Origin of the sequence: Methylotetracoccus oryzae (assembly GCF_006175985.1) — a bacterium.
In the GTDB taxonomy this organism is placed as follows: Bacteria; Pseudomonadota; Gammaproteobacteria; order Methylococcales; family Methylococcaceae; genus Methylotetracoccus; species Methylotetracoccus oryzae.
The window spans coordinates 1-183872 of sequence record NZ_SRSH01000010.1 but is presented as its reverse complement, the minus strand read 5'-3'; the positions used below and the strand labels follow the sequence as shown (position 1 = coordinate 183872).

Genomic DNA, 183872 nt, shown 5'->3' with positions numbered 1-183872 from the left:
TCGTTCACTTGAACCCGGACCAGACCAACACGCCTGACCACCCTGACAAGGAGCTGACCCAACCGTCCCAAAAAGCCGCATGAAGCTTAAGCACCGAGGCGACAACTACCTTGAAAACTTCCGCCGCCGTCCAGTTCATAATCCCTCGCCAATCGGCTCACGGTGCCCCGCAGTCATTGAGTGATGCTTGATCACATCGATCAACCTCGATGGTTCACCCTTGACTACGTCCCAGCACCAGGTACCAAATCCACCGCGGTCGTTGACGGCGCGCACCCAGGCATCGAGCGCCAGGCGCTTGCTACGGTTCTGGTCCGAATCCTCGCCCTTGATCTCCAGCACCATGAATTTGCCGTTGGCCAGGCGAATCAAGAAGTCGGGCAGGAAGCGGCGCTTGCTGCCGCGCCATAGGTAGTAGATCTGGAACCCCAGATGGTCGTTCTTGGCGTAGGCCGCTACCTCGGGCCGCTGTTCGAGCAGTGACGCCGTGTAGTGCTCCCAGGTGCTGTCGGCCACCGCGTGGCTGATCTGCGACTTGCCCGTTTCGAGACAGGGCTTGGTCGAATACCAGGTGCGCATCAACCGCGTCGAGCCAATGGGAAACTCGGGATCGAACACCGGTTCCAGGCGTTCGGTGTTCTGCTGTTGAATCTGCGCGACAACGTGCTGAACCACCACGTCGATGGACAAGGCGATCAGGATGCGCTTGCGGAGCGGGTCCTGATGGAACAGCGACGGAATCTCCAACTGGTCCGAATTGAAAAACTGCTCGACCAGCCGCACCAGTTGCTGGATCAACAGTTCACGTCCGCCGGCGAAACCGTGTTCGAGGCTGGCGAGTGCCTTGCGGGCGGCCAGGAACAGCAACCGTTGCAGGCGAAACTCCTCTGGCAGCGCCTCCAGGTCGATCGACACCGCCTTTGACAAATCGGCCGCGCCGCCCAGCGCAGGTGCTAGATCGGCGCTCACATGGACCAGCGCCGGATCGATCTTCAGCGGCGGCATCTGGGACCAATCGATCGTCAGCGCTGGCCGCACCACCACGTCCACCCGCAGCACATTCGGCCAGGCAATTTCCAACTCGGCGCGGTCGGGGATCGATTCGATCTGCGTGCTGGGCTTCGGGGGCGGCGGCGGTTTCCCATCGTCGCCGACATCCTGAAAGATCGAGAGCGGCACCCCGAACACATTGACGAATTCGGCTCGGAACAAGTCGCGGGTTTGGCCGTCCGGGCACACGACGGGCTCGGTGTCGTAGGACACACGCCGTAGCCCGCGACCGATCACCTGCTCGCACAGCAACTGACTGGTGAAAGCCCGGAGCCCCATGATGTGGGTGACATTCTTGGCATCCCAGCCTTCGGACAGCATCGCCACCGAAATCACATTCTGTAGATCCTGGCCGGCCGTGCCGCGTTTGCCGACGTTGTCGACGATGGCGCGCAGCAATTCTTCCTTTTTCAAGGACCGGAGGTCGTCCTTGCGGGTTTCCGGGATGTCGGCAGCGTCGAGGATGGCGTGCAGCACCGCTTCGTACGCCTTGTCGGTGCCGGACGTCTCGCCGATTTCCGCCTTCTCCAGCACCCGCGAATCGACGCGCAAAGTGCGTTCCGGCGCCTTGAGCTCCGGCCAGTAGGCATCGCCTTGACGAAAGAAGTGCTCGATACGCGCTGCCGTTTCGGTGCGATTGCACACGGTCAGCATCACCGGCGGCGACAGGTGGCCAGCATCGCGCCAGGCAATCAGCGTCTCGCGCCAATCGGCCCCGAGCAGGGTATAGGCTTCCTGTACCAGTGAGGGTAAGGCTTCGCTGGGCGCGGCGCCGCGCCGGTTCAGGTCTTCGACGACTTCCGGTTCGCGGTACAGGTGGTACAACTTGCTGCGATAGGTCTGGGCGTTGGGCAAGGCGTTGTCGCGAATCACCACCCGTGGGGTCTTGACCAACCCGGCCTCGATCGCATCGTTGAGGCCGAAATCCGAGACGACCCACTCGAACAAGGCCGCTTCGGTGCTGGTCTTGCCGGTCGGGGCGAAAGGTGTCGCGGACAGGTCGAAACACCGCGAGATCCGGCGCATCTTGTGAATGCGGTCCAGTCCCTCAATCCATCGGGTGGCTTCATCCAGATCGATACCGAGCGCTTCCGCATCCTTCTTGCTGACCTTGAGCTCGGCAGGCTTGCGGTAGGCGTGGTGGGCCTCGTCATTGATGATGGCCAGATCCTTGTAGATCGCCAGCTTGCCCAGCACGCGCCGCACATAGGCCTCGTCGCTCTCGGCGCCCTTCTTGACCACCGAGCGGTCGGGCTCCTTCTTTGGCATCAGGTTGTGCCAATTGTCGATCAGCAACTCGACCTGGTTGAGCTTCTGGCGCAAGGCCTCGTTCGGGCACAGCGAGAACCCGTCGTAGTAATTCTCCGGGTGGCCCGGCAGCAGGACCTGCAAGCGCTCCTTGACCGTCAGGCCCGGCGCCACGATGAAGATCGCGCGGGAGAAATCCCTGTTGCGCTTCGGATAGGTCAGCGCGTTGAGCACCTGCCAGGTAATGATCATGGCCATCACCGTGGTCTTGCCGCTGCCCGTCGCCATCTTGTTGCACAGCCGTTCGAAGGCCCCGCCGTCCCCCGGAATGCCAATGCCTTGCTTGAATTCTGCGGCGCCCTCGACGTGCCAGATCAGGGTCTCGATCGCTTCGAGCTGGCAGAAGTAGAAGGCGTAAAGCCGGGTCGCGTCCGGATCGCGCCAATGCGCCAACAACTGCCGCGTGACCGCCGTGACGCCAGGATAATCCGCCTGCCGCCAGTCATCGACCCGCTGCCGGATGCGGTTGACGAGGTCCAGTTCCACGCCGCGCACGGTGTTATTGCGGGTATCGAAGATCTCATAGCCCGCGGGGCGCCGGCCCTCGACCAGATCCAGCCGGCTGTCGCTGGCGCGCCGCCAATGGTTGGTCGGCCGCTCGAACGGCGAACTGATGATCAGGGACTTGGGAGATGCCATCGCGCCCAAGACTTCAATTCAGCGGGATCACTTTGAGCGATTCGATACCCCGGTCATCGACGATCTTGACCGCGATCTTGCGGTTGTCGCCAACCTCGAACGGCAGGCTGACGGTGCCGTGAAAAGCCGCCAGGCGCGTCTCGTCCAGTTCCGCGCGGATATCCTTCTTGAGCTTCTCCCAACCTTCGCCCTTACCGGCCATCGGAAAAAACACCTGGCGCGGAAACAGGCTGCGCTCATCGTAGTCGGTGTCCAGCAGCCACAGCGCGATCTTGCTCTTACCGCCGGAGACCAGTTCGCCTTTGACGGTATCGAAGTAGTCGAAGCCATGGACTTCGACCTCATACAGACCATCCGCGCGGGTTCGCACCTCGACCTCGGGCTGGCCCATCAGCCAGAAGCTTTGATTGCTGGCGCGAGCCTTCTTCAGATCCTCGGTCAGCAGATCGGTGTTCATCTGCGCCTTCAGCGCGGTGATGCCCTTGATCGCGTCGATGTCCTTGGCCGCTTCCGGATCGAAGGTGAAGGCGCAGAACACGATCATCTTCGGGAGCGGGAACAGGTTGCCGGCCTCGTTCAGCGCATTGGCGACCTGGCGTTGTTCCAGCGCCGCGTGCTCGGGCCCAAAACTGACGACGACGCGCTCGCCACTATCGAGATGTCCGCTGGCGTGCAGATGGCGGAAGTCGGCATCGGCCGGCAGCGCCTCGAGGTCGGCGAACGTGAGCCGCTGCCCGCCCTTGCCGCGGATTCCGGTCTTCAGCAGTTCATCGCGCCATTGATGTTGTCGCCCGCTTTCCCCGGTGCGGGCGATGCTGGTGTCGGCTTCATCCGGACCGCTGGCCTCGTCGAGCGATTTGACGCTCGGGAACGGCACGGCCTCCACCGTGAATGGGCCGCTGATGCGCAGCTTGGTCTTGGAGACGGCCGGCTGGTCATACAAGGTCTCCTGATAGGCATGGGCCGCGATACTGCGGTCCATCTCGCGCTGCATCGCTTGCCGTGCAACGTGAAAGGCGTCGAAGGCGGGCCGCACCGCCTGATCCCAGCCTTCGGGAAAGTCGAAGGGCACTTCCCATTCCGAAAAAGCCTGCTCCGCCGAGCCAAGCGCGAGTTGCTGGCCCTTCCGTGCGCCTTCAGTAACGGTGTAGCGCTGCGCGGGTGGATGGGTCTTGAGGATGTCATTCAGCTCGGACAGCGCCGACGCGATCGCCGGATGTAGCCGTTCGTAGATCGTATCGATGTCGGGATTGTTGGCGATGGACTTCAGTGTGACGTGCGGGACGGTCTTGTAGATGAAGCCGCCCTTGAGTCCCTCATGCGGGTATTTCAGCTCGAAGTAGTCATAGCTGGCCGTCATCAACCGCTGTTTGGCCAGCGTGATCGCGACGCGCGACGTGTCGCAGGTGATCCAGCGACGGCCCCATTTCTCGGCGACGAAGGCTGTGGTACCGGAGCCGCAGGTGGGGTCGAGGACCAAATCCCCGGGGTCGGTGGTCATGAGCAGGCAGCGTTCGATAACGCGCTGGTTCGTTTGCACTACATAGGACTTGTCGTCTGCGAAACCAGCTGTAGTTGTGTCATCCCAGAAGTTATTCAAGGAAAATGCCGGGAAGTCATCGATAAACCGAACGTATGAAAGCGTGTTTCCTAGAGCGATCAACCTATCCGCCCTTACAAGATGTTGCATGCCTGATGTATTCGTCTTCCATCCGCCCTTTGACGGCCGGAAGACCTGACCATATAACAATACGTCGAAGACCGTGGTTTGTCCTACGCGGGTAGTCTGCGAGGTCAAATTGTCGGCACGAAAAATTCTTGTTCCCGGTGGCGGTTGGATTCTTTCTTGTTCATTTGCCCGTAGTCGCGCACCTGACGACGCCAGTTTCCAGGAATAAGCTCCTCCACCCGCTCCACCGGCTTCCTTATCTCTGAAAAGTTGGTGATATTTCACACGCTCTAGATTGCGTGCGAACCAAAGCAAGTAATCTGAGGTAGCGGGCAATACATTAGTTCCTCCCGCAAAGCTGCCGGCGCCAGAAGTTTTTTTGAATGTAATAACAGAAACAAGATTCCTGGCTCCAAATATCTCGTCCAACAACTCTCGCACGTGATGAAGATTCTCATCCGAAATCTGCACGAACAGGCTGCCCGACTCATGCAAGAGCTCGCGCGCCAGCAATAACCGGTCACGCAGGTAAGTCAGGTAGGAATGGATGCCCAGTTCCCAGGTATCCCGAAATGCCTTGATCATTTCGGGTTCCTGGGTCAGGTCCGCGTCGTTGCGGTCCTTGACGTCACGCTTGCCGACGAAAGGCTGAAATTGCTGCCGTACTTGATGCCATAAGGCGGGTCGATGTAGATCATCTGCACCCGGGCGGCCATGCTCTCCTTTTGCAGCAGACTGTTCATGACCAGCAGGCTGTCGCCGGCGATCAACCGGTTCGCCCAACCGCGTTCGTGCCGGTAGAAATCGATCGCGTCGCGCAGCGGCAGGTTTTCAAACGGGGCATTGAACAAGTCGTACTGGAAGGCTGCCACCGCACCCTTGCTTTTGCCCTCCACCTTCATGGCCTTGCGCACGGCCGACAGGATGCTGGCCGGGTCCACCCGTTCGTGGACATGCAGACTGACCGTGTCGATCTCGAAACTCGTACGCTCCGCCTTGCCGGCCCAGTTGAGGTAAGGGGTTTGCCGGCGCTTGAGTTCCTCCAGCGCTTCGCGCATCCGCTCGGCATCGCCGGAGGCCAGCGCCTCGTCGATCAGCGTCTCGATCGCGGCCCGCTGCGAGTCGAATTGAAGGGCCGGATCCAGATGCGGATCATAGGCCCAGCGGGTTTTGTCGCCATCCGGATCGGTGGCCGGCGTGACCATGCCGACTTCCGGATTGTTCTTACGCTTGTCGGTATGGCGGTAGGCGATGATCTGCGCCGCCTGGTCGGCAACAGCCATCCGCGGGCCTGCACGACTTGGGGCACGCGCTTTGACCGCATCAGCCGGTTCTTCTGCAGACGGCGAAATCGTTTGCAAGGTGAAGCTTTCATCCGGCGACTCGACCTGCACCGGTCGGCGTACCGAGCCGCCGCGGCCCTGGCCTTTGAGCAGCAGGCCTTGGGCGATCAGCGTGGTGTGGGCCTCCCAGTAGTCCTGTTCGGCCAGTATGCGACCTTCGGCGGCAAGTCTGGCCTCCATGGCCCGCCGCAAGGCGACATTACCGATTGGGGTGCCATCCGTGGGGACCAGGGACAGCAGGAGTTCACCGAGATCTGGACGCGTAGCGCTTGAATCAGAATCAACGGTCAAAGCGTTCCCCCGAGTTCCTGTTTATGTTTCGACCGAGACGCGTGTTTCAACCAAGTTGGACACAACCGAGTAGATGTCCACTGTTTCATCGGGCACGTCAATGCTCACGATGAGGCTGTAGGAGACATTTTTTTGCCAACGATCGTCAGCCCTACGATACTTCCACCATCCACCGACGGGGTACACAGCGATGGTGTGCATATCCGCAAGTGCAGCAGCCGAGCCAGTCCAGACGTCTGAATGGAGGGAACCACGGGTGCGCAACTGTGGCCCCAGATGCCAGCCATCGGCATCGCCCTCGGGCCCGTCATAGTCATCTGCATCCGCTAATCCATTGATGAACGCGCGGAAGTTCTCCAGGGTCTGGCCGGGACGTATCACCTCAAAACGAAGTCCATGCGACTGGTAGCTAAACCGCCGACGATATCCACGTCTGCCGGGATTCGGCTCGATGAAGTACGACAACGTAACGCGAAGCCTTACCTCCAATTCCGGAGGGAGTTGCAGCAACGACTCAACAGGCCACGGCAACTGATACAGCTGCATTTCGTTCAGCGTTGGGTCGCCGGAATTTCCTGCCTCCGCCTTTCTAGTGAACGGTTGCAGTCGGTCTTGAGCGATAAGCGTCAAAGCGTGATTGGCGCTGTACCGGGCACGCTCCAATTTCGGAACACCATAGCCAACGGTTCGCAGCATCGTCTCTTTTGCGACTTTGTTGCTATGCTGTCTCAGCAGTAATCCAAATCTCTCCCACATACGGTCGGTCCATTCGGCTGAGTGCACCAGCAGGCCGCGTATTGTTTCCGGCCCGTATTCAGGATAGTCACTCATGAGTATGGCTGCCTGGCGAGATACCAAGGCACAGGCTGCACTCGTATCTGCGGTGACTTCGAAGAGCTGTCCGGTGGTTCTACCCGATGTTGTCAACAAGGACACGACATCAGCATCAGTAATCTCGGTATGGTCAGGCGATATCAGCCTATTACCTCCCTCCGCGACGAGATCGGGCTTGTAGGGAGCATGCTTCCGCCACTGCCAGTTCACCGAGGATCGCGATGCAGGCGCGACATCACCGTAGCGCGCGAACGGTGACCATCCCTCAAAACTCGGATCATCGTTGGTTGTCTTCTCAGTGTACGCACCGACCGTAAGCGCATTCCATGCCTGGGCGGGATCCTCGATCTCAGCGAGGTGGACTTGGTCCCAGTAATCGGTGTGCGGCAACACATTTCGATTGTTACCGGCAGAAATCACGAAAAGGCGGGGTCTTCCGTCCGACACACCGGACGTGAACTGATCGATCTCGGCCGACCAAGATGATGGTTGTCCACCCATCCCTTCGGGGTCGGCGGTCACAGCAAGTGAATAAGCTCGGTTCAGCTGTGGCCGCTCAATCTCCAGCTTCGCTGCTGTGCCAACGGTTACAGCGCCATACAAATCCGGATCATTCACACCGATCGGCGGCAGTATGCGTCCGGACTCTATGCGGTGTCTCAGAACAACGGGTTGGTCACTTACCAATTCCGCTTGCAGATCACCAAATGTGGCAAGTCCTGCTTGTCTAGACCCGTGATCATTGAAAGGCGCCAACGGAGTTGCAGGATCAACAGCGTCGAAATACGGCCACTTAGGATTCCAGCGCTCGGCATACGCTGAACTGCAGACAGTGGCTATTATCGAATGCTGATAGTTGACGCCGGCATCAAGAATGGTAACTGCGGTGGATACGCCATCGTCGTACACTATTCGCTGTAACAAATCCTCAGCCCACTGCTGCTGATCTTTCGGCGAAGATTCAACGAATACGGTCGGCGTCTCCCTGGCTCGACGCAGCTCTTCAAGTGATGCGATTAACTCCAGCGCGTCTTCTAACTGGTGTGCAGAAGCCCGGATCAAGACTACGACGCTATCGAAGAAATCGATCGAAGTGTTGCCCATCCGGCCGTTTATCCGGTCCGCAAGACGTCGAGCGATACCGAGAGTATTCTCGTCTAAGCTCCGCTTGTTCAGCCACAGTTCCCACCATATCGCCTGATCCGGGTCATTGGGAAAGTATTGCGGGTCGTCAGTCCAAAATGACTGCAGGTCAGCCAGCTTGATCTGGGCGATACTATCGACTAGGTTGTGGTTTCGTGGCCCAACCTTTCCGTCCTTTTCGGGGTCGAGGTACTGCGCCAGCTTTTTCTGAAAAGCTCGCCGCCTGGGTTCTGGTATAAAAACCAGAGCGACTTCGTGATCTTCCTCTTTGCGGCACGATCGAAGCTTGAAATCGCGCGTATCCAAGCTGTCCAATGGAAGTTCACAGCCTGGGGCACTCACAATCTCTACATAGATCCCGATGTCTTCTGTTATCGGGCTTTCAGCTAGAGCCCGCCGCGCTTCAAATTGGTCAACCAGTGCGCTGTAATGTGACGAAAGATATTGCCCATGCGCGACTCGGTCTTGGGGAGGAATTTGAGGATTCCGCGGTTGCTTTCTGGATCGAAAGTCTTCGTTGTGGGCGAATCCATTAACCAGGATGTGTCGCTTCCATTCGGGCATTGAGTCCCCTTAATCCTTGCCAGTGTGGCGCCGTTCAATAGCCTTGATGACGAGTGACGTTGAGATCTTGCCTGCATGGTGCAGGACAGCCTCCTTCGCGGCGTCCTCAGACGCTCGAGTCACTTCTGCTGCGCTCAATCCTTCTGCGGCAGCCGTGATCTCATCCCACACCAGCGAACCGGTTTCAAACAGCGCCAAGCGGTTCTCAACTAGAGCTTGGATTTGCTCTCTACCTGGTTTTTCAAATCGAATGATGTCGTCAAAGCGACGGTAGAGAGCCTTGTCGAGAAGTTCAGGGTGATTGGTGGCCGCGATGATCACGCTTTCGGAATCATCCTGCTCAACGAACAATAGGAACGAGTTGAGCACTCGTCGAATCTCGCCAACGTCATTTTGAGAGCCGCGCTGGGTTCCGATGGCATCGAACTCGTCGAACAAATAGACGGCGCGGGTCTGCTTGATATGATCGAAAACCAAACGAAGCTTCGCAGCGGTCTCACCCATGAAGCGCGTGATAAGGCTGTCGAGGACGATCGTGTAGAGGGGCAACCGAAGCTCAGTTGCCAGAACCGCAGCGGACATTGTCTTCCCGGTGCCCGGTGATCCTGTGAATAGCAATTTCCTTCGGGCAAAAAGACCGAACTGAGCGAGTCTATCCTTTTGGCGCTGTTCCAAAAGCACCTGGTCGAGGCGCTCGCGAACGGCACGGACCAAGACCAGTTCGCTACCGCGGATCTGAGCGTGAGTCAGCTCCAAGAGGCCTTTAAGGTCCCCCTTGGGCTGTTGAATCAAAGGAGTCGGCTTTGAAGTTGCTGGCCTCAGGTTCGCAGCCGCCTGGGACTTCTCGACCATGGCCTTGATGTCACTAGCCAGTTTGTGATGTCCCTGTCGTGCTTCCTGGGCGGCTACCTGTAAGGCGATAGAATAGAACCGTGGATCATCACGATCCGCGTGACTTCTCAATAAAGCTTTTATTTGTTCAGCGGTCGCCATTCTTGCTTTGCCCTCGACTCGCATGATAAGCGAGTTTGCGACCGAAATTCACGCCGTTTAGTCAGCTACGGGTAGTGCTCTGCCCTAGCACTGCTCAATTCGAGCATCTGCTCGCGCTTCCGGTTGGACGCGACATCCTAGACTGATCCCTCAGCGATCATTGAGCTCCAACACCTCCTGGCTTCGATGACGCCTGTCTCGATCAACAGCGGCAGGCGCAGCGTCGCTTCGATCTGCCGGCCGGTTTTGGCCAGGATCGCGAGGCCGCGTTGTCGGGGCTAAAGGACAGGGTTCCGGGCGCTGATGCCTCGCTCAGCGTCCTTCCATGCATGCCAGCACGCGTGCATCGACCAACTTGTCCGAGCGCATACAGGCCGACAGCGGCCGCTTGAACAAGGGCATGCCCAACATTGGGGTTGACCCAGGCGAAGCCTCAGCAGCGTGCTGCGCGTAGTCGGCCGGCTGCCTCAGGATCAACTGGCCATGGCTCTGCATTAGTTCGAAGCCTCGCAGAGCGCTCATGCCGAGCAACACCGTGTCGTCGGAGTCATGCGGATTGAGGGCGCCCGGGACCTCACGCAGTGCCAGTGGCCCGATCGACAGCTGTTCGATACGGGTCGCATAGTTGCCGACAACTCCATTTGCGGTCCGCACTTTGAAATAGGTACCTCTCGATAGGCCCAAGGCCCCTTTGAGTCGTTCGGGAACCGTGACGAAACTGGCCCCGGTATCGATCAGGAAGCGAACCGCCCGGCCGTTGATCGTCCCCCGCGTAAGATAGTTGCCGTTCGCCTGCGGTGACAGCGCCAGTTCCGCATACCGCACGACAGGCTTGGGACTCGACGGGCCCTGGGGCAACGAGGGATCAATCAGTAGACGTCCGGGTAATGTGGGTGGGGAAGGATTGATGCGCTCTTCAGGGCTCGTCGTTTGGCGTTGCCCAATAGGGGGGCTGGACCGAGCGGGCGAGTGCCTCACAGCGACCGAATGTGCCCTGTTTTCGTAAGCCCATTGCAGGACCAACGACGCTACGAGCAACAGCAGGACCCAGAAGGCGATCCAGCGAAACAGGCCAAGGTCAGAACGCGATCGACTCCTTCTCGCCTGCGCCTGTTTCGCCCATTGCTCGAAGGCGGATGCGGCACGACGTTCTTTGGCCGAACGGTCACCACCCGCGCCTTCGCGTCTGCGCTGACGGGCTTCTTCCCGGTACCAGTCACGATCACAAAGGCTCATCACTGCCGCCCGAACCAAATAGCTCATAACGCCCGATTCACTAAAGACTAGGCGACGGTTCAGGCTGATGTTCCGGGGAAAGTGAGCGCCGCGTGAATTTTTCCGCGAAGCAGCCTTTTGGTGACTGGTCTGTTATCACCCAGCCCTTCTAACCCGAAACCCGCGGCAGACTGTTGGGAAAAGTACCCATGACAGAGGTGCTGGCATCCTTTGCCGACTACGAACTGCCGGAGCCCTGGCGTCAACGGCGGACGAGTGGAAAGTTAGAGCGTAAGCCTTCCAAAGGCTGCGCGCGAGCCCAAGTGCAGATTAGGTCTCAGCGAAATTTGGATTAGAGTAGGCAATCCGTTCACCCTGAATCTCATACGCTTCCTGTATGCATTCGGCTCGACTCTTGAAAAGATCGCCTTCGGGGATCTTCAGCAGCCTCAGCAATCGGCCTTCCATTTCCCCGTGCGGCTCCAGCGCTCCGTCACCGAGTATGTGTGACACAGGCACACCACGATCGTGCAGCGCTCTTGCAACCAGTACCGCCCGGTGGCATTCCAGAGGATCTCGTTCGGCACACATCAGGACAATTTGATGGTTCGCCATGCCCCGAACGAGGCGCTCCAAGCCCGTCTCAAACGTGGGCTCCATCGCCAACGATGCGTAGTGAACCTTCCCGCCTCGGTAGCAGGCAGGATTTTGCGAGCGAGCACCTAACTCCTTCCCGAGAAATACGTACTCCACACCGCCGTCCCGTAGGGTCTCTCTGAGCGGCTCGCGCGAGAAATGGGGAAAGCGGCGGCTGTAGGGCTGGGAGCGAACGTCCGCCAAGGCAGTTACGCCATGACGGCGTAACAGTGCGATAAATTGATCCAGAGCATGATTGGAATGCCCGATCGTAAGCAGTTGCTCACTCACCTTGTGGTCATGCTCGGTTCGATGATCGACGCCACCAGCTTATAGGCATACCCTTCCCACAGGGTTCCAAGGCTGATGCACGCCAGGACGGGCCCGAGACTGAATCGACCCTGACCCCGGCGACAACATTCAGACTCCCAGATTGGATCTGTCACGTCGAGAGTGTAACAACTCCCGGCGTAATCAAAGCTCGCTCTCACAACGAACTTTTGGTTACCGAACTGCGGCGCCTTCGGACCAGCATCAAGGGTCAGACCGTTCAGCGCGATAAACCGGAGGGAACCCTTGCCCGGATCGAGCAAATGTTCCGGGACTCGGTCGTTCCGACCATGCAGAGTCGAGTAGCCTGTTGTCCACAGAGGCTCTGGTTCATCGACGCACCGGGTCACCAGCCCAGAGGTGGCGGTACCGCGATACGTCCAGCAGCATCGGTCATCAATCAAAATATTCTCTGACTGGTGACGATCCGGCTGAGCGTAAAGACAGGGCACATCGAGGATCTCAAGCAGCTTCACCGCATGGCCATTCGCATACCGTCGTTCTTGATCCGATATTTCGTGTGACGGACGACCACTCACGGGGCGCACCCAGACAGCACCGAAAGACTCAGAGCCCAGCGTCTTGCCGGCGATGCAGCGACCTGAGCATTTTCGCGAGGTCGCCAAGCAGATGATCCGAGTAACCCGCGTTGAGGCATGCTTTACCTCACACTGTCGCGCCGATCCTTCCGGAGATGGTGGTATGGCACTGACTCGACTGACCAAGCCGTGACAGCGGGGACAGCGTATCGGGCGGTTGTCGACGCTGAGGTAGGTGTCGAAGATGGACCTGCAGCCCTCGCAAAGGAACCACCGTTTCGCACCGTCCGCGGTCACACCATCGCCGATAGGCGAGATGATGGCCCCGTACTGCATCCCGGAGGTGTTCATGGAACGGTGTGCGTATCTTTTGCTTCAGGCTTCTCCGTTGAAGTTTAGTTAGCGCTGAGGGTAGAAGACTTGCCATCGCCCCAAAGCCGTCCTTGCTCCGGAATGAATTCAACGAGCGGTTGCGACCACGCGATTGCGCCGGCACGGCGGCACCCACCGCGACATCGCCAGCGAGGCGCGCTGACGGATTGATCAGCTTTCCTACCCAGCCAACCTTGCCGCCCGCCGCTTGGCCAACGAGAACAGCCAGCCGACCGTCTGCCACCCGATCCCGCCGGCCATGCCGGCGCCGAACATCACCAGGTACGCTTCCATCGCAAAGTGCAGCGCCAGGAGTCCGATCAGCACGCCGCAGAATCCCGAGATCATGGCCGAGACCCACAGCTCGAAGAAATGGAACTGCCGCTTCTCCTGTAGCACCTCGTTGAGTTAGCGCGCGACGCCGTCCCACAGACCGAACAGCAGGGCGAGGATCAGCGAGAAATAGTCGACCGAGCCTTGCGGCGTGGTGACGGGATCGTGCATGGCGGTGCTCCAGATAAAGAAAGACCCGCTCGCGTCGGGTTCGGGGATGAAGGACTTTGCGGGACATCAGATCTCGATCAGCACCACCGGCAGACTCGGCGCCACGGACTCGACGACGCCATCGCGTACGAACACGGTCTGGCCGACTTCGACACTGCCGCAAACCTTGATCTGACCACCGCCGGGCAAAGCGACTGTGACCGTTGCCGCTTCCACCGCGACGACGGTCCCCTCCTGCAATGGCGACTCAAGGAGCCACGCGCGTAAGCGATGGTAAAGATTCCCAATAGGGTTCGATCCCCAACGCTTGCCACGCCTCCGGTAACGAGGCCTGGACTGTGGTGGAACGAACGAGCCCGAGCCGCGCTATGCTTCCGCTCCGGTATTCCAGGACCGCCCTTGTGTCGATGATCCGGGTCGCTGTGAGCACTGGCAGGCACAAGCTAGATTGGACCTGCCCGCTCGCGTCAGACAGGATCGCGAACCCGCGCCGCAGCCGCCTCGGTGTTCGGCGGCTCGACTACCATTGGCGCGAAGGCCTCACTCGCGGTCCCGGAGTGCGTGACCTGACTGAGCACACCGATCGTGGAGCGGTACTTCCTGAAAATGGAGCGGCGGACGCTGCCGCGACCGCCGCGACCTCTTGCCGGATCACGCCCCTCGGTACCTGTCGGGCATGAACCGGCTTCTTCGGAGATTTCTCAACTAAGGGGACCCAGCCCCCTCGCGCCGGCCAGAACAATAACGGCTTTCCCGGCTGAACGCCGCAAACCTTCCGTGATTGTTCTGGCCCTTGCTACCCCCCGGTCTCGCCGACGGGCAGGCCCGCAGCCGCTGCTGCAGACCACACCCGACAAAGGAGCAAGACCATGCGCAAGACGACTTCCCCGAAGCTGGACCTTTACACCCGCGTCACCGACAAGATCCTGGCCGACTTGGCCCAGGGCGTTCGCCCCTGGCTTAAACCCTGGAATGCCGAGAACACCGTCGGGCGGATCTCCCGGCCCTTACGGGCCAATGGCTCCCCGTACCGCGGCATCAATGTGCTGTTGTTGTGGGGCGCCACCCTGGAGAATGGCTACCGCAACCCGACGTGGTTGACCTTCAAACAGGCCGACGCATTGAGCGCCCATGTCCGGAAGGGCGAGAAGGGCTCGCTGGTCGTCTACGCGGACACCTTTCGCAAGACCGAGACGAATGAGGCCACCGGCGAGGAGACCGAGAAGGAGGTTCCGTTCCTGAAGTCCTACACCGTGTTCAACGTCGAGCAGATCGAAGGCTTGCCGCCGGCATACTATGCAACCGGAGAACAATCCATCGAACCCGAAGCGGGGCGCGATGCGCGTTTGGAGGCGTTCTTCAAGGGTACGGGTGCCGTGATTCGCCATGGCGGGAACCGGGCCTATTACACCCCGGTCACTGATCACGTACAGATGCCGCCTTTTGCGGCCTTTCAGGATGGGGAAGCGTATTACTCGACCCTGGCGCATGAGATGACCCACTGGAGCGGAGCGGGCTCACGTCTGGACCGTGATTTCGGCCGGAAGCGCTGGGGCGATGAAGGCTACGCCCTGGAAGAACTGGTCGCCGAGCTGGGCGCCGCCTTCCTGTGCGCGGATCTCGGCATCACGCCGGAGGTGCGGGAAGATCACGCGGCCTACATTCACAGTTGGTTGCAGGCCCTGCAGAATGACAAGCGCTGCATATTCACCGCCGCTGCGCATGCGCAGCGCGCGGTCGACTTCCTACTGGCAACACAGACGAACGAAGAACCCGACACCGAGGCCACCGCACCCGTCGACGTGGCGGCCTGACCAGACGTCAGGACACCGGGCGGGTCCCTTCCCCGCCCAGCGCTCCGCCGGCGCGGCCGCGTTGCCGTTCCCGGAACGCGGCCGCTTTTGAGATGAGCGATCGCGCCCGCTCAGCGCCATCGCGCCTATATTGAGCCTGGCGCGCGGGATTCCGCTTCTCGCCGAAACCCGCGCGCCTCACCTCACGGCGTCACCCGCCGTGAGGGAACAGCCAAAATGCGAAACCCACAAGCATAAACAGTGTCAGCAGACTGACGCCCAGTTGCAGGAGTAACAGTCCGCGCAGCTGGCGCACGGCGGTTTGCACGGCGCCCAATTCCTTGCGCACCGCAGCGGTCACCGCGGTGCGATGCTGCTGGACACTCGCCGCCGCTGCAGCGCGATTCAACTCGCCCGCTTGCTGCAGCAGACTTTGGGCGCGTTGCTGGCTCTCCTGGCTCCAGCGCTGGGAGGCGCCGGCCATTTCAATTCGGAACTCTTCCAGCAACTGGCGTTGCGCTTCCCGACTCTCCTCGATCAACCGCTCGTTCAGCGTCGCCAGGATCATCACTGGATCATCGCGGCTGACGGCAACGCCATGCCGCGTGGCGATCTCGCCGATCAGCGCCTCCAGATCCATCACAGGACGCCCGATGCGCTGATCTCCTCGAACAGCGCCTGACGGTAAAGCTTCAGGCGCTGGCGGACTGCCAGGGAGCGGTCCGGGGAGGCCAGTGCTTCGTCGAACGTCAACCGGGCTTTCAACAAGTCTTCGACATCGCGCCCGAACGTCGCCGCTTGCATCGCCGGGATGGTGATCACTGCGGCGATGCGGGCGCGATGCTCCAGATAACCCTTGAACTGCCAGAATGGCTTGCCGTCACTCTCGATCGGGCCCCAGTAGGGATTGAGCCAGACCACGAACGTGGCCGGATCCGGAAACTGGCTGATCAGGTGCGAGCACCCGCTGACCGTGTCGACCAGCGCCTGACCGCCGGTCACGACGGTATGGATGACCAGTTCGTGGCCCTGCTCGGCGAGCAGGGCCGGGGTTTGGGTGATCATCAGGTAGTTCACCAACGGCACGAACGTCGCGGCACCGTTGTCGACGATGGCATCGACCTCGGAGCTGGCCAGCCAGTCCAGCAAGGTATCGAAGTTCCGGACGTCGATCTCGTCGCCGTTGAGCAGACTCAGCTTCCGGACGTTCAACGCGGCATAGCCGGTGAACGTCGCGTTCATCGGATCGGTGTCGATGCACAACGGTGTTTTTCCTTGGGCTTGGTGGTACTGCGCCAGCATCGCGCTGATGAAGCTCTTGCCGACGCCGCCTTTGGCTTGCAGCACCAGATGGATCTTTGCCATCAGACCAGGTCCTCTTTCTTGGGTTGGGGGTTTAGGGTGAAGCCGGTCGTGGGCTTCGGACGGGGATGACCGTCCGGCCGCGAGACGGCACCCGTGTTCGGGGCCAGTGATGGAGCGGGAGGCACGACGGGCTCCCGGATCCAGCGATTGACGTACTCGCAGAAGGCCTGATAGCCGACACGGATGCGGCCTTCCTCGGACAAGGTGCGCCAGATGTCCTTGACCGACCAGCCGGCGGCCAAGGCCTGCGCGATCTCCTCCTTCTGGGCCAGAAACGCGGCGCGCTGAACGCCCCGCTTCACGGAGTCGCTGCGCCGAATCCGGTCGGCAATGCGTTGATCGAGGGTCTTCCCCATGGTGCTGGATACTTGGGCGGCTCTGGACGATTTAACCGTTACGCGACGGCGACTTTCCGGACTGAAGACGATTCATGACGACCGCAAGACGACTCGGCCGCGAATCGCCCCGAATCGCCCGCTGTCGCTGAAGAACGCCCGGAATCCACAGCCGATCGTCCCTGATCGTTCCAAAAAAACGGGCAGGACATGTGAAGTTGGCTACCCGGAGGCCGGGCCCCCACACTTCACCCGACCTTATTCGCACCACGGTGCTCAACGGGCGGCCTCGCGGCCGAAGACCCAGACCGGCACGACAACACCGCGGAGATGCGTCGCAGCGACCAGGCCGAAGTAGCGGCCGTCGAACGAGGCGGCGTGCTGATCCGACAGCAGGAGTACCTGACCTTGGGACAGGATGGTGTCGAGGCGCAGGAGGGGCAGCGGCCGACCGGCCGAATCCACCGCACGCTGACGGCTGTGCGGGACCGCCACGCCGTTGACCGTCGTCCCTCTCTGCGCGATGACGACGTGATCGTCATCGACGGCGACCACGCGCTTGATCAGCGCGCTGGTGCCAACCGGGCAGAACCCTAGACTCAGGTAACCGCGTGCCAGGGCGGTAGTGAACACCCGCTCGCGCGGCGGGCAGAACAGCACGAGGTCGCCCTTCCCGGCCGAACGATGGAGTTGCCAATAGAGCCCGACCGGGAATGAGGCGGTCGTGTTGACCCGCGCGCCGGCGAGGCCTAACAGGCCGAACAGCGCGAAGCCACTCATCAGGCTCACTACCACCCGCCTCATCGCTGTTCTAAACCGGCCACCGAGACATGGGCAGCACCCAACCCGTCGTCGCGCCTTGAGTCATCGACGAACGCATCGGTCACCCCCGGCGGCGGAATCTCCGCTCTGGCCTGAAACACCGGATCCTGGAAGTACAGCGGTTGACGGCCATAGATTGCGGGGCGCCCGGCGGCGAACACCACCATGTCGCCCGGCGTGCTGATATGCCCTTGGGCATCCTTCTGCGGCCCAGGCATCCGCAGCGCTTCGTCGACGGTCAGCAGCGGCCTTTGCACTTCCTGCAGCGACTTCGACGCCTGGCCGAGCCAGCCGGTCCGCTGACCGCTCATGGTCACGGCCGTTTTGACGATCGTCGTCTGGCCGGTCATCTTGGAGAGGTACTCGGCCGTCTCCACCCGGTTCGGCGGATAGGCGTTCTGGATGTGGCAGTTGGAGGTGATCGACTCTTCCGGCCCGTAGCCGGTCTCCCGTGCCTTGAGTTGGGTCAGGTCCTGGCAGATCAGGTAACACTTGATGCCGTAACCGGCCAAAAAGGCTAAGGACTCCTGCAGGATCTCCAGCCGCCCGAGGCTGGCGAACTCATCCAGCATCATCAGCAGCCGATGCTGGTAATGGGGTTTCGGCCGGCCGTGCTCGAAGGCCATCTTGCCGGCGAGGTTGCGGATGATCAGGTTGATCATGACCCGAAGTAAGGGTCTGAGGCGGGCTTTGTCGGTCGGCTGGGTGATCAGATACAAGGTCACCGGCTCGTCGGCGTGCATCAGATCGGCGATCCGGAACTCCGAACGAGACGTGTTCTGGGCGATGACCGGATCGCGGTAGAGCGACAGATAACTCTTGGCGGTGGAGACTTTCGAGCCGGCCTCGCGCGCCGGGGTATCGATCATGTCGCGGCCGTACTGGCCGATGATCGGATGGCGCTGGCCGTTGGCGTGTAGGTATTCGACCATCTCGACCCACAGCTCCGCCACCGGTTGCTCGGGATTGGCGAGCAACGCATCGACCGCGGCGAGGGTTGCGGGCGTGCCCTCGTTCAGACGTTTGTACAAGACGTGCAGGATGCAGCCGACCAGCAGGGCTTGCGCGCTCTTCTGCCAGTGATCGTTCAGGCCCCGGCCATCGGGATCGACCAACAGCGTCGCCAAGTTTTGCACATCGCCGACTTCGTATTCGGTCCCGAGCCGGATCTCGTCGAGCGGATTGAACGCCACACAGTCGGTGGCCGAGGCCGGTTCGAACCGCAGCACCCGATTTGCCGCATGGCGCTGGCGCCAACCGGCGGTCAGCGCCCACAGTTCGCCCTTCATGTCGGTGACGACGGCCGAGTGCGGCCAACTGAGCAAGGTCGGGACGACCAGCCCGACACCCTTCCCGGAGCGGGTCGGCGCGTAACAGAGGACGTGTTCCGGGCCGTTGTGGCGGAGGTAGTGGAACCGCTCTGGTCGCCACCAGCGCCGGGGTTCGATCCAGGCGCCGACATAAACCCCGTCGTTGGCCAGCAGCCCTGCGGCTTCGATGTCGGCCCGGTTGGCCCAGCGCGCCGAGCCGTGCAGGTCGACTTCCGGCCAGGCGGTGTTCTCGGCGATGCGGCGGCGGATCTGCAACATCAGCAGCCCGGCGGCGGTCACGCTGAGCCCGACCGAACCGGCCCGCAGCAAAGCCTCGCCACACTGCGTATGCCACTGCAGGCCCCAGGTTACGATGCGCCAGGGCGGATAGAGACCGGCGACCGCGGTACCCAACGCCGGCTGTCCGCCGTACTCATGGGCAAAATACTGCGTGGCGGACGCCAGCCCGAGACCGAGTAGGCCCAGGGCAGCGAACACCGGCTTCTTCGCGTGACGCGCCACCCGCCCGGTTTCGGACGGCGGACCGGCGCTGTGGGACCGACTCACCGGCCGCGTTCCTCGTCATCACGGGCCGAGTCGCGGCTCCGTGCCCGGTGGCCGGGTGACGTTGAGGCAGCCCCCAGTGACGGAGTCCTCATCCGATCCACACTCCGCTCCAAACCCGGTCGCTGCGAAGTAGTCACAACAGCCCGCCGCCGCGCTTGCAGCTTCAGCCACTGCTTCCAGGAATGCAGCGGATGCTCGGCCTGGAGCTGCTTCCGGGCTTCCGAGTAGGCGGTCTTCGCCTGCTGGATCTCGCGGTGCAACTGGCTGCGGATGGTCTGGTAGGCCACGGTGGCTGCAAGACCTCGCCCCAACAGCTTCACCGCGGCGCGGCGCAACCTGGCCTGCCGCCGGGCCTCGGCGATACGCCGCTCACAGAGCACCTTGGCCGCCCGCCGCAGTTCCGTCTTGCGGCGTCGGGCGGCGTTTCGCTCAGCCAGGAAGGCCGCATACAGCGCGGTTAGTTGCGTCTGCTCCGGCGGGGTCCGGCGGCGATAGGAACGAGCCGTGGGTACAACCGTCGTTCCTGGTGTTACCTCCGGCCGCGGCCCGAGCCGCGCTTCCAGCCCCGGCAATGACAACGTGCGGCTGACCGAAGAGGCCTTGCACTGGGTGCCATCACCGGCGACGAACACCGCGCCATTGCCGCGCAGCCGGAAGCTGAGATCATTCTGCTGCAGCACTTCCTGGAACGCGGTCCAGGTCGGGGCTTGCTCCAGTTCAGCCTGACACTGGGTCTTGATCCAGTCCAGCAGGCTGGCGACACCGGTGTGCGCGGTCAGATCGTTCCCGTGCGCCGCGGCGGTGGATTGCTGCGCCGTGTGCGGATCGCGCTGCAGGCCGAACTCGACTTCGAGCTCAGCACAGACCTTGGCGCGGGTCCGGTGGTCGTAATAGGGTTCGTGCAGCGTATGGGTCCGCGGATGGATCTTGTTGATCGCGACATGCAAATGCAGGTTGTCGGTGTCGTGATGCACGACGCTGATACGCTGGTGCTCGCCGAAGCCGAGGGCCTCACACAGCCGGTCCTCGATCGCCTGGAGTACGGCGGAATCGGGTTGCTCCCCTTCCCGGAAACTGATGATCATGTGGTAGGTCTTGTCCGACCGCGCGCGTTGGTTCAGCGCCTGCACCGCCTTCATCTCGGCCGCGGCCCAGGTGGCATCGACCGCCTGGCAGTTCGTAATGCGCACCGCCCCGACCCGCTCGGCAAGGCCCTGACCGTTCGTCATGTAGCCGACCAGGTCTTCCGGGTCGCCGACGGTCTGCTCATCGGTCAGGTAATCGATCAGCCCGGCCATACTGCTTTTGCGCTGCGCCCGCATACGGACCTTTTTGGCGATCATGGCGCGAGTAGGGAAATACAATGACCCGGCACACTCACACCCGCTGCACAGTGGCGAGCAGCGTGGCCTGCACTGTCTTGAGCTCCGCCAGCACGGCGCCTATGTTCCGCGTCAGCGTGGCGCGCTCCAGGACGCTGAGCCGGTCGTCGTTCTGGAGCCACTGTTCGAGCAGCTCGCCGATCCGGGCGAGCTCACGGTTCGCACGACTCAACGCCAATACCGCCTCGGCATCGAACACGCCGGTCACCGGATGCCCCAAACCAAGATTACGGAGATAGGCGGCGGTCGAGAGCCCACAGCGCTGAGCCTGACTCTTGATCGCGACGGCTTCGTCCGTCCGCACCGGGACGCGCAGGCAATAACCAGAATTCCGGTTATCGGCCATGAGCAGTCCTGAGCGTTGTGACGGAGGTCGGTCCGTGCACCGGCATCACGCGCACGGCAACGTGCTTCGCAAGCCAGAGGGCCCAACGCGCAGCGGCCTGCACCAGCTTGCCCCGGTAGATCGCGTTGTAGCGCGGCGTGCGGCTGTGATAATTGGCCGCGCGGGTCCATAGATCGCCGCGATCGCGGGCGAGGTGACCGGCCAAGCGCCAGGCGGCGAGCTAGAATGGGTAACAGTCGGCACCGGCCACGTCCGCCGGCTGGATCCCGAACCGGGCCAGGCCCGAGAGGTACTGGGTGTTGAACTGCAACGGACCGACATCGTGGGTGCCGTTGGTATTACGGACGCGCTGGCCCGGTCGGCCGTTCTCGATCTCGGCCACCGCCAGCAGTACATTGGCCGGGATGGCATAGCGCTGGGCGGCTTCGACGGAGCAGACGATCCGCTGTTCCAGGTGCGGGGGTGGCAAGGCGTTCATGCGGACCGCTCCGCATCAGGGACTGCGGCGAATGCTTCTCCGGACCCTGCCAACCCTCCAGACAACGCCGACTCGCCGGCGCTCGCGTCGGCCAACGCCGCCCCACTCACCCCGTCATCCAAAGCGGCCTCGGCCTGCCCGGCCCGAATGCGCTCGAACAAGGCCTTGGCGCCAGTGACTTCGGCGGCACTGTGGAGCGCACCGCCCATCCGATGCGCAGCGATCGAACCGGCGGCGGAGGCCAGACCCCCGACTGCCAGGGCCGTCCCGGCGCCGAAGGTGCCGATCCCGGCATGACTGAACCCGTGACTGACGATACCGGCCATCAGGCCCGGCAGCCGGTCGAGCAGGAGGAACAGGATCAGCACCACGACCAGGATGACGGTCAGCTCCTTCAACTGGATGCCGCCGCTCATGGCGGTGAAGTACTGCGTCAGGATCGAACTGCCGACGCCGAGCAACAGGATCATCGTCATCAGGCTGAGGCCGATGCCAAGCACCGTCTTGTAGTAGCTGAGCGCAATCTCCGAAGTCCAGCGACTGCCGCCGAACCCCAGCAGGATGCAGCCGGCATACAGCACGATCCAGGCAGCGCAAAACTGCACCGTCAGGTTGGCGGCGATCAGGGCCAGAATGACCAGAATGGCCAGGGCCACCACAATCCCGACCAGCGAGACGATCGGGCTGGTCAGGCTCATCGCATCGTAAGTCTTGAAGGCGAGTTCGAACCCGAGATCGAGCACGCCCGACGGCGCGGTGATCCCGGCGCCCATGGCATTCCCACCAATACGAACCAGGGTGTCGACGAGCGCCTTGCCGATCGCCGGACCGTGCAAGAGCAACCAGTAGAAGAGCCCCAGCGTCAGCGTGAAGCGGACGAACCCGGCGAAGAACTCCTGCGGGTCGGCCTGGCGCAGCACCAGCGTGGCACCGGTCCAGACCAGGCTGATCACCGCGAGACTCCAGAACAGCGTCCCGGCATAGCCCAGGATCACTCCGCCCCAGGTCGCGGCGACGGTGTGGAAGCGGTCGGTGACATTGGTCAGGATGCCGGCGTTATCGATGGCGGCTGAGGCGTCTACGGAGATCAGCATCAACGATACGATCACCCCACCCGACCATGTGATGGGATTCCGTGACTGAGGCCTTCCCACGCAGTCCCGAGACGAACCCATCATCCTCACGTGGCTGCCCAACCCAGACGTGGCCACATTGGGATCAGGTCGACCCGGAGACGGGAGTTGCAGCCTCCGCGCCTCAATACTTCGCATAGTTCAACACCGGGCTTTTCACGAACTGCCCAGCCAGCGCGGCATGATCGGCCGCCTGTTGCACGGCTTCGCGGTTCATCAGCGTGGCATTCCGGGCATTCTCGGCCGCCTGCTGCTGCAGCATCAGCGTCCGGATCGACAACAGGTTATTGGCATTGGCCGCGGCGAGTTGATTCGAGGCACCCAGCAATTCGTTGCGACCTTGCGCCGCTTGGGCAAGGCGCTGCATCGCCCCGAGGTCGGTGGCATCTTGCTGCGCCTGCCTCTGACCCAGCTCGACGCCGCGCAACTGCGCATCGTTGGCCTTTTTTTGTGCCTCACTGGCTGCGCGGTCGCGGGCGTGGATCGCCTGGATCTCGGCCCAGGTGCAGCCGCGCGCGGTGAAGCAGGGCGACCCGGCGTAGTAGCCGGCACTCTGGAAGCGGGACAGATACGCTTCGACCCCGCCGCCTTCGGTGTAGTAGCGCAGCAGATCGGCATAAGAGCGGACCCGTTGGTAGGTCAGGGTCGCTTCGTTCCAGACCCAGGCCACCGGCGCGACGGTATTCTTGACCATGTCCTCGTACTGCTGCAGTTGCAGCGCATAGTCGCGGACCTGGTTCTCGACCTGTTTCACGGTGTTGGCGGCGGTCGTCGTCGCCTCGGCCAGGACGGCGGTGTCGAGCACGAAGTCGATGCTGTAGGCCGGCGCACTCAGGGCGGCGATCACACAAGCGGCAAGGGAACGGGTTCGGAGCTTCATTGGGAGTCCTCAGTGGGCAAAGGGCCGATACGGCCGGTCGAAGGTCAGGTCTTTGGTCGCCACCACGGTCAGTCGGTAGCCGGCATGCACCGCGATGGTCGGGGCGATGTTCAGGTTCTTCATCAGTACCGCCGCCCCGGCCGCACCGAGTTGCTGGCCGAGCGCCGCCGACAAGGTGCTGCCGGCGGTCTGCAGACCGAGTCCGCCCGCGCCACCCTGCGGCTGCTGCGAGTAGGTCGCGCCGGCGGTGATCAGGCTCATCAACAGGGCATTACCGAACACACGCCCCAGGTGGGTATCGACCTCGCCCGAGAGTCCGGTCAACCCGGCGCCGCTGGTGCCGGGCTGCTCACCGATGTCCATGGCCTGTCCATCCGGAAACACCAGCCGCTGCCACGCGACAAACACGCGTTCCTGCCCAGCCGAGACCTCGTTCGAGTACACGCCGATCAGGCGGGTGCCTTGCGGGATCAGCAACTGTTCACCGGTGGCACTGTCGTACACCGGCTGCGAGACCTGAGCGATGACCGGGCCCGGCAACTGACTGTTGATGGCGCTGACCATGACCGCCGGTATGACGAAGCCGGTGCGGAGCACGTAGGCGGTCGCCTGCGACTCCGGGCGGCTGTCCAGGCGCCAGCGGTCGGGTGGGGGGACTGCAACTGACACGCGGTCATCGGTTGATTCATCCGTCTCTGAAGGACTGCGGTCAATCGACGCCCCTCCATGCTGCGGTGAACCCTTGTGGCTCCGAGAAGCCCGCGGTGCTCGCCAGCCCTCCAACGGCCCACTGGTCGCCCCTTTGACGGCGTCCTCGAAGGCGGTTTGCTTCAGCTGCCGCAGGCGCTGCACCTCCGGATCCGGCGGGGCATTCGACTGCAACCGCGGCGGCAGCGGCGGATGATCGAGATCCACCGCCGCCACTGGCACCGGCGCGGCCGCTACCGACTCGATCGGCGGCGTAGGTGGCGGTGGCGGAACTAGCGGCCGCTTGGCGGGGATGAGGCCGTTCGGATAAGCCCGGGTGAGGCTCTGGGCAAAGCGCGTGGCGTTCCCGCCCTGCGGCTTTTCTTCCGTACCGGACGCCTGCGGCTGCGCCCGTTTGACGGCGACCAGCGCCATGATCACCAGGAACCCGAGCAGCACTAACCCGGTGAACACCAGCGGCAGGTTGTTGACACGGCGCACCCCGGTGCGGGCACCGCCCGGCGAGGCCGCCGGCGACATGCGACTGGTCATGGCTCAGTCCTGCCGCGTCCAGGCGCTGGCGGGTTGCAGTGCGCCGCCCTGCGTCCCGTACAGCCGCTGCAGCGAACGCTCGCCCACCTGGATCCGCACCCGGTAGTGGTTGGCATCCGGACGATCGACGACATAGCGCAGGGCGCCGGGTGCACCCGGCGTTGCCGATTCGACGGCATAACCCGTCTTCCGCAGTTCGGTTACCAGGGCACTCAGGAACGGCTCGTCTTCCCGACCACCGACCCCTATCGGCGTCGTAGCGGGGGCCCACACCACCCGCATCGCCGCGGCGGCATCCTGGGCCAGGCGCTCCGCCTGCGGCGTTGGCACCTGGGCCAGATTGCCGGTATGGGCACACCCGACAATCAAAGCGGCGGTCAGGCCCAACACTAGTCGTGGGAGAAAGCGGTTCATCGCCCGCCCTCCTTCTCTTCTCGGGTGATCGTCACCTTGGTCTGATGCTCGCCGGCCCCGGCGATCAGCAACATCCGCTCCGGGATGCTGTCGACGACGTAGCGGTTGCCCTGCACGCGGTAATTGACCATGACCTCTTCCGCCTTTTCGCCCCATGGCCAAAGGCTGTCCTCACCGCGTAGGACCAACAGGCTCGGGGCTTCCATCTGAGTCAAGGTGTCCGGTAGCTGCAGAATGGTCTTGCGGCCGTCGTTGAACACGCGGACCGGCTTCCAGCTCGCCTCGCCCTCGATCCGATAATTGAAGTCGAGGCGGTCGAGGTAAGCTGCGTTGGTGGCCGGGCCACCCTGATCTAGCCCTATCCCTGGGCCTGCTGCACCGCTGGTGGAATGGCTCTGCCGCTCTCGATCCGTGGCCTTGAACGCCGCCCATTGCTGGTGGACATCGTCCGGGTACGCGAAGGACACCCGCGGCATGTACTCGGTCCGGTGCGAGACCAGTTGCAGGTAATAGGTGCGGCGATCGGTGGTGATGATCAGACTGGTGCGGAGGCCCACATCCAACGGCTTCAACATCACGTGCTCGATCTCGCCTTGCGGGGAACCGGAGCGGGCGGGTTCGATGCGCCAGCGCACCTGATCCCCGGCGTTGAAGTTGGAGATGATCTCGCCCGGCTGCAACTCGATGTCGCAGACCTGGAGGACGGCACAGACCACGCTCGGTTGGGTCGCGCCGAACAGGAACTGCACCGAACCATCGCCGCCGGCCACGGGCTTGATCCCGGTGGCACTGGCAGTGCGCCAGCGTTGTCCGATGGCAAGGCCGGCTTTCTCTTGCGGGGACAGGGAGGGGTTCTCCGGGTTGAAAAAGGGCTCCGGCACGCCCTCAGCGGGCAGTGCCAGAGCCAACACGGGGAGGAACGCCAGGAGGTAAAGGATCTTCATGCTTGCCGACTCCACGACAGGTCTTTGATGAACAGGCCCAGGGGGTTCTTGCGGATCTCGGCCTCGGTGGTGGCCGAGGTGGTGGGAACCAGATACACGGTGATCAGCGCCGTCATGCGCTGCGGCGGGGCTTTCGGCGCTCCGTCGCGGGTGTAAGTGGTCTCGCTCCAGTCGACCCGCCAGGTGGTCTCGCTCTGGGGCAGGACCGAATGGATCTCGACCGCGACCGTCTCGGTCTCGGCGCGGCGGAAGGGACTCTCGCCGAACCAGGCGTTCAGCTTGGCCGTCGCCGGATCCTGGGGATTGAGCAGCGCATAGACCTTGAAGATGGCCTCCCGCTGCAGCGTCACGTCGGGGGTGACCATCCGGGCAGAGGTGATCCAAGTCGCGAGACTCGCGTGGATGATCCGCTCATCCGCAGTGCTAGCCCGATCGGCGATCTGGACCGCCTGCAATTGGCCAAGTTGATCGACTTCCACCACGTAGGGGATGAACGTCGACTGCACGCCGAGGTACAGCGCACCGCCGATAGCGACAGCGGCGATGCCGAGCGCACTGACCGCGACCAGTTGCCAGATCCGCGCGGCGTGCAGTGTCGCGCCGACATGCGCGTTCCACTGGATCCGCGCGGCGAGGTAGGGATTGGTGACAGGCTCCGTCATGCAAAATCCTCCAGGGAAAGGTTCCGGCGTTGCAGCCACGGGTGGATCCAGCCGGCCCCATGCTGGGCCTCGAGTTGGCGAAGGGTGGCGATGGACTCCTTGTCGCTGACGCCGATGACACTCAGCGCCAGGGGTCCCAGCGCGAGTTCGAAGAGCCGGCGGCCTTGTTCCGAGACGGCGTAGTAGTGCTGTTTGGGTTGGGCCGTCGCGACGATCTCGATCTGGCGGGCGTTGAGGCCCATGCGGCCATAGAGCGCGGCAGTGTCGGGATCGCGTGCATGCAGGTTGGGCAGGAAGATCTTGGTCGCGGTCGACTCGACCAGCACGTCGAGGATCCCGGAGCGGGCGGCGTCGCTCAGAGACTGCGTGGCCATGACCACCGCACAGTTAGCTTTGCGGAGCACCTTCAGCCACTCGCGCAGCTTGTCGCGAAACACCGGATGGCCCAGCATCAGCCAGGCCTCGTCCAGCAGGATCGCGGCGGGCTGGCCCTTGAGCGCCCGTTCGATGCGACGGAACAGATAAAGCAGCACCGGCAGCGCGTACTTCTCGCCCAGCGCCATCAGGTCCTCGATCTCGAACACGGTTAGCCGGTTCAGGGCGAGTCCGTCCTGCTCCGCATCGAGCAAATGCCCCATCGCACCGTCGACGGTATAGGGCTTCAACGCTTCGCGGATCGCGTGATCCTGGACGCTGAAATAGAAGGCGCTGAGCGTGCGTTCGCCGGAGCGGTGCATGCCTTTCAGGGCCTCGGCGATGGCGTTGCGTTGGGCCGGGGTCGTCGTGACGTTGTTCAGTGCGAGCACCGTATCCAGCCACTCGGCCGCCCAGGCGCGGTCATTGGCCGTGTCCAGATACTGCAACGGGCAAAAGGCCAAGCGTTCTTCATCCCCGGCGACGCAGTAGTGCTGGCCGCCGGCGGCCTTGGTCAGCGCGAATAGCGACAGGCCCTTGTCGAACCCGAACAGGCTCATGCCTGGGTAGCGCAGGAACGAGGCCGCGAGCAGCCCCAGCAGCGTCGACTTGCCGGCGCCGATTGGGCCGAAGATCAGCGTGTGGCCAACATCACGCACATGCAGGTTCAACCGGAACGGCGCGGCGCCGCGGGTGATCGCCTGCAACAGCGGCGGGGAGGCCGGCGGATACAGCGGACAGGGCGCCTGAGCCGCACCGGTCCACACCGTCGAGGTCGGCAAGAGGTCCGCCAGGTTCAGCGTATTCAGCAGCGGCCGACGGACGTTCTCGTAGCCGTGGCCGGGCAGGCTGCCGAGGAAGGCCTCCAGCGTATTGACGGTCTCGATGCGGGCGACGAAGCCCAGACCATTGATGACCTTCTCGACCCGCCGCGCGGCCTGTTCGACGCCGGAGCGGTCCTCGTCCATCAACACCACGACGCTGGTGTGGTAGCCGAGACCGACCAGACCGGAGTTGACTTCGGCCATCGCCGCTTCGGCATCGGCGACCATGGCCATCGCATCCTGATCGACGGGTCCACGGCCGGTGTTGAACACCTGATCGAAGAAGCCGCGGACCTTCTGCTGCCATTTCTTGCGGAACGTATCCAGGGCCGCCAGGGCTTCGTGACCGTCCAGCGGGATGAAGCGGCTGGACCAGCGGTAGGCGATCGGCAGTTCCGCAAGGGCGTTCAACAGGCCCGGGGTGGACTCCAGCGGAAAGCCTTCGATGGCGACGCACTGGATGAACTGCCGGCCGAGCTTCGGAATGACGCCGGTCCACAGTTCCTGGCCGCCGATCAGGGCATCCAGGTAGATCGGACAGGCCGGCAGGATCACTGGCTGTTGTCGACCGGTGATACACGTCTGCAGATGGCTGAGGCTGTCATCGAAGGTCAGCGTCGTGCCGTCTTCCTGGAGAACGGTGCGAGCACGAAGCCGCTGCAGCGTCAGCACCGTCGAGAGGCGACTCTCCAGTGCCTCGCAGGATCGCTGAAAACGCTCTATCAGACCACGCGTTTGGGTATGGCCGTCGGGTCGTTCGCTGTCATCGTCGAACAGCAGCGCGACGAACCTGGCTTCGGCCAGCAGCGGCGGCAGCCAGGTGACGGTCAGCACGAACTGGCCTTCATACAAGGTACCCAGCCGCTCGAACAGTCGGCGGCGTTCTTCGTCGAGCGCGGCGGTCAGGGGATCCGGGAAGTGCGAGGCGTTGCGGTCGGGATAGCCCGGCGCCGGACGTCGGATAGCATCGACGTGGAGCATCCAGCCGGCACCCAGTCGCGCGAGGGCCTCGTTGATCCGCAGCGACACCCGTTCGCGTTCGGCCTCGGGGCTGCTGGCCTGATCGCCGCCGGTATAGGTCCAGGCGGCCATCAACGCACCGTTCTTGCCAACGATGACGCCATCGGCGACGACCGCGGCATAGTTCAGCAGATCGGCCACCCCGGCCGCAGTCGACCGATGCGGGCGCAGGCGCTTGGGTTTAGTGAACATCAGCGTCGCACCGCGCCGTTGAGCCGGAAGGGCGTCGAGCGGGCGGGGTAATACACCCCGTACCGCCGATGGCGCAGATACACGGTCCGCAGCAGCGGATCGGCCTGGGCCATGCGGCGGAACAGGGTTAGCGCGGTCAGCCACAACGCACAGCCGAACCCGGTGGCGAGCCAGTCCTGCGCGGCGAACACCAGCGCGAACGCGAGCACGCCGGTGAACATCACGCCCTCCCGGTCACCGCCGAGGAACAGGTGCGGCCGGTTGCCGGCGCGGTGGATGGGCGTGGCCCGGAGGGTCATGCCGTGACCTCCTTGGTCTCGTCGCCTATCAACGCACCCTGACCGAAGAAGGTGCCCATGAGGTTCTGGGCACCAACCGTCAGCGCCATCACCAGCACCAGGAAGATCATGCTGCGGAAGAAGTTATTCAGCTCCCCGCCGAAGATCAGCACGCCGCCGGCGACGACGATGCCGATGATCGACACCGCGAAGGCGACCGGACCGGTGACGGAGGTGCGGAGCGCCGTGAGCCAGGCCTCATACGGCAAGGCGCCCCCGGCGCCGACGGCGGCGTTGGCTTCAAAAGGGACGGCCAGCAGGAGCAGCAGGGCTAGCGTGAACCAGGCCAGCCGTGGCGGAACGGCAGCTAGAGTCGCACAGCAAGGGGTAAGGGAAACAGCGCAAGGAACAGTAGGGAATGACATCACGGACCTCGGGTCAGGTGGGAAGAAACAGGTATTGGCCATCGCGGAAGCCCGTCAGGCGCAGGATCTCGGTGACGCGTCGGCCGCTAGGGGTCAACGCGATATGCACGACGACATGCACCGCCTCGCCAATCAGGGGTTCGACGACGGCAGGGGCATGCGGATGCTGGGTGACGTAGAGCGCGAGCTTGGTCAGGCCGCCACGGGCGTGATCGGCATGCAGCGTCGCGACGCCGCCGCTGTGGCCGGAGTTCCAGGCCAGCAAGAGATCCAGCGCTTCCGGTCCGCGGACCTCGCCGACGATGATGCGGTCCGGGTTCATGCGCATCGCGGTGCGCACGGCGCGGGTTAGGCTGAAATCGGTGGTCGCGACATAGGCGACGTTGTTCGGCGCCCGGCACTGGATCTCGCCGGTGTCTTCGATGATGAACAGCCGCTCGTCCGACGCGTGCTCGACGATGGCCTGCAGGATGGCGTTGGTCAGCGTGGTCTTGCCGCTGCCGGTGCCACCGACCACCAGGATGTTGCGGTGGGCGGCAACGGCGTCGAGCAGGAGGGTTTGTTGCTCCGCGGACAGGACGCCGGCGGCGACGTAGTCATCGAGGGTCAGCACCGCCACGGCGCGCTTGCGGATCGCGAAGGCCGGCGCGGTCACCACCGGCGGGATCTGCCCGGCGATGCGGCTGCCATCGAGCGGCAACACCCCTTCGAGCCAGGGCTTCTCGGCGGTGATGGTGGTATGGAGCGCGGCGGCGAGGGTGCGCAGCGCCATCTCGGCTTGGGCCGCACTCATCCGGCCGATGGCCTGCATCGGTTCCCCGAGCCGGGCCTGCCACAGGATCCCGTCGGGGTTCAACAGCAGATCGGTGGTCTTGGGATCGGTGAGCGCAGACAGGACGGCCGGGCCGAGATGGCGCCGCAGGCTCTCGTCCAGGCGGGCGGCGGACCGGGTGATCTCCGGGACGGCAGCGGTCACGTCGAAACTCCCGCAGCGGAGTACGTCGCAGGCGGGAACGACAACATGACCTCCCCGGTGCGCGCGAACGCGCACCGCGTCACCAAGAACCAGGCTGTTTGACGATCAGGAAGCATGGGGCTGTCTCCACGAAAAGCGTGGAGACAGTGTCGCGAAAGCGCGGCGCGCTGTGCGGCCGAAAGCTCACCAGAATCGGCCGCTTTCTCGGGGTTTTTGGCGTGAAGCCGAAAACGGACCGGTTGAGTGGAGAGAGGGAATCACCGCGGGGCGCTAGCCGCAATCCGGGCGGAACACCTACGCGGGTGGGTGCTGAAAAGGAAATCCGGAGAAAGAGCGCGAAAGTGGTGAGCTTTCGCGCCCCCGAATGCGACGAGTGCGCTTAGCCTGTTCGGGCGTTGAATCAATCACGGGCCCACCGGGCACCGCCATGCCATTTAGTGAGATAAGCCTTTCGACCGACGCTTCGGCCGACGCTCAGACCACTCCAGGCGCCTCCGGCGCGTTGGATAGCGCCGAACGCGCTCCGCGAAGGACTGCGGTCACGGCTGGTACCTTGACCGAACGCATCGCGAGCATCGCCGCCGCAAAAGCACAGTCCGGGAGTCTGCCGAGGTCGATGCCTTCTTGGCCAGATGTGTCCCGGGGCGCACCCAACGTCCTATTGCGTTCGGCGCTGTTCGCCGGCGTTCAGGGCAGACAGCGGCAAGTGTTCAAGAAGCGCACGCTACTGGCTTCGACACAGGACATCGAACTGAAACTGCAAGGCGTCCAACTGGACCAGTCGGATCTGGATGTCTGGCTGCAGATCCTGCACCTCGCCCGCCACCAACTGCCGGGGTATCCGGTGACGTTCAAGGCCCACAGCTTGCTCAAGGCGATGGGCCGCGGGATCAGCAAACCGCACTATGCCTGGCTGGCTGACTCGCTGGCCCGGCTCAGCGGCGCGCTGGTCGAAGTGACGTTCAAGGGACGGCACACCTTCGGCGATCATCTGCTGCGGTACTACCGGGATGAGGACACGCAGAGCTACGTGGTCGAACTGACCCTGGAAATGTGCCGCCTGTTCGCCAGCGGGTATACGTACCTGGAATGGGAACAGCGGCAACGGTTGCGGCGGAAACCTTTAGCACTCTGGCTGCACGGGTATCTCTGCAGCCATGCCACGCCTTACCCGGTCAAGGTGACGACGTTGCACCGACTCTCCGGCAGCTCGGCGCAAAATCTCCGCGACTTCAAGCTGCGCGTGCGCACAGCGCTGCAGGACCTGGTCGCCATTGGCGCGCTGGCACAGGCGACGCTCACAGATGACGGCCGGGTAATGGTCAAACACACCACCGATCAATAACGCTCCTCTCCGCCCTCACCGAGACGAATTGCGGCTCCGATCGGGGTAGAACGATCCGTCCGCACTTCCAACACGTCATCCGAGCAACCTCCTCAGGGCTGGTCCAGCTCAGCTCCCGCAGCGCGCACCGGGCTCGGCAACCTCATTGCTAGGATAATAGCCTCGGGCTCCTCGGCCGCCCTTAACATTGAGCGGTCGTCCACATCGTGATGTTGTCAGGCGACTTATCGGCCAAAACAGCTACCGATGAACGAACGAAACAATAAAATCAACCCACCGTGAACAGATGTTGCGCATGTGCTTCAACGCCGACAACTGTATCTTAAGGTCGATATACGCGTGGCTTATCATTTCGTGCGTTTAACATACCGTGTGGGCTCGCCGAGCCCATCCATAAAGGATCCACTATGGCCTTTAAGAAACCAACGTCTCACGCCGCGGTGCCGGAAAGTCCGGATCGACTGTTTCGCGACCTTCCTCGCCGCAAGCATGCCAGCTTATTTGACCATCAGGGTCAGGTGCTGCGGAACTACGTGGCACAGGCGCTCAAGGCGTCCGACGTGGCATTGCAACTGCCTACTGGCAGCGGAAAGACGCTGGTCGGGCTTCTTCTGGCCGAATGGCGCCGGCGAAAGTTCCGCGAGCGTGTCGTCTACCTGTGCCCGACGCGGCAACTTGTAAACCAGGTAGCGGAAGAGGCGTTCGCGAAATGCGGGCTGACGGTGCAGGCCTTCACGGGCAAGGTCAGGAATTACACGCCGGAGGCCAAGACAGCCTATATGGACGGCGAGCGTGTGGCCATCACAAATTACAGCAGCCTGTTCAATGTCAATCCGTTTTTCGAGAATCCGGACATTATCATTGTCGACGACGCGCACGCTGCGGAGAACTACATCGCCAGTCAATGGACGATGCGGATCAGCCGCTTCGACGAAGGCGACGAGACGCTGTTCAAGGCGATCGCCGGTGTGCTCAAAGGCGTTCTCTCCGATAGCAACTACACGCGCTTAATCGGGAATTGGCAGACCGTTGACGACGCAAGCTGGGTCGATAAGATTCCGACCCACAAGCTGATCGAGATTGCTGACGAGTTTCGCGCTGCCATCACGGAGAACATCCGAGAGGCTGACCAACGGTTCGCCTGGCACATGCTGGCGGATCATGTGCGCGCATGTCAGCTCTACGTGTCTTCCTCGGAGGTGCTGCTGCGCCCCCTCATACCTCCGACCTGGTCTCACAGGCCGTTCGCTGATGCGACGCAGCGCATCTTTATGTCGGCCACTCTGGGCGCTGGAGGCGATCTTGAGCGATTGACCGGGCGATCGGACATCAAGCGGCTGCCGATCCCAGAAGGTTGGGATCGGCAGGGTATCGGCCGCCGCTTCTTCATTTTTCCCGAGAAGTCACTCAACGAGGACGACACCCTAAAACTGCGCCGGCAACTGATGCGCAGGGCGGCGCGCAGCCTGGTTCTAACGCCAAATCAGGCCGATGCCGACCAAATCACGGAGGATGTGACCGAGGAACTTAAGTGTCCGGTCTTCTCCGCAGCGGATCTTGAGTACAGCAAGGCGATGTTCACGGAGTCCGCTAGTGCCGTCGCTGTGATTGCCAACCGGTACGATGGCATCGATTTTCCTGGGGACGACTGTCGGCTGCTATTTGTGGAAGGTCTGCCCCGCGCGACCAACCTTCAGGAGCGCTTCCTGATGAATCGCATGGGCGCCAGCCTACTGTTCAACGAGCGCGTGCAAACGCGGGTGCTTCAGGCTATCGGCCGGTGCACGCGGGGTCTCAACGATTACTCAGCTATCGTTGTGACAGGCGAGGACCTGCCGGCCTACCTGACCGATCGCAAGCGACTCTCGTACTTTCATCCTGAGTTGCAGGCGGAACTCGAATTCGGTATCGACCAGTCTACGCAGGTCAACTCAAAGGACATTCTCGATAACTTCGAGATTTTTCTGGAGCATGACCAGGCCTGGGAGGACGCCAACCAGGGGATTCTAGAAGCGCGCGAGGCCGCTACTCAGGCAGAGTTCCCAGCCATGGATCAATTGGAGGGTGTCGTCGCCCACGAGATCGCATGGCAGGCATCCATGTGGAACGAGGACTATGCCAAGGCGTATGAGGCGGCCCGAGAAGTCTTGGGCGGGCTAACCGACAGTGGGTTGCGCGGCTATCGGGCATTGTGGCACTACCTGGCCGGCGCGGCCGCGGAACTGGCAGCTGCGGACGGGGAGGTTGGTTTTGGTGTCCACGCGCGGACCCAATATCGAAAGGCCAAGGATGCAGCCACCGGCATCCCGTGGCTCATAGCACTGGCGCGGGGTGGTGCGGCCACTCCAAGCGCTAAAGAACGGGATCAGACCATCGTCATGCTGCAGGTGGAGCAACTCGAAGCACAACTCGTCAATCTGGGCATGTTGCACAACCGGGGGTTCTCGGCGCGGGAGAGGGAGATTCGTGAGGGGCTCCAGGACGGCCACAAGTTCGAACAGGCACAGGTGATGCTGGGGCAGCACTTGGGCTTCTCGGCAGGAAAGCGCGAAGGCGATGCGTCGCCGGATCCGTGGTGGATCGTGGGCGGCATCACGCTTGTGTTTGAAGATCACGCAAACGCCAAGGGCGATACGGCAATCATCGACGCCACTAAGGCCAGACAGGCTGCCTCACACCCAGATTGGATGCGAGAACATGTCCCGGCGTCAAAAGATGCGTCGATTCAGCCTGTCCTCGTCACTCCTGCGAAGAAGGCAAAGGAGGGCGCCATACCCCATCTCAGCCGGGTAGCTCACTGGGACCTTGAAGAGTTTCGTGCGTGGGCGGAAACAGCGTTGGTGACAGTGCGAGAGCTCAGGCGTGAATTCCGGGAGCCGGGCGATCTTGTTTGGAGGGCCCAGGCTGCCACAGCCCTGAGCGAGGTTCGCGCCGACGCTCCCGGCCTCTACAACTGGCTGACCGAACGTCCAGCGCGCGATCACCTGGAGAGAGTTCCCTGAACCGCAGGTGGACATCAAAGCTTTGTTGGGCATGGCGGCTAGGCGGAAATTATGTCGATGGCACGCGACCATATGCCAAATTGTTCGTCGTAAGCGCCTCTCAGTCGGTGTTGAAGCGCAGGCTCCAAGTCCGCTTACGGGGGGTTGATGAATTCTTTCGGAGTGCCATCAATGACTGCTTCGGCCGAGAAGTTCTCATCCATCACGTGAGCGCATCTGACCGCTATCCGAGTCCTGCGGTCGTTTGAATGACGGGCCTTGTCCTCGGCCGAACGGCCGGACCTGGCCATCAGCACGCACCGCCGCTGATGCCTGAAAGCGGCCACAGGGGAGCAATCATGTGGCCGCGGGGTGTCCACCTAAATTTCGGTCTGCTCGGCGATTACCAGGGCGTCATCGACTTCCATGTCGAGGTAGGTCACTGTGCCTTCGAGTTTACTGTGGCCGAACAACAACTGAAAGGCTCTGAGGTTCTTCGTTAGCTCGTAAATCAGCGTCGCCTTGGTGCGCCGCATCGAGTGCGTGCCGTACTCCGATGTATCCGGGCCGGCAGCCTCGACCCACTGATGCACGGTGCGCGCATATTGGCGTGTCGAGACATGCGGCGAGTTCACAACCCGGCTCGGAAACAGGTACTGGTCTCACCGGTAGATGGGCCTTCTCGAGCCAGGCCGCTACCGCCGATCGAGTTGGCTCCGTGCGTTCAAATTGAACCGGCCGTTGCGTCTTCTTCTGGATCAACAGAGCCGTGGAAGAATCTGGCTTCCATGGGAGATGCGTTGGGCCCGGAGCTTCTCGGCGAAAACTGCCACCCTCGGCCCGTGCTCACGATCCCACTCATCACGAATACCGGCGGCTATCGTGCATAATCAACCACGGTCGGATTTGCGCCCGTCTAGCGCGCGAGCCGCAGGCCATTCCGGCGTACCCGCGACCAGTGACGAGCCCTGTGGATGCCATCCGAGCCGAGCCTGAACTCGGCCCAGAGCACGGCAATGAGGCTCCGTTTAATCGTCATGCCGGTGGGGCACCAGAGTGAAGTGTCTCAACTTTTGACACTACGCAGGTACTCAGACCGTGAACTCCATGAATCCATCACTTAGTCTGTGTCAGTCTTCGGCGTGTCAAAAGATTCCAACTGGTCGACTACGCAATTCCAGTTCCCGGCGTCAATCAAAAACCGGGCGACGAGGGTTCCTGTATCTTCAAGAATTCGAACTTCAACTCCGTCGGCAGACGCCGCCCATACTTCAGCCTTTATGGTCGAAACGCTAAAGCCATCCTTAGGAAAGCTTTTCTCCCAGTTAAACGATTTCCCATACTGCGGACGATATCTGCACGCGCTCAGTTCATTCCTGAGCGCAAACGTCGGGTTGCTGCCTCGCCGTTCTTGATTGCCCACCTTCACGATAAGACGACTCGCCGTCGTGCTCCGCATGGGAGGATAATCCTCCCACCTGACGACAGTTTGCCGATGTCTGCGTTCAAGTTCTTCTAAAAAAGGGGACCTGTTTTTCCCATCCGTGATGATAACCAACTTTTCAACCGCCCTTGTCAATGCAACATACAAGAGCCGTCGTTCTTCCTGGGTAATTGTTTCAGGGCTGTCGCCAAGAATTCTCGAAAAGGCCCAATCAGGGTGGATCAGCGGATAACTACGGGCGACGGCGTCCAACACGATCACCATTTCCTTTTCCAGGCCTTTGTGCTTGTGTGCGGTCGAGATGGTTACACGCTCTTTCAAGCCTTTTGGGAAAAAGGAACGTATCAGATCTAAGTAGCGATCGAGTCCTTGACCGTCTCGACCAAGTTGCGCTTGGGCTTGGTAATTGACGTACCAGGGCAACCCATTTCTCCGGCACAGCATGACTACGTCCAGGTCATCTGCAAAAGCTCTATTCACGAGTCGCAACACTGCGGGCGTGATGATGTCGCCTGAATGGCGCTCCTTCTCGACCAAAGAGGGTTCGAATTCATTGATATCCGACACAAGCATCGTGCCGACCGATCCTTTATGTCCGATTGCGGGTTTGCCCAACCCCTTCATCAAAGCATTACCTACGGCAACAATCGAAGCCGAGGACCGATAATTGGTCGAAATATACAGCCGGCGTGACTCTCCGATGAAGTTTTGGAAGTTGTTGAAGAACCGCAAATCCGATCCCGCGAATCCATTGATCGCCTGCCAGTCGTCACCAACGCAGAATAGCTCCACCGTTGGGTCTTGTTTTCTGATCGCACAGAGCAATCGGTAGAAAAGGTCCGAGAAGTCCTGGAACTCGTCTATGCAGACGTAGCGCAGTGAAGCAAGATCGCCGGCTCCTGTGTTCCTTCGCAGAAACAAGGTCTGGCCTGCACTGATGGCGTCGGCTGCGCGTTGCATCAGACCATCAAAATCTTCCTCCCCTGTGGCCGATAACCGATTCAGGTAGGCACCGTACAGGCAGTGTGCAAGGTCAAGAAACATTTTCTCGACAGACGAGAGCGGGGAATAGCTATCGATCAACTTGCGAAGTTCGGGCGGAAATAATGACCGCTTTCTGCATCTACCGATAAAGCCGACCATGGCGGTTGTGAAGCGATCGATGGCACGGTCTCTGATGCGGTGCCAGATTTCTTCTTCGGACAATCGGATGCATCGGATTCCCTCAGATGCGAGACATTCCTTGAGAAGTGCGCGGAACGCATCGACCCCTTTGGCCTTGATGTTGTAAGGAGAAAATTCAATTAAGGTCCAGTCTTTTTGGGCCTCCCAATACTCCCGCTTTTTCTCGGACATGTCGTCATAATCGGCATCACCTTTGAGACCGAAGTACTCAATGATCACGCCACTCTTTGGTGCCTTAAAGACGGTGAAGTCCGGTCGGTAGTTAATGCCACTCCACCAATGGTTACGTTCGTATTTGTAAGGAATGTCGTGCTCAAAGAGGAAGTCAGCGATGACCTTTTCGCCATAGGATTTGACGTACTCGCCAGCCAAGCTCTCCTTCGGCAGGGAGCGTCGAAAGCGAAGAAGTTCTTCCTTGCTCTGGTTGTAACAGCCTTCAGCGATGCGATCCCAGTCTTCTCGAAAATGAGCAAGCATCAACTGGCGTATTTGCTCTTTGATGGCAGGTATCTGAAGATGGTCGTCGATCACTTGCTGAACTACACGGCTCAATCCTTTAGCTTGTCCATCCGCCTCGTTATATAAGAGGCTTTCCTCGGGATGGATGACCGCATAGGCAAGAGCATGGAACGTCATTACATGTGGCAGCGTGATGCCGAATTGTGCGGCAATGGCATCCACCGCGCTGGCCTCTATTTCCTCTTTGTCGATTTTTTTATGCCAGCCGGCCTCACGAATACGACGCGCAACTTCATTTGCTACCGCTGCGTCGGTCAAATCATGCAACAGAGCTAATAGCCTTCTACGGATTTCTAAGGCGGCCTTGCGGTTGAAGGCGAGTAACAGCATCTGATCGGGTGCGACACGGCAGTGTTTCATCAAGAAAAGTGCACGATTGACCAGTGTTGTCGTTTTTCCACTACCCGCGCGTGCAACTACCTGGATGTGCCCATGCACAGCAGCGATGGCTGTGGCCTGCTCATCATCTGGAAAGTATTTCTTGCCGCTTTTGGATTTTGGCGTGTTTTCAGAGACCCACCACTTAACAAAAGCAATTTTTTCCTTTTCAAGCTCCGCTTTCGAAATCAGCCCAAAACATGAAGAAGAGAAAAATGAATCGACGCTCAGAAATTCGTTTTGGAGGCGTTTGCGAATGTCACTTAATAATTCATTTCGCTTTACTTCGGTCTGTTTTCGGTATGATTCTTGGCGGCGTTGCTGCTGTTCTTCCTCTTCTTTTTGCCTCCTGTAATCTACAACGACGTCCTGAAGGCGGACATAACGCACAGCTAAATCGAACTGAACTTTTGCATACCCTGCCAGGTCCAGATTCTGAACTACGCCCTTTCCGTAATCACAATGGCTGACCCATTGGCCGACTCGAACTCCGATATCCATACTGCACTCTCGATGCAGGGGCGTACGACGCCACGGCAAACGTCGCGTAGCCCGGGAAATTTTCACGTTGGTCGTGGTTCACAAAGCATTTCCCACAAACCTAAATGTATGCTGGGAGAGAAAAAGTCTTCTGGTGCCGGGAGAATCCTTTCACCAAAGAATAGCCCATAGACAAGTCAGGCGCGTCGGTTTAACCACTCCGGCAAGAGCCGTACGAACGCCTTTTCTTGGTTCGCATGCTCATTGATACGCCGAGTCTCCGTGGCACCGAATTCGAACGCCAGCGTGGTGCTCCGATTGATGCATAGGTGCTGCCGTGCGGCGCGATGAAGCGTTCGTAGTTAGGTGCCTCCTTGACTTCCTTGGCGGGGCGTCGAGGGTGTCGGCATCTGACGGCGAAGATCCCACCGATCTCTACCTCGTCAACGGTCCGTTTAGTGTGGGGGTTGAAGTTACGCGGCTCTCGGAGTTTACCTTGTTGCCGGACGGGACCTTGGCAACCGGGTGACTCAGGATTCCTTCAGACTGAGCCTACTTGAGGATCTCAATTTCCAGAGTGGTTCATCACATCCTGATGCCGTCAGTCTGCTCGTTGGCTTGTGGGTGCCCGTTTCAAACGCGCCTGGATTCCGAAAACGGCTAGTGGAATGCGTTGCTGAAGTCGCCTTAATACCGGAGACGGGAATGCTACTGGACCGAGAGATTGAGGGCGCAAGGACGTGTGTGTCAGTGATCCCCAATCAGTCTTCTGGAAAAAAGATCGTCGAATTCGTGGTGAACGCGAATTCTTCGGCGGACATCGGTACGTAACGTACGTGAGCTTCTCGAGGACCGTACCCGCGTGAAGAGTCAGATCTGCGCGCTTTTACCAAAGCCAATCTGGTTAGCCATGCAGAACGACTACTGGCTTGCCGACGCCGACTCCTACGCTGTGACCTTTAGGCAGCTAAAGCTGACGCACTGCTTTGAACGGATCTTTCTCGTGTCAGCCAATGCCTCGGTCAGCGAACTCACACTCGGGGCATAATCAACCCATGCCGCGGATAGCATAAAAGCATTTTAACGCCTGTTTTCCAACGACCGCTGACTGGCTGCATAGAAGCCGTTGAGCCGTTGAATGTCCCAGAAGGCACTAATGTCCCTTCGCATCACGCTGCCCGCATTCAATTTTTGGGAAAGCGGCCGTTCGAGAACGGCGGCTATCGATCGGTCCGACTGACCGTTGTCGGCGAGGAGTGGACATATGACGGTAGCTCCCGCACGTCCGCTGGCCGATCAAAGCGGCCACCTGAACGACCACCTCGGGAGTCAAGAGCGCAGGCGCGGCTGACGTGATCCCGCAAGAGACTCGAACGACAGGACTGGCCATTGATCCAATGACCTGTCGACCATCCCCGGATCCCTTCAGATCCTTACCCGTGTCGCTGCCCCCCTATTGCACGAACCTGCCTCACTGCGAAGCCGGCATTTTAGCCGGACTCACGAGAACCCTGCGCGAACCTCGTCTCGGCCACTCACAGCGGCTTTCGAGTGCTCTACCGGCCTTTGGGCATGTCCGTGGCAGTCGGTGATCTGTGGATAACATCCATCGCTGTGGATAAGTTTTTTGACACTTAAAGATTAAAAATAAGATTAAAGAAAGATTAGCAACGCCGAAACGGCCTTGGCCAAATGCCCTGCAGCCCGGGGCTGGCGCGGCTTCCCGCGAAGTTGGCCAACCTCCTGGGCGTCGGCCGTATAACGAGCTTTGCGTCGGTCGTATAACGAGTCTTCCGTCGGTCGTATAACGAATTCGTCGGCCGAATAACGAGTCCGCGTCGGTCGTATAACGAGTCGGCCGGGATTGAATAGCCCCGCTCGGTGCGCCGACCGGGACCGCGGGCTATGCCTCGCCCAGCCACCGTCAGGTCCACCGCGGCGTGGCATGTTCTATCCTCTGAGTAACCGGTCTCGGTACTGCCCTTACCCGCTGTTTCAAGGAGGATTTCACCTATGCCGTCCCGCATCCTGATCATCGAAGAGGAGCCCGCCTTAGCGGAGGCCGTGGCGTTCCGGTTGGGGTCCGATGGCTTCCTTCCGGAGATCCGCGCCACCGGCGCCGATGCGCTGCTGGCCCTCCGGAACGTGACCTTCGACTTGATCCTGCTGGACATCGGCTTGCCCGACGCCAACGGTTTCGATCTGTTCCACGCGATCCGTACCCTGTGCGCCGCACCGATTCTGTTCGTCACAGGCCGTTCGCAGGCCATCGATCGGGTGGCGGGTCTGGAACTCGGCGCCGATGATTACATTGTCAAACCGTTCTGCTTGCGGGAACTTGTCGCGCGGGTGCGCGCCGCCTTGCGCCGCGCCCACGCCGTGGCACCCGTCGCCCACGATCGGGCGCGAGTTTTTCGCGTCGACGAGGAACGACGGCAGATCCGTTATCACGGCCAGGCTCTGGCGCTGACCCGCTTTGAGTACGGGATTATGCGACTCCTGATTCGTCGCCCAGGACGCATCTTCAGCCGGGAGGAGTTACTCGACCAGGTCTGGGAACATCCCGAGGAACGGTGTGACCGGGCGATCGACGCACACGTCAAGGCGCTGCGGGCGAAACTGGACGCGGTAAAGCCGGGCCTGTCCCCGATTCGCACGCATCGTGGCGAGGGCTACGCCCTGGAAGAGGCCTGAGTGGGATGCGCCGCCGACTGACACTCGGACTGCTGCTGGGGCTGGAAGTCCTGCTCGCCGGCTTGATCTGGCAGGAGGCCCGGGACCTGGAGCGGCAGTGTCGCGCCGCGACTGAAGCCCTGCTGACCGACACCGCGCAAGTGATCGCCCGCTTGCTCGCGGCCGACCTGCACCAGGGTCACTTGCACCCGGACCGGGTGGGACGCGTGCTGGCACCCTTGGTGCCAGCACGCGTCCCACGCGACGGCGCCGAGTCCTGCGGGTGAGACTCCCTCGGCACTGCACATCCATGTGACGGATCAGACCGGTCGCGCCTTGTTCGACTCACACCGTCCCGAGGTGCTGGCTGCGACACCCGCATCGCAGTCCGACGACGTCGCGCTGGATCGCTACACTGCGCGCTTGGATCGCAATCCGGCCACGGACGCCCTGAGCTCGATGGTGGTCGTGGCCGCGCCGATCCTGTGGCAGGCGCGAGCCATCGGCGAAGTTCGGGTCGGTAAGCCGATCGTCGGCTTTGAACTGTCGCTCCGGGCCGCGCGCTGGCATTTTCTGTTGGGCGGTTTGTACCTGGGCCTCGCTCTGCTCGTGCTGGCTGGCGGCTTCACGCTGTGGTGGCTGCGGCCGTTGGATCTGTTGGCGGAGTACGCTGCTCTGTTGCGGCGTGGGCACTTTCGGGCCTTGCCCAACGTCGGTCGGAGCACTCTCGGTTGGTTGGGCACGGTGCTGGATGTCCTGCGCGATGCCATCGCCGGACGACGCTACGTGGAGGAGTACATCCAGGCGCTGACGCATGAGATCAAGACGCCGTTGGCGACCATCCAGGCCAACGCGGAAGTGTTGGAAGATTCCATGTCGCGCGGGCAGCGGCAACACTTCCTCACGCACATCCAGGAGGCGGTGCATCACCTCCAGGCGGTCGTCGAGCGGCTGCTCGAACTCTCAGCCGTGGAGACACGGCGGACCCTGACGGAAAAGCGAACGATCCGACTGGCGGACGTCGCAACCGAAGCGATCACTGCCCTGTCGCCGGAGGCCAAAACCAAGCACGTGACCGTGACCACCGCGATACCGGCCGGCGCGGCCGTGCGCGGGCAACGGGCGCTCTTGGTCTGTGCCGTGGTCAACCTGCTGCAGAACGCGATCGAGTTCTCGCCGGAGGCCGGTCGGGTGGAACTCGCGGTCTCGGTGGTGGGTGATGACTGCACGCTCACCGTCCATGATGAGGGGTCGGGCATTCCAGCCTACGCCCGGAACCGGCTGTTCGAGCATTTCTACTCCCTACCCCGTCCCGGCAGCGGCAAGCGCAGTACCGGGCTCGGGCTGACCCTCGTGCGCGAGATCGCCGAACTGCACCACGGCCGGATCGACGTGACCAATCACCCCGACGGCGGCGCCATCGCGCGCTTGCAGTTGCCGCAGGCATAGACGCCTCGCCTGCGGCGCAACCGCGCCGTTTCTTCACATTGTCTTCACACTTCCGCGCGGAATCCGCGCGAATTTCGCATACGGCGTTCACACAACGGGTGGATGCTGTCGGCCTCATTCATCGAAGCGAGGCCATCCCGATGTATCACGCTGCTTTCGCCGACAGGCTTTGCGGTCACGCGCCGGACCCCTGGTCTAGGCTCGGTACCCGCGTCATTTCGCCTCCGAAACCAAGAATCCCGGGAAAGCGGCCGATTCTGGTGAGCTTTCGCCCGCACAAGGGCACGCAGTCCCGGTACAGTCGGAATCCGATAGCCAACCGATATGACCGCTGAGGCCTGCTTGATGGATGCCGACATTTACGATCTCAACTTGCTGTTTCTGCAGAAGGCGCGGGAATGGCTGGTCTCCGGTCAGGAGCACAAGGCGCGGTTGCTCCTGGGCGTGACCCCGGACGCGGCCGCGGCGCTGCGCCGCCTCCCGCTGTCGGCGCTGCGGGATCTCGCGGCCTCGAATGTGCTGTGCTACACGCTGCGCTTGCCGCCGCAGCTGTGGCGGGAACTGGCGCGGCAGGAATCGGCGCAGCGCTGTGCCGACCATCTGCGCTGGCATGTCTTGGCGGCGGCCACCCGGAGCAACGATGACCCCGTCGCTCCATAGACACCGCCAGCGCACGCTGGCCCTGCAGTTGCTGCAGCGCCGACTGCGGTCGACGCCGGTGCAGCACCTCACTGGGCTGCCGATCAAGGAAGTCCGGGCGTTGCACCGGGCGGTACATGGGGTCTCAGCGGCCTCCGGCCCCCTGTATCACACCGCCAGCCTGATGCTCAACCGGCGGGTTCAGGCGCAATTGTCAGTCTACGCACTGCTGTACCGGCGCCTGGCTGACGCGACCGCGCTGCAGGACATTGATGTCGATGCGTTGATCCGCAGCTACGACCTGTTCGTGGAACTGGGAGGTCAGCGAGGCGAAACAGGCACCGGGCGTGACTTCGATTTCACGGCGGCCTTTGTGCTGGTCCGCGATCTCTGCGACGGAGCGGTCCACCTCCTGCCTTGTGGTTCCTGTGGGATTGGCTATCTCGTCGCCGCAGAGGCTCCGGTGCCGCCGACCTGCCCGTTCTGTCCGCAGCGGCGGGCACGGCCGAGAACGGAAAAACGGCGCTCCTCGCCGTTATGACCTGCCCGGAGTTCATGCCATGAGTCCACTTGTTCCGGTGCACGCGAACCCTTTGGCTGCAAACTCGCTATCCGTCGCCGATATCCCCGTCCGAAAAGATTCCGACGGTTGGTACTGCCGCAATGATCTGCATCAGGCGGCCGGCCATGCCCAGCGGCATCGGCCGCGGTATTGGCTGGCGAACCGACAAACTCAGGCCTTGGTCGCTGAAATCGCAATAGGCGGAAATCCGCCTATTTCCAGGAGGCTGGTCCGGGCTTACTTCGCCTGCTGCACTCCGCGCCGTCTCCCGGAAGTGGGCATGCTATCAAACGGCAGCTGTGCGGTTAGTGAAGCGAGGCAGGTCGAAGTTGACTCGCTGTTGGAGCTCTCTGCCACCCTGACGGTGAAGATGGACAATGAGGCAGTCGGTTTAACAGGGACGACGTCTGGGCACATCGCGCCGCGCCAGCCTGACTCAACGCACCGGCGGTTATGAGCGTTCGGTCCGGCTCGGGTAGCGGAGCCGCGCCGCAGCGAGGCGAGGAGGCGAGAGCCCACGGGACAGAGTGTCTGCCCAGCTCCGAGTTCTTGACCGCCGACGACTTGTATCAGCTAACCGGCTACCGCAACCCATCCCGCCAGTGCCGTGTCCTTGCGGAGTCCGGTTTACGTTACATTAAGCGTAAGGACGGCCGCCCAGGGATCACATGGGCTGCACTGCACGACCACCAACTCGGAATTCGCCCACGGCCGTTACCCCACGAAACACCAAACCTGGAGGCCCTAGCCCGTGGGAAGAAGACGCAAACACGATAAAGGCTTGCCGCAGCGTGTCTACCGATCACACGGTGCGTACTACTTCGTCGACGAAGACCAGAAGTGGATCCGTCTTGGCAAAACGGAAGCCGAGATGTACGCGGAGTTGGCGAAACTCCGGTTGGAGCGACCGGCTGTCACGATGGCAGACATCTTTGCCCGCTACGCCGGCGAGGTGTTGCCGCAGAAGGCGGTTCGCACGCGAAAAGACAATGAACGAGAACTCGCGATCCTCGGCAAGGCCTTCGGTCACATGACACCGAGCAAGATTACCCCGCAGCAGATCTACCAATACATGGACGCCCGAGCGGCCCCAGTGCGAGCAAATCGGGAAAAGGCGCTACTGTCGCATGTCTTCCGCTACGCGGTCCGGTGGGGGCTGGTCGCAGACAACCCTTGTCGGTTGGTTTCCCGTAACGCGGAGAAACCTCGCACACGGTATGTTGAAGACCATGAGTATGAGTCGGTGCATGCACTGGCACCTGAACCGATTAGGGCCGCGATGCAGATTGCGGTGCTTACCGGCATGCGACAAGCCGACATACTTGCACTGACGCTACAGCAATGTCGCGATGACGGCATTCACGTCCAGCAGAGCAAGACCGGCAAGCGCCAGATCTTCGAATGGACCGAGGGCCTGAAGGCCGCCTACAACCTAGCGCGCGCGACTCCCCGGCGCATCGAGTCGATGTACCTCATCGTCACTCGGGAAGGACTGAAGTTTTCGTCCAGCGGTTTTCAGACTGCGTGGCAACGACTCATGGCTAAGTGCCTCACTAGCGGCGCGCTCGCCGAGCGATTCAACTTCCATGATCTCCGCGCCAAAGCCGGATCAGAACACACGGATGCGATGCGACTTCTCGGGCATCAGTCGCCGACCACCACGCGACGGGTCTACGAGCGAAAGCCCGACAAAGTGAAGCCGATTCGTTGAGTTTTATTAGGCAGAGCGCGCTTTATTAGGCAGACAGCCCAAAAAAAAAGAACTAAGTGATTGATTTAATGGTGGGCCATGTAGGGATCGAACCTACGACAAACGGATTAAGAGTCCGCTGCTCTACCAGCTGAGCTAATGGCCCAAAGATATCGATCGATGGGGAGGGCTGTAGACGAGAGTCGAGCCCGTGACGGCCGCGCGGTGATTTAACGGCTGTCACTCGAACCAGCAGGTCGCATCAATGAGGCCGCACTGCTGTTCGAAGCCGCGCATTATATGTCAGAAGCCTGTCGCATTGCAAAGGCCATCTTGGGTGGCATTGTCGCTCCCTGGCTTTCGGTCGCTGACTTCACTGCCGCCGCGGCGTGCTCGACACGCTCTATTCGTCGATCCCGACTGCAGCGAGCATGGCGCCGTAGCCGCGCTGGCGTCACTTTCCCGCTGATGTGTCCTGCGAAAAGACACCGGGCTGGCAACCTACCGGTTGGAACATCGGGCGCCGTCGTAAGCTCACTGGCTATCCGCCCCGTCTCAGCCTGCGTCTTCTGATGTAACGGCCAGTTGAAGGTCGACGTCCCGGCTAAGCCATCCCACGGTGATCGCCCGGAGCGCGGCGTCCTCGGCATCGTCCCAGACCACGCACAGCAGCGCCTCTTCGCGCGTCAGCAACTCATCGTTGTCGATTTTCTTGACCGCCGCCGCTGCCGCCGCAACGTCGGCATTGTTGCGCGCGAACACCTCCTTAGCGGCCTTGATGCCGCGCGCGAGTTCGTCCGGTGACGCCAGGTGTGCGTGTTTGCCTTCGATACCGAGGACTGTCGGCATTCGTGTCTCCGTTAGGGGTTGCGCGGTTGAGTTCATGCTTAGATCACAGGGGGATGCCGAAGAAAGTGTCGTCGCTGCCGCCCCACGCCTGATGCAGTCGGAATGCAGACTGCCAGCGCGCGGCTTCGTCATGTTCGGCGTCACGATGGGTGACGATCGCGTCGTCGGGGAGACCCTCGGTCAAATACCCGTGGCCGTTACGCAGAAAACGGGCCAGTGCCTTGCGATCGACGGGCCACACTACAGCCCTCGGGACATCGTTGACGAGGATTGTCGTGACACGCACGGTCAGCCCTCCCCTGACTCTATGCTGCCTCGGCGACAGTACGTGATTGGTTGATGCTGGCCCATTCGATCGGCTGATCCACTATCCATTGGCAGTTGGTCCGCCTATGGTCACCCGCAGTGGTTCCAGGCCCGCGACCGTCGCTTCGACCACGTCGCCACTGGTCACTGGGCCCGCATCGCCGGGCGTACCGGTGTAGATCAGGTCGCCCGGAAACAGCTCGACGCGAGTCGACAGGTAGTGAACGATCTCGGGTATCTTCCAGAGCATGTCTGCGACATTCCCGCTTTGGCGCACCTCGCCATTGACCGTCAATTCGATCTTCCCGGCGGCGATGTTGCCGCAGAAGTACTCTGGCGTAATCGCCGTGCAGACCGCGGAATGGTCGAACGACTTGGCCCGTTCCCACGGCAGGCCCTCGGACCTGGCCTGCTCCAACGCATCGCGCAGCGTCATGTCGAGACCCACCGCGTAGCCGAACACGTAGTCGTAGTCGACACGCGCGGCCGGGATGTCGCGGCCTCCCTTGTGCAGCGCCACGACCATCTCGACTTCGGGCCGCAGATCAGCCGTCCCCGGCGGATAGAGCAGCGTCGAGTGGTTCTGCGCCATCGCGCCGGCCGGCTTCATGAAGTAAATCGGTTCTTCGCCTTTAGCCCCTGCCCCGCCGGCACCCGGATAATTGCGCCCGATGCAGAAAATCCGGCGCACCGGAAACGGATTGCTGGACATTGCCTCGAGGGTCACGACGGGCGCGGGCGGGAACGCAAGATTCATGGGCAGCGGCTCTCCTGAGTAAGGCGGCGTGGGGAGGGAGACATCTTCAAGCGCGGCAGCAAGGTCCACCGCGCCCGGTCTGCGGCCCGAACATTACCGCGATACGCAGGCACCTCATGCCCGCGAACGCTGGTATCCGAGTCCCTGGCGGCTGACGGCCGATCGCCGCAAGGCTTGGCCCTGCCACTCAATGGGCACTCGGCCTCCCGATGTCGAGACCGCGAAACACGGCGCAGCGTTTGAACACCTCGGCCGAGGGCGGCACGGCCTTGTGGGCACAGAACTTCGCAACGAGCTTGGCCAGCCCCTTGATGTCGCGCCCGGTCGCCGCCGGAAACAACTCGGTCAGTTCGTCGATCAGGGCGGGGTCGACCGGCAACTGAAACTGTGCGGTCATCACGGTCCAGATCTTCCGCCGCGCATCGGCATCCGGCGGATAGAACTTGATCATTGCGATGCAGCGGGACACGATCGCCTCGTCGATGTCGTCCACCCGGTTGGTGGTCATGAACAGCAGCCCGTTGAAGTATTCCAGCACTCGAAGAAAGACCCCGACCACCGCGTTGGTCGCGATGTTGTCGTCCCGGCGCCGAATGTACACGTCGGCCTCGTCGATCAGCATCACGGCGCCCCACCGCTGGGCCCGGGTCAGGACATCCTTCAGCGCCGTTTCCATCGCGCCGACGTTGAGCCCGAGTTGTCCGGAATGCACACGGTACAGCGGTCGCTGGATGATTTCCGAATAGACCTCGGCCGTCAGCGTCTTGCCGACGCCCGCCGGACCGGCGCATAGCACCGTCGTGCCGCCGGACTTGCCGGCAATGATGTCCTCGGCCAGCACATCCATCTCCGCCGTCAGTATGTCGATGAGCTCGGTCTGTTCTTCGGGCAGCACCAGCTTGTGCTTCAGTTCCGGCTGATAACGGTACGGCACGAGGTCGTCGACATGCACCCAGACGTAATGGTGCAGTTCCAGATGAAACATCAGAATGTAGGCATGCACCGGCAGATGCGTGAACAGGTCCGCCGGCATACTCTCCTGCAGTGCCTGGACTTCGTCCTCGGCTTCGTAGCGATTGCTCTTCGCGGCCTTGCGCAGATAAGGGCCGAGAATGTCGCCCGGCGCGTCCAGCGTCAACACGCGAGAGGTCAGAATGCCTTCGTCGTTGACCAGCCGCGCCATGCCGTCACCGGAACACAGTACGACGCAATCCTTGCGCGTCCAGTCTGTACCGCGGTGCGTGGCCGAGGGGTCTTCGGCATAGAAACCGATCCCCTGCCCGGAAAACTGCACGCCATAGCGCGCGCGCCAGTCGAAATAGCGCTCGGCCGTCTGGTCGTAGGCGGCGATCAGGTCCGGGGTCTCCTTCAGAAAGCCTTTGGCCGCGAAAATTTCGCTGATCGTCTTTCCGGCGATGTCACTGGCGGTGATCCGAATGGTACCGGTCGCCAATCCGCCTTTTGCGTTGGCCTTCAGTTCCATGAAGACCTTGCCGGCCTCATCGGTCGAGGTCGGCGTGTAGTCCAGCCGGGTGATCACATACGGGAGCGGACGCCCGGTGACCTGAGCGCTGAACAGCCAGCCGCGAATGGCACCCACGGCCAGGTAGCGCGCCATCGCCGGCACGACCATCTCGAGGTCGTTTCCTTCGAAGCGAACCCCGTCATCGTTCAGTGCCTGCTGCAGCGTCGCCAGCTGGACCGCATGCGACTGCCAGTCCGGACCGGCCGACGCGTACAGATTCTGCAGAAACGCGACCTCCGCGCTCGCGAGGCGGGCGAAGGGAACCTCGACGGTGTTGCCGAAGCGCAGCTGATCCTTCAGCGGTGCCAGGCCGGGGAACGCACCCACCATGGCCTCCAGATGACAGCGGTCGATTCGCAGTTTCATGGGCGTCGAAGTCTCGGAGCGTGAAAGCTGACCAACCCGTAGCTGGTCCGGGCCGCTAGCGGGTGCGCGGCCGTTCGCTGCGTTTGTAATTGCTGAAATGCCCTTCCCGCGCGGCCTGGCTCCGTGCCTTGGCCAGGATTCCGGCCGTCTGACCCGGCGCGGCCGGGCGCGACACCTGTTTCTCCAGGTGTGTCCCCTGGCACTCGGGACAGGTCGGCGTATCGGACAAGCGCACCAGCAGTTCGAAGGTCCGATCGCAGTCGGTGCAATGAAAATCGTACAGTGGCATCGGATTTCCTCATGGATCGCGGATCTTTCGAATCACACAGCGTGCTACCGGGCCTTATTGCTGGCTAGCCGGCAACGGCTTGCGCTGCGCGCCACTCGTCCGGCGTGTACACCTTCATGCTGACGGCGTGGAGCGCTCCGGTCGACAACGGTTCGCTGACGGCGGCCAGCACCCGTTGCTGCCGCTTGACAGTATTCAGTCCGGCGAAGGACTCACTGACCACGACCAGCGTGAAGCTGCAGCCCTCGCCGGAGACGATGACTTCGCTATCGGGCAGCGCCGCCTTAATCAGGTCCTGGACTTCGGCGATCTCCATCCGGCTAGCCGGCCGCGGGCTGGCTGGCGACGGCCTGCTCCAGCATCGGCTTCAGCTCACCCTTCTGGGCCAGCTCGTCGACGATGTCGCTGCCGCCGACCAGTTCTCCGGCGACGAACAGTTGCGGGAAAGTCGGCCACATCGAAATGCTGGGCAGCTTCTCGCGGATCATCGGCGCCGCCAGGATGTTGACGTACGCGAACGGCACACCGGCCGCCTGCAGGCAACCGACGGCTTTCGCCGAGAAACCGCACTGGGGCATGTCCGGCACGCCCTTCATGTACAGCAGCACCGGGTGCTGGGCGATCTGCTCTCTTATGGTCTCTTCAATAGTCATCGGTCCGTCCGCTAAGGGGTTGAAGAAAAGCGCCGCGGCACTCGTGCTCGAATTCAGAATCCCGACGCGAAGCCGAGCAGTTCGATCGTGATGTCTTCGTCGCCGATGATCCGCGCCTGGCAGGCCAGTCGGGACTTCGAACCGATGCCGACCATGGTGTCGAGTTTCTGGTTCTCGATCGGCTGGATCCGCGACACACTCTTGCGACCCGCTTGCACGAACAGGTGACAGCTCCCGCATTCGGAATTGCCGTCGCATTCGTGTTTCAGTTTTTCGCCAGCGGCAATAACGGTTTCCAGCAAGGTCTTGCCGACCTCGGCTTCGATCGTCTTGCCCGACGGCAGTATCGTGACGGTTGCCATAGTGATGTGACTCCTATTTGTTGTTTTGTCAGAAATTCATCGTCCGGGGCCGCTGTCGCGCTACAGGCCCGACCGCACCTCGGCTCCAAATCGGGTGCTCAGATCGCGGCGGCGATGGAGCCGATAACCGAAGCGCCAACGCTGTCGCCGTGATCAAGCTCGGCCAGCTTCTCCAGAATCCGGTCGCAGCCCGGCTTGTCGCCCCGCCGCAGGCGTATGAACGCCAGCGCCTTCAGCGAAAACAGGTAGAAGTGCTGCGGTCCGTCGTGCCGAGACCAATCGACGGTATCCGCCGACAGCTCGCGAAAATCACCGGAGAACCCCCCTTGGCGCGCCGCGGTGGCCAGAGCCAGCCGCGCCGAGGCTTCGGCGTCGGCCAACCGCCCCTTGTAGAAGTAGAACTTGTACAAAGAGAAATACACCGGCAACGCCTCCGGCGCCTCGCGCTGCGCCTGTTTCAGCAAGGCCTCGGCACGCGTCGTGTCCGCGTAGGCGGTCATCGCTTCGTCGAGCAGGCCGCTGATCTTCGGCGAGACGGTTCCGGCGTATAGCGCGCGCATCGGGATCTCCGGTGCCTGGCCGTGCAGCGTTCAGCCCCAGACGGCCGCGGGCGCCAGCAGACTCTCGACCGGCTCGCCGCCCTTGAGGTGCTGTTCGACAATCGTGCCCACGTCTTCCGGCTTGACCGCCGCGTACATGACGCCATCGGGATACACCAGTACCGTCGGCCCCGAATCGCAGGCGCCCAGACAGCCGGCGGCGGTCAGCGCGAACTCGCCATACATGCGGCCCTGCTCGAACTGCTGCATGAACGCCTGAAACACGGCGGTGCAGCCCAACTGGCCGCACGACCCCCGCGGGTGGCCCGGCGGCCGGCTCTGAGTGCAGACGAAGACATGCTTGTTCGGTTTGGGCATCGATGACTCCGAGGTCGCTCTGTTGGGAATTTGGGGTTGCCAGCTAGCTGGTCGCGGCCTGTCTCAGGCCTTCTGCGAACGCGTCGCCAGGCTGACGCGCATGCTGTCCAGCGACACGCTCTTGCCGTCCTGCTCCTGGAAGACCTTGAAGACCTTCTCCTGCGCGGCGGTTGACGACACGAAATCGTCGTGGGCCCGGGTCAGCAGCACCTTGCAGGCCTCGCGGGCTGCCGCCTCGTCCATGTCGTCCGGAATCGGGGACCGGTTCAGGTATTGGTTGAAGCGCTTCAGAATATGCAGGCGGTTCACATGCACCACGTCCGGCTGGTAGTCGACCCCGAAGAAATCGAGAAACTCCTCGGCCGCCGAGAACGTCTGGATGCGCTGCAATAAAGGATTCATGCGTTGTGCTCCTGGCCGTTGAATTGCCGCTGGTCGCGTCGGCGACCGTACGCGGTGGGTGATTGAGCGCCGGCCGCGTCGCGGTAAAAGCGCCGGAGTTCGTTGTCGCCGGGCGTCTGCTTGGTTTCGTTGGCATAGACCCGGATACGTTGCAGCAGCTGCGTGGCATCGCCGTCGCTGAGCTCGATGCCCAGCGCCTGGTAGCGCCGGACGACCGCGTGCGACCCGGAATGCTTGCCCAGTACAAGACGATGCTCGCGACCCAGAGCGTGGGGATCGACGCCCTGATAATTCAGCACGTTCTTCAGCAAGCCATCGACATGGATACCGGCTTCGTGCGTGAACACGGCCTCGCCGACGATGCTCTTGTCGGCGGCCACCGGGCGGCCGGAGGCGCGGGCCACCAGATCCGAAATCGCCGGGAACTGCTTCACGTCGATTCCGGTCTTGCGCCCGTACAGCACGTGCAGCGCCATGACCGTCTCTTCGATGGCCGCGTTGCCCGCGCGTTCGCCCAGACCGTTGACCGTGGTGTTGACGCGCGTCGCGCCCGCGCGCACGGCCATCAGCGTGTTCGCGGTGGCCAGGCCGAAGTCGTCATGCGCATGCATCTCGATCTCCAGGTCGACCGCGCGCACCAGTCGCTGAATCCGCTCGAAGGTCGACAGCGGCTCCAGCAGTCCGAGCGTATCGGCGAACCGCATGCGTCGCGCACCCGCCTCCTGGGCAACACCCGCGACCTGCAGCAAAAAGTCCATGTCGGCGCGGGACGCGTCCTCGCACCCGACGGAGACCTCCAGTCCGGCATCGCGCGCCTTGCGCACGAAGCGGGCAATCGTCGATAGCACCCAGGCGCGCGAGCGCCCGATCTTGTGTTGCAGATGGATATCGGAGACCGGGATCGACAGATTGACCAGATCCACGCCGCACTGGCCGGCGGCCGCGAGGTCCGCGTCGCACATGCGTCCCCAGACCATCAGCCGCGAGGGCAGACCGAGGTCCGCGATGGCGGCGATGACCTCGCGTTCCTCCGGGCCCATCACCGGTATGCCCACTTCCATTTCCGGCACGCCCGCTCGCGCCAGGGCGCGGGCGATGGCCAGCTTTTCCTCGGCGTTGAACGCGACTCCGGCGGTCTGTTCGCCGTCGCGCAGAGTCGTGTCGTTGATGATGATGCAGGCGTTATCGCTCATGACTTCCCCTACTTGTGCGGCGCTTCCTTGGCCAGGTTCAGGCTGTAACGCGGAATCTCGATGACCAGATCCGTGGTGCCGACGATCGCCTGGCACGAAAGTCGCGAATTGCTTTCAAGGCCCCAAGCGCGATCCAGCATGTCGTCCTCCAGTTCTTCCGAGGGTTCCAGCGAGGCGAAGCCTTCACGGACGACGACATGGCAGGTCGAGCAGGCGCAGGAAAACTCGCAGGCATGTTCGATCTCAATCCCTGCCTCCAGCAGCGCGTCGCAGATCGAAAGGCCAGTCTCGGCTTCGATCGTGTCCCCGTCGGGGCACAGCTCGGCATGGGGCAGAAGGGTGATGGTTGGCATACGAATCAGCGGTGTGAAATGGCCGGAGAAGTCACTGCGGGCAGCTTTGCTGATCAGATGCTCAAGGCATCGACGCGCTGACCGGTCAGCGCCGTGCGGATACTCAAGTCCATCCGCCGCGCGGCGAATTCGGTGCTCAGCTCGTTGAGGGCATCGGCCGCCCCCTTGATGGCCAGCCAGTCGGTCCCTTCCGTGGCCGCGCGCAAGGTCCGCAGGCCTTCGAAAATGCTAGCCTGTTCGTCCGCATCGAGCAGATTGGCATCCTCGGCCAGGGCCGCTTCGGTCGCTTCCAGCAGGCGCACGGCTTCGGCACGCTGTTCGTGCAGCCGCCGCGCTTCCAGGTCGTCCTTCGCATGGGCGTAGGAATCCTCGATCATGCGGGCGACTTCGCCGTCGCTGAGTCCGTAAGACGGCTTCACCTCGACCCGCGCCTCGACGCCACTGATCTGCTCGGCCGCCGAAACGCTCAACAAACCGTCGGCATCGACCTGATAGGTGACTCGGACCCGCGCCATGCCCGCCACCATCGGCGGGATTCCGTGCAGTTCGAAGCGCGCCAGCGAGCGACACTCGCTGACCAGTTCGCGCTCGCCCTGCACGACATGAATCGTCATGGCCGTCTGGCCGTCTTTCCAGGTCGTGAATTCCTGCGCCCGGGCCACCGGGATGGTCGCATTGCGCGGAACGATCTTTTCGGACAACCCGCCCAGGGTCTCGATGCCCAACGACAGTGGAATCACATCGAGCAGCAGCCAGTCGTCGCCTGTCTTGTTGCCGGCCAGCAGATTGGCCTGCATCGCCGCGCCCAGCGCCACGACCTTGTCCGGGTCGAGGTCGGTCAGCGGCGTCTGCCCGAACAACTCGGCCACGGCCGCCTGGATGATCGGCATGCGCGTCGCGCCGCCGACCAGCACCACGCCCTTGACGTCCTCGACCGTCAGATCGGCATCGCGCAGCGCCTTGCGCACGGGGCTCAGGGTGCGCTTGACCAAACCTTCGGTCAGGCGGGTAAATGTCGTCCGATCGATGGCAATATTGGCGATGGAACCGTCCGACATCTCGGTGTGAAAATCGACTTCCTCAAGCTTCGACAGCAGTTCCTTGGCCTCGCGGGCCGCGCTCAGCAGCCGCCGGGTGTCGATCGCCGACAGCGCCGTATAGCCGTTGCGCTCGCACAGCCAGTCGTAGACGGCATGATCGAAGTCGTCGCCGCCCAGCGCCGGATCGCCGTTGGTCGCGAGCACCTCGAACACGCCGCGCGTGAGCTTCAGGATGGAGATGTCGAAGGTGCCGCCGCCCAGATCGTAGACCGCGTAAGTGCCCTCGGCCGCTTGATCCAGACCGTAGGCGACCGCCGCGGCAGTCGGTTCGTTCAACAGCCGGAACACCTCCAGACCCGCCAGCGCGGCCGCGTCCTTCGTGGCCTGCCGCTGGGCATCATCGAAATAGGCCGGAACCGTGATCACCGCGCCGACGATCTCGCCGCCCAGCGCCTGCTCGGCCCGCTCGCGCAGGGCCTTCAGGATTTCCGCGGACACCTGCACCGGGCTGATCAGCCCCGCAACGGTCTCGAACTGCACCATGCCGGGCATGTCGACCAGGCGGTACGGAACCTCCCCGCGCGCGGCCACATCGCTCAAACCGCGGCCCATGTAACGCTTGACCGAAACGAAGGTATTGGCCGGGTCCTCGCTCTGATAGAGCTTCGCCCCGTGCCCCACTTCGATCTCGCCGTCCTTGTGATAGCGGACAACCGAAGGCAGCAGGCTGCGGCCTTTGGCATCAGCCAGAACGGTTGTGCCCGAGTCTTCTACGGTCGCCACCAGGGAATTCGTCGTGCCGAGGTCGATGCCGATCGCCAGCCGCCGAACCGTCTGCTGACTTGGCGAGGGTGCCCCGGGCTCTGAGATTTGCAGCAGCATCAGTCCTCCAGTGCGGCCAGAGCGTCGTTGAGATCGCGGCCGAGTTTGTCCAGGAAAGCCAGTTGGCGGACCAGAGCGGCCGCCGCCGGCAGCTTGTGATCGTCATCGAGCAGCGTCGCCAGGGTCTCGAACAAGGTGTTGCGCTCGACCTTCAGGCGCGTAACGAGGCGGCCCAGCGCACAGGCGTCCCGATCGCCGGCGGCCGTCTGCAACTCCTCCCGCCAGTCGATCTGCTCCAGCAGGAATTCGGTCGGCATCGCCGTGTTGTCCTCTTCCTGCGTGTCGACACCGCGGATCTTCAGCAGATACCGGGCCCTGGCGAGCGGCTGCTTCAAGGTCTGGTAGGCTTCGTTGGTCAGCGTCGCCCATTGCAGGTGCAGGCGTCGCTCCGCATCGCTCAGATTCGCCGAGCGGTCGGGGTGCACCCGCGTCTGCATTTCGAGGTAATGACGATCCAGTTCGGCTAGGTCCAGTCGAAAGCACACCGGCATCTGCAACAGTTCGAAATGATTGCCGACGCCGGCCGGACTCATGACCTGATTCATCTAGACGTTGAAGCTCTCACCGCAACCGCACTGTCCTGTCACGTTGGGGTTGTTGAACTTGAAGCCCTCGTTCATTCCCTCGCGGACGAAATCGAGCTCGGTCCCGTCCAGGTAGGCCATGCTCTTGGGATCGACCAGCACCGTGACCCCGTGGCTCTCGAAGCACTGGTCCTCGGGGGCTGACTCGTCGACGAACTCCAGCGCGTAGGCCAGGCCCGAGCAGCCAGACGTCTTCACCGCAAGCCGCAGTCCCAGGCCGTGACCGCGTGCGGTCAGGTGCTTCTGGATTTGTTTCGCCGCTTTTTCCGTCAAGTGAATCGACATCGCACACCCCTCGCGATCACTGGGTCGAGGCGCAGGATGCGCCGCCGTCGACCGAAAACGAGCTGCCGCAACTGCAGGAGGCCGAGGCGTTCGGGTTCTTGATCACGAAGCGCGAACCCTCGAGGCCTTCCTGGTAATCGATCTCGGCACCGGCCAGATACTGCAGGCTGGCGGAATCGACAAGCAGGGTCACGCCATCCGTCTCGACCGTGGTGTCGTCGTCGGCGATGCCCTCTTCGAAGGAAAACCCGTATTGCATGCCGGAGCAGCCGCCGCCGGAGACGTAGACGCGCAGCTTCAGGTCGGGATTGCCCTCATCGGCAATCAGCTCGCTGACCTTGCCGGCGGCGTTACTCGTAAAGATCAACGGCGGCGACGCCGGGGTCAGATCCTGCATTGCATTCGTAGCGACCATGTTCATCGTTCTCCGTGCTTCACGCTGCCGACTGGCAGACTTTGTAACCGTCTTCGGCCGTTCCGCTCTTGGCCTTGTAGTCGGATACCGCGGCCTTGATCGCGTCCTCGGCCAGCACCGAGCAATGGATCTTCACGGGCGGCAGCGCCAGCGCCTCGGCGATCTCGGTGTTCTTGATCGCGAGCGCCTGCTCCACCGTCTTGCCCTTGACCCACTCCGTCACCAGCGAACTGGACGCAATGGCCGAACCGCAGCCGTAGGTCTTGAACTTGGCATCCTCGATGACGCCTTCGTCGTTGATCTTGATCTGCAGCTTCATGACGTCGCCGCAGGCGGGCGCGCCGACGACGCCGGTGCCCACACCGTCGTCTTCCTTGTCGAAGGAACCGACGTTGCGTGGGTTTTCGTAGTGATCGATGACCTTGTCGTTGTACGCCATGACGGGGACTCCTGAGGTTTTTGCAGATGAAGAAGACCGATTAGTGAGCGGCAGCGGCCCATTGCACCGAACTGATATCGATGCCGTCCTTGTACATTTCCCACAGCGGGGAAATGTCGCGGAGGCGCTCGACAGCCTTGTGAATCAGTGAAATCGCGAAGTCGACATCGGCTTCCGTGGTGTAGCGCCCGATGCTGAAGCGGATGGAACTGTGCGCCAGCTCGTCGCTGCGCCCCAGGGCGCGGAGGACATACGACGGCTCCAGACTGGACGAGGTGCAGGCCGAGCCGCTGGAAACGGCCAGATCCTTGATCGCCATCATCAGCGACTCGCCCTCGACATAATTGAAGCTCGCGTTGAGGTTGTGCGGCACGCGCTGCTCCAGGTCGCCGTTGATGTAGACCTCTTCGATGTCCGCGATGCCGGCCAGCAGCCGGTCGCGCAAAGCCCGGATACGGGAGGACTCCGCGGCCATCTCTTCGCGGGCGATCCGGAACGCTTCGCCCATGCCGACGATCTGGTGCGTGGCGAGCGTGCCGGAGCGCAAGCCCCGCTCGTGGCCACCACCGTGCATCATCGCCTTCAGGCGGATGCGCGGCTTGCGGCGGACATACAGCGCGCCTATGCCTTTCGGGCCGTAAGTCTTGTGGGCCGAGAAGGACATCAGGTCGACCGGGAGTTTCGCCAGGTCGATGGCGACCTTGCCGGTCGACTGGGCCGCATCCACGTGGAAAATGACGCCGCGCTCGCGGCACAGGGCGCCGATCGCGGCGATGTCCTGAATAACGCCGATCTCGTTGTTGACGTGCATGATCGACACCAGCGAGGTATCGGCACGGAAGGCTTCGCGGAAGGCTTGAAAGTCGAGCAGGCCGTCCGGCTTCGGGTCCAGATACGTCACCTCGAAGCCCTGGGCTTCGAGTTCGCGCATCGTGTCGAGGACCGCCTTGTGTTCGGTCTTCAGCGTGATCAGGTGGCGACCCTTGGTCTCATAGAAGTGCGCCGCGCCCTTGATGGCCAGGTTGTTCGACTCCGTCGCACCGGAGGTCCAGATGATCTCCCGAGGATCGGCGTTGACCAGCCGTGCGACTTCTTCGCGGGCTTCCTCGACGGCCTTTTCCGCCGTCCAGCCGAAACTGTGGGACCGGCTTGCCGGGTTCCCGAAGTTCTCAGTCAGGAAGGGAATCATCTTCTCGGCAACGCGAGGATCGACGGGAGTCGTTGCGGAGTAATCGAGATAAACCGGTAACTTCATCAAATGCTCTCCGAGGTTCGCTCGCCACTGGGATCGATCGTTCATCGCCAGCTGCTGTGGATTGCGCGTTCTTGCTACAGGACAAAGCAATACCTGCGCCATCATTGGAAATCGCATAAGCAACTGACTTTAAGTTATTTCTACCAGCCGATTCGGCGGCGAGCTTTGTCTGTTTTCCGACAAAACGGCCACGGAGGCCTCACGAGAGACGCGGAATCGCTGCGTCGGGACGCATTCATGCGGACGGCGTAAAGCACGTGAGAGAGTGACCCGTGACGGAAGAAAGCACGCCGGGACTGCACCACGATGCCGGCTGCAAAGCTTGTACCGGCAGAGGCCGCTGACCGGCTGGCCGCGAGCCATGCACCGCCGCCCGTCAGTGCGACGGCTGCGGACCAGGGAATCCCCGCCGCGCGAGACCTCGTCGGCTGGGCAGCAGCGGCCGTGGACCGCAGACCGTCCGCAGTACCTTCTGGTTGTCGGACCCCGATCCACCGATGGCGTACCGGTCAGGTACCAGCCGGGGCGGCTTGTCGCATTTGCTACAAAACGGCCCGGCACGTCGATGCGACGTGACAAACGCGACAGCAATCATGACGGTGCCGAAAGCGCCTGAGAGCCATTCCCATTTGGTATCCGACCAGTCCGCGCTTCAGCGGCACGCCTCGTGCTTGGTCGTAATTGAGTCACCGTCACTCCCGGAGAGATCGATGTACGTATGCATCTGCAAGGCCGTCACCGAAACCCAGATCCGCGAAGCCGTCCGCGAAGGTCTGTGCACCCATCGGGACGTCTCGCGCTGCCTGCGGGTGGGAACGGTATGCGGCAAATGCGCCCCGGACGTGCGCGCCCTGTTGCCGCCCCGGCATCAGCCGACGAACATCAGCCCCACCTCGTGAGGGTTCTCCGCGTCGCGCCTGTCAGGGCGACGCGGCGCGTAATCATTCGCCGCCATTCCCGCACCTCGGGCTAACCCGGAACGCCTCCGCCACGACCGTTGGCGCGGATCCGCTGCCCTGTCAGTCCCGGTCGCCAGCGGACACGCCAACGACCTCCGCGACATCGTATCGCACCCCGCCGCACTCGCCTCGATCCTCGTGCCCCGGCCGAAAGAGCACGACGCATCCCTATCAGCTACCCCCACTCCCGCGCCTTGACTTTTAGTTTCTTAGGAAACTACACTGCCGCAAAGTTTCCAGGGAAACCAATGAAACAAGCCATCAAACAGGTCAGTCCGCTCGAAGCGCACCTGGGCTTCTGGATGCGCTTCGTCTCCAACCGGGTCTCGGAAGAGTTTCAGGCGGCGGTCGAGGAATGCGGCGTGTCGGTCACCGAGTGGGTCGCGCTCCGCACGCTCTACGATGCCGCCGACACCAACCATCGCAGCCTGACCGAGGCGCTGGGCATGACGAAGGGCGCTGTTTCCAAGGTGATTGCCCGGCTCGAACAGAAGGGGCTGGTCATGCGACGCGGCAGCGAGTCGGACGCCCGCGTTCTCAACGTGAAGCTGACCCGGGCCGGACGCAAGCTCGTGCCCCGGCTGGCCGAGTTGGCAGACCGCAACGACGCAAGATTCTTCGGCCATCTCCCGGAGGCCAAACAAGCGGAGCTGCGGGAACTGCTGGAAGAGATGGTGCGCTTGCACCGACTGAGGAAAGTGCCGGTGCGCTGACCTCCCCCACCCACAGGAGATCACCATGAACGAACAGACACGAGCCATCATCGAAGACTGCGCCCACGCCTCCAAAGCCGGCACGGCGCACTTCGGCGACGTCGTAAAGGCGTTGACCGACGCCGGCGTCGAGAGCTACTACGCCGACTATCGGGGCAACGCCACCACCTACTATCTGCCGAACGGCGACGCTCACTCCATTGCACTAGCGCCGCCCGCCACGCCGATTGCTGAGGCCTTCGACACCGCCGCCATCCAGGCGGCGATCAAGGCTGCACAACAGGGTGAGGTGATGTTTCCCGAATTCCTGGCGCGGTCGCGCGCCGCCGGCTGCGTCGGCTACATGGTCTGGCTGGCCGGACGTCACGTGACCTACTTCGGCCGACTGGGACAGACTCACGTCGAGCCCTTCCCCAACTGAACCGCGCCCGCCGCACCGTTGCGCCTGAATGCGGGCAGGGCCGCGCGGTAGACCCAGCGGCAAATCCGTAAACCTGCGTAGGTCCGATTAGCGAAGCGTAATCGGACGCATGCCTTGGACGAAGGATGCAATGTCTCCGCAAAGAAGCCACCGATGCCCAACTACCGACGCGCGTTCATCCCAGGTGGAACCTGATTCTTTACGCTGAATCTCTTGCAGCCCATCTGCGTCGGATTCGCGGGCGTTACACCTTTCAAATCGACGCAGGGTGGTTTTGCTCGATCATTTGCACCGCGTATGGGCGCTACTGCCAAGAAGTGCCAATTGAAAAACTCGCTGGAGCTTGATCGAAATTCGCGCTTCCAAGAGTGTCACACGAGCGGGTAAAGCGTTTTGATCTTCGGCTTCCTGAGAAGAAGCGAGGAATAAAGGAATGGAATTTTTTGAACGCCTTTTCTCGCGACCTCTCGGACCTCGAACGAGATGAGAATTACGTTCAAGTGAATCCGCTCAGGCCCAGCCGACACGGTATTCCTACCAATGCCAGGATCCGAGGCAACGATCCATTCGTCCGATTACGCTGCGCTAATCGGACCTACTCGCTGTTCACGCAATCGCTTGCGGCCTATGATCTTGTTGCGATACGCGTGCATCCGAACAAGGACTGCGCGCTTGGATCCTGAAAGTTTCAGGAGGAAATCCAGGTGATGGCAGGCCGACGCGCCTGAATTGTTCCACAAGGGGGCCAAAAAAACGGGACGATGGCGCGGAAACGTAAGCTAACCGATTCTTCCTGAACCACCTTCCCTGTGGTGGGCATGGTTGTCGACAATGACGTGGACAGCCAGGGTCTTATCGGTCCATCGGTCAAGTTTCTTCAAGAATTTGCGACACTCGTCGTTCTGCTGCTGCGCGCGGCACTCGCCGATGACGGTCCCGCTGTGGACGTCCAGTGCGGCGAGCAGAGCCAGCGATCATCGGCGTTCTAATGAACGCCAAGTCTTTCCAGAACAAGACTTTGCCGGGGAGATTACACTAGCAGCCCTGCCCGGGAAACACCGCGGCATTCGCGTCGTTGCAGTCCACCTGGCTGCCCTTGGCGCAGAACGAATCGCCATTGGACCCGAACCCATCGCCGTCAGCGTCGACGCAGGTGTCGCGCACGAACAATCCGACGCCGCCGTGGCTGTTCTTGAACGCGGTATGCCCGCTCACGCCGTTCTCCGCCCAGAACATACCGCTATCGTTTTGCGCGTGCGTGCCCTCGCAACCGAATTGCGGGTCCTCGGTATTGACACCCTTGCGATACAGGTTGTTGGTCGTCTCTGGGATGTTGTGCGGATAGCCGCCCAGGATCTTCACGTTCCGCGCGTTGAGGTCGGTGTTCACCCTCGTCAGGGCGCTTGCCTTGGCGGAGCACCATTGGGTCATATCGCCCGTGCGGAACAGCAGCAGGCGGTCCGGACCGCCCGCGATGCCGGCGTGCGGCATGTAGTAGGACTTCTCGTGTGCCCACGCGGCGGAATAGACCCCGGTGGAAGCCCCTGGCGCCAGGTCCGTGTCGGCGGCGATCCAGTTGCCGACGCCCGCCTGGTTCGCCACGAGCGTCCATCCGTTGCCGATCCCGTAGCCGGAGCCGACGTAGTCCGCCATGTCGCAGTAGACGTCGGTAAGCGGGGCACCCGGCGCCTTGCCGGTCGGTGCGACGGAGTAGGGTCCCGAGTTGCCGAGTGCCTGCGGATACCGGAGCAGCACATCCTTGCAGCTCTTGGGACGCACGGCCTGGATCGCTGCGGCCGGGCTGCAAGAGCATTGTCGGGAGACGCCCGGCTTGTGGGCGTTCGCCAACCATCCGCTCCGCGCGTTTCGGGGCGTGCCTGCCCCATCCAGACTGCACCCGAGGGTGTCCCTGGAACGCTGGATCGGCGCGGTTATGCCGCGGTCCTGCATCACCCTGCGGCATTGAGCGTCGGTCAGGTCCTGGGCGGGTCCCGATCGAGCCACGTTCACATCGTCGACGTTGGCGGCACCTCCGCAGACCTGGTCGCAGGACTGGTTCGGCTCTCCCAGGTACCAGCAGCTGAAATTGTCGTTGCCGAGCGCCATCGCCGTCCCGCCATCACCGCACGCCATGGTCACGACGCGGTTGCCGGCGCCTCCGAAGAACTGGAACGAGCGGAACGATTTTGCGTCCGTGCTGCAGCCCGTGCCGCGTAGGCGGGTAAAGCTTTCCGGTGACCAGGACTGCGCGCCCTGCGTCGCCACGGGAGGGCTGACGCTGGCGATCGCGCCGGTGCCCGGAGGATTGCACCCTCGCGCAATCGTGTCCTCGTTCACGTTGAAGCCCCAGCTCAGGAACAAGGGCCCTGCAGTCGCCAGTTTCAGCGGAATGCTTCCGGCGAACTTCCAGGGGATCTCGGCGCCGGTGTACTGAGTGCGCGTCGCGGCCGGCGTGCTGCGATTGCGCAGGTAGAAGCCGAGCTCGAACTGCCCGGGGCCGGCGAGCGGCGTCAGCGTCGCCTTGTATTCCCACTCCTCACCGGGCTTCCAGGCGTTGGTCTTGCTCTTAAAAAATGCGATGTAGCATGGCGGCTTGTAGCCGTCGCAGTTGACGGTGTCGATGCCGCTCGCGAAACCGGCCCCGGCCTTGCCCTTCACGCCCTGTGTGTCGAAGGCGGCGGGGTCCTGCGCGAAGAAGGTGAAGTAGTGCACATACTTCTGGCTGGGGTCCTCAGGCAGGTACTGTGGACCAGCGTAGATGCTGTCTCCCAGGCTGGTATAAATGTTGTGGTGCCACGAGAAGAACCCGGCGATGCCCCCGGGCTCGTCGAGAACGCTGATCTTCTGCGTAATCGTGTCGGGCGTAGCTCCTGCCGGCATCGCATCCCAGTTGATGTTCATTTGCGCCGGTGCGGCGCCCGCGATCGCGGCCATCAGGAAAGCGCAGGCCCATCGGGTGATGTTCAGCATGTCCCATTCTCCGAGTATGTGAGGCACGCCATCCCTGCAGAATCGGCCGAGGCCCCTTGTTCCACGCCCGCAATCCGCGCGCCCGGCGACCGCCGCGAAGACGGCGGTCTAAGCGGAATAGCAAGGCATGGGGATAGAGTCCACCAGTGTGGCGACTGGTGTGAGGTTGAACGTAGCATTGAGTGAGTAATTTTTGCAAGTTCAATGAAGAACCTACGGTCGCCGACGGGAGGAGAGACGGGGAGCGCGCCGGACTGAAGCGCCGTGTAGCAATGTGCCTGGCGGGGTTTGGGGGAGGACAGGATCGAGAGTGTGGGGTCAGAGAGTCTGGGGTCAAGCCTTGCAATCACGCATTTCGAAGCTACCGTGGGCATTATGGCAAGACCCCTTCGCATCGAGGTCGCTGGTGACCTTATATCATCGGACTTAGGGGGGGACCGGCAAGAAGCGGTTTTTTTCGCGACGATCCGGACCGGCGAGACTGGCTGGCGCTGCTCGGCGAGGTTTGCGAGCGTTTCAACTGCCGCTACCACGCCGAAAAATGGAGTCGGGTTCCTTTTCGCGTTACCACGAATGCGTAAGTTCCCCGCTTTCGCGGGAATGAAGAGAACCGAATGAAGCGTTAGACCTGCGGGGGTGAAGGGGCTGGAGCCCGCGGAAATGGCAGGGCATTGGGCCAGTCAGGATCGCACATTCGCGATGACAAGGAATTTCGGGAATGACGGGAGGGAAACCCGCGGGAACGACGGGGGTCGAAGCATTCCAGCGATCTCGGTGGAATCCCGCCGGAACGAGAACGGCGGCACTCCGCGTCGATTGGAACCCCCGGTGAGGCGGCGGACGCCGTATCAAACTCCCAGGGCGGACGCGGCGCGCTGCCAGTTGGCCTGCTGGGAGTTTTTCCGGCATCATCCCGACAGGAAGCGTGCAACGCGGTTCGGATGGCCGTGCACCGAACTGAGCGCATGGGCAGCACGCAGTTTCTCCGCTCGATTCAGCGTGTGAAGGGCCAGCAGCGGCTTCACAGTCCACGCGGACGGCCGAGACAGCCATGTGAGGAGCAGGTCGAGATGCCCGCGGGCCGAACCCGGGCACTTGTTGGTTTAATCGACCCAGGCCCCTTGCACTTCGGGCGTGGCGTCATTGCGCTACAGGATATACAGATGATCTACGTGGTCGAGTTTCCGCATCAGGGGAATCCCCGCGCCTGGTTTGCCTTCGACAAGGAAGACCTGGCACGCAAGGTCCACGCCCGACATACCGGAGAGAAGCTTATCTTCGGGACGGCGACGCCGCGGCAACTGCTCGCGGCAGCAGGACACGCACCGGAGTCAGCCGCTGCGCGCAGCGAACAGGCCGCGTTCTTCACGCTGGGCGAGACCCATGGCTGGGACACGACACTGTATCGGGCGGATTACCTGCTCGGAGACGGCGTCTACGACGCCGAACCGTTCTCGGAGTTCGAAGCCTGCGTCGCCGCGATTGCGGCCGATCTGCAACTGTGCCGGGTGTACATGTCCGACGATGCGGCCACCGCAGCGCTTTACGGCGACCCACTCTACAGCCCCGACGAAGGCTTCCATGCCCACATGGCGCTGCGGGAGCAGCTGATCGCGATGGAAGTGATTGCGGACGACTTGTAATGAGGGCCAGGGCTACAGTGTGAAGCGCCTGTTCCTGGTGCTGGCTGCCTCCGGTGCGGGATTGATGCCGCCCGCGGTTCGGGCCGAGGCCTGCCCTGCCCTGCTGGAAGGCGCACGGCGCCTCGCGCTGGTCACCTTCACGACGATGTCCTCGCCCGCGGCAACCTTGCGGCTATTCGAACGGCAAAGCGTTGACGACGTCTGGCGCGCACTCCAACCACCAGAGCCGGTCATGCTGGGAGCCAAGGGCGCGGCCTGGGCCCAGGCGTTCAGGCACTTCAAGCGCCGCCGCGATCCGGTGAAGCGCGAAGGCGACCAGCGAACGCCGGCAGGTATCTTCGCGTTCGGACCGCCATTCGGGTTCGCTCCGTCTCCGCTGCCGGACTACCTGCATCTCCAACCCGACACGGTCTGCGTCGACGACCCTCGCTCGGCTGCCTACAACACGATCACCGCGCACCAGAGCATCGAGCCCGGCGTGAGCGTCGAGATGATGCGCAGCGGCCCGCTCTATCGCCGTGGCCTCGTCGTGCAATACCCCACGAGCGCCGCGACACGCGCCGGCTCGTGCATCTTCATTCACGTCTGGAAAAATCCAACGACCGGCACTGCCGGCTGCATTGCCCTGCCCGAGCCGCGGGTTGCCGCGCTGCAGGACTTCGCTGCTGAGCCAGCCGCCGTGCTTGCCGTCCTGCCCGAGGAACCCCCCGCCCCACTCACACGATGTCTGCCGCAATTGAAGGCGGCGCCGCGCTGACCGACACCTTAGAAACTCTGTCCTGAGAAACACTGTCCTTTCGCCTGGAGCGTCACCCCAGGCTCTTCGTCATCTCCAACACGTGGCCGTCCGGGGTTCGGTAAGAGGCAACCGAATCCATCAGGTTCCGGATCAGGAACAGGCCGCGCCCGCGTTCGAGCATATCGTCGAGATCTGGCGGCGGCAGTGTGTCGAGATCGAACCCATGACCCTGGTCGCACACGGTCATCCTGAGATCCTCGTCGGCCAGGCGAATGTGGACGTGAACCTTGTGCTCGGGTCCGTTCGGGTCGGCGTGCTCGATGGCGTTGACCACCGCTTCGGTCAAAGCAAGATTCAAGCTGTAAGCCAGCAGGTCACGGTCGCCCGAGTAGCGGTCGATCGCGCTCGCGATCTGTTCCCCGATATTCCCCACCATCGCGAGATAGCGGGTCTGGCCGGGGATGACGACGTCGACTTCGATCTCTGGTATCCCCATGACCGCCCCCGCTGTTAAATGGTCAGGCCACTGGCCCGAGCCAAACCTGAATCTACCGGACCTGCAACAGCATGCACTCCCCCGAGCCCGGCGTCCACTGTACTCAAGCTTCTGGGGTCGATCGCCCGCGTAGACCCTGGTCTCGGCTCGCCAACGGAATCGACGATCAGAGATCCGGGCACAGATCGGCCTTGATCAGATACGCGATGCTGGAAAAAACCTGGGACAGTACACCGCAAATGGCGAGCGCGAACCAGCCGAACACCACGAAGCCGTAGTGCAGTGGCGCTACGAAGACTTCCTCCATGAACCAGAAGGTGTGGCCCCATTCATTCAGCCCCACGTTGGGCAGGATCGTGAATGGCCCGATGACCGCCAGCAGGTAGGGCACGGATAGGCCCTTGGCAAAATAGGGCAGGCGCGTCCGCGCATACAGGAAAGCGCCAAATCCGGTGATGATGTAGATCGGATAGCTCAAATAGAACACCACGATATGGCTGGGTGTGAAGTCCGTGTCGCGCACGACTGTCTGGTGCCAGGTGCCGTCCTGTTCGGTGAAAAAGCTGTTCCCCCAGTAGATGGCCCAGGCGTAGGCCATCAGCCACAGCAGATGTGTCAGGTTGCGGCGCAGTTCCTCGCGCGGCGCCAAGGTCACTAGGGCCGCATCACGACTTTTCCACAGCAATGCCCTGAGGCCGCTGCCTCCGCGCCGCGCCAGCTGCGTCTCGGTCGCGATGAACCGCGCCCAGTACAACTCCAGGTTGCGATCCCGGGTCCGCCACAGCCATCCGCACAGCAAGGCGCCCACTGTGACTTCGAGCACTAGGTTGATGTACATGAAGTTCATCCAGTAGGTCTCGAACTCGGGAGCGAAGGCGTCCAGCCCGGCCGACCAGCCATAGCGGCCTTCATAGGCGCGCACCACCAGATAGACCGCGCTGTAACCCGCCAGCACCCACACGACATGCAGGCGCCGAAACAGGGGCGCTGGCTCGATTTCCCCATGCTGGCCATGCTCCGCACCGGCTTCGACGACCGGAACAGGCATCGGCTCCCGGAGCAATTCGTCTGATGTGCTCACGTTGCACCTGCTGTGTGATTCACCCGTTGGACCCGGTGGGGAGCCGATAGATTCCCCACGATACCCGCGGTTTTCGCGGCCGGCCCCCGGCCACTCAGGTCAGCTTCAGCACCACCATCGACACGTCGTCCGAGAAAGCCCTGCTCTCACAGAAGGACTGGAGACGGGCGATGACCGCATCGATGATGTCCTGGGGCGCGGCTTCCGTCTGTTCCGCAAAAACGGCGCGCAGGCGGTCGGTGCCGAAGAATTCTCCCCCCTTGCTCTGCGCCTCGGTGATGCCATCCGTGTAGAACAGCAGGGTATCGCCCGACTGCAGGCGGAGCCGGCGCTCCTCGAAATTCGGGTTTTCCTGGACTCCCAGTATCAGTCCCTCGGCATCGAGTTCGGTGCAGACACGGCTCCCCTGCCGCAACAGCAACGGACAGTTATGCCCGGCATTGGCGTAGGTCAACTCGCGCGTGGCCGAGTCGTACTGGGCGTAGAACATCGTGATGAAGCGATCCGAACGGTTCAGATCGGCGAACAGCAGTTCGTTCAGATGGGACAGGATGGCAGCCGCACTCCGCGCTGGTCCGGTCATATCGCGCATCATCCGGTGGGTTTCCAGCTTCAGCGTCGTGCGCGCTTCCGCCATGATCATCGCCGCGGCCACGGAGTGCCCGGACACGTCGGCGATCACGACATCGACCGCTGTGCCGGAACTGAAGTAGTCGAAATAGTCGCCGCCGACATGGGTCGCCGGCAGGCACATCCCCGCTGCTATAACCCCGTTTCCGGACAAGGGCGCGGTGGGCAGCAACGACAACTGGATCTGCTTGGCGATTTCCATCTCGTGACGTTCCTCCTCCAGCCTCCGCAGCGCAGTGACGTCGGTCTGCGTCCCGATGAAATGCGTCAGCCTGCCCTGATCGTCCCGGACCGGCGAGATCAACAACTCGTTCCAGAACTCGCTGCCGTCCTTGCGATAGTTCTTCAGCGTCAGGTGACAGTCGCTCCCGTCGCGCAGCGCCTGACGCATCTGCTCGATCGCCTGGGGATCGGTGTCCGGTCCCTGCAGGAACCCCGGATTCCGCCCCATCACCTCATCCCGCGCGTGACCCGTCATCGCGATGAAGGCAGGGTTCGCGTAGATGATGGGGTTGCCGCGCTGGTGGGGGTCGGTGATGATGATGCCGACACTCGATGCCTCCATGGCCCGATCGCGCAACCGCAACGCATCTTCGAACCGCTTGCGTTCGGTGACGTCACGATCCACCCCCCGCCACTTCACCAGATTGCCTTCGGCATCGAGGATCGGCGCCCCGGTCGACTCCGTGAATACCTCGTGTCCCTGCTGGTGCTGATAGCGGTTGACGATCCGATGGAAGGTCTCTTTGCTGGCAAGCAGGGATGACAAGGCCGGCGCGACGCGGTGGCGATCCGCCTCGGTGAACAGGTCGTAATAGAACTTCCCGAGAACCTCGCCGGCGCTATAGCCCAGAATGGACTGCACCGCGGCGCTGGAGTAGAGGTAACGCCCTTCCGCGTCCTGCTCCCAGATCCACTCGCCGGTCATCTCGGCCACCTGCCGGAAGCGGGCTTCGCTCTCCGACAGATTTCTTTCGGCCAGTTTGCGCTCGGTCACGTTTTCGATCAGGCCGATCGCGAACTGCAGTTCGCCGGCGGGTGCGTAGACACCCGATACGGTCTTGCGCACCCAGACCGCGGTCCCCGCTTTCTGGATGAATCGCTTCTCCAGTCGGTATTCGCTGCGCTGCCCTTCCACCAGTTCCTGGAACCAGCGGCGGGTGATTTCCATGTCGTCCGGCGCCGTCAGATCGAACACGGTCTTGCCGTGCAGTTCGTCGCTGTCGTACCCCAGCATCTGCTGCAGGGCGGGATTGCTTTCCCGGATGCGCCCAAGCTTGTCGAGCAGCGCGATACCAAGGCCCGCCCGTTCGAAGAGGATGCGGAATCTCGCCTCACTCTCGCGCAAGGCCACCTCGGTCAGCTGTCGCTCCGTGATCTCTGCTTGCAGTCGTGCGCGCGCTGCAGTGAGTTCGGCGGTCTGTCGTGCGGATTGCTGCTCCGACTCGGCACGCATCCGATGCACTTCGACCTTGTCACGCTGGAACTCGGCAATCGTACGGTCCTTTTCACGATCCGCCTCCAACAGCGCACGGTGGTCCTCCAGGACGCTTTCGTAGGCGGCATTGCGAATCTTCAGCGCTTCTTCGTAACCGCACAGAATGGTCTCCAACAGGATCGAGGTCTGTTGGAGGCAATGGTCAAGCGTGGGCGGTGTCTCGTCTGAAAGCCGGGATGCGGCGGGCTCGCGGCAGAGTTCATGCACCACTTGCTGATGCACCGCCGCCAGGGTCGGCGCCGTCACTTTCTCGACGACGGCCTGGCAGCCGAGCTCGTAACTCCGCAGCCGGGCTTCATCCGACGCGCCCGACAGGTAGTCTGCTACGGCCGCTCGGTAGCGGGGCCTCAGTTCAGTCGAAACCCACGGACTGTCGTCAGTCATGCTCGCCTCCCGAGTTACCTCAGTCAGAGCGTGGCATTGGCCCCGTGCCGGTGCTGAAATCCGGCTGACCTTCGCGGCACTGCGGCCCCGTCATCCCGGCGGGTGGGAAAGGCTGCCCACGCCGGGGCGCGGGTCAACCTCCGGGAGCGCGCGAGGTGACATCCGGCTTCACCTCACCCATTTCTTCATCGTCACCGTGGTGCCCTTGCCGCGTTCCGACCGAAGCTCGAATTCATCCATCAGGCGCTTGGCGCCCGACAAGCCCAGACCGGCTCGACCGCTCGTCGAATAGCCTTCGCGCAGGGCCAACGTGGTATCGGCGATTCCCGGTCCTTCATCGCGCGCCTCGATGATGATGCCGCGAGCACCCCGCTGCTCTCCCTCGGAAAGCACGATGTCGCCGCGGCCGGCATACTGAAGTATGTTCAGCGCCAGTTCCGACACGGCGATCGCGATGAAGGTCTGTTCGACGGACCAGAAGCCCAGAGCAACGGCCAGCGTCCGCGCCTGCTGACGGGCTGTCAGGACATCGTCGTCCGATGCAATCGCGACACGAACTTCATCGGCCACAGGCATGTCCCGGCATGATCGAAGGGCTGGCCCCGGTTCATTCGTCGGTCCCGCGATAACGGTAGCGCTTCGCCACATTCTCAGCACATCCTCGTTCTCGACCAGGGCCTGCGAAATTCCATACCAATGCGTGCGACCGGGCAACATTTTTGCCGCCTGGCGCCTCCCCGAGCGCGCCGGTGCCATGCCACAGGGATGGCGGCCGCGCTCGATTCGCTGGTGTGTCGGATGCCGCCCCGCGGCGACATCGGGACGCGCTGGTCAGCTACGCGCATCATCGCAAGGGGCTCCCGGCTTACCGGCCAGCGCCGGCGACCAAGATCGATCCGATGCTGCCTCCGCTGGTCGTTAGACAGCCGGCAGCCCCTTTGCTCCCGCTCGGGCGGTCTTTTCCAGGCTCGGTGTCGGGCTGCAGCGCTGCGCGGCGGCCTCGGTTACGCTGAGCACCAGTACATGATGTCGGCCGAGCAGACGGCTTTGGCAACGCCTGCAGTGTGCGGCGAGCACAAATTCGGCATGGGTTCAGGCATTCTGTTCTCCCGGATCGACAGAGATGTCGGATAAGCTCCGTACCAGCGACGGCCCGGCGATCGACCGCTAAATAACGCAACGAAGGCCCCCGTGAAATGTCCGTGCCTGCCGGAACTGTAACGGTTCACACCTCCCCGCCCGCTCCCACTTCCCAGCAAAGGGGGGGTGAATGGTTACACCGAAACAGACCGCCAACTTGCGATGGCAGGAACCGCGCCTGCGCCGCCAATCCGCCGCGCTGGCAAATGCCGGCCGGTCATGACCAACCGTACCCAACCGCGAGGAAAGCCCATGTATGTCAGAACCTATCTGTTCTTCGATGGCCGCTGCGACGAAGCGCTCGCCTTCTACCGCGAAGCGTTGGGAGCCAAAGTGGAAGCGCTGATGCGTTTCAGCGAAAACCCGGACCCGCCAACAGCCGACTGCCAGATGCCGCCCGGATGGGAAAATAAGGTCATGCATGCCAGCCTCCGCATCGGCGACACTACACTGATGGCCTCTGACGGCCGATGCGCACAGCAACCGGACTTTCAGGGCTTTTCGCTGGTGCTCAACGCGTCCGACGAGGCCGAGGCTGACCGTCTGTTCGCGGTACTGGGCGAAGGCGGGCATGTGGAGATGCCGCTGGGCAAAACGTTTTTTTCGCCGCGCTTCGGCATGGTCGCCGATCGCTTCGGGGTCTCGTGGATGATCATCGTCGAATAGCGAGGGGTACTTATGTTGGCGAACACACTGATAGGCATCGCGGTGTTGGTGGCCGCGTTGCTCGTTTACGCAGCGACCCGGCCCGGCACCTTCCGTATCGAGCGCAGCATCGTCATCCAGGCACCAGCGGAAAAGGTCTTTGCTTGGATCAACGTTCTGCGCGCGTGGAGCCGTTGGTCACCCTGGGAAGCAAAGGATCCGGGCATGCGGCGCAGTTTCAGCGGCACCGACAGCGGCAAGGGCGCGGCCTATGCCTGGGAGGGCAACAAAAACGTCGGCACCGGCCGCATGGAGATCATCGAGGCGTCGCCGCCGAACCGGATCGTCATCAAACTGGATTTCATCAAGCCGTTCGAAGCCCACAACACGGTGGAATTCACTCTGCAGGCGCGGGGTGCAGCGACGCAGGTGACCTGGGCGATGTTCGGCCCGATGCCCTACCTCTCCAAGCTGATGACGACGTTCTACAGCATGGACAAGATGTGCGGGAAGGACTTCGAAGCCGGTCTTGCCCAACTGAAGGCCGCGGCCGAGCAGGATTGAGACGACCGACCTGGCCTGCCCACGTGCGCACCGCACGAATGGCGATCCGGGCAGGCCATGCAGCTGCGTGTGGCGCCATCCCCGGCGTTGGAGTTGAACCGAACCATCACGATGAACATGCCCGAGGCGGTCCCGTCGGGCATGGCACTGATCGGCAGTCTGCCGGCATGGCATGAACTGGTAGGCTATCGCCTGATCCATGCCGCCAAAGCCGACCTGTGCGCGCGGCGTCCCCGGGGCCGGGGACCGACGCGACCGCCCCCGACTGGTTTGGCCGGACGCGTCCGTCGTGCCGTTCACCGAGCAATTGGCGGGCAGAAGCGGTCCCTGGAAGCCAGGAAGCTGCACCAACCGAGCGGGTCTGGCCCTGATTCCATCCATAGTCCCGTTACCCAGGAACCTTCATGACCTTCGCCTTCGACAACACCTACGCGCAACTGCCCGAGCGATTCTTCGAACGGCTGGCTCCGGTTCCGGTCGCGCAGCCACGGCTCGTCAAACTCAACGAGGCGCTCGCCGAGAGCCTCGGGCTGGACCGGGACGCCCTGCGCTCGCCCGAAGGTCTGGCCGTCCTCTCGGGCAACCGCGTGCCCGAGGGCGCGGCGCCCTTGGCCATGGCCTACGCCGGCCATCAGTTCGGGCATTTCGTGCCACAACTCGGCGATGGCCGGGCGATTCTGTTGGGGGAGATACTGACCCCGTCCGGCGAGCGCTTCGACATTCATTTGAAGGGCTCCGGGCGCACTCCCTTCTCGCGCGGCGGCGACGGCCGGGCCTGGCTCGGTCCGGTGCTGCGGGAGTACATCCTCAGCGAGGCCATGTATGCTCTCGGGATCCCGACGACGCGTTCTCTGGCCGCGGTCGCGACCGGCGAGCAGGTCGTGCGCGAGACCGTGCTGCCGGGCGCTGTGTTGACGCGGGTCGCACGCAGCCACGTGCGGGTGGGCACCTTCGAGTACTTCCATGCGCGCCAGGACGTCGACGGACTGCGGCGGCTCGCCGACTATGTGATTGCTCGCCACTACCCGGAGGCGAAGGCGACGGAGCAGCCCTACCGAACCTTTCTCTCGGCGGTCATCGGACGCCAGGCCGAACTCGTCGCGCGTTGGCTCGGCGTCGGCTTCATTCATGGCGTGATGAACACCGACAACACCTCGATCGCCGGCGAGACCATCGACTACGGCCCCTGCGCCTTCATGGATGCCTATCACCCGAACAGGGTTTACAGTTCGATCGACCACCGCGGACGCTATGCCTACGGCAACCAGCCCCGGGTTGCGCAGTGGAACCTCGCCCGTCTGGCCGAGTCGCTGCTGCCGTTACTGGATCCGGATCCGGACCAGGCCCTGGCGGCAGCCCAGGACCTCATCGAAGGCTACACCGCGCGCTTCGAACAGGCTTACCTTGCCGGATTCCGGGCCAAGCTCGGTCTCTTCGAAGCACGGGACGAGGATCCCGAGTTGATCGATGGACTGTTGCTGGCGATGTCGGAGACCGCGGCCGACTTCACCAACACCTTCCGCAGCCTTTGCGACGCTGCGGCGGGCACGGCCGGGCCGGATGCGGCCCCGCTCGCCGATGCTGCGCCGCTCAGCCCATGGCTCGGGTTCTGGCATGCGCGCCTGGCCAGCGAAGCGGGCGACCCGCAGGCCCGGGCAGCCGCGATGCGCCGCGCGAATCCCGCCGTGATCCCGCGTAACCACCGGGTCGAGGCCGCTCTGAATGCCGCCGTGAGCGGCGACCTCGATCCGCTCGACTCGCTGTTGCGGGTCCTCAGCCGCCCCTGGGACGAGGGTCCCGAGACTCGGGCCTACAGCCTGCCCCCCGAGCCCCATGAAGTGGTACAGAAGACGTTTTGTGGAACCTGAAGTCCCGCTGAGCGAGTCGCGGCCCTGATGAGAGGCTTTCCGGTGGTGCTGATCCGATCGAAGCGAACAGTTCGGGCAGCCGCCCGGCCCCCACCGACTCGACGTCGCAGCCAGACCGGATGTCAGGTCCGATCACGCGTCTTCCTGGCGAGCAGTCCGGAGGCCACGATGATCGGCGAGAGCACCGGGCTGAATGGCGGCGCATAGGCGAGATCTGCATTTTGCAGGTCGTCACACGTCAGCTTACCCAGCAATGCCGTGGCGGCGATGTCGATGAGTTTGTCGACCCGGCCGGTGCCGGCTGCCTGGGCCCCGAGCAGGCGCCCGGATCCCGCTTCGGCAACCAGCTTCAACGTTAGCGGATTGGCTCCGGGATAGTAGCGCGCGGCGTCTTGCGCCTGAATGCGCGCGGTGATCGGATCGAAACCCGCCAGGCGGGCATCCGCCTCGGTGAGCCCCGTCGCGCCCACCGCAAGCTCGAAACACTTGCAGATACTGGTTCCGAACACACCGGGAAAGCGCGCATCGCCGCCCGCCGCATTTTCCCCAGCCACCCGACCCTGCAGATTGGCGCTGTCTCCAAGCGGTAGCCACGTCGCGTTCTGCGTGAGGCGGTGCCGCGATTCGGCGCAGTCTCCGGCGGCGAAGACATTCGGCGCACTGGTTGCCATTCGTTCATCCACCGCAATGGCCCCGGTCGGACCGATTCGGATGCCCGACGCGGCCGCCAGTTCGACTGCGGGTCGCACACCCAGGGCCAGCACGACGAGTTGTGCCGGCAGGGTGTTCCCGCCCGAGGTGAGGACTGACTCCGCGCGATCGCCCCGCCCATTGATGCGAATCAGACTCTCGCCAGTGATGATCCTGACCCCTTTCCGATCCAACAGGCCGCGGACCATCGGGGCAATTTCCGGATCCACGCGCGGCGGGAAATAGTCAGCGCGTTCCAGCAGGCACACCTCGAGCCCCCGCATCGCCAGGGCCTCGACGAGTTCGAGCCCCACGTAGCCACCACCGACGATCACCGCTCGCTGGCCCCGAGCGTTGTCCAGTTCGGCCAGCAAGCGATGCATTGCCGCCATGCCGCGCAGAGTCGTGACACCCGCCAGGTCGATGCCGGGTACCGCCGGCACGATCGCGCGGGCACCTGTTGCCAAAATCAGCCGATCGTAGGGCACTATTTCCCTGTGATCGCTTTCAAGATCGTGGACATGAACGCGATGGCCTACAGGGTCGATCGCGGTCACATGGTGACGAACGCGCACGTCGATGCGATCACGCGCGAAGTCTTCCGGACGCCGGATGATCAATGCATCCGGCTCGGCTATCGCACCACCGAGCACGTAAGGCTGGCCGCACCCGCTGTAGGCAACGCACGCTTCGTCCTGAAACAGGGTGATGGCGAGATCAGGATCGACCCGGCGCGCCCGCGCGGCGGCCTTGGTACCCGCGGCAACGCCGCCCACGATTACAAGACGCACGAGAGTTCCGGGCTGGAAGCGGCGCGGTCGGGCAACCAGGCGCCATCGCCGGCGAACAAGGCGGGCTCGCCCCCGGTATGCAGGAACACCACGGAGCGGAAGGGCAGCTGGCCGGCTTTCCGCAAAGCAATCAGGGCAGCCATTGCCTTGCCGGTGTAAGTCGGGTCCAGCAGGATCCCTTCGGTGCGTGCGACCAGACGGATCGCATCCGTGCCCTCGGCGCTGGGGATGCCGTAACCCTCACCGAGGAACCCCGCATGCACGATCGGAGGAGCCGTAGCGGCGAGTAGTGCGGATACTCCCAGCAGCGAAGCGGCCTCCGCTGCCAACCGCTGGATCTGCGCGATGGTGGCGCCCGCGTCGCGGCTGACGGCGATGCTCTGCAACGCCCAGGGGTAGCCGAGCAGCGCCTTGCCAACCAGCCAGCCGGCGTGAGTCCCACCCGAGCCGGCCGCGAGCAGGATGGCTTCCGGTTCGATCCCTTGAACCTGGCATTGCAGGAAGAGTTCGCGCGTTGCCAGGACGTGCCCCAGAGTGCCCAGCGCACAGGCCCCGCCGCGCGGTATGGCATAGGGTCGTCGCCCGGTTGTGCGGAGGCGAACGCACTGCTCGTCGATCCCACGATCCACCGATGCCCGGTCGGAGTCGCCCGTAAAGCTGACTTCTGCGCCCAACAGCCGGGTCAGGCGGTAGTTGCCGTCGATGACGGCGGGCGGATCGCCCCAGTAGACGGCGACACACCGGAGACCGCAATGCGCGGCAGCCGCGGCCGTGGCGCGCACATGGTTGGACTGGCAACCCGCACCCGTCACGAGCGTGTCGGCTCCCCGCGCGAGCGCGTCGCCCAGGAGGAATTCCAGGCCGCGAACCTTGTTCCCACCGAGCCCGAAGCTGATCAGATCGTCGCGCTTGAACCAGATGTCGAGCCCACCGAGCGCAGCGCCGAAGCGCTTCATCCGCAACAGCGGGGTCGGAAACTCCGCAAGCCCGACGCGCGGAATCTGCTCCAGCGCACGCCATGCCCTTGCGACGACACTGTCCTCGCCTCGACCCGCCGGGGTCATTGGTTCGATTCCGACCCGACGCTGCGCAGCACCCGATCGACCATTTCGGCACACTGGCCGGTGTCGATGGGTGCGCACCGCAGGGTTCGCAGCGCCTCATCGCCGAGTTGCGCGCGAATCTCCTCGGAGCCAGCCAAGGCCGCCCGGAACGGAACACCCCGCCGGGCGGCGTCCGACGCGAGGCGGTGAATCAGGGCATGGGCGGATTGTTTGCCGAGCCGCGGCGCCAGCGCGAGCATGACGCGTTCCGCGTGCACGGCTCCCTGCGTTGCCTCCAGGTTGTGCCGCATGCGGGATTCGTCGACTTCCAGGTGCATCAACGCATCATGCAGCAAGGCCAAAGCCTTGTCGGCGGCGAGACACGCCACTGGCACAATGGCCCATTCGGCCTTCCAGGCGCGGCCGTCGCGTTCGTGATCGTGAACCAGGTTCTCGGTCATCTGCGCGGCGGCATGACGGACCTGCCGGGCGAGCGTGCCGAGGTGTTCGCTGATTTCGGGATTGCGCTTCTGCGGCATCGTGATGCTGCCGATGACACCCGCGGCGCTGGCTTCGCGCAGTTCACCGATCTCGGGCCGCTGCAGATTGTAGATTTCGTGCCCGATGCGGTCTCCGAGCGCGGACAGCAGTGCCAGCAGGTTCAGCCATTCGGCCAGGCGGTCGCGCGAGGCAGTCCACGAAATGGCCGGCACGGCGAGTTCCAGCCGTTCCAGGAAACGCCGTTGCACCGCAAGTCCCTGCGGACCGAAGGAAGACAGGCTGCCAACGCCGCCGGCGAGCTGCCCGACCGCGAGGCGGGGTGCGATCTCCTCGATCCGTTGCCGATGGCGCAGGAGCTCGTCGAGCCAGCCGGCCACCTTGTAGCCGAACGTGATCGGCAGCCCAGGCTGGCCGTGTGTTCGGCCGCACTGCGGGGTCATGCGATAGCGTGCGGCGAGCCCCGCGAGCACACCGATGAGCCCGTCCAGGCGCTCTCGCATCAGGCCATGGGCTCGCTTGAGCACGCGGGCGTTGTGTGTGTCGGTGATGTCCTGCACGGTCGCGCCGTAGCAGAGCCATTCGCCGCTGTCACCGGGACAGCGGCGTTGCAGCGCATGAATCAAGCCCAGCAGAGAGTGATTGGTCTGCTCGAAACCGCGCCGGACTTCGGCGAAAAAGGGATCGTCGAGTTTGATCCGCGGGCAGGCTTCGCATAGAGCGTCGGCCGCGCGCTGGGGGATCAGGCCGTACTCGGCCTCGGTCGCCGCGAGTGCGCTGAGCACCTCGATCCAGCCGGCCACGACCGAGCGTTCCTCGAACAACGCACGCATCTCCGGGGTCGCCCAGGAATTGCCGAAGATGGCCGAATCCATGATGTGCACGCTCATGTCGGGCATCGCTCCCGGCACCGCTGCAGCAGGGATTCCTCGGACGCTCGTTGTCGCTCCTGTTGCTCGGCCGTCCATGCCCGAATCTCGGCCAATCCCGCACGCTGGTCGGCGAGCACCGCATCCAGTGCAGGCGGAGCGGCGCCGCCGGGCCCGATGCGCGCGTGGACGGACGCTTTAGGATCCAGCGCGCGGACCAGCGCGGCAGGCGTCAGCTCGGCCCGGAAGCCGAGCACTTCGATCGAACAGGCGGTCAGCTCGTTCACGCTCAGCGCGGACAGCGGCCGCAGCCCGGCGGTCTGTCGGACCAGCGTGCCGACCAGCCGATGCGCCTGGCGAAAATCCAGACTGCATTCCGTCACCAGCACCTCGGCGATATCCGTCGCTGCGGCATCACTACCCGCCAACAATTCGAGGCCGCGCCGGGCGTCGAAGCGCAGCGCGGCGATCACTTCATCGAGCAGCAGCACGGCGTCGCGCGTGTCGGCGACCGCGCGCGGGATCGCACCGTAGAGGGCCAATCGGTTGTCCGACTGCCCGGAAGGCGTGCGGGCCGCCGCGGCGGTGGCCGCCAGGGTCCCGATCATCGCGTTGGCCATGCCGCGGATATGCGTCAGTGCGAACGGGTTCTTCTTATGGGGCATGATCTTGCTGGCCCGGGCGTGGCGATCGTCGAGTTCGACCAGCCCGAACTCGCGGGTGGCGAAGATCTGCAGGTCCTCGGCCAGGCGGTCCAGATTGATCAGCATCGTCGTCATGAGGCCCGCGGTTTCGATCGGGAGATCCGCCTGCCACATCGCATCGCGCGCATGCCGGACGAGCCCATCAAAGCCCAGCAGTTCAGCCAGGCGTTCGCGCGGTTGGGTCAGTCGCGACCCATTGGTGCTGCCGCACCCCGCGGGCGAACGGTTCACCCGCGAATAGACGCCGCGAAGCCGGTCGCCGTCACGCAGGAGCGGTTCCGCGAAGCCGGCCAGATAGTGGCCGAATGTCGTCGGCTGCGCCGCCTGCAAATACGTGTAATCCGGCATCAAGGCCTCGCGCCACTCCGATGCGCGGGTAGTCAGCGTATGGCCCAATCGGGTTGATGCATCGGCGAGATCCAGCAATGCCGCGCGAAGTGTCATCAGGAACGCGGTCGTGGTCGCCTCGCGCCGGGCCCGGCCTATGCCCAGCCAGCCGGCCGCCGATGTCCTGACCGCAAGCCAGGCTTCGCGGTTGGTATAGAGATCCCCGCGAATCGGGTCGGCGTGGAAGTCCTCCGGCTGGGTTTGGAGCTTCAGCAGGGCGCCGAGCAACTCGCTGCCCTCCGCGGCGGGAATCACGCCGACCTCGATCATCGCCAGCGTATGCGCCAGGTCGGTCAGACCGAGTGCTGCAAACAGTCCAGCCTGATCGGCGAGTTCCCGCCGGAATACCGTGTCGACCAAGCGCGCCGACGGCCCCTCGGCGAGGCGCGAGCCGACCTCGAGCACCTGGCTTGCGACACCAACGGTAGGGTCGTAGTCAGGATCTATGGACATTCAGCTTCACCGGTGTTTCGTCCTGTTTCGGCTCGATCCGCGCCGGATCCCAGGCACCGGTGCGCAGCAATTCGTCGGTGACCCAGTGCAGGGTGTCGAAACGCAGGCGGCATCGCAGACACTCGACGGCCAGGATCTGATCCGCCGGGACGTTCCCGAGCCCGACGTTGGTACCGAAGCGCCGAATCAGGGCCGTCTGCTGTGCCGCCAAGGGTGCTTCCCAGATCAGGCGGCTCGTCGCATCGCCCAGCAGCGCGCAGAGCGTGGTCAGCGTGTCGTCGATCACCTGGCCGTGCTCGTCATAAATGCCGACGGCCCGCCCCGACTCTCGCGCCTCCATGACGACCCATTCGGCGCCATGTTCGATGTCGGTCAGCGCCTGCTCGGCCATCTGTTCGGCGGACGGCTGCGCGCGCGGGTCCTTCTTGCCGACCTCGGAGATCGGAACGAGGCCGGCATCTCGGGCGCAGGCGATGATGTTCCTGCGCCGCACCGCCGGCATCGGAATCGTGCCATCGGAGATCTCGATGGCACTGAATCCCAGATCCTTCGCATGTTTCATGTAATCGCGGCAATGGTGTTCGACCAAGGCGACCTCAAGCAGCGTTCCGCCGGGCAAACTCAGGATGCCGTGATCGGCCAGCAAACCCAGTTTCCGTTGCAGCAAGGGGCGCGGCAGGAATACCGAGGTGCCGAACGCGAACTTCCAGTGGTCGATGAAGGCGGCGGCCTGCTCCAGGGTATCCAGCAGACGGCGCTCGCCGACACCGGTGTCGATCACCATGGTGAGTCCCCGGTCGCGGGGCTTCCGGGTCCGGTCACGGATCAGACCACCGACGATGGCGTCCCAGGCCAGTTCAGTCATCGCGCGACTCCATTGCGAGCAGGGAGAGGGCACGTTCGATCGTCGGGAGGTCCGATCCCCAGGGTACGATGACCGTATTCCCCTGTTGCTCGAGTTCGAACTCCAGCAGACAGCACTTAACCAGAGTCGGCTGCGAGGAGGCCGCGGCGAGTTTGCGCGGACACATCTCGATCCGGGGCGGCTCGTCGCCATAGTAATGGCGATGGAACTGCAGGCTGCGCTCGCAGCCGATCAGGGTCCAGGCTTTCCGCTCGGGCGGCCGCTCGTCGAGGAAGTAGACCGGAGCCCCGAGGTCGTCGAGACCGCCGGAGCGACAGGGAACCAGATAGGCCTCCGACGCGCTCCCGCGGCACAGTGCCGGTAAATCAATGGGCTCGAGTTCCAGGCAGATCGGGGGCAGATCCGCATAGCTCAGCACGTGCTCGGCCATGGTCAGCAGTTTGGGCGGGGCCGGCGGCGAGACCTCGACAACGCGGACCACCAGGGGGTCGGGATGGTGGATCAGGTTGATGTGATCGAAGGCCCCCTGAACGATCAGGGTGCCATCGGGTCCGACGCCGAGCTCCCGGGCCAGCCGCGCCAGCGCCGAGCGGTTGGCGGGATCGATCTGCGGTGCGTGGGCGAACACGGCCGAATCCGGCAGGGCCAGCAACTCGACCGCCACGACGCGGTTGAACAGATCCTCAGCGCCGTCCCGCCGAATCGCCGCGACGGCGCAGCGCGAACCCGGACCGTGCAGCACGACGACGTCGGTCCGCCGGTAAACTTCCCGTTCCAGCAGGTGCCCCTGGATTGCAGTCTCGGTCATCGGACCGTCATAAGGCTGGAAGCTGACCCGCCGGTACGGCAGCGGCACGAAGTTCTTTGTCGTCCTGAGACCTCCGACCTCTAGCACCGCGCCGTTCATGCGTGTCTCTCCGGGCGGCAATCGGGACCTGAAAAAGTCCGCGACCGGTCCTCAGGCCGCAGCTCCCGCTCGTGAATCCGCAGCGGATCGAGGCTACGGATCAGCTCGCAGACAGCCGCGGGCGGCAGTGGGGTGGTAGCCACAGGCTCGCTGATCGGGAATTCGAATGCGGTATTCGCCCGCACTAACTCCGTATCGGTATCCGGGAAGACCTCACGGAGTCGCACGTGCCCGGATTCGTCGAAGTCGAATACTCCGAGTTCGGTGATCAACCAGTCCGGGCCATTTCCGACCAAGCCCATGCCCTTGCGGGTACGCCCATCGGCCGCGCGATGCCCGGGGCTGGTGATGAAATCGCAGCGCTCGACCAAGCGAAGGCGTCGCGCGCCTCGACCGTCGGATACGGCGCGGTGCGCCGCGGTCCACAGCGTCAGGTGACGGGCGTCACAGGCCAGATTGCAGCCGCCGCCACCGCCGGGGAGTTTCAGTTTCAGTGACTCCGTTCCCAGTCGGGTCGTGTTCAGGTTGCCCCAGCGGTCGATCTGCAGTCCCGACAGGAACATCCGTCCCAAACGACCGGCTGCAGCCAGATCGAACAGCTCTTCGATGTCGAGCCGGCATTCCGCGCCGCGATCCATGACCCAGTCGTTGCTGGTCGGTGCCAGGAAGGGCGGCATCGGGTTGACGGCGTAGGTAGCGCCCGCAACGAGGACGAGATTGGGTGCATGCGTACGTTTGGCCACGTGCAGCGCGAGTTGCACCAGGGGCGAACCGAAGCCGTGAAAGGCCAGGATGCCGTCCTCGATCGTGCGGGCGATCCGATAGATCAGCGCTTCGCCCAGACTACAGCGATCGACGCGAGGTTCATTCATAGAGCTTCATCCACGCGTCGGGTCCATCCTTCCAGGAGGCCAGACGCTCAAGGGTGGCGCTCCCGCCGATCGCCGCTAGGTAGGCGGCATGATCGGGGCATCCGTGGACGAAACGGTGCAAATACTCGTCTTCGAAACGGCCGGCACCCGCGCTGGCGCAGGTGTGGTAGTGCGCGGTATGCGGGCGGTCGTAGCCATAGAACGGGTAGCAAGCCGTGGGATGCGCGCCGTAGGCGACCTCGGCGACGGCGGCCACGTAAAAATACGGGACCGTCACGCCCAGGCGCTGGAGTTCTTCGGTCGACACGATCTGCTCCACCGTCGCGATCACCTTTTTTGCCGCGCGCGCGAACAGCCGATCGGCCACCGGAGGCCCCGCGATATGGAGGTTGCCGTGCGCGTCGCCGTATTGCGCGTGCAGGATCGCGATGTCCGGGCGCAGGGCCGGAACGAGGATCAGCTCATCGCCGGTGTAGGGACATTCCAGCGTCTTGAACTCCGGATGCAGGTCGAGAAACCCGCTGCCCTTGACCGAGCGGATCGGCATAAACGGCAGACCGGCGATCGCGGCACGCAACTGCTGGACCAGCGTGTAGCAGCAGGAATCCCTGACCGCGACCGCCCCCGCCTCGCAGGCGCGGCGGTAGTTCGGTGCCATACCGAAATCCTGCTCGAAGCCGACATAGGATTCCGCGCTGGCGGCGACCAGCCCGGCTCCGCACAGCAAATCCACGTCGATACCGTGGGCCGAGCCGATCAGTTCCAGATCGCCGGTACCCGCCCGGATCAATGCCCGCAGCGCCGCCATTGGCTCACGGGACGACAGCCCGCCGCCGATCGCCAGACAGTCGCCGGGGCGAATGTATCCGATCAGAGTCTCCAGATCCGTCCGTTTGTCGGCTTGTGTGTACATCGCGGCGTTCATAGGGCGGTCATCGCACCGTCGACGCAGAAGGCCGTCCCCGACACGAAGCTCGCCTCGTCGGACGCGAGGAACAAAGCGGCCTGGGCAATCTCCTCCGGCCGGCCGAAGCGGCCGATCGGGTACTTCGCGATCTTGTCGCGGGTGTCCTCGTCCGAGTCGCGTGCCATGATCGCGCGGTCGAGGTCAGTCCCGGCGACGCGGCCGGGGCACAGGCAGTTCACGCGGATGCCGAGCCCGGTGTAGTCCACTGCCATCTGCCGGGTCAGCGCGATGACCGCGCCCTTCGACGCGCAATAGGCGGCCATCCGCGGAATGCCGATCACGCCGGCGATGGAGGCGATGTTCACGACCGAACCGCCTTCGCGGCGCATCGCCGGCAGCGCGGCACGGGCACACAAATAGGTGCCGGTCACATTGACCGCCAGGGTGCGATGCCAAAGTTCGGGTTCGGTTTCCTCGACGCCGGCGAATTCGGCGATTCCGGCGTTGTTGACCAGCACATGGATGACGTCCCCATAGCGGTCCCCGATCGCCATGAAGGCTTGCTCGACGGCCTCGGCCTGGGCCACGTCGGCTGTATAGGTTTCCGCGTCGATACCCTCGGCGCGGAGTGCGTCCAAGGCCTGAGCGAGCCTGCCCTCGGCGCAGTCGATCAACGCGACGTGCGCGCCCTGCCGACCGAACAGCCGCGCCATCGCGAAGCCGAGACCCGCGGCGGCGCCGGTAATCACGGCATGCTTGCCGGCCAGTCGCCCGGTCACCGTCGTCACAGGCTGCGCAAGGTCCGGCTGCCGGCGCGCAAGCGGCACAACTGGATGAAATAGGACGGATTCAGGAACAGCTCGTCCATCTCCCCGAGTTCGTCCACCGTTAACCCGTTCCGGACCATCGGCGCCAGATACTGGAATCCGTCCTTCGCGCCATAGCCGACGTGGAAGGCGCCCAGAATGCGCCGCGAATCGCCGTCGATCACGAGTTTCTGGAAGCCCGACAGCTCCGGCTTCATCATCGCGTACAGCATCACGCGATCACCCGCAGGCAGCGCGACCGTGTGCCCGTCGGGGTTGTCCGGCGGCAGTTTCATGACAACGACGTTGCTGTAACGCTCGCGCGCCTGTTCTTCGCCGAGCCCCAGCCAGCAGACCTCGTAGTGGGTATGCAGGAAATCCGGATAGTCGCGCGGCTGGTAGCGCGCGTCCTCCCCCATGATGTTGCGCGCCGCGCAGGTCCCGCCCTTGCGCGCCTTGAACATCTCCATCGGCCGGCCGACCAGATCGCCGACCGCGTAAACGCCCGGCACCGAGGTCCGCATCCGGTCATCGACCCGCACCGAACCGTCGTCGTCGAGGTCAACGCCGAGGACCGCATGAGCTTCCTCGGAATTGGGTCGCTCCCCCAGCCCGAGAAACAGGAAATCGGTCGCGATGCGCCGCGGCCCCTGCGACCCCGACAGCGTCACCCCACGGATGCGACCGCTCGCATCGTCCTCGCACGACACCACCTCCGCAGGGTTCACGAATTCGATCCCCTGCTCTTCCATGCGCGCGATCAGGAACCGGCGCGTTTCGGCATCGGGCAACAAGGCCAGCGGCGGCTGCCGTGACACGACGAAGGTCTTACGCCCGGTTGCGTTGAAGAAGCACGCGTACTCGATCGCGGTCTTGCCACTGCCGACAACGATGGCCGTCGGTCCGGGCTCGTAGTTCAGCGCGTCGACCAGTGTCGCGTAGTTGAAGACGCCACCGATTCCATCCGCGATGCTCGGCAGCGGCCGAGCGCGCGCGCCGGTGGCCAGCACGAGGTTGCGGGCGCGGTAGACCTGCTCACCGACCGCGACGCTACGGGCATCCAGCAAGCGGCCGGGCTGGCCGAGCACGAACTCCAGTTCCAGTTGTTCCGCGCTCTGGTAATTCATGAAGGCATGGGGTCCGGTGCGTCCGCGCCGGAACATTTCGACGATGTCCAGCATCGAGACGGTCTTGCCCCGCAAATCCTGGAACCACAGCTTTCCGGAAAAGGTGCGCTCCAGCATCAGCTGCGCGGCGACGTCCGAGAAGACGTGGTGCGGGACGCAGGCATGGTGCGGACAGGAACCGCCGAGGAACGGCCAGCGGTCGATGATCAGTGGTCGCCCGCCCATGGCACGCAGGTAGGCGGCGCCGAAGCGGCCTCCGGCGCCGCCGCCCAGGAAGAGCGCGTCGAACTCACGGGTATCGCCCCGTCGGATGTTGACCAGCGGATCGCCCGCCGCCCCCTCCGTCAGGCGAGCCTCGATGGCCTCCGCCCAGCGTTTCGTCGACCAATGCGCCTCGCTGACATCGACCACTTCGGTTACCCCGGCAACGTCCAGGCTTCAAGCCTTGTTCGGGTCGTGCACTGGAGCGCCGCAACAGGGGCATCCGCCCCCCTGCGCGGACTCCAGCGGATGCGGGACCGGCGGCATGTCGCGTAGGGGCCGGGCGCGGTTCCCTCCGCAGGCCGAGCAGACCCACTCCTCCGGCTCGCGGGTGCCGGACAGCACCATGCCGGAGAAGGTGTGGCCACAATCGGGGCATTCCAGCCGGTAGACCGGCACCGGGACAACCTCGCTAAAGGCGGCGTGTGAGATGACCCGTCAGGCCGCGGCTTTCTTGGCGAGTTCCGCTCGCACCAGTTCGGTCCCCTGAACCAGAGCGTGCAGCTTGTCGATGGCGATGTAGCGCTGCAGCAGGATCAGGCCGCAGTCGGTCGTGACGCCGAGCCGGTCCGCCGGGATCACGTCCAGCAGGCGACGGATGCGCTCGGCGACCTGCTCGGCAGTTTCGGTAATCGTGCTTTTCACATCGATCACACCGGCCCAGAAATTGACATTCGGCGGCAAGGGATGGGCCCGCAGCACGTCGAGGCCACTCATGTCGTCGCTGCGCCGACCGCAGCTTTCCAGGTTCAGCACGTCGATCTTGGCCTGATAGGCTTTCGGCACGACCGATGCCGTTGCGGATGGCTCCTTACCGCGGCGTTTGGTCAGATCGAAGATCTCGCCCGACTGCGCGGTATCGTCCGGAAGATATGCCGGCGTTCCACCCCAGTTGCCCCAACACACGTGGACGATGATCTGGGCGTTCGATACGCCTTCGACCGCGCGGTTGAACGCCTCGATCGCCCAATCCTCAAATCCGTACGGCCAGGTGAATTCGTCGATCTGTATGAAATCGACGCCCAGCCGATCGATCTCGCGGAGGTCTTCGTTGATGGCAGCCGCCAGGGCCATCGCGCGTTCGCGCGAGGATTTGTAATGCAGGTCATTGGTGCACTGGGCCAGCACCTGAACCCCCGTGTACTGCACCTTGATCGGCTTGCGGGTAGCCCGCTTCAATGCGCGCGCCTGTTCCACCATCATGCCGCCGTGCCGGCGAATCGCCTGGTCGAGCGTTCCTGCGTGCAGACGACTGTAGATCGGAAAACCGAGATGACCGCCCTTCAGGTTGTAGCCCAGGCGGCGAAGGTAGTAGTAAAGGGCTTGATCGGCGTAGTTGTCGCCGTGCACCCGGCCATCGGCGATGATGTCCAGGCCGGCGTTCTCCTGGTCGCGCGCGATCGCACCGACGGCATCTTCCAGCGCTTCGCGCACCAGCGCGTCCGGCGGTTCCTGGTCGCCGGTGAAAGCGCGCGCGAACTCGGCGTCCCACCAGCGCGGGTTCGGATAGTTACCAACCATGCTGGTTGGAATCGTGACCTCTTGACCGCGAATCTTCATACTCCCCTCCCCAGCCTCTAGGGCCCGATGCGTCTTATTCGGTAGATCCGTCTTCTTTTGATGCTTCCAGGCACTTCCGGCCACATGTCAAGCCATCACTGGGCCGAATCGAGAAAATACGCCCTCCACTCTCAGTTGACAATCCGTATTTGTTCTCGGTTGACAAGTGGATTTTTCCGGTTAGGGGCAAGCGCCGAGTCATCGACGCGGTGGTCACACATCACGGTGATGTCGTTGCAGGATCAGATCGGCCGCCTTCTCGGCAATCATGATGGTCGGCGCATTGGTGTTGCCGCCGACGAGGGTCGGCATGATGGACGCGTCGACGACGCGTAGGCCGTCGATGCCGCGCACGCGGAGTTCCGGATCGACGACGGCGCGATCGTCGCGGCCCATCTTGCAGGTTCCGGCGGGATGCCAGGTCGTCGAGGCCACCCTGCGGACGAAGTCTTCGAGGTCCCGGTCGCTGCGCGCAGCGACCCCAGGGGCAATCTCCCTGCCACGGATGTCATCGAAGGCGCTCGCGTACAGGATTTCGAGGTTCCACCGGACACCGGCGATTGCGCACCTCAGATCCTCGGGGCTGGCCAGGTAGTTCGGGTCGATGACCGGCCGGTCGAGCGGGTCGGCAGAAGCCAGCGTAATGCGGCCGCGGCTGACCGGCCGGTTGACGTAGGAGGTGAACGATACGCCGTGGCGCCGCACGTAGCCGGCTTCCGGGTAGTCCGGGGACAGGCTCATCAGGAAGAACAGCTGCAAGCCGGGGACGGCCTCGTCCGGGTGGCTTCTGACGAACGCGCCCGCTTCCAGTGCGTTGGAACCGGCCGGGCCGGTAAGGTCGGTCTCGTAGGCACGCAGGGCTGCTGCACGCGCATCGGCCCCGAGCGCGGAAAAGCTCAAGGGCTGCGTGATCTCGCAGCGAACGCGCGTGTGCAGATGATCCTGCAGGTTCCGGCCAACGCCGGGCAGGTGCAGACGTACCGGGATACCTGAGGCCCTCAGCGCGTCTTCGGGACCGATCCCGGAAAGCAGCAGCAGTTGCGGTGAGCGGATCGCACCCGCGGAGAGAACGACGCAGTGCGCGGCCTCCGCGCGTTCCGCCGTGCCCCGGTGCAGGAGATCGACCCCCGTCACGCGACTCCCCGCGAAGCGGAGTCCGGTGGCATACGCGTGCGTCAGGACCGTCAGATTCGGCCGTGTCCGTGCGGGATGCAGGTAAGCATTGGCGGCACTGCAGCGGGAACGTCGATCATAAGTCGCCTGCAAGGGACCGCAGCCTTCCTGGCTTTGCCCGTTGAAATCCGGGTTGTACGGAATACCGATCTCCTGCGCCGCGGCGAGATAGCGTTCCACCAACGGATTTCCGGCAGGGTGGCTCTCGACGACCAGCGGCCCGTCCACGCCGTGAAAAGGGCCGGCGATCGCGCGGTTGGACTCGGACCGGATGAAATAGGGAAGGACCTCGCGATAGCTCCACCCCGGGTTTCCGTCTGCGTACCACGCGTCGTAGTCGGCGGGATGTCCTCGGATGTAGATCATGTAGTTGATGCTGCTCGACCCGCCGAGGACGCGGCCTTGAGGCATGAAGATCCGGCGTCCGTGCAGATGCGGCTGCGGCACCGTGCGATCGGACCAATCGTTGGGGCTATCCTGCAGCTGTGGGTAAAGCGCGGGAATGCGTATCGCGGGCGCATCGTCCTCGCCGCCGGCTTCGAGCAGCAGCACCCGGCAGGCCGGATCGGCCGACAGGCGGTTCGCCAGCACGCAGCCGGCCGAACCGGCGCCGACGATCACATAGTCATATCCGGCGGTGCCTGCTGCCATGGGTTCGCCTATCGCCCGTGGCGTTCCCAGTGCGACCGGAACAAGGCATCCTCGCTGATCGGACGTGGCATTATCGGGCGCGACACCCAGGTCAGGTTGACGAAGTGACGCGCGTTGACGTTCTCGGTCGTGATGTTGCGGCCCCAGGTACCGCAGCTGAGGCTCAGCGTGTAGGGCAGGCCGTTGCGGGGGCTGCCGGCGCCTTCGTTGAGGCTCTGGTTGACCATCACGCGCGCGGTCCGGGTACCGAAGGCCAGCGCATCGACGTGTTCGTCCAAAAGGGTGTGAATGCCGCAGGTGTGGCCGCGCCCCTGGTAGTCGGTGATTGCATTCACCCGTTCCACGGCCCGGGCGATCGGACCCTGGTAGCGATACAGCGTGAGCACGATACACAGCTTTTCGCCGGAGAAGGGGTAACCCGGACCAGTGCCCTCCTCTTCGACGATCAGGAAGCGTGTGCTGTCGGGCACCGCGATGCCGGCCAGCCGTGCGATTTCCGGTGCGGACTTCGCGATCACGGCCAGCGCGGGAATGTGCGCATCAGGGTCGGGCCACATCAAGCGACCCAGCGCGGCCTTTTCGTCCGCCCCGCACAGGTACCCGCCCAGGGCGCCGAGCCGGGTCAGCAAGTCGTCGTAGATCGAGGCTTCGACGACGAGGGCGTTGTCGGCCAGGCAGCTTGTCGCGTAGTCGAAGGTCTTGGCCGCGGCGATCATCTTCGCGGCATCATCGAGGTCCGCGGATTCATCGACCACGTGCACCGCATTGCCGACACCGACGCCGTAGGCCGGCGTCCCCGAACTGTAGGCGGCCTTCACCATGGCCTCGCCTCCGGTCGCGACGATCAGGTCCGCCTGGCGCATCAGTGCCTGGGTCTTGCCGAGCGAGGGTGGCGCAATCACTTGGATCAGATCAGCCGGTGCACCGACCTGCTCGCAGGCCTCACGCATGTAGCGCACCGCCAGTTCTGTGGTGCGCTGGGTGCGCGGATGGGCGGCGACGATGATGGCATTCCGACCTTTCAGCGCGAGCAAGGCCTTTAGCGGAGGCGTCGCGTCAGGCCCGGTCGTCGGGATCAGCGCCGCGACGACGCCGACGGGCTTGGCGATCTTGACCAGCCCCCGCTCCGGGGTCTCCTCGACCACGCCAACGGTGCGCAGCCCCGCCATATCCGCGAGCGTTCCGATGATGCGGTTGCGGATCTTGACGACCTTGTCGGCGAAGTTGCCGAAACCGCCTTCTTCGACGGCGAGCTGCGCCAGCGCCTCGGCGCGATCGGGACGAACGACCGACCACGCAACGGCCGTCGTCAGCGCGTCGACCTCGTCCTGGCGATAGGCCTCGATCTGCGCCTGAGCCGTGCGCGCACGGCCGACCAACAGGTGCGCAACGCTTTCGTCGTCCGAAAATTCGGCAAGCATCGGCAGGACCTCCCCACATTCCACTGCTGCCATACCGGTTGCCGCCGCTCTGGGCACGTGGTCGTGCCCCATCCCAGGCGGACATCGGCTGACTTCGCGGAATAGTCCTTCGAACCGGCGAGGGTTGCAAGCGGAGGATGCGAGTCGTGTGGCTGGAGAGTGCGGACTAGCCCTTGAAAAGAGGACCCCTAGACATGTTTGAATACTTCATGTCGGCTTCTCGTCCGTCCTGGCTGGCGACCCAGCAATGAACGTCCTGCTGTTCGACGCCCTCGCGTCGCTGGCGATGACGGTGATGCGCTTCCGGCGGAAGATGTAACACTTAGAGGGTAGCGATCAATCACCGCTTTCTCGATGGAAACGGCGCTTCTATCGGGTACGACGGTCACTGAAAGCCCTGGTAGTCAGTCGGAAGCCGTGGTGGAGGGCCGTGACGGGGCGTCACAGCCTGGCGGAATAACTTGTCCGTTTAGTGAAACAGCACCTCGGCGTCGTAGCCCTGTTCCTGCGCCAGCCGCTTCAGTTGCTTCAGCGCGGCATTCTGCAGTTGACGCACTTTCTCACGCGGCATCCCGACCGTGGCGCCGATGGCCTCGAGTGTCTCGCCGTCACCGCCATTCAGACCGAAACGACGGGTCAGGATTTCCTGCTGCACCGGCGGCAAGCTGGCCAGCCAGACGGGTAGCTGACGCTCGACCGCCCTCTCGTGCAATTGCTCGGTGACGTCGACCTGGGCTTCGTCCTCAACCGTATCCACCATCATCTGGTCCGAGCCCAGCTTCACCGGCGTGTCCAGCGAGGTCAGCTTCTCGTTCAGGTGCAGCAGCTGCTCTACGGCTTCGACCGATGCGCCGACGTGCGCAGCGACATCCTTCGGCTCCGGATCCCGCGGCAGCTTCATCGCCAGCTCGCGGTAGGCGCGGAGGTAGGTGTTCAGTTCTTTCACCACATGGATCGGCAGGCGGATCGTCCGCGACTGGTTCATCAGCCCCTTCTCGATTTCCTGGCGGATCCACCACGCGGCGTAGGTGGAGAACCGGAAGCCGCGCTCGGGCTCGAACTTGGTGACCGCATGCATCAAGCCCAGGTTGCCTTCTTCGATCAGGTCCAAGAGGTCCAGGCCACGGTTCATGTAGCGGCGGGCCAGCTTGATCACCAGGCGCAGGTTGCACTCGACCATGATGCGGAAGGCCTCGGCATCGCCTTCACGGGCCAAGGCGCCGTAGTGCTTCTCTTCGTCCGCCGTCAGCAACCGCGCATTGGCCAAGTCATGGAAGTAGACCTGGGTGAGATCCCGCTCGACCGTCTCGCTGATCGGTTCCGGTGCGAAAGCCGTTACGGCAACGTCCTGCTCAAAAAGGTCGGCCGTGTTGTCGGTGATGGCGTCCATGTGAGTCTCCCCAAGTCGGTCACAGTTTTCTGTTCGGTTCGTGCTATGGATCGGCACGCGTGCGGAAAACTCGAGCGGAATTTTTGCGACTTCGGTCACAGAATCACGCCGACACCTCGGGGGGTGCGTCGGGTGGCCCGCGGGAGATCTTGTGCTACGCCATCGCGGCGAAGGAAACACATTCGAAAGGGGAAAACGCTGAAGCCGACAGATTCGGCCATGGGCGGCAGCCGGCTGCTTGACTCCCCGGACTGGTTGTCATCCGTTGCGTGACAGTCTCCGCAAAGCCAAGCCGTCTCCGCCGATGACCGATTCCCAAAGCCGTTCCGATTGGCGAGCCTGCGCACCGCGGGCGATCCCCACGAAGCATGATCTCACTCAACTTGAAGCGTGGCTGGAGACTCTACCCGTCCCCAGCTGCCTCCTGGATCTCGGCTGTGGCACCGGCCAGGTGAGCGCCTGGCTCCTCGACCGCAGCCATGCGGTAACCGGTCTCGACATCAATCCAGCCGCGATAGCCCAGGCCCAAACCACCCTGCCTGGGGTCTCGTTCGCCGTCGCGGACATCGCGGCCGCCAATGGATTGCAACCGCCGGACGCACTCTACGATGGCGTGGTTGTTCAATTGGTACTCTCGGTCATCGGCGATGCCGCAGATCGACACCAATTGCTGCGCAATGCCTTTGCCGTACTCAAGCCCGGGGGATCGCTCTACCTGTCCGCGTCCGGTACCTCCGACGACATCAATACCGAGTACGCACGCCTCTATGCGACCGACGCTGCGGTGACCGGCGAGCCCTTTACCTACCTGTCGCGGGATGCCGCGGGTCAGGTGCTCTATCGCACGCATCATTTCAACCGCGAAGAGTTACGGACCCTGCTGCAGGACGCCGGGTACAGTGAGATCGCGATCAGCGAACGTATCGAGGCCAGCAGTCGTCGTCCCGAACAGCGCGCAAGGTTCTTCTACCTGTCGGCGCAACGTCCCCACGACCACGGGTGACCTGCGGTGAGTTTTGCCGCGCACCATAGCGACTGCACGCTCGCATCCAACCGAGCGGCAAGACCGTCAGGCGCCCGTGGTTCACGCACCGGGCGTGTTAGCTCCGCTCGGAAGCGCCGGGTATTCGCGACCTTAGTCGCCATGGTTAAGCCATGCATGTGCTCCGCGCTCCGTCACTTGATCAAGCCCGAACGGCCGGTGCTGAAGGCTCCGAACGCCTCCATCAGGTCGAGGAGGACAGCCGCGATGCGCTCCTTTGGACGCCGAACGGTCAGCAGCGACCGCTGGTCGCGACCGGTTGCGGCACATCCGTCGCTAACGTGACACATTAAGCCGTTAGAGTTTCAAGCGTTGACCGTGTCGCCGCCATCCCGCAACGGCAGTGCCGGAATCCTTGCCTTTGCGGCGCCTTAGGTAGTATCGCCTATGGACTATCCGGGGCAAGCCTGTCACGATTTCCCTTTCTCGGCGTATGGGCATCGGCCCTGCGCTGGATTACTTGGGATTTTATGGTAAGGAGACTCTCCCTTGTCGAAGAACCGCATTGATCAGCGCAGCGATACTTGGCAGTTGGGCTTCAACTCGGCTGCGGCCGGCTGGGCCAACATCCCCCCGGCCGGCGTCGAACACCCACTCTGGCTGGCCGGTTGGGAGGCGGGCAGAAACGCCCACGTGGAAGCCCGGCGCAAACTCAACGAGGCGTGGCAAACCTTCTGCGTTCAGCGCCGGGTACCGGTGATCCTGCCGGATACTTTGAGCTAAGCCCGACGTCGGGGCCGGCTGGCCGGTTGCGTTGGGTTCACGGCCGCACTGCGGTAATCCGGCGGGCTGGCCAGTTGCGCAACGCACTCCCCCATCGTGACCGTATCGTCAGCGGGTAAGGCTCCCTGGTCCATGAGTGCGTCCAGGGACCGCTTGATGGCCTGCTGTGCCGCAAACAGACAAGGGGGGCTGTAAATGATGAGTACCACGTCGGCATCCTTAGCTCCGCGATGCTCGAATTCGGTGGCTTGCCCCCGTGCAACTGGTTGACCATGACCGGTACGCCAGTCTGCTCGACGATCGCCCGCACGAACGCCAGGTCGGTCACGACCTCGACCATCGCACCATCGGCCCCCGCCTCAGCTTAGCGAATGGCTCGGCGGAGCCCGTCGCGACTGTCGGCGGCATCCGTGCGGGCGATGACGCACAGGCTGCGTCGCGCATGAAGAGCGGCCCGTAGTTTGGTGATGAACTGCTCCACGGGCAACACCTGCTTGCCTTCGAAGTGGCCGCAGCGCCGCGGGCGCTTCTGATCTTCCAGCATCACCGCTGAAACACCAGCGGCTTCCAACTGGCTGACAGTATTGGCCGTAATGATTTCTTCGCCGAAACCATCGTCGATATCCACCAACAGATGCGTGTGCGGCAGCACGTGGCGTACCCGAGCGGCGAAGTCGTTGATGTCCCGCCAGTTCACATAGCCGATATCGGGCAGACCGTATTGGCTCGCGGCATAACCGAAGCCGCTGCAGAAAACGCCCTCGAAGCGTTGGGCTGCCAGCCTGGCCGAGAAAGCGTCGAGATGCCGCACAGCGGCAGAGTCTGCCCGGTGCGCAGGCGCTCGCGCAGCGCATCACCCGCCGCAGAGCCAAACAACGGGACGCCGCGCATCTCCTCCGCGGAACACAAAGCCGACATGATCATCCACCGCGTTCTGGGCACAGAACGTCTGTTCGCTGCCACTGGAAGCAGGGGTGGCTCAACGCCATCGGTTCCTTGGACGCTCAGGGTAGAAGCGGTATAGCGGCCCCCCGACGCTGAACTCGAAACGTCCGCGCTGCGGACACCTGGGCTTGCCCTGCACTGTCAGCATCTCCCCGGTGCCCGTTCGCCACTCTCGAGACATCGGGTGGGATTTGATTACATTGGGCGCTCTTCCGCCGGGGCGGTGAATCGGCAGCCAGCGCGGCGACCTGTACTGATCGAGGGTTCAGTACCCAGCTCACCCTTTTTCCAAACGCCCTTCCAGCCCTACCCACTGAAACCCAGATGTCCGGGAGCTTTCGCTTCTGCCCAGCCGGCCATGAGCGGGACACGGTGGTCCTGGTCTGGCAGCAGATGGACCGATGTCGCGTTGGCTTCCTGGTACCGCCAACAAAGAGCAGAGCCGGACCTCAGACGTCTCCCATGGATTGAAAATCTCTAAGTCGTTCGACGAGCCGACGCGATACCTTGTCCATCTCATCCAGCGAAGGCTCGATGAGATCTCCGGCTTCTCCGGCGTTTAGACGCGCTGCAAGTTTGCCTGCCAGGTCATGAAAATGCGCGTGCAGTTTGTCGACCTCAGCGTGCGCCGATTCGGTGAGCAGCGCATCGATGAAGGCGCGCTGGAGCCATCGGCTGAACTCGCACCCTGTGCAATCCCCCGCCTTGCTCACGTCGAAGCCTTTCACATTGATGCCCTTGATGGCATTTTCGAAGCGGACCAGCCATTGCCGATGGACCGCTATGGCCTGTTCAATCGCAGCGTCCCTGGCGGATCCGGGCCGACGGACCGGCCTCACGATCGGCGCTGGGTCTGACGGCTTCTCCAGATACCTGAGCAATGTCGAGTACAGTTCTTCCGGAGGCACCGGCTTTGAGATAAAGCCGTTCATGCCGGCTGCGGCGCACTTTTCCTGGTCTTCCCTGAAGGCGTTCGCGGTCATGGCCAATATTGGCGTGTTGGCGTGCAGGGGTAAATGCCGAATTCGCTCAGCGGCTTCGAGTCCCCCCATCCGTGGCATCTGCAGGTCCATCAGAACCAGGGCATAGGCATTCTGCTTGGCATGGTTCAGTGCCTCCAGGCCATCCTCGGCACAGTCCACGTCGAGCCGAACGTCCTGCAGCAGGGAGACGGCGACTTCCCGATTGATCGGGTCGTCCTCCGCCAACAGGATCCGGGCGCCTGCGTGTTCACGTCGGAGCACGGTCTCGGGATCCTCCTCCGGTGAGACCTGCTTCGGAATTGCGGCTGACACACTCTTCCGGAGCCGAGCGGTGAACCAGAACGCACTGCCTATACCGCGGCGCGTATCAACACCCACATCGCCCCCCATCAATTGGGCAAGGCGCTTGGTGATAGCCAGGCCGAGTCCCGTTCCGCCGTACTGCCGGGTAATCGAGTTGTCTGCCTGTTCGAACTCGCTAAACAGCCGTGGAATGCTGTCCGGCTGGATGCCAACTCCGGTGTCGCTGACTTCGAACAAAATGAGCGCGCTCACCTCGGTTTCATCGATGACGCGGGTTTGAATACTGATCCGCCCCTGTTCGGTGAACTTGATGGCATTGTTGCCGTAATTGAGCAGCGCCTGCTGTAGGCGCGTCTGATCGCCGATCAACTGGACGTGTGGACTCATCGGTTCGACGACTGCTTCGAGCGTGAGCTGTTTGGCCCTGGCTTTGCTTGCCAGCATCGCGACGGTGCTGGCCACCAGTTCATCAATTTCGACGGGCGCTTCGTCGAGCACCATTTTTCCGGCTTCGATCTTGGACAGATCCAGAATATCGTTGATGATCGCAAGCAGGTGATGGCTGGCCGTTTCGAGCTTGTCCAGACGGTCCATCTGTTCCCGGCTGACACCGGCTCGCCGAATAAGGTGCGCCATACCGCTGATCGCATTGAGAGGGGTGCGAATTTCGTGACTCATGTTGGCCAGGAAGGCGCTTTTCGCCCGACTTGCCGACTCCGCAACCTGTTTGGCTTCGATCAGCGCCTGTTCTGCCTGTTTGCGCAGACTGATATCCAGGATGAAGGCGAGATGGATGTCGCTGCCGTTACGGGCGGCATCCGGACAGTAAAGCGTGACTTCAACCGGGATCACGTGGCCGTCACGCCGCTTGACGACGCTTTCGAAGTTGGTTCGCCTGTCTTCTCGCAGACGCGCGAGGGTTGCCTCGAAGTCATCCTTCGGACAGTTTGGGTCGATGTCCGGTATGGTCAAGCGCAATAGCTCTTCGCGCGCATAACCGGTCATCTCGCAGGCACGTTCGTTCACATCGACCAGACGGGCACTCTTGTTGTCCACCCAGTAGACGGAAATTCCCGCGCGGCTCATCGCATCGAAGGTTTCCGTCAGGCGTGTATGCGCCTGTTCGAGAGCGGCCGTTCGCTCCGTGACGAGTTCTTCGAGGTGGTGACGGTATCGCGTCAACTCCTCTTCCAGCTGTTTTTTTTGAGTGATGTCCTCGTGCAATCCGACGTAATGCGTGACCGTGCCATCCGCCCGACGGATCGGCAACACATGCGCTGAATCCAGATATTCGCTGCCGTCCTTGCGGCGGTTCCACAACTCCCCTTTCCACGAACGCCCCGATGCGAGATGGGCCCACATATCCTGAACCGTGGCTTCGGTCGTCCTGGAGGATTTCAATAGCCGCGGGTTTTTCCCAACGGCCTCATCGGGTGCGTATCCGGTCTTCTGGGTAAAGGTCGAATTGACGTACTCGATGGTGGCGTCCAGATTCGTGATGATGACGCTCGCCGGACTTTGCTCGACCACCTGGGCGAGCTTGAGTAATTGTGCCTCGGCCTGCTTGCGGTCTGTCAGGTCGCGCAGGATCGCAAAATAGCGATCCTCGCCGAGTGCTCGTACCGTCACTTCGGCCACGAAGGTCGAGCCGTCCTTGCGCCGGAGCACCCATTCGCTTCGATGCGGAACGCGGCTTATCATTCCGCGCACCTCGCGGTCCAGGCGGAACTGTTCCGCTTCCGCCAGTACGGCCGGGACGGTCAATGCGGGTAATTCGTTCGACTCATACCCGAGCAGCGCCAGTGCCGCCGGGTTGGCATCCAGGAAACGGTGGTCTGATGAAAGCACCAGAATACCGTCCAGGGCCTGTTCGAACAGGTTGCGGAAGCGCATTTCGCTTTCACTGAGCCGGTCCTCGGCTTGCTTGCGGTCCGTGATGTCCAGACCGATGCCGGCGACGTAGCGGAGTCCGTTCGTATCGGCGAAAGCGAACTTGGAGTTGAGCCAGTAGGACGGACGACCATCCGCGTCGACGGTCCTTTCGATCACTTCAAGCGGACCGTCTCCGTGCAGTACCGTGAGATCATTCTTTCGAAATTCCTCTGCGACCACCGTGGGCCAGAGTTCCGCATCCGTCCTTCCTTTCCAGTCTTCGAAACTGACTCCGAAGCGCTGCTCGTAGGTCTTGCTCAGATAGACATGGCGACCTTGTTCGTCCTTGATCCAGGTAATGGTCGGACTGTGGTCCATGAACAGGCGAAAGCGTTCCTCGCCTTCCGCCAACGCCCGTTCCGCCCTCACGCGCTCGGTGATGTCGGTGATGGCCGCCAGAAACCCCACGACACGCTGCGCAGCATCCAATCGCGGCACGTATCCGACATGCATCGTCCTGGGCCCGTCCGGCGTCATCATGTCGTCCAACAGGTACTCGACCGGTTGTCCGGACAGTACCTGGGTGATACGAGGGTCCGCCTTGCGGTAGGCCTCCTCGCCAATGATCTCCGCAACGGTCTTTCCGATGATCGCCTCCGGGGCCAACCTGAAAAACGCCGCCAGACGCTGATTGACGAAACGGTAGCGACGTTCGCGATCCACCTCAGCGAGGAGCACCGGCGCGTTGTCGCTCAAGAACTTGAGGCGCATCTCGCTCGCCACCAGGGCAGCTTCTGCCCGCTTTCTTTCGCTGATGTCGCGGGCGGTTTTGGATGCACCAACGATTTCGCCGTCGCTGTTCCGCAGCGGCGATACCGTCACGGAAACGTCAATCCGTGTGCCATCCTTGCGAACCCGCACGGTTTCGTAGTGATTCACCGTCTGACCGCGATGGATTCGTTCGAGGATCCCGTATTCCTCCTCGGCGAATTCCTGCGGGATGATCAGCGGGACGAGCGATCTTCCCATGGCTTCCTGCTCGGAATAACCGAACATCCGTTCGGCGCCTCGATTCCAGGCCGTCACCCGTCCCTCACGATCCTTGCCGATGATGGCGTCGTCCGAAGACTCGACGATCGCCGCGTAGCGCATCATCAACTCATCGTTGCGTTTGCGTTCAGTGACATCCCGGATGGAATTGAACAGGACGATCTGGTCGCCGCAATCCACCTGCATGCCACTAACCTCGACGTCCAACACGCGCCCGTCCCTGGTTCGTACCCGCGTCTCGAACTGCGTACGCTGGGGCTGTGCGAATTGCCGCTCCAGCAGGTCAGCGAGTTCATTTGGGGATAGCTCAACGTCGATTTGCGACACATTCATGGTCAGCAGTTCGTCTCGGCGAAAACCGAGCAACTCGCAGAGGTAGTCGCTGACATCCAGAATGTTGCCGTGCTGGTCCAGGATACCGATGCCATCGCTCGCATTCAGCAAGAGCGCTCGATTCATGGTGGCATCCCTACGCACGACGGCCAGTTCGGTTCCATCCAGTAACCGGGATTGGGAAACCGCACGCCATCTCCAGCGATGCAGACCTTCGCCCAACAGGCTCACCAAGAACCCGTTCGCTACCAGCACGCCCCACTGAAGGACATCGGGCGGGGCTGCGATGCGGAGGCTCCCGATTGGCGGCAGAACGAATAATGCGGTCAGCAACGCGGACGTGATCGTGGCGAGCACACCCGGACCCAGCCCTCCGAGGACCCCTGAGATGAACATCGGAAACGTGAACAGGATCAGCCGTGCCTGTTCACCGAACACATTCGACAGCCGTGTTTCGATCAGCAGGACAAGAATCGGCAGACCGATCGCCAGAGAATAGGCCGGTACGGGATGCCAACGCGTCTGAGCCAGTTGTTTTCGCGAGATTGAAGCGTGCATGTTGCCCGGCGCCGGCGATCCGGCGGTCTTGGAATGGCGCCTGACCTGGATGGCGGACGCGTCGTGACGGGATGGTACGCCGGTTTCAGGCCCGCAGGACATCCGCGTCCGATGCCGTTGAACCATGAGCGGCAAGCGGAACGTCAGATCTCCCGGCGGCGCGAACCACGGAGGATGGCGATGGGACCTCTTACCCTGCCCCTGGCGTGCAACGGCGCGAGGTCGCCCGCTCTGTCAACCTGAAGGCATGAAGCTCATGCAGGCCTTGACGACGAGCACGATCGGCGCTGGACTGGCCGAGCCAGTTTACTCAGACAGCATCATGCGCTGGAGATAGCCCAACAGGCCGAGGCCTGACCACCGAACCGGGGCCCCTGGCGCCCGCGATCCCTCAGGCTCCGCTCTGAAGGAAGCCGGTCGCCACGGGCTTGTGATCCGACCTTCTCCTGCACCCAGATGGCCAACCCTTGCAGACGGGACGCCAGAGATATCGGCCGGTGTCGAAGTTCGGCCGGCATATCCCGTGGGGCAACAAGTCGACGTTTTGCTGTCGTATGGGCGTCGGAACGGGAACGGCGGCTTTCGCATCCGGCCACGGCTTACAGCCGCCCCTGACCTGTGCGATGTGTCGCATCAGCTTACCAGGTGGTCGAGGTGCCGTTGCAGTGGTCTGGATGGAACCTCGGCGCCCGGCGTCATCGTTCCAGGCTCGCTTGCCGCAGCATTGCCAGCCGATACTTTTCCATCGTTCAGAAGGGCGCTTTCGAAACCTTGTGGAACCGTGCCGTGACGTCCCCCGACAACGCGATGTTGTCAGGTTGAAGGATCATGACCGGCGACCCGGGCTTGAGCTGGAATTTCCCGAGGTTGGCCCAGAGCACGTTCGGGCTGGTCGTCAACTCGAAGAAGTAGCGCTTGTCGGTAAGATCGGCCACGGTGCGGTATTCGGTGTTGTAGATTCCGAAACCCTTGTAGGGTGCACCGAATGGCACTGACACGTTGCGCGCGATCGCCAGGACAGAGGCCACGGCTTCACGATCGTTCTTTGGTTCCGGCAGCATGGCCGAGTAATACGCGGCGCGCTGGAAACGGTCAGTCGCCTTGACGTTGCCGGGCAGGGGTAAATCGCTGCTCGGTTTGGAGAAGTCGAGCTTCCCGAGCAGCGCGAGCTGTTCGTCATAGGTCGGGTCGTTCGTCATGATCCGATACTCTCGGCCATGGTGCACGACCCGCTTGCCGTTGACGAATTCGATGATCGCCGAATCGCCGCTGGCATCGTCGATCGCGAGGTGAACATTGGCCTTGTGGCCGCGCGCTTCCACGGGGACGACTTGAACGGTGTCGAGCAGTGCCAGCGCTTCCGTGACGGTTGCGGCGTCGTCGAGCAGGAACTGCGCCCATAACGCGGCATGCAACGCGGGCTTGCTCGGGTCGCGCGGGCCGAAGTCGGCGGAATTGAGGTAGAGCATGTGGGCGGCCAGTCCCCGCTCGTTGAGCCCGTCGGCGGTGCCGATCCCGTAAATCGTCGTAACGAGACTGCCATACTTGGACGTCCAGCGCGCGGGGTTCTCCTTGACGACCACCTCGGAGCCAGCGCGACCGCCATCGCGTTTCATGCCGCGCGGTAGCACGGTGAGCACGGGCTCGGTGGATTCAGGCCAGTCCATGGTCCGGGCGACGAAGACCGCGACCTTGTTGTCATTCCATAGAATGCGGGAACAGGCATCGACTTCCGGTTGCCACGCCACGAGGGCAGCGGTGACGGCAGCCAGTGCGCCGACGACGCTGCGGCCGCTGGTACTCTTGTGAACCTTCATCGGGCGACTCCTGAGGAGTGGAAAGGGGCTTCGTGTTGCAAGAACCGGAACATGGATCCCGTGCCTCACGACCGACTCGCAGTCGCAGGGCTTCGGTGGATCCTCCGCACCGCCTCTAACATGGTGTCAGCTGACGAACAAGTACTGCTGACGTTGCTCCTGGCAGCCATCCCGATGGACCTGCTATTCCCTGCCGTTCTCGTGCGGCAGTGATCCCTCTCCGCGAGCAACTCATGACCCTGACCTTCGCGCAGAATCCATCCCCGTGGAAAAACAGGCCCAATCAGGTCGTTTAGCGCCTCCCATCACCCAAAGCGCCGGAAATCCGCGCTTGTCAGCCACCCTTCACGATCGTCGACGGGATCTCGTTACCGACACGTGTCGGCATCTGCCATCCGCCCGTCTGGCATCTCAACCCGTAGCGGTGAGTCCGGAGTAACCGTCTGCCCGATGCTGCAGGGCCGTGCAGGGCCATTTCCGCCTGAGCGTCGGGAAACCGGCACGTTTCCGACTGATCCAGAAGGCAGCCTCGATCACCGGGCGGGTCCCGCTCTTCGCGGCCCACAGCCGATCGCATCCGAGCACTGACGACGCAGATCGGCCGGCAATAGGCCAATCATTTCAGCGGCAATTCATCGGGCGACGGACCCCACGGTGCGTTACCCGCAAGCACGACGCTGGTCTCGAAGCAGCATTGCCAAGCTCGGTAACTGCATCGACATGGTTGCCGAACGGATCATGGTCCAAGCGTTTCAGTGCGTCACACTCCCGAGCCAATGCAACACCTTATCGAAGACAATCTCCGGCTTGATAGGCTTGGCGATGAAGTCGTTCATCCCGGCCGCCAGGCACCTTATGCGATCATCGTCGAACGCATTCGCTGTCATGGCGATGATGACGAGACGCTCCCGGCCCGGCATGGCACGCAGTTCCCGTGTCGCACCGAGTCCGTCCAACTCCGGCATCTGCATGTCCATTAGCACGATGCGTAGTCCGTCTGCCGGACTCTCGACCCCAACCGTCTCATCGGCTGTTGCCCCCGGCCCTGCCTCCGCCAGTGGGATTACAGGGCGAGGTGCGCCTTCCAGTAAGGCGTCAGGAAGACGTTGTCGGGATCGAGCCGCTGCCGCAGCTGGGCCCAGGCGGCCCAGTGCGGGTACTGATTCTGCAGATACGCCGCTCCCGATTGCCCGGCGATGGTCGTCGGCAGGTACTTGCCCCAATGACAGCGAAAATCGTACTTCGCAAAGCGATCCCAGTAACGTTGAAAAAGCGTCACAACGGGATCCTTCGGCGTATTGGCGAACCAGAACACATCGATGCGGATGACGTCGCTGCCGTAAGAAGGTCCGAGCCAGAACTTGCCACCCTTGGCGCCGTATAGTTCGACGCAGAATGACCCGGTGTTGTCGGTGTTCTGTCCGGACTGGCCATAGAAGTCGAGGAGTTCGTTCATGACTTCCGGCGCCTTGTCGATCGGGATCCACAGTTCCGTAAACTTGACCGGCATCAGCTTGTCATTCATCTGGTTGTCCATGCAGAGCCCGCTCCACCAGTAGTCACGGAACTGCTGCGGCCCGGTCGCGGGATCGTCGACCGGCACGAAGATCGATAGCAGCGCCGGCAGGATCATCGGATAGAACTGCGAAGAGATCAGATCGGCGAACAACCGCGACTCCGGTGAGTTGTTGAACGTATCGGTGAACCAGTCGGGCCAGTTGCCGATTGCGCTGTAGATCATGTCCGCAGCGACCGAAGCCGGGATGTTGGAACCGAAGATCGCCGGCACCTCCTGATAGGGCTTGGGCTGGAAGCCGCTGACCGGCGGAATCTGCTTCGCCTGCCAGACCACCATTTTCTGCACGGACTCCTGGGGCCACCAGATCAGGCGGGTATATTCGGTCTTCTGCATCCACGACTTGAGATCGTTGGGCCCGGAACCGAACAGGTCGATCGCACAGTTGTCCACGGTCGAGATCGTTTCGGTACCCTCGATGTTGAAGGTGTCGACGCACCGAAAGGTGGCCGACACGATGAAGCCGAACAGCCCGAGTGCGATGCCCGCGGCATGGAAACCATCGGGATCCGCGTCATCCACCGAGAAGGTGCGGAGCTGCGGCGGGTTCTCGGCCGTCAGGATCGAGAGGCTGACCAGCATGTCGTCGAAGGAATAGATCAGGGAACCGCCGGAGGATCCCGTCGACAGGAAGCCACCCACCGTCTGGTGCGTGATCCCGCCCATCTCGGGAATCGCCCAACCATGCTGGAAAAGTTGGTAGAACAGGCTGTTTTCCAGCGTCGAGCGTCCGGTCGGGTCGTAGGGGTCCAGCCCCAGGTGGCAGCCGCCACCCACGGTGACCCGCTGCTTGGCATCGTCGAACGAGACCGAATCGAAATACGACATCAGCACGTAAAGACAGGCGTCCATCGCCTCGCTGTCCGGGATCAGCGGAAACGAATGCCCCGAACCCCGCAGACTGATGGGCCTGCCCGTCGAACGCGAGCTCTCGATCAAGGTCGACAGATCCTCGGTCGTCTTGGGCAGGTAGTACGTGACGCCGTTGACTGGAAGTGTTTCGATGCTGGACAAGGAACTCATGACCGGATTGGACCTCAATCAAGCTGTGGGGCCGCGAAATTGCGACAGTCACTGTATGCGACCCTAACCGCCGGCTCAACCGGATTGTGCTTGATGGAGACCAGTCCCGATACGTATCCGGATCGCCTCGCGCCAGGGGATCGTGTTGTCGACCGAATTCCGTGCGTTACATGACGGTCGGCATGCAACCGGCTCCGGGCCATTGTCACAAAGATGACAAAGTCCCTCCCATCTGTCGAAAGAATGACAAAGTGAGCATCGAATTCAGCCCTGCCACAAGTCCGTTTCCGTAATAGAGACAATCCTTTATATTGATGGCACGGTTATTTCCTAGGTTTGAGCGAGAGAGCGATCGAGCGGGACATCCGCGGCCGAGACGCAAGCGGTTGTCCTCGCAACGAGCGGCCGCACCCGCGAGCCGGATCCCGTCGCCAACCAGCCCATAGCCGATATTGACGAGGTAATGCCATGCCACAACAAACGACTGACGTGAAGCCGGCCGATGTCGCGACACTTGATCGTTCGTCGCCGCCAACGAAGGGTGAACGCACCGACCGCGCCCAGCGAACCGTCCTCGTCGTGACCGCACCACCGAGGCCCGGCAAGATGAGCTGGAGCATCGCGCCACTGTAGCGGCGATACACTTTCCGGAAGGTACCCCGCCCTGCGGCCCGGGGCCTTCCGAAGAAGCGCCGACAGAGTCGCGCTCCCACCCCAATAACCGCAAGTCCAGTCTAAGCCAACCTTACGCCTTGACGTAAGGAAAACCCCGACGCACCATGCCGGAGCGATAGGTCGACTACACCTATTTGCCATCCTGACTTCCCGATGCACGGGGGCTCCGAGAACCAACATGGCCGCTCGGACGGGAGAGCCAGGGACACGGTCTCACTTCACTGGATTCTGGCCGGGATGCCGTCGTCTCGTTATGTCCCCAGCCAGCCCGTCATCACTTCCTGGAGGAACGGGTATGCGTAAACCATTCAAGCTTCGTCGAGTTTCCCTTGCCCTCGTCGGCACACCACTGCTGGCGGTTACCTTGGCCGCGCACGCGGGCAACGTCAGCTTCCGCAGGGTGTACGACGTCAGACAGATCCCGCCTGGAATCACGCTGGGGCCCAGTCAATTGATGGCGATGCCCGGAGGTGTCGAGAATGCCCCGGCATTTGACGGTCGTTATGTTGTCTTCCCGCTGACGGTGTCGGGTGCGGCGCCCCTCTCGAGCCACTTATGGTCATACGACACGCAGACCGGAACCCTGGCGCGGTTGATCGATGACACCGACCCGTATCCCGGCACCGGCAGTTCCCTGATAGGGTACGCGACCGGCTATGGTTTCGCGCCGTTCAATGTCGATGCGGGACGCGTCGCGTTCAGCGGCAGGACCATCACGCCGTTGGGCGAACTCTACGGCTTTCTCGGCAAAGCCGCTCACGATCCGGCGGCGCCGACGATCCTGGTCGACACGAACACCGCCGTTCCGGATGCTCAGGGCTACACCGGCAACTTTCACCGTTTCACCTTTGGCGCCGCAGTCGTCATCGCCCAGGACAATGGTCTGCTGATATTCAATCAGGACACGGCTATCGGCGATGGCGGAAGTTATCGCGTTCGCAACACGGGTGGCACCGTGTTCGAAATTGCGGATGACCGACTACTCGGCGGGAATAGCATTTTTAATAACCCGGAATGCTGCCAGTTGTCGGACTACAACAATCGTAGATTGGTCTCGGACACGAGTAACGGCTTCGGCACCGGACCTATTGTTTCCCTCCGGGATACCGGCGCAGAACTGGAGGTGGTCGTATCGGCCGAACGCGGCGACAAGGTGCCGAACGATCCGGCGCAACGAGCGTTTGACAACTTTCGACTCCAGGCACCGCAGATCGAGAACCGGAGCGTCGTGTTCATGGGTGCTGCAACGCCGATCTCTGTCGGGGGAACGCGGGATCTGGCTGGAATCTACAGCTTCATCTACAACGCCGGCTTCCCCCGCGCGCCCGGCACACCGGACACCCTGCCACCCTACGCGCCGGGACGAGTCATCCGTTTGGTCGACTCGAACATGGCAGTTCCCGGCGGCACGGGCAAATTCACGCGCGACGACCCCCTACAGGGCACCCTGGCGGGCGGCGGCTTCAGCTTTTCCGGCACCAGTGTCTTCTTCCTGGGGAAGGACGAGGCCGGCAAACAAGGCCTATACCACGTTTCGTCCCGGGGCGGCGCGATCAAAAAAATCGTCGCGAATGGCGACACCCTACCAGATGGACGCATCGTCGCAGGTCCCAATGGCAGTCTGAGCGACCACTTGTCGTTACAGATCGATAGCGCGGAGAGCGACGCGGTCGCGGTCAAGCTGACCGTGAGGAACAGTGGCGCCGGCAGCACGCCGTTCAACGCGGTGTACATTCTGGGAAGCGAGGGCGTCCCGGCAAGTCCGGTCATGTGCAACGGCCAGCGCGCGACGATCCTGGGCACGTCCGGAGACGACGCGATATACGGCACGCCCGGTCGGGATGTCATCGCCGGCCTCGACGGCAATGACACGATTTTCGGCTTGGGCGGCAACGATGTCATCTGTGGCGGCGCAGGCAGTGACACGGTGAACGGCGGCCCCGGCCAGGATACCTGCGCGGCGGGCGACACGAACACCAGTTGCGAGGTCACGCCCTAGTTCAATCACTGCGCGGCAGCGAGCCGTCAGCCGCGGCGGCTCGCCTCCCGTGACGCGCAGCGTCATCGTCGCGCTCGCCGGTTCCGTTCGCGATCCCTGGCAACCAATACGCCAGCCCTGCGCTCAGCCCGGGCGGTCCAGCGCCGCCTGCAGCACCCGCGCCAGATGCACACTCTCCCGGCCCGCACCATCGTGAATCTGATGGCGGCAACTGGTGCCGTTGGCCACCACCAGCGCATCGGACTCGGCCTGCCGCACCGCCGGCAATAGCGACAGCTCGCCCATGCGCATCGAGACGGCGTAGTGCTCCGCTTCCAGGCCGAACGCGCCGGCCATACCGCAACAACTCGACTCGATCAATTCGAATTCCAGGTCGGGAACCAGACCCAGTACCTTGCGCATCGATTTCATCGCCCCGAAGGCTTTCTGGTGGCAGTGGCCGTGCACGAGTGCGCGCCGTGCCGGCAAGGGCCGCAGCGGCAGTTCGAGCCGCTTGGCGTCGTGTTCCTTGGCCAGGAACTCCTCCAGCAGCAGCGCAGATTTCGCGACCTTGGCCGCCGCCGGTCCGAGCCCGAGCGCGAAATACTCGTCGCGCAACATCAACAGGCAGGAGGGTTCCAAGCCGATGATCGGGAGTCCGCGCTCGGCGTAATCAACGAGCGCAGCGATCATTCTCTCCGCCTCGGCGCGCGCCTGGGCCACCAGCCCGTTCGACAGATAGGTGCGACCGCAACACAGGGGGCGCTGCCCCTCCGTGGGACGGGCCAGATGGATCCGATAGCCTGCTGCCAGCAGGACGTCCACGGCCGCTTGCGCATTGGCCGGCTCGAAATGGTTCGAAAACGTGTCGACGAGTAGCACCACTGCGCGCCCCTGCGGCAGGCCGAGCGGTTCGCGTGACTGTCCGTTGAGGAAGCTGCTCGCGCGGCCCTCCGGCAATGAACGCTGCGCCGCAATGCCGAGCCAGCGCTCACCCAGGCGGGCCAGCACCGGGAAACGGCGGCGCAACCGGATCAGCCAGTTGAGCCGCCCCAACCACGGTGCCAGGCGTGGCAGGTTGGCCAACAGGCGCTCGCGCCCCGGCGGACCGCCGAGTTGGGCCCAGCGCTGCGCAAGCGACTCGACGCGCAGCAAGGCCATGTCCACGCCGTTCGGGCATTCACGCTTGCAGCCCTTGCACCCGACGCATAGATCCATCGCCGCCTCCAGTTCGGGGCCGATGAACGGCTGCGGGCCGTATTCCCCGTTCAGCGCCGCCTTCAGGGTCGCGGCGCGGTGCTGGGTCGAGTGCGCCGGGTCGTCGGTCACCCGGAAACTCGGGCACATGACCCCGTTGCCGGTGCGCTGACACTGCCGGTTACCGATACAGACCGCGGCCGCCTTGCCGAACGCGCCGCCAGCCGACGGCGTGGCGGCAAAGGCGTCGCCCAGTCCATAGCTGTCGTAGGGGGACCAGTCGAGTTGGGTATCCATCATTCCTGCGTCCGCGGTCTGGATCGGGAGGCGACTGGGGCCGGTCGCGCGGCTTGGTGACGCGATCGCTGCCGCAACCGATGCGCCGGTATCCCGACAACACCTCCCGCCGGGACGAGCCGGGATCGGGTCAGCGTGGCTGCAGCTCAGATCCGATTCTTGGTGCAGCAAATCGGGTGCCAGGAAGTGGTCCTTCCTAAGCCGCTGAATCTGCGGGCAACTCGTCGCACGACCTGAGCAAGGGAAAGCCCCCGCCCTGTCGCAACCCTGACAAAAGGCTCCAAGTCGCGGACTTTCGCCGGTGCGGCGAGGCCCGCTTTGTCAGCTTTGCGACAGGAAAGAAACGACCGCACGACCGGTACAACATCATAATAATCATACACCTGTAACACACAACGGGGATGGCGGACATCTTGCTTGCTCCGACAGGTAACACCCGTTGCCCGATCGACGGCGAGCACGAGCGGACTGGTGGCGCAAGCGCCATCGGTCATTTCCGGCGAGACGATTGGGCCCTCGCACCGTTTCGGTGAGATGCAGCGAATCGGAATCCCGGCGTGACCCTCCGCCGAGCCGGACGAATGCAGCGGGCAACCCGTCGGAGACACTGAACCATGACCAACCGGATGCCACCGCAGACCATGCAGCGCGAGACTCCGACCCAACCCGGCATCACAGCGCCCCGATGGAGCGCTTCGGCAACCCCGCTGGCGCCACCGCTAAAGCTTTTCGCACAGTGGGCCGAAGACGTCACCTGCGTCTTCGAGCGCGATCCGGCCGCGCGGAACCGCTTCGAAGTCGTGACGACCTATCCCGGGGTGCACGCCATCCTGCTCCATCGTCTGAATCATCGGCTGTGGCGTCGCGGCTTCCGCTATGCCGCGCGCTGGCTGGCCTTTTTTTCGCGCTGCTGCACCAATGTCGACATCCATCCGGGTGCGCGGATCGGGCGCCGCTTCTTCATCGATCATGGTGCGGGCGTGGTGATCGGGGAAACGGCGGTCATAGGCGACGATGTGACGCTCTACCATGGCGTGACGCTGGGCGGCACCAGCTGGAGCAAGGGCCGGCGCCACCCCCGGCTCGGCAATGGTGTGCTGGTCGGCGCCGGCGCGAAAATCCTCGGCCCGATTGCGCTCGGCGACAATGTCCGTGTCGGCGCCAATTCGGTGGTCGTCAAAAGCGTGCCGGCCAACAAGACCGTCGTTGGCATTCCGGGGCGCGTGGTGCAATCCCGGGAAGGCGTCGCAATGAATCCGAGCGGGGTCCACCTGGACCACGACCGGATCCCCGATGTGATCAACCAGACGCTGGCAGAACTACTGGACCGGATTGCGGTGCTCGAGGGCCGCCTGGAAGCGACCCAGCCCACCGACATCCGGGATGCCGGGGCGCCGATCCCGAAACTGGAAGCCGTCGACACCTGTGCCTGCGCCACCCCGCACAGGCAATCCAAACCCGGATTCCAATAGGCTCCCCGGACACTACATCCGGGGCATCCCGCGGGGTCCCAGGCCGGCATCGCGCCGGCCGGATATTACCGACCGCCACGCCTCTCATCCCCATCGCACCGCAGCGGAGCGCCACATCCTGGCACCCGAGTTGCTTGATATCTTCTACAGACGATCGTCAACAGCACTTAAGAGGGAACGGCTGCTCCCGGATCGGCACCCACTCGTGCCCCTGCTGCCACCCACTTTGCGGAGTTACCTTTGTTGGCCAAAAGCGAATCGCAAGCAGCTGAAACTGCTGATACTTTACAGCTCATCACGATCTACGAGATCAGCAAGATCCTGGGCTCGTCCCTGGATCTGTGCAAGGGTATGCGGGATGTCCTGAACCTGCTGTCGTCGCACATGCACATGTGCCGCTGCATGATCGCCTTGGTGCAGGACAGCGGCGACGTGCATATCATTGGGGCAAGCGGACTGAGCCAGGACCAGATCGATCGCGGCCGGTTCCGCAAAGGCGAGGGCATCATCGGCCAGATCATCAAGACCGGCCTGCCCATCGTCATTCCGAACGTTGCCGACGAACCCCAATTCCTGAATCGCACCGGTTCGCGCGAACTGGCCAGCGGCGATGTGATCGCCTACGTCGGCATCCCCATCAAGATTGCTAACGAAACCATCGGCGTGGTCAGCGTCGATCGCGACATGAGCGCCTATCGCGGCTCGCTGCAGGACGATGTCCGGCTGCTGAAGATGGTCGCGAACCTGATCAGTCACACGCTGCGCCTGCACCGGCATGTCGCGACAGAGCGTGAGCAGTTGATGCACGAGCAGCATCGCCTGCAAAAGGAAGTTCGCCCCGTGCAGGGGCTGGTGAACGTCATCGGCAACAGTCGTCCGATGCAGGACGTGTTCGGCGACGTGGAGCGGGCCGCGTCCGTGCACTCGACCGTACTGCTGCGCGGCGAAAGCGGCACCGGCAAGGAAATCATCGCCAACGCCATCCACCAACTGAGCCCGCGACGCAACGGCCCGTTCGTCCGAGTCAACTGTGGCGCGCTGTCCGAGACGCTGCTGGAATCGGAATTGTTCGGGCATGAAAAGGGCGCCTTCACCGGCGCGACCACCGAACGCAAGGGCCGCTTCGAGTTGGCCGACGGCGGAACGTTGTTTCTCGACGAGATCGGCGAAATCTCGCCGGCCTTTCAGGTGAAACTGCTGCGCGTGCTGCAGGAGCGCGAATTCGAACGGGTGGGCGGCAACACGCCGATCCGGGTCGACGTGCGCTTGATTGCGGCCACGAACCGTAACCTCGAAGCAGCCGTGACGGAAGGGGACTTTCGCGCTGACCTCTATTTCCGCATCAACGTCATCTCGATCATCCTGCCACCGCTCCGCGAGCGGCGCGAGGATATCGCCCCGCTGGTCGAGCACTTTCTGGAGCGTTTCAATCGCACCAATGGCCGTCAGGTCAGCCTGTCGCCCGAAGCGATGCAGATCATGACCGACTGCTACTGGCCCGGCAACGTGCGCGAACTGGAGAACTGCGTCGAGCGGACGGCGGCCATGACCAAGGGCAAAACGATTCAGGACATCAATCTCCCCTGCCAACGCAACATGTGTCTGTCGATGGCCTTGCGGCCGGTCACTCAGATGGTCAGTCCGACCCCGAAACTGCCGGAGTCCGCCAGCGCGCCGCTGCCGGCGCGCGATGCGGCGTCGCACCGCCATGGCGAAGAAGCGCCGCAGTTCGCCTCGACCCGCGAGAAGCTGATCTGGGCCATGGAGGAATGCGGCTGGGTGCAGGCCAAGGCGGCCCGCTTCCTCGGCATGACGACCCGCCAGATGAACTACGCACTCCAGAAGTACAACATCGAGATCAAGCGGCTTTAGCGCCGTTCCGACCTCACAGAGTCAGCCCGCGTAGGTCCGATTAGCGCAGCGTAATCGGACGCATGGTGCCAGTGCGGTAAGCTTGGCATCAAGGAAGAGCCAAGCCATGGCCAGCTATCGACGCGCGTTCATCCCCGGAGGAACCTGGTCTTTCAAGGTGAACCTGCTGGAGCGGCATCGAAACGATTGGGTGGTGCGCGAAATCGATCGTTTGCGAGAAACCGTTCGGCGCGTTTGGGTGCGCAACCCTTTCCACATCAACGCCTGGGCTGTGTTGCCCGATCATCTGCATTGTATCTGGATGCTGCCGCCGAACGACTCGGACTTCAGCACTCAGTGGCGTCTGATCGAAAGCAGCTTTTCCCTTGGATTGCCCAAGACCGAACGACTTTCCGATGCAGGCGAAGCGGCCGGGGAGCGTGGCACTGGCAACGGCGTTAATGGGAACACCTGACCCGCGATGAAGCCTCAACTCAGGGGCACGTGGATTACGTCCACGTGAATCCGCGAAAACATGGTCTGGTGAAGCGTATGTCGGTTTGGCCGTACTCCACCTTTCACCTTTATGGTACGCACGGCGCCTACCCTGCCGACGGGTGCGGGGATGCGTCCGGCGTTGTGCCTGGGGATGCCTGATTCATTCGTCCGATTACGCTGCGCTAATCGGACCTACGTCGCTGCGAACAAGCTATCCATCGCGTACGGTCCGGACACGGGCCCTTGCCCCAACGCGTCCGTGCGATGCGCCGGTAGGTGAGGATTCGACTCGCCGTCTGCGCGGGTCTTTCCGCCAGTGCCCCATACCGAGACCCTGCGAGCGATCCGCCTCCCGCCCCTGTCGTCTTTCCGACAAAGTCCGACAAAGCACAAAGGTTTTGTTCCCCTCCGAACAGCGCCAGACCCACCCAACCGGAGCTTATCTGACTGTTTAGCTTGGCTAATTTTCAATGGTACGCCGTTTGCTTCGATCAGCCTGACACAAGTGCTACGCCCATCGGCTGCAGATCGCCCGTCTGAACGGCGGCCTGCGAGACCGGTAAACGGCAGTGCGCAGGCCCATGCCGAACCAACGAACCTGGGAGTAAACGATGCAAGCAGTTCACAACGAAGCCGCAGCGGCCGCCGGCGGCGTCGGCACGGTCGTACCGGACGAGATCATGCAGAAGGTTGCCGAGCACAAGGGCTGCGGAACCTCCGGGGGTTCGGGCAAGGCGAGTTGCGGGTCCAGCGCGGGCGAAAACGACCTCCCGGCGGAAATCTGGGACAAGGTCAAGAACCACCCCTGCTACAGCGAAGAAGCGCATCACCATTATGCGCGGATGCACGTCGCCGTCGCGCCCGCCTGCAATATCCAGTGCAACTACTGTAATCGCAAGTACGACTGCGCCAACGAGAGCCGGCCGGGCGTGGTCAGCGAAAAGCTGACCCCGGAACAGGCGGCCAAAAAAGTGCTGGCGGTCGCCTCGACGATCCCGCAGATGACGGTGCTGGGCATCGCCGGCCCCGGCGATCCGCTGGCGAACCCGGAAAAGACGTTCAAGACCTTCGAACTGATCGCGAAGACCGCGCCCGACATCAAGCTCTGCGTATCCACCAACGGGCTGTCGCTGCCCGATCACGTCGATCGTCTGTCGCAGTACAACATCGACCATGTGACGATCACGATCAACATGATCGATCCCGAGATCGGCGCCAAGATCTATCCGTGGATCTACTACAACAAGAAGCGCTACACGGGCGTCGAGGCCGCGAAGATCCTGACCGACCGACAGCTGCAGGGACTGGAGATGCTGACCGCACGCGGCATCCTGTCGAAGATCAACTCCGTGATGATTCCCGGCATCAACGACCAGCATCTGGTCGAAGTGAACAGGGCGGTGAAATCCCGCGGCGCCTTCCTGCACAACATCATGCCGCTGATCTCGGCGCCCGAGCACGGCACGGTATTCGGGCTGACCGGCCAGCGCGGCCCGACGGCCCAGGAGCTGAAGGCCCTGCAGGATCAGTGCGAAGAAGGCCAGATGAACATGATGCGGCACTGCCGCCAGTGCCGGGCCGACGCGGTCGGCCTGCTGGGCGAAGATCGCAGCGCCGAGTTCACGACCGAGAAAATCGAGGCGATGGAAGTCACCTACGACCTCGAAACCCGTAAGGCCTATCAGGCCGCGGTGGAACAGGAACGGCAGGCGGTCGTCGCGGCCAAGAAAGAGGAAATGCAGAGCCTCGCCGGCGCGCAATCCGACATCAAGATGCTGATCGCGGTCGCGACCAAGGGTGGCGGCAAGGTCAACGAGCACTTCGGTCATGCAACCGAGTTCCAGATCTACGAGCTCAGCACGACCGGCGCGAAGTTCGTCGGACACCGCCGCGTGGACCTGTACTGTCAGGGCGGCTACGGCGAAGAAGACGCGCTGCAGACCGTGATCCGGGCCATCAACGACTGCCACGCGGTGTTCGTCGCGAAGATCGGCGGCTGTCCTAAGGGCGATCTGAAGGCCGCAGGCATCGACCCGGTCGACCAGTACGCCAACGAGTTCATCGAGCAATCGGCCATCGCCTACTTCAAGGACTACCTGGACAAGGTGACGGCTGGCGAGATCGAACACGTGGAGCGCGGGGATGCGCAGATCCGCCAGGGGGCGCTGATCGCCGCCTAGGTGCAGCGGCTTCCGCTGATCTGGTACCCGCCCGTCCCGGGCCGGCCACGACGGCCCGGGACTGATCCACCGCGTTGAGGAGCTGACAATGGCTTACAAGATCGTTGAGGAAAACTGTACCGGCTGCTGCGCATGCGAGCCGGAATGCCCCAATCAAGCCATCTCGGAAACCAAGAACGGGCTCTTCATCATCGAACCCGCGAAATGTACCGAGTGCCTCGGCCACTACGACGAGCCGCAATGCGTCGCCGTGTGCCCGATCGATCTCACCTGCATCATCGACGACGACTACCCGCGTTACGAAGCGGCATAGGTAAAACATCATGGATCTAACGATTACACCCAGTGCAGAGAAATTCATTCAGCGCATGGTGCGCTTCGGCGGAGCCGGGCCCGAGGCCGGCTTTCGGCTCTCGGTGAGCCCGGGCGGCTGTTCCGGCCTGGCGTCCGAGTTCAGCGTCGAACCCGCGCCCCTGGCCGGCGACGCCGTAGTCGTCATCCAGGGCGTCAAGCTGTTCCTGCCGGCAGAAAGCCGCTTGCTCCTGCAGGGTGTGATCATGGATTTCAAGGACACGCCGCTGCAGAGCGGACTGGTGTTCACGGACCCCAAAGCGACGGGCTGCGGCACCTGCAGCACCAGTGCGCCGGCCACCCCCCCGGGTGAGGTCTCGGTCGCACTCAGCGCCATTCCGGTCAAAAGCGCCTAGCACCGCCGTGGTCGCCAGTGGGAACCGCGTAACGGAACCGGGCCCGGTCCGGTGGACGGCGGACCATGAGCTGAGCGAAGACGAGCGTGTCGCGGAATGCCTTGGCGCCGGCCTGCCTCCGGAAGCCGAAGCGCACTTGCGGCTGGCGGGGCAGAACTATCACTGCGACGAGGCGGCCCAGGCGCATCTGCAAGCCGCCTGGGACATGGCCCCGGGGCATGCGGCCGTCTACATCGGTCGCTACCGGTACTTCTTCTACAAGAACCGGTTGCCGGAGGCGCTGGCGGTCTGCACCGAATGCCTCGCCAAGGCCGCGGTCGACAACGGGATGGCGCCGGACTGGCGTGAGGCAAAACCGACGGACGCGGATTTCAGCAGCTTCGGCGCCCTGCTCCCCCGCTTCTTTCTGTTCACGCTCAAGGGTTATGCCTACCTGCAGATGCGCCTCGGCGCGCTGGAGGAAGGACGCGTCGCGGCCGAGAAACTGCTGGAGCTCGACCCCACCGACAAGGTGGGAGCCAAGGTGCTGCTGACGGTATTGCAGAGGCAAATCGATGGCGACGACGACTGAAATCGAAGAAGCCCGCGACTGGCAAGGCGAACTGCTGAACTGTGCCGCCTGTGAGCACGGTTCCGGCAAGTCGAATGCGCGCTGCCAGCTCGGCCATGCCTGCGTACATGACCGTTATGCGCGCCGGATCGACCGGTTCTTTCGCTGGAACCCGTATCTGGCGAAGGACTATTTCGAGCATCCGTATTTCGAGACGCGCGCCGTCGCGGCCAAGCACGCCGAATTGTTCTATCTCCCGCGCCTGATCGACGACCCGGACGAGACCGTCCGGCAAAGCGTCGCCCAGCGGCTGCCGCTGCACTCCCGGCACTTCCGCGGTCTGCTCGGCGACCCGCACCGCGAGGTCAGGGTCCGGGTTGCCGAACGCGCGGAACCCAAAGACCTCGTCACGCTGATGGACGATCCCGATTATTTCGTGCGCCAGATCGTGGCCCGGCGACTGCCCTGTGCGCTGCTGGTGCGCATGGTCCGCGACCGGGATCCCCAGGTGCGGAAGGTCGTGGCCGAGCGCGTGGCCACCGAATGGCTGCCGACCATGGCGGGCGACGCCGACCTCGCTGTCCGTCTTGCCGCCGTCTCCCGCATGAGCCCCGGTCAACTGAAACTGATGATCCGGGATCCGGACTGGCGGGTGCGCTACGAGGTCGCCAGTCGGCTCGATCCGACCGAACTCGAACCACTGCGCGCCGACCCGGACCGCGAGGTGCGGGAACTGGTGGAGCAGCGCCTGGCCGATTACTGGCACCGAACCGAATTACCGAAGGCCTGCCAACAAGGGTGAGGATGTAACGATGGGTGATATCAGTCGCGACAGCGATAGCAACGAGTTGAACGATCCACCGCGCTTCAACTTCGGCGAGAAGGTGAAATCGAAAAAGGTGATCCGCAACGACGGCACCTTCACCGGCGCGGAAATCGGCGAGGTGCTCGTCAAGAAAGGGGACGTCGGCTACATCAAGAGCATCAACACCTTTCTGCAGCAGTTCTACATCTACGCCGTGGACTTCCCGGACCACGGCTACGCCGTCGGCATGAAGGGCCGCGAGATCGAGTCGCTCGACAACCCGCCGCCGCCCAAACCCGTGGCCGGAACGGAGCAGCACGCATGATCGAACCACGCACCGCGATTTACCAATGGGGACAGAAGGTCTATGCCGAGGCCGATCTGTTCAACGACGGCAGCTATCCGGACCACCCGCCGGATGCGCTGCTGGTGGCAGCCGGCACCGAGGGCGAGATCGTGCAGGTCGGGCATCACGAGGAAGCCAACCTGCCCATCTACCTGGTGGAATTCCCCGGCGGCTATGTGATCGGCTGCTTCGAGGAGGAAATCCACGCCGAACAGCAGGCGGGGACGATTGCCGGGATCCTCTGAACTCAGGTTCCGCGGCGCGGCAATGGCCACTCCGAAGAGCGCAGCGCAGGGACTCCGGTAATCCAAGGCCCTGACGGAGAACATCGAGCGTATGAATGCCAACGTGGCGAAGGCGAACGTGACCAGCCTGCAACGGCACCCGAACGAGGTGGATCGCCGGCGCATCGAACGCGCGCTCGAAAGCCGCAAGCGCTATCGCTACGTGACGCCGGAAGTGCAGCCGGACGTCAATGGCTATCTGATCCAGAGTTCGTGCTGCTCCAGGAATGTCGACCCCGATGGCGGCGTGATCGACATCGCCCGGATCGAATACCGCGCGGAGCGCGGCTGCTGGTGGCTGTACCACAAGGACCACCAGATCGATCACTGGATCATGCACGGGGAATACGCAACGCTGCCGCAGGTCATCGAACTGCTGAACCAAGATCCGAACCGGCGCTTCTGGCAATGAACGACCCGCTGATTTATCTCGACAACAACGCGACCACGGCGGTCGCTCCGGAATGCATCGAGACCATGCTGCGTTGTCTGCGGGATTGCTACGGCAACCCCTCCAGCAAGCACGGGTCGGGCGAAACGGCCAAGGTGGAGACCATCCGTGCGCGCGGTCAGCTGGCGGCGCTGCTGGGTGCCTCGCCGCCGGAGATCGTGTTCACCGGCAGCGGCACGGAAGCCACGCACCAGGCCATCCTTGGCGCGCTGGCGCTACGCCCCGGCAAGCGGCGTATCGTGACGAGCCAGGTCGAGCATCCGAGCACGCTGCTGCTGCTCAAACATCTGGAACAGGACGGTATCGAAGTCGTTTACCTGCCGGTCGACGGCGAAGGCCAAATGGACCTCGACGCGGTCGAACGCGCTGTGACGGCCGACACCGCCCTCGTCACGCTGATGTGGGCCAACAACGAAACCGGCGTGGTGTTCCCGATCGCAGAAACCGCGGCAATGGCCGCCGCGAAAGGCGTGCTGTTCCACACCGACGCGGTACAGGCCGTCGGCAAGACGCCGATCGATCTGCGCACCTTGCCCGTTGACTTCCTGTCGCTGTCGGGACACAAGCTGCATGCCCCCAAGGGCATCGGTGCGCTGTTCGTGCGAAAAGGCCACAAGATTCCGCCGCTGCTATTCGGACATCAGGAGCGCGGTCGGCGCGGCAGCACCGAGAACGTGCCCGCGATCGCGGCCTTGGGCACCGCGGCCGAATTGGCGGCCACCGGTCTGGACGGCTACGCGGCGCAGGTTGGCGCACTGCGCGAACGTCTGGAGAGCGGACTGCTGGCCCAGTTGCCGGGCGCCTCCATCAACGGCGCCGGCGCCACTCGCCTGGCCGGCACGACCAGCCTGAATCTGGGCGGCCCGGAAGCCGAATTCGTGCTCGACAAGCTCGACCGCGCCGGAATTCACGCCTCGGCGGGGGCCGCCTGCAGCGCGACCGGAACCGAGCCGTCCCATGTCCTGTTGGCCATGGGACTGAAGCCGCAGGACGCGCTGTCGACGATCCGCTTTTCGCTCAGCCGGTTCACCACACCCGGGGAAATCGATCACGTCATCCGGATCCTACCGGCGCTGACGCCGGCTCAGCCAGCCGCTGCCGCCTGAGCCCGATCCGCAACCGCCTCTTTTCAATCAGCCAGGAACCCGTATGAAGGTCATGATCCGCAGAGACAATGCCGGCGTCCTTTCAGCCTACGTCCCGAAGAAGGATCTCGAGGAACCCATCGTGTCGCAGGAAAAACCGGACCTGTGGGGCGGCATGGTGACCCTGGCCAACGGTTGGCAACTCGCGCTACCCGAAATGGCGGAAGGCACGACCCTGCCGATCACCGTCGAGGCCCGCAAGGTGAGCGACTAGACGTGGCGCTGCCTGCGGATGCACTCGAACGGATCCGGTCCGTCCTGGAGGCCGAAGGCACCACGGCGGAACGGCTCGCGAACCTGCGCCAAGCCTTGCCGGGTGTGTCGCTGACGCGCTGCGATGTCAGCGACGTGGACACCGAGACGCCCGCGCTGCAAACGGCCGGGTTCGATGTGTTCTTCATCGATACCTCTGAGCACTGCCCCCGGATCACAGCGGATCCCGCAACGGCCAGCGGCCTGATCGTGGCCGAAAAGCGCTAGGAACCCGACATGAGCGATCAACCGAGTATTCTGCTTTCCGACCCGGACATCAGCCTGGCCGAGCTCGAAGCCGTCGAGAATGTCCTGAAGTCGCCCCGTCTGTCCGCAGGGCCGACGGTCGAGACCTTCGAAGCGGCCTTTGCCGAATACCTCGGTCGGCGGCACGCCGTCGCCGTCGGCAGCGCCACGCTGGGGTTGTTGGCAACCTTGCGGGCGTATGGCATCGGCCCCGGCGACGAAGTCATCGCCCCACCGTTCGGCTTTCGCGAGACGGTGCACGCAATCACGCTGGCGGGTGCCAAACCGGTCTTTGCCGACATCGATTATTGGTCGTGCACCCTCGCCCCCGAGAAGGCGGCGGCCGCGATCACAGACAAGACGCGGGCGATCGTGGCCTGCAACGTCAACGGCCACCCCGCCATGTGGGCGCCGCTGCGCGAACTGGCCGACCGGCATGGCCTGCTGCTGCTGGAGGATTCCAGCGAGGCCATCGGCTCACGCTATCAGGGCAGGCTCGTAGGGTCCTTCGGCGATTGCGCGATCTTCGATCTGAGCCAGCCCGGACCGCTGACGGCCGGCGAAGGCGGCATGGTCGTCACGGACGACTCGGCGCTGGCGTCCAAGCTGCGGTCCTGCCGCGGGCGGCGCAGCGACGAACGCCATTCCATCATCGCCGGCGGTTTCCCGCCCTATCGAGCCGAAATGGGGGAAATGAACGCCGCGCTGGGTCTGACGCAACTGCAGCGGCTGGATGACATCCTCGATCGCCGCCAGGACGTCGCCGACTACTACGACCGGCACATGCTGTCGTTCGAAGGCATCAAGCCGGCCTACATGGCCCCGGAAGTCGACGAGATCCATTGGACCGTCTACCTGATCCACCTGGGAACCCGTTTCTCGAAGTCCAGCCGCGACGCCATCGTGCAGGACCTGTCCACCGAGCGGATCGAAGCGGCGGCGTTCTGCTACCCGCTGCACACCCAGAGCCACTACGGCACGCTGGGCTACCGCAAGGGCGATTTCTTCGTCACCGAGAAGCTGGCCGACCGTGCGATTGCGCTGCCGTTCCATGGCCATCTGACCGAAGACCAGATCGGCTTCATCGTGAAGACCGCGAAAGATGCCTCGGTCAATGTGGGGGCCGGCGCGGCGATCTACTGACGAGCACCGGGCATGTCGGGGTTCCTGCGCAGCAGCACCAGGCGCAACGGGAAGGTCAGCGTGACCGTGCTGCCGCTGGGCAAGACCTTCGAGCTGGCCAGCGGCTCGCGGTTGCTGGACGCGGTCAAGCTCGCCGGCGACATCGTCACCCGGCATTGCGGCGGACGGGCGCGTTGCGGGGTCTGCCACGTCACGGTGCTGCAGGGAGGACGCGGCTTGTCGAAGGTCCGCAAGGGCGAGAGTGATCGGCTCGCCCTGATCGGCGGAAATACGTTGCGCTCCCGGTTGTCGTGCCAGGCCTTGCTGGGCCACCACCGGGTCACGATCGAATGGGTCAATCACTGAATTTGTTGGGAGTTACCATGACAGCCACTGAAACGGTCTCGAAGGAGACCACCACCGTCGAATGCGTCGTGCACGTCCGTTTCAACAACGACGGCACGGTGATGGAAATTGGCGAGTGCCCCGAGGCGCTCACCCCCAACGCCTGGTTCAAGCTCTTGAGCCGTAAGACGCTGAACTGCTATCAGGCACTGGCCGGCGGCCGTGGCCTCTTCCGGCTGCCCCGCACCGAAGTGGATACGCTGAAAGCGGCGGCGATTGCGGAGCAAGCGTCATGAGCACCCCGTTACCGCCCGCCATTCGCGAAGGGCTCGCGGCCGGACGCATCATTCCGTACCTCGGGCCCGGCGTGCTGACGCTGGACGGCAGTTCGAGCGTGCCCGATGCGCCCGAAACGCTGGTCGAACTGCTGACGGCCAAGGTCACCGTCCCGCACAAGATCCGCAAGAACCTGACGGCCGCCGGCCAGTACATCGAGAACTTCAAGCATCGCAAAACGCTCGTCAGCCTGCTGAACGATGCGTTTGCCGCGACAGCGGAACCGACCTCGCTGCACCGCTTTCTCGCAGGACTGCCGCTGCCGTTGATCGTCGATGCGTGGTACGACCGCGGCATGGCGGACGCACTGGCCGGGCGCGCCGATTTCGGACAGATCCAGGGCGTCAGCCGCTCCGAGCATTTCCAGGACTGGGTGCACTACTTCGCCGCGGACGGATCACGCGTGGAGCCGGCCGAAGCCAGCCGCTGGGCCACGGTGCTGTACAAGCCTTTGGGTTCGATCGCGCCGGCCAGCAATTTTATCCTGTCGGACTCCGACTACGTGGAAGTGCTGACCGAAATCGACATCCAGACCCCGATACCCGAACGCGTGCAGGAACTGCGCGCCGGCCGCAGCTTCCTGTTCCTGGGTTGCCGCTTCCGCACCCAGTTGGAGCGCACCTACGCACGCCAGATCATGAAGCGGTCGTCGGAGCATCACTGGGCCGTGCTGCCGGACGAGTTGACCCGGAACGAGGCGCGCTTTCTGGACGAACAGGGCATCGAGCGGATCACCCTGCCGCTCGCCGAGTTCAACGCGCTACTCGTCGCCGATACCGCATCGATGCCGGTCGCGGCCGTGGCATGACGCGCACCGCGCTGGTGAGGTAAGCCATGGACCGTACCGAACGTCTCGCAACCGCTTTGAAACAGGCCTTTGAACCGACGCGGCTGTCCATCGACGATGACAGCCACGCCCACGCCGGACACCGTCACGCGGGCGGCGGCCATTTCACCGTGGCGATCGCCTCCGCCCGCTTCGAGGGGAAAAGTCTGGTCGAGCGACACCGGATGGTATACGGGGCGGTGGCCGACATGATGCCCGCGGAGATCCACGCGCTCAGCATCAAGGCCATCGCGCCCTCCGAAGAGCAGGTCTGAAACCGGCGTGGCAACCGCTCCCGATCTCGCCGGCGCCGCGCGACCGGGGCGGCTGACGGAGCCCGAGCGGGCTCTGGCGGCGGTGCCGCTGAGCCCGCGCTATGCAAGATTCGGCGACCCGTTCCACGTGCCGGTCGCGGCCACGCCGTTGCGCGAACCGCATCTGGCCCATTTCAATTCCCGACTGGCCGACGAACTGGGACTCCCGGTCGAGGCGGGGCACGAACTGACTGCGGCACTGGCGGGTGACTGTCCCTGGCCGGGCTATTCGGCTTCGGCATCGGTGTATGCCGGGCACCAGTTCGGTCACTGGGTCCCGCAACTGGGCGATGGCCGCGCGCTGCTGATCGCCGAGTTGCGCACCCCCTGTGGAGAACGCCGGGAACTCCAGCTGAAGGGCTCCGGTGTCACGCCCTATTCCCGCGGTCTCGATGGCCGTGCCGCCCTGCGCTCGTCGATCCGCGAGTACCTGTGCTCCGAGGCCATGCACGCGCTCGGGGTTCCGACGACCCGCTGCCTGAGCCTGATCGCTTCAGCCGAACCGGTGCAACGTGAAAAATCCGAAACAGCGGCCGTGGTCTGCCGGGTCGCGCCCAGTTTCGTCCGTTTCGGACAGTTCGAATATTTCTCCTACCTGGGGCAGCCCGAGACGCTGGCCCGGCTGGCAGATCACGTGATCGACGAGCACTACCCGCACCTGCAGGAACGCGCTGATCGCCACGCCCTGTGGCTCACCGACGTGGTCGAACGAACCGCCGAGTTGATGGCGCAATGGCAGGCGCTGGGCTTTTGCCATGGCGTCATGAATACCGACAACTTCTCGATCCTCGGCCTGACGCTGGACTACGGACCCTTCGGCTTCATGGACCGGTTCCGCCAATATCACGTCTGCAACCACTCGGACTTCGACGGCCGCTATGCCTATGGTGCCCAGCCGGAAGTCGGTCAATGGAACTGCTCGCACCTGCTGCGCGCCTGCCTCCCGCTGCTATCCGCACAGCCGGAAGCCGCGCGAGAGACGGCCAACGGCATCCTCGAAGGCTACGCCCCTGCCTACCACCAAGCCATGCGCCGCCGTTGGGCCGACAAGCTCGGATTGCGGGAAGTGCGTGAGGGCGACACGGGACTGGTCAACGATTTGCTCGCGGTGATGCAGCACGGTCGCAACGATTTCACGCGCACGTTGCGCCATCTCGCTGACATCCGCACGGATACCGATGGGCCCGCCCACGGCGTGCGCGAACACATGACCGACATCGAGGCCTTCGACGCCTGGGTCGTCGACTATCGCCGGCGCCTGCGCGCCGAGCAGAACACCAATGATGCGCGCCGCGCCGAGGCCATGAACCGCGTCAATCCAAAGTACGTGCTGCGCAACCACCTGGCCCAGGCGGCGATCGAGAAAGCCGAGGCCGGCGACTATTCGGCCATCGCCACGCTGTTCGAGATCCTGAGCCGGCCCTATGACGAACAAGCCGGCCGCGAGGCCTACGCGGCGGAACCGCCGGCCAACCAGCGCGATATCGAGGTCAGCTGTTCGTCGTGACGGAGAAGCACCACTGATCTTGATGCGAACCTGATTTTTCGGCTGCCCTGGAGCGAACGCGATGGCTTACGAGAATGTCTGCAAGCAAAGCTTGCTGGGGGAAGGCGAACTGGTACCGTGCAAGGTCGGCGACAAGGAGATCGTCATCATGTGGCCCGATGGCGGTGAGCCCAAGGCTTACGACGCCCGCTGTCCGCACGAAGGGGTTTCGTTGGGCCGCGGCGATTTCAACGGCCGGATCCTGTACTGCATCGCCCACGGCTGGGTATTCGATGGCCGCAATGGCCGCTGCCTGCAGCCCGAGGGCTGGCAGATGACTGAATACCCCATGCGATTCGAAGGCGGCATGCTGCAGGTTGATCTGGGCGATGATTGACGCAGGGCCCTGACGCCAAGGTTGCATAGGGCAATGCTCACTCATTCAGCGCTGTGTCCAACTCGCTCGGCGATCCCACCGCGAGAGCCACTGCGGGACAAGGTGTCCCGCAGCGCAAAAACCCCTGGATGATGACTTTTCGGGGTCCTCTCAGGGAATCCCTCTTTGAGTCAGAGACTCCGACGGTGCATGGAGGGACACGGTCAAACTCGATTGCCGTGAGCGAAGCGAGTCGATGAGTCACCGGCAAAGCCGCACTTTGAAGGTGACGGCCCCTGAACAAGTTCGTCCTGGACTTGTTCAGAGGTCCCCTTCAACGGACGGCTGTGCTCCCTAAAGTTCTGTCCCGTCGAAGCACCCGACGGTCATGTTCGTGTCAAACACCGTCGTGGGTTGGTCCGCAGCGGTGGCCCTTGACCCCAGCCAGGAAATCGTGTGGGTGCCGCTCGGGATATTTATGAATCGCGTCGAACAGATCGCGACGCTATCCGGATCATCGACACCGCTGTTTTGGCTCATCTCGAGCGAACGCTCGGACGAGGTGTCTATGCCCGGGCTGGTATCGTCAACCGAGATGACGAACCGATAGTCATTGTCCGTGCCGCTCCCCGGGTGACCTACGTCGGAGCAGGCCGTAACGATGCACCGGCTAGCCGTCGTCAAAGTCAGTCCTTCCGATTCCAGAATCTCCCAAATGTCGGTCGCCTCATCCACGACATTGTTGAGAGTGACATTGCTGTTTGTCGTTTCGCCCCCGCCCCGCGTGTCGGCCAGAGCTGCGGCCGGAAAGACGGTAAGAGCCGATATCAACAGGAACAGTGGTGTCGCTTTCGCTTTCATGATGCCCTTCTCCTCATCGAATAGGTACACCGATGGCATCTGAACCGGCCCCGCTTGCAAGCAGCCGCCGTGGAAGCGATGGCAAGACGCATCAGCCCCCAGTTGGTAAGCTCCCCCCAAGACGATGCCGTTTACTGCCTCACGGACCATGCAAGCGCGCGCTCCTTGAGCGCACTGCGCGGATAGAGTGGTGGCGCCAGCAGTCGCGGTCAATCCGTAGGAACACCGAGGGTCACAACACTTTGGAGCTGACCATGCCTCCTATCGTGCCTCTCCTCAGCGGCCCGGAAGGCCCGCAAAACTGGGTTCAACCAACCGCCAGCGTGGCGGAGAACATATCGGAGCCACTCGGGACAGGAACCCAATCGCCTGGACATTCTTTAGTCGCCCCTGCGAAATTCCTTCAACCGACGTTCGACAGCATCTGACCGGCCGACGCCGTTGGCGGCAGGGTGAGGTCGAGACGCTCGAAGCGGGGGCGCAAACGGGCGGTGGCGGCGGGCGACGGCCAGTAAACCAGCCAGGCGCGTAACCACAAAGGCCAAAAGCGCGGCTTGATGCGGCCCCGCAGGACCGCCCGGATCAGCCAGCGCAGGTTATAGCCAGCCGCGCACAGGACCGCGTGTAGGGCATCGCCCAAGGCGCCCTGTAACCAGCAGCGATCCATGCGGTGATCTTGTTTGAGATGACCGATGGCGGGCTCGATGGCCTGCCGCCGTTTCAGCCAGCGCCGCTGCCTCCGGCTCAGCGAGCGGTACTTGCCGCGGTGAATGATCTCGACCTTGGGGTTATCCGCATCGACGCCGCGAAAGCCCAGGTCGACCAGCACCTGCTGCGGCGCGATGGCATGCGGCTCCAGCAGGATCGTCGTCTGTTCCAGTTGGGCGTGGAGCAGATGCCCATCGTAGGGGTTGCCGGGAAAGGTCCGCGCCCCGACCATCAGCCCCTGTGCGTAGGTGACGGCGACGCTGGCTTTCACCCCGAATTCATACGGTTTGCGGGCTTTGCCCTTGCCAATGCATTCCACTTCCGGAGCATGGAGCGCGTAGAGCTTGTTTTTGTCTTTCGGCTGCTGCGTCCGGATGCGCTCCGCACGCTGCCAGAGCGTGTCGAGGTGTGACAGCGCGGTCGCCGAGGCGACGCCACTGACCTGGGCCCGTTGGCGTTGCACCGCCCGGAGTACGATCCCCAGGATCGTCCGCTGCCGCTTGACCACCCGCCGCAAACGTTTGAATTGGCGCGCATGGGCGTAACCGCCCGCCTTCCGCCGCAATAATGCACCCTCCCGGGCGTAGGTCTGCTTCAAGGAGATCCCCACCGCTTTGGCCGCTTGGACCACCTTCGCCCGGGCGAGCTCTAGCAAGCGACTGTCCACCGGATGGGCGATCGCTTTCTCCTGCACCGTGGTATCGACGATGATCCGTTCGAATTCCTGCGGCCGCACCGCCTGGGTCACCACCGCCGTGTCCACGGTCGCCCGCAGCAGCTCTTCCACGCCCGCTTCACCGATGGCCTTCCGGAACCGACCCACCTGCGTCGCATCGCACGGCAGCCGCGGCTCGTAGTACTCCTGGCCACTGAAGTACTGCCAGACCACATTTTCGGACCAGCGCTCCACCACCGCTTCGTCGCTGAGATTGAAGGCATGCTTCAGATACAAGAGCGAGGCCATCAGGCGGATCGGTAACCGGGGCCGCCCCGCGGCACTGACGCCACCGCCGACCGTCTGCAGACTGGGACCGAACAGGTCGTCCACCGCCACCACCCGCCCTTCGCGATCCCGCCGCTGGAAGGTCGGCCCCAGTACCGCTTCGAGTTGCCCCCAGGGCATCCGCCTTGCCAACACCGCCAGCGGGTGCCGCAGGTCGATCATCTGGTCCAAGCGTGCCCGGAAGAAGTCGTCAGTCATCATCAGCCCCAAAATCCCTCAACTATTGCGGCCTATCCCAGCAAATTCCGCGGGATTTCGATACCCCGCTAAACGCCAAAACTCCATATACCATGCGGCTTCCAGCCCTTCCGCAGGGGCGACTCTTTATGCGCACCGGGCACCCGAAGAAAGTGGGGCGAACCATGACCGAACACCCAATGCGCTTCGAAGGCGGCATGCTGCAGGTTGATCTGGGCGATGACTGAGCCGCCTGCTCGCTGATCCCGCTGCCGTGTACAGCACCGGCTGCTGCGCCGGCGCGACTCAACACCATTCGCTAACAGCAACCAGTGACCGCTAAACCAGTCCTTTCACGCAGGCTTCCCGGAGCGGATACTCGCCCGTCCAGCGCTCCGAACGGACGGCGGCCCTTCGCCGCACCCACCGGGACCGGCAGGGGATGAAGGGCCGCGAGGCGAAAACTTGACAGCCGGCGGGCGCCGTTCGGACGGGAGCCGGCCGAACCGGCGCCGACAGCGCGCGGGTTACTGCGTCTGGAACAACCCGCCGGCGCTCCAGTCGTAGTTCCCGATGGCGCTGCGGTTAGCACCACCCGAGACCGTGCCCAGAGTTCCGCTCGCGATGTTGTTATACCCACCCGAGACGCTGCTGGTGGTGCCGCTGGCGGTGTTGTTGTACCCGCCAGAGATGCTGCTGAATTGGCCGCTGGCGGTGTTGAACATCCCGCCCGAGACGCTTGCCCAGGCTCGGTTAGCTGTGTTGCGATACCCAGCCGCGAAGCCGCCCCAAGCGGAATAGCTGTTCCCCTCACCTGCCACAAGGTTGTGCGAACCGCTGCGGTGTTGATCGGACCACATCCCTCCGTTCGCGGTGCAGGTCGGCTGATCGGCATACTGACCGTCGGAGCAACGGGACTGGCCCCCGGCTTGGTTGTAGCCCACGATCAGATTGCCGGTCCCGTTCTTCGTCTCGGTCGAACCCAGGCCATTGACGATCTGCAGGTTCGCACCGCTGATCTGCACCGTCGGATACGCATCACCCGTGCTCGGATCGGCCGTTTCGGTCAGGTTGAAATAGGCCAGCAGATTCTGCTGCGCCGTGACCTTGGTTTGCAATGTCGTGACCTTCGTTTGCAGTGCGGCATTGGCCGTCTCGAGCGCGGCCACTTTGGCCGACAGCGCGTCCATCGTGGCCACTTTGGCCGTGAGTGCGTTGATGGTGGCCATCACAGTGGCTGCGAGCTTGGCTTCGGTGACCGCGCCGTTGGCGATCTTGGCCGAGTTCACCGCATTGCCGGCCAGGTCGGCGGTGTTCACGCAGCCGGCGCAGGCCACGTCGTCGGCGGTCACGGCGGAGGCGGCGTGGCTGCCGAACAGGCCGAGCGCGGCCACTACGGCCAGGCGGGTCTGGGTGCGCGAGTTCGAGTGACGCGAATTCATGTTCATCGTTAAGCTCCTCAGGTTGCGTATTCGGGTGGGTGTCGTTCGCGGAACGCTTGGCGTCCCCGTTGCCAAATACATGGGAGAAATCGTGCCAACAGAAAGAAATCTTTTGAAATCCGCACCCTGAGGCGGAAAGGTGCAAACGCCGAGCCGGCGGAAGTGTTGGTGCAAGCCAACACCTCCCGCAGATAGAAGACCTAAGCGCCTGAATAGATGGAGAAACATAGGTGTTCGTTCACACCAACACCGGAGACCGTGAATAGTTCACAGACGAACGACACGGCTTTTTGGCAGGAAGCGGAGAGGGGTTTCGCCAATGCACGGTTTGACTGTATGGGACCCGACACTGCCCAGCTCGGCCCGGCGAAGCGGCTAGCCGCCGCTCTGCTTGTAATCGCCGGATTCCACCCGGTGGCGGCGCAGCCGCGTGTAGCAATCGCTGCGGTTGCGCTGGGCGAGCTGCGCGGCCTGGGTGATATGGCCGCGAGCGATCTCAGGTCGATCGGGTACTGTGCGTAACGCAATCCATGTCAATCAAACCGTCGTTCCGGGTGGGAACCCGGAACCCAGGAAGTCCAGGGATGGCGAAGCCGCCACCCTCCCTATCACTGGATGCCGGAGTCCCGCCCGGCGTAACGCCAGGACACGCCCGTTTTGACCAGCGGCAAGGGGCGATCGAAGGATTTATTGGCGTCGTCAAAGGGTCCGATGGCGGAGGGCGGCCGCTGCAGCCTTCGCTGCACCGACAAGGGGGCGGCACGCTCTGGCCCGTCGCCAGTGCCATGAGCTTCGTGATGGACTTGGGCAACGGCCGAATAGTGCCGGGTCAGGCACCGGTCAGCCGCGGGACCGCCGGTTCACGCCGCCTTCCCGAAGCGGGTGTTGCCGTTCAACGCGCCGAAAGGACGGCGGCCCTTCGCCGCACCCACCGTGACCGGCGGGGGATGAAGGGCCGGCATGTGGAAACTTGAGGGCTGGCTGGGGCGGTTCGGACGAGAGCCGGCCGAACCACCACCCGCGCGGAGGTTAATTTGTCTGGAACAGCGCGCCGGCTACCCAATCAGTTGACCCGACGGCGCCGCGGTTGGCACCTCCCGAAACGCTGCTCCACTCGCCGCCAGCAGTGTTTTGATATCCGCCCGAGACGCTGCTGTATTGGCCACTGGAAGTGTTCTTGTACCCACCAGATACGCTGCCAAAATTGCCGCTGCCGGTGTTGCCCCAGCCGCCTAAGACGATGCTGTATTGGCCGCTGGCGGTGTTGCTGTCGCCGCCTAAAACGCTCGCAAAGGGTTGATTGATGGTATTTCGGGCGCCAGCCATGAAGCCGCCCCATGCGGAATAGTTGTTTGCCTCGCCAGCCACGATGTTGTGCGAACCGCTGCGATGTTGGTTGGACCAGAGCGCGCCGTTCGCGGTGCAAGTCGGCTCATCCGCATACCAGCCAACGGAACAACGGTATTGGCCAGCGGATTGGTTGTAACCCACGATAAGATTCCCGGTACCGTTCTTCGTGGCGGTAGCGCCGAGGCCATTGACGATCTGCAGGTTCGCACCGCTGATCTGCACAGTCGGATAGCTATCGCCAGTGCTGGGGTCGGCGGTCTCGGTCAGGTTGAAATAGGCCAGCAGATCCTGCTGGGCCGTGACCTTCGTTTGCAGCGCGGCATTCTCCGTCTTCAAGGCCGCCACGTCGGCCACCAGCGCGCTGATTGTGGCCATGACGCTGGCTGCGAGCTTGGCTTCGGTGACCGCGCCGTTGGCCAGGTCGGCCGAGGCGACCGCCCCGTTGGCGATCTTGGCCGAGTTGACCGCATTGCCCGCCAGATCAGTGGTACCCACGCACGCGGCGCAGGCCACGTCGTCGGCAGTCACGGCATAGGCAGCGTGGCTACCGAAGAGACCGAGTGCGGCCAGCACCGCGAGGCGGATCGTGTTGCGCGAGTTCGGGTGACGCGGAGTCATGTTCATCGTTAAGCTCCTCATGTTTCGTATTCGGGTGGGTGTCGTTCGCGGAACGCTTGGCGTCCCCGTTGCCAAATACATGGGAGAAATCGTGCCAAGAGGAAAAACTCTAGTTAAGTCAGCACCCTGATGCAGAATGGTGCGGATGCCGAGCGGGCCACAGTGTTGGCTTGAGCCAACACCTCATCCAGACCAATGCGCTAAGCCTCTGAATAAGACAAAAAATACAGGTGTTCGCTCAGACCAACACCCGAGGGCGTGAATAGTTCACAGACAAGCGGGACCGCATCTCGGCAGGAAACGGGATAAGTTCCCCCGGACCCGCACCGTAACCGACTGGGAACTGACACCGGCCAGTTCGAAGGAAACGGAACGGCTAGTCGCCCTTGTCCTTGAAGTCCCCGGGTTCGAGTTCGTGACGGCGCAGCAGGCTGTAGAAATCGCTGCGGTTGCGCTTGGCCAGCCGGGCCGCCTGGGTGACGTTGCCGCGGGTGACTTTCAGCAAGCGAATCAGATAGTCGCGTTCGAAAGTTCGCCGTGCCTCTTCGAGTGAACTGATTGCGGACGCGGGGCCCTGCAGCGCTCGTTGCACCAGTGCCGACGGAACGATCTCGCTGCTCGCCAGTGCCACGACTTTCTCGATGACATTGAGCAGTTGACGCACGTTGCCGGGCCAGGAATGACCGAGCAGCAACTCCATCGCATCCGGAGCGTAACCGTTGACCCTCTTCCCGTATTTATCGGCCAGCCGTGTGGTGAAATGCCGGATCAACAGTGGAATGTCATCCACGCGCGCACTCAGCGGCGGCAACGCGAGGTTGACGACGTTCAGACGGTAATAGAGATCCTGCCGGAATCGTCCCTCGGCGGTCTCGTGCTCCAGATCGCGGTGCGTAGCCGAGACGATACGCACATCGATCGGCGTGGCCTGCAGCGCGCCGACGGGACGCACCGTCCGTTCCTGCAGGACGCGCAGCAGCTTCACCTGCAGCGACGCAGGCATGTCGCCGATCTCGTCGAGAAAGACCGTGCCGCCGTTGGCCGCAGCGAACAAACCCTTGTGGTCGCGTGCGGCCCCGGTGAATGCGCCTTTGACGTGTCCGAACAACTCCGATTCGAGAAGGTTTTCCGGTATCGCGCCGCAATTGATCGCGATGAACGGCTGAGGCGCACGCGGGCTCGCCTGGTGGATAGCCTGGGCCAACAGCTCCTTGCCGCTACCCGAGGGGCCGTTGATTAACACGCTGGCATCTTGCGCTGCCACCATGCGCGCCTCGGCGAGCACGGCCTCCATCGCAGCATTGCGCGTGATGATCGCGCTGGACCAATCGAAGGCCGGTACCGGCGACGCTCCGCCGCCTTGGCCAAGCGCCCGCGTGACTTCTGCCAGCAGATTCGCGGCTTCGAACGGCTTGGTCAGATAACCGAAAACGCCCCGGCGCAGGGCATCGACCGCGTGGGACACCGAACCATGCGCCGTCAGGATGATGACTGGCAGCGTCGGATGACTGCGCCGTACCGATTCGAAGAGCGCCACCCCGTCCATACCGCCCATCTGCATGTCGGTGATGACCAGATGCGGCTGGCACGTTGCCAACTTCGCCAGGGCTTCCTCGCCACTGGACGCCCCGACGACGTTGAAGCCCTCGATGTCCAGACGCATCGACAACAACTGGAGCAGCGCCGGGTCATCGTCGACGGCGAGGATTAAGGGTCGTGCCCTCATGCGGAGATTCCCGCCGCGGGAAGCAATCCCCGGATCGTGGCCAACAGTTCGGTTTGGTGAAACGGCTTCGTCATGAAGGCTGAGGCGCCCAGTTCAATGCACTTTTCACGCTCGCTAGGGGCAGCGCTGGCGGTCAAAAAGACCAGCGGCACGTGTGCCGTGCGTGGATTCCCTTTTAATGCTTTCAGCACCTCGCAGCCGTTCATTTCGGGCATGACCAGATCGCACACGACAAGTTCGGGGGCTTGCATGTCGAGCGCCTCCAGCGCAATCCGCCCATTCTCTGCGGTAGCGACGTTGAAGCCCTCCAGTTCCAGCAACTGGCTGATGAGCATGCGCAAAGCCGGGTCGTTCTCAACCACAAGGATGTTCGTCATGCGGCGTTCACTCTGACGGGAATCAGGACCCGGAAACGGGTCCCGCGACCCAATTCGCTGGTGAAGTTGATCTCGCCGCCATGAAGGTCCACGCACTTGCGGACGATGGCCAGCCCCAGGCCGGTACCCTGGATGTTGTTGACGTTACGGGCGCGGTGAAACGTGCTGAAAAGATTAGCCTGGTCTTCTGGTGGAATGCCGAGCCCCTGGTCGGTCACTTCGAAACACAGGCGGTCTCGCAGTCGATCGCAGGTAAGGGTTACGGTGGAGCCCTTGGGCGAAAACTTGATGCCGTTGCTCAGCAGATTCGTCAGGATTTGTCGCAACAACTGGGCATCGATATGGGCAGGCAACGGATGGCCGGGACCGGTGTAGACGACCTGATGCGCTCGGCCGACTCCGGTACGAATCTCCCGCAACAACTCCTCGCAGAAAGCATCGACATCGGTATCGGTGGGGTTGAACTCCAGATGCCCGGTATCCGATTTCCCTATGAACAGCACTTCGTCGAGCAGACCGGTCATATTGCGCACTGCGGTCTTGATCATGCCGTGCAACTCGGCCCGCTTGTCGGCGCCAAGCCGCTCGCCATACGCTTCGAGCATCTCGGTCGACGAGAGGATGGCCGTCAGTGGCGTGCGAAACTCATGCGAGGTCATCGAGACAAAACGTGACTTCAACTCGTTAAGCTCCTGCTCGCGCACCAATGCCTGCCGCACGTCCGCCTCGGCCTCACGCAGTTCCGCCTCGGCCTGAGCCCGGCTGGCCGCTTCCAGCGTCAGCGCGACCAGATTACCGATCGACAGAGCGAAGCCGGCCTCCTCGGCGGTCCACTGCCGGGCGGGACCGATGTGTTCATGACAGACCACGGCCACGACGTGTCCATCCAGCCACACCGGCACGTTGAGCATCGACGTGATACCGAGAGGCTCGAGATAATCCCGGCGAAACTCGGACGTGTTGGGATCCGTCCAGGCGTCATGGGCGACTATCGGCCGGTTGGACATGAGTGCCGCATAATATTGCGGAAAACTGTTCATGCCGAACGCGCCGAGCGCCGAGTCCGGTGCCGTGTCGCCTGAACCTGCGCGGAAAATCATCCCGATCCGCAGTATCACCCCTCCCGCCTGCTGCTCGAAGCGGCCGAATACCATTCTTTCCAATCCGAGTGCATCGGCTGCGGCCGCAAAGATCGTTCGCAGCGAGCCGGAGAAATCGGACTTGTCCATGCGCGCCAGCTCATACAAGGTGGTGCGAAAACGAAGGGCCTGATCGGTCTGAGCCGCCGCCGCCAACTCAACCTGCTTGCGCTCGGTGATGTCACGGAGAAAGGCGCTGAAGAGGTAGGTACCACCCCAAGGCACCGGCCAAACCGTTAGTTCGATCGGGAACTCCTCCCCCGAACGATTCAGCGCTGAGAGCTCAATGGTGCGGTTCAGAACGTCGCCTTTTCCGGTGGCGAGGAAGCGCCGCATGCCGGCTTCATGGGCTTCGCGGTATCGGTGCGGAATGATGACCTCGGACAAGCGGAGTCCGATGACCTCTGCGTGGGGCCAGCCAAACATACGTTCAGCGGCTTGGTTCCATTCTTCGATTAGTCCGCTCTGATCTATGGTTACTACCGCTTCGGCGGAGGATTCGATCATCATCCGCATCCGCTCGGTACGCTCCGCAATCTTTTGCTCGAGTTCTCGGTTGCGGCGCTGCAGCGAGTCCTGGTCTGGGGAGGCAGAATAGTCACCGGTGGCTTCGACGAGAATCCATGCAATCCTGTTTTCGTCATCCAAAACCGGCTTCAGCGACAGATCGACACGAATGGAGCGGCCACCTTCATGACATGTGTCGGCGAACAGGTGGACGTGCTCGCCCTGGGCTGCGCGCGCCACGGCCTCCCGAACTTCGCGCTGCACCGACGGCTGCTTATACCACCAGGGTCCAAGCCAGAACGGTCTGCCGATCGCGGCGCCACGCCCGACGGGCAAACCTGAAAAAGCCGCACGATTGACGGTCGCCAAAGTACCGTCGGGATACATCACGCCGGCAAGGACGAACAGCGACTCGCAGGCCCTGTGGGGCGCTGCCCGGCGTTTGCTTGAGCCGTCCAATCGAGGGCTCCCCGTTATCTGACCGGCGCCATCGCAGAGTAAGCCTTACTGTCGCTCACGTCAGGCAACTTGCCGGGCACCGCATTCGCTGGACGCGTTGCGGCATGGCTCGACGACGTCGGCGGTCCGCGCCAGATTTCGTGTAGGGTATCTGCCGAGCATCGGGGTATATCAGCGTGTGAAAGCCTAAAGGCTTAGGCACATTATTCTACGGGACAACCCGAACCTGATCGACCGTTGCGATCCCAGGCGTAACCTGGCTCGACCATATCGTCGATTCCGGTCACTCCACCACGCGCACCGGCATGCCGGCATGTTCGCGAACGGCTCGGGCCACCGAACCCAGCAACAGCGTCGCAATGACGCCATGCCCGCGGGCGCCCATGACGATCTCGTCGCACCCCTTTTCCTTCGCATACTGAACGATGATGTCGGCCGGCTCGCCCACGCTGATGTGAACGGCGTAGGGAATGCCGGCATCGTCCAACTTCTTGCGCGCTGCTGCCAGGGCCTTCAGCCCCGCTTCGCGATGATAGCCACTGATCTGCTCATGATCGAGAAACCGGCCCACATCGCCGATCAGGGGGTGCTGGACGTTCAGCAGGTGTAGCTCGGGACCATGACTCCCGGACATTCCAGCGATAAGGTCATCGATGGCGCGGAGCGCAGGCTCCGAGCCGTCCACCGGAACCAGGATCTTTTTCTTCATTGCGTGCTCCTTCGGCTCAGCGGCCGGTCCTGGATTGCTCGCCCTCGGCGAGATCGACCAATTCGCGCGGCCGAAGCTTCTTCCTGCGCCCCGCCAGCGACAGTCCGCCGACGATGACCAGGATGGCGGCGACGAGCGGAATCAGGTCGCCCAGCCAGAATATCTCCGTCGCCTCGAACCAGTGCTCAAGCGCCGGGTCGGTCACCAGCATCTCACCCGCAACGAATCCGAGCAGCGCGGCGCCAAGTTCGATGACGATCGGGACCCGGTCCATCAAGCGCAACACCAGGGTGCTGCCGAAGATCACCAGCGGGATACTGATGGCCAGCCCAATCATCAGCAAGGTCATATCGCCCTTGGCCGCTGCCGCGACGGCGATCACGTTGTCGAGGCTCATCAACAGGTCGGCTAGCAGGATCGTCCGGATGGCGGCGAACAAATGGTCGCGAGGACTGATTTTCTCGGTGCCATCCTCGCCCGGAAGCATCAGTTGTAGGGCGATCCAGAACAGCAGGACACTGCCGATCAACTTCAAGTAGGGCTGACGCAGCAATTCCAGCGCGACCAGGGTCAGCACGATACGCATGACGACCGCCGCCCCCGAACCCCAGATCACGGCCAGCTTGCGCTGGGCGTCCGGCAGGGATCGGGCGGCCAGGGCGATCACCACGGCGTTATCGCCGGACAGAACGATGTTGACCAGGATGATCTGGCCGAGTCCGATCCAGAAATTCAGATCGGCGGCTACGTCGGGCATCTGCTTATTCTCCGATCGCGAAATTCAGGATGACGGATTTTTGAGCCAGCCGCGATATCTGTCCTCGAGCCGACTGGGCGTGCCATTCTAGCCCGGATGTCGGGTCCGGGTGGGAATGTCAAAAGGATTAGGCCCCCGGGAGTGAGTTTGGATGGCGGGTACATGGCGCGGTCTATCGAAAGTCGCACACGGCCTTCTCTCCGGCGTCGATAGTGGCGCATCTTCCGCGGGCGTAAAATGCGCGACTTAACCCACAGACCCCGGGAATCCTCAGACATGGGCAACACCGTGACGTTTGGTGCCGTCGGCGACATTGCGCTCGCCATGGGCGTCAGCCAGGGAATCGCAACCAGCGGCGTACAGTGGCCCTTCGAGCGCATGGCGCCGATCCTCTCTCGTGCCGACCTGCTCTTTGGCAATATGGAAACGGTGCTCCCACCGCCGGACTATCCGGAGGATGAAATCGACCGCAAGGCTCTGATCGCAACCTTCCCCGGGCCCGACTGCGCCCGGGCCCTCAAGGACGCAGGCTTCGATTTCCTGAATCTCGCGGCCAATCACGTGCTCGATGCGGGCGTGGTGGGCATGGCGTACACGCGACAGACCCTGGAGGATGCGGGGCTGGTCACGGCGGGTGTCGGACGGACACAGAGCGAAGCGCGCCGGCCCGCGCTGGTCGAGGTGGACGGCATCCGTTTCGGTTTCCTGTGCTACGGGGAGGATTCCAACTATTCGCTGGGAACGCGCGGGCCGTGCTACGCCTACTACACGCTGGACGCCGTGCTCGAGGACGTGGCCAAGCTAAGGGATTCGGTCGACATCGTCGTGGTGTCCGTTCACGCCGACATCGAGTTCATGCCGACGCCCAGCGTGCCGCGGTTGGAGCAGTTCCGGCGCATCGCCCGCAGCGGAGCGAACATCATCCTGGGCCATCACCCGCATGTGCCGCAGGGCTGCGAAATGATCGACGGCTGCCTGGTGGCCTACTCCTTAGGCAATTTCATCTTTCCCGCGTACAGCCTCCCCTACATGAAGCGGCACCGGGCCGATTCCGCCTATTCCTTCGTGCTGCTCGCCGAGGTCGCCAAGGACGGCGTGCGATCCTTCGAACGCATTCCCTTCGAAATAATGCCTCCACCGGAAGAACGCCCGCATCCGGCCGAGGGGGCAGCCCGCGACCGCATGCTCCGCCGGTTCGCCGAACTCGACGGCTACCTCCAGGACGAGGATTTCTTGCGGAGAACGTGGTCGGAGTTCGCGAAACGGCATTTCGAGAGCTATCTCCGGCTGGCCGTTGCGCCCGTCAAACCCTCGCGTTGGCAGTCTTTCGGACGCCGCGTCGCGCGCCGACTCGGCCTCGACATCACTCCGGACATCGATCTGATCGTCGAGGAACTGGTGGGCCGCCTATATTTCACGGCCGAGAACCGCAACTGTCTGGAGGAGGTTCTGCGTCTGGCCCGCGTCGCCTGGGAAGAGCGACTCAACGAGCCGCCCGACCCGCTGCACCGTCCTCAGCACCGCCTCCGCTTGAAATAGCGGGCTGCGAGGACCGACTCGGGCCGACCAGCGCGCCATTCCGGCAAGGCCAGTCCTCACTCTCGCCGCCGGCCAGCACGCAAGTCACGCAAGCCCAATGGTCATACCCGCGCAAGCGGGACTCCACGGCACACGCGACGGTGCTACCGCATCATCGGCGGCGCTATCCGTCCCGGTTCGCCAGCGCCGTGTTCTGCGCCTTGCGCATACGTTCGGCCAAGCCCTTCGGACTCGTCTCGTAAGCCAGGCGGTTGGCTTCCAGCGCCGCCAGCGCCGCTGTCGCTTCCGCCGCCGTCAGTGCCAAGCGGCCGGCCATGTGGGTGGCGTCCGGCGCCGCTTGCTGGATGTTGGCGCGGTTGGGATGTTCCGCGACCGGCACCAGATGGTCCGCTTCCGTTTTTCCGTCCAGACAGATGGCCTGGTCGATGACTTCGACCTTGCGGCCGTCCTGGGTCGTCTTGATGTAGGTGCTCATCGCTACTCTCGTCGTGGCTGAAAGAACGGGCATGCCCGGGAGGTCTAGTGCCTGGTCGGGGAAAACGGCTTCTCGAGCGCCGGCAGCACGGCTGCCCGCTCCCGTTCGTCGCCACCCGGTAAGGCGACAGTCCCCGCGCCGGCGCTCGTTGCGAGCGGCGAGACGGCCCGCCTGGCTGGCGGTGAAGGGCTTTCGGCGACATGGGCGAACGCATGTGCCTTGATCAGGCAGTAGACGTTGTCCCCCTCCCGGAGATCCATTTGCTTCAGCGCCCGCAGCGACACGCCGGCCAGCAGCGTCGTGCCGCAGTCGATCTGCACCACGACGTGGTCCGGCGCACAGATGATCGCGCCGATGCGCCCCTTGATCTGGTTCTGAATGGAGATGCCGTCCAGATAATTCCTGGAGAGGGCGATGGCGCTCGAACTGACCGAGACGAGCGCGGACTCGTTCAGCGGCAGGTGCGGAGCGATCGGCAATACCAGTTCGGCACCATAGTAGTAGGCCGTGGTGCAGCCGGTGTCGGTCTCGTGGCCGAGGATCGTGACGGGCAGGACGTTGTCGACCCCCTGCAGCGCCGAGCTCGCCAACAGGATCCGCTCCGCAATGATCTGGTGTACGTCGCCGACGCCGAGCACCCGTCCGTTGGCCAGCAGCACCATCTGATCCGTCAGCTGCAGCACCCCTCCCAGAGTGGGGCTGACATACATGACCGCAATGCCCAGATCGTCCCGCACGCGTTTCAAGAACGGCAGGATGCGAGACACGCCCATACCGTCGCGAACTTGCGAATGATCGTCGAGCAACAGCAAGCGCGGCGAGCTCATCAGCGCGTGAGCCAGCGCGACACGCTGCTTCTCGCCCGGCGAAAGCTGATGGGAGTGGCAGTCCAGCACCTTGTCCAGTTCCATCAGTTCGATGACGTCGCGCAAGCGGATGCCGTCGCTCCGAAACGGTGCCTGGCCATATGCCACCTGCAGGTGTGTCCTGACCGGATAGCGGGGATAGACCGTCGGATCAGGCGTGACCAGTCCCACCCGGCGCCGCCTGGGCGGGACGCGTATGCCCCGCCCGCTATCGAACAGCGTCTCCCCTTCGAGCTTGATCCAGCCGCGCTGCGGATTCACGGTGCCGGCGATCATGCCGAGCAGGGTGCTCTTGCCCGACCCCGGAGGACCGAAACAAGCCGTGACGGGGCTGTCGACGGCAAGCGCGGCGGCCAGATCGAAGCGGTCCAGACTCAGTTTGACGTCCAGCTCAAGCATGAGTCCTGCCCCGCTCCCCGGCGGCTGTGACCCGCCCCGCCCCGATCCGTGACGAACTGCCGGGGCCGAGCCTCGGGGAGCCGCGGTCGCCCGCAAAGGGCCCAACGCCGGGGCGTCGTGGCAAGCCCTGTATGTCGGAAGCGGGTCCCAACGAGCGCCCCATCAGGCTGCACTGGCGATGTCATTGACCGCAGGAGCCCGGCTGCCGAGCTGCGCGTCGACGCCGAAGGCGAACTCGCGCCAGGCTGCGGCCAAGTCCCGCGCAATCGTTTCGAGGTATTCCGGGGAAACGACGTGCTCATCAGGGAAGTTGGACAGCGCACAGGACGTGCGGTTGAAGGCCAGAACCTGATCCAGCAGCGCCTTGTTGAAGCCCACGAAAGGCGACAGCAGCTGGTGCGTCAGTTCGGAGTTGGCTTCCTGATCCGGCTCGAAGGGCAAATCCTCGATGACCGCCAGGGCCTCGCTGTAGATCTGCTCCATCGTGCCCAGCACGGCGCGTTGGGTGATCTGCTCCCGGAGTTGACTGGCCAGCTTCTGGTTCAGGTGACGGCGATACCGCTCGAACACGTCGCTGCGCTGCGCGTTTACCCAGGTCCGGAAGCTCGACAGGCTCGCCGCGTTGGGCGCATCGCCGAGAACGCGGTCGGCGCGGGCGAAGGCTGCGGACTGGATCAGCGTGCGCTGGATACGCGCGGCTGCCTCCAGTGCACCTTCCAGGTAACCACCGCCGTAGCTGGCCGTTTCCGACCCGCCGAACAGCAGCTTGCCACCCCACTGGGGCCGCCGCAAAGCGGGATGCCCGTATTCGGGATGGTTGTCGGGCGGAGTCCGGTCCCGCCTGCTGCAGGTATAGAGTTCGTCCGCCCAATCCTGGATGTGTTGCTCGCTCGAGTCAGCGTCGGGCCCAAAGACCTGGACCAGCTGGCTGGAAACCAACATGGGCATGCCGCCACGAAAGGCCGCCCGCTGCTCCGCGGACAGCGCAAAGAAGGCACCGAGTGCGGCCTTGTCGCCGCTGGCATCACAGGCGTCGTAGATTTCGCCGAGGACTACATGTTCGTGGTGGACGAAGGCGTTGCCGGACTGGCCGGCGGCGCGCCAGAAGGCCCGTTCGTAGCCGATCACGGCCTTGGCCTGATCCGCCATCCAGGTGTAGGTTTCGCGCATCGCCTCCTGCAACTGGCCATCCAGCGGTGGCTCGAAGCGCACGCGTTCCTCGACCAGACGCGGCGGCATCGCCAGCACCACCCGCCGCGCGAGCACCTCCGTGACTTCGCTACCGCAGCGGAAACTCAGTGCGACATGATCGCCCAGGTCGACGACACCGGTCAGGACGTGGTCGAAGTGCATCGCGGTCTCGGGAAGGTCACGGCTCAGGGCTGCCACCAGCGCGCCCATCCCACCCTCGATGCGCCGGGCACCGCCATTCAGGTCTGGCCTTTGGAGGGTTTCCGCCGGCTTGTCATGATCGGTGAGGTTCAGGACTTCGCCGGTGTCATGCTGCGGAAAGCTGCGCAGGCCGAGATCCTCGACCAGGCGCGCGATACGCGGCTGGGTATCCGGCCAGAACCACGAGGGTCCAAGGTCCAGTGCCATCCCGGCCGCTTCGCTCGGAACCGAGAGGATGCGGCCGCCCAGCCGGCCGCGTGCTTCGAAGACGGCAAATGCGCTCCCCTGGGTTAGCAACTGATGGGCCAGCTTCAATCCGCACAGGCCCGCGCCTACGATCGCCGTCTCAAGCATGACTGGGTTCTCCCGGGAGTGACTACCCGAAACACGCAGCAAGCTTTGCGCCATCACCGGATGGCACCCGGTTTGTTTGCGTTCTCTCCGGATACCCCGCTTTTAAATCAATACCCTGCTGGCTCTGACCGAACCGCAGACGGGTCGTCGTCAGACGCGGACCGCCTGGCGCATTTACGACATTTCGAAGTGGTGCAGTCCGGGGATTGTCGGCTTCGTAACGTGCCGCGTACTTCGCTCTCGGCCGAAGGCAACGGCCCGAGGACACGACGCGCCAGTCGGGGGTGGAGGACCGAGGGCCTCGACGAACCCGCCCCGAATCGGAGGCGGGAGCGTCAGCCGCAGAAGACGCGTTTCGGGAAACCGGTCGCGACTAGGCGCCGGTCAGCGCAGGTGTGATCTCCTCGAGCCACGCGTCGAGGCGTTCGTCGGTCTGGTCGCTCTGATTTTCGTGGTCGATGACCAGGCCGACGAACTGGTCGTCGACGATGGAATTCGACTTTTCGAACGTGTAACCGTCGGTCGGCCAGAAACCGACCACCTTGGCGCCCGCGTCGATGACCGTGTCGTACAGGAAGATCATCGCGTCGACGAACTCATGGCCATACCCTTCCTGGTCGCCGAGTCCGAACAGCGCGACGACCTTGCCGCTCATGTCCTGTCCGGCCAGCTTCGGCAGGAATTCTTCCCAGCTTTCGTCGCTGGCGCCGGCGGACAAGCCCGGCAACTCCCCATCACCGAGCGTCGGCGTGCCGAGGATCAGCGCATCGTATTTGAGCAGGTCATCGACACTGGCTTTCTTGACATCCACGGGCGCGTCGGCCGCATCGCCGAGCTTCTTGGCGATGGATTTCGCGACACGGCGCGTGTTGCCGGTATCCGAACCGAAGAATATGCCTATCTTACCCATACCTATCTCCTCTCAAAAAAGCTTAAGGAAACTGTGTAGAACGATGGCGTATCGCCCGCTCTCCACCGGAAGAACCTCACTGCCGGACGATGACCTGCAGCCACTACCGGCCGCCGATCAACCGGCTCGCGCCGACACAGCGGCAATCCGGCAACCGCGCCGGCTCAGGCCGATGCGCACTGCGGCTCGTCACCCTCGAAAATCAGATAGGGCGCCACCTCGCCATCGACGACGCGCTGGTCGACGACGACCTTGCTGATACCCTCCATCGACGGAATCTCGTACATCGTGTCGAGCAGGGCCTGCTCGATGATCGTCCGCAAACCTCGCGCCCCGGTTCTGCGCTCCAGTGCGCGTTCGGCGATGCGCTGCAGCGCGCCCGGCAGAAAGTCCAGATCACAGCCTTCCAGTTCGAAAAGCTTGCGGTACTGCTTGGTCAGCGCGTTCCTGGGTTCGGTCAGGATCCGCACCAGCGCCGGCTGGTCGAGTTCCTCCAGCGTTGCGACGACCGGCAGCCGGCCGACGAATTCCGGTATCAAGCCGTAACGAATGAGGTCTTCCGCCTCGATCCCGGCCAGGATCTCCCCCAAGCTGAGGCGCTCATCGCGGCTTTTCACCTCGGCCGAGAAGCCGATGCCACCGCGCTCCGAGCGCTGGCGTATGGTCTTCTCCAGACCGGCGAAAGCGCCACCGCAAATGAACAGGATGTTCGCCGTGTTGACCTGGATGAGTTCCTGCTGCGGATGTTTGCGCCCTCCCTGCGGCGGCACCGACGCGACGGTGCCTTCGATCAACTTGAGCAGCGCCTGCTGTACGCCCTCGCCGGAAACGTCACGCGTGATGGAAGGGCTGTCCGACTTGCGCGCAATCTTGTCGATTTCGTCGATGTAGACGATGCTCGTCTCGGCCTTCTTGATATCGTAATCGCAGTTCAGCAGGATCTTCTGGATGATGCTTTCGACGTCGTCGCCAACGTAGCCGGCTTCGGTCAGCGTCGTGGCATCGGCAATCGTGAACGGCACGTCCAGTACGCGCGCCAGGGTTTCGGCCAGCAGTGTCTTGCCCGAGCCGGTCGGGCCGATCAGCAGGATGTTGCTCTTGGCCAGTTGCACGTCATCGCTGTCGGCCTGCAGATGCACCCGCTTGTAGTGGTTGTACACGGCAACCGCCAGGATCCGTTTCGCACGGTCCTGCCGGATGACGTACTCGTCCAGCACCTCCTTGATCTCGGCGGGCTTCGGCAGGTGCTGCATCGCTTCCGAAGCCTTCTGCTCCGAATCCTGGCGAATGATGTCGTTGCACAGTTCCACGCATTCGTCGCAGACGAACACCGCGGGCCCCGCGATCAGCTTATGGACCTGATGCTCGCTTTTTCCGCAAAAGGAGCAGTACAGCGACTTTCCGCCCGTTTCCTGCCCCGCTTTCTCATCACCCATCGCGTTGCCCCTTATCTGCCATATAAAGTACGGGTAGTTCTGCAGGCATGGCGCTCATCCGGCCGACAACGCTTCCCGGTTCAACAGTACTCGGTCGTTCGAACCGACGGAGCGGTCGATATGGCGTGCTCATCGGTTCGACGGCGGTGGCACGGGCTGCATCGCAGTCGTCGGGCTATGCAACCGAGTCGAGTTCGGGCGCAAACTCCCGATAGCGCTGCATCAGGCCCAGGGCTTTCGCCACCGGCAGGCAGGTCAGCGACCCCTGCCAGGTGTTCACCGCGCGCGCCAGCCGGGCATCTTCCGCCAGGAAATCCAGTCCCTTGTCGGCGAGCGCCGTGACGTAGGGCAAGGTGGCCGTGGTCAGTGCGATCGTCGAGGTGCGCGGATAGGCGCCGGGCATGTTCGTCACGCAGTAGTGGATCACGCCGTGGCGGACGTAAACCGGGTCGGAATGGGAGGTGGGCCGCGAGGTCTCGATACAACCGCCCTGATCGATGCTGACGTCGACCACGACCGCACCGGGACGCATCGAGCGGATCATGGCCTCGGTGATCACCGAGTCGGCCTTGGCGCCCTTCGTCAGCACGGCGCCGATCACCAGATCGGCATCGGCCACTCGCGCCGCGATGCGGCCGGGATCCGATATGAAGAAGTGGATGTCGTCCGCGATTTCGCGGCGCATCTGCAGACCCTTCTTGGTATCCAGGCCCGCCACCGCGACGTGGGCACCCAGGCCTCGGGCGGTGCGTGCGGCGTGCATGCCGACCACGCCATCCCCGACGATCAGCACCTGGCCATGCCGGACGCCCAGCACTTCGCCCAACTGGACGCCTCGTCCGCCATGGTGCCGGGCCAGGTATTGCACTCCAACCGTGACCGCCATGTTGCCGGCCACGGCGCTCATCGGCGCCAGCAGCGGCAGACGCCCGGCAGCATCCTCCAAGGTTTCGTAGGCGATCCCGGTCGTACCGGCCGCCAGCAACGCCTCGGTCAGGGTCGGCGTGACGCCGGCCAGATGAAGGTAGGTGAACAGCAACTGGTCGCGCAGATAGCCATATTCGGCCTCCATCGGTTCCTTGACCTTCACGACCAACTCGGCGGCCCAGGCCTCATCCACGGTTCCGATCGATGCACCGGCCGCACGATACTCGTCGTCCGCGAAGCCGGATCCCAGGCCGGCGCCCTGCTGCACCAGCACCTGGTGGCCCCGCCCGACGAGCGCGCGAGCCCCGTCCGGCGTCAAGGCAACCCGCCCTTCGCGATCCTTGATCTCTTGCGGTACGCCTATCCTCATTAGTGGAGTCCCCGCGGCTGCGCAAGACTGAAGAGGCTGATCGGCGCTTCGAACGGAATGCCGTCGTCGGCCATCAACTGATAGCTGCCCTGCATGCAGCCGACCGGTGTCTCTATCGTCGCGGCGCTGGTGTACTTGAAGGCCTGGCCCGGCATCAGATGCGGATGCTCCCCGACGACCCCCTCGCCGACGACCTCGACGGCCTTGCCGTTGCCGTCGGTGATGACCCAGCGCCGACCCAGCAGCTTGGCGGGCACGGTACCGGTGTTCTGCATCGTCACCGTGTAGGCGAAGGTGTAGCGGTTTGCTTCCGGCTGCGATTCCGATCCCAGATAGACCGTTTCGACTTCCACCGTCCATTCATGCGACTTCCGCCGCTTCGGCAGGTTTCCGGACACGCGTTAGCCCTCCATCGGCTGGTAACCCGGATCCGCGCCGCCAGTTGCTACGGTGAGCCGGGGCCCTTCCGCGCTCTGTAAACGGATATCGCCCTGCTCGAGCTGTTCGATGACCACGACGGCCAGGATGGCCGCCTGTCCTGGCCCGGCGGGCGCGGCGGCCAGCACCATGCCGATACTCTCCGAGGTGCCCGGGCCATAGAGCTTCGTGCCCGGTAACGGAACCGGATCGGCCGCGACCGTGGCCAAGACCATGCGGCGCTTGAGCTGCCCGCGGTAGTGCAGGCGCGCCACGACTTCCTGGCCCGGATAACAGCCTTTCTTGAAGGACAAGCCGCCAAGCGCTTCGAGATCCACCATTTGCGGGATGAACTCACCGCTGGTTTCCGGCAGCAGCAGCGGTATCCCGGCGAGGATATCGAGCAACGACCAGCCGGCATCGTCAATAGGCTGAACGGCGGGTAACCGCCCGGAGCACAGGGAGCCGAGCGCTCCCGCCGGTCCGATCGCCAGCCAGCGCGGCTGAGCGGTATGACCGAGGGCGACGACAGTGCATCCGTCCAGATCGAAAGTGCTGCCTCGCGCGGCGGCGGCGTCGATCCCGGCACTGCCCAGGGCGGCGGCCACGCCCGCACCGGACAGGCCGACGCGCGCCAGCGTATCGCTGGCATCGCTGATGGTCGCCTTGGTCCGCAGCAGGAACTGCTTCAGGCGGCTCACGGTCGTGGGCAGCAAGGCCATCGGCAGCAGCAGGTAGTAGCCGTCGCTGCGCATGAACAGCCAGAAGGTCGCCAGCATGCGCCCTTTGCCGTCGCACCAGCTCGTGAACTGTCCCAGCGTAGGCGAAACCAGTCGTACGTCGCCAGTGAAAAGGCTGCCCAGGAATTGTCCGGCTTCGGGACCTTCGACCGAAATCAGGCCGAAATGGGATAGATCGGCAAGCCCATCGCCGGCCGGCCCTGCGGCCACCGCGAGCACGGAAGCCGCATCACGCGATGGCATGTCTAGCGCCGTGTCGGCTGCCATGCGCCCTCCTCTTCCGGCCCGAAACACACCGCGTATTCGCTGCAATCCGCGCAACTCGGCGAGCGGCAGACGAAGGCGCCGTTCCGCTCGCAGAGCTGCTTGTAGAAGAACTTCTTCCAGCGCATGCCGCCGGTGTTGCGGGCGTACAAATCAGGGAAATGTGTCGCCAGCAGATCGGACAGGGACTGGCGGCTGGGCAGGCCCAGGTCCTGCCACAGATGGTCCTCGCCCATGCTGCAGGCCGTGACCGCATAAGCCAGCCAGCGCGTTTCGCGCCGGTCGTCGCGGCGGTAGCTCAGCAGCAGCGCGGCCAGATCGTCGAACTCGTCCAAGCCGCGGCTGACCTTTGCGTCCACCAGCGCAGCGCGCGCGGCAGACGGCAGATAGGCACTGCGCGCCCCGGGAAAATAAGCATCGAGCAGGGCACCGAATTCCGCTAGATCCAACCCGAAGCCATCCATGCCGGGCAGGCGGGACGAACTCCGTGCCATCTCGATCGCCGAGGCGAACGCGAGGGTCATGGGATCTCCCGGGTCCCGGGCATGCCTCAATAACGGGTCGTAGGTGAGATATTCGTTCGTGGCCAACAAGTGCGCGACTCCCCTGCGAACGTGAATGGACGGATCCGGCCCCGACGGCTCAAGCGGCGGCGGCCCCGTGCGTGTAGCACTGCTTCGGGCAAATCTTCGAGCAGGCCTCGCAGCCGACGCAGTTCTCGACGTGAGCGATCGACATCACCTTCTTGTCGTACTCATCATCGTCGTCATCGTCTCCGCTGAGGTGCACGACCTGACCGTCCTCGTCGATGCCGACCAGTTCCAGCACCTCGCGGCCGCAGACCTTGTAGCAGCGTCCACATCCGATGCACTTCTCCTGGTCGATTGCGTCGACGAACTGCGGGACCCAGACTTTCCCGCCGGGCAGCACTACACTGAACTCGCTCATCTTCGTTCGCTCCTAGGCGTTGGCCTTGCGAAATTCATCCAATAACCGGTACGCCTCGAAGGTCTTCTGAGCCAGCTCCGGGATCTTCTCCCACCCGGTAGGCAGGTCCTCGGCCAGATCGTGCAGATCCATCTTGAGGGCCGTCGCCTGGGCATTCAGCTTTTTCAGTTTGACCTTGAGGTCCTCTACTTCCGACATACCTAACCTCGCTGCGCTACTGTCTTGTCGCCAGGGGCCTGCTACAGGCCGCCCTGAGTGAAATCCAGGATTGACCAGAGCAGCACGTAAATCATCAGTGCCACGATCGCCCGCGGGGCGAAGATTTCAACTATTCGTTCTTTCATCTCTGCAATTACCCACTAAAGGCCCGTCCTTCAGCCGTAATTCGCTACATCCGGGTAGGTTTCGATCATCGTCAAGCCGGCCGCAACGGCCTTTTCGCCTTCTTCGGCCAGTTTCTCCATCGTCGGAAAGCCGAAGCGGTGCACGTCCCGCAGCTGCTTGTTCAGCACCACCAGGCGCCCGGCCAACAGGATCTGTCGGCCGAAGCCTTCATGCGACATCTTCATCATCGGCGACACCATGACGCCGCTGGCGCGCTCGATACACAGGCCGATCGCGTTGTAATACAGCTCCATCCGCCACAGCGTCTCGGGGTCCGGATCGCCGATGATCGGGATGGTCCTGCGCTTTTCCTTGTCGAGAATGTAGGGCTCGAGCAAGTCCTCGTCGCTCTTGCGCTCCCAGGTGCCGTGGGTGTCCTGGGCCCGCCACTGCTTGACCAGTTCCTTGATGAACACGGAGTCCATCGGCGACGTTTCCGCAGGGGTTTGTAGGGCAGCCGCTTCAGGCATGTTCCACCTCGTCTTCCTCATCAAAATCGAATGTTCGTTCCTCGCCCTTGTTGTCCTTGGCCAGGACCTTGCGCAGCCAGGGGGGCGGCGTACCCTTCAGGACCTGCTGCAATTTCTCCAGCAGATCGGTGATCGGCTCGGGTTGCGGCACCTTCATCGGATGGATCCCGAGTGCCACCACACGGGCCGCACCGGAGCCGCCGATGGCGGCGACATACAAAATCGCGCAGTCCTTGACGGCTTCCAGCTTGGGCGCGAGCTTGTCTTCGTTCCCGTCTTCCTGGAGGTCGCCCTCGAACTGGACGGCTTCCAGGAACTGGTAGCCGTCCGCCGACAATTCATAAATCGCGATGTTCTTGGCCCAGCCGAAGTGGGCGTCGACTCGCTGCAGGTCCTGCGTGGCAAAGGCGACTTTCATACTGCCTCCGAAAGGTTTTGTTTCGATCACCGGGTCGTTTGACTTAACCAGCCGCAAGCGCCGTCTCGCCAACATGCTCTGTATTCTCCGGAAGGGCCCACGTGTCGGGCTGCGGCTCATGTCCATCGGCCATGAACATGTTCGCAATCTCGAAAATCAGGTTGCGCGTGCCCCGATAGCCGACGATGGTCTGGTGCGCCGCGCCGAGCCGGTCGAACATCGGAATGCCGATGCGGTAGAACGGGATCGCCAGTCGTTCCGCCGCCTGCCGCCCGTGGGAATGGGTCATCAGCAGATCGCAGCCGCGCGCGCGGGCTTCGAGATCCTCCAGGTCGCCGATCAATACTTCCGCTGCCGGGACTTGCTCCAGCAGCGGCGAGGCCGTCGTGGTGACCGCACCCACGACTTCCGAACCCATCTCGGTGATCCACTGACTCAGTGTCCACAGCAGGTCCGGCTCGGCGCCGATCGCGATCTTCTTGCCGCCGAAATGGAAATGGCCGTCGAGCATTGCGTCGACCAGCTGGCTGCGCTGGCGCTTGATCTTGTTCGGCACCGGCCGCCCGCTGAGTTCGGCCAGCAGCGCGATCAGCCGGTCGTTGACCTCGAGCCCCGTGAGTCGGTCGAACAGCGTGAACGGCACACCGGTCCGCTGCTCCATCGCCTCGGCCGCCGGCTGCATCTGCTCGCCGATCGCGAGCGTATGGCAGGCGCTCCCCATCGCGGCGATCTCGTCCAGCGAAATGCCGCCCAGCGTCGTCGGCGTGAAATCGTCGGGCACGTGGCCGTCCAGCGAACCGGACAGATCGGGCAGGACGACCGCTTCCAGGCCAAAGCCCTCCAGAATGTCGCGCAGTTCGTCGATGTCGCCGGGCGTCAGGTGCGCGCCGGGCAGCACATTGATCCGGTCGCGCTCACGCGGTGCATCGGCCGGGGTCTCGGTGACGAGCTGATCGACCATGCGCGTGACCGTCTTGGCCCAGCCATCCTGGAACGCGTCCTTGAAATCGGGCGTGGACACATACACCAGCGCGATGTGGTCGAGTTCCGGGTGCCGGTCACGGACCAGCTTGAGGTAGCCTTCGACGTCGTCGCCCTTGGTCTCGGTGACGCCGGTGGACGAGATGCCGATGATGGACGGCTTCTGCCGTTTCGCGATCGTGATGATGGCCTGTTCGACGTTCTCGAAGCCGCCCAGCACGGTCGCGACCTCGCTCATGGCCGTCGTCTGCAGCGGAATCGCCTCCTTGAAGTGGCGCACGAACAGCACCAGCCCGAACGAGGTGCAGCCCTGCGAGCCGTGAAACAGCGGCATGCAGTTCTTGACCCCCATGAAGGCCAGCGCGCTGCCGATCGGCTGACTCATCTTCAGCGGGTTGACCGTGCAGGACTTCTTCGAAGTGGTGACGGTAGCCATGCGCGTCGCCTCAGGCGGCCTGTTGCGACTGGGCCGCCGCGGCTACGGCCTCGGGATTCCAGTGGTCCTGGGTTTGCAGGATCTTGTCGAGCTTGCCGATGCAACTGCCGCAGCCGGTGCCGGCCTGCGTCTGCTCGGAGACGGCCTCAACCGTCGTCAAGCCGCCGGCGACGATGGCATCCTCGATCGTGCCGCGCGCCACGCCCGCACACTGGCAGACGGTCGTCGCGCGGCGCTTCTCGGCTTTCCGGGCCGGGTCCGCCGCCAAAGCGGCCGCTTCAGCCGCGATGGCAGCGTCGGCCACCTCCTCCCAGGTCTGCTCTTCCCACGGCGCGCGCAGGCGCACCTGTTGCCAGACCGGATTCGACAGCGCCTTGTCGATCTCCTTGACCAGCGCCACCATGCCGACATAACCCATATAGGCGTGGTGCCGTTCCTGATTGATGTCCAGCCAGGGCATCTTGGCCTTCAGCGCGATGAACTGGGAGCGCCCACCCGACAGCATGATGTCGGCCTTCGCGTCCTTCAGCAGCTTGTACATTTCGCGCGGGCTCATGTCGTCGATCATGTGCGCGTCTTCGCCCATGATCTCCTTGATGCGCTCCTTGTCTTCCTTGGTCGATTTCTTGACGCTGGTGCCGACGACCTCTAGCCCGGCCTCCTGCAGCGCGGCCACGACGGACCAGGATTTCACGCCGCCGGTGATCAGCAGCACCTTCTTGCCGGCGAGCCGTTGCTTGTAATGCTCGATCCCGGCCCAGGCGCGCGCTTCCTCGCGGGCAATCAGGGCGTCGGTGCGATCCATCAACTCGGCCGGAGCCCCGCGCTCGATCAGCAGCCGGGCGATTTCGCGCAACGCTTCGCTGGTATCCTCGATGCCGTAGAAGGAACCCTCGAAGAACGGGATGTCGTAGCGCTCCTCCATCTTCCGGGCGATGTTGATCATCGACTTGGAGCACACCATCATCGCCGCCTTAGCGCGGTGGGACGAAGCCAGGTCGTGGTACTTCGCGTCACCTGAAATGCAGCACAGGATGCGGATGCCGAGTTCGTCGAGCAGCGGCTTCACCTGCCACAGTTCGCCGGACAGGTTGTATTCGCCGATGATGTTGATGTCGTACGGCGTCGTGTACTCGGGTTCCTCGGTGCCGATGACGTGGTCGAGGATGGCCTCGCCGGCCAGCTTGTTGCCGAGATTCTTCGGGCCAACGAAACCGGGCGAATTGATCGGGATGACCGGCTTGCCGAACTTCTTGCTGGCCGCCTTGCAGACCGCCTCGATGTCGTCGCCGATCATCGCCGGCACGCAGGTCTGGTAGACGAAGACCGCCGGCGGATCGTATTTGTCGATGATCTCCTTGACGGACTTGTACAACCGCTTCTCGCCGCCGAACACGACATCGGTTTCGTTGATGTCGGTCGTGAAGCTGGTGCGCCACAGGTTGGAGCCGGACGACTTAGAGCCGCGGTTGTCCCAGGAGTTGCCCTCGCAGGCGATGGGGCCGTGTACCAGATGCGCGACGTCCGTGACCGGCTGCAAGGCGATCTTGGCGCCGTCGAAGGCACAGCCCCCAGCCGCTCCGCCCGGCTGAAGCTGTTTGGTGCAGCCCTTCTTGCGCTCCTTCTCCGACTTGCCCTGGTTCTTGCCGCAACCGGGCTCGTTGAAAACTTCCTGGACCTTGCTCGATAAGCTGCTCATTCGGCACCTCTGGAACTCTTGCGTCATTCTAAGCAGAGCTCGTGCCACTCTTCTTTATCGCTGTTTTACTTGGGCGTTTTCCCTTTCTACAGCCATTCCAACTGTGAGGTAATGAACAAATGGCGGGGCGAATGTCAGGAAGCGGACAAGGGGCGGAGGAAGACGCGCAAGGGATCAGCACAGCGTATTCGCTGGGACTCCACCGGTTGCCGGAGCGGGTTGGGGCAGATATCGTGCGCACGGCGCACGAGATGCGCGGTGCGGTGGTGCTTTCCGGTTACCCCTGTCGCTACGCGACCCTTTCACATTATCGTGACAACCTCGCGTAGGTTGGATAAGGCGCAGCGCGCCGCATCCGGCAAACAGGCGGATCCATTCTTTCATCCCGGTGATCGCCGGATGCGCTGCGCCCTTCGGCTTCGCTAAGGGCGTGCTTATCCGGCCTACCCGTTGCCATGCTCGGGGGTGCCGCGCAGCCTGGACGTCAAGATGCGCTTCAGCAAGCCCCTTTGGCCCTCGGGCGATGGCCCTGAGCCCGGCCCAGCCAACCTCAGCGCGACATGCTGTCAATCCCCATCGCAAAGCCATACCATCCGGTCGGAGAGTCTTACTTTTCGCGAGAACGTCATGAGCACCAGGCTTACCCGGAAGGGACAAGTCACCATTCCGAAACGGATTCGCGACATGCTCGGTTTGCGGGCCGGCAGCCCGGTCGTCTTCAAGGTGACCGAAGACGGTCAAGTGCGGCTTGCGCCGGCCGAAACCCAGCAGCCTCCAAGCCGCTTCGCAACATTGCGTGGTGTGGCCACGGTAAAGATGAGCACCGACGAGATCATGGCCCTGACGCGTGGTGAACGCCAAGAGATCGACAAGGTCACTTCCGCGCTGGCCGGCTTGTAGGGGCAACTCATGGTGCCCCTACGGTGGTCCATTACCTTGGCGTTGCGAACGTTCAGCATGGATTCTTGGACCTGAAGGCGGGCTGAGGATTGATGGCTGACGGCAGGACGCACCGCATTGGACGCTCGCGACGCTGCAGTACAACGAAAAATGCCGGCAGCCCTTCGGCCGCCGGCATCCTGGTCCGCTAACTTGGACCGGGTTCGACTTCGACTAGACCACACCCGGCTCGCCGGAGAATTTCACCAGAATGTCTTCGTGCCGAACGATGAACTGGCAGGCCAGGCGGAACGGCGGCGGGCGGTCGTTGACCACCGCGTCTTCGATCTGCGCCTTGGTCAGCTTGCCGGCCGCCAGCAGGGTCGCCCGTTCCTTCTCGGTCAGGGATTGGGCCATGAACGGCTTGTCGGACAGTTCCTGCACTTCGATGACGCAGGAGCCGCATTCGCCGTCCTCGCATTCGAACGGCAGCGGGATCTTATGCTGCTTCGCGACTTTCAGCAGCGTGTGGGTATCCCCGGCGACCGCGTAGACCGTCAGGTCCTTCGGCATCAGGGGACTAGAAAAAGTGACGTTGCCCATTTTGGGTTCCTCGATGTTCGGGAGTGCACCGGAGCGTCCTGGGTCAGGGCGCTCCGGCTTGGACTATCCCGTTTTTACGGTGGGTGCGGTTGGTTTACCGGATGATGTCGAAGCTGTAGTCCGTCTTGGCCGGGACATTCGTGTTCGCATCGAAGGCATCGAAGATGCGGTCGAGGATCCAGACCAGGACGTTCAAGCCGCCCTGATAGCCCCACACCGGGTAGCGGTGCTTGTGGTGGCGATCGAAGATCGGGAAGCCGATACGGATCAGCGGGGTGCCGGTGTCACGCTCGAGGTACTTGCCGTAGGTGTTGCCGATCAGGAAATCGACCGGATCCGTGAACAGCAGCGAGCGCATGTGCCACAAGTCCTTGCCCGCGTAGACCTTGCAGTTCTTGCCGAACGGCGAGGAGTCGAACAGTTCCTGCATCTTCTTTTCCCAGGCCTTGCCACCGTTGGTCGCCAGGACATGGGTCGGCTCAGCGCCGAGCTCCAGCAGGAAAGCCGCCAGGCCGTAGCACAGGTCCGGATCGCCGTAGATGGCGAATTTCTGGCCGTGGATGTGAGCCGTGGAGTCGGCGATGGCATCCACCAGGCGGCCACGCTCCTTCTCCAGTTCAGCCGGGATGGGCTTGCCCGTCAAACGGGAGATTTCCATCAGGAACTTGTCGGTGCCGGCGACGCCGATCGGGTGATTCAGCGCAACCACTTCCTGGCCGTGCTCGGCGATGAAGGGCAGGGTCTTTTCGGTGCAGTATTCCTGCATCGAGATCGTCGCCTTGGCATTCAGCGCATTGGCCGTCTCTTCCAGCGTAGTGCCGCCGTCATACATGCGGAACTCACCGTCCGTCGGGGTATCCCAGACATCGCTGTTGTCACCGAGGATGGTGTAATCGATGTCGAACAGATTGAAGATCCGCTTGACTTCACGCAGGTTGCCGACGGTGTAGCCATCGAAGCCGCCGATGAAGTTGATCGACTCATTCGGCGTGCGCTCCAGCGCCGGCACCGTGCCCGCCTTGCCGTCCCAGAAGTGCTGGACGATGCCCTTCATGACATTGTCGTAACCGGTAATGTGGCTGCCCACGAACGCCGGGGTATGAGCGAACGGCACGTCGAATTCGGCCGGAATGCTGCCCTTTTCCTTCGAGGTCTTGATGAAGGCGTTCAAGTCGTCGCCGATGACCTCTGCCATGCAGGTGGTCGAAACCGCGATCATCTTCGGCTTGTACATGTTGTACGAGTTGGCCAGACCGTCGACCATATTGTTCAGACCGCCGAACACCGCCGCATCTTCGGTCATCGAAGACGACACACACGAGGTCGGCTCCTTGAAGTGACGGCTGAAGTGCGAACGGTAGTACGCGACGCAGCCTTGCGATCCGTGCACGAACGGCAGCGTGCTTTCGAAACCCACCGCGGCAAACACCGCACCCAGAGGCTGGCAGGCCTTGGCGGGATTGACGACCAGGGCTTCGCGGGCGAAGTTCTTTTCCTTGTACTCTTCGGTCTTCACCCATTCGCGAACTTCCGCCACCTGCTCGTCCGGCGGCATGAACTCGAACTCCTTGCGCTTCTTCGCAAACAAGTCGACGTATTCCGGCTCGCGGAACAGATTGAAGTGATCGAGGACCTTTTCTGCATTCTGGCTCATGGTTAATCTCCGATGTAGGGTGGTGGGTTATCGTGCAAGGGACAGGCTCCCACCGAGGCAGTGGCTGGTGGGTTGCGTTTCAAGTCGCTAACCCACCCTACATTTGCTTTCCGATCAGGCAGCTGTCTTCCAGGGTGTCTTGGCCAAACCCCAGACCGGGTTGTTGATGGCCATGTCCATATCCCGGGCGAAGATGGCAAAGCCGTCATAGCCGTGATACGGGCCCGAGTAATCCCAGGAGTGCATCTGGCGGAACGGCACGCCCATCTTCTGGAAGACGTACTTTTCCTTGATGCCGGAACCGACCAGATCGGGCTGGATCTTCTCGACGAACTTCTCGAACTCGAAGCCGGTCACGTCGTCGTAGATCAGCGTGCCGTCCTTGACGTAGTGAGTGGTCCGTTGGTAGTCGTCGTTGTGGCCGAACTCGTAGCCGGTGCCGACGATCTCCATGCCGAGATCCTCGTAAGCGCCGATCACGTGACGGGGACGCAGGCCGCCCACGTACAACATGACTTTCTTGCCTTCCAGGCGCGGGCGGTACTTGTCGATCACGGCCTGCATCAGCGGCTGATACTTGGCAATGACCTGCTCCGCCTTCTCCTTGATGGTGTCGTCGAAGTAGCTGGCGATGGTGCGCAGCGACTCGGCGATCTTGGTCGGCCCGAAGAAGTTGTATTCGACCCACGGCACACCGTACTTCTCTTCGAGGTGGCGCGAGATGTAGTTCATCGAACGGTAGCAGTGCAACACGTTCAGCTTCGCTTTCGGCGTGTTCTCGAGTTCCGCCAGCGAGCCGTCGCCGGACCATTGCGCGATCACGCGCAGGCCCATTTCTTCGAGCAGGATGCGTGAGGACCAGGCATCGCCGCCGATGTTGTAGTCGCCGATGATCGCGACGTCATACGGCGTGGTCTGGAATTCGGGGTGCTTGTCGCCCTTGTCGAAGATCCAGTCGCGCACCGCGTCGTTGGCGATGTGGTGACCCAGCGACTGCGACACACCGCGGAAGCCTTCGCAACGCACCGGCACGATGGTCTTGCCGGCGTATTCCTTCGACTTCTTCTTGGAAACGGCTTCGATATCGTCGCCAATGAGGCCGATGGGGCATTCGGACTGAACCGTGATGCCGTGATTCAGCGGAAACAGATCCTCGATCTCGTCGATGATCTTTTCCAGCTTCTTGTCACCGCCGAAGACGATGTCCTTCTCCTGGAAGTCGGAGGTGAACTGCATCGTCACGAAGGTATCCACACCGGTGGTGCCGATGTAATAGTTCCGGCGCGAGGCCCAGGAATACTGCCCGCAACCCACCGGGCCGTGGCTGATGTGGATCATGTCCTTGATCGGGCCCCAGACGACGCCCTTGGATCCGGCATACGCGCAACCACGGATGGTCATGACGCCCGGGATGGACTTGACGTTCGATTTGGTGCCGCAATCCGACTTGCCTTCCTCGTACTGGCCAAGATGCTTGGCGCGACGTTTTGCGGTCTTGTCGGGATAAACCTCGAGAACCTCTTTGATCAGTTCCCGGTTTCGTTCTTTAACTTGCTCAACGGTGAGGCTCATTTCACGCTCCTGTTTGGGTTTGGGAAGGAATGGCGCGGGATGCCGGCGGAGTCGGGCCTGAGGCGCGGCGTCGCAACGCCGGCCCCACGCCCCTCCCAGCCCCTTAGGCCGCCAGATCCGCCGCGGTCTTGCCGACCTGTGACTCGTCGATCGGCTTCATGATGCCGTGCTCCATCAGCAGATCTTCGAGCTCGTCCATCGTGATCGGCGTCGGGATCGTGCCGTTGCCCTTATTGGCGTGAATCTTCTGCGCCAACTGGCGGTACTCTTCGGCCTGCTTGCAGTCCGGCGCGTACTCGAGCACCGTCATGCGGCGGAGCTCGGCGTGCTGCACGATGTTGTCGCGCGGCACGAAGTGGATCAGCGTGGTGCCGAGCTTCTTGGCCAAGGATTCCGCGAGCTCGTATTCCTTGTCCGTCTGACGCTCGTTGCAGACCAACCCACCCAGGCGGACGCCGCCCGAATTGGCGTACTTCAGAATGCCCTTGGAAATGTTGTTGGCGGCATACATGGCCATCATCTCGCCGGACATCACGATGTAGATTTCCTGCGCCTTGTTCTCGCGGATCGGCATGGCGAACCCGCCGCAGACCACGTCGCCCAACACGTCGTAGGAGACGTAGTCGACGCCGTCATACGCACCTTCCTCTTCCAGGAAGTTGATGGAGGTGATGACGCCGCGGCCGGCGCAACCGACGCCCGGCTCGGGACCACCGGACTCGACGCAACGGATGTCGCGATAGCCGACCTTCATTACATCTTCGAGCTCCAGATCCTCGACGCTGCCGGCATCCGCCGCCAGGCTCAAGATGGTGTCCTGCGCCTTCGCGTGCAGAATGAGACGCGTCGAATCGGCTTTCGGGTCACAGCCGACGATCAGGATTTTCTGCCCCATTTCGGCCAGCGCGGCCAGCGTGTTCTGGGACGTGGTGGACTTGCCGATACCACCTTTGCCGTAGAAAGCGATTTGCCGTAAACCTGCCATGATTTTCTCCGGGAATAACTAAGGAAAAATACAGTCCGCTACTAGGCAGTATTCCGCCGCAAGATAACTTCCGGCCTAAGCACCAATGGGTCGCGCTTTCTATTTCTTCTTGTTGTCGCTACCGCTTTCGCGAATAGTGAATGCTGCTCGCTTTACCACAAAGCAATGGGCATGCCACCATAAATAATCCTCCTAACTTACTGTTTTTTAGGAGGCAAATTTTTGCATTACGGGTCGCAAAGGCTGCGACGGCAGTGTCATCAACCCAACAAAAACCCGAGCGTTTGTAAGGAACAAAACAAAGGCAGAGCACCGTGAAGACGGCATAGCCACAAGATTTAATTCTTTATTTACAGTGCCTTGCAACATTCGCGCGCGCGCGACTTATTGGCTCCTTAATTGCTTAATAAGGATCACGGGCAAGACCGGCCCGAAGTTAGGCAGGACTCGCGAGCAATACGGAAGCCGCCTCTAGATCGCCATGACGCCTCGGAGCGAGGGTCACGGCGGGAGATAGCGGCGCCCGGATACAAAGCCGGAGGCCTTGTATAGAGGTAACCATTCACCCTGCTGCCTTGTTGGGTAGTGGGCGCGGGCCGGGAGGGCGAGACCGTCTGCGGGAGGGAACCCCCAGCCGAGCCAGGGACGGATTCACGGCGTGTCTCGACCTCCCGGACCGCTCCCGCGAGGGGGCGTGAACGGTTACATATAGAGTCATGCTCGCTTCCTTATATAGAAAGGGGTGAACTTAGACGGGCCCGGTAACGGCCGCCTCATCAACCCAATGCAAGAGGGCATTGCTTATGCAGATCGGCGTGGATACCGAAAAGGCGCTGGATAACCGGCGGGTATTCGTCGTGCATGACGACGAAATCATCAGCGCAGCCTTGCAGTTCATGCTGCACGACGAAGTGGAAACACACGAATTGAGCAGCCTCGATGCGGCCTACGCGAAAGGCGTCGAGTGGAAACCCTCGGTATTGCTGCTCGGCGTCGGAATCGTCAAGGACAAGGGTGTCGATGTCCTGGACGAGGTCTGCACCCGTCTCGACGGCGTCAAGATCATCATCGTGGCCGACACCGCGGACGACCCGCTGGCCCGGGAATGTCTGAAGAAAGGCGCAAAATCGATCCTGGCCAAACCACTGACCATCGAAAACACCCGCCGCAAGGTGGACACGATGCTGGGTCGCCGCGTCGCGCTGGGTATCCCGGTCGTGACGATGTGAGCGGCCGACCGAGAGTCATCGCATGCCACCAAACCAACCGACCGCCCCGCAGCCCCTCGGCACGGCCGTCGCAGTGGCCGAGAACCCGCACTATCGCCTGCTGGGTGGAGAACCGGCCATACGCCGGCTCGTGGAACGGTTTTATCAACTGATGAGCGAACGCCCGCAGGCGCGTTCGATCCGCGACATGCACCCGCACGATCTGAGCCAGTCCCGCGAACGCCTGTTCCTGTTTCTGTCGGGTTGGCTAGGCGGGCCCCCGCTGTATACCGAGCGCTTTGGCCCGCCTCGGCTGCGGCGGTCGCATCTGGGCTTCCCCATCGACGAGGCTGCCCGCGACGCCTGGATGGACTGTATGACCCAGGCGCTGGAGGAACAGGTAACCGATCCGGCGCTACTGCGCCAGCTCAAGGAGTCCTTTTTCAAAACGGCTGATTTTCTTCGCAACCAGTAACTCAAGGAGCGTTATGACCACTATCAACGAAACACCGCTGGGCACCCTCGACGCCGAAGGACGCCTGATGAGCCCCGTCTTCAAGGGTGCCACCGCCAAAGCCGGACATTTCGGTTTCCGGGGCGCCATCGCCCTCAAGTTTGCGCAGCAGTACAGTGACGAAGCCCGACCGCCGGAAATCAAGCTCGACCAGGTCATGACCCTGGTGAAGGCCGGCGAACCGACCATACCGTTCCTGACGGGCGTCGCCCTGTCCCTGGAGCATCTCAAGTTGCTGTGCGAAGTGCTGGGCGACAAGCTGTCGCCCACGGGCAAGTACTTCTTCTTTGCCGGGAACCTGGACATCTCCAAGCGCTACCAGATCGCTTATGGCGGAGCAACGTTTTGGGTGCTGCCGCTCGAGGAGGCCACCGTCTACAACGAAATCCTGGAACTGTTCGGAATCGAGCGCAACGACCTGAAAAAGCTGGATACGGCCGGCAAGCTGGTCGCCGTGGCCGAGGCGGCCGCCGAGTTCAACGACAAGTTCCCGGAAATCAGCTTCGAGGAAGGCCTCAAGATCATGGGCCCCATCAAGGTTCCGGAAAACCGCCCGGTATAGGCAGGCGCTGTGACCGGAACGGAGCGGAGCATCTGACTCGGCCTCCGTTCCGCCAGCAGCCACCTGCTGTGACGACGACGATCATGACTGAAGTGCTACAAGGCGAATGCCGACTTTTCCTGACCTACCGGGGCATCAGCCTGCCGCTGACGCTGCTGGCCCCGCTGGAACCGGAACAGATCGCCAACCGCAACACCTACATCCGCGGTTACTTCGATGCGCAGGACCGCTTGATCGGCCTGCAGAAGATCGTCTATGGCGAGACCGAGCTCGAGCATCGGTATCGCTACGACGAGCGCGGTGTGCTGCGCAGCGCGGCCATCATCGACGCCGAAGGGGAGACGGCGGAACTGCTGTTCGACGCGAACGGCGAGCGCTGCGGATGACCGCCATGACGCGCCGGAGGCTGACCGAGCACTTCAACCACCGACGTTTTTCGGAGTTTGAACCCGCATGAGTCCGAAAGCCGTCGAACATGCCATCGCCGACCGGCGCCCGATCGAGATTTCCCCACGGGTGCACTGGATCGGCGCACTCGACCCGGACATCCGGACCTTCGACGTCATCCTGAAGACGGCCAACGGCACGAGTTACAACGCGTACGTCGTGCGCGGCAGCGAGGGCGTCGCCATCGTCGATACCGTCAAGGAAGAATTCGCCGACGACTTCTTTGCCCGGCTCGAAGCCGTCGCGACCTACGACGAGATACGGGCTATCGTGATCAACCATCTCGAACCCGACCATACCGGCGCGCTGCCGGAACTGATGCAACGAGCGCCGCAGGCGCGGCTCTACATTTCCTTCCAGGCGCAGCTGATGCTGAAAGCACTGCTGAAGCGGGAAAACCTCGAGTTCACACCGGTCGACACGGGTGACCGCGTCGACCTGGGCGACCGCAGCCTCGAATTCCTGCACACGCCCTATCTGCACTGGCCCGACACCCAGTGCACTTACCTCCGCGAGGAAGAAATCCTCTTCTCGGGCGATGTGTTCGGCTGCCACTTCTGCGATCCACGGCTGTTCAACGACACCTGCGGCGATTTCCGCTTTTCGTTCGAGTACTACTACGCCCACATCATGCGGCCGTTCCGCGAGTATGTGCTGCGCGCACTGGCGCTGATCGAACCGCTGCCGCTGCAGGTCATCGCGCCGGCGCACGGCCCCATCCTCCGCGACCGACCGACGGCCTACGTCGGCCGCTATCGCGAACTGGCTGCGCCGCGCCTGAAGCGGGAAATCTTCCCGGGTGAAAAGACCCTGCTGATCTTCTACATCAGTTCCTACGGAAACACGGCGCGCATGGCCGAAGCGATCTATGCCGCGGCCCAGGAAATTGAAGGCGTCCGGGCCTCGCTGTACGACCTGACTGGCGGCGAGACGAACTCCTTCGCCGATCTGCTCGAAGAGGCGGATGGGCTGGTGCTGGGCTCGCCGACCATCAATGGCGATGCGGTCAAGCCCATCTGGGACCTGCTGTCGTCACTGACCGTGATCGACATGAAGGGCAAGCTAGGCGCGGCCTTCGGTTCCTTCGGCTGGAGCGGCGAGGCGGTGCGGATGATCGAGGACCGGCTGCGCGGCCTGAAACTGCGCGTGCCCCTGCAAGGCGTGCGCCTCAAGCTGATCCCGACGCCCGAAGAGATCGAGGAGTGCCGGCAGTTTGGCCGCTCCCTCGGCGAGGAACTGATGGGCCGGCGCGCGAACCGGGTCATCGACATGAGCGAACTGTTGTCCTCCAACTCCTGACACTAAGAGAGATTCCCATGGCCAAAGCCACCGTTACCTTTGCCGACATCGGCGTCACCGTGACCGTGCCGGCCGGCACCCGCATCATCGAGATCTCCGAAAAGGTCGGGGCCGGCATCACCTATGGCTGCCGGGAGGGCGACTGCGGCACCTGCATCATGAAGGTCGTCGAGGGCTGGGACAATCTGACCGAACCCTCGGTGCTGGAGGGCAAGGTGCTGCGCGACAACTACGCCGGCAAGCATCATCGCCTGGCCTGCCAGGCGCAGGTCCTGGGTGGCGACATTGCCGTGAAGCCCGCGTGATGCAGGCGCGCGACTGAACTGAACACCGCTTTTCCCCTCAACCATCCGGAGCACATCCATGCGCTACGAAGAACTGAAAGGCAACCTGACACTCTGCAGCGGCACCCGCAAGGGCAGCGCCGACACCTGCCGCGGCACGCTGCATCGTTGCGGCAACTGTGGCACCGAAGGCTGCAAGCAGTCCCACGCCGATAGCTGCTCCAACCAGGCTTTCAACGTGCTGGGACATTGTCTGAAATGCCAGGCCACGAACCGGATGGAGACACTTGCGCCGGGGGACTACACGCCGCAACAGGCCTGGCTGGCCGGCACCGATTCATCGTCCACGCATTAGCGCTGCGATCGACTCCCCCATGTCCACCATCCTGTTCTACGAGAAACCCGGCTGCGCGAACAATCAGCGGCAGAAGGCTCTGCTGTCGGCTGCCGGGCATCAGCTGGAGGTCCGCAATCTGCTGGAAACTCGCTGGCAGCCCGAGGAATTGCGCGCCTTTTTCGGCGAGCGGCCGGTCAGCGAGTGGTTCAATCGCGCGGCGCCCCGGGTCAAATCGGGTGAAGTCGTTCCGGAAGCGCTCGATGCGACGACCGCATTGAAATTGATGCTGCAGGATCCGCTGCTGATCCGCCGACCGCTGTTGCAGTCGGGCGAGCGTCGCGAAGCTGGCTTCGACCCGGCCCGCATCGCGGATTGGCTGGGCGCACCCGAGGATCCGGCCGAACGCCCGGACCTCGAGCGTTGTCGCCGCACGGACCCGTGTCCGTCGCCCTAGGCCAAAAAAGTGCAGCGTTATCGCCGCGTTTTCACGCCGATCCAGGGCGGCTCGCTCGGTACCGGCGACGCCGACACGCTCGAGAGTCGCCTGGCGCGCGTCCTCGCCTACCATGAGCGGACCAAACATCGCGTGTCGGGCTATGCCCGCGGTCCGGAGGCGCTGGACTGGAGCGGCCAACCCGATCCGTTCCGGCACTTCGACGGCTGCGCCCGACTGTCCCTGCCTTTGCTCGCCGATACGCTGACGACGCCGTTTAGCGCCTTAAGTCAGCCGGGCAGCGTGGCGCCACAACCCGTCTCGCTCGAAACCATCGGCCTGTTGTTCGAGCTATCGCTGGGCCTGTCGGCGTGGAAGACCTACGGTCCCGATCGCTGGGCCGTGCGCTGCAACCCCTCCAGCGGCAACCTGCATCCGACCGAGAGCTACCTGCTGTGCCGCGGCATCGAGCCGCTGGATGACGGCCTCTATCACTACCGCTGCGAGAACCACAGCCTGGAACGCCGCCGCGGGTCCGGCCCAGCAGCGGGGCTCGACCAGCCTCCGGAACTGTTGATCGGCCTGAGCTCGATTCATTGGCGCGAAGCCTGGAAATACGGCGAGCGCGCATTCCGTTATTGTCAGCTGGATCTCGGACATGCCATCGGTGCGCTGCGCTACGCCGCCGCGGCCCTGGGCTGGCAGCTCAGGGTCGTCGAAAGCGCGGACTGGGCGCAGATCGCACGACGCCTGGGTCTGGATCGACGGCAGGATTTCGTCGGCGTCGAATCCGAAGAGGCCGAAGTGCTGCTCGAAGTGGTGACGGACCGACGCGACCCGACGCTTCCGGATTTACCGATCGATCCCGCAACCCGCGCGGGCGCCGACACGTGGTACGGAACGGCCAATGTGCTGGACCGCCATCCCATGTATCACTGGCCGGTGATCGACGAGGTCGCGGAGGCGACGCGCAGGGCGGGCGAAAGTCCCCGGCAGGCTGCCGGCGAGACCTTCCCGCCCCTCGCCGCAAAAACCGATCCAACCCCCGCAGCAACGTTGATTCGCCAGCGGCGCAGCGCCCAGCGTTTCGACAGCGGCAAAGCGCTCGCTCGCGACACCTTCTACGACCTGCTGGACACCCTGCTGCCGCGCGCCCTGCCCCCGTGGGATGTCTGGCGTTTTCCGGCCCGTATGCATCTCGCGCTGATGGTCCACCGCGTGGAGGACCTGGAGCCGGGACTCTACATACTGCCCCGCGCGGCCGGCGCGGCAGAGGCGCTGCGCGCCGCCCTGAACCCGAGTTTCGACTGGCAGCGGCCCACTGGATGTCCGGAACACCTGCCCCTGTTCCGACTGGCTGCGGGTCACTGCGGGTCCATCGCCAAAACGATCCATTGCCATCAGGCCATCGCCACCGACAGCGCGTTCGCGCTGGGTATGTTGGCGGAGTACGAAGCCGCACTGCAGCCCGCCCCCTGGCTCTACCGGGAGCTCCACTGGGAAGCCGGCCTCCTCGGCCAGGCCCTCTATCTGGAAGCCGAAGCCCGGGGGCTGCGTGGCACGGGGATAGGCTGCTTCTTCGACGACAGTTTTCATGAACTGCTCGGGCTGACCGGCCGGACTTATCAGTCCCTGTACCACTTCACGGTGGGTTACCCGATCACCGACAGCCGCATTATCAGCTCCGCGCCCTACGCAGAGCGGGATTGAAAAGACTACCCGGAGCCGGAAACGATGTCCGATACCGAAATCGCCCCCCTGGATCCGGACGATCCTGCCCTGACGGCGTGGCTACTGGCCCAGGGCTTCGACGGAACGAACCTGGCGGGCTCGATCGAGCATGGCATGACGCCGTTGATGCAGGCGTGCCGTCTCGGACACAGGGATATCGTGGATAGTCTGATTGCCGCCGGGGCCACGCTGGATGCGGTGAATCAGGACGGCAACAACGCGCTCTGGCTGGCCTGCTACCACGGTGATCCGGTTATCATCGACCGGCTGCTCGCACACGGCATCGCCATCGACCACCAGAACGCGACGGGTGCCACCTGCCTGATGTATGCCGCATCCAGCGGCAAGAGCGCCGTCGTCGCACAGTTGCTGGCGGCCGGCGCCCAGTGGGCACTGCCGAACCAGGACGATCTGACCGCGCTGGACATGGCCGCAAGCCTGGAATGTCTGCAGTTGCTGCGCGCGGCAAGCCAACGTCGTCCACTTCCCTGACGTGACGGTCGCGCATGACTCGCCCGCGCCGCGCCTCCGGTCTTACGAAACCTGCCTGATCAACTTCCCATCGAGGTAATGACATGAAGTGGAGCGACAGTCTCGACATCGCGATCGCATTGGCCGACAAGCATTCCGACGTGGATCCCCGGTATGTCCGTTTCACCGATCTGCTGACCTGGATCCTGGCCCTGGAGGGTTTCGAGGACAGCGCCGAGAAGTGCAACGAGAAAGTGCTGGAGGCGATCCAGATGGCCTGGATAGACGAAGCGGACTGAACCGCCGCGGGGGCGGAGCCGCCTCCCTCCCGCATTCCACGCTCCCACGGAGAGCTTCATCCCTGCATGTCGGGAGGCCCTGAATAACGCAGGGCTCCCCCGCTCGTCCGCCATGGGGCGCCCGCCGCGACCTTGCCCCTAGGTCGCCTGGGCGCTTGGCAGCAAGGCCTGCTACCGGCCGCCCATGAACAGGTTGAAGACCCGCCGCAACAGGTTCAACTCGACCGGCGCCGTCCCGCGGAGTTCGCTGATCGGCTTGAACACGCCGCCATGCGGTGCGAGCGCGGATCGGGGCGCTTCGAAGGTCTTGAACTGCGCCACGTGAACGCGGATGGGCCGGCCGCCGTCGGACAGCCATTCCTCGAAACCGTCGACCAGAGCCAATTCGGCGGGATTTAGCCCGAAGCGGGCAATCAAGGCGGCCAGCGCAGCCTCGGGCTCGTGGCGCGCCTCGCTCTCCGGCAGGACCGCCAGGGGTACCGCGCCTTCCGGCAGCGGTGCCGGCGCCAGTACCGAGGTGCCATAGCGGGCAAACACCAGCGCCGTGCTATAGGTGTCGAAGTGACAGAGGATCACGCGGTTGTCGTTCAAGGTGTCGTCGGTCATCGCGGCCGTATCCGGGTTGTTGGCAAAACTCCGCCGCTGGCGGAGAACGGGGTACCGGGCACATCACCCGAATTCAGTGCTGGCACGGCTTACCGCTCGGCAACGGATGCACGTCGGGCTTTTCATCCCAAAGCCGCTTGAAACAGGTATCGAGGCGGGACAGGCGCTGCGTCGCGACTTCCAGCTGGGCCAGGCGCGGAAAGCGCCGCGCGGTTCCGTTCCGGTACCAGGCGTCCATGTCCTGATTCAGTTGCTCCCGTTCCGCCACGGTCTCGGCGATCAGTCGGCGCGCCCACACCTTGCTCTGGTCGATGCCGATCGCCGCCACCCGATACCGCACCGGACCGTCGAAAATTCGGACGCCTCCGCCTTCACCGATGGTATGGCGCAGTTGCTCCGGATCGACCACTTCGACGCCCGCGAGGTAATCGATGCCGAAGTGGTAGAGGTCGGGAAGCCATGGGGTCGTGGGCCCCATCAACACCGTGACGGCATCGCGGGCCAAAGCCGCCAGCCGCGGAAAGGTCTTGTTTATCAGTGACGTAGCAGTCATGAAAACCCAATCCGCGCGCGGTAGCAGATACTCGCAGGCCGAATCCGGCAGATCCCCATCGCCGGGTTGCCGCTCCAGCACCGTCAGATCGAGGTCATGCGCCGCAGCAAATCGATCGAGCCCCGGGTAACGCCCGACGACCACGACGTTGCGGCCCCTGAGCTCCGGCAGAAAATGCTCGAACACCGCCAGATTGTTGGCGCTGCCGGCGCGGGGCTCGAGCAGCACGGAGGCCGGAATCGCATCGTAACGATTGAGGCCGGCGTTGACGGCTGCCATGCCCACTGCCGCCCGATAGGGTTCGAACTCGCGCACCCAGGTCGCCAGATCCGTCAGTGACCGGCCGCGCAGCGTCCCGGCCCAGCTCAGGGTGCGCGTCGGGATACCCGGACTCATCGCCAGACCGACGGCTTCCGCCTCGCAATAGGTCCACACCAGACCGATCACCACGGCCCGGACCGGCTCCGGGCCGGCCGCGTAGTCCTGCAGCAGATCGTAGATCTCGAAGGGATCGGGCATCAGCGGCCGCGTGAGGCGGCGCTCGCCACGCGAATCGGCCGATAGCGAGAAGGGCGGCGGCCGTGGGGGAGGGGCTGCGCCATGCCCGAACTCATTCCCCGAGTGCGGGCAGGAGCTTGGCCTCGCTCTTGATGACCTCGTCGCGCCCCCAGGCCACCACGCTTTCCACGAACCAGCGAGGATCGCGCGGATGCGGCTGAACCACGTCGTACTCGGCATAGAACGAGCCGTCGCCATGGAATTTCATCAATCCCACGCGCGAGCCCGCCGCATTCTTCCAGGATGCGCACAGTGTGTTCCCGCCGCTGTAAGGGTCGCGGGCGGTCTCGAACGCCGCCTGGGCGTAAACCGGGGTGTCACGCAACTGCCCGGGCATGAAACCCAGTTTGTGCATCTCGGTCACGAGACGCGCACAGATCGCTTCACCCCGCTTGTCCCAGCTCTGTTCGCTCATTTCTCCCCCTCCGGATCGCAGGCAATCGTGGGTCCCGAGAACGTTCCGTAAACGGCCCCGACAACAGGACTACGGCACCCGGCTCACAGCGCACCACAGCGAACGCGCACGCGGGCCTGGTGGCCGTCCGGTCACACGCCGGACTGCAGGTAATTCTCGAGACCGATCGCCTGAATCAGGCCCAACTGCGTTTCCAGCCAGTCGACGTGCTCTTCCTCGCTCTCCAGGATGTGCTCGAAGAGTTCGCGGCTGACGTAGTCGCCGACGCTCTCGCAATGGGCGATCGCCTCCTTCAGCACCGGCAGCGCGTCATGCTCCAGCAGCAGGTCGCAGCTTAGGCACTCCTTGACGTTCTCGCCGATGCGCAGCTTACCGAGGTCCTGCAGGTTGGGCAGGCCTTCGAGGAACAACACGCGCTCGATCACCAGATCGGCGTGCTTCATCTCGTCGATCGATTCCTTGTATTCGTGTTCGTTGAGCTTCTTGAAGCCCCAGTTCTTGAACATGCGGGCGTGGAGAAAATACTGATTGATCGCCGTGAGTTCGTTCAGCAGTACGCGATTCAGGTATTCGATGACTTTGCTGTCGCCTTTCATTATTCCGATATGTCCAGGTTAACGTTGTCGTGATTGACCCCAGGCCGCGGCCTCTCAGGCAGACGATCAGTCGTCGTCGTCCTCGTCATCATCATCGCCGATCCGGCGCCGCCGGACCGTCTTGGGGTCGGCGATGATCGGCCGATAGATTTCGATGCGGTCCCCCTCCTTCACCGGGGCATCGAGTTTGACGAGCTTACCGAAAATTCCGACCTTCTGCGTCGCCAGATCGATCTCGGGGAACCGCTTCAGTATGCCCGAGCGCAGGATCGCCTGCTCGACCGAACTGTCCTCCGGCACATCCATCCTGAGCCAGAGCTGGCGGTCCGAATCAGCGTAACACACACCTACATTCATGCCGGATACCCGTCAGGAATTTTCTGCCAGCGAGTCGCCGATCGGCATCGCCCGTTGCTGTCTGGCTGCCAGCCGGCGATCGATCAACTTCTTGCCGGCCAGGATGAAGCCCAGCATCAGGAACCCGCCCGGCGGCAGGGCCATCAACAAAAAGCCGCGGTAGGGGTCGATCACGACGGTCTCCAGCCAGGCGAAGGAGTCACCCATCAGTAACGCGGCATCGGCGAACAGCGTACCGGCGCCGACGATCTCGCGCGCGGCGCCCAGGACCACCAGTGCCAGCGTGAACCCGAGGCCCATCATCAGACCGTCCGCCGCCGACTGGGCCAGCGGCCGGCGCGAGGCGAAGGCTTCGACGCGACCCAGAATCGCGCAATTCGTGACGATCAGCGGGATGAACAGTCCCAGTACCTTGTGCATTTCATGCAGCCACGCATTCATGACCATGTCCACCAGCGTGACGACCATGGCGATCAGCACGACGAAGATCGGAATGCGGATCTCCGGCGGGATCAACGCCCGTCCGTGGGATATCAGGACATTGCAGACCACCATGACGGCGGCCGTCGCGAGCCCCATGCCGAGGCCGTTGGTCGCGGTGCCGGTGACCGCCAGCAGCGGGCATAGACCGATGCTCTGGCTGAAGACGATGTTGTTGTCCCACAAGCCGTCGCGGGCAATTTTCCGGAACTCTTGATTCATGGCATCACCGCATCAGCGAGGAGAAAGCAGCTCGTCCCGGTGCCGCTGAAAGAACTTGAGGCCAGCCTGAACGCCGCCGACGACCGCCCGCGGCGTGATCGTCGCGCCGGCAAACTGGTCGAAATCGCCGCCGTCCTTCTTGACGCGCCAGCGCTCGGGTGAGGTGTTCTCCAGGGAACGTCCGTCGAAGAAGGTGATCCAGTCCGACTTGTTGCGTTCGATCTTGTCGCCCAGTCCCGGCGTTTCAGCGTGGGCGACGACGCGCGTTCCAAGCACCACCCCGTCAGCACTGACGCCCATGACCAGCGCGATTGGGCCAGAATACCCGCCCTTGGCGGACAGTTTGAAAGCCACCGCGGTCACCGCACCGCCCTTGCGGGCCACATATACCGGCACCACACCGAGGCCCTGTTCCCCGGTATCGGCAACCGTGCCCGAGTCCCGCAGCAGATCGTTGTCGTAGAGGCCAGACGGCAGCACCTGTTCCAGCGTCGCGAGCAGGTCTTCGGCCTGGCGACGCTCGATCGAGCCCTTCGTGGCCAGATCGCCCACCCCCAGCAACACGCTGGCCAACAAGGCGGCTGCCGCCAGCACGTAAGTCTGATAGTCGAGCCGCTGGCGCAGGGTGTCGAGATCGTCGAATTGCCGCCGCAGCGACTGCCAGCGGTCCGCAGCGATCTCCCGCAGGCGTGCCTGATCGATGCTCATCCGTCGTTACCCGCGGGCAGATCCAGAGGCCTTCCCTTGCGATCGCGGCCATAGATCCGCGGACGCACGTAGTGGTCGATGGTCGGTGTCATCGCATTCATCAGCAGCACGGCAAAGCCGACACCCTCGGGATAGCCACCCCAGGTGCGGATCACGAAGACGATCAACCCGCATCCGGCGCCGAAAATGAGCTGCCCGACCGGGCTGCTCGGCGACGTCACGTAGTCGGTCGCGATGAAGAACGCGGCCAGCATCAGGGCCCCCGAGAACAGGTGGAATAGCGGACCCGGGTAGCGGTCGCCGTCGATCAGGGCGAAGAGGCTGGCCAGCACGGCGACCGTCAACAGCATGGCAACCGGAATGTGCCAGGTGATGAGCTTCCGGCGAATCATCCAGATGCCGCCGAGGAGCAACAGCGCGGCCGAGGTCTCCCCCATGCTGCCCCGGATCCAGCCCAGGAAGGATTTCAGCGCACCGTAATCGCCACTGACGAGGGCCTCGCCAAGCCGGCGGCCCTGAGAGAATTCGGTCTTGATATGGCCGATCAGGGTGGCTCCGGTGACGCCATCCGGCACACCGGAAGCACCGAAGGTGATCGCCAGGCTGTCGAACCAAGCGGGCGCCCCGGGCGACAACGGCGGGGCGGGATCGACCCAGGTGGTCATCTCCAGCGGGAACGACACCAGTAGCGCGACGCGCGCCAGCATGGCAGGGTTGAAGATATTCTGGCCAAGGCCGCCGAATACCTGCTTACCGACCACGATCGCCAGACCCGAGCCCACCACACCGATCCACCAGGGAGCCCAGGGCGGCAGGGTCATCGCGATCAGCCATCCCGTCAGCACGGCCGATCCATCCAGCAGTGTAGCCCTGACCGGTTTCCCGGCCAGTGAGAGGCAAATCCCTTCGAAGCCCAATGCGGCCAGCACGGTCACGGCGAACAGGAACATCGCCGGAAGCCCGAACAGGAACAGGCCGAAGGCCGTAGCCGGCACCAGGGCCAGCATGACCTGGCCCATGATCGCCTGGACCTGGCTGTCGGGCTGGACGAGCCGCAGGGCTGGCAGGCGGCGGCTCATGCCGCTTCCTCCGCCTTGCGCTGCTGGCTCTTGGCCCGGCGGGCAGCAGCCAAGGCAGCCTGCTCGGCCTTGTAGCGGGCGATCCGCTCCTGTTTTTCCTCCGCCAGGCGCTTGGTCTGCTCGGCCTTGAGCTGTGCCTGTTGCCGCGCGATCAGCTCGCTGCTCGCGTATTTGAAATACTGGACCAGCGGGATTTCCGAGGGACACACATAAGAGCACGACCCGCAGCTGATGCAGTCCTTGAGCCCGTAGCCGACGGCGGATTCGAGTTGCCCCGCCCGAATGCGCGTCATCATCTCCAGCGGCATCAGGCCGGCGGGACAGGCGGCAACGCAGCGGGAACAGCGGATGCAGGCCTTCGCATCGGATGCGGCGACTTCCGCGTCGGTCAGCGCGAGTATGCCGCAAGCGCCCTTGACCAGCGGGACGTTGGGGTGCGGCAGCACGTCGCCCATCATCGGCCCGCCCATGATGTAGCGGGTGGCCGTCTCGGGCTCGAGCCCGCAGTAAGCGAGCAGGTCGGCCAGCGGTGTCCCGATCGGCGCCTCGACATTCCGCGGGGTCCCGACCGCCTTGCCGGAGACGGTCACGACACGGCTGATCAGCGGCTTGCCGAAGCGGATGGCCTGCTGGATCGCATAGGCCGTGGCGACGTTATGCATCAGCACGCCAACATCGGCGGAGCGGCCGTCGGCCGGGACTTCCTTGCCGGTCAGGTAGCCGATCAGTTGTTTGTCCCAGCCCATCGGATAGAGTGACGGCACCAGGGCGACTTCGACCGCATCGGCGAACGGCCCCGCTGCCTCGCACATCGCGGCATAGGCCTCAGGCTTGTTGTCCTCGATACCTACGATGGCGCGGCTGCATTCCAGGGCCCGCAGCATGATGCGGATGCCGTCGACGATGTCAGCCGCGCGTTCGCGCATCAAGCGATCGTCGCAGGTCAGATAGGGTTCGCATTCGCCGCCGTTGATCAGCAGGGTTTCGATCCGGTTCCGGCGGCCCAGGTTCAGCTTGACAGCCGACGGAAACGCGGCACCGCCCATGCCGACGATGCCCGCCGCACCGACGCGCCGCGCAATCTCCTCGGGGCTCAGACTGAACGGGTCGGCCGCATCGAGTACCTCCAGCCACTGATCCTCGCCATCGGGCTCCAGCACCAGAGTCGGCGTCGGCAAGGCCGAAGGGTGTGCGGCCGGAAAATCCATCAGGTCGAAGACGATCCCCGAGGTCGGCGCATGAACCGGCGCGGAGATATTCCCCTGACCCGCCGCCAGTAACTGTCCCTTGCGGACCCGATCTCCGACCCGGACGACCGGCTCGGCGGGCTGCCCGACATGCTGCTGCAGCGACAGGTAGAGCTTCTCCGGCAACGGGAAGTCGCTATCGATCGACAGTCCGGCGGTCGCCTCCTTGCGCGGCTCGGGATGAACACCGCCGCGAATTTTCGGGCGGGACCAGAAGGTAGTCAAAGCGAAGGGCCACATGGTCATGCCGCCTTGGCCGGAGCCGCTTCGGGGTTGGGCCAGCGCCAGTTGCGCAGCGTGACCTTGACCGGCTGGATACGAAGACATTCGGTCGGACAGACGTCGACACACTTGGCGCAGGCGATGCAGGCATCGGCGACGACCGCATGGATCTGCTTGGGAGCCCCGACCAGCGCATCGGTCGGGCACACCTTGTAGCACCGGGTACAGCCGATGCAGTTGGATTCGTCGACGCGGGCGACCATCGGCACCTGGTCTTCGACATCCGACAAATCGAGATCGATCGACAACTTGTTCGCCAGTTGCTCGGCCAGCGCCCGCCCGCCCGGCGGACACAGCGTAGCCGGCGCCTCGCCCGCGACCAGCGCCTCGGCCGCCGGCCGGCAGCCGGGGTAGCCGCACTGCCCGCACTGGGAGCCGGGCATCAGGGCCTCGATCTCCTCGATCAACGGGTTGGCTTCCACCTTGAGGTAACGCGCCGCGGCCCCGAGCAGAAAGCCGAGACACAGGCCCATTCCGGTCAGACTGATGATGGCGAAGAGTATGTACATCCGCTTTCCCGATCCGACGCTAGTGTGTGTTCAAGCCTGCGAAGCCCATGAATGCCAGCGACAGAATGCCGGCGGTGATGAACGCGATGGGCGCGCCCGAGAAAACTTCCGGAACCGCCAGCAGCGCGATGCGTTCCCGAATGCCGGCAAAAAGGGCCATCACCAGCGTGAAGCCCAGGGCCGAACCAAATCCGAACAGTGCACTGTGCAGGAAGTCGTAGTCCTGCTGAATGTTCAGCAAGGCGACACCCAGCACCGCGCAATTCGTGGTGATCAGCGGCAGGAAAATTCCCAGTCCCTGATACAGCACCGGGCTGGTTTTGCGCACGACCATCTCGGTGAACTGCACGACCGCCGCAATCACCAGGATGAATGACAGGATGCGCAGGAAACCGATGCCGAGCGGGATCAGGATGAAGTGCTCGATGACCCAGCTGGCCACGGCGGTCAGGGTCAGCACGAAGGTCGTGGCCAGTCCCATGCCGATGGCCGAGTCGATCTTCTTGGATACCCCCATGAAGGGGCACAAGCCGAGAAACTTGACCAGCACGACGTTGTTGACGAGCGCCGAGCCCAGCAAAACCATCAGGTAGTCATTCACGCCTGTCTTGTCCTGAAGCGATTTACGCTTATCGAACAAGCATGCCTTGTGCCACCGTCAGGACCGGGGTTCAACCGCCTGCGGAGTGAGGAATTTGGCCTGTATCGGGAAGGGTACCCGGGGAAGGTACCTTGTCGGGAAAGTCACAGGGCCCCGCCCTATTCCGCGCCTTTGTCAGATTTCAAACAAAGACTCCAGCAGCACCGCCGGAGACCTGGAGGGAGTGGGTCGCGCCGGCCCCCGGAGCGGTGACGGGAACCGGCAGCTCAGGGCGGGCGTTGCGGCGCGCGCTGACTCAGAGACAGTAGGGAGTAGCCGCCCAGTCCTTCACGATCGCGGCATCGCGGGCCGGCAGATAGGCGTAGTCGTTGGTCAGGTCCCGGCTCACTGCCTCGCCGACATGCGGCGAAACCAGCCCCTTCAACATGTGGAAGTACCACGCGAAGGGATAGCCGGCCTGGCTGTCGAAGCGCCCGATCAGGGTCGCCAGCGCCTTGCCCTTCCGGCCTTCGGCGCTTTCCAGACGGGGCACATCGCCGAGCGGATTGCGCACGATCTCGACGTTCATGATCTGCTCGCCGTGACGGCCGATATGCTGGAACAGGCGCAGGCTCCAGGGTTCGCAGAAGCGCTTGTCCACACCGGCGCTGCTGCGGTTCCAATCGTCCATGAACCGCTGAGCCGGGTGACGGTCGGCGCGATGGCGCCCGAGTTCCTGCATGAACAGCGCGACGTCGGTCTTGCGCCGATAGGTATAACGCGGTGGTCCGATCGCGAAGGGTTCCACGTTGACCGGATCGATCGGGTCGATGAGTTCCTCCAGATCCTCCGGCAACTGCGCGTCGTCGATCAGATAGCGATGCGCGAACTCCTGGGTTCGATCCACTTCGATCTGCACGAAATCCTCGGCGTTCGGTCCGGTCTCGGCAACGAGGTACAGGCTGACACCGCTGTGCTGCGTGACCAGGAAGCGCTCGGTCTCGCAATGGTCCAGCAGCGTGTTGAAGTTCTGTCCGCACTCGATGAAAGTGCGCTCCGCCCACTCGTTGACATCCGGCGCGACGCGCGCGCCGTCGGGCTTGATGATGCCGCCCAGGCGGTACCACTCGTGCCCCTTGCGGGCAATCCGCAGCGGATACTCCGGATAGGCCCGCTGCAGGCGTGCCAGCAAGGCCTCGTCGCCCGAGCCGGCGAGAGTTTCCTTGCACAGCCGGTTGAGCAGTTGGCCATCGAACGGGGCGGCAGGCAATGGCGCTCCGCCGTTCATGGGGTGTCGGGCATCGTGCATCATCGAATGGTTCCTCGGTAGACCCGGAATCAACAGGTTCGGCGCGGCTCCGCGGGACCACCGTGAGTGTCGCCGGGTGGAATATCGCAAGGACTGAGCGTGCGCACCGCGCCGCCTGAGCGTCGGCAAAACCCGCGTGACCCTTGAAACCCACAAAAAACTAGTGGACTTGGGCGGCTTTGGCAAGCGCCCACCATCCGAATGCACTGTTTGCAAGGTATTGATGCACCGGGTTGGCCTGTTCAGCGCCACTCGGCCCGTTCCTCCAGCGCATGCGACCGTTTCAAGATACCTGACGAGACCGGCGACTTGCGTATCCCGGTTGTTCCTGACAAGCCTGACCGCCGAGGGCAGCGTCTGCTGCCATGGCAACACCGCGCCGACACTGTTCCGCGCCCCTTTCAGTCGGGAGAAACCATACGCCAAGACCGCATCCGAAATGCATTGCTGGTAATCATTGCGGCCCTATTGTTGCTGCACATGAGCGGCCGGTCGATTTCGCGGGCCCACGCCCTGATCGACAAGCGGCATCAGCGTGTTGATGTGACGAATGTGCTGGGCGTGCAGAAGACCATGGACCGCGCTGCTGCGGAGGGCTGGGAGTATTTTGGCTCGATGGGTCATGTAGCGATTATCAAGCGATACTTCGCCTGATCGGGGATTGGCACACTCACGCCTTGCGAGCTGAACGATTTCGTTGTTCGCATCGCGGCGAGACGAAATCGTTATCCCTGAACGCAACAATCTCGTTTCATTCGTTCCGAATCGATCGGAGCGTCATCTTTTCGCCCCGCCGAGGCAGACGACTCGGATGACCTTGGGCACCCGAGGCAATCCAACAGATCCGCCCGACGACGGAGCGTCAACGCTCAGCGGCATCAGGCCGCACCATCCGTAACGATACGGACTTGCTGAGAACGGCTCTCCTTGACACCATCTGAATTCAATCACACAGCCTCCCTGCGTGCCGGCAATCGACCAACACGACGGTTCGTGCTCATCGCGCGAAGAGACGCAGCCCCCCGCTGGCGCTGCGAGTGGACACGAGGGTCTTGCCAGTGCAAGGCAAGACGAGGTGATCGAACGCCGACCCTACAGCCTGGTTCCAGGGTTCGTCACACCCCGAGTTCCAACGGCGTTTCTTAACGGCATGCAGCGCGAGGAATCCCATGGGTAAAACGATCAGTTCCCTGTTAAGCCTGTGTCTGGTTGCCGCTCTACAGACGGGTTGCGCCCAACCCGACCCACACCCGATGTCAATGACGCAAGCCGTTGAAACGGCGACGACAAGCTCGGACCACCTCGCATTGGCGCGACATTTCGAAGAGGCAGCGCAAGCGGCGCAGACCCGATTGGCCGAGCACCAACGGCTGCTGGCGCAATACAAGGCCAAGAGTTTCCTTTACGGCAAGAACATCTATCGATTGGAAGAGCATTGCGACGTGCTGATCCGCAACGATGAACAATCGGTAGACGCAAACCGGAAACTGGCGGAGCTGCATCGCGAACTGGCACAAACCGCCACGATGAGTCCTTAAGTCCTTGCCGCAACCGGCCTGGCCGATGCGCGGTATGCAGCGGTCCCGACGTCGTATATTGCAGGGTGCGATGTCGCTTGGGGTTTCAGCCGGAGCCGCCCGGTGGTTTTCCGGTTGCGCCACCAGACCGCCCACCCCGGCTTCCTTGGCCCTGACCGGTTCGCAAGTCCCGCTGCAAGGTGATGTCATCGATCTGGTGATTGGTCACCGCCACTTCATCGTCGATGACCAGGCAGCCGAGGCCGTGGCGATCAATGGCACCGTGCCGGGACCGGTCATACGGCTTCGTGAAGGTCAGCGGGTGACGCTGCGTGTTAAGAATCAGCTGGATGAACCGACGTCGATACACTGGCATGGGCTGCTGGTTCCCGCCGTGATGGATGGAGTCCCCGGGGTATCCTTCGGCGGTATTCCACCCGGCGAGACCTTCGTCTATCGGTTCCCGATCCTACAGAGCGGGACCTATTGGTTTCACAGCCATTCAGGCTGCCAGGAACTGCTCGGCATGTATGGCGCCATCATCATCGACCCGGCCGTACCCGAACCCTTTCGCTACGACCGCGACTATGTCGTCGTGTTGTCGGACTGGAGTCCCGAGCCGCCCGAGCTGCGGATGGGACATCTCAAGAAATGGGCGGGCTATTACAACTTCCAGAAGCGCACGGCCAGTGAGTTGCTCGCGGATGCGGGGCGCGTCGGGTGGCTGCCGGCCCTGAAGGACTACCTCCGGTGGGACCGCATGCGCATGGACCCTACCGACTTTGCCGACATCACGGGCTACTCATCCGTTTATCTGGTGAACGGCCGGTCGCCGACTACCAACTGGACGGCGCTGTTCGACCCGGGCGAACGGGTGCGTCTACGCGTCATCAACGCGGCCTCCATGACGTTCTTCGACCTCCGGATTCCCGACCTCGCCATGACCGTCGTGCAAGCCGACGGACAGAACGTCCAGCCGTTCATCGTGGATGAATTCCGGATCGGCCCGGCGGAAACCTATGACGTCATCGTCGAACTTCCGCATGACCGTGCGTACACGATTTTCGCCGAAACCATGGATCGGAGTGGCTACGCCCGCGGCACGCTGGCACCGCGGCCCGGGATGACCGCGGAAATTCCGCCGCGTCGGCCGCGACCGACGCGCACGATGGAAGACATGGGCATGCGGATGGACATGGGCGGAGACGAGCACATGGACATGTCGGACACGGCGATGCCGCCGGCGCAAATCGTAATGCCGGAAGCCGCAGGCTCCGGGATGGGACATGAGCATCACCATCCTGTCGAACAGCCTTCAGGCACAAAGTTCGACGCCACACCGCGACGATCGCGCATTCCCGGCGCCGAGCCCGTCAAACATGGGCCCGACGATCATGGAACGGGAAACCAGCAGGTGGCGGAGTATTCCTGGAACCGTATGCATGAACCGGGCAGAGGGCTGGGCGGCGACGGCCGCCGGGTGCTGGCCTACACCGATCTGGCGAGTCTGGCACCGAACATCGACCGGCGCGAACCAAGCCGGGAGATAGAGCTGCACCTGACCGGCCAGATGGAACGCTACCTATGGTCCTTCGACGGTCAGAAATATTCCGATGCGCCCGCGCCGATCCATCTGCATTACGGGGAGCGCGTCCGGCTCACTTTCGTCAACGACACGATGATGGAACATCCACTTCACCTGCACGGCATGTGGATGGAACTCGAGAACGGCCATGGCGCCTTCCTGCCGCGCAAGCACACGGTCATCGTGAAACCGGCCGAACGCCTCTCGGTCGCCGTGCATGCGGACGCACCAGGCCGCTGGGCGTTCCACTGTCACTTACTGCTGCACATGGAGGCTGGGATGTTCCGCGTAGTGGCCGTAACGGACCCGGCCGCCTAAGGACCGCCCGTGCCGCGTCACGCCCGCGTCCACGGCTGGCTGCTCGGCACCTTGATTGCCTTGGGCGGCACGGACGCCCAAGCGGGCCATTCCGCGCAGCCGGCTGAGCTGTCAGCGTCCAGGGTAGTCGTGTCGCGTAAGGCGGCACCCGACACGGGACGCGGGAACCGTCCCATCCCGCCCGGCTACTGGTCAAACCCGGACTGGCCCTCTCCCGTCGACGACGAGGCACAGCACCTCTTCCTGTTGTTCGACATCCTGGAATACCGTCCGACCAACCTTTTGAGTTCAAACCCCCATTCGATGACGCAAAGCGGGAACGATTCCAACGCCGGGGGAGAAAACGAGAACCCCTCGTACTGGTGGGATATGGAAGGATGGTACGGCGGCGACTACAACCGACTCTGGTTCAAAAGCGAAGGGCAACAGGACTCCGCCTTCAAGGCCGACTACGACATCGACTTTCAACTGCTGTACGGCCGCTTCCTTCAGAAATACTACGACTTCCAGATCGGCGGCCGCGTCGAAGCCCAGACGTATCGGCAGGCCAGCGTGGTCCGCGGCCTGCTGACGATCGGCATCCAAGGGCTAGTGCCATACGACTACGACGTGGAAGCCCTCGCCTTCGTCGCCCAGAACGGCGCGGTGTCCGCCCGGGTGACCATGACCAAAGACCTGTTGCTGACACAGCAACTGATTGTGCAGCTCCGCATGGAGGCGAACGCGGCGATCCAGAAAGTCCCGGAATTCACGACCGGTTCCGGATTCAACGAACTCGAACTCGGCCTGCGTATCCGCTATGAGTTCTGGAGAGAATTTGCCCCCTATGTCGGCGTTTCGTATGGGAAAAGCTTCGGTGAGACGGCGACGCTGGTCCGCGACCAAGGGGGAGACCCCGAGCAATTGCGGGTAGCGACCGGCATCCGCTTGTGGTTCTGACGCGAGCTATTGTCCACCCCGAGAATGTTTGGATTCAGACACGATAATCCGATGGCACTGTCGGGGATATTCGTATCTAACCTATTCACACTAACTGGAGCAACAGGCTTTTCGCACCCTCCATTCGCATCTTGAACTCCCGTGCGGCCGTATGGTGCGGTGTACTTCATCACGAGAGCGATGACGACAGGGTCATTTCCAAGGTGCATGGGCACGCACTTGAACCTTCCCGTTCGTAAAGCGCATTTACCAAGCGGGGCATTGCGTCGACGGAGGCCATGAAAGCCAATGGCGGGCGCGCCCAAAAACACGCTTCGGCGTGTCACCAACACGGCCACTCTTTCCGCCTTGAACGGGGGTTCATAATGAGAACAATAACTTCAGCGCTGCTGGCCACATTGATGTGCGGCATAGCGAATGCCACGAGCTTCTCCGGAGGCAGCTCCGCCGACGGCCAGGCACTGGGACTTGATGGCAAGGGCGACAAGATCGTCGTGCCGAACTGCGAGGAAAACGCGACATGGCTGCAGTGCCGCAATATCGATGAGGCTCCTCAGGATGTGATCGACGGCTTCAGCTACACCCATGACACGACCAACACCATCGGTCCCAATGGCAACATCAAGAACCCTGACGGCTCGACGATCTTCGTATCGCCGAACGCCTGCACCTCCTGTCACTTCGGTTCGGCACAGACCCCGGGCGGTAACCCCGTGTACCAATCGCCGGACAAATATACGAGCCTCCCTTACTTCCGGAGCTTTAACTACAACCGCGATCTCAAGGACGCGATCAATGACTGCATCAAGAACTGCGGTGGCGGCAATGTGATCGACAAGGACAGCGACGTGATGAACAAGATCGTCGCCTACATCAACTGGGTACGCGATAGCGTCACGGACCCCGCCATGAAGACGTCCACTGGATGGCGCACGATGCCCGGCGAGGCTATGCCGATCGTGGACCCGAACTGGAAGACGATGTCTGCCAATGCCACCCGAGGCAAGGCGCTGTACAAAGATCGGGGCTGCAGTTCGTGCCACGATGCCGACGGTCCAGGCATGGGCAAGCTGCGGTCGGACGAGGGGCGTCCGCGCGTGCCCTCGCTCTGGGGTCGGCGTGCGTGGACCATGGGCGCGGCCTACATCCAGACCCCGAACCTTGCCGGCGTGATCAGAAACCACATGCCGTTTGGCAAGCCCGGCACCCTGAAGACCCAGGATGCTCTCGACATCGCCGGTTACATCAATCTGCAGGCTCGCCCTGTCGCCTATTCAGGCACGATGTTCTGCGAGAACGATCCCGTTACCAACCTGCCCAATACGCTCTTCAAGCCGGCGGCATGGTGGAGCGGCTGCAACTATCCGACTGAACCCTTTTCCAACAGGCAACGGATTCTCGGTCCGTGGGCAGCGATCGAAACCTGGCGTAACGACAAGATTCAGTGCCTGAAAACAGGCACCTGCGAACCCTAGAGGCAGGGTTTCCGACGAAGTGCTCTAATCACCCAGCCTCTCGCGCAACGGACCCACGGTCTCGATCAGGTCGCGTTGCGCGGCGGGGCCGGTGCGGTAGCGGCGGATTCAAATTCTCTGGGAAAGCACCGTGTCAGCGCCTTGAGGTTACGAAACGCGCCGATCCTGAGCAGACGGAGCTGTATGAGATTCAGGTCCCGTTCGGCGGCTGCGCTTTCTCGGGTGCATCAGGGCCGCTGAAGCGCGGGCCTTCCGGCGACCACTGCACGAAATACTGTCCCAGCCGGCGCTTGCCCTCCAGCGTTTCCGCCACCGCAGAACGCAGGCAGGCCAACATGGCCAGGGTGTCCGCTGTGGGGGTGCTGCCGTCGGCGGAATCGGAAGGGGATTGCGGATGCATCGTTCAGACTCCTGCATCAAATGGGCAAACCAGCGCGGGTGAAAAATGGTGCGCCCGGTGCCTCGTTGCTCGAAAACCAAGTGCGGCTCAGCCCCGGCATTCATGAAGCAGCGCACAGAATCGACCCCCGGGGGAAATGCCTGCAGCAGGTTATGCAGACCCCGCGGGAAACGCCGAGCAATGTCAGCCAATGGGATATCGTGGCCGCCATGAGCGACCCGTTCCGCCACGCCTAGTCGGAAGATCTCGACGTTCGGCAAGGCCAGGCAGATCAGCTCCACCCGCCAGGCCCGCCCTCCGCAAGCGCTCAATCAGGCGCAGAGACGAAGGGATCGCGTCTTTGGTGAGTATCGAATATCGAATCAATCCGGCACGTCTTTTTGAGTCAGTTCCGATGCGCCCATCCAGTAACACAGCAGCGGGGCCGGCAGGCGCATGATTTGTGGTCTGGTTTCACCGATCTGCGGCAATCCGGTCATCAGGCCAAAATCATCCAGCGACTTGGTGACGACGTAGCCCCGGTCGATCTTCTTTTGTTCGCACAGTTCGATCAGCCCCTTGAGCTCGCGCGCACCCGTGTGCTGCGCCCGGTATTTCACCTCGAAGGGAATCAGTTGCTGACCGATCTCGGCAACCAGATCGACTTCGCGGCCCTGTTTGCCGTGCCAGTAGGTGAAACGGACGCTTTGGGGATAGAAGCGAGCGAACAGGTGTTTGAAGACGGCGGTCTCGGTCGCCACACCCAAAGCCGCCGCATCATCGATCACGCTCTTGCCCTTGAGTAGCACCGCCGGCGCAATGGTCGCGTCGGCGAGGTAGACCTTGAAGCGGCCCTTCAGGACGTCCTTGCCGTATCCGAATGGGGGAAGGCGATAGATCAAGTGGCAGGCTTCCAGCAGTTCGATGAAATGCTGCGCGGTGGGCCTCTTGACCTCCAGGTTGCTGGAGAGGTCGGAAATGTTCAGCAAGCCGCCATCGTGCATGCAGAGGTAGAGAAAGGTGTGCTCCAGATCGAGGATTCGCCTCACGCCGAACAGAGCAGTCATGTCGCGCTTGAGGACCTTGTCGATGATGTCCTCGCGGAGCAAGCGCTGCGCCTGCGTGATGCTCTCGACCTGCGCCGTCTGCGGAAAACCGCCTCGAATCAGGTACTCGTGGAAGTGGCCAACATAAGGGGCAGCCAGTTCCTGAGCTCGATAGAACTCCGGCTGCGACCAGTCAAACAACTCCGTCAGACTGCGGAGTGCCGGTAGTTCCGGCAGCTGCAGTTTCTTGATCTGAAGGTACTCGTAGAACGAGAGGGTGGTTAGCCGTATCGTATGCCAGCGCCCCACTCCGGATTCCTGTTCCGCCTCCACCAGCGGCATCGTGGAGCCGGTGAAGACGATACGGCGCTGTTTATTGAAATCGGTCTGATGCTTGACCCAGGTGCCCCAGTCGCGGATGAACTGCGCCTCGTCGAGCAACAGATATTCCGGACCATCGACGCGCGGTTCACGTTCGCGCCAAGCCTCGAGGACGGCGTCGATGCCGGCCAGCTTCAGGAGCGGATGGTCGAAAGTGGCGTAAAGAATGTTCGCCGGTGAAACGCCTCGTTCGAGAAGCGCCTCGATCTGCTGCATCAACAGCGTGGTCTTGCCCACCTGCCTTGCACCCGATACCAATACGGCTCGGTGGGTCGGCGGGCTGGTGACCCATCGATTCAGTTCCCGCCATGCCGCTCGTCTCCAGGTCGGCAGGTCCGCTATGGGCTCGCCACGCCACCAGGGGTTGAACGGCGCCAGCACGGCAATGAGTTCTTCCTTTGAGACTCGCATGAACCGATCCTAGCATAATGGCCGATGTTTTGTCATGTATACAGATCAAATTTTACGCTTTTTTATCTTCTCTCAAACATGACCCATAGACCGGCTCATCGCCAGAGCCATGCGCCCGCGTCGTATCATTGCTGCTGCCAGAGGTCCTCGGCGACCAAACCGCGATATCCGGCATTGCGCCCGATCCGGCCCAACACCACCTTGATTGTCACGTCCGCAGGTCCTCCTTCCTCGGAGTCGGCTGGCACAACCGGTAGCCAGTTCCCTCGCTACTGCCGCTAAGCTACTGGTCAGGGCTCGTCGGTTGGGGCAGAGGCCAGAGTATCTTCGCCAAGGTAAAGAGTGCCGCACCGCGCGCCAGGATCCGGTCCTCGTCCCAAGCCGCTTCTTGGACGATCTCTCGGTTCAGGGCGAGGAGCGAATGCGCTTCTATAGCCTTTCGCTTGTCAAGGAATGGCCCGTTGCTTACCTAACTGTTGAGGGGAGTCGTAAGCAAAGTGAGATTTCCGAAGCTGTGTTTAAGGCGGTTCCGCCGCACGATGCGGCCGAGTGGCGAACCGTCTTCAACACTGCCGTGTTGAGCCCGAAGAGGAACACCACCATGCCGAGTGAACGCCTGAAAAAGAGACTGGACAAGGACCGGCCGATGACCTCGATCACGCTGCGCATTCCCGTGGCTGTCGTGGAATCGATGCGCGAGATCGCACCCTTGCGCGGATTTTCCGGATACCAGACACTGCTGAAGTCATATGTCAGCGAGGGCCTGCGCCGGGACGAAGAGCGATACACGTTGGGCCAGACCGCCCGACTGATCGAGGCCTTGAGAAAGCGTGGTGTCCCGGAGGCGGTGCTGGAAGAAGCCGCGCGCGACGTGACCAAAGCCTGATTTCGGGTCTTCAGCCCGGCAGCCCCGCCGTCGCGGCGCGGTCGTTTTCAGGAGCCTCGGTCCCACGTTGCGCGCCGACGCCGGGATTTGCGGCTATCGGCAGTTCATTAGACCGGGCGGTTCCGACACAAAGCCGCAGGCTGAACAACACAGCAGATGATCGACCCGGCAGCGCTGTGGCGTGAACCGTGACGTATTGACGTCGTGCGCACATGCACGTTATTAAACCGAGCAATGAATTAGGGAACCTCTGAACAATTCCGAGTTGACGCGCAAGGACGCATCCCGCGGAGAATCAGGCGTCGAAAATGGACTTTAGTGACGCAAATTCCGCGTTTGAGAGGGCGATTTCCGCCCGGATT

General features: G+C 63.0%; 184 protein-coding genes and 1 tRNA gene. 66 read left to right on the top strand and 119 right to left on the bottom strand.

The annotated features are described in order from the left end of the window. Positions 1–135 precede the first annotated feature (135 nt). From BWR02_RS12080 to BWR02_RS12045, 10 genes are all read right to left on the bottom strand, one after another. The gene (locus BWR02_RS12080; protein ID WP_139558009.1) at positions 136–2997 is read right to left on the bottom strand and encodes a BPTD_3080 family restriction endonuclease; all 2862 of its coding nucleotides are present in this window, start codon (positions 2995–2997) and stop codon (positions 136–138) included. A 13-nt stretch (positions 2998–3010) separates the two neighbouring features. After that, a complete protein-coding gene (locus tag BWR02_RS12075; protein ID WP_236102194.1) occupies positions 3011–5251 on the bottom strand; it encodes a site-specific DNA-methyltransferase in 2241 nt (746 codons plus the stop codon). A gap of 14 nt (positions 5252–5265) precedes the next feature. Then, positions 5266–6189 carry a hypothetical protein gene (locus BWR02_RS21290; protein ID WP_236102188.1) on the bottom strand — a complete coding sequence of 308 codons (924 nt, stop codon included), beginning with the start codon at positions 6187–6189 and terminating at the stop codon, positions 5266–5268. A 132-nt stretch (positions 6190–6321) separates the two neighbouring features. Beyond that, the gene (locus BWR02_RS12070) at positions 6322–8592 is read right to left on the bottom strand and encodes a S8 family peptidase (protein ID WP_236102186.1); all 2271 of its coding nucleotides are present in this window, start codon (positions 8590–8592) and stop codon (positions 6322–6324) included. A 258-nt stretch (positions 8593–8850) separates the two neighbouring features. After that, positions 8851–9834, bottom strand: a complete 984-nt coding sequence (locus BWR02_RS12065; protein ID WP_139558007.1) for an AAA family ATPase — start codon at positions 9832–9834, stop codon at positions 8851–8853. A 312-nt stretch (positions 9835–10146) separates the two neighbouring features. Next, positions 10147–10659, bottom strand: a complete 513-nt coding sequence (locus BWR02_RS20890; RefSeq protein ID WP_162560120.1) for a retropepsin-like aspartic protease family protein — start codon at positions 10657–10659, stop codon at positions 10147–10149. A gap of 720 nt (positions 10660–11379) precedes the next feature. After that, the gene (locus BWR02_RS12055; protein WP_139558005.1) at positions 11380–11976 is read right to left on the bottom strand and encodes a DUF488 domain-containing protein; all 597 of its coding nucleotides are present in this window, start codon (positions 11974–11976) and stop codon (positions 11380–11382) included. Further along, the gene (locus BWR02_RS21660) at positions 11973–12890 is read right to left on the bottom strand and encodes a dual OB domain-containing protein (protein ID WP_407941074.1); all 918 of its coding nucleotides are present in this window, start codon (positions 12888–12890) and stop codon (positions 11973–11975) included. The genes BWR02_RS12055 and BWR02_RS21660 overlap by 4 nt, the downstream gene beginning before the upstream one ends. Positions 12891–13106: 216 nt before the next feature. Continuing rightward, complete coding sequence (locus tag BWR02_RS12050) at positions 13107–13325, bottom strand: hypothetical protein (RefSeq protein WP_139558004.1); 219 nt, start codon at positions 13323–13325, stop codon at positions 13107–13109. A gap of 171 nt (positions 13326–13496) precedes the next feature. Next, positions 13497–13670: a hypothetical protein gene (locus BWR02_RS12045; RefSeq protein WP_236102184.1), complete on the bottom strand. Its 174-nt coding sequence runs from the start codon at positions 13668–13670 to the stop codon at positions 13497–13499. A 629-nt stretch (positions 13671–14299) separates the two neighbouring features. On the opposite strand from BWR02_RS12045, the gene BWR02_RS12040 reads away from it, so the two are divergent. Further along, positions 14300–15244, top strand: coding sequence for an ArdC family protein (locus BWR02_RS12040; protein WP_139558002.1), 945 nt, complete (start codon positions 14300–14302; stop codon positions 15242–15244). A 190-nt stretch (positions 15245–15434) separates the two neighbouring features. On the opposite strand, the gene traM is transcribed toward BWR02_RS12040, so the two are convergent. From traM to trbB, 18 genes are all read right to left on the bottom strand, one after another. Beyond that, positions 15435–15863, bottom strand: coding sequence for a conjugal transfer transcriptional regulator TraM (gene traM, locus BWR02_RS12035; protein ID WP_139558001.1), 429 nt, complete (start codon positions 15861–15863; stop codon positions 15435–15437). Further along, a complete protein-coding gene (locus BWR02_RS12030; protein WP_139558000.1) occupies positions 15863–16588 on the bottom strand; it encodes a nucleotide-binding protein in 726 nt (241 codons plus the stop codon). Before BWR02_RS12030 ends, traM begins: the two co-directional genes overlap by 1 nt. Then, positions 16588–16944 (bottom strand): TraK family protein, encoded by a 357-nt coding sequence (locus BWR02_RS12025; RefSeq protein WP_139557999.1) that lies wholly within the window; start codon positions 16942–16944, stop codon positions 16588–16590. The genes BWR02_RS12030 and BWR02_RS12025 overlap by 1 nt, the downstream gene beginning before the upstream one ends. 255 nt (positions 16945–17199) lie before the next feature. Further along, positions 17200–17727, bottom strand: coding sequence for a conjugative transfer signal peptidase TraF (gene traF, locus BWR02_RS12020; protein ID WP_139557998.1), 528 nt, complete (start codon positions 17725–17727; stop codon positions 17200–17202). Next, positions 17724–19622: a type IV secretory system conjugative DNA transfer family protein gene (locus tag BWR02_RS12015; RefSeq protein ID WP_139557997.1), complete on the bottom strand. Its 1899-nt coding sequence runs from the start codon at positions 19620–19622 to the stop codon at positions 17724–17726. The genes traF and BWR02_RS12015 overlap by 4 nt, the downstream gene beginning before the upstream one ends. Next, positions 19619–20965, bottom strand: a complete 1347-nt coding sequence (gene traI / locus BWR02_RS12010) for a TraI/MobA(P) family conjugative relaxase (protein WP_139557996.1) — start codon at positions 20963–20965, stop codon at positions 19619–19621. Before traI ends, BWR02_RS12015 begins: the two co-directional genes overlap by 4 nt. A 34-nt stretch (positions 20966–20999) precedes the next feature. Then, entirely contained in the window at positions 21000–21350 is a 351-nt protein-coding gene (locus BWR02_RS12005) for a plasmid mobilization protein (RefSeq protein WP_139557995.1), read from the bottom strand. A gap of 220 nt (positions 21351–21570) precedes the next feature. Next, positions 21571–21828 (bottom strand): lysozyme family protein, encoded by a 258-nt coding sequence (locus tag BWR02_RS21095; protein WP_201276245.1) that lies wholly within the window; start codon positions 21826–21828, stop codon positions 21571–21573. Then, positions 21825–22922, bottom strand: coding sequence for a P-type conjugative transfer protein TrbL (gene trbL, locus BWR02_RS11995; RefSeq protein ID WP_162560119.1), 1098 nt, complete (start codon positions 22920–22922; stop codon positions 21825–21827). The genes BWR02_RS21095 and trbL overlap by 4 nt, the downstream gene beginning before the upstream one ends. Before the next feature lie 163 nt (positions 22923–23085). Continuing rightward, positions 23086–23841 carry a P-type conjugative transfer protein TrbJ gene (gene trbJ, locus BWR02_RS11990; RefSeq protein WP_139557993.1) on the bottom strand — a complete coding sequence of 252 codons (756 nt, stop codon included), beginning with the start codon at positions 23839–23841 and terminating at the stop codon, positions 23086–23088. Positions 23842–23850: 9 nt separating this feature from the next. Next, the gene (locus BWR02_RS11985; protein WP_139557992.1) at positions 23851–25080 is read right to left on the bottom strand and encodes a TrbI/VirB10 family protein; all 1230 of its coding nucleotides are present in this window, start codon (positions 25078–25080) and stop codon (positions 23851–23853) included. A gap of 3 nt (positions 25081–25083) precedes the next feature. Continuing rightward, on the bottom strand, positions 25084–25494 hold the full coding sequence (locus tag BWR02_RS11980; RefSeq protein WP_139557991.1) for a conjugal transfer lipoprotein TrbH: 411 nt from the start codon (positions 25492–25494) through the stop codon (positions 25084–25086). Next, positions 25491–26438 (bottom strand): P-type conjugative transfer protein TrbG, encoded by a 948-nt coding sequence (trbG, locus tag BWR02_RS11975; RefSeq protein WP_139557990.1) that lies wholly within the window; start codon positions 26436–26438, stop codon positions 25491–25493. The genes BWR02_RS11980 and trbG overlap by 4 nt, the downstream gene beginning before the upstream one ends. Further along, positions 26435–27100: a VirB8/TrbF family protein gene (locus BWR02_RS11970; RefSeq protein ID WP_139557989.1), complete on the bottom strand. Its 666-nt coding sequence runs from the start codon at positions 27098–27100 to the stop codon at positions 26435–26437. The genes trbG and BWR02_RS11970 overlap by 4 nt, the downstream gene beginning before the upstream one ends. After that, positions 27097–29550 carry a VirB4 family type IV secretion/conjugal transfer ATPase gene (locus BWR02_RS11965; protein WP_139557988.1) on the bottom strand — a complete coding sequence of 818 codons (2454 nt, stop codon included), beginning with the start codon at positions 29548–29550 and terminating at the stop codon, positions 27097–27099. Before BWR02_RS11965 ends, BWR02_RS11970 begins: the two co-directional genes overlap by 4 nt. Further along, complete coding sequence (locus BWR02_RS11960) at positions 29550–29849, bottom strand: conjugal transfer protein TrbD (protein WP_139557987.1); 300 nt, start codon at positions 29847–29849, stop codon at positions 29550–29552. The genes BWR02_RS11965 and BWR02_RS11960 overlap by 1 nt, the downstream gene beginning before the upstream one ends. Beyond that, on the bottom strand, positions 29846–30253 hold the full coding sequence (locus tag BWR02_RS11955; RefSeq protein WP_139557986.1) for a TrbC/VirB2 family protein: 408 nt from the start codon (positions 30251–30253) through the stop codon (positions 29846–29848). The genes BWR02_RS11960 and BWR02_RS11955 overlap by 4 nt, the downstream gene beginning before the upstream one ends. A 13-nt stretch (positions 30254–30266) precedes the next feature. Next, complete coding sequence (trbB, locus tag BWR02_RS11950) at positions 30267–31229, bottom strand: P-type conjugative transfer ATPase TrbB (RefSeq protein ID WP_201276244.1); 963 nt, start codon at positions 31227–31229, stop codon at positions 30267–30269. A 616-nt stretch (positions 31230–31845) separates the two neighbouring features. Between trbB and trfA the strand changes: the two genes are divergently transcribed. Both trfA and BWR02_RS11940 read left to right on the top strand, forming a co-directional pair. After that, positions 31846–32574 (top strand): plasmid replication initiator TrfA, encoded by a 729-nt coding sequence (gene trfA / locus BWR02_RS11945; protein ID WP_139557985.1) that lies wholly within the window; start codon positions 31846–31848, stop codon positions 32572–32574. 407 nt (positions 32575–32981) lie between these two features. Beyond that, positions 32982–35576, top strand: a complete 2595-nt coding sequence (locus tag BWR02_RS11940) for a DEAD/DEAH box helicase (RefSeq protein WP_139557984.1) — start codon at positions 32982–32984, stop codon at positions 35574–35576. Positions 35577–35935: 359 nt separating this feature from the next. On the opposite strand, the gene BWR02_RS11935 is transcribed toward BWR02_RS11940, so the two are convergent. After that, a complete protein-coding gene (locus BWR02_RS11935; protein ID WP_236102182.1) occupies positions 35936–36190 on the bottom strand; it encodes a tyrosine-type recombinase/integrase in 255 nt (84 codons plus the stop codon). A gap of 485 nt (positions 36191–36675) precedes the next feature. Next, on the bottom strand, positions 36676–39582 hold the full coding sequence (locus BWR02_RS11930; protein ID WP_139557983.1) for a UvrD-helicase domain-containing protein: 2907 nt from the start codon (positions 39580–39582) through the stop codon (positions 36676–36678). Positions 39583–40471: 889 nt separating this feature from the next. On the opposite strand from BWR02_RS11930, the gene BWR02_RS20885 reads away from it, so the two are divergent. From BWR02_RS20885 to BWR02_RS11890, 9 genes are all read left to right on the top strand, one after another. Continuing rightward, complete coding sequence (locus tag BWR02_RS20885; protein WP_162560118.1) at positions 40472–40609, top strand: hypothetical protein; 138 nt, start codon at positions 40472–40474, stop codon at positions 40607–40609. 965 nt (positions 40610–41574) lie between these two features. Further along, positions 41575–42255 carry a winged helix-turn-helix domain-containing protein gene (locus BWR02_RS11925; RefSeq protein ID WP_139557982.1) on the top strand — a complete coding sequence of 227 codons (681 nt, stop codon included), beginning with the start codon at positions 41575–41577 and terminating at the stop codon, positions 42253–42255. Positions 42256–42260: 5 nt separating this feature from the next. Further along, positions 42261–42521, top strand: coding sequence for a hypothetical protein (locus BWR02_RS11920; protein WP_139557981.1), 261 nt, complete (start codon positions 42261–42263; stop codon positions 42519–42521). A gap of 25 nt (positions 42522–42546) precedes the next feature. Continuing rightward, complete coding sequence (locus tag BWR02_RS11915) at positions 42547–43683, top strand: ATP-binding protein (RefSeq protein ID WP_139557980.1); 1137 nt, start codon at positions 42547–42549, stop codon at positions 43681–43683. A gap of 345 nt (positions 43684–44028) precedes the next feature. Further along, positions 44029–44343 (top strand): flagellar transcriptional regulator FlhD, encoded by a 315-nt coding sequence (locus tag BWR02_RS11910; protein WP_162560117.1) that lies wholly within the window; start codon positions 44029–44031, stop codon positions 44341–44343. Next, on the top strand, positions 44324–44863 hold the full coding sequence (locus tag BWR02_RS11905; protein WP_162560116.1) for a FlhC family transcriptional regulator: 540 nt from the start codon (positions 44324–44326) through the stop codon (positions 44861–44863). The genes BWR02_RS11910 and BWR02_RS11905 overlap by 20 nt, the downstream gene beginning before the upstream one ends. A 19-nt stretch (positions 44864–44882) precedes the next feature. Beyond that, complete coding sequence (locus BWR02_RS21655) at positions 44883–45341, top strand: KilA-N domain-containing protein (protein WP_139557977.1); 459 nt, start codon at positions 44883–44885, stop codon at positions 45339–45341. Further along, complete coding sequence (locus BWR02_RS21650) at positions 45338–45661, top strand: DUF4224 domain-containing protein (protein ID WP_139557976.1); 324 nt, start codon at positions 45338–45340, stop codon at positions 45659–45661. The genes BWR02_RS21655 and BWR02_RS21650 overlap by 4 nt, the downstream gene beginning before the upstream one ends. Beyond that, positions 45636–46595, top strand: coding sequence for a tyrosine-type recombinase/integrase (locus BWR02_RS11890; protein ID WP_139557975.1), 960 nt, complete (start codon positions 45636–45638; stop codon positions 46593–46595). The genes BWR02_RS21650 and BWR02_RS11890 overlap by 26 nt, the downstream gene beginning before the upstream one ends. Before the next feature lie 69 nt (positions 46596–46664). Here the strand turns inward: BWR02_RS11890 and BWR02_RS11885 are convergent. The 20 genes from BWR02_RS11885 to BWR02_RS11790 form a co-directional block, all read right to left on the bottom strand. Continuing rightward, positions 46665–46740, bottom strand: a tRNA-Lys gene (locus tag BWR02_RS11885). A gap of 389 nt (positions 46741–47129) precedes the next feature. Beyond that, on the bottom strand, positions 47130–47423 hold the full coding sequence (locus BWR02_RS11880; RefSeq protein WP_139557974.1) for a hypothetical protein: 294 nt from the start codon (positions 47421–47423) through the stop codon (positions 47130–47132). Positions 47424–47466: 43 nt separating this feature from the next. Next, the gene (locus BWR02_RS11875; RefSeq protein ID WP_139557973.1) at positions 47467–47709 is read right to left on the bottom strand and encodes a hypothetical protein; all 243 of its coding nucleotides are present in this window, start codon (positions 47707–47709) and stop codon (positions 47467–47469) included. 81 nt (positions 47710–47790) lie between these two features. After that, positions 47791–48486 carry a fumarylacetoacetate hydrolase family protein gene (locus BWR02_RS11870; RefSeq protein WP_139557972.1) on the bottom strand — a complete coding sequence of 232 codons (696 nt, stop codon included), beginning with the start codon at positions 48484–48486 and terminating at the stop codon, positions 47791–47793. A gap of 187 nt (positions 48487–48673) precedes the next feature. After that, on the bottom strand, positions 48674–50377 hold the full coding sequence (locus tag BWR02_RS11865; protein ID WP_139557971.1) for an AAA family ATPase: 1704 nt from the start codon (positions 50375–50377) through the stop codon (positions 48674–48676). A gap of 55 nt (positions 50378–50432) precedes the next feature. Then, positions 50433–50666, bottom strand: a complete 234-nt coding sequence (locus tag BWR02_RS11860) for an FmdB family zinc ribbon protein (protein ID WP_139557970.1) — start codon at positions 50664–50666, stop codon at positions 50433–50435. Positions 50667–50730: 64 nt separating this feature from the next. After that, entirely contained in the window at positions 50731–50982 is a 252-nt protein-coding gene (locus tag BWR02_RS11855) for a BolA family protein (RefSeq protein ID WP_139557969.1), read from the bottom strand. 4 nt (positions 50983–50986) lie between these two features. After that, positions 50987–51319: a Grx4 family monothiol glutaredoxin gene (grxD, locus tag BWR02_RS11850; protein ID WP_129884859.1), complete on the bottom strand. Its 333-nt coding sequence runs from the start codon at positions 51317–51319 to the stop codon at positions 50987–50989. Between the two features lie 53 nt (positions 51320–51372). Beyond that, positions 51373–51681: a 2Fe-2S iron-sulfur cluster-binding protein gene (locus tag BWR02_RS11845; RefSeq protein WP_129884858.1), complete on the bottom strand. Its 309-nt coding sequence runs from the start codon at positions 51679–51681 to the stop codon at positions 51373–51375. 98 nt (positions 51682–51779) lie between these two features. After that, positions 51780–52241 carry a hypothetical protein gene (locus tag BWR02_RS11840; protein ID WP_139557968.1) on the bottom strand — a complete coding sequence of 154 codons (462 nt, stop codon included), beginning with the start codon at positions 52239–52241 and terminating at the stop codon, positions 51780–51782. Between the two features lie 30 nt (positions 52242–52271). Continuing rightward, complete coding sequence (locus tag BWR02_RS11835; protein WP_129884856.1) at positions 52272–52598, bottom strand: (2Fe-2S) ferredoxin domain-containing protein; 327 nt, start codon at positions 52596–52598, stop codon at positions 52272–52274. Positions 52599–52661: 63 nt separating this feature from the next. Next, entirely contained in the window at positions 52662–53000 is a 339-nt protein-coding gene (nifW, locus tag BWR02_RS11830; protein ID WP_139557967.1) for a nitrogenase-stabilizing/protective protein NifW, read from the bottom strand. Further along, the gene (nifV, locus tag BWR02_RS11825; protein WP_139557966.1) at positions 52997–54193 is read right to left on the bottom strand and encodes a homocitrate synthase; all 1197 of its coding nucleotides are present in this window, start codon (positions 54191–54193) and stop codon (positions 52997–52999) included. The genes nifW and nifV overlap by 4 nt, the downstream gene beginning before the upstream one ends. Before the next feature lie 8 nt (positions 54194–54201). Then, positions 54202–54546 carry an ISC system 2Fe-2S type ferredoxin gene (gene fdx / locus BWR02_RS11820; protein WP_139557965.1) on the bottom strand — a complete coding sequence of 115 codons (345 nt, stop codon included), beginning with the start codon at positions 54544–54546 and terminating at the stop codon, positions 54202–54204. A 53-nt stretch (positions 54547–54599) separates the two neighbouring features. Beyond that, entirely contained in the window at positions 54600–56468 is a 1869-nt protein-coding gene (hscA, locus tag BWR02_RS11815) for a Fe-S protein assembly chaperone HscA (RefSeq protein ID WP_139557964.1), read from the bottom strand. Beyond that, entirely contained in the window at positions 56468–57001 is a 534-nt protein-coding gene (gene hscB / locus BWR02_RS11810; RefSeq protein ID WP_139557963.1) for a Fe-S protein assembly co-chaperone HscB, read from the bottom strand. Before hscB ends, hscA begins: the two co-directional genes overlap by 1 nt. A gap of 12 nt (positions 57002–57013) precedes the next feature. Beyond that, positions 57014–57337, bottom strand: coding sequence for an iron-sulfur cluster assembly protein IscA (gene iscA / locus BWR02_RS11805; protein WP_129884850.1), 324 nt, complete (start codon positions 57335–57337; stop codon positions 57014–57016). Between the two features lie 16 nt (positions 57338–57353). Next, positions 57354–57752 (bottom strand): iron-sulfur cluster insertion protein ErpA, encoded by a 399-nt coding sequence (erpA, locus tag BWR02_RS11800; RefSeq protein WP_201276242.1) that lies wholly within the window; start codon positions 57750–57752, stop codon positions 57354–57356. A gap of 19 nt (positions 57753–57771) precedes the next feature. Beyond that, complete coding sequence (iscU, locus tag BWR02_RS11795; RefSeq protein WP_129884849.1) at positions 57772–58191, bottom strand: Fe-S cluster assembly scaffold IscU; 420 nt, start codon at positions 58189–58191, stop codon at positions 57772–57774. Between the two features lie 40 nt (positions 58192–58231). Further along, the gene (locus BWR02_RS11790) at positions 58232–59446 is read right to left on the bottom strand and encodes an IscS subfamily cysteine desulfurase (protein WP_139557961.1); all 1215 of its coding nucleotides are present in this window, start codon (positions 59444–59446) and stop codon (positions 58232–58234) included. A gap of 710 nt (positions 59447–60156) precedes the next feature. Between BWR02_RS11790 and BWR02_RS11785 the strand changes: the two genes are divergently transcribed. The 4 genes from BWR02_RS11785 to BWR02_RS20880 all read left to right on the top strand — a co-directional run bounded on the left by BWR02_RS11785 (position 60157) and on the right by BWR02_RS20880 (position 62528). Then, positions 60157–60345 (top strand): (2Fe-2S)-binding protein, encoded by a 189-nt coding sequence (locus tag BWR02_RS11785; protein WP_129884848.1) that lies wholly within the window; start codon positions 60157–60159, stop codon positions 60343–60345. 308 nt (positions 60346–60653) lie between these two features. Then, entirely contained in the window at positions 60654–61118 is a 465-nt protein-coding gene (locus BWR02_RS11780) for a MarR family winged helix-turn-helix transcriptional regulator (protein WP_129884847.1), read from the top strand. A gap of 25 nt (positions 61119–61143) precedes the next feature. Then, positions 61144–61539 carry a DUF1398 family protein gene (locus BWR02_RS11775; protein ID WP_139557960.1) on the top strand — a complete coding sequence of 132 codons (396 nt, stop codon included), beginning with the start codon at positions 61144–61146 and terminating at the stop codon, positions 61537–61539. Positions 61540–62357: 818 nt separating this feature from the next. Next, entirely contained in the window at positions 62358–62528 is a 171-nt protein-coding gene (locus BWR02_RS20880) for a hypothetical protein (protein ID WP_162560115.1), read from the top strand. A gap of 46 nt (positions 62529–62574) precedes the next feature. Here BWR02_RS20880 and BWR02_RS11770 read toward each other — a convergent pair whose 3' ends face one another. Continuing rightward, positions 62575–64509: a hypothetical protein gene (locus BWR02_RS11770; protein ID WP_139557959.1), complete on the bottom strand. Its 1935-nt coding sequence runs from the start codon at positions 64507–64509 to the stop codon at positions 62575–62577. 1163 nt (positions 64510–65672) lie between these two features. Here BWR02_RS11770 and BWR02_RS11765 point away from each other — a divergent pair. Together BWR02_RS11765 and BWR02_RS11760 are read left to right on the top strand one after the other, a co-directional pair. Next, complete coding sequence (locus BWR02_RS11765; RefSeq protein WP_139557958.1) at positions 65673–66152, top strand: hypothetical protein; 480 nt, start codon at positions 65673–65675, stop codon at positions 66150–66152. A gap of 19 nt (positions 66153–66171) precedes the next feature. Further along, a complete protein-coding gene (locus tag BWR02_RS11760) occupies positions 66172–66909 on the top strand; it encodes a L,D-transpeptidase family protein (protein ID WP_139557957.1) in 738 nt (245 codons plus the stop codon). Positions 66910–66961: 52 nt separating this feature from the next. Here BWR02_RS11760 and BWR02_RS11755 read toward each other — a convergent pair whose 3' ends face one another. The 4 genes from BWR02_RS11755 to BWR02_RS11740 form a co-directional block, all read right to left on the bottom strand. Next, positions 66962–67387 carry an ATP-binding protein gene (locus BWR02_RS11755; protein ID WP_139557956.1) on the bottom strand — a complete coding sequence of 142 codons (426 nt, stop codon included), beginning with the start codon at positions 67385–67387 and terminating at the stop codon, positions 66962–66964. 166 nt (positions 67388–67553) lie between these two features. Next, entirely contained in the window at positions 67554–68468 is a 915-nt protein-coding gene (locus tag BWR02_RS11750) for a methane monooxygenase/ammonia monooxygenase subunit C (protein WP_236102180.1), read from the bottom strand. Between the two features lie 94 nt (positions 68469–68562). Continuing rightward, entirely contained in the window at positions 68563–70980 is a 2418-nt protein-coding gene (locus BWR02_RS11745; protein WP_139557955.1) for a SpoIIE family protein phosphatase, read from the bottom strand. A gap of 168 nt (positions 70981–71148) precedes the next feature. Further along, positions 71149–71556 carry an anti-sigma regulatory factor gene (locus tag BWR02_RS11740; RefSeq protein WP_139557954.1) on the bottom strand — a complete coding sequence of 136 codons (408 nt, stop codon included), beginning with the start codon at positions 71554–71556 and terminating at the stop codon, positions 71149–71151. 816 nt (positions 71557–72372) lie between these two features. Here BWR02_RS11740 and BWR02_RS11735 point away from each other — a divergent pair. The 3 genes from BWR02_RS11735 (at position 72373) to BWR02_RS11725 (ending at position 75197) form a co-directional block, all read left to right on the top strand. Continuing rightward, the gene (locus BWR02_RS11735; RefSeq protein ID WP_139557953.1) at positions 72373–72786 is read left to right on the top strand and encodes a VOC family protein; all 414 of its coding nucleotides are present in this window, start codon (positions 72373–72375) and stop codon (positions 72784–72786) included. 12 nt (positions 72787–72798) lie between these two features. Then, on the top strand, positions 72799–73329 hold the full coding sequence (locus BWR02_RS11730) for an SRPBCC family protein (RefSeq protein WP_139557952.1): 531 nt from the start codon (positions 72799–72801) through the stop codon (positions 73327–73329). Positions 73330–73733: 404 nt separating this feature from the next. Next, positions 73734–75197: a protein adenylyltransferase SelO gene (locus tag BWR02_RS11725; RefSeq protein WP_139557951.1), complete on the top strand. Its 1464-nt coding sequence runs from the start codon at positions 73734–73736 to the stop codon at positions 75195–75197. A gap of 122 nt (positions 75198–75319) precedes the next feature. On the opposite strand, the gene BWR02_RS11720 is transcribed toward BWR02_RS11725, so the two are convergent. The 14 genes from BWR02_RS11720 to BWR02_RS11650 form a co-directional block, all read right to left on the bottom strand. Beyond that, positions 75320–76678 (bottom strand): FAD-dependent oxidoreductase, encoded by a 1359-nt coding sequence (locus tag BWR02_RS11720; RefSeq protein WP_201276240.1) that lies wholly within the window; start codon positions 76676–76678, stop codon positions 75320–75322. Further along, on the bottom strand, positions 76666–77742 hold the full coding sequence (xcbE, locus tag BWR02_RS11715) for a coenzyme M biosynthesis enzyme XcbE (protein WP_139557949.1): 1077 nt from the start codon (positions 77740–77742) through the stop codon (positions 76666–76668). Before xcbE ends, BWR02_RS11720 begins: the two co-directional genes overlap by 13 nt. Further along, positions 77739–79109, bottom strand: coding sequence for a 3-sulfopropionylcysteine synthase XcbD (xcbD, locus tag BWR02_RS11710; protein WP_139557948.1), 1371 nt, complete (start codon positions 79107–79109; stop codon positions 77739–77741). The genes xcbE and xcbD overlap by 4 nt, the downstream gene beginning before the upstream one ends. After that, a complete protein-coding gene (gene xcbC, locus BWR02_RS11705) occupies positions 79106–80632 on the bottom strand; it encodes a 2-phosphosulfolactate phosphatase XcbC (protein ID WP_139557947.1) in 1527 nt (508 codons plus the stop codon). Before xcbC ends, xcbD begins: the two co-directional genes overlap by 4 nt. Continuing rightward, entirely contained in the window at positions 80616–81497 is an 882-nt protein-coding gene (gene comA, locus BWR02_RS11700) for a phosphosulfolactate synthase (RefSeq protein WP_139557946.1), read from the bottom strand. Before comA ends, xcbC begins: the two co-directional genes overlap by 17 nt. Beyond that, complete coding sequence (locus tag BWR02_RS11695; protein WP_139557945.1) at positions 81490–82404, bottom strand: XcbA family protein; 915 nt, start codon at positions 82402–82404, stop codon at positions 81490–81492. Before BWR02_RS11695 ends, comA begins: the two co-directional genes overlap by 8 nt. Continuing rightward, on the bottom strand, positions 82401–83276 hold the full coding sequence (locus BWR02_RS11690) for a CoA-transferase (RefSeq protein ID WP_139557944.1): 876 nt from the start codon (positions 83274–83276) through the stop codon (positions 82401–82403). The genes BWR02_RS11695 and BWR02_RS11690 overlap by 4 nt, the downstream gene beginning before the upstream one ends. After that, complete coding sequence (locus BWR02_RS11685; protein ID WP_236102178.1) at positions 83269–84201, bottom strand: CoA transferase subunit A; 933 nt, start codon at positions 84199–84201, stop codon at positions 83269–83271. The genes BWR02_RS11690 and BWR02_RS11685 overlap by 8 nt, the downstream gene beginning before the upstream one ends. Beyond that, on the bottom strand, positions 84198–84971 hold the full coding sequence (locus tag BWR02_RS11680) for an SDR family NAD(P)-dependent oxidoreductase (protein ID WP_236102176.1): 774 nt from the start codon (positions 84969–84971) through the stop codon (positions 84198–84200). The genes BWR02_RS11685 and BWR02_RS11680 overlap by 4 nt, the downstream gene beginning before the upstream one ends. Beyond that, positions 84968–86527: an FAD-dependent oxidoreductase gene (locus tag BWR02_RS11675; RefSeq protein ID WP_139557943.1), complete on the bottom strand. Its 1560-nt coding sequence runs from the start codon at positions 86525–86527 to the stop codon at positions 84968–84970. Before BWR02_RS11675 ends, BWR02_RS11680 begins: the two co-directional genes overlap by 4 nt. 288 nt (positions 86528–86815) lie before the next feature. Next, the gene (locus tag BWR02_RS11665) at positions 86816–87937 is read right to left on the bottom strand and encodes a cobalamin-independent methionine synthase II family protein (protein ID WP_139557941.1); all 1122 of its coding nucleotides are present in this window, start codon (positions 87935–87937) and stop codon (positions 86816–86818) included. Between the two features lie 213 nt (positions 87938–88150). Continuing rightward, entirely contained in the window at positions 88151–89761 is a 1611-nt protein-coding gene (locus BWR02_RS11660) for a GMC family oxidoreductase (protein ID WP_139557940.1), read from the bottom strand. A gap of 8 nt (positions 89762–89769) precedes the next feature. After that, positions 89770–91182: an aldehyde dehydrogenase family protein gene (locus tag BWR02_RS11655; RefSeq protein ID WP_139557939.1), complete on the bottom strand. Its 1413-nt coding sequence runs from the start codon at positions 91180–91182 to the stop codon at positions 89770–89772. Between the two features lie 469 nt (positions 91183–91651). Further along, complete coding sequence (locus BWR02_RS11650; protein WP_139557938.1) at positions 91652–92572, bottom strand: sigma-70 family RNA polymerase sigma factor; 921 nt, start codon at positions 92570–92572, stop codon at positions 91652–91654. A gap of 304 nt (positions 92573–92876) precedes the next feature. On the opposite strand from BWR02_RS11650, the gene BWR02_RS11645 reads away from it, so the two are divergent. Continuing rightward, positions 92877–93575, top strand: coding sequence for a class I SAM-dependent methyltransferase (locus BWR02_RS11645; RefSeq protein WP_139557937.1), 699 nt, complete (start codon positions 92877–92879; stop codon positions 93573–93575). 528 nt (positions 93576–94103) lie between these two features. Further along, positions 94104–94337, top strand: a complete 234-nt coding sequence (locus BWR02_RS11640; protein ID WP_139557936.1) for a hypothetical protein — start codon at positions 94104–94106, stop codon at positions 94335–94337. Here BWR02_RS11640 and BWR02_RS11635 read toward each other — a convergent pair. The 6 genes from BWR02_RS11635 to BWR02_RS11610 form a co-directional block, all read right to left on the bottom strand. Beyond that, the gene (locus tag BWR02_RS11635) at positions 94334–94546 is read right to left on the bottom strand and encodes a hypothetical protein (protein ID WP_139557935.1); all 213 of its coding nucleotides are present in this window, start codon (positions 94544–94546) and stop codon (positions 94334–94336) included. The two genes, BWR02_RS11640 and BWR02_RS11635, sit on opposite strands and share 4 nt — an antisense overlap. Before the next feature lie 155 nt (positions 94547–94701). Then, a complete protein-coding gene (locus tag BWR02_RS11630) occupies positions 94702–95148 on the bottom strand; it encodes an isocitrate lyase/PEP mutase family protein (RefSeq protein WP_139557934.1) in 447 nt (148 codons plus the stop codon). 583 nt (positions 95149–95731) lie between these two features. Next, positions 95732–100381 (bottom strand): PAS domain S-box protein, encoded by a 4650-nt coding sequence (locus tag BWR02_RS11625; RefSeq protein WP_162560114.1) that lies wholly within the window; start codon positions 100379–100381, stop codon positions 95732–95734. Between the two features lie 749 nt (positions 100382–101130). After that, positions 101131–102198, bottom strand: coding sequence for a linear amide C-N hydrolase (locus tag BWR02_RS11620; RefSeq protein WP_139557932.1), 1068 nt, complete (start codon positions 102196–102198; stop codon positions 101131–101133). A 752-nt stretch (positions 102199–102950) separates the two neighbouring features. Further along, complete coding sequence (locus BWR02_RS11615) at positions 102951–103181, bottom strand: response regulator (protein ID WP_268921416.1); 231 nt, start codon at positions 103179–103181, stop codon at positions 102951–102953. Between the two features lie 80 nt (positions 103182–103261). Then, on the bottom strand, positions 103262–104797 hold the full coding sequence (locus tag BWR02_RS11610) for a D-arabinono-1,4-lactone oxidase (protein WP_139557930.1): 1536 nt from the start codon (positions 104795–104797) through the stop codon (positions 103262–103264). Between the two features lie 468 nt (positions 104798–105265). Between BWR02_RS11610 and BWR02_RS20875 the strand changes: the two genes are divergently transcribed. After that, entirely contained in the window at positions 105266–105430 is a 165-nt protein-coding gene (locus tag BWR02_RS20875; RefSeq protein ID WP_162560113.1) for a hypothetical protein, read from the top strand. 337 nt (positions 105431–105767) lie between these two features. Continuing rightward, positions 105768–107471: a calcium-binding protein gene (locus BWR02_RS21090; protein ID WP_139557929.1), complete on the top strand. Its 1704-nt coding sequence runs from the start codon at positions 105768–105770 to the stop codon at positions 107469–107471. Positions 107472–107594: 123 nt separating this feature from the next. On the opposite strand, the gene BWR02_RS11600 is transcribed toward BWR02_RS21090, so the two are convergent. Beyond that, positions 107595–108947, bottom strand: a complete 1353-nt coding sequence (locus BWR02_RS11600) for a (Fe-S)-binding protein (RefSeq protein ID WP_236102174.1) — start codon at positions 108945–108947, stop codon at positions 107595–107597. Positions 108948–109558: 611 nt separating this feature from the next. On the opposite strand from BWR02_RS11600, the gene cysE reads away from it, so the two are divergent. The 21 genes from cysE to BWR02_RS11495 all read left to right on the top strand — a co-directional run bounded on the left by cysE (position 109559) and on the right by BWR02_RS11495 (position 124557). Continuing rightward, complete coding sequence (gene cysE, locus BWR02_RS11595; RefSeq protein ID WP_236102172.1) at positions 109559–110416, top strand: serine O-acetyltransferase; 858 nt, start codon at positions 109559–109561, stop codon at positions 110414–110416. 243 nt (positions 110417–110659) lie between these two features. Continuing rightward, entirely contained in the window at positions 110660–112288 is a 1629-nt protein-coding gene (nifA, locus tag BWR02_RS11590) for a nif-specific transcriptional activator NifA (protein ID WP_139557928.1), read from the top strand. A 106-nt stretch (positions 112289–112394) separates the two neighbouring features. Further along, positions 112395–112742, top strand: a complete 348-nt coding sequence (locus tag BWR02_RS11585) for an REP-associated tyrosine transposase (protein ID WP_201276239.1) — start codon at positions 112395–112397, stop codon at positions 112740–112742. A gap of 634 nt (positions 112743–113376) precedes the next feature. After that, the gene (gene nifB / locus BWR02_RS11580; protein WP_139557927.1) at positions 113377–114945 is read left to right on the top strand and encodes a nitrogenase cofactor biosynthesis protein NifB; all 1569 of its coding nucleotides are present in this window, start codon (positions 113377–113379) and stop codon (positions 114943–114945) included. An 88-nt stretch (positions 114946–115033) separates the two neighbouring features. Continuing rightward, entirely contained in the window at positions 115034–115258 is a 225-nt protein-coding gene (locus BWR02_RS11575; protein WP_129883121.1) for a 4Fe-4S binding protein, read from the top strand. 10 nt (positions 115259–115268) lie between these two features. Next, a complete protein-coding gene (locus BWR02_RS11570) occupies positions 115269–115652 on the top strand; it encodes a HesB/IscA family protein (protein ID WP_139557926.1) in 384 nt (127 codons plus the stop codon). Positions 115653–115659: 7 nt separating this feature from the next. Beyond that, positions 115660–116223 carry a hypothetical protein gene (locus BWR02_RS11565; RefSeq protein ID WP_236102170.1) on the top strand — a complete coding sequence of 188 codons (564 nt, stop codon included), beginning with the start codon at positions 115660–115662 and terminating at the stop codon, positions 116221–116223. Then, positions 116207–117004, top strand: coding sequence for a 4Fe4S-binding leucine-rich repeat protein (locus BWR02_RS11560; protein WP_139557925.1), 798 nt, complete (start codon positions 116207–116209; stop codon positions 117002–117004). Before BWR02_RS11565 ends, BWR02_RS11560 begins: the two co-directional genes overlap by 17 nt. Before the next feature lie 10 nt (positions 117005–117014). Further along, entirely contained in the window at positions 117015–117332 is a 318-nt protein-coding gene (locus BWR02_RS11555; RefSeq protein ID WP_139557924.1) for a nitrogen fixation protein NifZ, read from the top strand. Then, on the top strand, positions 117329–117598 hold the full coding sequence (locus BWR02_RS11550; protein ID WP_139557923.1) for a nitrogen fixation protein NifZ: 270 nt from the start codon (positions 117329–117331) through the stop codon (positions 117596–117598). Before BWR02_RS11555 ends, BWR02_RS11550 begins: the two co-directional genes overlap by 4 nt. A gap of 91 nt (positions 117599–117689) precedes the next feature. Continuing rightward, positions 117690–118049 (top strand): DUF3024 domain-containing protein, encoded by a 360-nt coding sequence (locus BWR02_RS11545; protein ID WP_139557922.1) that lies wholly within the window; start codon positions 117690–117692, stop codon positions 118047–118049. Continuing rightward, complete coding sequence (locus BWR02_RS11540) at positions 118046–119194, top strand: cysteine desulfurase family protein (protein WP_139557921.1); 1149 nt, start codon at positions 118046–118048, stop codon at positions 119192–119194. The genes BWR02_RS11545 and BWR02_RS11540 overlap by 4 nt, the downstream gene beginning before the upstream one ends. 43 nt (positions 119195–119237) lie before the next feature. Next, positions 119238–119447: a putative nitrogen fixation protein NifT gene (nifT, locus tag BWR02_RS11535; RefSeq protein ID WP_129883113.1), complete on the top strand. Its 210-nt coding sequence runs from the start codon at positions 119238–119240 to the stop codon at positions 119445–119447. 2 nt (positions 119448–119449) lie between these two features. Continuing rightward, the gene (locus BWR02_RS11530; protein ID WP_139557920.1) at positions 119450–119713 is read left to right on the top strand and encodes a DUF6129 family protein; all 264 of its coding nucleotides are present in this window, start codon (positions 119450–119452) and stop codon (positions 119711–119713) included. A 9-nt stretch (positions 119714–119722) separates the two neighbouring features. After that, positions 119723–120874 (top strand): DegT/DnrJ/EryC1/StrS family aminotransferase, encoded by a 1152-nt coding sequence (locus BWR02_RS11525; protein WP_139557919.1) that lies wholly within the window; start codon positions 119723–119725, stop codon positions 120872–120874. A 12-nt stretch (positions 120875–120886) separates the two neighbouring features. Next, the gene (locus BWR02_RS11520) at positions 120887–121219 is read left to right on the top strand and encodes a 2Fe-2S iron-sulfur cluster-binding protein (RefSeq protein WP_129883110.1); all 333 of its coding nucleotides are present in this window, start codon (positions 120887–120889) and stop codon (positions 121217–121219) included. Between the two features lie 17 nt (positions 121220–121236). Continuing rightward, positions 121237–121494, top strand: coding sequence for a hypothetical protein (locus BWR02_RS11515; protein WP_129883109.1), 258 nt, complete (start codon positions 121237–121239; stop codon positions 121492–121494). Then, complete coding sequence (locus BWR02_RS11510) at positions 121491–122342, top strand: SIR2 family NAD-dependent protein deacylase (RefSeq protein ID WP_139557918.1); 852 nt, start codon at positions 121491–121493, stop codon at positions 122340–122342. Before BWR02_RS11515 ends, BWR02_RS11510 begins: the two co-directional genes overlap by 4 nt. Positions 122343–122368: 26 nt before the next feature. After that, positions 122369–122635 (top strand): BolA family protein, encoded by a 267-nt coding sequence (locus BWR02_RS11505; RefSeq protein ID WP_139557917.1) that lies wholly within the window; start codon positions 122369–122371, stop codon positions 122633–122635. Between the two features lie 7 nt (positions 122636–122642). After that, positions 122643–124181: a protein adenylyltransferase SelO gene (locus BWR02_RS11500; RefSeq protein WP_139557916.1), complete on the top strand. Its 1539-nt coding sequence runs from the start codon at positions 122643–122645 to the stop codon at positions 124179–124181. 61 nt (positions 124182–124242) lie between these two features. After that, complete coding sequence (locus BWR02_RS11495; protein ID WP_139557915.1) at positions 124243–124557, top strand: Rieske (2Fe-2S) protein; 315 nt, start codon at positions 124243–124245, stop codon at positions 124555–124557. Positions 124558–124890: 333 nt separating this feature from the next. On the opposite strand, the gene BWR02_RS11490 is transcribed toward BWR02_RS11495, so the two are convergent. From BWR02_RS11490 to BWR02_RS11450, 9 genes are all read right to left on the bottom strand, one after another. Next, positions 124891–125397: a hypothetical protein gene (locus BWR02_RS11490; RefSeq protein ID WP_139557914.1), complete on the bottom strand. Its 507-nt coding sequence runs from the start codon at positions 125395–125397 to the stop codon at positions 124891–124893. Between the two features lie 403 nt (positions 125398–125800). Continuing rightward, entirely contained in the window at positions 125801–127309 is a 1509-nt protein-coding gene (locus tag BWR02_RS11485) for an IS5 family transposase (RefSeq protein WP_407941069.1), read from the bottom strand. 503 nt (positions 127310–127812) lie between these two features. Beyond that, on the bottom strand, positions 127813–128901 hold the full coding sequence (locus BWR02_RS11480) for a hypothetical protein (RefSeq protein WP_139557913.1): 1089 nt from the start codon (positions 128899–128901) through the stop codon (positions 127813–127815). Between the two features lie 855 nt (positions 128902–129756). Continuing rightward, a complete protein-coding gene (locus BWR02_RS11475) occupies positions 129757–130701 on the bottom strand; it encodes a hypothetical protein (protein ID WP_139557912.1) in 945 nt (314 codons plus the stop codon). Between the two features lie 370 nt (positions 130702–131071). Then, positions 131072–132421, bottom strand: a complete 1350-nt coding sequence (locus BWR02_RS11470; protein WP_139557911.1) for a sigma 54-interacting transcriptional regulator — start codon at positions 132419–132421, stop codon at positions 131072–131074. Continuing rightward, the gene (locus BWR02_RS11465) at positions 132418–132798 is read right to left on the bottom strand and encodes a response regulator transcription factor (protein WP_139557910.1); all 381 of its coding nucleotides are present in this window, start codon (positions 132796–132798) and stop codon (positions 132418–132420) included. The genes BWR02_RS11470 and BWR02_RS11465 overlap by 4 nt, the downstream gene beginning before the upstream one ends. After that, the gene (locus BWR02_RS11460) at positions 132795–134903 is read right to left on the bottom strand and encodes a PAS domain-containing sensor histidine kinase (RefSeq protein WP_139557909.1); all 2109 of its coding nucleotides are present in this window, start codon (positions 134901–134903) and stop codon (positions 132795–132797) included. The genes BWR02_RS11465 and BWR02_RS11460 overlap by 4 nt, the downstream gene beginning before the upstream one ends. Positions 134904–135186: 283 nt before the next feature. Beyond that, positions 135187–135612, bottom strand: coding sequence for a universal stress protein (locus BWR02_RS11455; protein WP_139557908.1), 426 nt, complete (start codon positions 135610–135612; stop codon positions 135187–135189). Between the two features lie 16 nt (positions 135613–135628). Next, the gene (locus BWR02_RS11450; protein WP_139557907.1) at positions 135629–136369 is read right to left on the bottom strand and encodes a TerC family protein; all 741 of its coding nucleotides are present in this window, start codon (positions 136367–136369) and stop codon (positions 135629–135631) included. Between the two features lie 276 nt (positions 136370–136645). On the opposite strand from BWR02_RS11450, the gene BWR02_RS11445 reads away from it, so the two are divergent. Beyond that, entirely contained in the window at positions 136646–137908 is a 1263-nt protein-coding gene (locus BWR02_RS11445; protein WP_162560112.1) for a CapA family protein, read from the top strand. A gap of 163 nt (positions 137909–138071) precedes the next feature. Here BWR02_RS11445 and BWR02_RS11440 read toward each other — a convergent pair whose 3' ends face one another. The 15 genes from BWR02_RS11440 to nifE form a co-directional block, all read right to left on the bottom strand. After that, on the bottom strand, positions 138072–138383 hold the full coding sequence (locus BWR02_RS11440) for a hypothetical protein (RefSeq protein WP_129883101.1): 312 nt from the start codon (positions 138381–138383) through the stop codon (positions 138072–138074). A gap of 44 nt (positions 138384–138427) precedes the next feature. Then, positions 138428–139648, bottom strand: coding sequence for an ATP-binding cassette domain-containing protein (locus tag BWR02_RS11435; protein ID WP_139557905.1), 1221 nt, complete (start codon positions 139646–139648; stop codon positions 138428–138430). A 162-nt stretch (positions 139649–139810) separates the two neighbouring features. After that, positions 139811–141394: a flavin monoamine oxidase family protein gene (locus BWR02_RS11430; RefSeq protein ID WP_139557904.1), complete on the bottom strand. Its 1584-nt coding sequence runs from the start codon at positions 141392–141394 to the stop codon at positions 139811–139813. A gap of 373 nt (positions 141395–141767) precedes the next feature. Continuing rightward, a complete protein-coding gene (locus BWR02_RS11425; protein WP_129883098.1) occupies positions 141768–142304 on the bottom strand; it encodes a flavodoxin in 537 nt (178 codons plus the stop codon). A 164-nt stretch (positions 142305–142468) separates the two neighbouring features. Next, positions 142469–143740 (bottom strand): ATP-dependent Clp protease ATP-binding subunit ClpX, encoded by a 1272-nt coding sequence (gene clpX, locus BWR02_RS11420; protein ID WP_139557903.1) that lies wholly within the window; start codon positions 143738–143740, stop codon positions 142469–142471. A 175-nt stretch (positions 143741–143915) separates the two neighbouring features. Further along, positions 143916–145037 carry an alanine dehydrogenase gene (gene ald, locus BWR02_RS11415; protein ID WP_139557902.1) on the bottom strand — a complete coding sequence of 374 codons (1122 nt, stop codon included), beginning with the start codon at positions 145035–145037 and terminating at the stop codon, positions 143916–143918. Next, complete coding sequence (apaG, locus tag BWR02_RS11410; protein WP_407941068.1) at positions 145037–145435, bottom strand: Co2+/Mg2+ efflux facilitator ApaG/CorD; 399 nt, start codon at positions 145433–145435, stop codon at positions 145037–145039. Before apaG ends, ald begins: the two co-directional genes overlap by 1 nt. 3 nt (positions 145436–145438) lie before the next feature. Further along, positions 145439–146461, bottom strand: a complete 1023-nt coding sequence (gene ygfZ, locus BWR02_RS11405) for a CAF17-like 4Fe-4S cluster assembly/insertion protein YgfZ (protein WP_139557901.1) — start codon at positions 146459–146461, stop codon at positions 145439–145441. Beyond that, positions 146440–146982, bottom strand: coding sequence for a nitrogen fixation protein NifQ (locus tag BWR02_RS11400; RefSeq protein WP_236102168.1), 543 nt, complete (start codon positions 146980–146982; stop codon positions 146440–146442). Before BWR02_RS11400 ends, ygfZ begins: the two co-directional genes overlap by 22 nt. Positions 146983–147100: 118 nt before the next feature. After that, positions 147101–147406, bottom strand: a complete 306-nt coding sequence (gene fdxB, locus BWR02_RS11395; protein ID WP_129883092.1) for a ferredoxin III, nif-specific — start codon at positions 147404–147406, stop codon at positions 147101–147103. A 12-nt stretch (positions 147407–147418) separates the two neighbouring features. Then, positions 147419–147604 carry a CCE_0567 family metalloprotein gene (locus tag BWR02_RS11390; RefSeq protein WP_129883091.1) on the bottom strand — a complete coding sequence of 62 codons (186 nt, stop codon included), beginning with the start codon at positions 147602–147604 and terminating at the stop codon, positions 147419–147421. A gap of 176 nt (positions 147605–147780) precedes the next feature. Next, positions 147781–148215 (bottom strand): NifX-associated nitrogen fixation protein, encoded by a 435-nt coding sequence (locus tag BWR02_RS11385; protein ID WP_236102166.1) that lies wholly within the window; start codon positions 148213–148215, stop codon positions 147781–147783. A 37-nt stretch (positions 148216–148252) separates the two neighbouring features. Further along, a complete protein-coding gene (gene nifX / locus BWR02_RS11380; RefSeq protein WP_139557898.1) occupies positions 148253–148678 on the bottom strand; it encodes a nitrogen fixation protein NifX in 426 nt (141 codons plus the stop codon). Positions 148679–148721: 43 nt separating this feature from the next. Then, entirely contained in the window at positions 148722–150095 is a 1374-nt protein-coding gene (gene nifN, locus BWR02_RS11375) for a nitrogenase iron-molybdenum cofactor biosynthesis protein NifN (protein ID WP_139557897.1), read from the bottom strand. A gap of 10 nt (positions 150096–150105) precedes the next feature. After that, entirely contained in the window at positions 150106–151794 is a 1689-nt protein-coding gene (nifE, locus tag BWR02_RS11370; RefSeq protein ID WP_139557896.1) for a nitrogenase iron-molybdenum cofactor biosynthesis protein NifE, read from the bottom strand. A gap of 627 nt (positions 151795–152421) precedes the next feature. On the opposite strand from nifE, the gene BWR02_RS11365 reads away from it, so the two are divergent. Then, positions 152422–152694, top strand: a complete 273-nt coding sequence (locus BWR02_RS11365) for an AbrB/MazE/SpoVT family DNA-binding domain-containing protein (RefSeq protein WP_139557895.1) — start codon at positions 152422–152424, stop codon at positions 152692–152694. A gap of 213 nt (positions 152695–152907) precedes the next feature. On the opposite strand, the gene BWR02_RS11360 is transcribed toward BWR02_RS11365, so the two are convergent. The 4 genes from BWR02_RS11360 to nifH form a co-directional block, all read right to left on the bottom strand. Continuing rightward, positions 152908–153276: a 2Fe-2S iron-sulfur cluster-binding protein gene (locus tag BWR02_RS11360; protein ID WP_129883080.1), complete on the bottom strand. Its 369-nt coding sequence runs from the start codon at positions 153274–153276 to the stop codon at positions 152908–152910. A 94-nt stretch (positions 153277–153370) separates the two neighbouring features. Continuing rightward, positions 153371–154930, bottom strand: coding sequence for a nitrogenase molybdenum-iron protein subunit beta (gene nifK, locus BWR02_RS11355; protein WP_139557894.1), 1560 nt, complete (start codon positions 154928–154930; stop codon positions 153371–153373). A 114-nt stretch (positions 154931–155044) separates the two neighbouring features. Further along, on the bottom strand, positions 155045–156502 hold the full coding sequence (gene nifD / locus BWR02_RS11350) for a nitrogenase molybdenum-iron protein alpha chain (protein ID WP_139557893.1): 1458 nt from the start codon (positions 156500–156502) through the stop codon (positions 155045–155047). 103 nt (positions 156503–156605) lie between these two features. After that, positions 156606–157487 carry a nitrogenase iron protein gene (gene nifH, locus BWR02_RS11345; RefSeq protein ID WP_139557892.1) on the bottom strand — a complete coding sequence of 294 codons (882 nt, stop codon included), beginning with the start codon at positions 157485–157487 and terminating at the stop codon, positions 156606–156608. An 803-nt stretch (positions 157488–158290) separates the two neighbouring features. Between nifH and BWR02_RS11340 the strand changes: the two genes are divergently transcribed. From BWR02_RS11340 to iscX, 11 genes are all read left to right on the top strand, one after another. Beyond that, positions 158291–158716: a response regulator gene (locus BWR02_RS11340; protein WP_139557891.1), complete on the top strand. Its 426-nt coding sequence runs from the start codon at positions 158291–158293 to the stop codon at positions 158714–158716. Between the two features lie 22 nt (positions 158717–158738). After that, positions 158739–159170 carry a group II truncated hemoglobin gene (locus tag BWR02_RS11335; RefSeq protein ID WP_139557890.1) on the top strand — a complete coding sequence of 144 codons (432 nt, stop codon included), beginning with the start codon at positions 158739–158741 and terminating at the stop codon, positions 159168–159170. 13 nt (positions 159171–159183) lie between these two features. Further along, complete coding sequence (locus tag BWR02_RS11330; protein ID WP_139557889.1) at positions 159184–159771, top strand: hypothetical protein; 588 nt, start codon at positions 159184–159186, stop codon at positions 159769–159771. Between the two features lie 83 nt (positions 159772–159854). Further along, positions 159855–160157, top strand: a complete 303-nt coding sequence (locus BWR02_RS11325) for a DUF6156 family protein (protein WP_139557888.1) — start codon at positions 159855–159857, stop codon at positions 160155–160157. Positions 160158–160224: 67 nt separating this feature from the next. Beyond that, on the top strand, positions 160225–161517 hold the full coding sequence (locus tag BWR02_RS11320) for an FprA family A-type flavoprotein (RefSeq protein WP_139557887.1): 1293 nt from the start codon (positions 160225–160227) through the stop codon (positions 161515–161517). Between the two features lie 17 nt (positions 161518–161534). Next, the gene (locus BWR02_RS11315; protein ID WP_129883071.1) at positions 161535–161822 is read left to right on the top strand and encodes a 2Fe-2S iron-sulfur cluster-binding protein; all 288 of its coding nucleotides are present in this window, start codon (positions 161535–161537) and stop codon (positions 161820–161822) included. A 58-nt stretch (positions 161823–161880) separates the two neighbouring features. After that, positions 161881–162156, top strand: coding sequence for a hypothetical protein (locus tag BWR02_RS11310; protein WP_139557886.1), 276 nt, complete (start codon positions 161881–161883; stop codon positions 162154–162156). A 19-nt stretch (positions 162157–162175) separates the two neighbouring features. Then, positions 162176–162592, top strand: coding sequence for an ArsC/Spx/MgsR family protein (locus BWR02_RS11305; protein WP_139557885.1), 417 nt, complete (start codon positions 162176–162178; stop codon positions 162590–162592). A 9-nt stretch (positions 162593–162601) separates the two neighbouring features. Further along, positions 162602–164281 carry a nitroreductase family protein gene (locus BWR02_RS11300; RefSeq protein ID WP_236102164.1) on the top strand — a complete coding sequence of 560 codons (1680 nt, stop codon included), beginning with the start codon at positions 162602–162604 and terminating at the stop codon, positions 164279–164281. A gap of 24 nt (positions 164282–164305) precedes the next feature. Continuing rightward, on the top strand, positions 164306–164794 hold the full coding sequence (locus tag BWR02_RS11295) for an ankyrin repeat domain-containing protein (RefSeq protein WP_139557884.1): 489 nt from the start codon (positions 164306–164308) through the stop codon (positions 164792–164794). A gap of 83 nt (positions 164795–164877) precedes the next feature. After that, positions 164878–165072, top strand: coding sequence for a Fe-S cluster assembly protein IscX (iscX, locus tag BWR02_RS11290; protein ID WP_139557883.1), 195 nt, complete (start codon positions 164878–164880; stop codon positions 165070–165072). A 171-nt stretch (positions 165073–165243) separates the two neighbouring features. Here the strand turns inward: iscX and BWR02_RS11285 are convergent, their stop codons facing one another. The 12 genes from BWR02_RS11285 to BWR02_RS11230 form a co-directional block, all read right to left on the bottom strand. After that, on the bottom strand, positions 165244–165678 hold the full coding sequence (locus BWR02_RS11285; protein WP_139557882.1) for a hypothetical protein: 435 nt from the start codon (positions 165676–165678) through the stop codon (positions 165244–165246). A 73-nt stretch (positions 165679–165751) separates the two neighbouring features. Then, complete coding sequence (locus BWR02_RS11280) at positions 165752–166750, bottom strand: DUF364 domain-containing protein (protein WP_139557881.1); 999 nt, start codon at positions 166748–166750, stop codon at positions 165752–165754. A 91-nt stretch (positions 166751–166841) separates the two neighbouring features. Beyond that, positions 166842–167204, bottom strand: coding sequence for a hypothetical protein (locus BWR02_RS11275; protein ID WP_139557880.1), 363 nt, complete (start codon positions 167202–167204; stop codon positions 166842–166844). A 131-nt stretch (positions 167205–167335) separates the two neighbouring features. Further along, positions 167336–167800, bottom strand: a complete 465-nt coding sequence (gene bfr / locus BWR02_RS11270; RefSeq protein ID WP_139557879.1) for a bacterioferritin — start codon at positions 167798–167800, stop codon at positions 167336–167338. Positions 167801–167866: 66 nt separating this feature from the next. Continuing rightward, positions 167867–168157 (bottom strand): RnfH family protein, encoded by a 291-nt coding sequence (locus BWR02_RS11265; RefSeq protein WP_129883063.1) that lies wholly within the window; start codon positions 168155–168157, stop codon positions 167867–167869. Between the two features lie 12 nt (positions 168158–168169). After that, positions 168170–168859 (bottom strand): electron transport complex subunit E, encoded by a 690-nt coding sequence (locus tag BWR02_RS11260; RefSeq protein ID WP_129883062.1) that lies wholly within the window; start codon positions 168857–168859, stop codon positions 168170–168172. A 12-nt stretch (positions 168860–168871) separates the two neighbouring features. Beyond that, a complete protein-coding gene (gene rsxG, locus BWR02_RS11255; protein ID WP_139557878.1) occupies positions 168872–169567 on the bottom strand; it encodes an electron transport complex subunit RsxG in 696 nt (231 codons plus the stop codon). Further along, the gene (locus BWR02_RS11250; RefSeq protein WP_139557877.1) at positions 169564–170646 is read right to left on the bottom strand and encodes an RnfABCDGE type electron transport complex subunit D; all 1083 of its coding nucleotides are present in this window, start codon (positions 170644–170646) and stop codon (positions 169564–169566) included. The genes rsxG and BWR02_RS11250 overlap by 4 nt, the downstream gene beginning before the upstream one ends. Further along, entirely contained in the window at positions 170643–172133 is a 1491-nt protein-coding gene (rsxC, locus tag BWR02_RS11245) for an electron transport complex subunit RsxC (RefSeq protein ID WP_139557876.1), read from the bottom strand. Before rsxC ends, BWR02_RS11250 begins: the two co-directional genes overlap by 4 nt. 2 nt (positions 172134–172135) lie before the next feature. After that, on the bottom strand, positions 172136–172684 hold the full coding sequence (locus BWR02_RS11240) for an RnfABCDGE type electron transport complex subunit B (protein ID WP_129883058.1): 549 nt from the start codon (positions 172682–172684) through the stop codon (positions 172136–172138). A 19-nt stretch (positions 172685–172703) separates the two neighbouring features. Further along, positions 172704–173285 carry an electron transport complex subunit RsxA gene (gene rsxA, locus BWR02_RS11235; RefSeq protein ID WP_139557875.1) on the bottom strand — a complete coding sequence of 194 codons (582 nt, stop codon included), beginning with the start codon at positions 173283–173285 and terminating at the stop codon, positions 172704–172706. 295 nt (positions 173286–173580) lie between these two features. Beyond that, positions 173581–174576 carry a hypothetical protein gene (locus tag BWR02_RS11230; protein ID WP_328591521.1) on the bottom strand — a complete coding sequence of 332 codons (996 nt, stop codon included), beginning with the start codon at positions 174574–174576 and terminating at the stop codon, positions 173581–173583. A 198-nt stretch (positions 174577–174774) separates the two neighbouring features. Between BWR02_RS11230 and BWR02_RS11225 the strand changes: the two genes are divergently transcribed. The 5 genes from BWR02_RS11225 to BWR02_RS11205 all read left to right on the top strand — a co-directional run bounded on the left by BWR02_RS11225 (position 174775) and on the right by BWR02_RS11205 (position 180407). Beyond that, a complete protein-coding gene (locus tag BWR02_RS11225) occupies positions 174775–175227 on the top strand; it encodes a hypothetical protein (RefSeq protein ID WP_139557874.1) in 453 nt (150 codons plus the stop codon). A gap of 599 nt (positions 175228–175826) precedes the next feature. Further along, positions 175827–176111 carry a hypothetical protein gene (locus BWR02_RS11220; protein ID WP_139557873.1) on the top strand — a complete coding sequence of 95 codons (285 nt, stop codon included), beginning with the start codon at positions 175827–175829 and terminating at the stop codon, positions 176109–176111. A 25-nt stretch (positions 176112–176136) separates the two neighbouring features. Then, on the top strand, positions 176137–177993 hold the full coding sequence (locus tag BWR02_RS11215) for a copper resistance system multicopper oxidase (RefSeq protein ID WP_201276247.1): 1857 nt from the start codon (positions 176137–176139) through the stop codon (positions 177991–177993). A 9-nt stretch (positions 177994–178002) separates the two neighbouring features. Then, entirely contained in the window at positions 178003–178932 is a 930-nt protein-coding gene (locus tag BWR02_RS11210) for a copper resistance protein B (RefSeq protein ID WP_139557871.1), read from the top strand. A 278-nt stretch (positions 178933–179210) separates the two neighbouring features. Continuing rightward, positions 179211–180407, top strand: a complete 1197-nt coding sequence (locus BWR02_RS11205; RefSeq protein ID WP_139557870.1) for a c-type cytochrome — start codon at positions 179211–179213, stop codon at positions 180405–180407. Positions 180408–180597: 190 nt separating this feature from the next. Here BWR02_RS11205 and BWR02_RS11200 read toward each other — a convergent pair whose 3' ends face one another. Further along, positions 180598–180807 (bottom strand): hypothetical protein, encoded by a 210-nt coding sequence (locus BWR02_RS11200; RefSeq protein WP_139557869.1) that lies wholly within the window; start codon positions 180805–180807, stop codon positions 180598–180600. Positions 180808–180827: 20 nt separating this feature from the next. Between BWR02_RS11200 and BWR02_RS11195 the strand changes: the two genes are divergently transcribed. Next, positions 180828–181043 carry a hypothetical protein gene (locus tag BWR02_RS11195; protein ID WP_139557868.1) on the top strand — a complete coding sequence of 72 codons (216 nt, stop codon included), beginning with the start codon at positions 180828–180830 and terminating at the stop codon, positions 181041–181043. A gap of 126 nt (positions 181044–181169) precedes the next feature. Here BWR02_RS11195 and BWR02_RS11190 read toward each other — a convergent pair whose 3' ends face one another. Together BWR02_RS11190 and BWR02_RS21645 are read right to left on the bottom strand one after the other, a co-directional pair. Further along, a complete protein-coding gene (locus BWR02_RS11190) occupies positions 181170–182624 on the bottom strand; it encodes an ATP-binding protein (protein WP_139557867.1) in 1455 nt (484 codons plus the stop codon). Between the two features lie 283 nt (positions 182625–182907). After that, the gene (locus tag BWR02_RS21645) at positions 182908–183033 is read right to left on the bottom strand and encodes a hypothetical protein (protein WP_407941072.1); all 126 of its coding nucleotides are present in this window, start codon (positions 183031–183033) and stop codon (positions 182908–182910) included. Positions 183034–183045: 12 nt separating this feature from the next. On the opposite strand from BWR02_RS21645, the gene BWR02_RS21285 reads away from it, so the two are divergent. After that, positions 183046–183510: a hypothetical protein gene (locus BWR02_RS21285; RefSeq protein ID WP_236102162.1), complete on the top strand. Its 465-nt coding sequence runs from the start codon at positions 183046–183048 to the stop codon at positions 183508–183510. Positions 183511–183872: the final 362 nt, after the last annotated feature.

Coding starts and splice junctions, on each gene's coding strand:
- BWR02_RS12080 (WP_139558009.1), bottom strand. CDS start 2,997: ATGGCATCTCCCAAGTCCCTGATCATCAGTTCGCCGTTCGAGCGGCCG.
- BWR02_RS12075 (WP_236102194.1), bottom strand. CDS start 5,251: ATGATCAAGGCATTTCGGGATACCTGGGAACTGGGCATCCATTCCTAC.
- BWR02_RS21290 (WP_236102188.1), bottom strand. CDS start 6,189: ATGGAGGCCAGACTTGCCGCCGAAGGTCGCATACTGGCCGAACAGGAC.
- BWR02_RS12065 (WP_139558007.1), bottom strand. CDS start 9,834: ATGGCGACCGCTGAACAAATAAAAGCTTTATTGAGAAGTCACGCGGAT.
- BWR02_RS21660 (WP_407941074.1), bottom strand. CDS start 12,890: ATGCAGTACGGGGCCATCATCTCGCCTATCGGCGATGGTGTGACCGCG.
- BWR02_RS12040 (WP_139558002.1), top strand. CDS start 14,300: ATGCGCAAGACGACTTCCCCGAAGCTGGACCTTTACACCCGCGTCACC.
- traM (WP_139558001.1), bottom strand. CDS start 15,863: ATGGATCTGGAGGCGCTGATCGGCGAGATCGCCACGCGGCATGGCGTT.
- BWR02_RS12030 (WP_139558000.1), bottom strand. CDS start 16,588: ATGGCAAAGATCCATCTGGTGCTGCAAGCCAAAGGCGGCGTCGGCAAG.
- BWR02_RS12025 (WP_139557999.1), bottom strand. CDS start 16,944: ATGGGGAAGACCCTCGATCAACGCATTGCCGACCGGATTCGGCGCAGC.
- traF (WP_139557998.1), bottom strand. CDS start 17,727: ATGAGGCGGGTGGTAGTGAGCCTGATGAGTGGCTTCGCGCTGTTCGGC.
- traI (WP_139557996.1), bottom strand. CDS start 20,965: ATGATCGCCAAAAAGGTCCGTATGCGGGCGCAGCGCAAAAGCAGTATG.
- BWR02_RS12005 (WP_139557995.1), bottom strand. CDS start 21,350: ATGGCCGATAACCGGAATTCTGGTTATTGCCTGCGCGTCCCGGTGCGG.
- BWR02_RS21095 (WP_201276245.1), bottom strand. CDS start 21,828: ATGAACGCCTTGCCACCCCCGCACCTGGAACAGCGGATCGTCTGCTCC.
- trbL (WP_162560119.1), bottom strand. CDS start 22,922: ATGCTGATCTCCGTAGACGCCTCAGCCGCCATCGATAACGCCGGCATC.
- trbJ (WP_139557993.1), bottom strand. CDS start 23,841: ATGAAGCTCCGAACCCGTTCCCTTGCCGCTTGTGTGATCGCCGCCCTG.
- BWR02_RS11985 (WP_139557992.1), bottom strand. CDS start 25,080: ATGACCAGTCGCATGTCGCCGGCGGCCTCGCCGGGCGGTGCCCGCACC.
- BWR02_RS11980 (WP_139557991.1), bottom strand. CDS start 25,494: ATGAACCGCTTTCTCCCACGACTAGTGTTGGGCCTGACCGCCGCTTTG.
- trbG (WP_139557990.1), bottom strand. CDS start 26,438: ATGAAGATCCTTTACCTCCTGGCGTTCCTCCCCGTGTTGGCTCTGGCA.
- BWR02_RS11970 (WP_139557989.1), bottom strand. CDS start 27,100: ATGACGGAGCCTGTCACCAATCCCTACCTCGCCGCGCGGATCCAGTGG.
- BWR02_RS11965 (WP_139557988.1), bottom strand. CDS start 29,550: ATGTTCACTAAACCCAAGCGCCTGCGCCCGCATCGGTCGACTGCGGCC.
- BWR02_RS11960 (WP_139557987.1), bottom strand. CDS start 29,849: ATGACCCTCCGGGCCACGCCCATCCACCGCGCCGGCAACCGGCCGCAC.
- BWR02_RS11955 (WP_139557986.1), bottom strand. CDS start 30,253: ATGTCATTCCCTACTGTTCCTTGCGCTGTTTCCCTTACCCCTTGCTGT.
- trfA (WP_139557985.1), top strand. CDS start 31,846: ATGCCTTCTTGGCCAGATGTGTCCCGGGGCGCACCCAACGTCCTATTG.
- BWR02_RS11940 (WP_139557984.1), top strand. CDS start 32,982: ATGGCCTTTAAGAAACCAACGTCTCACGCCGCGGTGCCGGAAAGTCCG.
- BWR02_RS11930 (WP_139557983.1), bottom strand. CDS start 39,582: ATGGATATCGGAGTTCGAGTCGGCCAATGGGTCAGCCATTGTGATTAC.
- BWR02_RS20885 (WP_162560118.1), top strand. CDS start 40,472: ATGCAGAACGACTACTGGCTTGCCGACGCCGACTCCTACGCTGTGACC.
- BWR02_RS11925 (WP_139557982.1), top strand. CDS start 41,575: ATGCCGTCCCGCATCCTGATCATCGAAGAGGAGCCCGCCTTAGCGGAG.
- BWR02_RS11920 (WP_139557981.1), top strand. CDS start 42,261: ATGCGCCGCCGACTGACACTCGGACTGCTGCTGGGGCTGGAAGTCCTG.
- BWR02_RS11910 (WP_162560117.1), top strand. CDS start 44,029: ATGGATGCCGACATTTACGATCTCAACTTGCTGTTTCTGCAGAAGGCG.
- BWR02_RS11905 (WP_162560116.1), top strand. CDS start 44,324: ATGACCCCGTCGCTCCATAGACACCGCCAGCGCACGCTGGCCCTGCAG.
- BWR02_RS21655 (WP_139557977.1), top strand. CDS start 44,883: ATGAGTCCACTTGTTCCGGTGCACGCGAACCCTTTGGCTGCAAACTCG.
- BWR02_RS21650 (WP_139557976.1), top strand. CDS start 45,338: ATGAGCGTTCGGTCCGGCTCGGGTAGCGGAGCCGCGCCGCAGCGAGGC.
- BWR02_RS11880 (WP_139557974.1), bottom strand. CDS start 47,423: ATGCCGACAGTCCTCGGTATCGAAGGCAAACACGCACACCTGGCGTCA.
- BWR02_RS11870 (WP_139557972.1), bottom strand. CDS start 48,486: ATGAATCTTGCGTTCCCGCCCGCGCCCGTCGTGACCCTCGAGGCAATG.
- BWR02_RS11865 (WP_139557971.1), bottom strand. CDS start 50,377: ATGAAACTGCGAATCGACCGCTGTCATCTGGAGGCCATGGTGGGTGCG.
- BWR02_RS11860 (WP_139557970.1), bottom strand. CDS start 50,666: ATGCCACTGTACGATTTTCATTGCACCGACTGCGATCGGACCTTCGAA.
- BWR02_RS11855 (WP_139557969.1), bottom strand. CDS start 50,982: ATGGAGATCGCCGAAGTCCAGGACCTGATTAAGGCGGCGCTGCCCGAT.
- grxD (WP_129884859.1), bottom strand. CDS start 51,319: ATGACTATTGAAGAGACCATAAGAGAGCAGATCGCCCAGCACCCGGTG.
- BWR02_RS11845 (WP_129884858.1), bottom strand. CDS start 51,681: ATGGCAACCGTCACGATACTGCCGTCGGGCAAGACGATCGAAGCCGAG.
- BWR02_RS11840 (WP_139557968.1), bottom strand. CDS start 52,241: ATGCGCGCGCTATACGCCGGAACCGTCTCGCCGAAGATCAGCGGCCTG.
- BWR02_RS11835 (WP_129884856.1), bottom strand. CDS start 52,598: ATGCCCAAACCGAACAAGCATGTCTTCGTCTGCACTCAGAGCCGGCCG.
- nifW (WP_139557967.1), bottom strand. CDS start 53,000: ATGAATCCTTTATTGCAGCGCATCCAGACGTTCTCGGCGGCCGAGGAG.
- nifV (WP_139557966.1), bottom strand. CDS start 54,193: ATGAGCGATAACGCCTGCATCATCATCAACGACACGACTCTGCGCGAC.
- fdx (WP_139557965.1), bottom strand. CDS start 54,546: ATGCCAACCATCACCCTTCTGCCCCATGCCGAGCTGTGCCCCGACGGG.
- hscA (WP_139557964.1), bottom strand. CDS start 56,468: ATGCTGCTGCAAATCTCAGAGCCCGGGGCACCCTCGCCAAGTCAGCAG.
- hscB (WP_139557963.1), bottom strand. CDS start 57,001: ATGAGTCCGGCCGGCGTCGGCAATCATTTCGAACTGTTGCAGATGCCG.
- iscA (WP_129884850.1), bottom strand. CDS start 57,337: ATGTCGATTCACTTGACGGAAAAAGCGGCGAAACAAATCCAGAAGCAC.
- erpA (WP_201276242.1), bottom strand. CDS start 57,752: ATGGTCGCTACGAATGCAATGCAGGATCTGACCCCGGCGTCGCCGCCG.
- iscU (WP_129884849.1), bottom strand. CDS start 58,191: ATGGCGTACAACGACAAGGTCATCGATCACTACGAAAACCCACGCAAC.
- BWR02_RS11790 (WP_139557961.1), bottom strand. CDS start 59,446: ATGAAGTTACCGGTTTATCTCGATTACTCCGCAACGACTCCCGTCGAT.
- BWR02_RS11785 (WP_129884848.1), top strand. CDS start 60,157: ATGTACGTATGCATCTGCAAGGCCGTCACCGAAACCCAGATCCGCGAA.
- BWR02_RS11780 (WP_129884847.1), top strand. CDS start 60,654: ATGAAACAAGCCATCAAACAGGTCAGTCCGCTCGAAGCGCACCTGGGC.
- BWR02_RS11775 (WP_139557960.1), top strand. CDS start 61,144: ATGAACGAACAGACACGAGCCATCATCGAAGACTGCGCCCACGCCTCC.
- BWR02_RS20880 (WP_162560115.1), top strand. CDS start 62,358: ATGGTTGTCGACAATGACGTGGACAGCCAGGGTCTTATCGGTCCATCG.
- BWR02_RS11770 (WP_139557959.1), bottom strand. CDS start 64,509: ATGCTGAACATCACCCGATGGGCCTGCGCTTTCCTGATGGCCGCGATC.
- BWR02_RS11765 (WP_139557958.1), top strand. CDS start 65,673: ATGATCTACGTGGTCGAGTTTCCGCATCAGGGGAATCCCCGCGCCTGG.
- BWR02_RS11755 (WP_139557956.1), bottom strand. CDS start 67,387: ATGGGGATACCAGAGATCGAAGTCGACGTCGTCATCCCCGGCCAGACC.
- BWR02_RS11745 (WP_139557955.1), bottom strand. CDS start 70,980: ATGACTGACGACAGTCCGTGGGTTTCGACTGAACTGAGGCCCCGCTAC.
- BWR02_RS11740 (WP_139557954.1), bottom strand. CDS start 71,556: ATGCCTGTGGCCGATGAAGTTCGTGTCGCGATTGCATCGGACGACGAT.
- BWR02_RS11735 (WP_139557953.1), top strand. CDS start 72,373: ATGTATGTCAGAACCTATCTGTTCTTCGATGGCCGCTGCGACGAAGCG.
- BWR02_RS11730 (WP_139557952.1), top strand. CDS start 72,799: ATGTTGGCGAACACACTGATAGGCATCGCGGTGTTGGTGGCCGCGTTG.
- BWR02_RS11725 (WP_139557951.1), top strand. CDS start 73,734: ATGACCTTCGCCTTCGACAACACCTACGCGCAACTGCCCGAGCGATTC.
- xcbE (WP_139557949.1), bottom strand. CDS start 77,742: ATGACCCCGGCGGGTCGAGGCGAGGACAGTGTCGTCGCAAGGGCATGG.
- xcbD (WP_139557948.1), bottom strand. CDS start 79,109: ATGAGCGTGCACATCATGGATTCGGCCATCTTCGGCAATTCCTGGGCG.
- xcbC (WP_139557947.1), bottom strand. CDS start 80,632: ATGTCCATAGATCCTGACTACGACCCTACCGTTGGTGTCGCAAGCCAG.
- comA (WP_139557946.1), bottom strand. CDS start 81,497: ATGACTGAACTGGCCTGGGACGCCATCGTCGGTGGTCTGATCCGTGAC.
- BWR02_RS11695 (WP_139557945.1), bottom strand. CDS start 82,404: ATGAACGGCGCGGTGCTAGAGGTCGGAGGTCTCAGGACGACAAAGAAC.
- BWR02_RS11690 (WP_139557944.1), bottom strand. CDS start 83,276: ATGAATGAACCTCGCGTCGATCGCTGTAGTCTGGGCGAAGCGCTGATC.
- BWR02_RS11685 (WP_236102178.1), bottom strand. CDS start 84,201: ATGAACGCCGCGATGTACACACAAGCCGACAAACGGACGGATCTGGAG.
- BWR02_RS11665 (WP_139557941.1), bottom strand. CDS start 87,937: ATGAAGATTCGCGGTCAAGAGGTCACGATTCCAACCAGCATGGTTGGT.
- BWR02_RS11660 (WP_139557940.1), bottom strand. CDS start 89,761: ATGGCAGCAGGCACCGCCGGATATGACTATGTGATCGTCGGCGCCGGT.
- BWR02_RS11655 (WP_139557939.1), bottom strand. CDS start 91,182: ATGCTTGCCGAATTTTCGGACGACGAAAGCGTTGCGCACCTGTTGGTC.
- BWR02_RS11650 (WP_139557938.1), bottom strand. CDS start 92,572: ATGGACGCCATCACCGACAACACGGCCGACCTTTTTGAGCAGGACGTT.
- BWR02_RS11645 (WP_139557937.1), top strand. CDS start 92,877: ATGACCGATTCCCAAAGCCGTTCCGATTGGCGAGCCTGCGCACCGCGG.
- BWR02_RS11625 (WP_162560114.1), bottom strand. CDS start 100,381: ATGCACGCTTCAATCTCGCGAAAACAACTGGCTCAGACGCGTTGGCAT.
- BWR02_RS11620 (WP_139557932.1), bottom strand. CDS start 102,198: ATGAAGGTTCACAAGAGTACCAGCGGCCGCAGCGTCGTCGGCGCACTG.
- BWR02_RS11610 (WP_139557930.1), bottom strand. CDS start 104,797: ATGAGTTCCTTGTCCAGCATCGAAACACTTCCAGTCAACGGCGTCACG.
- BWR02_RS20875 (WP_162560113.1), top strand. CDS start 105,266: ATGCCACAACAAACGACTGACGTGAAGCCGGCCGATGTCGCGACACTT.
- BWR02_RS21090 (WP_139557929.1), top strand. CDS start 105,768: ATGCGTAAACCATTCAAGCTTCGTCGAGTTTCCCTTGCCCTCGTCGGC.
- BWR02_RS11600 (WP_236102174.1), bottom strand. CDS start 108,947: ATGATGGATACCCAACTCGACTGGTCCCCCTACGACAGCTATGGACTG.
- cysE (WP_236102172.1), top strand. CDS start 109,559: ATGACCAACCGGATGCCACCGCAGACCATGCAGCGCGAGACTCCGACC.
- BWR02_RS11585 (WP_201276239.1), top strand. CDS start 112,395: ATGGCCAGCTATCGACGCGCGTTCATCCCCGGAGGAACCTGGTCTTTC.
- nifB (WP_139557927.1), top strand. CDS start 113,377: ATGCAAGCAGTTCACAACGAAGCCGCAGCGGCCGCCGGCGGCGTCGGC.
- BWR02_RS11575 (WP_129883121.1), top strand. CDS start 115,034: ATGGCTTACAAGATCGTTGAGGAAAACTGTACCGGCTGCTGCGCATGC.
- BWR02_RS11570 (WP_139557926.1), top strand. CDS start 115,269: ATGGATCTAACGATTACACCCAGTGCAGAGAAATTCATTCAGCGCATG.
- BWR02_RS11560 (WP_139557925.1), top strand. CDS start 116,207: ATGGCGACGACGACTGAAATCGAAGAAGCCCGCGACTGGCAAGGCGAA.
- BWR02_RS11555 (WP_139557924.1), top strand. CDS start 117,015: ATGGGTGATATCAGTCGCGACAGCGATAGCAACGAGTTGAACGATCCA.
- BWR02_RS11550 (WP_139557923.1), top strand. CDS start 117,329: ATGATCGAACCACGCACCGCGATTTACCAATGGGGACAGAAGGTCTAT.
- BWR02_RS11545 (WP_139557922.1), top strand. CDS start 117,690: ATGAATGCCAACGTGGCGAAGGCGAACGTGACCAGCCTGCAACGGCAC.
- BWR02_RS11540 (WP_139557921.1), top strand. CDS start 118,046: ATGAACGACCCGCTGATTTATCTCGACAACAACGCGACCACGGCGGTC.
- nifT (WP_129883113.1), top strand. CDS start 119,238: ATGAAGGTCATGATCCGCAGAGACAATGCCGGCGTCCTTTCAGCCTAC.
- BWR02_RS11525 (WP_139557919.1), top strand. CDS start 119,723: ATGAGCGATCAACCGAGTATTCTGCTTTCCGACCCGGACATCAGCCTG.
- BWR02_RS11520 (WP_129883110.1), top strand. CDS start 120,887: ATGTCGGGGTTCCTGCGCAGCAGCACCAGGCGCAACGGGAAGGTCAGC.
- BWR02_RS11515 (WP_129883109.1), top strand. CDS start 121,237: ATGACAGCCACTGAAACGGTCTCGAAGGAGACCACCACCGTCGAATGC.
- BWR02_RS11510 (WP_139557918.1), top strand. CDS start 121,491: ATGAGCACCCCGTTACCGCCCGCCATTCGCGAAGGGCTCGCGGCCGGA.
- BWR02_RS11505 (WP_139557917.1), top strand. CDS start 122,369: ATGGACCGTACCGAACGTCTCGCAACCGCTTTGAAACAGGCCTTTGAA.
- BWR02_RS11495 (WP_139557915.1), top strand. CDS start 124,243: ATGGCTTACGAGAATGTCTGCAAGCAAAGCTTGCTGGGGGAAGGCGAA.
- BWR02_RS11490 (WP_139557914.1), bottom strand. CDS start 125,397: ATGAAAGCGAAAGCGACACCACTGTTCCTGTTGATATCGGCTCTTACC.
- BWR02_RS11485 (WP_407941069.1), bottom strand. CDS start 127,309: ATGATGACTGACGACTTCTTCCGGGCACGCTTGGACCAGATGATCGAC.
- BWR02_RS11475 (WP_139557912.1), bottom strand. CDS start 130,701: ATGAACATGACTCCGCGTCACCCGAACTCGCGCAACACGATCCGCCTC.
- BWR02_RS11470 (WP_139557911.1), bottom strand. CDS start 132,421: ATGAGGGCACGACCCTTAATCCTCGCCGTCGACGATGACCCGGCGCTG.
- BWR02_RS11465 (WP_139557910.1), bottom strand. CDS start 132,798: ATGACGAACATCCTTGTGGTTGAGAACGACCCGGCTTTGCGCATGCTC.
- BWR02_RS11455 (WP_139557908.1), bottom strand. CDS start 135,612: ATGAAGAAAAAGATCCTGGTTCCGGTGGACGGCTCGGAGCCTGCGCTC.
- BWR02_RS11450 (WP_139557907.1), bottom strand. CDS start 136,369: ATGCCCGACGTAGCCGCCGATCTGAATTTCTGGATCGGACTCGGCCAG.
- BWR02_RS11445 (WP_162560112.1), top strand. CDS start 136,646: ATGGGCAACACCGTGACGTTTGGTGCCGTCGGCGACATTGCGCTCGCC.
- BWR02_RS11440 (WP_129883101.1), bottom strand. CDS start 138,383: ATGAGCACCTACATCAAGACGACCCAGGACGGCCGCAAGGTCGAAGTC.
- BWR02_RS11435 (WP_139557905.1), bottom strand. CDS start 139,648: ATGCTTGAGCTGGACGTCAAACTGAGTCTGGACCGCTTCGATCTGGCC.
- BWR02_RS11430 (WP_139557904.1), bottom strand. CDS start 141,394: ATGCTTGAGACGGCGATCGTAGGCGCGGGCCTGTGCGGATTGAAGCTG.
- BWR02_RS11425 (WP_129883098.1), bottom strand. CDS start 142,304: ATGGGTAAGATAGGCATATTCTTCGGTTCGGATACCGGCAACACGCGC.
- clpX (WP_139557903.1), bottom strand. CDS start 143,740: ATGGGTGATGAGAAAGCGGGGCAGGAAACGGGCGGAAAGTCGCTGTAC.
- ald (WP_139557902.1), bottom strand. CDS start 145,037: ATGAGGATAGGCGTACCGCAAGAGATCAAGGATCGCGAAGGGCGGGTT.
- ygfZ (WP_139557901.1), bottom strand. CDS start 146,461: ATGGCAGCCGACACGGCGCTAGACATGCCATCGCGTGATGCGGCTTCC.
- BWR02_RS11400 (WP_236102168.1), bottom strand. CDS start 146,982: ATGACCCTCGCGTTCGCCTCGGCGATCGAGATGGCACGGAGTTCGTCC.
- fdxB (WP_129883092.1), bottom strand. CDS start 147,406: ATGAGCGAGTTCAGTGTAGTGCTGCCCGGCGGGAAAGTCTGGGTCCCG.
- BWR02_RS11390 (WP_129883091.1), bottom strand. CDS start 147,604: ATGTCGGAAGTAGAGGACCTCAAGGTCAAACTGAAAAAGCTGAATGCC.
- BWR02_RS11385 (WP_236102166.1), bottom strand. CDS start 148,215: ATGGACTCCGTGTTCATCAAGGAACTGGTCAAGCAGTGGCGGGCCCAG.
- nifX (WP_139557898.1), bottom strand. CDS start 148,678: ATGAAAGTCGCCTTTGCCACGCAGGACCTGCAGCGAGTCGACGCCCAC.
- nifN (WP_139557897.1), bottom strand. CDS start 150,095: ATGGCTACCGTCACCACTTCGAAGAAGTCCTGCACGGTCAACCCGCTG.
- nifE (WP_139557896.1), bottom strand. CDS start 151,794: ATGAGCAGCTTATCGAGCAAGGTCCAGGAAGTTTTCAACGAGCCCGGT.
- BWR02_RS11365 (WP_139557895.1), top strand. CDS start 152,422: ATGAGCACCAGGCTTACCCGGAAGGGACAAGTCACCATTCCGAAACGG.
- BWR02_RS11360 (WP_129883080.1), bottom strand. CDS start 153,276: ATGGGCAACGTCACTTTTTCTAGTCCCCTGATGCCGAAGGACCTGACG.
- nifK (WP_139557894.1), bottom strand. CDS start 154,930: ATGAGCCAGAATGCAGAAAAGGTCCTCGATCACTTCAATCTGTTCCGC.
- nifD (WP_139557893.1), bottom strand. CDS start 156,502: ATGAGCCTCACCGTTGAGCAAGTTAAAGAACGAAACCGGGAACTGATC.
- nifH (WP_139557892.1), bottom strand. CDS start 157,487: ATGGCAGGTTTACGGCAAATCGCTTTCTACGGCAAAGGTGGTATCGGC.
- BWR02_RS11340 (WP_139557891.1), top strand. CDS start 158,291: ATGCAGATCGGCGTGGATACCGAAAAGGCGCTGGATAACCGGCGGGTA.
- BWR02_RS11335 (WP_139557890.1), top strand. CDS start 158,739: ATGCCACCAAACCAACCGACCGCCCCGCAGCCCCTCGGCACGGCCGTC.
- BWR02_RS11330 (WP_139557889.1), top strand. CDS start 159,184: ATGACCACTATCAACGAAACACCGCTGGGCACCCTCGACGCCGAAGGA.
- BWR02_RS11325 (WP_139557888.1), top strand. CDS start 159,855: ATGACTGAAGTGCTACAAGGCGAATGCCGACTTTTCCTGACCTACCGG.
- BWR02_RS11320 (WP_139557887.1), top strand. CDS start 160,225: ATGAGTCCGAAAGCCGTCGAACATGCCATCGCCGACCGGCGCCCGATC.
- BWR02_RS11315 (WP_129883071.1), top strand. CDS start 161,535: ATGGCCAAAGCCACCGTTACCTTTGCCGACATCGGCGTCACCGTGACC.
- BWR02_RS11310 (WP_139557886.1), top strand. CDS start 161,881: ATGCGCTACGAAGAACTGAAAGGCAACCTGACACTCTGCAGCGGCACC.
- BWR02_RS11305 (WP_139557885.1), top strand. CDS start 162,176: ATGTCCACCATCCTGTTCTACGAGAAACCCGGCTGCGCGAACAATCAG.
- BWR02_RS11295 (WP_139557884.1), top strand. CDS start 164,306: ATGTCCGATACCGAAATCGCCCCCCTGGATCCGGACGATCCTGCCCTG.
- iscX (WP_139557883.1), top strand. CDS start 164,878: ATGAAGTGGAGCGACAGTCTCGACATCGCGATCGCATTGGCCGACAAG.
- BWR02_RS11285 (WP_139557882.1), bottom strand. CDS start 165,678: ATGACCGACGACACCTTGAACGACAACCGCGTGATCCTCTGTCACTTC.
- BWR02_RS11280 (WP_139557881.1), bottom strand. CDS start 166,750: ATGCCCGATCCCTTCGAGATCTACGATCTGCTGCAGGACTACGCGGCC.
- BWR02_RS11275 (WP_139557880.1), bottom strand. CDS start 167,204: ATGAGCGAACAGAGCTGGGACAAGCGGGGTGAAGCGATCTGTGCGCGT.
- bfr (WP_139557879.1), bottom strand. CDS start 167,800: ATGAAAGGCGACAGCAAAGTCATCGAATACCTGAATCGCGTACTGCTG.
- BWR02_RS11265 (WP_129883063.1), bottom strand. CDS start 168,157: ATGAATGTAGGTGTGTGTTACGCTGATTCGGACCGCCAGCTCTGGCTC.
- BWR02_RS11260 (WP_129883062.1), bottom strand. CDS start 168,859: ATGAATCAAGAGTTCCGGAAAATTGCCCGCGACGGCTTGTGGGACAAC.
- rsxG (WP_139557878.1), bottom strand. CDS start 169,567: ATGAGCATCGATCAGGCACGCCTGCGGGAGATCGCTGCGGACCGCTGG.
- BWR02_RS11250 (WP_139557877.1), bottom strand. CDS start 170,646: ATGAGCCGCCGCCTGCCAGCCCTGCGGCTCGTCCAGCCCGACAGCCAG.
- rsxC (WP_139557876.1), bottom strand. CDS start 172,133: ATGTGGCCCTTCGCTTTGACTACCTTCTGGTCCCGCCCGAAAATTCGC.
- BWR02_RS11240 (WP_129883058.1), bottom strand. CDS start 172,684: ATGTACATACTCTTCGCCATCATCAGTCTGACCGGAATGGGCCTGTGT.
- BWR02_RS11230 (WP_328591521.1), bottom strand. CDS start 174,576: ATGATGCACGATGCCCGACACCCCATGAACGGCGGAGCGCCATTGCCT.
- BWR02_RS11225 (WP_139557874.1), top strand. CDS start 174,775: ATGCACTGTTTGCAAGGTATTGATGCACCGGGTTGGCCTGTTCAGCGC.
- BWR02_RS11220 (WP_139557873.1), top strand. CDS start 175,827: ATGTCAATGACGCAAGCCGTTGAAACGGCGACGACAAGCTCGGACCAC.
- BWR02_RS11215 (WP_201276247.1), top strand. CDS start 176,137: ATGCGCGGTATGCAGCGGTCCCGACGTCGTATATTGCAGGGTGCGATG.
- BWR02_RS11205 (WP_139557870.1), top strand. CDS start 179,211: ATGAAAGCCAATGGCGGGCGCGCCCAAAAACACGCTTCGGCGTGTCAC.
- BWR02_RS11200 (WP_139557869.1), bottom strand. CDS start 180,807: ATGCATCCGCAATCCCCTTCCGATTCCGCCGACGGCAGCACCCCCACA.
- BWR02_RS11195 (WP_139557868.1), top strand. CDS start 180,828: ATGGGCAAACCAGCGCGGGTGAAAAATGGTGCGCCCGGTGCCTCGTTG.
- BWR02_RS11190 (WP_139557867.1), bottom strand. CDS start 182,624: ATGCGAGTCTCAAAGGAAGAACTCATTGCCGTGCTGGCGCCGTTCAAC.
- BWR02_RS21285 (WP_236102162.1), top strand. CDS start 183,046: ATGCGCTTCTATAGCCTTTCGCTTGTCAAGGAATGGCCCGTTGCTTAC.